This is a genomic window from Microbacterium sp. SS28, from assembly GCF_022761035.1.
Classification (GTDB): Bacteria; Actinomycetota; Actinomycetes; order Actinomycetales; family Microbacteriaceae; genus Microbacterium.
In genome coordinates this window covers 258,794-488,343 of sequence record NZ_JAKWJP010000005.1, presented here as the reverse complement: position 1 = coordinate 488,343, position 229,550 = coordinate 258,794, and the positions used below count along the sequence as shown (strand labels likewise).

General features: G+C 69.9%; 200 protein-coding genes and 1 tRNA gene (1 of these 201 cut by a window edge). 110 read left to right on the top strand and 91 right to left on the bottom strand.

Annotation, left to right across the window (positions count from 1 at the left end; genetic code table 11):
• Window positions 1–69, top strand: the 3' end of a protein-coding gene (locus tag MJ607_RS16280) for a phosphatase PAP2 family protein (RefSeq protein ID WP_243076653.1). It extends 615 nt beyond the left edge of the window; the window shows 69 of its 684 coding nt (coding positions 616–684); its start codon lies off the left edge, out of view; it ends in the stop codon at window positions 67–69.
• Window positions 70–321: 252 nt separating this feature from the next.
• On the opposite strand, the gene MJ607_RS16275 is transcribed toward MJ607_RS16280, so the two are convergent.
• The gene (locus tag MJ607_RS16275) at window positions 322–738 is read right to left on the bottom strand and encodes a TIGR03668 family PPOX class F420-dependent oxidoreductase (RefSeq protein WP_308193848.1); all 417 of its coding nucleotides are present in this window, start codon (window positions 736–738) and stop codon (window positions 322–324) included.
• Between the two features lie 166 nt (window positions 739–904).
• Window positions 905–1,885 (bottom strand): aldo/keto reductase, encoded by a 981-nt coding sequence (locus MJ607_RS16270; protein ID WP_243076651.1) that lies wholly within the window; start codon window positions 1,883–1,885, stop codon window positions 905–907.
• 149 nt (window positions 1,886–2,034) lie between these two features.
• On the opposite strand from MJ607_RS16270, the gene MJ607_RS16265 reads away from it, so the two are divergent.
• Complete coding sequence (locus tag MJ607_RS16265) at window positions 2,035–2,907, top strand: helix-turn-helix transcriptional regulator (RefSeq protein WP_243076650.1); 873 nt, start codon at window positions 2,035–2,037, stop codon at window positions 2,905–2,907.
• 145 nt (window positions 2,908–3,052) lie between these two features.
• On the opposite strand, the gene MJ607_RS16260 is transcribed toward MJ607_RS16265, so the two are convergent.
• Window positions 3,053–3,751: a nucleoside/nucleotide kinase family protein gene (locus tag MJ607_RS16260; RefSeq protein WP_243076649.1), complete on the bottom strand. Its 699-nt coding sequence runs from the start codon at window positions 3,749–3,751 to the stop codon at window positions 3,053–3,055.
• A 67-nt stretch (window positions 3,752–3,818) separates the two neighbouring features.
• On the opposite strand from MJ607_RS16260, the gene MJ607_RS16255 reads away from it, so the two are divergent.
• A complete protein-coding gene (locus MJ607_RS16255) occupies window positions 3,819–4,196 on the top strand; it encodes a hypothetical protein (RefSeq protein WP_243076648.1) in 378 nt (125 codons plus the stop codon).
• A 192-nt stretch (window positions 4,197–4,388) separates the two neighbouring features.
• On the opposite strand, the gene MJ607_RS20070 is transcribed toward MJ607_RS16255, so the two are convergent.
• A complete protein-coding gene (locus MJ607_RS20070; RefSeq protein ID WP_279234746.1) occupies window positions 4,389–4,511 on the bottom strand; it encodes a hypothetical protein in 123 nt (40 codons plus the stop codon).
• A 244-nt stretch (window positions 4,512–4,755) separates the two neighbouring features.
• On the opposite strand from MJ607_RS20070, the gene MJ607_RS16250 reads away from it, so the two are divergent.
• Entirely contained in the window at window positions 4,756–5,784 is a 1,029-nt protein-coding gene (locus MJ607_RS16250) for a beta-propeller fold lactonase family protein (RefSeq protein ID WP_243076647.1), read from the top strand.
• A 47-nt stretch (window positions 5,785–5,831) separates the two neighbouring features.
• On the opposite strand, the gene MJ607_RS16245 is transcribed toward MJ607_RS16250, so the two are convergent.
• Window positions 5,832–6,515 (bottom strand): DUF2461 domain-containing protein, encoded by a 684-nt coding sequence (locus tag MJ607_RS16245; RefSeq protein WP_243076646.1) that lies wholly within the window; start codon window positions 6,513–6,515, stop codon window positions 5,832–5,834.
• Window positions 6,516–6,630: 115 nt separating this feature from the next.
• Between MJ607_RS16245 and MJ607_RS16240 the strand changes: the two genes are divergently transcribed.
• The 4 genes from MJ607_RS16240 to MJ607_RS16225 all read left to right on the top strand — a co-directional run bounded on the left by MJ607_RS16240 (window position 6,631) and on the right by MJ607_RS16225 (window position 10,496).
• Entirely contained in the window at window positions 6,631–7,767 is a 1,137-nt protein-coding gene (locus tag MJ607_RS16240; protein WP_243076645.1) for a hypothetical protein, read from the top strand.
• Between the two features lie 7 nt (window positions 7,768–7,774).
• Window positions 7,775–8,716, top strand: coding sequence for an ABC transporter ATP-binding protein (locus MJ607_RS16235; protein WP_243076644.1), 942 nt, complete (start codon window positions 7,775–7,777; stop codon window positions 8,714–8,716).
• Window positions 8,703–9,602 carry an ABC transporter permease gene (locus tag MJ607_RS16230; protein WP_279234743.1) on the top strand — a complete coding sequence of 300 codons (900 nt, stop codon included), beginning with the start codon at window positions 8,703–8,705 and terminating at the stop codon, window positions 9,600–9,602. The genes MJ607_RS16235 and MJ607_RS16230 overlap by 14 nt, the downstream gene beginning before the upstream one ends.
• A gap of 78 nt (window positions 9,603–9,680) precedes the next feature.
• Window positions 9,681–10,496 carry an MBL fold metallo-hydrolase gene (locus tag MJ607_RS16225; RefSeq protein ID WP_243076642.1) on the top strand — a complete coding sequence of 272 codons (816 nt, stop codon included), beginning with the start codon at window positions 9,681–9,683 and terminating at the stop codon, window positions 10,494–10,496.
• A 31-nt stretch (window positions 10,497–10,527) separates the two neighbouring features.
• Here MJ607_RS16225 and MJ607_RS16220 read toward each other — a convergent pair whose 3' ends face one another.
• The 7 genes from MJ607_RS16220 to MJ607_RS16190 all read right to left on the bottom strand — a co-directional run bounded on the left by MJ607_RS16220 (window position 10,528) and on the right by MJ607_RS16190 (window position 18,992).
• Window positions 10,528–11,040, bottom strand: coding sequence for a GNAT family N-acetyltransferase (locus tag MJ607_RS16220; RefSeq protein WP_243076641.1), 513 nt, complete (start codon window positions 11,038–11,040; stop codon window positions 10,528–10,530).
• A gap of 85 nt (window positions 11,041–11,125) precedes the next feature.
• Complete coding sequence (locus MJ607_RS16215) at window positions 11,126–12,124, bottom strand: glycoside hydrolase family 43 protein (RefSeq protein WP_243076640.1); 999 nt, start codon at window positions 12,122–12,124, stop codon at window positions 11,126–11,128.
• 46 nt (window positions 12,125–12,170) lie between these two features.
• Window positions 12,171–12,728, bottom strand: a complete 558-nt coding sequence (locus MJ607_RS16210; RefSeq protein ID WP_243076639.1) for a pyridoxal 5'-phosphate synthase — start codon at window positions 12,726–12,728, stop codon at window positions 12,171–12,173.
• A gap of 66 nt (window positions 12,729–12,794) precedes the next feature.
• Window positions 12,795–13,097: a putative quinol monooxygenase gene (locus tag MJ607_RS16205; RefSeq protein WP_243076638.1), complete on the bottom strand. Its 303-nt coding sequence runs from the start codon at window positions 13,095–13,097 to the stop codon at window positions 12,795–12,797.
• Window positions 13,098–13,177: 80 nt separating this feature from the next.
• The gene (locus tag MJ607_RS16200) at window positions 13,178–14,029 is read right to left on the bottom strand and encodes a hypothetical protein (protein ID WP_243076637.1); all 852 of its coding nucleotides are present in this window, start codon (window positions 14,027–14,029) and stop codon (window positions 13,178–13,180) included.
• A gap of 77 nt (window positions 14,030–14,106) precedes the next feature.
• Entirely contained in the window at window positions 14,107–15,966 is a 1,860-nt protein-coding gene (locus tag MJ607_RS16195) for a hypothetical protein (RefSeq protein ID WP_243076636.1), read from the bottom strand.
• Window positions 15,963–18,992 (bottom strand): glycoside hydrolase family 38 C-terminal domain-containing protein, encoded by a 3,030-nt coding sequence (locus MJ607_RS16190; RefSeq protein WP_243076635.1) that lies wholly within the window; start codon window positions 18,990–18,992, stop codon window positions 15,963–15,965. Before MJ607_RS16190 ends, MJ607_RS16195 begins: the two co-directional genes overlap by 4 nt.
• Before the next feature lie 111 nt (window positions 18,993–19,103).
• On the opposite strand from MJ607_RS16190, the gene MJ607_RS16185 reads away from it, so the two are divergent.
• The 3 genes from MJ607_RS16185 to MJ607_RS16175 are packed head-to-tail and all read left to right on the top strand — an operon-like array spanning window position 19,104 to window position 22,775.
• The gene (locus tag MJ607_RS16185; protein ID WP_243076634.1) at window positions 19,104–21,170 is read left to right on the top strand and encodes a DUF5054 domain-containing protein; all 2,067 of its coding nucleotides are present in this window, start codon (window positions 19,104–19,106) and stop codon (window positions 21,168–21,170) included.
• Window positions 21,167–22,330 (top strand): metallophosphoesterase, encoded by a 1,164-nt coding sequence (locus tag MJ607_RS16180; protein WP_243076633.1) that lies wholly within the window; start codon window positions 21,167–21,169, stop codon window positions 22,328–22,330. Before MJ607_RS16185 ends, MJ607_RS16180 begins: the two co-directional genes overlap by 4 nt.
• A gap of 40 nt (window positions 22,331–22,370) precedes the next feature.
• Entirely contained in the window at window positions 22,371–22,775 is a 405-nt protein-coding gene (locus MJ607_RS16175) for a hypothetical protein (RefSeq protein WP_243076632.1), read from the top strand.
• Between the two features lie 52 nt (window positions 22,776–22,827).
• On the opposite strand, the gene MJ607_RS16170 is transcribed toward MJ607_RS16175, so the two are convergent.
• A complete protein-coding gene (locus MJ607_RS16170; RefSeq protein WP_243076631.1) occupies window positions 22,828–24,162 on the bottom strand; it encodes a glycoside hydrolase family 27 protein in 1,335 nt (444 codons plus the stop codon).
• Between the two features lie 326 nt (window positions 24,163–24,488).
• Between MJ607_RS16170 and MJ607_RS16165 the strand changes: the two genes are divergently transcribed.
• The 5 genes from MJ607_RS16165 to MJ607_RS16145 all read left to right on the top strand — a co-directional run bounded on the left by MJ607_RS16165 (window position 24,489) and on the right by MJ607_RS16145 (window position 27,916).
• Window positions 24,489–24,905: a hypothetical protein gene (locus MJ607_RS16165; protein ID WP_243076630.1), complete on the top strand. Its 417-nt coding sequence runs from the start codon at window positions 24,489–24,491 to the stop codon at window positions 24,903–24,905.
• Between the two features lie 70 nt (window positions 24,906–24,975).
• Complete coding sequence (locus MJ607_RS16160; protein ID WP_243076629.1) at window positions 24,976–25,437, top strand: isoprenylcysteine carboxylmethyltransferase family protein; 462 nt, start codon at window positions 24,976–24,978, stop codon at window positions 25,435–25,437.
• An 83-nt stretch (window positions 25,438–25,520) separates the two neighbouring features.
• Complete coding sequence (locus tag MJ607_RS16155; RefSeq protein ID WP_243076628.1) at window positions 25,521–26,246, top strand: histidine phosphatase family protein; 726 nt, start codon at window positions 25,521–25,523, stop codon at window positions 26,244–26,246.
• Window positions 26,230–27,081 (top strand): ADP/ATP-dependent (S)-NAD(P)H-hydrate dehydratase, encoded by an 852-nt coding sequence (locus tag MJ607_RS16150; RefSeq protein ID WP_243076627.1) that lies wholly within the window; start codon window positions 26,230–26,232, stop codon window positions 27,079–27,081. Before MJ607_RS16155 ends, MJ607_RS16150 begins: the two co-directional genes overlap by 17 nt.
• Before the next feature lie 22 nt (window positions 27,082–27,103).
• Window positions 27,104–27,916, top strand: a complete 813-nt coding sequence (locus MJ607_RS16145) for an alpha/beta fold hydrolase (protein ID WP_243076626.1) — start codon at window positions 27,104–27,106, stop codon at window positions 27,914–27,916.
• Here the strand turns inward: MJ607_RS16145 and MJ607_RS16140 are convergent.
• Complete coding sequence (locus MJ607_RS16140) at window positions 27,874–28,083, bottom strand: hypothetical protein (protein WP_243076625.1); 210 nt, start codon at window positions 28,081–28,083, stop codon at window positions 27,874–27,876. The genes MJ607_RS16145 and MJ607_RS16140 overlap by 43 nt on opposite strands.
• Window positions 28,084–28,147: 64 nt before the next feature.
• Here MJ607_RS16140 and MJ607_RS16135 point away from each other — a divergent pair, with 64 nt between their 5' ends.
• The 3 genes from MJ607_RS16135 to MJ607_RS16125 all read left to right on the top strand — a co-directional run bounded on the left by MJ607_RS16135 (window position 28,148) and on the right by MJ607_RS16125 (window position 29,853).
• Entirely contained in the window at window positions 28,148–29,005 is an 858-nt protein-coding gene (locus MJ607_RS16135) for an aldo/keto reductase (protein ID WP_243076624.1), read from the top strand.
• 145 nt (window positions 29,006–29,150) lie between these two features.
• Window positions 29,151–29,459 (top strand): hypothetical protein, encoded by a 309-nt coding sequence (locus MJ607_RS16130; protein WP_243076623.1) that lies wholly within the window; start codon window positions 29,151–29,153, stop codon window positions 29,457–29,459.
• A gap of 1 nt (window position 29,460) precedes the next feature.
• Complete coding sequence (locus MJ607_RS16125) at window positions 29,461–29,853, top strand: ester cyclase (RefSeq protein ID WP_243076622.1); 393 nt, start codon at window positions 29,461–29,463, stop codon at window positions 29,851–29,853.
• Between the two features lie 12 nt (window positions 29,854–29,865).
• Here MJ607_RS16125 and MJ607_RS16120 read toward each other — a convergent pair whose 3' ends face one another.
• Window positions 29,866–30,345, bottom strand: a complete 480-nt coding sequence (locus MJ607_RS16120) for an SRPBCC domain-containing protein (protein ID WP_243076621.1) — start codon at window positions 30,343–30,345, stop codon at window positions 29,866–29,868.
• Window positions 30,346–30,615: 270 nt separating this feature from the next.
• Between MJ607_RS16120 and MJ607_RS16115 the strand changes: the two genes are divergently transcribed.
• Complete coding sequence (locus MJ607_RS16115; RefSeq protein WP_243076620.1) at window positions 30,616–31,761, top strand: calcium:proton antiporter; 1,146 nt, start codon at window positions 30,616–30,618, stop codon at window positions 31,759–31,761.
• Window positions 31,762–31,853: 92 nt separating this feature from the next.
• Here the strand turns inward: MJ607_RS16115 and MJ607_RS16110 are convergent, their stop codons facing one another.
• From MJ607_RS16110 to urtA, 8 genes are all read right to left on the bottom strand, one after another.
• On the bottom strand, window positions 31,854–32,447 hold the full coding sequence (locus MJ607_RS16110; RefSeq protein WP_243076619.1) for a TetR/AcrR family transcriptional regulator: 594 nt from the start codon (window positions 32,445–32,447) through the stop codon (window positions 31,854–31,856).
• Entirely contained in the window at window positions 32,444–33,037 is a 594-nt protein-coding gene (locus MJ607_RS16105) for a TetR family transcriptional regulator (RefSeq protein ID WP_243076618.1), read from the bottom strand. Before MJ607_RS16105 ends, MJ607_RS16110 begins: the two co-directional genes overlap by 4 nt.
• Window positions 33,038–33,068: 31 nt before the next feature.
• Complete coding sequence (locus MJ607_RS16100; protein ID WP_243076617.1) at window positions 33,069–34,742, bottom strand: cytosine permease; 1,674 nt, start codon at window positions 34,740–34,742, stop codon at window positions 33,069–33,071.
• Between the two features lie 73 nt (window positions 34,743–34,815).
• On the bottom strand, window positions 34,816–35,493 hold the full coding sequence (locus MJ607_RS16095; protein WP_243076712.1) for an ATP-binding cassette domain-containing protein: 678 nt from the start codon (window positions 35,491–35,493) through the stop codon (window positions 34,816–34,818).
• A gap of 10 nt (window positions 35,494–35,503) precedes the next feature.
• Complete coding sequence (gene urtD, locus MJ607_RS16090) at window positions 35,504–36,334, bottom strand: urea ABC transporter ATP-binding protein UrtD (RefSeq protein ID WP_243076616.1); 831 nt, start codon at window positions 36,332–36,334, stop codon at window positions 35,504–35,506.
• On the bottom strand, window positions 36,331–37,452 hold the full coding sequence (gene urtC, locus MJ607_RS16085) for an urea ABC transporter permease subunit UrtC (RefSeq protein ID WP_243076615.1): 1,122 nt from the start codon (window positions 37,450–37,452) through the stop codon (window positions 36,331–36,333). The genes urtD and urtC overlap by 4 nt, the downstream gene beginning before the upstream one ends.
• Window positions 37,449–38,333, bottom strand: a complete 885-nt coding sequence (gene urtB / locus MJ607_RS16080) for an urea ABC transporter permease subunit UrtB (RefSeq protein WP_243076614.1) — start codon at window positions 38,331–38,333, stop codon at window positions 37,449–37,451. Before urtB ends, urtC begins: the two co-directional genes overlap by 4 nt.
• Before the next feature lie 94 nt (window positions 38,334–38,427).
• Window positions 38,428–39,738 carry an urea ABC transporter substrate-binding protein gene (gene urtA, locus MJ607_RS16075; RefSeq protein WP_243076613.1) on the bottom strand — a complete coding sequence of 437 codons (1,311 nt, stop codon included), beginning with the start codon at window positions 39,736–39,738 and terminating at the stop codon, window positions 38,428–38,430.
• A 425-nt stretch (window positions 39,739–40,163) separates the two neighbouring features.
• Here urtA and MJ607_RS16070 point away from each other — a divergent pair, with 425 nt between their 5' ends.
• From MJ607_RS16070 to MJ607_RS16035, 8 genes are all read left to right on the top strand, one after another.
• On the top strand, window positions 40,164–40,466 hold the full coding sequence (locus MJ607_RS16070) for an urease subunit gamma (RefSeq protein ID WP_243076612.1): 303 nt from the start codon (window positions 40,164–40,166) through the stop codon (window positions 40,464–40,466).
• A 26-nt stretch (window positions 40,467–40,492) separates the two neighbouring features.
• A complete protein-coding gene (gene ureB, locus MJ607_RS16065) occupies window positions 40,493–40,843 on the top strand; it encodes an urease subunit beta (protein WP_243076611.1) in 351 nt (116 codons plus the stop codon).
• Window positions 40,830–42,527 (top strand): urease subunit alpha, encoded by a 1,698-nt coding sequence (locus MJ607_RS16060; RefSeq protein WP_243076610.1) that lies wholly within the window; start codon window positions 40,830–40,832, stop codon window positions 42,525–42,527. Before ureB ends, MJ607_RS16060 begins: the two co-directional genes overlap by 14 nt.
• A 9-nt stretch (window positions 42,528–42,536) precedes the next feature.
• Window positions 42,537–43,208 carry an urease accessory protein UreF gene (locus tag MJ607_RS16055; RefSeq protein ID WP_243076609.1) on the top strand — a complete coding sequence of 224 codons (672 nt, stop codon included), beginning with the start codon at window positions 42,537–42,539 and terminating at the stop codon, window positions 43,206–43,208.
• Entirely contained in the window at window positions 43,201–44,025 is an 825-nt protein-coding gene (gene ureG, locus MJ607_RS16050) for an urease accessory protein UreG (protein WP_243076608.1), read from the top strand. Before MJ607_RS16055 ends, ureG begins: the two co-directional genes overlap by 8 nt.
• Window positions 44,022–44,789 carry an urease accessory protein UreD gene (locus MJ607_RS16045; RefSeq protein ID WP_243076607.1) on the top strand — a complete coding sequence of 256 codons (768 nt, stop codon included), beginning with the start codon at window positions 44,022–44,024 and terminating at the stop codon, window positions 44,787–44,789. Before ureG ends, MJ607_RS16045 begins: the two co-directional genes overlap by 4 nt.
• On the top strand, window positions 44,773–45,780 hold the full coding sequence (locus tag MJ607_RS16040) for a HoxN/HupN/NixA family nickel/cobalt transporter (RefSeq protein WP_243076606.1): 1,008 nt from the start codon (window positions 44,773–44,775) through the stop codon (window positions 45,778–45,780). The genes MJ607_RS16045 and MJ607_RS16040 overlap by 17 nt, the downstream gene beginning before the upstream one ends.
• Window positions 45,781–45,934: 154 nt before the next feature.
• Entirely contained in the window at window positions 45,935–46,279 is a 345-nt protein-coding gene (locus tag MJ607_RS16035; protein WP_243076605.1) for a hypothetical protein, read from the top strand.
• A gap of 14 nt (window positions 46,280–46,293) precedes the next feature.
• Here MJ607_RS16035 and MJ607_RS16030 read toward each other — a convergent pair whose 3' ends face one another.
• Window positions 46,294–46,737, bottom strand: coding sequence for a MarR family winged helix-turn-helix transcriptional regulator (locus tag MJ607_RS16030; protein WP_243076604.1), 444 nt, complete (start codon window positions 46,735–46,737; stop codon window positions 46,294–46,296).
• 174 nt (window positions 46,738–46,911) lie between these two features.
• Between MJ607_RS16030 and MJ607_RS16025 the strand changes: the two genes are divergently transcribed.
• Together MJ607_RS16025 and MJ607_RS16020 are read left to right on the top strand one after the other, a co-directional pair.
• A complete protein-coding gene (locus MJ607_RS16025; protein ID WP_243076603.1) occupies window positions 46,912–47,229 on the top strand; it encodes a hypothetical protein in 318 nt (105 codons plus the stop codon).
• A gap of 2 nt (window positions 47,230–47,231) precedes the next feature.
• The gene (locus MJ607_RS16020) at window positions 47,232–47,588 is read left to right on the top strand and encodes an ATP-dependent DNA ligase (RefSeq protein WP_243076602.1); all 357 of its coding nucleotides are present in this window, start codon (window positions 47,232–47,234) and stop codon (window positions 47,586–47,588) included.
• A 171-nt stretch (window positions 47,589–47,759) separates the two neighbouring features.
• On the opposite strand, the gene MJ607_RS16015 is transcribed toward MJ607_RS16020, so the two are convergent.
• Window positions 47,760–48,641: an aldo/keto reductase gene (locus MJ607_RS16015; protein WP_243076601.1), complete on the bottom strand. Its 882-nt coding sequence runs from the start codon at window positions 48,639–48,641 to the stop codon at window positions 47,760–47,762.
• A gap of 292 nt (window positions 48,642–48,933) precedes the next feature.
• Between MJ607_RS16015 and MJ607_RS16010 the strand changes: the two genes are divergently transcribed.
• The 10 genes from MJ607_RS16010 (at window position 48,934) to MJ607_RS15965 (ending at window position 61,795) form a co-directional block, all read left to right on the top strand.
• The gene (locus tag MJ607_RS16010; RefSeq protein ID WP_243076600.1) at window positions 48,934–49,782 is read left to right on the top strand and encodes a sugar phosphate isomerase/epimerase; all 849 of its coding nucleotides are present in this window, start codon (window positions 48,934–48,936) and stop codon (window positions 49,780–49,782) included.
• Between the two features lie 53 nt (window positions 49,783–49,835).
• Window positions 49,836–51,056 (top strand): Gfo/Idh/MocA family protein, encoded by a 1,221-nt coding sequence (locus MJ607_RS16005; RefSeq protein ID WP_243076599.1) that lies wholly within the window; start codon window positions 49,836–49,838, stop codon window positions 51,054–51,056.
• Entirely contained in the window at window positions 51,053–52,231 is a 1,179-nt protein-coding gene (locus tag MJ607_RS16000) for a Gfo/Idh/MocA family protein (protein ID WP_243076598.1), read from the top strand. The genes MJ607_RS16005 and MJ607_RS16000 overlap by 4 nt, the downstream gene beginning before the upstream one ends.
• A complete protein-coding gene (locus tag MJ607_RS15995; protein WP_243076597.1) occupies window positions 52,231–53,088 on the top strand; it encodes a sugar phosphate isomerase/epimerase in 858 nt (285 codons plus the stop codon). The genes MJ607_RS16000 and MJ607_RS15995 overlap by 1 nt, the downstream gene beginning before the upstream one ends.
• 256 nt (window positions 53,089–53,344) lie before the next feature.
• Window positions 53,345–54,748 carry a glucuronate isomerase gene (gene uxaC / locus MJ607_RS15990; RefSeq protein WP_243076596.1) on the top strand — a complete coding sequence of 468 codons (1,404 nt, stop codon included), beginning with the start codon at window positions 53,345–53,347 and terminating at the stop codon, window positions 54,746–54,748.
• Window positions 54,745–56,178, top strand: coding sequence for a mannitol dehydrogenase family protein (locus MJ607_RS20265; RefSeq protein ID WP_243076595.1), 1,434 nt, complete (start codon window positions 54,745–54,747; stop codon window positions 56,176–56,178). Before uxaC ends, MJ607_RS20265 begins: the two co-directional genes overlap by 4 nt.
• Window positions 56,179–56,226: 48 nt before the next feature.
• Window positions 56,227–57,621 carry an MFS transporter gene (locus tag MJ607_RS15980; RefSeq protein ID WP_243076594.1) on the top strand — a complete coding sequence of 465 codons (1,395 nt, stop codon included), beginning with the start codon at window positions 56,227–56,229 and terminating at the stop codon, window positions 57,619–57,621.
• A gap of 42 nt (window positions 57,622–57,663) precedes the next feature.
• Entirely contained in the window at window positions 57,664–59,436 is a 1,773-nt protein-coding gene (gene uidA, locus MJ607_RS15975) for a beta-glucuronidase (protein ID WP_243076593.1), read from the top strand.
• 25 nt (window positions 59,437–59,461) lie between these two features.
• The gene (gene manD, locus MJ607_RS15970) at window positions 59,462–60,700 is read left to right on the top strand and encodes a D-mannonate dehydratase ManD (protein ID WP_243076592.1); all 1,239 of its coding nucleotides are present in this window, start codon (window positions 59,462–59,464) and stop codon (window positions 60,698–60,700) included.
• 78 nt (window positions 60,701–60,778) lie between these two features.
• On the top strand, window positions 60,779–61,795 hold the full coding sequence (locus MJ607_RS15965; RefSeq protein ID WP_243076591.1) for a LacI family DNA-binding transcriptional regulator: 1,017 nt from the start codon (window positions 60,779–60,781) through the stop codon (window positions 61,793–61,795).
• A gap of 38 nt (window positions 61,796–61,833) precedes the next feature.
• On the opposite strand, the gene MJ607_RS15960 is transcribed toward MJ607_RS15965, so the two are convergent.
• Window positions 61,834–62,043 (bottom strand): hypothetical protein, encoded by a 210-nt coding sequence (locus tag MJ607_RS15960; RefSeq protein ID WP_243076590.1) that lies wholly within the window; start codon window positions 62,041–62,043, stop codon window positions 61,834–61,836.
• Between the two features lie 29 nt (window positions 62,044–62,072).
• Here MJ607_RS15960 and fdhD point away from each other — a divergent pair, with 29 nt between their 5' ends.
• The gene (fdhD, locus tag MJ607_RS15955; protein WP_243076589.1) at window positions 62,073–62,948 is read left to right on the top strand and encodes a formate dehydrogenase accessory sulfurtransferase FdhD; all 876 of its coding nucleotides are present in this window, start codon (window positions 62,073–62,075) and stop codon (window positions 62,946–62,948) included.
• Between the two features lie 128 nt (window positions 62,949–63,076).
• On the opposite strand, the gene katG is transcribed toward fdhD, so the two are convergent.
• The 4 genes from katG to MJ607_RS15935 all read right to left on the bottom strand — a co-directional run bounded on the left by katG (window position 63,077) and on the right by MJ607_RS15935 (window position 69,329).
• The gene (gene katG, locus MJ607_RS15950; protein ID WP_243076588.1) at window positions 63,077–65,344 is read right to left on the bottom strand and encodes a catalase/peroxidase HPI; all 2,268 of its coding nucleotides are present in this window, start codon (window positions 65,342–65,344) and stop codon (window positions 63,077–63,079) included.
• Between the two features lie 73 nt (window positions 65,345–65,417).
• Complete coding sequence (locus tag MJ607_RS15945) at window positions 65,418–65,861, bottom strand: Fur family transcriptional regulator (protein ID WP_243076587.1); 444 nt, start codon at window positions 65,859–65,861, stop codon at window positions 65,418–65,420.
• Window positions 65,862–66,042: 181 nt separating this feature from the next.
• Complete coding sequence (gene ppsA / locus MJ607_RS15940) at window positions 66,043–68,439, bottom strand: phosphoenolpyruvate synthase (protein WP_243076586.1); 2,397 nt, start codon at window positions 68,437–68,439, stop codon at window positions 66,043–66,045.
• A gap of 47 nt (window positions 68,440–68,486) precedes the next feature.
• Window positions 68,487–69,329, bottom strand: a complete 843-nt coding sequence (locus tag MJ607_RS15935; protein ID WP_243076585.1) for a pyruvate, water dikinase regulatory protein — start codon at window positions 69,327–69,329, stop codon at window positions 68,487–68,489.
• 330 nt (window positions 69,330–69,659) lie between these two features.
• Between MJ607_RS15935 and MJ607_RS15930 the strand changes: the two genes are divergently transcribed.
• Entirely contained in the window at window positions 69,660–70,958 is a 1,299-nt protein-coding gene (locus MJ607_RS15930) for a hypothetical protein (RefSeq protein WP_243076584.1), read from the top strand.
• A gap of 18 nt (window positions 70,959–70,976) precedes the next feature.
• On the opposite strand, the gene MJ607_RS20055 is transcribed toward MJ607_RS15930, so the two are convergent.
• From MJ607_RS20055 to MJ607_RS15920, 3 genes are all read right to left on the bottom strand, one after another.
• Entirely contained in the window at window positions 70,977–71,105 is a 129-nt protein-coding gene (locus tag MJ607_RS20055) for a hypothetical protein (protein WP_279234740.1), read from the bottom strand.
• A gap of 119 nt (window positions 71,106–71,224) precedes the next feature.
• Window positions 71,225–74,155, bottom strand: a complete 2,931-nt coding sequence (locus tag MJ607_RS15925; protein WP_243076583.1) for an AAA family ATPase — start codon at window positions 74,153–74,155, stop codon at window positions 71,225–71,227.
• 83 nt (window positions 74,156–74,238) lie between these two features.
• Window positions 74,239–74,436, bottom strand: a complete 198-nt coding sequence (locus tag MJ607_RS15920) for a hypothetical protein (protein ID WP_243076582.1) — start codon at window positions 74,434–74,436, stop codon at window positions 74,239–74,241.
• Between the two features lie 229 nt (window positions 74,437–74,665).
• On the opposite strand from MJ607_RS15920, the gene MJ607_RS15915 reads away from it, so the two are divergent.
• A complete protein-coding gene (locus MJ607_RS15915) occupies window positions 74,666–76,153 on the top strand; it encodes a SulP family inorganic anion transporter (RefSeq protein ID WP_243076711.1) in 1,488 nt (495 codons plus the stop codon).
• A gap of 93 nt (window positions 76,154–76,246) precedes the next feature.
• Window positions 76,247–78,655, top strand: coding sequence for a beta-galactosidase (locus MJ607_RS15910; protein WP_243076581.1), 2,409 nt, complete (start codon window positions 76,247–76,249; stop codon window positions 78,653–78,655).
• Window positions 78,656–78,683: 28 nt separating this feature from the next.
• Here the strand turns inward: MJ607_RS15910 and MJ607_RS15905 are convergent, their stop codons facing one another.
• Entirely contained in the window at window positions 78,684–79,574 is an 891-nt protein-coding gene (locus tag MJ607_RS15905) for an AraC family transcriptional regulator (RefSeq protein ID WP_243076580.1), read from the bottom strand.
• A 131-nt stretch (window positions 79,575–79,705) separates the two neighbouring features.
• Between MJ607_RS15905 and MJ607_RS15900 the strand changes: the two genes are divergently transcribed.
• Window positions 79,706–82,672, top strand: coding sequence for a DUF5107 domain-containing protein (locus MJ607_RS15900; RefSeq protein WP_243076579.1), 2,967 nt, complete (start codon window positions 79,706–79,708; stop codon window positions 82,670–82,672).
• Window positions 82,673–82,764: 92 nt separating this feature from the next.
• Here the strand turns inward: MJ607_RS15900 and MJ607_RS15895 are convergent, their stop codons facing one another.
• Entirely contained in the window at window positions 82,765–83,313 is a 549-nt protein-coding gene (locus MJ607_RS15895; protein WP_243076578.1) for a DUF1349 domain-containing protein, read from the bottom strand.
• A 177-nt stretch (window positions 83,314–83,490) separates the two neighbouring features.
• Between MJ607_RS15895 and MJ607_RS15890 the strand changes: the two genes are divergently transcribed.
• Window positions 83,491–84,261: a dienelactone hydrolase family protein gene (locus MJ607_RS15890; RefSeq protein WP_243076577.1), complete on the top strand. Its 771-nt coding sequence runs from the start codon at window positions 83,491–83,493 to the stop codon at window positions 84,259–84,261.
• Between the two features lie 19 nt (window positions 84,262–84,280).
• Here MJ607_RS15890 and MJ607_RS15885 read toward each other — a convergent pair whose 3' ends face one another.
• Window positions 84,281–85,591: a BNR-4 repeat-containing protein gene (locus MJ607_RS15885; RefSeq protein WP_243076576.1), complete on the bottom strand. Its 1,311-nt coding sequence runs from the start codon at window positions 85,589–85,591 to the stop codon at window positions 84,281–84,283.
• Between the two features lie 136 nt (window positions 85,592–85,727).
• Here MJ607_RS15885 and bcp point away from each other — a divergent pair, with 136 nt between their 5' ends.
• Entirely contained in the window at window positions 85,728–86,195 is a 468-nt protein-coding gene (gene bcp, locus MJ607_RS15880; protein WP_243076575.1) for a thioredoxin-dependent thiol peroxidase, read from the top strand.
• A gap of 94 nt (window positions 86,196–86,289) precedes the next feature.
• Here the strand turns inward: bcp and MJ607_RS15875 are convergent, their stop codons facing one another.
• The 6 genes from MJ607_RS15875 to MJ607_RS15850 all read right to left on the bottom strand — a co-directional run bounded on the left by MJ607_RS15875 (window position 86,290) and on the right by MJ607_RS15850 (window position 93,142).
• The gene (locus MJ607_RS15875; protein WP_243076574.1) at window positions 86,290–90,375 is read right to left on the bottom strand and encodes an AAA domain-containing protein; all 4,086 of its coding nucleotides are present in this window, start codon (window positions 90,373–90,375) and stop codon (window positions 86,290–86,292) included.
• A 184-nt stretch (window positions 90,376–90,559) separates the two neighbouring features.
• Window positions 90,560–90,940 (bottom strand): bleomycin resistance protein, encoded by a 381-nt coding sequence (locus MJ607_RS15870; protein ID WP_243076573.1) that lies wholly within the window; start codon window positions 90,938–90,940, stop codon window positions 90,560–90,562.
• Between the two features lie 47 nt (window positions 90,941–90,987).
• Window positions 90,988–91,872, bottom strand: a complete 885-nt coding sequence (locus tag MJ607_RS15865) for a metal-dependent hydrolase (RefSeq protein WP_243076572.1) — start codon at window positions 91,870–91,872, stop codon at window positions 90,988–90,990.
• A gap of 405 nt (window positions 91,873–92,277) precedes the next feature.
• Window positions 92,278–92,430: a hypothetical protein gene (locus MJ607_RS15860; protein WP_243076571.1), complete on the bottom strand. Its 153-nt coding sequence runs from the start codon at window positions 92,428–92,430 to the stop codon at window positions 92,278–92,280.
• Window positions 92,431–92,492: 62 nt separating this feature from the next.
• Entirely contained in the window at window positions 92,493–92,846 is a 354-nt protein-coding gene (locus MJ607_RS15855) for a hypothetical protein (RefSeq protein ID WP_243076570.1), read from the bottom strand.
• Between the two features lie 131 nt (window positions 92,847–92,977).
• A complete protein-coding gene (locus MJ607_RS15850; protein WP_243076569.1) occupies window positions 92,978–93,142 on the bottom strand; it encodes a hypothetical protein in 165 nt (54 codons plus the stop codon).
• Window positions 93,143–93,312: 170 nt separating this feature from the next.
• Here MJ607_RS15850 and MJ607_RS20050 point away from each other — a divergent pair, with 170 nt between their 5' ends.
• Together MJ607_RS20050 and MJ607_RS15845 are read left to right on the top strand one after the other, a co-directional pair.
• Window positions 93,313–93,447: a hypothetical protein gene (locus MJ607_RS20050; RefSeq protein ID WP_279234737.1), complete on the top strand. Its 135-nt coding sequence runs from the start codon at window positions 93,313–93,315 to the stop codon at window positions 93,445–93,447.
• 259 nt (window positions 93,448–93,706) lie between these two features.
• The gene (locus MJ607_RS15845; RefSeq protein ID WP_243076568.1) at window positions 93,707–94,027 is read left to right on the top strand and encodes a TraR/DksA C4-type zinc finger protein; all 321 of its coding nucleotides are present in this window, start codon (window positions 93,707–93,709) and stop codon (window positions 94,025–94,027) included.
• A gap of 117 nt (window positions 94,028–94,144) precedes the next feature.
• Here the strand turns inward: MJ607_RS15845 and MJ607_RS15840 are convergent, their stop codons facing one another.
• Both MJ607_RS15840 and MJ607_RS15835 read right to left on the bottom strand, forming a co-directional pair.
• On the bottom strand, window positions 94,145–94,285 hold the full coding sequence (locus tag MJ607_RS15840) for a hypothetical protein (protein WP_374238067.1): 141 nt from the start codon (window positions 94,283–94,285) through the stop codon (window positions 94,145–94,147).
• A gap of 38 nt (window positions 94,286–94,323) precedes the next feature.
• The gene (locus MJ607_RS15835) at window positions 94,324–95,394 is read right to left on the bottom strand and encodes a LacI family DNA-binding transcriptional regulator (RefSeq protein WP_279234736.1); all 1,071 of its coding nucleotides are present in this window, start codon (window positions 95,392–95,394) and stop codon (window positions 94,324–94,326) included.
• A gap of 176 nt (window positions 95,395–95,570) precedes the next feature.
• Here MJ607_RS15835 and MJ607_RS15830 point away from each other — a divergent pair, with 176 nt between their 5' ends.
• From MJ607_RS15830 to MJ607_RS15790, 9 genes are all read left to right on the top strand, one after another.
• Window positions 95,571–96,551, top strand: coding sequence for a glycosyl hydrolase family 32 (locus MJ607_RS15830; protein ID WP_243076567.1), 981 nt, complete (start codon window positions 95,571–95,573; stop codon window positions 96,549–96,551).
• A 109-nt stretch (window positions 96,552–96,660) separates the two neighbouring features.
• Window positions 96,661–97,980: an extracellular solute-binding protein gene (locus MJ607_RS15825; protein ID WP_243076566.1), complete on the top strand. Its 1,320-nt coding sequence runs from the start codon at window positions 96,661–96,663 to the stop codon at window positions 97,978–97,980.
• A gap of 67 nt (window positions 97,981–98,047) precedes the next feature.
• Window positions 98,048–99,019, top strand: coding sequence for a carbohydrate ABC transporter permease (locus MJ607_RS15820; RefSeq protein WP_243076565.1), 972 nt, complete (start codon window positions 98,048–98,050; stop codon window positions 99,017–99,019).
• Window positions 99,016–99,864, top strand: a complete 849-nt coding sequence (locus MJ607_RS15815) for a carbohydrate ABC transporter permease (protein WP_243076564.1) — start codon at window positions 99,016–99,018, stop codon at window positions 99,862–99,864. Before MJ607_RS15820 ends, MJ607_RS15815 begins: the two co-directional genes overlap by 4 nt.
• A 95-nt stretch (window positions 99,865–99,959) precedes the next feature.
• A complete protein-coding gene (locus MJ607_RS15810) occupies window positions 99,960–101,006 on the top strand; it encodes an NADP-dependent oxidoreductase (protein ID WP_243076563.1) in 1,047 nt (348 codons plus the stop codon).
• Complete coding sequence (locus MJ607_RS15805) at window positions 101,003–101,893, top strand: alpha/beta fold hydrolase (protein ID WP_243076562.1); 891 nt, start codon at window positions 101,003–101,005, stop codon at window positions 101,891–101,893. The genes MJ607_RS15810 and MJ607_RS15805 overlap by 4 nt, the downstream gene beginning before the upstream one ends.
• Before the next feature lie 276 nt (window positions 101,894–102,169).
• Window positions 102,170–103,144, top strand: a complete 975-nt coding sequence (locus tag MJ607_RS15800) for a ThuA domain-containing protein (RefSeq protein WP_243076561.1) — start codon at window positions 102,170–102,172, stop codon at window positions 103,142–103,144.
• Between the two features lie 176 nt (window positions 103,145–103,320).
• Window positions 103,321–104,061, top strand: coding sequence for an IclR family transcriptional regulator (locus tag MJ607_RS15795; RefSeq protein ID WP_243076560.1), 741 nt, complete (start codon window positions 103,321–103,323; stop codon window positions 104,059–104,061).
• 3 nt (window positions 104,062–104,064) lie between these two features.
• On the top strand, window positions 104,065–104,811 hold the full coding sequence (locus MJ607_RS15790; protein ID WP_243076559.1) for an IclR family transcriptional regulator: 747 nt from the start codon (window positions 104,065–104,067) through the stop codon (window positions 104,809–104,811).
• 25 nt (window positions 104,812–104,836) lie between these two features.
• Here MJ607_RS15790 and MJ607_RS15785 read toward each other — a convergent pair whose 3' ends face one another.
• Genes MJ607_RS15785 through MJ607_RS15770 form a run of 4 tightly spaced genes read right to left on the bottom strand, consistent with a single transcriptional unit; the run spans window position 104,837 to window position 108,555 of the window.
• The gene (locus MJ607_RS15785) at window positions 104,837–105,505 is read right to left on the bottom strand and encodes a TetR/AcrR family transcriptional regulator (RefSeq protein WP_243076558.1); all 669 of its coding nucleotides are present in this window, start codon (window positions 105,503–105,505) and stop codon (window positions 104,837–104,839) included.
• Window positions 105,477–106,412: a shikimate dehydrogenase gene (locus tag MJ607_RS15780; protein WP_243076557.1), complete on the bottom strand. Its 936-nt coding sequence runs from the start codon at window positions 106,410–106,412 to the stop codon at window positions 105,477–105,479. The genes MJ607_RS15785 and MJ607_RS15780 overlap by 29 nt, the downstream gene beginning before the upstream one ends.
• Window positions 106,409–106,711 carry a Dabb family protein gene (locus MJ607_RS15775; protein WP_243076556.1) on the bottom strand — a complete coding sequence of 101 codons (303 nt, stop codon included), beginning with the start codon at window positions 106,709–106,711 and terminating at the stop codon, window positions 106,409–106,411. Before MJ607_RS15775 ends, MJ607_RS15780 begins: the two co-directional genes overlap by 4 nt.
• A complete protein-coding gene (locus tag MJ607_RS15770; protein ID WP_243076555.1) occupies window positions 106,708–108,555 on the bottom strand; it encodes a bifunctional sugar phosphate isomerase/epimerase/4-hydroxyphenylpyruvate dioxygenase family protein in 1,848 nt (615 codons plus the stop codon). The genes MJ607_RS15775 and MJ607_RS15770 overlap by 4 nt, the downstream gene beginning before the upstream one ends.
• Before the next feature lie 137 nt (window positions 108,556–108,692).
• Here MJ607_RS15770 and MJ607_RS15765 point away from each other — a divergent pair, with 137 nt between their 5' ends.
• Entirely contained in the window at window positions 108,693–109,439 is a 747-nt protein-coding gene (locus MJ607_RS15765; protein ID WP_243076554.1) for an IclR family transcriptional regulator, read from the top strand.
• Between the two features lie 3 nt (window positions 109,440–109,442).
• Window positions 109,443–110,207, top strand: a complete 765-nt coding sequence (locus tag MJ607_RS15760; RefSeq protein WP_243076553.1) for an IclR family transcriptional regulator — start codon at window positions 109,443–109,445, stop codon at window positions 110,205–110,207.
• Window positions 110,208–110,324: 117 nt separating this feature from the next.
• On the opposite strand, the gene dctP is transcribed toward MJ607_RS15760, so the two are convergent.
• The gene (gene dctP / locus MJ607_RS15755) at window positions 110,325–111,380 is read right to left on the bottom strand and encodes a TRAP transporter substrate-binding protein DctP (RefSeq protein WP_243076552.1); all 1,056 of its coding nucleotides are present in this window, start codon (window positions 111,378–111,380) and stop codon (window positions 110,325–110,327) included.
• Between the two features lie 323 nt (window positions 111,381–111,703).
• Between dctP and MJ607_RS15750 the strand changes: the two genes are divergently transcribed.
• Both MJ607_RS15750 and MJ607_RS15745 read left to right on the top strand, forming a co-directional pair.
• A complete protein-coding gene (locus MJ607_RS15750; RefSeq protein WP_243076551.1) occupies window positions 111,704–112,822 on the top strand; it encodes a Gfo/Idh/MocA family protein in 1,119 nt (372 codons plus the stop codon).
• Window positions 112,819–114,180, top strand: a complete 1,362-nt coding sequence (locus MJ607_RS15745; protein ID WP_243076550.1) for an FAD-dependent oxidoreductase — start codon at window positions 112,819–112,821, stop codon at window positions 114,178–114,180. Before MJ607_RS15750 ends, MJ607_RS15745 begins: the two co-directional genes overlap by 4 nt.
• Before the next feature lie 27 nt (window positions 114,181–114,207).
• On the opposite strand, the gene MJ607_RS15740 is transcribed toward MJ607_RS15745, so the two are convergent.
• The 4 genes from MJ607_RS15740 to MJ607_RS15725 all read right to left on the bottom strand — a co-directional run bounded on the left by MJ607_RS15740 (window position 114,208) and on the right by MJ607_RS15725 (window position 119,560).
• On the bottom strand, window positions 114,208–114,657 hold the full coding sequence (locus MJ607_RS15740; protein ID WP_243076549.1) for a type II 3-dehydroquinate dehydratase: 450 nt from the start codon (window positions 114,655–114,657) through the stop codon (window positions 114,208–114,210).
• 66 nt (window positions 114,658–114,723) lie between these two features.
• Window positions 114,724–116,004, bottom strand: a complete 1,281-nt coding sequence (locus tag MJ607_RS15735) for a TRAP transporter large permease (protein ID WP_243076548.1) — start codon at window positions 116,002–116,004, stop codon at window positions 114,724–114,726.
• Window positions 116,005–116,011: 7 nt separating this feature from the next.
• Window positions 116,012–116,665: a TRAP transporter small permease gene (locus MJ607_RS15730; RefSeq protein ID WP_243076547.1), complete on the bottom strand. Its 654-nt coding sequence runs from the start codon at window positions 116,663–116,665 to the stop codon at window positions 116,012–116,014.
• 207 nt (window positions 116,666–116,872) lie between these two features.
• On the bottom strand, window positions 116,873–119,560 hold the full coding sequence (locus MJ607_RS15725) for a PQQ-binding-like beta-propeller repeat protein (RefSeq protein WP_243076546.1): 2,688 nt from the start codon (window positions 119,558–119,560) through the stop codon (window positions 116,873–116,875).
• Window positions 119,561–119,855: 295 nt separating this feature from the next.
• On the opposite strand from MJ607_RS15725, the gene MJ607_RS15720 reads away from it, so the two are divergent.
• The 4 genes from MJ607_RS15720 to MJ607_RS15705 are packed head-to-tail and all read left to right on the top strand — an operon-like array spanning window position 119,856 to window position 126,704.
• A complete protein-coding gene (locus MJ607_RS15720) occupies window positions 119,856–121,304 on the top strand; it encodes an aldehyde dehydrogenase family protein (protein ID WP_243076545.1) in 1,449 nt (482 codons plus the stop codon).
• Entirely contained in the window at window positions 121,301–122,167 is an 867-nt protein-coding gene (locus tag MJ607_RS15715; protein ID WP_243076544.1) for a citryl-CoA lyase, read from the top strand. The genes MJ607_RS15720 and MJ607_RS15715 overlap by 4 nt, the downstream gene beginning before the upstream one ends.
• Before the next feature lie 14 nt (window positions 122,168–122,181).
• Window positions 122,182–123,945 carry a thiamine pyrophosphate-binding protein gene (locus MJ607_RS15710; protein WP_243076543.1) on the top strand — a complete coding sequence of 588 codons (1,764 nt, stop codon included), beginning with the start codon at window positions 122,182–122,184 and terminating at the stop codon, window positions 123,943–123,945.
• Between the two features lie 38 nt (window positions 123,946–123,983).
• The gene (locus tag MJ607_RS15705; RefSeq protein WP_243076542.1) at window positions 123,984–126,704 is read left to right on the top strand and encodes a TIM barrel protein; all 2,721 of its coding nucleotides are present in this window, start codon (window positions 123,984–123,986) and stop codon (window positions 126,702–126,704) included.
• A gap of 74 nt (window positions 126,705–126,778) precedes the next feature.
• On the opposite strand, the gene MJ607_RS15700 is transcribed toward MJ607_RS15705, so the two are convergent.
• A tRNA-Ser gene (locus MJ607_RS15700) sits at window positions 126,779–126,869 on the bottom strand.
• A gap of 157 nt (window positions 126,870–127,026) precedes the next feature.
• Between MJ607_RS15700 and MJ607_RS15695 the strand changes: the two genes are divergently transcribed.
• Window positions 127,027–127,494, top strand: coding sequence for an SRPBCC domain-containing protein (locus MJ607_RS15695; protein WP_243076541.1), 468 nt, complete (start codon window positions 127,027–127,029; stop codon window positions 127,492–127,494).
• A gap of 24 nt (window positions 127,495–127,518) precedes the next feature.
• On the opposite strand, the gene MJ607_RS15690 is transcribed toward MJ607_RS15695, so the two are convergent.
• Window positions 127,519–128,526 carry a LacI family DNA-binding transcriptional regulator gene (locus tag MJ607_RS15690; RefSeq protein WP_243076540.1) on the bottom strand — a complete coding sequence of 336 codons (1,008 nt, stop codon included), beginning with the start codon at window positions 128,524–128,526 and terminating at the stop codon, window positions 127,519–127,521.
• Window positions 128,527–128,669: 143 nt separating this feature from the next.
• Here MJ607_RS15690 and MJ607_RS15685 point away from each other — a divergent pair, with 143 nt between their 5' ends.
• From MJ607_RS15685 to rhaS, 4 genes are read left to right on the top strand one after another with little or no spacing between them, the layout of a single operon-like run.
• On the top strand, window positions 128,670–130,196 hold the full coding sequence (locus MJ607_RS15685) for a sugar ABC transporter ATP-binding protein (RefSeq protein WP_243076539.1): 1,527 nt from the start codon (window positions 128,670–128,672) through the stop codon (window positions 130,194–130,196).
• Complete coding sequence (locus MJ607_RS15680; protein WP_243076538.1) at window positions 130,193–131,230, top strand: ABC transporter permease; 1,038 nt, start codon at window positions 130,193–130,195, stop codon at window positions 131,228–131,230. The genes MJ607_RS15685 and MJ607_RS15680 overlap by 4 nt, the downstream gene beginning before the upstream one ends.
• Window positions 131,227–132,300: an ABC transporter permease gene (locus MJ607_RS15675; protein WP_243076537.1), complete on the top strand. Its 1,074-nt coding sequence runs from the start codon at window positions 131,227–131,229 to the stop codon at window positions 132,298–132,300. The genes MJ607_RS15680 and MJ607_RS15675 overlap by 4 nt, the downstream gene beginning before the upstream one ends.
• A gap of 50 nt (window positions 132,301–132,350) precedes the next feature.
• A complete protein-coding gene (rhaS, locus tag MJ607_RS15670; protein ID WP_243076536.1) occupies window positions 132,351–133,394 on the top strand; it encodes a rhamnose ABC transporter substrate-binding protein in 1,044 nt (347 codons plus the stop codon).
• A gap of 99 nt (window positions 133,395–133,493) precedes the next feature.
• Here rhaS and cofD read toward each other — a convergent pair whose 3' ends face one another.
• The 4 genes from cofD to MJ607_RS15650 form a co-directional block, all read right to left on the bottom strand.
• A complete protein-coding gene (gene cofD, locus MJ607_RS15665; protein ID WP_243076535.1) occupies window positions 133,494–134,462 on the bottom strand; it encodes a 2-phospho-L-lactate transferase in 969 nt (322 codons plus the stop codon).
• A gap of 157 nt (window positions 134,463–134,619) precedes the next feature.
• Complete coding sequence (locus tag MJ607_RS15660; RefSeq protein WP_243076534.1) at window positions 134,620–135,531, bottom strand: SCO family protein; 912 nt, start codon at window positions 135,529–135,531, stop codon at window positions 134,620–134,622.
• 4 nt (window positions 135,532–135,535) lie between these two features.
• Window positions 135,536–136,444, bottom strand: a complete 909-nt coding sequence (locus MJ607_RS15655) for a hypothetical protein (RefSeq protein ID WP_243076533.1) — start codon at window positions 136,442–136,444, stop codon at window positions 135,536–135,538.
• On the bottom strand, window positions 136,444–137,697 hold the full coding sequence (locus MJ607_RS15650) for a tyrosinase family protein (RefSeq protein WP_243076532.1): 1,254 nt from the start codon (window positions 137,695–137,697) through the stop codon (window positions 136,444–136,446). The genes MJ607_RS15655 and MJ607_RS15650 overlap by 1 nt, the downstream gene beginning before the upstream one ends.
• A gap of 225 nt (window positions 137,698–137,922) precedes the next feature.
• Between MJ607_RS15650 and MJ607_RS15645 the strand changes: the two genes are divergently transcribed.
• Together MJ607_RS15645 and MJ607_RS15640 are read left to right on the top strand one after the other, a co-directional pair.
• Window positions 137,923–140,109: a PEP/pyruvate-binding domain-containing protein gene (locus tag MJ607_RS15645; protein WP_243076531.1), complete on the top strand. Its 2,187-nt coding sequence runs from the start codon at window positions 137,923–137,925 to the stop codon at window positions 140,107–140,109.
• A 35-nt stretch (window positions 140,110–140,144) separates the two neighbouring features.
• Window positions 140,145–141,197, top strand: coding sequence for a LacI family DNA-binding transcriptional regulator (locus MJ607_RS15640; protein WP_243076530.1), 1,053 nt, complete (start codon window positions 140,145–140,147; stop codon window positions 141,195–141,197).
• Between the two features lie 31 nt (window positions 141,198–141,228).
• On the opposite strand, the gene MJ607_RS15635 is transcribed toward MJ607_RS15640, so the two are convergent.
• Window positions 141,229–142,884, bottom strand: a complete 1,656-nt coding sequence (locus tag MJ607_RS15635; RefSeq protein ID WP_243076529.1) for a glycoside hydrolase family 32 protein — start codon at window positions 142,882–142,884, stop codon at window positions 141,229–141,231.
• Between the two features lie 88 nt (window positions 142,885–142,972).
• Entirely contained in the window at window positions 142,973–144,706 is a 1,734-nt protein-coding gene (locus MJ607_RS15630) for a glycoside hydrolase family 68 protein (RefSeq protein ID WP_243076528.1), read from the bottom strand.
• A 329-nt stretch (window positions 144,707–145,035) separates the two neighbouring features.
• On the opposite strand from MJ607_RS15630, the gene MJ607_RS15625 reads away from it, so the two are divergent.
• From MJ607_RS15625 to MJ607_RS15615, 3 genes are read left to right on the top strand one after another with little or no spacing between them, the layout of a single operon-like run.
• Window positions 145,036–146,325 (top strand): sensor histidine kinase, encoded by a 1,290-nt coding sequence (locus MJ607_RS15625; RefSeq protein WP_243076527.1) that lies wholly within the window; start codon window positions 145,036–145,038, stop codon window positions 146,323–146,325.
• Window positions 146,313–147,014, top strand: a complete 702-nt coding sequence (locus MJ607_RS15620) for a response regulator transcription factor (RefSeq protein ID WP_243076526.1) — start codon at window positions 146,313–146,315, stop codon at window positions 147,012–147,014. Before MJ607_RS15625 ends, MJ607_RS15620 begins: the two co-directional genes overlap by 13 nt.
• The gene (locus MJ607_RS15615) at window positions 147,011–147,883 is read left to right on the top strand and encodes a hypothetical protein (RefSeq protein ID WP_243076525.1); all 873 of its coding nucleotides are present in this window, start codon (window positions 147,011–147,013) and stop codon (window positions 147,881–147,883) included. The genes MJ607_RS15620 and MJ607_RS15615 overlap by 4 nt, the downstream gene beginning before the upstream one ends.
• Before the next feature lie 69 nt (window positions 147,884–147,952).
• On the opposite strand, the gene MJ607_RS15610 is transcribed toward MJ607_RS15615, so the two are convergent.
• Both MJ607_RS15610 and arr read right to left on the bottom strand, forming a co-directional pair.
• Window positions 147,953–148,459 carry a GNAT family N-acetyltransferase gene (locus tag MJ607_RS15610; RefSeq protein ID WP_243076524.1) on the bottom strand — a complete coding sequence of 169 codons (507 nt, stop codon included), beginning with the start codon at window positions 148,457–148,459 and terminating at the stop codon, window positions 147,953–147,955.
• Between the two features lie 304 nt (window positions 148,460–148,763).
• Window positions 148,764–149,171, bottom strand: a complete 408-nt coding sequence (gene arr / locus MJ607_RS15605; RefSeq protein WP_243076523.1) for an NAD(+)--rifampin ADP-ribosyltransferase — start codon at window positions 149,169–149,171, stop codon at window positions 148,764–148,766.
• A gap of 212 nt (window positions 149,172–149,383) precedes the next feature.
• Here arr and MJ607_RS15600 point away from each other — a divergent pair, with 212 nt between their 5' ends.
• The 17 genes from MJ607_RS15600 to rocD all read left to right on the top strand — a co-directional run bounded on the left by MJ607_RS15600 (window position 149,384) and on the right by rocD (window position 169,203).
• Window positions 149,384–150,790, top strand: a complete 1,407-nt coding sequence (locus tag MJ607_RS15600; protein WP_243076522.1) for an HNH endonuclease signature motif containing protein — start codon at window positions 149,384–149,386, stop codon at window positions 150,788–150,790.
• A 70-nt stretch (window positions 150,791–150,860) separates the two neighbouring features.
• Window positions 150,861–151,421 carry an acyl-CoA thioesterase gene (locus MJ607_RS15595; protein WP_243076521.1) on the top strand — a complete coding sequence of 187 codons (561 nt, stop codon included), beginning with the start codon at window positions 150,861–150,863 and terminating at the stop codon, window positions 151,419–151,421.
• Window positions 151,422–151,537: 116 nt separating this feature from the next.
• On the top strand, window positions 151,538–152,143 hold the full coding sequence (locus MJ607_RS15590; protein ID WP_243076520.1) for a hypothetical protein: 606 nt from the start codon (window positions 151,538–151,540) through the stop codon (window positions 152,141–152,143).
• A gap of 217 nt (window positions 152,144–152,360) precedes the next feature.
• On the top strand, window positions 152,361–156,110 hold the full coding sequence (locus MJ607_RS15585) for a bifunctional proline dehydrogenase/L-glutamate gamma-semialdehyde dehydrogenase (RefSeq protein ID WP_243076519.1): 3,750 nt from the start codon (window positions 152,361–152,363) through the stop codon (window positions 156,108–156,110).
• Between the two features lie 112 nt (window positions 156,111–156,222).
• Entirely contained in the window at window positions 156,223–156,795 is a 573-nt protein-coding gene (locus tag MJ607_RS15580; protein ID WP_243076518.1) for a TasA family protein, read from the top strand.
• Between the two features lie 10 nt (window positions 156,796–156,805).
• Entirely contained in the window at window positions 156,806–157,933 is a 1,128-nt protein-coding gene (locus tag MJ607_RS15575; RefSeq protein WP_243076517.1) for a signal peptidase I, read from the top strand.
• Between the two features lie 60 nt (window positions 157,934–157,993).
• A complete protein-coding gene (locus tag MJ607_RS15570) occupies window positions 157,994–159,013 on the top strand; it encodes a LacI family DNA-binding transcriptional regulator (protein ID WP_243076516.1) in 1,020 nt (339 codons plus the stop codon).
• 187 nt (window positions 159,014–159,200) lie between these two features.
• On the top strand, window positions 159,201–160,532 hold the full coding sequence (locus tag MJ607_RS15565) for an ABC transporter substrate-binding protein (protein WP_243076515.1): 1,332 nt from the start codon (window positions 159,201–159,203) through the stop codon (window positions 160,530–160,532).
• 71 nt (window positions 160,533–160,603) lie between these two features.
• Window positions 160,604–161,536: a carbohydrate ABC transporter permease gene (locus MJ607_RS15560; RefSeq protein WP_243076514.1), complete on the top strand. Its 933-nt coding sequence runs from the start codon at window positions 160,604–160,606 to the stop codon at window positions 161,534–161,536.
• Window positions 161,536–162,489 carry a carbohydrate ABC transporter permease gene (locus MJ607_RS15555; RefSeq protein ID WP_243076513.1) on the top strand — a complete coding sequence of 318 codons (954 nt, stop codon included), beginning with the start codon at window positions 161,536–161,538 and terminating at the stop codon, window positions 162,487–162,489. Before MJ607_RS15560 ends, MJ607_RS15555 begins: the two co-directional genes overlap by 1 nt.
• Before the next feature lie 48 nt (window positions 162,490–162,537).
• Entirely contained in the window at window positions 162,538–164,049 is a 1,512-nt protein-coding gene (locus tag MJ607_RS15550; RefSeq protein ID WP_243076512.1) for an alpha-N-arabinofuranosidase, read from the top strand.
• Between the two features lie 17 nt (window positions 164,050–164,066).
• Window positions 164,067–165,092 carry an arabinan endo-1,5-alpha-L-arabinosidase gene (locus MJ607_RS15545; protein WP_243076511.1) on the top strand — a complete coding sequence of 342 codons (1,026 nt, stop codon included), beginning with the start codon at window positions 164,067–164,069 and terminating at the stop codon, window positions 165,090–165,092.
• A gap of 111 nt (window positions 165,093–165,203) precedes the next feature.
• On the top strand, window positions 165,204–165,638 hold the full coding sequence (locus MJ607_RS15540) for a hypothetical protein (protein WP_243076510.1): 435 nt from the start codon (window positions 165,204–165,206) through the stop codon (window positions 165,636–165,638).
• Window positions 165,638–165,856: a helix-turn-helix transcriptional regulator gene (locus MJ607_RS15535; RefSeq protein WP_243076509.1), complete on the top strand. Its 219-nt coding sequence runs from the start codon at window positions 165,638–165,640 to the stop codon at window positions 165,854–165,856. Before MJ607_RS15540 ends, MJ607_RS15535 begins: the two co-directional genes overlap by 1 nt.
• Before the next feature lies 1 nt (window position 165,857).
• Window positions 165,858–166,871, top strand: coding sequence for an NAD(P)-dependent alcohol dehydrogenase (locus MJ607_RS15530; protein WP_243076508.1), 1,014 nt, complete (start codon window positions 165,858–165,860; stop codon window positions 166,869–166,871).
• A gap of 209 nt (window positions 166,872–167,080) precedes the next feature.
• Window positions 167,081–167,965 carry a dimethylargininase gene (gene ddaH, locus MJ607_RS15525; RefSeq protein WP_374238065.1) on the top strand — a complete coding sequence of 295 codons (885 nt, stop codon included), beginning with the start codon at window positions 167,081–167,083 and terminating at the stop codon, window positions 167,963–167,965.
• Window positions 167,966–167,976: 11 nt separating this feature from the next.
• On the top strand, window positions 167,977–169,203 hold the full coding sequence (gene rocD / locus MJ607_RS15520; protein ID WP_243076507.1) for an ornithine--oxo-acid transaminase: 1,227 nt from the start codon (window positions 167,977–167,979) through the stop codon (window positions 169,201–169,203).
• Between the two features lie 157 nt (window positions 169,204–169,360).
• Here the strand turns inward: rocD and MJ607_RS15515 are convergent, their stop codons facing one another.
• Complete coding sequence (locus MJ607_RS15515) at window positions 169,361–171,052, bottom strand: molybdopterin-dependent oxidoreductase (protein ID WP_243076506.1); 1,692 nt, start codon at window positions 171,050–171,052, stop codon at window positions 169,361–169,363.
• Between the two features lie 126 nt (window positions 171,053–171,178).
• On the opposite strand from MJ607_RS15515, the gene MJ607_RS15510 reads away from it, so the two are divergent.
• The 3 genes from MJ607_RS15510 (at window position 171,179) to MJ607_RS15500 (ending at window position 174,760) form a co-directional block, all read left to right on the top strand.
• Window positions 171,179–172,909 (top strand): circularly permuted type 2 ATP-grasp protein, encoded by a 1,731-nt coding sequence (locus MJ607_RS15510; protein ID WP_243076505.1) that lies wholly within the window; start codon window positions 171,179–171,181, stop codon window positions 172,907–172,909.
• A 76-nt stretch (window positions 172,910–172,985) separates the two neighbouring features.
• A complete protein-coding gene (locus tag MJ607_RS15505) occupies window positions 172,986–173,918 on the top strand; it encodes an alpha-E domain-containing protein (RefSeq protein WP_243076504.1) in 933 nt (310 codons plus the stop codon).
• Window positions 173,915–174,760 carry a transglutaminase family protein gene (locus tag MJ607_RS15500; RefSeq protein WP_243076503.1) on the top strand — a complete coding sequence of 282 codons (846 nt, stop codon included), beginning with the start codon at window positions 173,915–173,917 and terminating at the stop codon, window positions 174,758–174,760. Before MJ607_RS15505 ends, MJ607_RS15500 begins: the two co-directional genes overlap by 4 nt.
• Window positions 174,761–174,898: 138 nt before the next feature.
• Here the strand turns inward: MJ607_RS15500 and MJ607_RS15495 are convergent, their stop codons facing one another.
• The 9 genes from MJ607_RS15495 to MJ607_RS15455 form a co-directional block, all read right to left on the bottom strand.
• Window positions 174,899–176,518: a DHA2 family efflux MFS transporter permease subunit gene (locus MJ607_RS15495; RefSeq protein WP_243076502.1), complete on the bottom strand. Its 1,620-nt coding sequence runs from the start codon at window positions 176,516–176,518 to the stop codon at window positions 174,899–174,901.
• A gap of 69 nt (window positions 176,519–176,587) precedes the next feature.
• Complete coding sequence (locus tag MJ607_RS15490; protein WP_243076501.1) at window positions 176,588–176,767, bottom strand: hypothetical protein; 180 nt, start codon at window positions 176,765–176,767, stop codon at window positions 176,588–176,590.
• 124 nt (window positions 176,768–176,891) lie between these two features.
• Entirely contained in the window at window positions 176,892–177,869 is a 978-nt protein-coding gene (locus MJ607_RS15485) for a serine hydrolase (protein WP_243076500.1), read from the bottom strand.
• The gene (locus MJ607_RS15480) at window positions 177,866–179,284 is read right to left on the bottom strand and encodes a rhamnulokinase family protein (RefSeq protein ID WP_243076499.1); all 1,419 of its coding nucleotides are present in this window, start codon (window positions 179,282–179,284) and stop codon (window positions 177,866–177,868) included. The genes MJ607_RS15485 and MJ607_RS15480 overlap by 4 nt, the downstream gene beginning before the upstream one ends.
• The gene (locus tag MJ607_RS15475; RefSeq protein WP_243076498.1) at window positions 179,281–181,317 is read right to left on the bottom strand and encodes a bifunctional aldolase/short-chain dehydrogenase; all 2,037 of its coding nucleotides are present in this window, start codon (window positions 181,315–181,317) and stop codon (window positions 179,281–179,283) included. Before MJ607_RS15475 ends, MJ607_RS15480 begins: the two co-directional genes overlap by 4 nt.
• A gap of 12 nt (window positions 181,318–181,329) precedes the next feature.
• Window positions 181,330–182,310, bottom strand: coding sequence for an alpha/beta hydrolase fold domain-containing protein (locus tag MJ607_RS15470; protein ID WP_243076497.1), 981 nt, complete (start codon window positions 182,308–182,310; stop codon window positions 181,330–181,332).
• Window positions 182,311–182,316: 6 nt separating this feature from the next.
• Complete coding sequence (rhaI, locus tag MJ607_RS15465; RefSeq protein WP_243076496.1) at window positions 182,317–183,483, bottom strand: L-rhamnose isomerase; 1,167 nt, start codon at window positions 183,481–183,483, stop codon at window positions 182,317–182,319.
• Window positions 183,480–183,869 carry an L-rhamnose mutarotase gene (locus MJ607_RS15460; RefSeq protein ID WP_243076495.1) on the bottom strand — a complete coding sequence of 130 codons (390 nt, stop codon included), beginning with the start codon at window positions 183,867–183,869 and terminating at the stop codon, window positions 183,480–183,482. Before MJ607_RS15460 ends, rhaI begins: the two co-directional genes overlap by 4 nt.
• Window positions 183,870–183,960: 91 nt before the next feature.
• Entirely contained in the window at window positions 183,961–184,440 is a 480-nt protein-coding gene (locus MJ607_RS15455) for a MarR family winged helix-turn-helix transcriptional regulator (protein ID WP_243076494.1), read from the bottom strand.
• 122 nt (window positions 184,441–184,562) lie between these two features.
• Here MJ607_RS15455 and MJ607_RS15450 point away from each other — a divergent pair, with 122 nt between their 5' ends.
• On the top strand, window positions 184,563–184,904 hold the full coding sequence (locus MJ607_RS15450; protein WP_243076493.1) for an RNA polymerase subunit sigma: 342 nt from the start codon (window positions 184,563–184,565) through the stop codon (window positions 184,902–184,904).
• Window positions 184,901–185,239 (top strand): peptide ABC transporter permease, encoded by a 339-nt coding sequence (locus tag MJ607_RS15445; RefSeq protein WP_243076492.1) that lies wholly within the window; start codon window positions 184,901–184,903, stop codon window positions 185,237–185,239. The genes MJ607_RS15450 and MJ607_RS15445 overlap by 4 nt, the downstream gene beginning before the upstream one ends.
• Window positions 185,240–185,263: 24 nt before the next feature.
• Here the strand turns inward: MJ607_RS15445 and MJ607_RS15440 are convergent, their stop codons facing one another.
• Window positions 185,264–185,593 (bottom strand): protein-L-isoaspartate carboxylmethyltransferase, encoded by a 330-nt coding sequence (locus MJ607_RS15440; RefSeq protein WP_243076491.1) that lies wholly within the window; start codon window positions 185,591–185,593, stop codon window positions 185,264–185,266.
• Between the two features lie 156 nt (window positions 185,594–185,749).
• On the opposite strand from MJ607_RS15440, the gene MJ607_RS15435 reads away from it, so the two are divergent.
• The gene (locus MJ607_RS15435) at window positions 185,750–186,754 is read left to right on the top strand and encodes a LacI family DNA-binding transcriptional regulator (protein ID WP_243076490.1); all 1,005 of its coding nucleotides are present in this window, start codon (window positions 185,750–185,752) and stop codon (window positions 186,752–186,754) included.
• 139 nt (window positions 186,755–186,893) lie between these two features.
• Here the strand turns inward: MJ607_RS15435 and MJ607_RS15430 are convergent, their stop codons facing one another.
• The 9 genes from MJ607_RS15430 to MJ607_RS15390 all read right to left on the bottom strand — a co-directional run bounded on the left by MJ607_RS15430 (window position 186,894) and on the right by MJ607_RS15390 (window position 201,941).
• Complete coding sequence (locus MJ607_RS15430) at window positions 186,894–188,648, bottom strand: DUF5605 domain-containing protein (RefSeq protein ID WP_243076489.1); 1,755 nt, start codon at window positions 188,646–188,648, stop codon at window positions 186,894–186,896.
• A gap of 50 nt (window positions 188,649–188,698) precedes the next feature.
• Window positions 188,699–191,515 carry an alpha-L-rhamnosidase gene (locus MJ607_RS15425; protein WP_243076488.1) on the bottom strand — a complete coding sequence of 939 codons (2,817 nt, stop codon included), beginning with the start codon at window positions 191,513–191,515 and terminating at the stop codon, window positions 188,699–188,701.
• Window positions 191,512–193,014 (bottom strand): glycoside hydrolase family 43 protein, encoded by a 1,503-nt coding sequence (locus tag MJ607_RS15420; protein ID WP_243076487.1) that lies wholly within the window; start codon window positions 193,012–193,014, stop codon window positions 191,512–191,514. The genes MJ607_RS15425 and MJ607_RS15420 overlap by 4 nt, the downstream gene beginning before the upstream one ends.
• An 88-nt stretch (window positions 193,015–193,102) precedes the next feature.
• Window positions 193,103–194,230, bottom strand: coding sequence for a serine hydrolase domain-containing protein (locus MJ607_RS15415; RefSeq protein ID WP_243076486.1), 1,128 nt, complete (start codon window positions 194,228–194,230; stop codon window positions 193,103–193,105).
• Window positions 194,227–196,659 (bottom strand): glycoside hydrolase family 3 protein, encoded by a 2,433-nt coding sequence (locus MJ607_RS15410; RefSeq protein WP_243076485.1) that lies wholly within the window; start codon window positions 196,657–196,659, stop codon window positions 194,227–194,229. The genes MJ607_RS15415 and MJ607_RS15410 overlap by 4 nt, the downstream gene beginning before the upstream one ends.
• Complete coding sequence (locus tag MJ607_RS15405; RefSeq protein WP_243076484.1) at window positions 196,656–197,513, bottom strand: ABC transporter ATP-binding protein; 858 nt, start codon at window positions 197,511–197,513, stop codon at window positions 196,656–196,658. The genes MJ607_RS15410 and MJ607_RS15405 overlap by 4 nt, the downstream gene beginning before the upstream one ends.
• A complete protein-coding gene (locus MJ607_RS15400; RefSeq protein ID WP_243076483.1) occupies window positions 197,510–199,396 on the bottom strand; it encodes a dipeptide/oligopeptide/nickel ABC transporter permease/ATP-binding protein in 1,887 nt (628 codons plus the stop codon). The genes MJ607_RS15405 and MJ607_RS15400 overlap by 4 nt, the downstream gene beginning before the upstream one ends.
• Window positions 199,393–200,334, bottom strand: a complete 942-nt coding sequence (locus tag MJ607_RS15395; protein WP_243076482.1) for an ABC transporter permease — start codon at window positions 200,332–200,334, stop codon at window positions 199,393–199,395. The genes MJ607_RS15400 and MJ607_RS15395 overlap by 4 nt, the downstream gene beginning before the upstream one ends.
• A 77-nt stretch (window positions 200,335–200,411) precedes the next feature.
• Window positions 200,412–201,941, bottom strand: a complete 1,530-nt coding sequence (locus MJ607_RS15390) for an ABC transporter substrate-binding protein (RefSeq protein ID WP_243076481.1) — start codon at window positions 201,939–201,941, stop codon at window positions 200,412–200,414.
• 192 nt (window positions 201,942–202,133) lie between these two features.
• Between MJ607_RS15390 and MJ607_RS15385 the strand changes: the two genes are divergently transcribed.
• The 3 genes from MJ607_RS15385 to MJ607_RS15375 all read left to right on the top strand — a co-directional run bounded on the left by MJ607_RS15385 (window position 202,134) and on the right by MJ607_RS15375 (window position 206,544).
• On the top strand, window positions 202,134–202,826 hold the full coding sequence (locus MJ607_RS15385) for a TetR/AcrR family transcriptional regulator (protein WP_243076480.1): 693 nt from the start codon (window positions 202,134–202,136) through the stop codon (window positions 202,824–202,826).
• Window positions 202,823–205,276, top strand: a complete 2,454-nt coding sequence (locus MJ607_RS15380; RefSeq protein WP_243076479.1) for a glycoside hydrolase family 2 TIM barrel-domain containing protein — start codon at window positions 202,823–202,825, stop codon at window positions 205,274–205,276. The genes MJ607_RS15385 and MJ607_RS15380 overlap by 4 nt, the downstream gene beginning before the upstream one ends.
• A gap of 236 nt (window positions 205,277–205,512) precedes the next feature.
• Window positions 205,513–206,544 (top strand): PHB depolymerase family esterase, encoded by a 1,032-nt coding sequence (locus MJ607_RS15375; protein ID WP_243076478.1) that lies wholly within the window; start codon window positions 205,513–205,515, stop codon window positions 206,542–206,544.
• A gap of 67 nt (window positions 206,545–206,611) precedes the next feature.
• Here MJ607_RS15375 and MJ607_RS15370 read toward each other — a convergent pair whose 3' ends face one another.
• Together MJ607_RS15370 and MJ607_RS15365 are read right to left on the bottom strand one after the other, a co-directional pair.
• On the bottom strand, window positions 206,612–207,943 hold the full coding sequence (locus MJ607_RS15370; protein WP_243076708.1) for an MFS transporter: 1,332 nt from the start codon (window positions 207,941–207,943) through the stop codon (window positions 206,612–206,614).
• A 5-nt stretch (window positions 207,944–207,948) separates the two neighbouring features.
• Complete coding sequence (locus MJ607_RS15365) at window positions 207,949–208,407, bottom strand: MarR family winged helix-turn-helix transcriptional regulator (RefSeq protein WP_243076477.1); 459 nt, start codon at window positions 208,405–208,407, stop codon at window positions 207,949–207,951.
• 101 nt (window positions 208,408–208,508) lie between these two features.
• On the opposite strand from MJ607_RS15365, the gene MJ607_RS15360 reads away from it, so the two are divergent.
• Both MJ607_RS15360 and MJ607_RS15355 read left to right on the top strand, forming a co-directional pair.
• A complete protein-coding gene (locus MJ607_RS15360) occupies window positions 208,509–209,357 on the top strand; it encodes an alpha/beta hydrolase (protein WP_243076476.1) in 849 nt (282 codons plus the stop codon).
• A gap of 132 nt (window positions 209,358–209,489) precedes the next feature.
• Complete coding sequence (locus tag MJ607_RS15355) at window positions 209,490–211,049, top strand: glycoside hydrolase family 6 protein (RefSeq protein ID WP_243076475.1); 1,560 nt, start codon at window positions 209,490–209,492, stop codon at window positions 211,047–211,049.
• 188 nt (window positions 211,050–211,237) lie between these two features.
• On the opposite strand, the gene MJ607_RS15350 is transcribed toward MJ607_RS15355, so the two are convergent.
• Window positions 211,238–212,845 (bottom strand): DEAD/DEAH box helicase, encoded by a 1,608-nt coding sequence (locus MJ607_RS15350; RefSeq protein ID WP_243076474.1) that lies wholly within the window; start codon window positions 212,843–212,845, stop codon window positions 211,238–211,240.
• 276 nt (window positions 212,846–213,121) lie between these two features.
• Here MJ607_RS15350 and MJ607_RS15345 point away from each other — a divergent pair, with 276 nt between their 5' ends.
• From MJ607_RS15345 to MJ607_RS15335, 3 genes are all read left to right on the top strand, one after another.
• Window positions 213,122–214,171: a biotin/lipoate A/B protein ligase family protein gene (locus MJ607_RS15345; protein ID WP_243076473.1), complete on the top strand. Its 1,050-nt coding sequence runs from the start codon at window positions 213,122–213,124 to the stop codon at window positions 214,169–214,171.
• Window positions 214,150–215,124 carry a site-specific DNA-methyltransferase gene (locus MJ607_RS15340; protein ID WP_243076472.1) on the top strand — a complete coding sequence of 325 codons (975 nt, stop codon included), beginning with the start codon at window positions 214,150–214,152 and terminating at the stop codon, window positions 215,122–215,124. The genes MJ607_RS15345 and MJ607_RS15340 overlap by 22 nt, the downstream gene beginning before the upstream one ends.
• A gap of 168 nt (window positions 215,125–215,292) precedes the next feature.
• Window positions 215,293–218,835: a S8 family serine peptidase gene (locus tag MJ607_RS15335; protein ID WP_243076471.1), complete on the top strand. Its 3,543-nt coding sequence runs from the start codon at window positions 215,293–215,295 to the stop codon at window positions 218,833–218,835.
• Window positions 218,836–218,941: 106 nt separating this feature from the next.
• Here MJ607_RS15335 and MJ607_RS15330 read toward each other — a convergent pair whose 3' ends face one another.
• A complete protein-coding gene (locus tag MJ607_RS15330) occupies window positions 218,942–220,426 on the bottom strand; it encodes a carboxylesterase/lipase family protein (protein ID WP_243076470.1) in 1,485 nt (494 codons plus the stop codon).
• A complete protein-coding gene (locus MJ607_RS15325; RefSeq protein WP_243076469.1) occupies window positions 220,423–221,046 on the bottom strand; it encodes a TetR/AcrR family transcriptional regulator in 624 nt (207 codons plus the stop codon). The genes MJ607_RS15330 and MJ607_RS15325 overlap by 4 nt, the downstream gene beginning before the upstream one ends.
• A gap of 95 nt (window positions 221,047–221,141) precedes the next feature.
• On the opposite strand from MJ607_RS15325, the gene MJ607_RS15320 reads away from it, so the two are divergent.
• Complete coding sequence (locus tag MJ607_RS15320) at window positions 221,142–222,449, top strand: MFS transporter (RefSeq protein WP_243076468.1); 1,308 nt, start codon at window positions 221,142–221,144, stop codon at window positions 222,447–222,449.
• Between the two features lie 23 nt (window positions 222,450–222,472).
• Window positions 222,473–224,743 carry a glycoside hydrolase family 3 C-terminal domain-containing protein gene (locus MJ607_RS15315; protein ID WP_243076467.1) on the top strand — a complete coding sequence of 757 codons (2,271 nt, stop codon included), beginning with the start codon at window positions 222,473–222,475 and terminating at the stop codon, window positions 224,741–224,743.
• Between the two features lie 98 nt (window positions 224,744–224,841).
• Here MJ607_RS15315 and MJ607_RS15310 read toward each other — a convergent pair whose 3' ends face one another.
• The 3 genes from MJ607_RS15310 to galT form a co-directional block, all read right to left on the bottom strand.
• A complete protein-coding gene (locus tag MJ607_RS15310) occupies window positions 224,842–225,678 on the bottom strand; it encodes an alpha/beta fold hydrolase (protein ID WP_243076466.1) in 837 nt (278 codons plus the stop codon).
• 249 nt (window positions 225,679–225,927) lie between these two features.
• Window positions 225,928–227,100, bottom strand: a complete 1,173-nt coding sequence (gene galK, locus MJ607_RS15305) for a galactokinase (protein ID WP_243076465.1) — start codon at window positions 227,098–227,100, stop codon at window positions 225,928–225,930.
• Window positions 227,097–228,266: a galactose-1-phosphate uridylyltransferase gene (gene galT, locus MJ607_RS15300; RefSeq protein WP_243076707.1), complete on the bottom strand. Its 1,170-nt coding sequence runs from the start codon at window positions 228,264–228,266 to the stop codon at window positions 227,097–227,099. The genes galK and galT overlap by 4 nt, the downstream gene beginning before the upstream one ends.
• Before the next feature lie 189 nt (window positions 228,267–228,455).
• On the opposite strand from galT, the gene MJ607_RS15295 reads away from it, so the two are divergent.
• Window positions 228,456–229,424: a LacI family DNA-binding transcriptional regulator gene (locus MJ607_RS15295; protein WP_243076706.1), complete on the top strand. Its 969-nt coding sequence runs from the start codon at window positions 228,456–228,458 to the stop codon at window positions 229,422–229,424.
• The last annotated feature ends 126 nt before the right edge of the window (window positions 229,425–229,550 follow it).

The window sequence follows — 229,550 nt, the reverse complement described above, 5'->3', positions numbered from 1 at the left end:
ACCGTCGCGGGCGCCGTGCTGGGACGGTGGAGCGCCGCTGCGGTGCGGCGGGAGCTGATCTCGTCGTAGGCAGGCGACACGCCCCCGCCCGACGATCGCGCGGGTCTGGCACGTTGCCCGTTCACAGATCGGGCTACGCGGGTGGTGTGATTTCCGCTCGTGTGGCGAATGCGTGGAGACCGTTGAGGCGGAGCCGGGTTCCGCCAGCCAGATGGCGTTCGTCGTCGGCTCCGAGGTCGAGGACAGACACTCAGCCGACCTGAAGCCCAGCTTCGACCACGAGTGCCCGCGCAGGCATGGGAGGCGGGCGGTGTCCCGCGGTCAGCCGTGCGCCCAGCCGCTCCACTTCGTCACCTCGACCATGATGACGGGCCCGCGATGCTCGGCGTGGCGGTACTGCTCATACTTGTCCGTGAGAGCCTCCCAGGCTCGTTCCCATGACCGACCACGCTCGGCGATCGATGCCATTCCATCGGCCCGGACCCACCACAGTCGGCTCCAGTCCTCGTCGTACCGGTCCCAGCAGATGGCGACGCACGGATTGCTTCGGATGTTCCTCAGACGCTTCAGGTCGAGGGTTGACTTTGGCTTCTCGTCGATGCCGATGACAACGAACCTCTCCGAGACGGCGAACGTGACGGGCACGAGGTGGGGAGCGCCATCCGCCGACACGGTCGCCAGCCGGCCGACCCGCTCCGCCAGCGCCAAGCGTCTCGACTCCTCAGCGGTATGCCTCACGCAGCCATCATGCCTCCCCTCCGGTGTCGGCTGACTCGAGCCTTCGCCGGAAAGGCGCGGGGATCACAACGGTGGCGCCTGAGGACCGAAGGGATAGCACTCAGCCCCTCCTCTTGCGCGCGGTGCCCGGATACGGATCCGTCCCGAGCGGCGGCTGCCTGCCCGATCACCGGTCGATGGAGGCCATGTTGGCTTGGTCGTGTCGTTCACCGGCGGCGGGTTCGAGCGCGCTGAGGCGATCGGCCTGCTCCTGAGTGAGCTCGAGGGCGTCGGCTGCCGTGTTCTCCTCCATACGCGTGACTCGCCGTGTGCCGGGGATTGGGGCGATGTCGTCTCCTCGGGTGAGGATCCACGCCAGTGCGGTCTGCGCGGGGGTGGCTCCGATCTCGGCGCCGATCGCACGGACCTCGTCGACAAGGCGGAGGTTGCGGGTGAAGTTCTCACCCACGAACCGGGGGTTCGTCTTCCGCCAGTCGTCGTCCGGGATGTCGGCGGCGGAGCGGATCTGCCCGGTCAGCAGCCCGTGACCAAGGGGTGAATAAGGAACAAACCCGATGCCGAGGTCGCGCAGCAGAGGAAGGATCTCGGCTTCCACGTCGCGGGTCCACAGCGAATATTCCGTCTGCAGGGCGGAAACGGGCTGCACGGCGTGCGCCCGGCGAATTGTCTGCGCCGATGCCTCGGAGAGCCCGAAGTGGAGCACTTTGCCTTCGGCGATCAGATCGGCGACCGCGCCCGCGGTGTCTTCGATGGGCGTGTTCGGATCGACGCGGTGCTGGTAGTAGAGGTCGATGTGGTCAGTGCCGAGCCGGCGCAGGGACCCTTCGACCGCGGTCTTCACATTCTGTGGGGTGCTGTCGGTGACACCGGGTCCGCCGCCGGAGTGCGCGACGAGCCCGAACTTGGTGGCGATCTTCACCTGATCGCGTCGTCCGCGAAGTGCTTGGCCGACGATCTGCTCGCTGAGGTATGGACCATAGATCTCCGCGGTATCGATGTGAGTGACACCGAGGTCCAGAGCACGGTGGATCGTCCGGATGGACTCGTCGTTGTCGAGCGCTCCACCCGTCGTGTACGTGCCGGCCATCGTCATTGCTCCGAGGCCGATGCGAGAGACCTCAAGGGATCCCAGGTGTGCGTTCTTCACGGGAGGTGCGTGCCTTTCTCGATATTCCACCGCTCGTTCTGCGGCTGATGGTTCGAGTCAACGCTTCTTCCGTCGGGTTAGCGTGGCCCTGTCTATGGGTGCCCCGACAGGAACCCTCTGCGCGCCTCGAGTCGGCGTAGCTTCGAAGGATGGATGCCTCGGACGCGATCAGCGATTTCCTCACCACGCGGCGCGCCAAGCTCACGCCGTCGCAGGTGGGGCTGCCGGACTTCGGCGGTCGCCGTCGGGTTCCCGGACTCCGCCGGGAAGAGGTCGCACTGGTGGCCGGGATGAGCGCGGAGTACTACAAGCGTCTGGAGCGTGGCAACGCTGCGGGGGTCTCCGAAGCCGTCATCGACGGCGTCAGCCGTGCCCTGCAGCTCGACGAAGCCGAGCACGCCCACTTGTATGACCTGATCCGCGCCGCGAATGCCGGCACCCACCCACAGCGGCGAGCGGGGACCACCCGCACGTCGCAACTCACGCCCGGCGCGAGGCAGACGATCGACGCGATGTCGACGGTGCCCGTTTACGTGCAGAACGGCCGTCTGGATGCCGTTGCCACCAACCGGCTCGGGCGAGCGCTCTACTCCGAGATGCTCGATGACGGCCCGCAGCCGGCCAACGCCGCGCGGTTCATTTTCCTCGAACCGAGGGCGCAGACCTTCTACCGGCAATGGGAAGCGCAGACACGTCAGATCGTGGCTGTCCTTCGCACCGAGGCCGGCCGTTCCCCCTACGACCGTCGCCTGACGGAACTTGTAGGCGAGCTCTCCACCCGAAGCGATCTGTTCCGAAAGCTCTGGGGAGCCCACGACGTCCGCGAACACCGCACCGGCCTCAAACTGATCCACCACCCGGTCGTCGGCGATCTCGACCTCACCTTCCAAGCCATGGATCTCGCGTCCGACCGCGGACTCCAGATGATCGTCTTCTCCGCCGAACCCGGAACCCCTAGCCACGAACGCCTACAACTGCTCGCCAATCTGGCCGAAACAGCCGTTCCCAGGCAATCCGCCTAGAGATCCGGCTGCCCAGCCTGAAAGGCCGCTCGCCGCGGGCCGGCTTATGGGCAGTGCGCGGATAGGGACCCGCGCCGAGCGGACCGCGATCCGATCGAGTAGCCGCTTGAATGAGCCGCATAGGCCCGGCTGGATTCGCCCCCGTTCACCGGGTCAGATCCGGCAGCTGACCGATGCTGCGGTCGGCGCGCGCACGATCTCGGGCCACCAGGGCCGCGTTGGCTTCGTCCGACGCGCCAACGAACCTGCGGGCGTCGGCTGGTTCGCGACCGAACAGCACATGACGCTCGATAAGACGCCGGCGACGCTCGTTACCAGCGCAGTCGATCCACCATGCCTCATCGAGGATCGGCCGGACGAGCCGCCACCCCTCGGACTGGTGCAGCAGGTAGTTGCCCTCCGTCACGACGAACCGGTCATCTGGCCCGATCGGGATGGCACCCGCCACCGCCTCGTCGACGGACCGATCGAACGTCGGCGCGTAGACCACGGTGCCGTCGTCGGCGCGGATACGACCCAACAGGGCCGCGTACCCCACAGCGTCGAAGGTCTCCGGCGCACCCTTGCGCGAGCGCGTCCCGAGCCGCTCGAGCTCCGCGTTCGCAAGGTGGAATCCGTCCATCGGGACGATCCGGATCGACACCGACGACTGTTCGGCCAGCCACTGCGCCATCGTCGACTTTCCCGCGCCCGGCGGGCCGGCAAGCCCGAGAATGACGCGGCGACCGGTCCCTGCGAGCCTGGCGATCCGCTCCACAGCATCACTCGGAGTCAAGTCGACGCCAATCGAGGTAGCTGCCCGGCGCTGCCCGCTGGTGACCCGCTCCTCGAACGATCCTGACATCGCGCTGCCCCCATCCGCCCTCTCCTCGGCTCGTCGGCACGGGCCTTCACGCCACTCGACGCGACCGATGACGCCAGTCAACACCGCCTCGCCCGGCCACAGTATGGGTCTTCGACACGACGCTGCGGGACATCCAGTCGAAGCTGTCCACGCAGTTCGGCCGAGCTCGAGCGATATCGGAGATGGCGGCAGCTTTCTCGCCGAGGGGATGAACGATGCCGGCCACGTCGTCGGGTCGCTGCGCGGAGGGGGCGACCTTCCGAGCGCGTGCGTGAGTAAACCCGGCCAGCTCCCGGTGGACCTGAACTCGGCCGTCGCAGGCATCCCGGGATGGCTCGTCAACGCAACCGACATCATCAACGACGGCCGGATCCTCGTAACGGCAACCGTCGTCGACGAAGCTGGAACACAGCACGGCCGCCCCTACATATTGACGCCCACCTGAACGGCCAGCGGCCCGATCCGGCGGAATGTTGCCGGATATCCACCTGTCACGGGACGCTAGGCAGACCTCAGCCAGCCCGCATCCACGCCCGACGGAGGATCCCAGCGAGTCATCGGTCGCACGCGCCCACCCCGCTTTCGTGCACGGCGCGCACAGGGATCCCCCGCGCGCCTGCTGGAGGGCGTACCGGGCTCAGTGTCGGCGTCGATGGCCGAGATTCGTCAGCCACGCGAGGACCGTCAGCAGCCGGCGTTCCATCGGCGTGGTTTGACTCGCGACGGTCCAGGTGGCGGCGTTGTTCGGATCGATGTGCATTGTCAGACTCCCTGCTGCGATCGGGGGCGGATCCTCGAGCACTTCGGCTGCGAATCTCATCACGTAAGAGGGCGTGGACATGCTGATTAGTACGCCTGCGCGCGAAGTCGCGGAGCCGATCGCGCGCCCCCCCAGGGCCGCAGGCGACCCCCGCTTGCGCGCACCGCCCGGTCGCAATGGCCCTGCTCACAATGCGATTGGGCCGCAACCGCCGCCGGTCGGGCGCCGCACCTACGATCGAGGGGTGACCGAACCCATCCTTGTCCTCGTGGCCAATGCCGGTGACGGCAGCATCAGCACCTTCCGTCTGTCGGGCGGCGTACTCGAGCAGCTCGCGGTGACGGAGGGGCTGAACGGATGCTCCACCTTCGCGGTCGATTCCGCGCGCGACCTCGTCTTCGCCGGCGTCAAGGGCCAGCCCGCCGGGATCGTGACGCTGAAGCTCGATCGCGGCACCGGCCGGCTGGAACAGGTCTCACGACTGGACCTGCCGGGCGGCGGGATGAACTACCTCGCTCTCACCCGCGAGGGCAAGGGTCTGCTCGGCGCCTCGTACGGCGGCGGATACGGGATCACTGCACGGGTGACGGAGGGGGTCGTGGGGCAACCGGTCTCGCAGATCACATTCCCCAACCTCCATTCCGTGCTGCCCAGCGCGGACGGCCGGTTCGCGTACTTCGTCTCGCTGGGCGCCGACCTCTTGGCGCAGTACGCCATCGACGACGACTTCGGTCTTGCACCGCTCGAACCGGAGACCGTCGGCGCACCGGAGGGCAGTGGCCCGCGGCACCTCGTCCTCAACGAGGCGCAGGACGCGGTGTACGTGCTCACCGAGTTCTCGGGCGAACTGCTGCGCTACGTGCGCGACGTGCGGACGGGCCTGCTCGAGCTGAAGGATGCCGCTCCCGTGTTCGACCCGTCCAAGGGCCTCACCCACAGCCGGTTCGGCGCGGATCCGCGGGCCGAGCACCTCATCTGGGGCGCCGACCTGCACTTCGGCGGGCAGGGACGCTGGCTGTGGGCCACGGAGCGCACCGAGAGCACGCTGGGTGCGGCATCCGTCTCGGACAACGGCTCGCTCGCCGCCCCCACGGGTTTCACCATCACCGAGACGCAGCCCCGAGGCTTCGCGATCAGCCCCGACGGGGCCTATCTCGTCGCGGCGGGTGAGCGGTCGACCGACGTCGCACTGTACGCGGTGGACGAGGATCGACTCGATCTGCTTCAGCGCGCCGAGACCGGGCACGGCGCGAACTGGGTGCGCTTCGTCTGAACCGCGGCGCGGGCACTCCGCGAGGAGGGTGTGAGCGAGAAGGGGCGCTACGCCCGGTCGCTGCGGCCCCGCCTGGACGATTGAGCGGCGTCGAGCAGCTCAGCGCCGAGGTTCTCGGTCAGCCAGGCGCACCAGGTCGAGACAGTGCGCCAGTCGTCAGCGATGACGTCGTACGCGTCGGGCGTCCACATCCATTCGGCGGGAGGCTCTCGCCGGCCCACGGCGAGTCGTTTGAGCTGCAGCAGGTGCAAGCGAGGGTGGTCCGCGCGGTAGCCGCGAGGCGCAGTCTTGAGGGCGTCGTCGCGCATGAGCTCGAAGCCGGCGCCGCGCAGCTCTGCAAGCAGCGCTTCCAGATCCTCGGCGCTGCGCGGATCATCGACGGCGTCGCGGAAGCGGACCAGTGCCGCGGGCGGGACGTCGTACATCCCGCCTCCCACCATGAGAACCTCATCGCTCAGCTGAAGATAGTGCGCCACAGTGGCCTGCGAGACCATGCCGATGTGCAGCTTGTAGGGCGTCTTGTCGGCGCTGAAGCGCACGTCGCGATACGGGCGGAAGATCTTCACCGCGCCGAACTCGGGTTCGAGTTCCGCCCCGAGCGCCTCGAACGGTCCGCGGACGATCGTGTCGTAGCGAGCTTTGTTGGCCGTCCACCAGGTCTTCGTGTTGTCGGCGCGGAGCTCGGCGTAGAACGAGACGGCATCGCGATCGAGTCCTTCGAATCCCACCACGACATCCATGCTGGCACGGCGGCTGTCGACGCGCGCCGAAGGATGGCAGATCGCTGCCGCGTTCTCCTATCCATCTCCCAGCCCGCGGGTCGGCGGCCAGGCGTAGCATTTGCGCATGGATAGGCGGCACCCGCGCCGGTCACCAGCTCGTCGGCTCTCGATCTCCGGTGCGCTCATCCTGGTCGCGGCCGTCACCGCTGCCGTGGTCATCCCGACAGCTGCCGGCGCCCAGGTGGATCTTCCCGACAAGACCCCCGCGGCGCTGCTCGAATTCGCTGCCGCGAGCGATGTCACCGCGATGATGGGGACGATCGAGCAGACGTCGGATCTCGGCCTGCCTGACCTCTCGAGCCTCATGGACTCGTCGGGCGGCGCGTATTCGAGCGCTCGCGCCTCCGACGCGATCGACGTCCTGACAGGTTCGCACACCGCCAAGGTCTACCTCGATGGCGACAAGTCGCGACTGCAGGTACTCGATCGCCTTGCCGAGCGCGACGTATACGTCGACCGGGCCGCCGGCGAAGGCTGGTTCGTGGACTCTGAGACCAAGACCGCGACGCACTACATGGCGGCGGCGGGCGGCGAGGTGGGTTCTCCGGAGCCGCGCCCGGACGCGACCGTCGAGACTCCGCAGCAGATGCTTGATCACGCTCTCGCGAAGCTCGGCGACTCGACCGAGATCTCGGTGGGGACCGACGGGCGCGTGGCAGGACGTGCCGTGTACGAGCTCGTGCTGGAGCCGAAGGACGCCGCCAGCCTCGTCGGCGAGGTGCGCTTCGCGATCGACGGGGAGACGGGCGCTGCGCTCGCGGCATCCGTCACCGCTCGCGGCGCCGATCAGCCCGCGTTCGACGTCGCGTTCACGGACGTCTCGTTCGCTGCGCCCGACCCTGCGACTCTCGCCTACGCTCCCGCGTCGGGATACACCGTCGAGAACAAGACCCTTTCCGGATCGGATCGGGATCACGTCGCGGCACCTGACGACGGCCAGAGCGACACGGGTGCGGATGCCGCCCATCCGATCGTTCATGGCGAAGGCTGGACCGCCGTGGTCGAGCTGCCGCAGGCGGACACGAACACCTCTGGCGCGAGCGGCCGGGATGCGGCGACGCTCGAGAGCCTGACGCGGCCGGCAGCGGGTGGACGCGTGCTTGAGACGGCGCTGGTGACGGTGTATTTCGCGGACGACGGACGCGTGTTCGCGGGCGCCGTCAGCGCCGATCACCTCGCACACGTCGCGGCCGGCGACTGAGCGCGCAGTGACCGACCTCGCCATTCAGACCTCCGGTCTGACCAAGCGGTTCGGCGCGCAGACTGCCGTGGATGCCGTCGCGCTCGACGTGCCTCACGGTTCGGTCTTCGGATTCCTCGGGCCGAACGGGTCGGGTAAGACCACGACCATCCGGATGCTTCTCGGTCTCGTCCGCCCGACCGCAGGCGAGGTCCACGTCCTGGGACTGCCCGTCCCCGGCGCACTCCAGACCGTGCTTCCGCGGGTGGGTGCGCTCGTCGAAGGCCCGGCGTTCGCCCCGTTCCTCACCGGGAGGCAGAATCTGCACCGGTTCGACGCGGCGGGCCGGCGCACGGGATCCGCCACCCGTCGCCGACGCGTCGACGAGGCGCTCGAGCGCGTCGGGCTGATCACGGCGGCCGACAAGAAGGTGCACGCGTATTCGCTTGGCATGAAGCAGCGCCTCGGCATCGCCAACGCGTTGCTCACTCCACGCGAGCTGCTCGTGCTGGACGAACCGACGAACGGGCTGGACCCGCAGGGGACGCGCGAAGTGCGCGGACTCATCCGCTCCCTGGCCGGCGAGGGGTCGACCGTGTTCGTCTCGAGCCACCTGCTCACCGAGGTCGAGCAGGTGTGCACGCACGCCGGAATCATGAGCGCGGGACGGCTCGTCGCGTCGGGCACGCTGGATGAGCTGCGCAGCGGTGACGGCACGGGCCGTCTGGAGCTCCAGACCCCCGATGTCGCGCGGGCGAGAGAAGTCCTCGAGAGCGCGGGGATCCAGACCGCGGATGCCGCACCCTTCACGCTCGTGGGAACGCTCGATTCGCACGGGCCCGAGCCGGAAGACATCGTTGCGGCCCTCGTGCGTGCCGGCGTGCGCGTGCGTGGCATCACGGTCGAGCGGACGAGCCTCGAGGACCGATTCGTGGAGCTGACGGGGCAGGGCTTCGATGTCCTCGCATGATGCCGCCCCTCGCCCGACCGACGCACCGCCGCCGCCCCCGACGCCAGCTTCGGGCACTGCGGAGCGCGGGAGCGGCGTTCCCGGTCTTCTCGGAAGTGAACTGGCGACGCTCTTCCGCCGCCTCCGCACATGGATGATGCTCGGAGCCCTGGGCCTCATCCCCGTTCTCCTCGGAGTCGCGGTGCGGATCGCGGGCGGCACCCGAGCGGGCCGCGGGCCGGCGTTCCTCGATCAGATCACCGACAACGGCGTCTTCGTCGGCCTCGCCGCGCTGACCGTCGCGATCCCGCTCTTCCTGCCCCTCACCATCAGCGTCGTCGCAGGCGATGCGATCGCCGGCGAGGCGAGCCTCGGCACCCTTCGTTACCTGCTGGTCGCACCATCGGGGCGCGTGGCGCTCCTCGCAGTCAAGTACGTCGTCGCAGCCGTGTTCTGCATGATCGCGACCTTCGCAGTGGTCGCGGTGGGTGTCATCGTCGGCGCGATCCTCTTCGGCGCCGGCCCCCTGACCCTGTTGAGCGGGGCACAAGTGAGTCTCGCCGAGGGACTGGTCCGGTGTCTTGCGGTCGTCGCGTATGTGTCGGTCTCGATGCTGGGGCTTGCTGCGATCGGGGTGCTGCTCTCGACTCTCACGACGGCGCCGGTCGGCGCCATGGCGGCCACCGCGATTCTCGCTGTGGCGGCCCAGATCGTCGGTCAGATCCCGCAGCTGTCGGCGGTTCACCCCTACCTGTTCACCGATCGCTGGCTCGACTTCGGCGACCTGCTGCGCTCGCCGATCTCGTGGGATTCGTTCCTCGACAACGCCCTCCTGCAAGCAGTCTGGATCGCCGTGGCGGGAGCACTCGCCGTCTGGCGCTTCACGACCCGCGATGTGCTGTCGTAGCCGCTCGGCCGCAAGACTCTGCGGGCGGTGGTTGACTGGCGGTGCCGTGTCCGACCACCTTCCATGAGGAGAACGCCGATGGGCTTCGTCATCTGTGCGACCTGCGCGGTCGAGCACACCGAGCCCGTCGAGGTGTGCGCGATCTGCGCAGATGATCGCCAGTGGGTTCCGGCCGGCGGACAGGTGTGGACGAGCCTTCTCGAGATGACGGATGCCGGCTACCGGACTGAACTCGTCGAGCGGGAGCTCGATCTCTGGGCGTTGAAGAGCTCGCCCGGCGCGGGGATCGGGCAGCAGTCGAAGCTCGTGCGCACCGACGCGGGCTCCGTGCTCTTCGACCCGATCGGGTTCCTCGACGAGGCGGCCGTGCGCGGCATCCTGGAACTCGGACCCGTCGTCGCGATCGTCGCGAGCCATCCGCATATGTACGGCGTGCAGGTCGAGTGGAGCCGAGCGCTCGGGAATGTGCCGGTCCTCGTCGCCGAGCGGGATCAGCAATGGGTTGCGCGGCCCGATCCCGCCATCGAGCTGTGGTCAGGCGAGGTGGAGATCCTGCCCGGGGTCACGCTCACCCAACCTGGCGGTCACTTCCCGGGCAGCGCCGTGATCCACTGGGCGTCCGGCGCGGAGGGGAAGGGCGTCTTGCTCTCCAGCGACACGATCTTCGCCAACCCCGACCGCACCTCCGTCAGCTTCATGCGCAGCTACCCCAATCGGCTCCCGCTCTCGGCAGCCGTCGTGGACCGAATCGCCTCGCACGTCGAGCGCTTCGAGTTCGACCGGCTCTACGGCAACTTCGACAACGTCATCCCGACCAACGCCCGCGAGATCGTACGTCAGTCGGCCGACCGCCACGCCGCCTGGGCACGCGGCGACTACGACCACCTGACCTGACCCGCGAGCCTGCGAGAGGCGCGTCGGAGCCTCAGAACGGCTTCGCCGGATCGGCCTCCCGGATCATGCGGATCGACCGAACGCCTTCTTCAATCCTCACGGCCCCGTCCTGCACGAAGCCGTGCTTGCGGTAGAAGGCTTGCGCGCGCGGGTTGGGGTCGGCGACCCAGAGCTGGGCAGCGGCGGTCGGATCGATGACGGCATCCAGAAGCAGTGATCCCGCCCCGGAACCGTGGAATGCGGCATAGACATAGAGAAGGTAGAGCTGCCGCCGTTCGTCCGCGCCGTCGAGGGGCGGCCCGGACATGGCCACTCCGATGAGGGAACCCCGGTGCGAGGCCACACACGCAGTATTCGCGCTGTATCGCGGATCTGTGAGGGCAGCGTTCCAGAATTGCTCGCGGCGGGTGAGAAGGTCTGGGTGATCGAGCGTCGCGTCGCTCATCAGTCCGCGATACGTCTCCCGCCAGCAGTCGACGACAACCCTGGCCATGCCGCGTGCGTCCGCCGGCTCGGCGCCGCGGACGACCAGCTCGACACCCATGCCCAGACGCTACCCTGCCGAATCCCGGGATACGGGTGGCTCACGGGGCGCGAGCTGACGAAGAGGAGACGACGCCGCCCCGGGCCTAGGCGTAGAGGTCGGAGCGATCGGCGACCACGCGCAGACCGGCTGACTCGTCCTCGACGACCTCGAACAGTTCGGCCCGCACGCGCGGTGTGCCCATGCCGCGGTGCAGCACGAGCATGAGCGTTCCCTCGAACGTCGTGAAGAGCATGCCGTGCCCGGCGTTTCCGTCGACGAGCACGTCGAGCTGCTCCCACGGCCCCGCGAGCCCACCACTGCGCGAGATGGCCATCGTCTCGACGTACTCCGATGCTCCGCCGTCGCGCCGGTACGTCGCCCACAGCATGAGCAGCGCGCCATTGGCGAGCCGTCGCACCTGGGGACCGTCCGTGATGTAGGGCACGGGTGAGAGCGCACTCGGCGTGCGCTCACGAAGGAACGCCGCCTCCGACCCACGGAACAGGTGGATCGGGCTCCCGACGGCGCGGGCGAGCGCGGCATCCAATCGAATCGCCTCGATCGTGCCGTCCAGCAGCTGCACCCACTCGTGTGCGTAGACCATCCACGGGCTGCCCGACTCGTCGATGTACAGCGTGCCGTCGAGGGTCATGAACTCGGCCGGAGCGACCGGACCTGTCGGATCCAGCAGCTCGAACGGACCGAGCGGCGAGGTCGCGACGCCGACGACGGTGCCCCGCGCGACAGGCGAGTACACCCGGCCCTCGGGGTTCCGCGCGGACAGCTCTGTTCCGCCATCGGATACTGCAGGCAAGGCATGCGTGGAGTCGTGCAGCGTCGTGAAGAGGTAGAAGCGTCCCTCGTACTCGTGCACCTCGGGGGCCCACGGCGACTCGGACGGGTTCGCCCACGACCCCTCCGGAATCGCGAACACCGTCGTGGGACCGGCCCAGTGTCTCAGGTCCCCGCTGCGGTAGACCGTGACGACGGGAGCATCCGGCGACGACGTATAGAGGTAGTAGGTCTGATCCGCCTCGTTGGCGAGGATGAACGGATCATGCACCCAGAAATCCGCGAGGACGGATGTCTCATCAACGGTCACGCGCTGCTCCTGGTTCGGCGAATGGGGCGAATCGGTCCGGGCCCGACTATTGCTGCGAGCGTGTCCACGAGGCATCCGTCAGCTCGTAGATCACGCGGGTGTGGCGACGGTCGGGTGCGCCCTGCCAGAACTCGACGCGCTCCGGCACGATGCGCCACAGCACCCAGTCGCCTGCCGCGACTGTCTGCCGCGCCGACGACGAGCGCGCCGCGAGATCCGCCGCGCTGTCCTCGGGCGATGCCTCGCGCACGACTCCGCGCACGCGCACCGCCCGCACGACCGGCTGCCACCAGAAGTTGAGCGCGGCCACCGGGTGTGCGGCGAGCTGCGCGCCCTTCGCCGACGAGCGCGGCCCTGCCACTGCCCAACCGTCCGGGGAGATGTCCTTCAGGATGAGCGTGCGGGCATCGGGCATGCCGTCGACGTCCACGGTCGCGAGCGTCGCGGCGTGCGGCTCGGCGACACCCGCGGCGGCGGCCTGCCGGATCCACGTCACGAACAGCTCGTCGGGGTGGTCCGGCAGCGCCGACAGATCGAACGGCGGCGCCGACCCGGCCAGGGTGGGCTGAGCCCGCAGCCACTCCGTGATCATGCTCGTCGTCATAGCCACATCCTTCCGCACCGGGCTTCGCGGGGAGCGGCCGTTGCCCTGGCCCCGGCCCCGCCGAAATCAATCCCTCAGGGGCGAACCGGCGACGTCGAACCGGAAGCCGCCGAAGTCGCCGGACAGCAGGGGGCGGGCTTCTGCGATGGCGGCCTGCACCTCGGGCAGAGCGAGCGAAGCCCGGTGCGCGTCGGCGTCGCGCCACAGCTCGATCACGAACACCGTGTCGGGCTCGTCGTCGTTCGTGCCGACCTCGTACGCGAGGCAGCCGATTTCGGACAGCACGCTGCTTCGGCGAGTGAGGTGCGCGACGAGCGCATCGCGGGCTCCGGGGACGGTTCCGAGGGTGCCGATATTCGCGAAGACCATGTGAGGAAGGCTAACGAGCCGCGACGACATCGGTTCGGCTGCGGCATCCGTCCCCACCCTCTCGAGCGTCAGCCCGCGAGTCAGCCGGGAACCGCTCCGAAGGTGCCGCCGATGTAGGTCGTGCCGGTCTCGCCGAGGGATCCGAGGACGTACTCGAGGGGGAAGCCGTCGACGTCGGCCGTCGCGAGGCGGGGTGCGCGCAGTCGCAGGTCGAGCGCTTGCGCCTCTTCCGGGGAGAGCCTCGAGACGAACAGTCGCGGGTACTGCGGCCCCGAGGTGGGAGCTTCGAGCAGCACTTCCGCGGCGGGATGGTCGCGCGCGATGTCGATGATCTCGAGGATCCCGTCATCCGTCGTGCGAGCGGGCACGTGGACGATCCGCAGATGCTCGTCGAGGGACTGGAGCGTGTAGGTGCCGCCGTTCTCGAACAGCGGTGTCGCCGAGATCTCGGCGAACACGGTCTCGAACTGGTCGAGGGTCTCGACCGTGACGTAGGGCCAGCCGTCCGCCACCACGATGCCGGCCGCTCCGGGAACGGCGGCAGCGGCGAGTATGCCGGAGAGGGCCGCGTCGAACTGCGCGGACTCGCTCGGCTGGACGGTGGCCTCCCACGCGGACGGGGCGGCGACCTCCGGGTCGAGGGCGACAGCATCACGGGCGCTGCCCCGCAGCACGACGGTGCCGGGCTGCGTCGCCGTGGCGCTGTGAAGCTCGCGTGCGAACGCGGTGATCCGCTCGGACGGTGCGTCGCCGTCGATCACGACGACCGTCGAGCCGTCGCCGAGCCGGCACTCGACGACCAGGGCGTCCGCGCACAGCTCGTCCACCGACACTCCGGTCGCGTCTCCCGCGTCGGCTGCGCACGCGGACAGCAGCGCCGCCGCGACCGCGATGCTCGCCGCGAACGCGATCCGCCGTAACCGAATGCTCATCGGATCATCCAACCAGCCCGTCGGCGAACGAGCCGCCGTCGAGTCGCACGCGCGAGAGCGGGAAGAACTCCACGGGGTCAGTCCGCGACGGAGGGGACGAGGGTCACGGATGCCCCGGGGCCGAGGTGCAGCGGCGAGCCGTCGTACGCCTCGCCGTCGAGCAGCGCTGCGGAGGGGAAGAGCGCGCTCGCGTCGATGCGGAACGTCCGCGCGGCATCCGCGAGGTTCTCGATCGTGAGTCCCTCGGGGGCGAAGCGGTAGCGCACGCGATACGCGGACTGCCCGAGTACGACCTCGCCGTGCGCCTCGAGCCGCGGGGCGATGAGCAGATCCGCGTCGAGCGCAGGCCGCACGCCGAGGTAGTCCTGGAACAGCACCCACGAGTAGACGCAGGGGTACTCGTAGTAGTGCTCGGCGCCGTGCCAGTTCTTCCCGTCGAGGTAGTAGACGTGGCTCATGTCGTAGCGCTCGCCCATGATCCACGCGTCGCCGGCGCCCTCGCGCGCGACCCGCTCGAGCTGCTGCCGCAGCATCGCGCCGTCGCCGCGCGACGACCAGAACGCGGCATCCCAGCACCAATAGCGGCCTGCGGCGCACAGGTCGTATGGTCCCCCGTCGCCGATCTCGGCATCCGTGTAGTCCGCGATGCGCGCCGAAAGGAACGTCGGGAACCGCTGGAACTCGGGCAGCTCGCGCTCGACGAGGTCGAGCACAGCGCGCTCCTGCGCGGGGGTTGCGGCGCCGACGAGTACCGGCAGGATGTTCGCGAGCAGGTGGATGTGGTCGTGCACGCGCCCCGACCGGTCGACCCAGTCCACGAACCGGGAAGCCTCGGGGTCCCACCAGCCGGCGGGCAGCGACTGCGCGAGCGATGCTGCGAGACCGTCGCGCACGCCTCGGTACCGCGACGCTTCCTCGGAGCGGTCGAGCAGGTCTTCGAGCTGCCCGAGCAGGTCGAACGAGCGCACCGCGAGGGCCTGCGCCATCGTCTCGCGACCGTCCTTGATGACCTGGTCCTCGTAGTAGACGTCGCCCCACAGCCGCCCGAGGGCGTCGATGTGCTGCTCGATGCCGTACGCGGCGCCCTCGATGTCGGCGATGCTCCGCGTCAGCCATGCGACATCCTTCGTGCGCGCGACGTAGAGCCAGATCGACTCGAGCACCTCGACGTTGCCCGTCACGAGGAACATGACGGCGTTCTCGGTGCCGTCCATGCTGCCCCGCCGCACGTGGTACTCGCGGTCGCCGTTCGGCTGCACGGCGCACGGGTCGCGCCACAGTCCCGTCGGGTCCTCGCGCATGAGCCGCAGCTGCAGCTCGATCATGCGCCGCACGACGTCGAGGTCGAGGTCGCTGCCCCACGCGATGCGCCCCTTGATCTGGAACTCGTGGTCGACGTCGGGGTAGGTCCCGGCGTACATGCCCTTCATCGTGCTGCGGACGTAGCCGATCGCGTCGGGGTAGTCGGCGCCCGTCGTCCGCTCGATGATCGAGGGCAGCATCGTGCCCCAGTAGAAGCCCGCGGCGGCGTCGGCGAGCAGCTCCCCGCCCGGCAGATCGAGCGCGAACCGGCCGCCCGTGACGTCGGCGTGCGGCCTGGCGCGATGCCGGGTCAGTCGAGCGGATGCCGCTCCCACCGTGACGCGCCACCCCGCGTCGTCGGGCTCGGCGATGATCGCGCCGTCGGCCTCGATGAGCCACGAGGGCTCGCCCCCGAGTGCGTCGACGGGGAGCGCCCAGCACACGCGGGAACCGACGAGGGTGCGGCCCGTCGCATCGCTCGGCAGGACGAAGAGCTCGTCCGTCCCGTCGAGCACAAAGGCGGATCCCGGGGGGAGGCGCAGCTCGATCCGCAGGCCGCCGATGGGGGCTGAGAGCTCCCACGTGTCGTCGCCCAGCGGCATCGCGATGCCGTTCGACGGGGGCAGGGTGGTCACGACTGCGCGCGCCGGACGCGGAGCGTCACGAGCTGGAAGGGCCGCAGTGCGAGCGAGACCGAGCGCCCGTTGCGCACGAATCCGGCGGGAACATCGATCTCGCGCTCGAGGAGGTCGGTCGGGGCGATGCTCTCGACGTCGAAGTCGAACGTCGCGGTCGCGGAGGCGCGGCCTCCTTCGGACTCGTAGAGGCGCACGACGACATCGCCGCTGCGGTCCTCCGCGAGCTTGACCGCCGCGACGAGCACCGCCGGGTGGTCGACCCGCACGAGCGGCTCGATGGGGCCGGGCGCCGCGCGCTCCGCGAGGTTGCGTCGGTAGCCGTCGCGGATCGCGGCGCGCACGTCGGCGCCGACGCGCACCGCGAGACCGATCGTGTGGCGGCCCTCGTCGGCGACCGGGTCGGGGAAGGTCGGCCCGCGCAGCAGCGACACTCGTGCCGTCGTCGTGGTGCCGCCGTCGGCGCGCGTCGTGCGCTGCGCGTCGTAGCCGTAGCTGGACTCGTTCGCGATCGCGACGCCGAACCCGGGCTCGGCGACGTGCACCCAGCGGTGCGCGCACAGCTCGAAGCGCGCCGCGTCCCACGACGTGTTGCTGTGCGTCGGGCGCTGCACGTGGCCGAACTGGGTCTCGGCCGCGACGCGATCGGCGTGGACGTCGAGCGGGAAGGCGAGCTTGAGCATCTTGCGGCGCTCGTGCCAGTCGATGTCGTTGTCGATCCAGAGCGTCGCGTCGCCCGCGCGCAGCGTGAGCACCTGGCTCACGTGCGACGTGCCGAACGATCGCGTGATCGTGAGGGACGCGGCATCCGGACCCTCGATCGCCGTGATCTCGTCGACCCCCGTCTCGTCGCTCACGACACGGAAGTAGTGGTCGTCGACGTCCCACGCGTCCCACTGGTTGGGCAGGTCGCGGTGCAGCTGCAGCAGGTTGCCCGCGGCGCCCGGCGCAATCGCCTCGCGTCCCGTCGCGAGGTCGACGAGCGACACGATGAGGCCGCGGTCGTCGACCATGACCCGCACGAGACCGTTGTCGAGCACGTGGCCCTCGGCTGTCTGCGCGACAGTCGCGCTGCCGCCGTGCGGCGCGCGCGGTGCGGCGGCGAGCGCGGGCACACCGTCGCGCGCGAAGGGCGCCGCGTTCGCGACGTACTCGCCGCCGTCGCCCGCGTCGAAGTGCGCGAGCGCGTCTGCGATGAGCGCGTCGAGCTCGGCAGCGAGCTCGCGGTTGTTCTGCTCCACCTCGCGGTGCACCCACGCGATCGACGTGCCGGGGAGGATGTCGTGGAACTGCTGCAGCAGCACGAGCTGCCAGATGCGCTCGAGGTCGTCGTACGGATAGTCCGCGCCCGTGCGAACGGCAGCTGTCGCGGCCCACAGCTCGGCCTCGCGCAGCCAGTGCTCGTTGCGCCGGTTGCCCTGCTTCGTGAGGTGCTGCGTCGTGTAGCTCGCGCGGTGCAGCTCGAGGTACAGCTCGCCGCTCCACACGGGCGGCTCGGCCATCTCGGCCCCGGCGCGCTCGAAGAAGTGCGCAGGCGTGTCGATCTCGACCGTCGGGGAGCCTTCGAGCGAACGGGTGCGCCGGACGGCCGCCATCATCTCGCGCGTGGGTCCGCCGCCCCCGTCGCCGAAGCCGAACGGCAGCAGCGAGACGGAGCCGTCGCGGTGATCGTGGAAGGTGCGCTCGGCGCGGGCGAGGTCGGCGCCCGACACTTCGCCGACGTACGTGTCGGCGGGCGGGAAGTGCGTCAGCACGCGCGTGCCGTCGATGCCCTCCCACAGGAACGTGTGGTGCGGGAAGGTGTTGGTCTGATTCCACGAGATCTTCTGGGTCAGGAACCACTCGGTGCCCGACGCCTTGATGATCTGCGGCGTCGCCCCGGAATAGCCGAACGTGTCGGGGATCCACGCCTCGCGCGTGTCGACGCCGAACTCCTCGAGGAAGAAGCGCTTGCCTGCGACGAACTGCCGCGCCATCGCCTCGGCGCCCGGCAGGTTCATGTCGGGCTCGACCCACATGCCGCCGACGGGCACGAACTGGCCGTTCGCGACCTTCTCCTTGATGCGGGCGAAGATCTCGGGGTAGCCGTCCTTCATCCACTTGAGCTGCTGCGCCGACGAGCACGCGAAGCGGAACTCGGGGTCGGCGTCCATGAGTGCGATGACGCTCGAGAAGGTGCGCGCGCACTTGCGGATCGTCTCGCGGATGGGCCACAGCCATGCCGAGTCGATGTGCGCGTGGCCGATCGCGACGACGCTGTGGCTGCTCGCGTTCGCGGGTGACGCGAGGACCGGCGCGAGCACGTCGCGTCCGTCCTGCGCCGTGCCCGCGACATCCACCGGGTCGACCGTGTCGACGAGGCGCTCGAGCCCGCCGAGGATGCGGTGGCGGCGCGGGGAGCCGACGGGCAGTTCCTTCATGAGGCCCTGCAGGGTCCAGACATCCTGGATCAGCTCCCAGACAGTGAGGTCCATGAGCGCCGCATCGCACTGCTGCAGGACGTAGAGCAGGTCGTCGCCCGCGGTGTGCTTCTCGCCGAGCGGCGTCGCCTTCCACGTCCAGTCGCCCGCGATGTTCGGGTTGGCGGCGCCCTCGATGAAGAGGTCGACGAGACCGTCACCGCTCTGCGGCACGGGCACGTAGCTGCTGCGCGGGTTGATCGACTTGACCGTCGAGCCGTCCGGGCGAAAGGCGAGGCCCTCGACCTGGAAGCCAGGGCGGTCGTGTGTGAAGCCCAGGTCGATGACGAGCTCGACGCGCGTCGCGGCGCCGTCGCCGCGCAGCCACTCCTGCGGCACCTGCCCGGTCACGTGGAACCACGAGGTCGACCACGCCTTGCCCCACGTGTGCGGCACCTGGATCGGACGGTAGTCCTGGCCCGTCGCGTGGGCGAAGGGGAGCGGCTCATCGAGGTCGTCCCAGACGCCGATCGAGAGCGGGATCGTCTCGATGTACAGCGCTGGAAGGAGGATGTCGCGGACGAATCGATCGATCCGTCCCTCGGTGATCTCGCGGTTATCGTGCATCGTTGCTCCGAATTAGGGTGAGGGTCGATAAAAGTATGCGGGCAGGCGCTGGAAATCCCTAGAATCGGTTCCGCCGCGGGGGCGCCCGCATCGTCGACGAGGGAGTCGCGCATGGTTTCAACGGTCCACGTCGTCTTCAAGACCCACCTCGACATCGGGTTCACCGACACGGCCGCGAACGTCACGGCGCGCTACGTGCACGAGTTCCTGCCCGCGGCGATCGCGCTCGCGGAAGAGCTCGAGCGGCGTGGTGGCGCGGCGCGCTTCGTCTGGACGACGGGCTCGTGGCTCATCCACGAGGCGCTCCGCCTCGGCGGCCCCGACGAGCGCGCGCCGCTCGAGCGGGCGATCGCGGCGGGGCACGTGCGCTGGCACGCGCTGCCCATGACGACGCACAGCGAGCTCATGGACGCGGGTCTCTTCCGGCACGGCATCGCGATCGGCCGGGCGCTCGACGAGCGGTTCGGGCTGCGGACGGCCGCGGCGAAGATGACGGATGTCCCGGGCCACACGATCGGGATCGTGCCGCTGCTCGCGGAGGCGGGCATCGAGTACCTGCACCTCGGCGTCAACGCGGGTTCGGCCGTGCCCGACGTGCCGGAGTTCTTCGTCTGGCGTGCGCCGGACGGGAGCGAGGTCGTCGTCAACTACGCCGGCAGCTACGGAGCGACCGAGCTCGGCCTCGCGATCGTGCCCGGCGGGGACTCGGCGCTGCACCTGGCGCACACGGGCGACAACCACGGACCGCCCGCCGCCGACGAGATCGAAGCCCTCTTCTCGCGGCTGCAGGCGGCGTATCCGGGGGCGCGGATCATCGCGTCGACGCTCGATGCCTTCGGTGCGGACGTGCTCGCGGCGCGCGAGCGCCTGCCGATCGTCGAGGACGAGATCGGGGACACGTGGATCCACGGCGTCGCGAGCGACCCCGTGCTGACGGCGCGGCTGCGCGCGCTCCTGCGCCTGCGCACGACGTGGCTCGAGGATGGCCGGCTCGTCGCCGGGACGCCGGAGTGCGACGGGTTCAGCGACGCGCTCCTGCTCGTCGCCGAGCACACGTGGGGCATGGACCTGAAGACGTACCTGCCCGACTACGTCAACTACGAGAAGGCCGGCTTCCAGGGGGCTCGCGCGGCCGACCGCATCGACCTCGCCGCGAACCCCGACGCGTTCGACGAGTACCTGTGGGCGCCGCTCGAGCGGCCCAACCCGCAGGACCTCTCGTACTCGGCGTTCGAGGCGTCGTGGGCCGAGCAGCGCGCGTACCTCGACCGCGCGCTCGCGGCGCTGTCGCCCGAGCGCCGCGCCGAAGCGGTCGCCGCGATCGACGAGACCCGGCCGGCCCGGCCGGATGAGACGACGGATGCCGCATTCGAGCTCGATCTCGGCGAGACCCACGCGCTCGGAGCGTTCACCGTGCGCTTCGGCGCCGACGGGGCGCTCGTCGGGCTCGTCGACGCCGACGGTGTCGAGTGGGCGGGGGAGCGGCATCCACTCGCCGCATATCGGTACCAGACGTTCGACGAGCGCGACGAGGCGCGGTGGATGCGCGAGTACTGCCGCGACCTCGACGAGAACGCGTTCTGGGCGGTGCCGGATCAGTCCAAGCCCGGGCTGGCCGTCGCCGACCGGCTGCCGGCGACGATCTTCGCACCGCGCGTCGTGTCGGCCCACCGGATCGACGGCGCCTCCGTCGTCCTGCGGCTCGCCCTGCCCGACGAGGCGTCCGAGGCGTGGGGCGCGCCGCGCGACATCGTGCTGACCTACCGGTTTCCGACCGGGGCGGGAGACATCGCGGTGACCCTCGACCTCGTGGGCAAGGACGCGTCGCGGCTGCCCGAGGCGGCGTGGCTCGGCTTCCGGCCGCGCACCGCGGCGGGGGAGTGGCGCCTCGGGAAGCTCGGCACCGCCGTCGACCCTCGGGCTGTCGTGCGCAACGGCGCGCGCAGCCTGCACGCCGTGAGCGAGGTCGTGCACGAGGGCTCGCGGCGGCTCGCGCTGCGCCCGCTCGACGCGGCGCTCGTCGCGGTCGGCGAGCCCGCGCTGCTGCGCTTCGGCAATGCCGTGGCCGATCCCGACGAAGGCTTCCACTTCACCCTGCACAACAACGTGTGGGGCACGAACTTCCGGATGTGGCTCGAGGACGACACCCGCTTCCGCTTCCTGATCGAGTTCGTGTGAGCGCCCCGCTCGTCACGAGCCCGCCGGTCGTCATGGCGCCGCGCGCCGACGGCTTCGAGGTCGTGTGGGGAGTGAGCCGGCTCAGCCGCGGATGGCTCGAGTGGCGGGCCGCAGACGGGGCGTCGGGGCGGTTCACCGCCGACCCCTTCGGGCTCGTGCCGCAGGGTGACAGCGTCCTTCGGGTCCGCGCGGCGGGGCTCGCACCCGGCACGACGCTGCGGGTGCGTGCCGTGACCGAGGCCGTCTATGCGCCGCGCGAGCGCAATGCGAGCGCGTGGAAGGCGGTGCGCACGCTGGATGCGGCATCCGAGACGGCGCACTTCGCCGTCTGGAACGACACCCACGAGCGCGACGACACCGTGCGCGCCCTGCACGCGGCGACCCCCGCCGTCGACGTGCTCATCTGGAACGGCGACCTCTGCAACGACTGGCACGATCCGTCGGCCTTCCTCTCGACGGTGCTCAACCCGGCCGGGCTCGACATCAGCGCGGGCCGGCCGCTCGCGCTCGTGATGGGCAACCACGACGTGCGCGGCCCGTGGGCGCACCGGCTCACGGACTATGTCGCGACACCCGAGGGGCGGCCGTTCACGGCATTCCGCATCGGGCCCGTCGCGTGCGTCGTCCTGCACACCGGCGAAGACAAGCCCGACGACCACCCGACCTTCGCGGGGCGGGTCGCCTTCGAGCCACTCCGCGCCGAGCAGGCCGCGTGGCTGCGCAACGTCACGGCGCAGCCCGCCTTCCGCGACGCGCCGTACCGCATCGTGTTCTGCCACATCCCGCTGCGGTGGATCGACGAGCCCCCGGTCGACTACGACGCGGGCGGCTACGACCAGGTCAGCCTCGTGAGCCGCGCCGCGTGGCACGAGGCGCTCGCCGTGTGGGGCGCGCAGGTGATCGTGTCGGGGCACACGCACGAGCCGGTGTGGCTCGCCCCGACAGCGGACCTTCCGTACGGCCAGCTCGTGTCGGGAGGACCCGAGACAGATGCCGCCGCCGACGAAGCCGCGGCCTGGATCGAGGGCGCGGCCTCACCGGACGAGCTCGTGCTCACGATGCGCGACCTCGCAGGTGCCGTCCTGCACGAGGTGCGGATAACGCCCGCGGACAGCGAGGGGGTGAACCTTTCGGCTCGTCCCCTCGTGTCCCAGGAGTAGAGCTTCGCGGGTGAGGCTCACCGATCGGGAGGAGACGTCCATGGCCGAACGAACCCGAGGCGCCGCGCGGATCTGGAGCATCCTCAGCGCCGTCTTCCTGCTCATCACGGGCGGGATACACCTCTACCTCGTCTTCACGGGCACCGGCGGCATCCTGGGCATCATGTTCGTCCTCAACGGCATCGCGGGGATCGTCCTCGCCGTCGCGATGGTCGTGCTGCGAGGACGGATGCTGCAGCTCGCGACAGTCCTGAGCCTGCTGTTCCTCGTCGCGACGCTGTTCGCGCTCATCCTCGCCCTGACGGTGAGCCTGTTCGGCATCACCGAGACGTGGGATCGTCCGCTCGTGCCGCAGACCGTCGTCATCGAGTCGATCGGCATCATCGTGCTCGCGATCACGACAGCCGTCGTGCTGCGCGCGCCGGTCGAGTCCCGCGCGACGTAGACGCCAGGCGGCGGGGTCCCGCTCGGCGGAGCGAGCAGGCGACGGATGCCGCCTACGAGACCGGCTCGAAGCGCAGCAGTGCCGCGCCGTGCCCCGCGAGCTCGAGGTCGAGCGCGACGCTTCCGGGCGCGACGCCGCGCGCCTCGTCGCTCTGCACCGCGACGGCGCGGGTCGCGACATCCCGGCCCGTCCACAGGTCGGTGACGCGGCCGGCGAGCACGCCGCCGGGCGTCACGGGCAGTCCGATGTTCTGTGCGTCGAGGGCGATCTCGCGCGTCGCGTCGTCGAGGTTGAACGCCGCGACCCAGCGCGTGCCGTCGGGGGCCGTCGCCTCCCACAGCACGAGTCCGCCCTCGCGGAAGAGCTCGCGCGACGACGTCGCCGCCCTGTGCACTTCGAGCACGGCGGGGTTCGTGAACAGGGCGATGACGGCGGGGTCGGTCTCGGGCAGATGCCCGCCGATCATGAGCGGCGACCGCGCGATGATCCAGAGGGTCAGGAGGGTCACGCGCTCGGCAGGGGTGAGCGCGTCGTCGCGCGGCTCGCCGCGCTCGGCCCGCAGCCCGAGTCGGCCGAGCGGCAGCATGTCGCCGTCGGGCCAGCCGTGCGGGCCCGCGAAGGGCGCCCAGCGCGCGAACCGCGCGAAGTTCGCCTCGACGTCGTCCCAGTTGTCCCAGAGGTCGTCGCAGATGCGCCACATCGTCGCGTGGTCGCGCAGATGCTCGAGGCGCGCGAGCGAGAGGTCGCGCCCGGGCGAGAGGCTCAGCGCGATGTCACGACCCGTCGCGGCGATCGCCCGGTCGTACGCCTCGATGTCGCGAGCCTGGTACGGCCAGAGCATGTCGTCGGCCTTGATGAAATCGACGCCCCACTCGGCGTAGAGGGCGAGGGTCGAGTCGTAGTACGCCTGCGCGGCGGGGTGATCGTGGTCGAGCCCGAACATGTCGGGGTTCCACTCGCACACGTTGGCGCGGTCGGCGACGTCGGCGGCCGTCGTCGTGGTGCCGAGCACGGGCAGTGCGAGGTCGACGGCACGGCGCGGGATGCCGCGCATGACGTGGATGCCGAACTTCAGGCCGAGCCCGTGGATTCGCTCCGCGAGCGGCGCGAAGCCGAGTCCGTCGCGCGAGCTCGGGAAGCGGATCGGGTCGGGCACGAGCCGGCCGTGCGCGTCGATCTCGAGGGGTGCATCCTCGTTGTATCCGTGGGATCGGGCCGAGGGATCCGACCAGTCGATGTCGATGACGACGGTGTCCCAGCCGAAGTCGCGCAGGTGCGCCGCCATGAATTCCGCATTGGCCAGCACCTCGGCCTCGGTGACCGTCGTGCCGAAGCAGTCCCAGCTGTTCCAGCCCATCGGCGGCCGGTCGGCGGATCTCGTGGACATGCATCGTCTCCCAACGGTGGATGAGCGGTCCTCCAGTATCGGGGCTCGTCCCTCTTCCCTCGCGCCGACATGAACCTTTTCCCGGTTCGCGGACATCAATAGGTGTGAGCGATGCAGCGGAGAGGTCTCGAGTGACGCGGAGAGCGGCTCTGCGACAGGTCGTGACGGTACTGCTGTCCGTCGTCCTCCTCGCGGGGTGCAGCGCCCCACCGCCGCAGCCCGGCGCAGCGCCGACCGCATCGGTCCCGTCGGCGGACACGGACCCGTCCCCCTCGGTGCCCGCGGCCCCGGTCCCTCTGCCCACTCCGCCCGCGGGCACCGTCCCCATGCCCGCTCCGCCCGAGGACTGGTCCGAGTTCATCACGTTCGACCTCGACCGATACGACCTCGCGCCGAAGTCGCAGGCACTCGAGCTGGTCGTGGAGTGGGCCCAGCGGTACTGCGAGAAGGTCGGGCTGTCGCACTGCGCCGGCATTCCCGATCGCGCGGTGCCCCTCTGTATCGAGAAGTGGGACTGCCACCCGGCCGTGCTCGTGCCGTTCGAGGAGGGCACCGCCGCCTTCCTGTCCGGCGGGGTCATCCCGCAGCCACAGGTCGTCGCGGTCTGGCGCGCCGAGACGGACCCCGACCTCATTCCCTACGGCGGCGCGCGCCGGCTCCTCGAGGCGTACCTCCTGACCGCGCTGGTGTGTCCCGACAACGGCGGTTCGGATCCGAGAGGCGTGACCTGCCCGTCCATGTGACCATCGCATCCCGCACCGAGGGCCCGGCCGCGGACCGCTCGCCGCCCCGGTGCGGGGCTACACTGCCCGCATGGCCGACGCCCCGGCGTACCGCATCTGGCCGCCCGTCGCACTGGGCGTGCCGCTCATCGCGGGGCTCGCCATCACGGCGAGCGCGGGCGACCCGATCGCGCTGCCCGAGACGATCTCTCGGACGGTCGGGGTCTTCCTCCTCGTCGCGTTCGCGCTCTGGAACGGCTGGGCGCTGTGGCTCATGGCGCGGCATGACACGGCGCTGCTGCCCGGCGGCTCGACGAGCAAGATCCTCGACCGCGGGCCGTTTCGCGTGAGCCGCAACCCCCTGTACCTCGGCCTCATCGCGCTCGATGTCGGCATCGCGCTGCTGTGGCCGTCATTCTGGGCGCTCGCTCTCGTGCCTATCGGCGTCGTCGCCCTGTGGTGGGGCGCGATCGCCCCCGAGGAGCGCTACCTGAGCGCGAAGTTCGGACCCGAGTACGACGACTATCGCGCCCGCGTGCGGCGGTGGCTGTAGCCGCACGGCCGGATGCAGATCGGACGGGCCGAGCGCTTGTCAAGCCGTTCCCGCGGACGGACTCTCGCTCGTAGCGTGAACGGATGGCGGTGACGGAACTGTGGCTCGTGAGACACGGCGAGAGCGTCGCGAATGTGGCGGCGAGTCGAGCCGAGCTCGAGGGAGTGGACAGCATCCCGATCGACATCCGCGACGCCGACGTGCCGCTCTCCGACACGGGATGCGAGCAGGCTGAAGCGCTCGGCAGCTGGTGGGCCTCGAGCAGCGCGTCGATCGACGTCTGCTGGGTCTCGCCCTACCGGCGCGCGCGAGAGACGCTCTCGATCGCGCAGGGCGAGGCCGCCGGCGATGCCCCGGTCGTGATCGACGAGCGGCTGCGCGACCGCGAACTCGGCATCCTCGACCTGCTCACCCGCACCGGCGTCGCGCGCCTGCACCCGGAAGAGGCCGAGCGCCGGCGCCATCTCGGCAAGTTCTACCATCGCCCGCCGGGCGGGGAGTCGTGGGCGGATGTCGCGCTGCGACTGCGCTCGTTCCTGCGCGATGAGCTGCCGAACGGGCACCGCGGCGCGCTGATCGTCGCGCACGACGCCGTCGTGATGCTCCTTCTCTATCTGCTGCTGCCGCTCGACGAGGCGCAGCTGCTCGACTTCGCCGCGGATCACACCGTCCTCAACGCGTCGGTCACGCATCTCGTGCGCGGGGAGTCGGGGTGGGACCTCGTCGCCTTCTCGGACGTCGCCCACCTGCAGGTCGAGGGCGCGCCCGTCACGGTGCACCCGGGGAGCCCCGATGTCGAACCCGAGTGAGGTCACGGTCACGCCGGCTCTTCTGCGCGAGTGGGGGCTGCCCGACCCGGGGGAGTCGAAGAAGTCGCGCGGCGAGATCGTCGTCGTCGGCGGATCGCGGCGCTCGCCGGGTGCTGTGTTCCTCGCGGGCGAAGCGGCGCTGCGCGTCGGCGCAGGCCGGCTCGCCGTCATCGTGCCGGCCTCGATCGAGGGCCAGCTGGGCGTCGTCATGCCGGAAGCCGCCGTCTACTCCCTCCCGGAGGATGCAGACGCCCCGCTGGAGGATGGGCCACGCGGGGCTATCGAGTCCGCGGACGCCGTGCTCGTCGGTCCCGGCTTCGACGACTCGGATGAGACCCTCGCGACGCTGCTCACGATCGCGCGCACGGGCGTGCGCCGGCTGATCCTCGACGCCTTCGCCCTCGGCATCCTTCCCCGCGTCGACCGGAGCCTGCTCCCCGCCGAGCTCGTGCTCAATCCGAATCGGGAAGAAGCGGCGATCCTGCTCGACCGTGATCCTGCGGATGCCGAACCCGACCTCTCCGAGATCGCGCGCCGCTACGACGCCGTCGTCAACTGCTACGGCCGCATCGTGACGCCGGCGGGTGAGCGATGGCGCATCCAGGCCGGTGGCGCCGGCCTCGGAACCTCGGGGAGCGGCGATGTGCTCGCGGGCGCCATCACGGGGTTCTCCGCTCGCGGGGTCGCGCCGGCGCGGGCCGCCGTGTGGGGCAGTTGGGCGCACGCCCGCGCCGGCGACCGGCTCACGGAGCAAGTCGGGATGGGGTTCCTTGCGCGCGACATCCCGTCCGAGATGACGCGCGCGATCGCCGAGATCACGAGCGCTCGGGGGTGACGTCGCGGTGCGAGGGGAATCGATGAACAGCGTGCGCCGGCAGACCGCGCGGTGGCTCGTCACCGTCGGGTCTCTCACCTACCGGGTGCTGACCGACCCGGGCACCGAGGCATCCGGGGCGCCTCCCATCGTCCTCGTGCACGGCATCGGGATGTCGCATCGGTACCTGTCGCGGCTGCACGACGAGCTCGCCGCCGACGGCTCGGTGTTCTCGATCGACCTCCCGGGCTACGCAGGCCTTCCCAAGCCCGGTGAGGACGGCGACGTCGAGACGATGGCGCGGGGGCTGGGCGAGGTGATCGCCTCGCTCGGGGTCGGGCCCGTCGTGCTGGTCGGCCATTCGATGGGATCGCAGTGGGTCGTCGAGGTCGGCGTCCAGCGTCCCGAGCTTGTCGCGCACGTCGTCGCCATGGGACCCGTCGTCGACGACGACCATCGCTCGCTGTTCGCCCAGTTGCGCGCTCTCGTGGTCGACTCGCTCGGCGAGCCTCCGAACGTCAACGCCATCGTCTTCACTGACTACGTGCGCTGCGGCGCGCCCTGGTACCTCGCGCAGGTGCGGCACATGCTCGAGTATCCGATCGAGGACCGCGCGGCCGCCCTCACGATGCCACTGCTGGTCATCCGGGGCGGGCGGGATCCCATCGCGGGGCCGGCGTGGTGTCGGCGGCTGCGCGATCGCGCCGCGCGGGCGAACCTCGTCGTCATCCCGGGGCACCACCACGTCGCTCAGCACTCCGCGCCGCGGGCCGTCGCATCCGCCATCACGGCGTACACGTCACCCGCCGGGGCTCACGGCCTGCGGGTGCCCGAGCGCTCGTTGCCGCGCTTGTAGTCGCCGGTCACGCGCGCCATGACATGCTGCGGGTCGTGCTGCTCGACGTCCGCGAGGAACCGCCGCGCGGCCGCGTTGCGCAGCGTGGCCGCCGGACGGCCGTGGTGACGGACCTCGACCGTGTCTCCCCTCACGGAGAACTCGAACCCGCTCGGTGCGTGTGCCATCGCTCCTCAGCATGCCGCAGAATCCGCCCGTCGCACGGCACGCGCCGGGCCTAGACTTCGGGCCATGACCACGAGCATCCCGCTCTCGAACGGACTCCGGATGCCGCAGATCGGCCTCGGCGTCTACCTCGTGTCCGACGTCGAGGTGTGCGAGTCGAGCGTGCGGTCGGCCCTGCAGGCCGGGTACCGGCCCATCGACACGGCGTTCGCGTACCGCAACGAGCGGGCGGTGGGACGCGGCATCCGCTCCTCGGGGGTGCCGCGCGACGAGGTCTTCCTGACGACCAAGCTTTGGCCCTCGGAATACGGGTTCGAGAAGTCGCGCGCCGCACTCGGCGGCTCGCTCGAGCGTCTGGACACCGGTCCCATCGATCTCGTGCTGCTGCACCAGCCCGTCGGCGACGTGCTGGGCGCGTGGCGGGCGATGGAGGAAGCCGTCGACCAGGGGGTCGTCCGGTCCATCGGCGTGAGCAACTTCACGGTCGCCGACCTCGAGCGGCTGCTGCCGGAGGCGCGCATCGCGCCCGTCGTCGACCAGGTCGAGCTGCACCCGCACTGGCAGCAGCCCGACCTGCTGCCGTACCTCGAGGAGCACGGGATCGTGGCGGAGGCCTGGTACCCGCTCGGCCACGGATCGACGTCGCTCCTGTCCGCCCCCGCGATCGTCGCGGCGGCGTCCGCGCACGGCAAGTCGCCCGTGCAGGTCGTCCTGCGCTGGCACGTGCAGCGCGGGTTCGTCGCGATCCCCAAGTCCACGAACCCCGCGCACATCGCGGCGAATCTCGCCGTGTTCGACTTCGCGCTGACCCCCGCCGAGATGGCGGGGATCGACGCACTCGGCAAGGACCGTCCGATGTTCCGGATGCCGCGCTGGCTCATGTCGGCCGTCATGCCGCTCGCGCGGCCACGCCCACTGCCGTAGGAGCGGCGCGCTCACGGCGAGGTACCTCGTTCGCCGTGACAGGCTTGACCGTGCGTCCGCCGCTGATGCCCCGTAGCGCATCGCGCCGCCGTCCCCGATCCACAGGAGCCCGCATGCATCACCGATCCGCCCCCAGGACGTCGTCGTGACGGAAGGCGACGCCACCACCAGGCGCATCGAGCTGACCCTGCACCGCCCGTGGTTCGCGCTGTACGCGGGGGTCCGGCCGACGATCGTGATCGCCGGCCGCGGACAGCCCGTGCAGTGGGGTCACGGCACGTGGCAGGTGCCGTCGGGCGAGGCCGTCGTGATCGGCGTCTTCCTGTTCAACCGCATGTGGCGCTTCGGCGAGGCGGAGGCGACCCTCGAGCACGACCAGCCCGCGCTCTTCTACCGCGCGCCCGCGCTGCCCTTCGGTCGCGGCCGGCTGCGGGCCGCCACGGCGGTGCACTGAGGTGGAGCCGTGGCAGCTGCGCGAGTGGCACGCCGACTACCTCGACGCCTGCAACCGGCACGACCTCGACGCCATCCGCACGTTCGTCGATCCCGCGGTCCGGCGCGCGCATCTGCCGGGCGGGGTCGACGCGTGGATCGCGGACCTCGCCGACCTCTTCCACGGGTTTCCGGACTGGCGCTGGCGCCGCATCCAACTCGTCATCGAAGACGACCGCATCGCGGCGCACCTGCGCGGAAGCGGCACGCACCTCGGCCCCTTCCGCGGGATCGCGCCGACCCGGCGGCACGCCAACGTCGCGGAGTTCGGCATCTACCGCGTGACGAAGGGGCGCATCGCCGAGTTCACCGGAGCGGTCGGCGACTTCGAGCTGATGAGCCGGCTGACGGGATGACGCGTCCTGCGCCTACGCGTCCTGCTCGACGAGTGCCGCCAGCTGATCGGTGACGGCTCCCCAGCCTTCGAAGAATCCGAGGCTCTCGTGCCGGTCCCTGTCCTCCCGCGTGCCGTGGCGGACGACGACGCGATAGTCGGTCCCGTCGGGGTGGTCGAGGAGGTGGATGTCGGTCGTGAGGGCGACCGGCTGCGGCTGCTGCGGGCGCCACGCGCTGTCGATCGCGTTCGTCCAGACGAGGTGGGACTCGTCTTCCACGACGAGGAACACGGCGTCGATGTGCCGCTGCAGCGCGTCGCCCGAGGCGCCGGCATCGCCGAAGGATGTCACGAGACCCCCGCCGGGTCGCAGGTCGATCGAGTCGACTCGCGAGACCATCGGCGCAGGGATGAACCACCGGCTCAGCTGGTCGGGATCGGTCCAGGCGCGCCACACCGCGCTGCGGGGTGCGCGGATGACGCGGGTGATCTCGAGATCGAGTTCGGGGTTCATCTGGACTCCTCTTCCCACGGCGGGACGGCCGGATCGGCGCGTGCACGCAACTGTGCCGCGCCGACCCGGCCGGACGCAAGCCGCTTCATGTCCGGCGCGGGGACGGCGGGTGGCCGGCGGGACACCCCTCGCGCGCGACGCCAGGTCTCGCCCGTGAGGCCGAGCGCCCTTCCGATACGATCGCAACCGTGCGCGCTGCTCTTCGCAGCCTGGGCGGGACGACCCGCAGCTGAACTCACGGGGACGACCCCCCTTCGGAAGAGGTTGCCGGTGTCGCAGATTCGAACTGCAGAGCTCGTCCATACATCCGATGCCGTGCGCATCATCGTCGGCTGGGCCGCTTTCGGTGCTCTGCTGATCCTTCACCCGTTCCTGACACCGCCGGTGCCGACGCCGACCCTGATCGTCGCGCTCGCCGCGATCCTCGCGGTCATCGTGTTCTGCGCCTTCGGAGTGGTCAAGCAGGCCGAGCTGCTCGCGCACCGCCTCGGCGACCCGTACGGCTCGCTCGTCCTGACGCTCTCGATCGTGATCATCGAGGTCGTGCTCATCGCGGCCGTCATGCTAGGACCGGGCGAGCACACGACGATCGCGCGGGACTCGGTGATGGCCGTGTCGATGATCATCCTGAATCTCGTGATCGGCCTCGCGCTGCTGCTGGGTGGACTGCGCCGCCGCGGAATGCGGGTCAACAGCACCGGCGCCTCGGCCTACCTCGCGATGCTCATCGTGCTCTCGACCCTGGCCTTCGGACTCCCCGCCGTGATCGGGGAGGACGGTGCGTACAGACCCGCGCAGTCGATCCCCGTCATCGTCCTGACGCTCGGCATCTACGCCTTCTTCCTGTCCCGCCAGATGGGGGCGCAGGCCGAGCACTTCATGGAGGCGGACGACCGGCCGGCGGCCACGGCGAGCCATACGCAGATCGCACGGTCCCCGATCACCGAGGTCGTCTCCGCCCACCGGCGCGAGCTGCTCACGCGGCTCGTCGTGCTCGTCCTGACGATGGTGCCGATCGTGCTGCTGTCGCACGACATGGCGACGCTCCTCGACGACGGGCTCTCTCGCGCGGGCGCGCCCGTCGCGCTCGCGGGCGTGCTGATCGCGATGATCGTGTTCCTGCCCGAGTCCATCACGGCGATCCGAGCCGCGCTGGGCGGTGAGGCGCAGCGCGTCAGCAACCTGTGCCACGGCGCGCTCGTATCGACGGTCGGTCTGACGATCCCCGCCGTGCTGCTCATCGGCATGGCGACGGGTCAGACGGTCGTCCTCGCCGAGACGCCGGCGGACCTCATGATGCTCGGCGTCACGCTCGTGCTCTCGGTCACGACCTTCACGGCGAAGAAGGTCACGGCGATGCACGGCGCCACACACCTCGTCGCCTTCGCGGCGTACGCCATCATCCTGTTCAGCTGAGGGACGGATGCCGCGTCCCGGCCGTGGCGCCGACGTCGCATCCTCGAGAGGGCGCGACCCGGCCGACGCCGGCCCGCCCGCGCGAGTCGGCCTCAGCCGACGCGCGAGCGGACGGGGTCGAGCACGGCTTCGGCCGCCCAGGCCGCGGCATCCGCGATATCGCCTCGGCTCATTCCGAACTCGCGGCGGAACGTGACCCAGGTCGCCGCGGAGTCGAGGTGGGTGAGCGCCGCGACGATCGCCGTGCGTTCGTCTTCCGCGAGACGGGGTATCTCGGCGCCGATCAGCTGCTCGAGCTGCGCGCGCCCGGGACTGGGTGCGACACCGCTGATGCCGCGCATCGTCGTCTCGGCGACGACGTGCGCCAGCTCGGGGCGCTTGTCGTACGACTCCATCGCCGCGCGGATCGTGAGCGGCATGTCGAAGACGCTCGCCGGCTGCTGCCGCGGAAAGATCCGGCTCTCGATCCACACGGCGGTCGCAAGCAGCAGATCGACCCGCGTCGTGTAATTGCGGAACACGGTGCGCTCGCCGACGCCGGCACGTCTCGCGATGAGCCGGAACGACACGTCGTCGGTGCCGAGTTCTTCGATGAGCTCGGCGTAGGCGGCGAGGATCGCCTCCTGCGTACGGGTCACATCCCCTGCGCCCGGCTCCTCCGGCTCGGTGGCAGCGGTCGGCGTCACGCGGACAGCCGTCGTGCGGTGTCGGGCCTCTCGGCTCCGGCGTCGGGGAACAGGTCGCCGAGCAGGTGGGCGACGGTGCGGTCGAAGACCTGCGTGATCTCGGGCGCACTCATGTCGAATCCCGTCCGCATGCGGGCCCAGAACTGCGCCGACGAGAAGTAGCGCAGAGAAGCGGCGACGCGGCGCAGATCGCGCTCGTTCACGGAGGGGTGGTTCGTCGCGAGCATCGCCACGAGCGCACGGGTGATGAAGGTGGGCTCGCCCTCACCCGTCGGCGAGATGGATGCGGCCCGCGCGCAGACGAAGGCGTAGGCCGGCGACGCATCGAAGGCCGCGAACCGGGCGCGCGACGCGTGCAGGTACTGCGTGATCGTGACGAACGGCGGCAGGGGGAACTCGACGGCCTCGATCCACGCCGCGACGCCCTCGAGCAGGTGCGACCTCGTCGGGAACTGACGGTAGACGGTCCGCTCCGACACCCCTACGGCATCGCCCAGCGCACGATACGAGATCTCGTCGAACGGAATCTCCCGAAGCGCGGCGGCGGCCTGGGCCACGATCGCCGTCGGGGTGTCCGGTGCCTCCGCCATGATCCCCCGACCCTTTCTGCGGTCTGGTCCCTCAGCCGTCCATGATCAGTGCGCGGCGCTGCGGCGACTCCTGGTCGGCGGGAAGCACATACCGATCCGAGTCGTCCAACGTGAGTGCGAGTGAGGACACATACTGCGTCTCCCCGTGTGCACCGCGCTCCGCCGATGCCAGCATATCCGGACGCTCGAACGTGTAGCCGGTCACGTGGCAGCGCAGCCGCTCGCCCGAGGGATTGCCGTCGGCATCGAGCATCGGCGAGGCGATGCCGTCCGTTTCGCGCCGCAGGTAATAGCGGCCGCGCGTGATCAGCGCCATGAGCGGCGTCGTGATGACGGCGACGCCGATCGCGATCAGCACCGAGAACGGCCGGACGCTCTCGCCGAACAGACCCCCGAACGCCGCCAGCGAGAGCAGCGACGCGAGGCCGACCGACACGAGGCCCACGGGATTCCAGTCGTGCAGCATCCCTCGACGGAACTCGGGGAATCTCGGAGAGATGCGCAGTACGTGCTTGTTGATCGCGATGTCGGCGGCGATCGTGACGAGCCACGCCATCACGACGTTCGCGTAGAGGCTCAGCACGAAGCCGATGAGGCTGAAGACGTCCATCCACATGAGTGCCAGCGCGATGGTCAGGTTGAAGAAGACGAAGACCGTTCGGCCGGGGTAGGTCTTGGTGAGCCGCGTGTACACGTTCGACCACGCGAGGGAGCCGGAGTACGCGTTCGTCACGTTGATCTTGACCTGGGCGACGACCACGAGGACGAGCGCGAGTCCCATCGCGAGCCACTGCGGCATGAGGGATTCGTACAGGGCGATGAACTGGCGCACCGGCTCGGCGGCCTGGGCGCCGAGGCTCGGATCGACGCGCGTCAGCAGGTAGACGGCGAGGAAGACGCCGATGACCTGCTTGATGCCGCTGAAGACGACCCATCCCGGCCCCGCGAACAGGAGCGACGCCCACCACGATCGCCGGTTCGCCCGAGTGCGCGGCGGCATCGCCCGGATCACGTCGATCTGCTCGGCCAGCTGCGGGGTCAGCGCGAAGCAGACCGCCGCGCTCGCGACGATCGCCTCGAAGCTGACTGCGCCGTCGGAGGCGCCGGTGAAGACGGCGAAGGCGCTCACGGCACCGGGATCCGAGACGATGACCCACAGCAGCGGGAGGAGCGCCAGCACGAGCCACATCGGCGTGGTCCAGAACTGCAGGCGTTCGAGCGCGCGCATGCCGAAGATCACGATCGGGATCACGACGACTGTCGAGATCAGATAGCCGAGGGGCAGCGGGATAGCGAGTGCGATGTGCAGTCCCTGCGCCATGATCGCGCCCTCGAGCGCGAAGAAGATGCACGTGAACACGGCGAAGATCACGGTCGTGATGGATGAGCCGTAGTAGCCGAAGCCCGACCCGCGGGCGATGAGGTCGAGATCGAGGTTGTAGCGGGCCGCGTAGTACGCGATGGGCAGGCCGACGAGGAAGATCGTGACGGAGGCGAACAGGATGCCGAGCACCGCGTTGCTCGTGCCGTGCTCCATCCCGATGCTCGCGCCGATCGAGAAGTCGGCGAGGAAGGCGATCGAGCCGAGCGCGGTCACGCCGACGGCTCCGGCACTCCACCGCCGGAACGTCCGCGGGACATAGCGGAAGGCGTAGTCCTCGAGACTGTCCTCGGCGGCTGCCCGCGCGTTGTCTGCCCTCGCCACGTCGCACCTCCGCCTCGCACGTCGGGCTGATTGTCTCGCCCGCGTGTTTCAGACGTATTGCGCGCAGAGAGCGCTAGATGGCCATCGCGGCGCGGACCCCCTCGGCGGCGGACGCACCCCCCTCTCCCGTGCTCGACGCGAAGCCGCTCGCGAGGACGAGGTACTTGTCGGCCGCCTGGAGCGCGAAGCCGATGTGCTGCTCGACGAGGAGCACCGACAGGCCGTCGCGCGCGAGCTGCATGACGGTGTGCTCGATCTCGGCCACGATCGTCGGCTGGATGCCCTCGGTCGGCTCATCGAGGATCAGCAGCTTGGGCTCGGTGATGAGCGCACGCGCGATGGCGAGCTGCTGACGCTGGCCGCCCGAGAGGAGACCGGCCTTGCGGGTCGCGAACTTCTCCAGGGCAGAGAAGCGCGCGAGCTGCTGCTCGATGAGCGCCTTGCCGCGCCTGCGACCGTCGGCCACGAGCTGCAGGTTCTCCATCGTCGTCAGCTGCGCGAACGACTGCTGGCCCTGCGGCACGTAGGCCATGCCGCGCGCGACGCGCTTGTTCGGCGCGAGGGACGAGACATCCGCCCCGTCGAAGATCACCTGGCCGCTGCGCGGCTTGATGAGGCCGATGGCCACCCGCAGCAGCGTCGACTTGCCGGCGCCGTTGTGGCCGAGGACGGCGACGACCCCGTCGGAACTGGGCAGCGTCACGCCGTGCAGCACGAGCGTGCGCCCGTAGCCCGCCCGGATATCGATCATCTCGAGCACGTCAGGCCCCCTTCTCTTGCAGCTCGGCATCGGCCGGGGTCTGCGCCCCGAGCGTGGGATCGGCGACGACGAGCATCGCTCCCGTCGAGGCGGCCCCGGCCGTGCCGAGGTAGACCTCCTGCACCTTGGGGTCGGCCTGCACCTCGGCCACCGTCCCCTCCGAGAGCACCTTGCCCTGGTGCAACACCGTGACGCGCGAGGCGTATCGCCGCATGAAGTCCATGTCGTGCTCGACGACGAGGACGATGCGCCGCTGGGCGATGCGCTGGAGCAGCTCGCCGGTCGCGGTGCGCTCGTCCTGGCTCATGCCGGCGACGGGCTCGTCGAGCAGCAGGGCGCGGGGCTCCTGCACGAGCATCATGCCGATCTCGAGCCACTGCTTCTGACCGTGGGACAGGATGCCGGCGGGCGTGTCCCGCACGTCGGTGAGCCCCGTCTCCTCCAGCGCGAGCTCGATCGCGGGGTCGACCCCGCGTCGTGCCCGCAGCAGCGAGAGCGGGCGGCGATGGAGCCCCGCCGCGATGTCGAGGTTCTGCAGGACCGAGAGCTGCTCGAACACGCTCGCGGTCTGGAAGGTGCGGCCGACCCCGAGGCGGACGATCTTGTTGACCGGCTTGCCGAGGAGCTCCTGTTCGCCGAGCCTGACCGACCCGCTGCCTCTGGACAGCCCCGTGATGGCGTCGATGCAGGTCGTCTTCCCCGCCCCGTTGGGGCCGATGAGGAAGCGGACCTCGCCAGGGTGGGCGTCGAATGAGACGCCGCCGACGGCGACGAACCCGTCGAACTCGACGCGCAGATCGGCGACGACGAGGGATTCCATGGACGCGGTCATTTCTTCACCTCATCGAGCACGGGCGCCGAGTCGGGCGCAGCTGGGGACCCCGTCTCGAGTGCGACGGGCAGGTCACGGGACGGTCGGATCATGCTCTTGGCCCTGCTGAAGAGAGAGGAGAGGCCCATCGGGAGGAAGAGCGTGACCAGGATGAAGATGAGGCCGAGGATGTAGATCCAGCCGCTCGGCCAGCTCGACCCGAGGCTCGACTGCCCCCAGCCGATCGCCATCGCGCCGAGCGCCGGTCCGAACAGCGACGCCCGCCCGCCGAGCGCCACTCCGGCGATCATGAGGATCGATGCCGAAGCGCCGATCTCGGCGGGAGTGATGATGCCGACGATCGGCACGAACATGGCCCCGGCGATGCTCGCCATCACGGCGGCGACCACGAACGCGACGAGCTTGATGTTGGCCGGGTCGTAGCCGAGGAACCGGACCCGCTCCTCGGCATCCCGCGTCGCGATCAGCAGCTCGCCGAACCGGCTGCGGCCCAGCTGCCAGTGGATCAGGAGGCACACGATCAGCAGCGCGGCCGCGATCATGAAGACCATCATCTTGTTCGCGTCGTCGTCGAGGACGAAGCCGAAGAAGTACTTGAAGTCGCTGAGCCCCGTGTCGCCGCCGGTCTCGCGGATCGTCGAGCTGATCAGCACCGCGAGCGCCACGGCGAGCGCCTGCGTCAGGATCGCGAAGTAGGCGCCTTTGACGCGGCGCTTGAAGAGCGCGTAGCCGAGGATCCCCGCAACGATCACGGGCAGCAGCAGGATCGCCAGCAGTGTGAACAGGTCGCTGCGGAACGGCTCCCAGAAGGCCGGAAGAGGCGCCGACGGGTCGTACAGGATCATGAAGATCGGCAGGCTGTCGGGGCCCGCGGTCTCGAGCGTCAGGTGCATCGCCATGGCGTAGGCGCCGAGCCCGAAGAAGACGCCCTGTCCCAGGACGAGCATTCCGCCCCGGCCCCAGGCCAGGCCGATGCCCACTGCGGCGATCGCCCAGCAGCAGTACTTGCCCAGGTTGTTGAGCCAGTGCATCGAGAGCACGGCGGGGGCGACCACGAGCAGCAGGACGGCGAAGACCGCGATGCCGACGAGGGGGAGCCACGGTTTGATGCGGGTCATGTCAGTCCCCTCGTACGTACGGTGAACAGGCCCTGCGGGCGGAACTGCAGGAAGACCACGACGAGCACGAAGGCGAGGACCTGCGCCATGCTGCCGGTCGTCCAGTCGGCGAAGAACGACAGCGCGATGCCGAGCGCCCAGGCGGCGATCACGGTGCCCTTGATCTGGCCGACCCCGCCGGCGACGACCACCAGGAAGGCCGGGATGATGTACTGGGTGCCCATCTGGGAGTTCGTGCCGCCGATGAGCGAGGCCGCGACTCCCGCGACGCCGGCGAGGCCCGAGCCGACGAAGAACGTGATGCGGTCGACGTTGCGGGTGCGGATGCCGCTGGTCTCGGCGAGGTCGCGGTTCTGGACGGTCGCTCTGATGCGGCGTCCGAAGGACGAGTACTTGAGCCACGCCGCGAGGGCCGCGAGGCAGGCTGCCGCGAGGACGATCGTGAACACCTGGCGAAGCGGCCACGCATAGCCGAGCACGTTGATCTGCCCGTCGAGCCAGTCGGGGCTCTCGACCGGGACGCCCTGTGCCGGGAAGACCTGCAGAGCGATCTGCTGCAGGATCAGGGCCACGCCGACCGTGACGAGCAGCGTGTCCAGGGGTCTTCTGTACATCCATTGGATGATCCCGACCTCGAGCAGCAGGCCGAGGAGGCCCGCGCCGAGGAAGGCGAGAGGGAGCGCCAACAGGATCGAGATGTTGCTAGAGACGACGACCGTCTGGGTCAGGTAGGCGATGAAGGCGCCGGCCATGATGAACTCGCCGTGCGCCATGTTGATCACCCCCATCTGCCCGAAGGTCAGGGTGAGACCGAGCGCCGCGAGCAGCAGGAGCGCACCGAGCGCTGTGCCGTTCAGCAGCGGCGGTAGGAGTGCGTCCACGTGCTGTCGCTCTCTGTGAGGGGGAGGGAATGCGGAGGAGGTGGGCCGGAAGTGGGGGGCCCCGTGGGAAGGGGCCCCGCACTCCCGTGGGGGATCAGCCCGCGGCGGCTACGAGAGCGTCGCGGACGTCGCTCGGGAACCAGTCGTACTGCTCGAGGTACGGGTCGGGCTCGATGAATCCTTCCGACGACCAGACGATGTCGAACTGGTTGTCGGCGTTGATCCGGCCGATGTTGCCCGGCTTGGAGATGTGGTGGTTCTCGCCGTCGAGCGTGACGACACCCTCCGGCGCGTCGACCGTGATCCCGCCTTCCGCGGCGGCGGCGTTGATCTCGTCGACATCGAACGATCCGGCGGCCTCAGCGAGCGCCTTGTAGAGGTAGAGCGAGATGTACGCGGCCTCCATCGGGTCGGAGGTCACTCCGCTGTTGCCCGGGTAGGCCTGCCAGCGCTCGATGAAGGCGGGGTTGTTGGGGGTGTCGAGCGACTGGAAGTAGTTCCAGGACGCGTAGTTGCCGGTGACCTCGTGTCCCATCGCGGGAGCCTCCTCCTCGGCGATCGACACCGAGATGATCGGGGTCGTCTCCGGGGTGAGGCCGGCGTCGTAGTAGGCCTTGACGAAGCCGACGTTCGACGATCCGTTGATCGTGTTGAAGATGAAGTCCGGGTCGGCGGCGACGATCTTCGAGACCTGCGTGGTCCAGTCGTCCTTGTCGAGCGGCACGTACTCCTCGCCGACGATCTCGATCCCGAGCTCGGCCGCGTAGAGCTTGATGATGGCGTTCGCCGTGCGCGGGAAGACGTAGTCGGAGCCCGCCAGGAAGAGCGTCTTCACACCCTGCGACGCGAGGTAGTCCATCGCGGGGATGATCTGCTGATTGGTCGTGGCACCCGTGTAGTAGATGTTCGGCGAGGACTCGAGGCCCTCGTACTGCACGGGGTAGAAGAAGAGTCCGTTGTGCTCCTCGACGACCGGCTTGACGGCCTTGCGAGACGAAGACGTCCATCCGCCGAAGATGGCGGCGACGCAGTCCTGCGTGAGCAGCTTCTCGGTCTTCTCGGCGAAGGTGGGCCAGTCGGTCGCGCCATCCTCCTGGATGTACTCGATCTGCTTGCCCAGGATGCCGCCGTCGGCGTTGATCTCGTCTGCGGCCATGTGCAGGACGTTGGAGACGGTCTGCTCCGAGATCGCCATGCCGCCCGTGAGCGAGTTGAGGAAGCCGAGCTTGATCGTGTCGCCGGAGGTGTCGACGCAGCTCTCGGCCGCGACGTCGGAGTCGAGTCCGGCGGGCTGTGCGGTGTCGCCCGCGCGGGCGCCGCAGCCGGCCAGGACGAGGGCCGCGCCGGCGAGCATCGCCGGGACGATCAGGGCGGTCCTCAGCCGCCGTGTGCGAATGGTGCTCATGTGTGGATCTCCGTTTCTCGGTGCTGCGGGATGGTGCATTCGGGTACGGGATGGAGCATTCGGGCGCTCGCCGAAGGACGGCGCGGCCCGGGGACCGATCCGGGGCACGCCGATCACCGGCGAGGACGACCCGGAAGGTCTGTGTGGGCCGACCTGGTGGAGGTCGGAGCCTGGGGAGCAGGGACGTGCGATGGTGCGGGATGGATCGCGAGACTGCTGCGGTTGTGCCCAGCATGGGACCGTGTCATTACTCTGCCATTTCTCGATTGTTCCGATCGTGTAAACCGTGCGCCGGTCGGTCGCCGGAATGTCCCGTAATCTCGCGGAAGTAGCCGGATTTCAGGCTCGATGCCCCGCTTCAGCCCCTTGCCGGGCTCGCCCGCTGTGGCACACTTCTGACATCGATCCGCTGTCAGAGGAGAGCGATGCACTTCACGCCCGCCGAGACCGAGAAGCTTCTGCTCTCGGTCGCCGCCATGGTCGCGCGCGACCGGCTCGACCGGGGCGTCCGGCTGAATCATCCGGAGGCGATCGCCCTGCTGTCGTGCTGGGTCATCGAGGGGGCGCGCGATGGGCGTGGTGTCGCCGAGCTGATGGAAGCCGGCAGGCGGGTGCTCACCCGCGACCAGGTCATGGCGGGGGTTCCCGAGATGATCGCGGACGTGCAGATCGAGGCGACGTTCCCCGACGGGCGGAAGCTCGTCACCATCCACCATCCGATCGACTGACCCGACCCAGAGCGAAAGGGGATGCCGTGGCATCCGGATCCAGTGAAGGCCCGGGCGCGATCCGAGTCCGTCCGGGGCGGATCGAGCTGAACGCCGACCGGCGCAGCGACGAGCGGATAAGCCTCGTGTTCGTGAACACGGGCGACCGGCCCATCCAGATCGGGTCGCACCTGCACCTTCCCGACGCGAACCAGGCCCTCGTGTTCGACCGCGCGGCGGCGCACGCGTTCCGTCTCGACATTCCGTCCGGAACGTCCCAGCGCTTCGAGCCGGGCGCGTCGCGTCAGCTCGACGCCGTCGCGCTGCGCGGGCTGCGGCGGGTTCCCGGCATCCAGGTCAAGGCATCCGGCGAGGAGCTGCTCGATGGTCTGGCTTGACCGGCAGCGCTACGCCGCGATCTACGGCCCCACGGTGGGCGACGAAGTGCGGCTCGGCGACACGGATCTGTGGATCCAGATCGAGCGCGACCTCACGGTCGGCGGCGAGGAGGCCGTGTTCGGCGGAGGCAAGTCCATCCGGGAATCCATGGCGCAGGCCACCACGACCCGTGCCGAGGGCGCCCTCGACACCGTCATCACGAACGCGATCATCCTGGACTGGTGGGGTGTCGTGCGCGCCGACATCGGCATCCGGGACGGTCGGATCGTCGGGATCGGGCACGCCGGCAACCCCGACATCAGCGACGGCATCGACATGATCATCGGACCGTCGACGGACGTCGTCTCGGGTGAAGGCCGCATCGTCACGGCGGGGGCCATCGATTCGCACGTGCACCTGCTCTCGCCCTCCCAGATCCACGAGGCGCTCGCCGCGGGGATCACGACGATCGTGGGCGGCGGCACGGGTCCATCCGAGGGATCGAAGGCGACGACGGTCACGCCCGGGGCGTGGCACCTCGCGGCGATGCACCGCGCGCTCGACCCGCTCCCCGTCAACGTCCTCCTGCTCGGCAAGGGCAACACGGTCTCGGCGGAAGCGCTGAAGGAGCAGGCGCTCGCGGGCGCCGCCGGCTACAAGGTGCACGAGGACTGGGGCTCGACCCCCGCCGCGATCGACGCATCGCTCAAGGCGGCTGAGGACTGGGGTCTGCAGGTCGCGCTGCACTCGGATTCGCTCAACGAGGCGGGCTTCGTCGAGTCGACGATCGCCGCGATGGGCGGCCGATCGATCCACGCCTTCCACGTCGAGGGCGCCGGCGGAGGGCACGCCCCCGACATCCTCTCGATCGCGGGACTCCCCAACGTGATCCCCGGCTCGACCAACCCGACGCTGCCGCACACCGTCAACACCGTCGCCGAGCACCTCGACATGCTGATGGTCTGCCACCACCTCAACCCCGCCGTGCCCGAGGACCTCGCCTTCGCGGAGTCCCGCATCCGTGCCACGACGATCGCTGCGGAGGACATCCTGCACGACATCGGCGCACTGTCGGTGACGTCGTCCGACGCGCAGGCGATGGGGCGGATCGGCGAGGTCGTCACGCGCACGTGGCAGGTCGCGCACGTCATGAAGCATCGCCGCGGTCCCTTGGGCGGCGGGATGCCGGCAGACAACGAGCGCGCGAGACGGTACGTCGCCAAGTACACGGTCAACCCCGCGATCGCCCACGGCATCGCCTACGACGTGGGCTCGATCGAGGTCGGCAGGCTCGCGGATCTCGCCGTCTGGGAGCCGAAGTTCTTCGGGGTGCGACCCGCCGTCGTCATCAAGGGCGGGGCCATCGCGTGGGCAGCGCTCGGCGACCCGAACGCCTCGATCCCGACACCCCAGCCCGTCATGATGCGGCCCTCGTTCGGCGACACGATCGGTGCGCTGCTGTCGGCGACGTACGTGTCGCCCGCGGCCCTCGATGCCGGCCTCGCCGAGACGCTCGGCCTGCGCCGTCGGCTCGCGCCCGTCGAACCCACTCGCCGGATCGGCAAGGCCGACATGAAGAACAACGACGTCCTGCCCACGATCCGCATCAGACCCGACACCTTCGAGATCGCGATCGACGGCGAAGACGTCGTGCCGGCGCCGGCGGACTCCCTTCCGCTCGCCCAGCTGTACAACCTCTTCTGAGCCCCGCCCATGGACACCGCCCACACCGTCGCGATGCTGCTCGCCGATGCGCGCCTGCCCTCGGGCGGGCACGCGTTCTCGGCAGGAGTCGAGCCGGCCATCCAGGGCGGGCTCGCGCGAGAGGATGTCGGCGCCTTCCTGAAGGCGCGGGCGCGGACGACGACCCTCGTCGACGCTGCCACTGCCGTCGCCGCGCGGCAGGCCGGCCTCGCCGGAGCGCCGTACACCCCCATCGAACGGGCGTGGGCCGCCCGCACGCCGAGTCGCGCGGCGCGGGTCGCGTCGACCGATCTCGGCCGCGGACTGCTGCGACTCGCGCAGCGGCTCTGGCCGCACTCCGCCGCGATCGCCGCCGCGACCCCGGGGGGCGCCGGCTCCCCTCCGCGCCCGATCGTGCTGGGCGCGATCGCCGCACACGCGGGCCTCGACGCCGAGACCCTCGTGCGAGTGAGCGTCTACGACGACATGGCCGGCGGCGTCGCGGCGCTTCTCAAGCTCGAACCGGGCGACCCCGTCGACGGGGTACGACTCGTCCTCGACGCGTGCGCCGCCGTCGACCCGCTCATCCCGCACATCGCGGCTATCGACTCACCCGAGGCGATCCCGGCCGCGAGTGCTCCCCAAGCCGAGGCGTGGACCGAACACCACGCCGCAACCAACAGGAGGCTCTTCCGTGCCTGACTCTCTGCCCCCCACCCGCGCCCTGCGTCTCGGCGTCGCCGGTCCCGTCGGCACGGGGAAGTCCTCGCTCATCGCGACGGTATGCCGGGCTCTCGCCGCGGAGCTGCGCCTCGGCGTGATCACGAACGACATCTACACGGATGAGGACGCCCGCTTCCTCCGGTCGGCGGGTGTGCTCGATCCGGAGCGCATCCGCGCCGTCGAGACGGGCGCGTGCCCGCACACCGCGATCCGCGATGACATCACCGCGAACCTGCTCGCCGCGGAAGATCTCGAGCGCGACTTCGCGCCGCTCGATGTCGTGCTCATCGAGTCCGGCGGCGACAACCTCACGGCCACCTTCTCGCCCGCCCTGGTCGATGCGCAGATCTTCGTCCTGGATGTCGCGGGCGGCGGTGACGTCGCGCGGAAGGGCGGCCCGGGGATCGGCCGCGCAGATCTCCTCGTCATCAACAAGACGGACCTCGCGCCGTACGTCGGCGTCGACGTCGCCCAGATGGTGGCGGATGCCGAATCCGCCCGGGACGGTCGCCGCGTGCTGGCGCTGTCGCGGCACGACGCCGCGTCCGTGGCGACGCTGCGCTCGTGGGTCCTCGGCATCCTCGGGGGCCACCGGGCCGGCACGCACATCGCTCAGGACCCGGGCCCCATGGCCCCGCATTTCCACGCGGACGAGGAGCACCCCGAGGGCGGATTCATGCACTCGCACGGCGCGGATGCCGACCACGAGGCAGAGGGCGACCGCGCGGCGGAGGCCGACCACGGGCACGACCACGCCCGCACGCCTGCTGCGGCCGCGGCGAACGGGATCGGGTGACGTCCACCCGGATCGCGGTGACCGCGGGCGAGCCGCGGGCGCGCGTGGAGCTCGCGGTCGGTGCTCTCGCGCCGCGGCTGATCTCGCGCGACGCCCGGCGAGCGCACGTGGCACTCTCGGCGGCGGGCATGGTGCTGCTCGGCGGTGACACGGTGCACGTCAGGATCGACGTGGGTCCCGGATGCACGCTTCGGATCGAGGATGTCGGGGGCACGGTCGCGTACCCGGGACCACGCTCGTCGTGGCTCGTCGATGCGCGGGTGTGCGCCGGCGGGACTCTGCTCTGGCAGGGGCTGCCCTTCGTCGTGACCGATGGCGCCGACGTCGAGCGCCGCAGCTCGCTCACCCTCGAGACGGAGGCACGCGCGGTGCTCCGCGAGACCCTCGTCCTCGGCAGGCACGGCGAGCGCGGCGGCCGACTCGTCTCAGCGATCGCGGTGACCGACGGCGACGGACCCGTTCTGGTGGAGCAGCTGGATGCGGACGGCTGCTCGCCGGAACCGGGAGTCCTGGGCGGCAACAGGGTGATCGACGCCGTGCTGGCGCTGGGCTTCCGCCCGCCGACAAGGCCGCTCGACCTCGAGTTCGATGCGCCGGGAGCCATGGCGCGTGATCTCTCCGACCACACCCACGCATCGCCGCTCGACCGCGTGTGGGACGCGTGGAGCGCGGCGAGCGAGCTCCGCACGCCGGCCGAGGTCGGCGATGCGGACCTCGGCGTGACATCTTCCAGGGAGAGGAACCGCGGTGACATCACTGTCTGAGGTGGAGACGTGGCCGCGTGTCCGACCGAGCACGATCGGGGTCGTCTCGCTGATCGTGATGCTGCACGTGGTCGGCTGGGGCGTCCTCGTCCTCCTCGTGATCCCGGCGGGGATCCCGCTCGGCGGTGGGGGAGATGCGCTCGTGACGCTCGGCGTCGGCTTCACCGCCTATGCCCTCGGCGTCCGCCACGCGTTCGACGCCGACCACATCGCCGCGATCGACAACACCACGCGCCGCCTCGCCGAGCGCGGCAGGCCCGCCAATACGGTCGGCTTCTGGTTCTCGCTCGGTCACTCGACGGTCGTCGTGGTGCTCTGCATCCTCCTGACGTTCGGGTTCGCGGCGATCGGCTCCTCGCTCTCCGACGATTCCTCCGCGCTCCGCACCTGGACGGGAGTGATCGGCCCCACCGTCTCCGGCGTCTTCCTGCTCGTCATCGCCGCGATCAACATCGCGTCGCTGCGGCGCCGCGACGGCGCGGCCGGAGGCCCGGTGCTCCGGATGCTGGGGCCTTTCGAGAAGGCCGTGGATCGGCCATCCCGCATGTACGTCGTCGGACTCCTTTTCGGTCTCGGATTCGACACCGCCACCGAGATCGGGCTGCTGGCTCTCGCAGGTGCTGCGACGCTGGCGGCGGTGCCGTGGTGGGCTGCGCTGACGCTGCCCATCCTGTTCACGGCAGGGATGAGCGCGTTCGACACGACGCAGGGTGCCGTGATGCGTCGTGCGTACACCTGGCAGTCCGATCGCCGCCGCCTCGGCGCCACCTACGCACTGGTCATCACGGGGGTGTCGGTGGTCGCGGCCGTCCTCATCGCGATCGTCCAGCTCGCGGATGTGCTCGTCGCGAGCCTGAGTCTCGGCGGTCCCTTCCCGTGGCTGGCATCGGTCGGCATCGAAGACCTCGGCATCGTCCTGACGGGGGTGCTCCTGGTCGCCTGGGCCGCCGTCCTATTCGTCACGCGCCGACCCGGTCCGAGTACGGATTGATACAGGGAGGGTCCGTCCTGGCGCCGCGCATTCCGAGCCGTGCTTCTTCGAACCCGGCCCCAACGCGTAGCGTTGTCGGCGAGACACTCGCCGGTCGTGCACCTGAGGTGGTGGACCGGACCAGGTCGGCACCCCGGTGCGGGAGGAGGAGGCGATGTCGTTTCACAGTCTCGCGACGCTCGAGGGATGGCTCGCCGAATTCCTGCAGCGCGGATACGAGTTCGGCGGCGAAGCCCGCGTGCTGCAGCAGGACGGTGCGGCCGGGGCGAACACCGGCCTCATCGCGGTGTCGCTCGCAGACGCGGGAACGATCATCACGATCCAGCCGGAGACGCGGATTTCAGCGCGCTGGGTGGTCACGATCGAGGCGCTCGATTCCGTCGTGTCGCTCGATGCGCCGGCGGTGCTGAACCTCGCTGCGGAGCTGTCGGTCGTGTCGGCGCTGTGCGCCTTCCTGGAGGCCAAGTCGCTCGCCTTCGAGGGCATCGACCGGGCCTGAGGGGCCGCGGTTCGTCAGGGTGATGCCGCGGCCGCGGCATCCGTGAATCTGTTCAGCGCACTCGCGAGACTCCGGATGTCGGAGCCCTCGCCTGCGACGACGGCGTGGTCGAAGGCGTCGTCGAACCGGGTCAGCGCCGACCAGGGCGCCGCGCTGAAGTCGACGGTGACGGTGATGCGGTTCACCCGCCGATCGCCCGGGTCGACCTCGCGACGGACGGCGCCGCGCTGGATGAGGCGATCGATCAGCGTCGTCACCCCTGCTGAGGTGATGCCCAGAAAGCTCGAGAGGGTGCCGGGGCGGGTGCCGGGGTTGTCGGCGATGAAGAGCAGGGCGCGCGCGTCGAGCTCGTTGATGCGAAGCTCTCGCCGCGCCTCGATCAGCGCCGCGGTGCGCGCGTGCACATAGCGCAGCATCGCCGCAGTGAGGGCCGAATTGTCCGTGGGCCCCGACTTCATGATCCCCTCCAGGCTGCCCTTGCCGATTTTGTGAGCCTAACAGTATCTAACCAGATTGACTTCTAGCAAACTTATCTAAATAACTTAGATATCTGGTAGTGTGACATTGACCCCGTCCACGAGTCGACGCATCCCGTCGTCACTCGTCCGGGCCACTCGATCGGAGGTATCGCGATGGGCGTCTTGTTCTACGGAAGCAACGAGCCGATCGAGATCCCGGACCGGCTGCTCGCGCACGTCAAGGTCGTCGTAACGGCGAAGCTGCGGCGCGATGAGAAGTTCACGCTCTCCTGGGCCTACCCGCTCGGGTCCGGCGGTGGTCGTTCCACGATCTGGCTGAATTCGGCCATACCGCTGCAGTTCGTCTTCGACTCGGAAGAGCCCGAGATCCTCGACCCCGCCCTCCTGCGCGAACTCGCCGACGCGGCGAATTCGGCGCGGGGCCTCACCATTCAGCTCGACCCTGTGATGGCGCCTGTGCCGGTGGGCTGATCATGGGCAAATTCACCTACGAGAACAGCATCCGCGTCGACTTCGAGGATCGGCTGCTGTTCCACCTGCAGACCGTCATCGGCATCAAGCTGCGAAGGAGCGAATCCTTCTTCTTCAGCTGGCGCGACGATCCCAGCCTGGGCGACGGACGCACGACCGTATGGCTGCACGCGGGCACCGGCATGGCCTTCAAGTACTACGGCAGCAGGCCTCCCCGCCTGAACAGGCAATGGCTCGAAGCGCTCGTCTACACCGCCAACGGTCCCGGGGGACTGCACGTCGTCCCTGAGCCTGCCGAGCTGACGTCGGCGTCGTCGGCGACCGGCAACGGCGAGCACTCGGCTTCCGAGCTCGGCTGAGCGCGCAACAGCCCGGGATCGCCTCGACAGGGCGATCCCGGGCTGTTGCCACGCAACGGGCATGAGTCAGCCCGCTGTGCCGTGATCCGAGGCGGCGCTCTTCCTCGCGTCGTGCGTGCGCGAGGCGAACCGCGTGCGGTACGTCGCCTACCGCGTCACCTGACGCCGCGCTCACGCCTCCGGGATGAGCCGGCCGAAGGTCTCGAGGGTGATCGCCTCAGGTGCGGGCCCGCCGCGCTCGCCCGTGTCGAGGGCGTCGATCTGCGCCAGCTCGTCGGCGCTGAGCTCGAAGTCGAACACGTCGAAGTTCTCGGCGATCCGCTTGGGTTTGGTCGACTTCGGGATGACCTGGATGCCCTTCTGGATGTGCCAGCGCAGCATGACCTGCGCGGCGGACTTGCCGTGCGCCTCGGCGATCGTCAGGATCACGGGCTCGTCGAAGCTGCGGCGAGCGGACTCGCGGTAGGACGTGATGCCGCCGATCGGCGACCATGCCTGGGTGAGGATGCCGTGCTGCGCCCCGAAGGCCTGGAGCTCGGTCTGCTGGAAGTAGGGGTGCACCTCGATCTGATTGACCGCGGGCACCACCTCGGTCTGCTCGAGCAGCTGAGTGAGGTGCTCGGTCATGAAGTTGCTCACGCCGACCGCGCGCACCCTGCCGTCCGAGAGGAGCTTCTCGAGGGCGCGGTAGGCGCCGATCGTCCGGTCGAACGCGGACGGAAGCGCCTGGTGCAGGATGAACAGATCGAGCTGCTCGACCTCCAGCTTCGCGGTGCTCTTCTCGAACGCGTGCAGCGTCTCGTCGTAGCCGTAGTCGCTGATCCACACCTTCGTCTCGATGAAGATGTCGTCGCGGGCGACTCCCGACTCGCGGATGCCGCGGCCGACCTCGCGCTCGTTGCCGTACGCCGCGGCGGTGTCGATGTGCCGGTACCCGGCGCGCAGCGCGGATGAGACCGCGGCCACGGTCTCGTCCGGCGGGGTCTGGAAGACGCCCAGGCCGATCGCCGGGATCTCGACGCCGTTGTTCAGGGTGAGGTTCGGAGTGGTCATTCCTCCACGCTAAGCACGGACCCGGTCCGCAGGGAGGCCCTGGTGGGCACCCCCTGCGCGCCGATCGGGGAGGCTGTAGGGAAGGCCGGCCGGTTGCCACCCGTCCGGCGGATCAGCTCGGACGGGTAGTCCGTCAATCGATTCCTTCGAAATCATCCCGAAAGGCTCAGTCTCAATCAGCGAAACCTCCTGATTCATGGCAATCGGTTGCCTTTCCGGTTCGAACCGGGTACCGTTGCCGATGCATCCCTCGGCATCGCCGTCGGGGGATCGACGTCAGGAGGACCGCCGCATGTCCGATGCCGAGCCGATCGCGTGGAGCCTGTCCGGCTTCGGGGACGAGATCGATCCGAACCCCGAGGTGCAGGTGGCCGTGCTGCACGCCCTCGGCGCGCGGTTCATCGAGGTGCGCAGCGCCTGGGGGGTGAACGTCGTCGACCTCGACGACGCGCAGCTCGCGGCGCAAAAGGCGGTCTTCGCGCAGTCCGGCATGGGCGTCTCGGCCATCGCGTCGCCGATCGGCAAGGTCGGCCTCGACGGCGACCCCCGCGCCGAGGTCGACCGCCTGCGCCGCGTCATCCGCGTCGCAGAGGCGCTCGGCACCTCGAGCATCCGCATCTTCTCGTTCTTCCTCGAGGGCACCGCGCCGGAGCAGGCGCGAAGCGCCGTCATGGAGCGGATGTCGCTGCTCGCCGACGCCGCCGAGCAGGCCGGCGTCACGCTGCTGCACGAGAACGAGAAGGGCATCTACGGTGATACCCCTGAGCGCGTGCTCGACCTCGTCGAGACCGTCGGCTCGCCCGCCGTGCGCGTCGCGTGGGACAGCGCGAACTTCGTGCAGGTGGGCGTCGCCCACCCGCATGACGAGGGCTACGCCAAGCTCCGGCCCTACCTCGACTACCTCCAGGTGAAAGACGCGCTCTCGGCGACCGGCGAGGTCGTGCCGGCCGGAGAGGGTGACGGCCAGGTCGCCGCGACCGTCCAGGCTCTCGCGGCCGACGGCTACCGCGGCTTCGCCTCGCTCGAGCCGCATCTCGCGAGCGCGCACGACCTCGGCGGATTCTCGGGAGCCTTCGCGTTCGGCGTCGCCGCGCGCGCCTTCCGCCGGCTCGCGGACGACGCGGGCATCGCGCTGCGCTGACCCGCGGCCCACTCATCACCACGACTCATCGACGGATTCAGGAGACACAACGCATGAGCGACACGGTTCGCCTCGGCATCATCGGACTCGGCGCGCAGGGCTCTGCCTACGCGTCCTTCATCGCAGAGGGCCGCGTACCAGGCATGACGATCGGCGCGATCGCCGACACCGACCCCGGCAAGCTCGACCTCGCCCGCACCCGCTACCCCGACGTGCCCACCTACGCGGACCATGTCTCACTCATGGAGTCCGGCGACGTCGACGCCGTCATCACGTGCGTGCCGCACTTCCTGCACCCCGAGATGGCGATCGACGCGCTCGAGCGCGAGCTCCACGTCCTCGTCGAGAAGCCCGCGGGCGTCTACGGCAGCCAGGTCGCCCACATGAACCAGGTCGCGGCGAGCAAGCCTCACCTGCGGTTCGCGGTGATGTTCAACCAGCGCAACAACCCGCTCTACCAGCGCATCAAGCAGATCGTGGATGCCGGTGAGATCGGCCGCATCATCCGGTCCAACTGGATCATCACGACGTGGTGGCGTCCGCAGGGCTACTACGAGCAGAGCGCGTGGCGCGCGACCTGGGGCGGCGAGGGCGGCGGCGTGCTCGTCAATCAGGCGCCGCACCAGCTCGATCTGTGGCAGTGGATCTGCGGAGTGCCGGCATCCGTCTTCGCGAAGGTCTCGTACGGCCTGCAGCGCGACATCGCCGTCGAGGACGAGGTCACGGTGCTCGCCGACTTCGGCGAGGGCGCGACGGGCGTCTTCGTGACGGCGACGCACGACCTCGTCGGCACCGACCGCCTCGAGATCCAGGGCGACGCGGGCAAGATCGTCGTCGACGGCAGCCGCGTCGCCGTGGTGACCCGTCTCAACAGCCCCGAGCGCGAGCTGAGCGACGGGATGGGCATCGACGACGTCCGCCGCCTGTTCATGGGCGAGCTGGATGCCTCGACCCTCTACACGCAGGAGACCATCGAGTTCCCGTCGGGATGGGGCGACCAGCACGTCGGCGTGCTCGCGAACTTCGCGGCGAGCATCCGGGGCGACGCCGAGCTCATCGCACCCGGCGCCGACGGCATGCTGGGGGTGCGCCTGGCCAACGCCATCCACCTCTCGAGCTGGACGGGCCGTGAAGTGCCGATCGACTTCGACGACGACGAGTTCCTGCGCCTGCTCAATGACCGTATCGCCGACGAGGGCCTCTACCCCGTGCGCGAGGACCCGGCACGTCGGGCGGCGGCGGGTCAGGCATCCGCACGTCAGGCATCCGCGTGAGCACGGCGACCGCGACGGCGGCGACGGCAGCGACCGCGACGCCCGTGACCGCACTGCGCGTCGCCCTCGTCGGGGCCGGCGTCATCGCCCGCACCCACGCCCGCATCGCCGAGGCGCACGACCACCTCGTGCTCGCGGCGATCATCGACCCGATGCTCCCCGCCGCCCAGGCTCTCGCCGAGACCTCGGCGCACCCGGAGCAGCCGGCCGTGTACGCGTCGCTCGCCGAGGCGCTCGCCGCGGATGCCTTCGATCTCGTCGTCATCACGACCCCGAGCGGGAGCCACGCGCAGCTCGCCGAGGAGGCGCTCGACGCGGGCTGCCACGTCGTCATCGAGAAGCCCGTCGACATCGACCTCGCCCGTGCGAGGGGCCTCGCGGCGCGTGCCGAGCAGTCCGACCGGGTCGTGAGCGTCATGACGCAGCGGCGCTTCGCGCCGGCCGTGCAAGCCGTATCGCGGGCCGTCCGCGACGGGCGCTTCGGCGCGGTGACCTCGGGCACCGCGACCCTCGCCTGGTGGCGCGACGACGCCTATTACGACTCGGCCGCGTGGCGCGGCACGTGGGCGAGCGACGGCGGCGGAGCGCTCATGAACCAGGGCATCCACACCGTCGACGTGCTGCTCTCGCTGATGGGGCGCCCCGTCACGGTCTCCGGCACCGCCGTGACGGTCGCCCACGACCGCCTCGAGGTCGAAGACGTCGCGGGCGCCTTCATCGCCTTCGAGAACGGCGCCGTCGCGACGCTTCTCGCGAGCACCGCGGCGTTCCCCGAGAACTCGACCCGCGTCCAGGTGCACGGCACGCGCGGCTCGGCCTACGTGCAGGACGGGCTGCTCGAGTACTTCCACGCCGATGACGCCCACGACGGCTCGCCGCGCGGATGGGCGCGTGGCGGCAATCAGGCCGCGAGCGAGGTCGATGCCGCAGACCTCCCCGGCGGCGAGGCCCCGATCCCCGATCTGTTCGATGACCATCTGCGCCAGTACGAGGACGTCATCGCGGCGATCCGCGAAGGGCGCGAGCCGGCCGGCTCGATCGGCGACGCCGTGCAGGCGCTCGCCGTGATCATCGCCGTCTACGTCTCGAGCGCCCTCGGGCACCCGGTGCGCGTCGATGACGTGCTCGACGGCATGTACGACTGCTTCGACTACAAGGAAACGAGGAAGATCTGATGGCACGCATCGGCGTCCAGGCGATGATGCTCAAGGACAGCGTCGCAGAGATCGGTGCCTTCGAGACGCTCCGCCGCGTGAGCGAGATCGGCTACCGCGCGATCGAGGTCTCGCAGATCCCGATGGTCGAGGCCAACGTCGCCCAGCTGGAGCGGGCGCGGGACGAACTCGGCATCGAGGTCGCGGCGCTCTCGGCCGGACTGACCGCGTCGCCGGGCGGCAACGACTCGCTCGAGGACGATCTCGACAAGATCGTCGCCGACAGCCGGCGCCTGGGCACCGAGATGGTGCGCATCGGGATGCTGCCCTTCGACGCGATGGGATCCCTCGAGCGCGTGCTCGACTTCTGCGACCGCACCGACGCCTACGCGCGGCGGCTCGCGGAATCCGGCATCCGTCTCTACTACCACAACCACCACGTCGAGTTCGCGAGGTTCGACGGTCGCCTGATGCTCGACATCATCGCCGACCGCGCGCCGAACGTCGGCCTCGAGCTCGACGTGCACTGGCTGCAGCGCGGCGGAGTGAATCCCGTCTCGGTCATCGAGCAGTACGCGGGCCGCGTGCGCATGGTGCACCTCAAGGACTACCGGATCGGCAGGATGCCCGACAGCGCCTTCGAGTCGCTCGCGAAGGGCGACATCGCGGGGTTCATGACGGCCTTCGGCGGCGTCGTGCAGTTCGGCGAGGTGGGGGAGGGCAACCTCGACTTCGCCGCGATCATCCCCGCGTCGATCGCGAGCGGTGCCGAGTACCTGCTCGTCGAGCAGGACGACCTCTACGGCCGCACGGTCTGGGACGCGCTGCAGACCTCGCACGACAACCTCGTGGCCCTGGGGTTCGCGGACCTGTTCTGACCCGTCTGCGCGCCTCCTCAGAGCGCTCGGGTGGCAGGTTCTGCGGGGTCTCGCGCAGGGAGCCCGCAGGATCTGCCACTCGAGCGCACCGAGCGCCGGGGACGGATGTCGGTGCGCGACATCCATCCCCATCAGCAACCGCTTGCACGATACCGCCTCCTCCGATTCTCGGAGGGGGCGGTTTCGCTTTGCGCCGGACGAAAGAGATTGATGGCAATCGGTTGACAAATCGCGCGAGCATCCGCATACTGGTCTCATGTCACGGACGACCGAGATCACCACCGCAGCGCTCATGCCGGCCGACGAGCGCACGCGCGAGATCGCCGAAGACCTCTACCAGGAGGTCGCGGCGGCGCCGATCATCTCCCCCCACGGTCATGTCGACCCCGCGCTGCTGCTCGACGACGCGGCGTTCGCCGACCCGACGAGCCTCCTCATCCGCCACGACCACTACGTCACGCGCCTGCTCTTCGCCTCGGGGGTGTCGTTCGCCGAACTCGGACTGGATGCCGCGCAGCCGGCCGCGCCCCGCGCGGTGTGGCGCCGACTGGCCGAGAACTGGCACCGCTTCACCGGCACCGCGAGCGGGTACTGGCTTCAGCACGAGCTCGCGACCCTCTTCGGCGTCGACGAGGAGCTGACCGAGGACAACGCCGACGAGGTCTACGACCGCATCGCCGGTGTGCTCGATGAGCCGGACTTCCGCCCTCGCGCCCTCTTCGACCGCTTCGGCATCGAGGTGCTCGCGACGACCGACGACCCGCTCGACGACCTCGCGACCCACCGCGCGCTCGCCGCGACGGGCGCGATCGCGGGCCGCGTCATCCCGACCTTCCGTCCCGATGCGTACCTCGATCCCTCCGGTGCGGTCTTCGCCGACCGCGTGCAGGCTCTCCTCGAGGCGACCGGCCGCCCCGGCTCGTTCGACGGCTACCTGCGTGCGCTCGAAGACCGTCGCGCCCACTTCATCGCGAACGGCGCGGTCTCGACCGACCACGGCGTGCTCGAGCCGTTCACCGCCGACCTGTCGGCCGACGATGCCGAGCGGCTCTTCCGCGGTGCCCGCGAGGGAAGCCTCGACGCGGCCGAGCAGCGTCTGTTCCGCGGGCACATGCTCTTCCAGATGGCGCGGATGAGCGTCGACGACGGCCTCGTCATGACGATCCACCCGGGCGTGAGCCGCAACCACCACGCGCCGACGTTCGCGGCCTACGGAGCCGACACGGGCCACGACATCCCGGTGCGCACCGAGTACACGCAGAACCTGCGGCCGCTGCTCAACGCCTTCGGCACCGCGCCCGGCTTCCACGTCGTGCTGTTCGCGGTCGACGAGACCGTCTATTCGCGCGAAGTCGCGCCCCTCGCGGGCTTCTACCCGAGCGTCTTCATCGGCGCCCCGTGGTGGTTTCTCGATGCGCCCGACGCGATCCTGCGATTCCGCAGCGCCGTGACCGAGACCGCAGGCCTCTACCGCGGCAGCGGGTTCATCGACGACACGCGTGCCTTCCTCTCGATCCCGGCCCGCCACGACATGGCTCGCCGCCTCGACTCGGTCTTCCTCGCGCGGCTCGTGCGCGAGGGCCGCGCGAGCCTCCCGACCGCACGGCGCATCGCCCGCGACCTGGTCGACGCCGTTCCCCGCAAGGCGTTCAAGCTGTGAGCGCCGTGCCTCTCGACGGCCGCTCGCTCGCGGAGCGCGGCGGACCCGCGCGGCCCGACCGCGTGCGCATCGTGCACCTCGGTCTCGGCAACTTCCACCGCGCCCACCAGGCCTGGTACACGGCGCACGCGACGGATGCCGCCGACTGGGGCATCGCCGCCTTCACGGGTCGCTCGCCGCAGCAGGCCGAACTGCTGCAGCAGCAGGACGGGCTCTACTGCCTCGTCGTGCGCGGCGAGGGAGCCGATCGCGTCGAGGTCGTGCCGAGCATCCTCGAGGCGCACGACGCCTCGCGCCTCGACCGGCTCGTCGAGCTGCTCGCCGATCCCGCCGATCCCGCCGTCGCGATCGTCACGCTCACGGTGACCGAGGCGGGCTACCGCCTCGCGGGCGACGGTCTGCTCGACCGGGCGGACGCCGTCACCCGCGACGACATCGCCGAGCTCACGCGCGTCTTCGAGTCAGGACGACTGACGGATGCCGCTCCCCAGGCCGCCCTGTCGCGCCTGCTCGTCGGGCTCGAGGCCCGCCGCCGCGCGGGCGGCGCGCCGATCGCGATCGTGCCGTGCGACAACATCCCCGACAACGGCTCCTATGTCGGGCGCGGGCTGCAGGCCCTCGCCGCCGAGGTCTCGCCCGAGCTCGCCGCCTGGATCGCATCCGACGTCTCGTTCGTCGGCACGTCGGTCGACCGCATCACGCCCCGCATCGAGGGCGAGGTCGACGCCGTGGCGGAGGCGGGCTGGATCGACCGGTCGCCCGTCGTGACCGAGCCCTTCGCGGACTGGGTGCTCTCGGGCGCCTTCCCTGCGGGTCGGCCCGCATGGGAGACGTCCGGCGCGCGCTTCGTCGACGACCTCGAGCCGTGGGAGAACCGCAAGCTCTGGCTGCTCAACGGCGCGCACAGCATCCTCGCGTTCGCGGGCCTCGCGCGCGGACACGAGACAGTCTCGGTCGCGATCGCCGACCCTGCGTGCCGCGCGCTCGTCGAGGACTTCTGGGACGAGGCGGCGCAGCTGCTGCCCGCAGAGATCGAGACCGTCCAGTACCGCCGCGACCTGCTCGACCGCTTCGCCAACCCCCGCATCGTGCACCGTCTGTCGCAGATCGCGGGGGATGCCACGACGAAGGTCCGCTATCGCTTCGCCGCGGTCGCCGAGCGCACGCTCGCGCGCGGCGGCGAGCCGACCGGATCGGCCGGCGCGATCGCCGCGTGGCTGCGGGCGCTGCGCCTCGGCGTCGTCCCCGGCGACGCCTTCGCCGCCGACATCCGGCAGGTCCTCGACGGCCCCGCGGTCGTCACGGCTCTCATCGACCTGACTTCCCCCCGGCTCGCGGCGCACGACGGGTTCGCCGAACTCGTCGCCGCCGCGGACGACCCCACCACCGACCCCCACCCCGCACACAGCGCCGTCCCGGCGTCCGCATGACCAAAGGAGATCACATGCGTGCAACACTCGACCGCTCGGCGGTCCGCAATGACTGAGGTCAGCAAGCCGCTCGACGCCACGCAGGCGCAGCGCACCTACGGCACCGACACCGGCTCGACGCGCGTCGACAAGGTCAAGGGCCGCGGCGGCGGTCTCGTCGCCCTCGCCTTCGCGAGCATCGTCGACGGCTTCGAAGGTGGCCTCGTCAACACGCTGTTCCCCGTCATCCGCGACTCCCTCGGGCTGCAGACGAGCGCCCTCGGAATCATGACGGCGATGAGCCGCTTCGCGCGGATGCTGTTCGGCCCGATCTGGGCCGCCCTCGCCGACCGCTACGGGCGCAAGCGGATCCTCTTCATCGCCACCGGGCTGTGGGGTCTGTGGACCGTCGCCGCCGGCTTCGCGCAGAACCCGACGCAGCTGTTCATCCTGTACGGCATCGGCGTCATCGGCACCGTCGCGAGTGAGCCGATCACGAACGGCCTGATCGTCGACATGTACCGCTCCAAGGAGCGCGGCCGGGCCTTCGGCACGCTGCGGACGATCGCCTTGACCGCATCCGTCTTCGCGACGCCACTCATCGGCCAGTTCGCCAACGTCGAGGACGGCTGGCGCTACGGCATGTTCGCCATGGGCGGCATCAGCGTCGTGTCGGGCATCCTGATCCTCCTGCTCGTGCACGAGCCGAAGAAGCACACCCCCGTCGGCGCGATCGACCCCGACGCCATGAAGTTCAACTTCCGCGACGCCGTCGGCCTGCTGCGCAACCGCACGATCCTCTTCATGGCCGTCCAGGTCATGCTCACGACGAGCCTCGTCCTGTTCGCCTTCTTCGTCGTGTACTGGGTCGACGAACGAGGCTGGACGACGGCTGATGCCGCCTTGCTCATGTCGGCCTACATGCTCGGTGCGGTCATCAGCAGCTTCGCCGGCGGCCTGCTCGGCGACTGGTTCGAGCGGCGCTTCGGCTACAAGGGCCGCGTCATGATGATGCAGGGCTACCTCGTGGCCTACGCGGTGTCGACCGCGCTGCTGTTCCAGATCGACTGGGGCACCGGCGTCGCGGTCTACGTCGCGGTCTTCGTGACAGGTCTGCTGAGCTCGCTCGGACACCCCGGAGCCGTGCTGCCCATCGTGGGATCGGTCGTGCACAAGAGCGTCGTGGCCACCGCCTACGCCCTGATCTTCTCCTTCATCCAGGGCCTGTTCGCGGCGATCTTCAGCCTCGCCTTCGGCTTCCTCGCCGATGCGCTCGGTCTCCAGGCGCTCATGTTCTGGCTCATCTCGGTCCCGTATGCGATCAACGCCGTCCTGTGGACGCTCATGTACCGCATCTACCCGAGGGACGCCGCGGCGCAGCGCGCGCTCGACGACCAGGAAGAGGCGGCGCTCGCCGCGGCTCCGGCATCCGTCGACTCCGGCGAAGCCGACCCGCGCGCCTGACCGGCCGCCCCCGACACCCCGACAGGATTCCAGGAGAACCCGATGCTCAAGCCCCGTTCCACCCCCACTCGCGAGCTCGTCCGCCTCGACGGACTGTGGCGCTTCGCGCTCGACACGAAGGTGGCCGACACCCCGTGGACCGCGGCGCTCGACACCCCACTCGAGGCGCCCGTCCCGGCCAGCTACAACGACCTGTTCGTCGACGCCGAGATCCGCGACCACGTCGGCTGGGTCTGGTATCAGCGCCAGGTGCGCGTGCCGCGGGGGTGGGCGGGCGAGCGCGTCTTCGTGCGGCTGGATGCCGCGACCCACGAGGGCCGCGTCTACGTCGACGGGGAGCTCGTGGCCGAGCACGTCGGGGGCTACACGCCGTTCGAGGCCGACATCACCGACCTCGTGCAGCCGGGGCAGGAGTTCCGCCTCACGGTCGGCGTGAACAACGTGCTGACCAACACGACGATCCCGCCGGGGTTCGTGACGGTCGACGACCTCGGCCGCAAGAAGCAGAAGTACCTGCACGACTTCTACAACTACGCGGGTCTCGCACGCTCGGTGTGGCTCTACAGCGCGCCGGCCGTCCGCGTCGACGACATCACGGTCGTCACGGACGTCGACGGTGCGGACGGGGTCGTGTCGTACGACATCGCCACGACGTCCGAGGCCGACGTCCGGGTGCGGATCCGGGATGCCGCGGGCAACCCCGTCGGCGAGGCCGAGGGCGCGCGGGGCGAGGTGCGCATCCCCGATGCGACGCTGTGGCAGCCGGGCGCCGGCTACCTCTACGAGCTCACAGCCGAGGTCGTCTCGGGCGGTGAGGTCGTGGACGCGTACCCGCTCGCGGTCGGCGTGCGCACCGTCGAGGTCAAGGGCAACAAGTTCCTCATCAACGGCGAGCCGTTCTACTTCACCGGGTTCGGCAAACACGAGGACACCGCCGTGCGCGGAAAGGGGCACGACGACGCCTACCTCGTGCACGACTTCGAGCTCATGAAGTGGATGGGCGCGAACTCGTTCCGCACCTCCCACTACCCGTACGCGGAAGAGGTGCTCGAGTACGCCGACCGGCAGGGCATCGTCGTCATCGACGAGACCGCGGCCGTCGGCCTGAACTACTCGATCGTCGGCGGGTTCTTCGGCGGCCCCGTGCTGCCGACGTTCGGCCCCGACTCGGTCAACGACCAGACCAAGGAAGCCCACGCGCAGGCGATCCGCGAGCTCATCGCCCGCGACAAGAACCACCCGAGCGTCGTCCTGTGGTCGATCGCCAACGAGCCCGAGTCGGGTGTCGACGAGGCGCGCGACTACTTCGAGCCGCTCGCGACCCTCACACGCGAACTCGATCTGAGCCGGCCCATCACGTTCGTGAACATGATGCTGGCGCCCGTCGGCGTGGACAAGATCTCGGACCTCTTCGACGTCCTGTGCCTCAACCGCTACTACGGCTGGTACGTCGACACGGGTGACCTCGAGTCCGCCGAGATCCACCTCGAGGCGGAGCTGCGGGGCTGGGAGGCCATGTACGACAAGCCCATGCTCATGACCGAGTACGGCGCAGATACGGTCGCGGGCCAGCACTCGGCCCTCGCCCAGCCGTGGACCGAGGAGTACCAGGTCGCCTACCTCGACATGAACCACCGCGTCTTCGACCGCATCGAGTCGTTCGTCGGCGAGCAGGTGTGGAACTTCGCCGACTTCCAGACCGCCGTCGGGATCATCCGCGTCGACGGCAACAAGAAGGGCGTGTTCACACGCGACCGCAAGCCCAAGGCAGCCGCTCATGCGCTGCGGAGCCGTTGGACGCGGCTCGAGAAGTAGCATCCGCCTCACTGGAGAGAACATCATGATCATCGAAAAAGCCGAAGTCATCGTCACGAGTCCCGACCGCAACTTCGTGACCCTGAAGCTGACGACCGACGACGGCCTGACGGGCCTCGGCGATGCGACCCTCAACGGCCGCGAGCTCGCTGTGGTCACCTACCTGCGCGAGCACGTCGTGCCGCTGCTCATCGGGGCGGATGCCTCGAAGATCGAGGACACCTGGCAGTTCCTGTACCGCTCCGCGTACTGGCGCCGCGGCCCTGTCACGATGGCGGCGATCGCGTCGGTCGACATGGCGCTGTGGGACATCAAGGGCAAGGCGGCCGGGATGCCGGTCTACCAGCTGCTCGGCGGTGCGAGCCGCAACGGGCTGATGGCGTACGGTCACGCGTCGGGCAAGGAGCTGCCCGAGCTGTTCGACTCGATCCGCGCGCACCAGGAGCAGGGCTACAAGGCCATCCGGGTGCAGACGGGGGTGCCGACGCTCAGGGCGATCTACGGCATCGCGTCCCAGGCGGCCGACACGGGCGGGGGAGAGGCGCGCTACGACCACGAGCCGGCGCGGCGAGGCGCCAAGCCGGTGGAGGAGGACTGGGACACCCGCGCCTACCTCAACCACCTGCCGGGCGTGTTCGAAGCGGTCCGCAACGAGTTCGGTCCCGACATCCCGCTCCTGCACGACGGCCATCACCGGATGACCCCGATCCAGGCGGCGCGGCTCGGCAAGGACCTCGAGCCGTACGACCTGTTCTGGCTCGAGGACTGCACGCCCGCCGAGAACCAGGAGGCGCTGCGCCTCGTGCGCCAGCACACCACGACGCCCCTCGCGATCGGTGAGATCTTCAACACGATCTGGGACTTCAAGGACATCATCCGCGACCAGCTCATCGACTACGTCCGGGGAGCAGTGACGCACATGGGCGGCATCAGCCCCCTGAAGAAGACGCTCGACTACGCCGCGATGTACCAGATCAAGTCCGGCATGCACGGGCCGACCGACATCTCACCCGTCGGCATGGCTGCCGCCATGCACCTCGGCCTGTCGATCCACAACTTCGGCATCCAGGAGTACATGAAGCACGGCGCCAAGACCGACCAGGTCTTCGAGCAGTCCTTCACGTGGCAGGGCGGCTACCTGCACCCGGGCGACAAGCCGGGACTGGGCGTCGAGCTGAACGTCGACGAGGCCGGCAAGTACCCCTACGAGCAGGCCTACCTGCCGTACAACCGGCTCCTCGACGGCACCGTCCACGACTGGTGAGCGAAGGCGGGCGGCCCGTGGGGGCCGCCCGCGTTCTCGGCGATAGTGTCGAGGGGGCAACAGGCTGGTGGGAGTCGAATGACGCATGACGCGGGGCCGGAGCGGTCGCGGCGCAAGAGCGGCGCCGCGACGATCTACGACGTCGCGGAGCTGGCCGGGGTCAGCCCGTCGACGGTGTCGCGGGCGCTCAGCAAGCCCGGACGCATCAGCGCCGCCACGGAGGCGAGGATCCGGGCGGCGGCCGAGCAGCTGAGCTTCCGGATCAACCCGATGGCTCGCGCTCTGCACACGGGCCGCACGAGCACGCTCGCCCTCGTGGTCGCCGACATCACCAACCCGGTCGTCTTCGACATCGTCCGCGGCGCGGAGCAGGTGGCGACCGCGGAGGGCTACACGCTCGTCATCGCTGAGTCGCAGGAGTCGGGCGCGACCGAGGCGGCCGCCGTCCAGCGCCTGCTGCCCAGCGTCGACGGCATCATCCTCGCCACGAGCCGCCTCGAAGACGACGCGATCCGCGCCCTCGCCCAGCAGAAGCCGCTCGTCCTCATCAACCGCGCCGTCGACGGCGTCGCCGCGATCCTGCCGGACGTCGAGACAGGTGTCGCAGGACTGCTCGAGCTGCTCCACGATCTCGGGCACCGCTCGATCGCGTACCTCTCGGGCCCCACGACGTCGTGGGTCAGCGCCCGGCGCTGGGAGCATCTGCTCGAGCAGACGGAACGGCGCGGGATGGGGCTGGTCGAGATCGGGCCCAATGCCCCCACGATCGCGGGCGGCACGGAGGCGTGGCGCCGCGTGCGCGCCGCGAAGGTCACCGCCGTCGTGGCGTTCAACGACCTCATCGCGATCGGCCTCATGCAGGCGATGGCCCAGGCCGGCGTGACCGTGCCCGACGACATGAGCGTCGCGGGATTCGACGACATCTTCGGCAGCGAGCTCATCGTCCCCGCGCTCACGACGGTCCGCAGCCAGCTCGAGCTCGCGGGGCGCCGCGCGTCGTCGCACCTGCTCTCGCGACTGAGCGGCGAGGACCCCACCGAGGCGGAACTGCTGTCGACCGAGCTCGTCACGCGCGGCTCCACCGGCCCGGCGTAAAGCCTTCCGGCCCTCGCGGGGCCGCGGCGCCCGGAACGTCAGATGACGGAGCGGATCAGCTGTTCGAAGCCCGTGACGTGCTCGCCGATGTGCCCACGTCTGGAAGGCGATCCAGCACGAAGCACCGGATGCGGGCGGCGAGTCTCCTCGCGCGCGTGCTGAGCCGCGAACCACGGGGCCGGCGACAGGTGCGCCGGGCGCGGATACGCTCGAATGATGGCGATGTCGGCAGCGCGATCGGCGGCCACGCGCGTGAGCAACGCGATCGGAGGCTGAAATGGGACGCCTGACCACGCGCACCCCCGTGACGCGCATCGCCTTCGACGAGCGCGGCGCGGCGGTCCGCCGACGGCCCGACACGCTCGCCGTCGAAGAGCCGCTCGAGATCCGCGTGAGCGGTGAGCCGCTCAGCGTCACGATGCGCACCCCGGGCCACGACGTCGAGCTGGCCGTGGGATTCCTCGCGGGCGAAGGGGTCATCGCGTCGGGCGAGGACTTCCGCTCCGCCATCCACTGCGGCGGCCCGGGCACGGGGGCCGTGGTGCCCGGCGGTGCGGGGGACGCGGCATCCGTTCAGAACAGCTACAACGTGCTCGACGTGACCCTCGCGCCCGGCGTCGCGCCCGTCGCCTTCGACATCGCGCGCAACTTCTACACGACGAGCTCGTGCGGAGTGTGCGGGACGGCGTCGATCGAGCAGGTCGCGAAGGCGTCCCGCTTCGACGTCGGGACGGATGCCGTGACCTTCGATGCGGCATGGCTCGCGGGCCTCCCCGACGCGCTGCGCGCCGGCCAGGACGTCTTCGACAAGACCGGCGGACTGCACGCCGCGGCGCTGTTCGACGCCGCGACGGGCGAGCTGCTCGTGCTGCGCGAGGACGTCGGCCGCCACAACGCTGTCGACAAGGTGGTCGGCTGGGCCGTGCTGCACAGCCGGCTGCCCGCAGGAGGCACGGTGCTGCAGGTCTCGGGCCGGGCGAGCTTCGAGCTGGTGCAGAAGGCCGTCATGGCCGGCATCCCGGCTCTGTGCGCCGTCTCGGCGCCGTCGTCGCTCGCGGTCGAGCTGGCTGTCTCGTCGGGGCTGACCCTCGTGGGCTTCTCGCGCGGGCGCTCGCTGAACGTCTACTCGCGGCCCGACCGCATCATCGTCTGACGCGGCCCAGCGGGGCGGGCGTTGCCGCCACATGCGCCGCCGGCCCGGCGATGCCGCCACGACCTCCGCTCAACGCGGAACGCCCGGCCGGGTGACCCCGGCCGGGCGTTCGCGTGATCCGACGCGCGTCAGACGAGGTCGAACCGGTCGAGCTCGGTGACCTTGCCCCACGCGCGAGCGAAGTCGCGCACGAACTTCTCCTGCGCGTCGTCCGAGGCGTAAACCTCAGCGATGGCGCGCAGCTCGGAGTTGGAGCCGAAGACGAGGTCGGCGCGCGTGCCGATGCCGACCTTCTCGCCCGAGCCGTCCTTCGTGCCGAGGAACGCGTGCGACCCGGGGTCGAGCGGCGTCCACGTCGTGCCGAGGTCGAGCAGGTTCACGAAGAAGTCGTTCGTGAGCACGCCCGGGCGCTCCGTGAACACGCCGTACTGCGAGCCGTCCCAGTTCGCGCCGAGGACGCGCAGTCCGCCGACGAGCACCGTGAGCTCCGGCGCGCTGAGCGTCAGAAGGTTGGCGCGGTCGAGCAGGTGGTACTCGGCCGGGCGCTCCGCGAGGGGGCCGTAGTGATTGCGGAAGCCGTCGGCGGCGGGCTCGAGGTAGTGGAACGACTCGACATCCGTCTGCTCCTGCGTCGCGTCGGTGCGTCCCGGGCGGAAGGTCACGTCGACGATCACGCCGGCATCCTTCGCGGCCTTCTCGACCGCCGCGTTGCCCGCGAGCACGATGAGGTCGGCGAGCGAGACCTGCTTGCCGTCGGTGCGGTCGGCGTTGAACGCCGCCTGCACGCCCTCGAGCACCTCGAGCACCTTCGCGAGCTGCGCGGGGTTGTTGACCGCGAAGTCCTTCTGCGGGGCCAGGCGGATGCGGGCGCCGTTGACGCCGCCGCGCTTGTCGCTGCCGCGGAACGAGGAGGCCGCGGCCCACGTCGTCGAGACGAGCTCGGCGATCGTCAGACCGGACGCGAGGATGCGCTCCTTGAGCTCGGCGGCGTCGGCCGCGTCGATGAGCTCGTGGTCGACGGCGGGGAGCGGGTCCTGCCAGATGAGCTCCTCGGTGGGCACCTCGGGTCCGAGGTAGCGCGCGAGCGGGCCCATGTCGCGGTGGGTCAGCTTGAACCAGGCCCGGGCGAACGCGTCGGCGAAGGCGTCCGGGTCTTCGGAGAACTTCTTCGAGATCGGGCCGTATGCGGGGTCGAAGCGCAGAGCGAGGTCGGTTGTGAGCATGCGCGGCTCGCGGCGGCCCTCGGAGTGCGCGAGCGGCACCATGTCGGCGCCGGCGCCGTTCTTCGGACGCCACTGGTTCGCGCCCGCGGGGCTCTGGAAGAGCTCCCACTCGTACGCGAAGAGGATGTGGAAGAACTCGTTGTCCCAGCGCGTCGGGTGGTAGGTCCACGTGACCTCGAGGCCCGACGTGATGGTGTCGTCGCCCTTGCCGGTGGCGTGCGAGTTCGCCCAGCCGAGGCCCTGCTGCTCGATGCCGGCCGCCTCGGGGTTGTCGCCGACGTGCGAATCGGATGCCGCGCCGTGCGTCTTGCCGAACGTGTGGCCGCCCGCGATCAGCGCGACGGTCTCCTCATCGTTCATCGCCATGCGCGAGAACGTCTCGCGGATGTCGTGGGCCGCGAGGAGCGGGTCGGGCTGGCCGTTGGGGCCCTCGGGGTTGACGTAGATGAGGCCCATCTGCACCGCGGCGAGGGGCTTCTCGAGGTCGCGGTCGCCCGAGTAGCGCTCGTCGGCGAGCCACGTCGTCTCGGGGCCCCAGTACACGTCGTCGTCCGGCTCCCACACGTCGGGGCGTCCGCCCGCGAAGCCGAAGGTCTTGAAGCCCATCGACTCGAGCGCGACGTTGCCGGCGAGGATCATGAGGTCGGCCCACGAGATCGACTGGCCGTACTTCTTCTTGACGGGCCACAGCAGGCGGCGCGCCTTGTCGAGGTTGCCGTTGTCGGGCCAGCTGTTGAGCGGGGCGAAGCGCTGCTGTCCCGCGCCGCCGCCGCCGCGGCCGTCGGTCACGCGGTAGGTGCCGGCGGAGTGCCACGCCATGCGGATCGCGAGGGGGCCGTAGTGGCCGAAGTCCGCGGGCCACCAGTCCTGCGACGTCGTAAGGACCTCTTCGATGTCCTGCTTGAGCGCGGCCAGATCGAGCGCCTCGAACGCCGCCCTGTAATCGAATTCCTCGCCGAGCGGGTTGGCGACGGCCGGGTTCTTGGCCAGGATCTTCAGGTTGAGCTGATTGGGCCACCACACGCGGTTCGCCGAGCCCGTCGTGGGGTGCGGCTGCGCCCCGTGGATGACGGGGCATGCGCCCTGATCCTGGGGCTCGTCCGTCACGGTGACGGACTGGTCGATGGGCGTCGGACCGCCGATCCCGGTTTCGAGGTCGTCGTCATAGGTCATGGAGCTTCCTTCCGATTGGCGAGCAGGGCAGAGGACGTGCAGGAACAGTGGACGTGCAGGAACGGGGGAGGAATCAGGCGCGAGCGGATGCCGCGCACGCGGGGCACACGCCCCAGAACGTGATCTCGGCCACCTGGAGCGCGAATCCGTGCGTGTCGGACGGCGTGAGGCACGGAGACGCGCCCACGACGCAGTCGACGTCCTCCACGGCGCCGCACACCGAGCACACGAGGTGGTGGTGGTTGTCGTCGACGCGCAGCTCGAAGCGTCCCGGCTGGCCGGCAGGCTCGATGCGGCGCACGAGGCCCGCGACGGCGAAGTCGTTGAGCGCGTTGTAGACCGACTGAAGGCTCGTGTTCGGAACCGACCGCGACACGGCCGCGAAGACCTCGTCGGCGCTCGCGTGCGGATACTCGTCGAGGGCCTCGACGACGGCCCGTCGCGAGTCGGTGATGCGAAGGCCCGCGGCGCGGATCCGCTCGCCCGCATCTCGGGCGGAGGGGGCGACGGAGCTCATGCCGGAAGTCTAGCGATGTTTTGAACCACTCAAAACAGACTCATCGGATGCAGGTGCTCGGCGCTGCCGGACGCGGCCTCGGCGCCGCCGGATGCTCGTCTGGACGCGCCGCGAAGACGGCGCCGGGACCGGCCGGTCAGGCCGATCCCGGCGCGTCGAGGGACGCCGAGCCGAGCTCGCTTCAGTCGGCGGCGGCAACCTCGACGGGCGTGCCGCCCGCGAGCCGGAGCCAGGTGTCGACGACGGTGTCGGGGTTGAGCGAGACCGACTCGATGCCCTGGGCGACGAGCCACTCCGCGAGGTCGGGGTGGTCGCTGGGCCCCTGGCCGCAGATGCCGATGTACTTGCCTTGTCGCTTGCACGCCTCGATCGCCATCGAGAGCAGCTTGAGGACGGCCGGATCGCGCTCGTCGAACGTGCTCGCGACGAGGGCGCTGTCGCGGTCCAGGCCGAGCGTGAGCTGCGTCATGTCGTTCGAGCCGATCGAGAAGCCGTCGAAGAACTCGAGGTAGTCGTCGGCGAGCAGGGCGTTGGTGGGCACTTCGCACATCATGACGACCTTGAGGTCGTTGACGCCGCGGCGCAGGCCGTTCTCGGCGAGCAGTTCGACGACGGCGTGGCCTTCGCCGACCGTGCGGACGAACGGCACCATGACCTGCACGTTCGTGAAGCCCATCTCGTCGCGGACGAACGTGAGGGCCTCGCACTCCATGTCGAAGCACGCGCGGAAGTCGGGTGAGATGTACCGCGAGGCGCCGCGGTACCCGAGCATCGGGTTCTCCTCCTCGGGTTCGTAGAGCTCGCCGCCGATGAGGTTTGCGTACTCGTTCGACTTGAAGTCGCTCATCCGCACGATCACGGGCTCGGGGGCGAACGCTGCGGCGATCGTCGCGACGCCCTCCACGACGCGCTGGACGAAGAACTCGCGGGGCGACGGGTACGCCGCGATCCGTTCGTCGATCTCGGCGCGCAGTTCGGCCGGCAGGGTGTCGTGCTCGAGGAGTGCGCGGGGGTGGATGCCGATCTGCCGGTTGATGATGAACTCGAGTCGCGCGAGGCCCACGCCGCGGTGGGGGAGCCGCGCGAACGAGAACGCCTGGTCGGGGGTGCCGACGTTCATCATGATCTTGACGGGCGACTCGGGCATCTTGTCGAGGTGGGTCTCGTCCTCCGTGAAGTCGAGGATCCCCTCGTACACGAAGCCCGTGTCGCCCTCGGCGCAGGAGACCGTGACCGCCTGGCCCTCGCGGAGCGTGCGGGTCGCGTCGCCCGTGCCGACGACGGCGGGGATGCCGAGCTCGCGCGCGATGATCGCGGCGTGACACGTGCGGCCCCCGCGGTTCGTGACGATCGCGGCGGCGCGCTTCATGATCGGCTCCCAGTCGGGGTCGGTCATGTCGGCGACGAGCACGTCTCCGGTCTGGAACTGCGCCATCTGCGCGATGTCGGAGAGCACCCGCACGGGGCCGGCGCCGATGCGCTGCCCGATCGCGCCGCCCGCGACCGCGACCGTGCCCTTCTCGTGCAGCCGGAACCGACGGATGACATTCGCGGAGGCGCGCGAGACGACCGTCTCGGGGCGCGCCTGCAGGATGTACAGCTGCCCGTCGACGCCGTCCTTGCCCCACTCGATGTCCATGGGGCGGCCGTAGTGGTCCTCGATCACGAGGGCGTGCCGGGCGAGCTCCTCTAGCTCGGCGTCCGTGATCGAGAACTGCGCGCGGTCGGCGTGGGGCACGTCGACGAACGCCGTGCTCGCGCCCGCCTCGCGGCTGTCGGTGTAGCGCATCGCGATGGCCTTCTCGCCGACCGAGCGCTTGAGGATCGCCGGGCGCCCCGCGCGCAGGGCGGGCTTCGAGACGTAGAACTCGTCGGGGTTGACGGCGCCCTGCACGACGGCCTCGCCGAGCCCGTACGAGCTCGTGACGAAGACGGCGCCGCCGAAGCCGGACTCCGTGTCGACGGTGAACATGACCCCGGATGCGCCGACGTCGGACCGCACCATGCGCTGCACGCCGGCGGACAGCGCGACGTCGTGGTGGTCGAAGCCGTGGTGCGCGCGGTACGCGATCGCGCGGTCGTTGTAGAGCGACGCGTAGACGCTGCGGATCGCGGCGAGGATGTTCTCGATCCCGCCGACGTTGAGGAAGGTCTCCTGCTGGCCCGCGAACGAGGCATCCGGAAGGTCTTCGGCCGTCGCCGAGGAGCGCACCGCCCACGTGACGGTCTCGGGCTCGGCATCCGTCGCCACGAGCTTTTCGAATGCCGAGCGGATGTCGCGCTCGAGGTCGTCAGGCAGCGGGTGCTCCTCGATCCAGAAGCGGATCTCGGTGCCCACGTGAGTGAGCCGCGTGACGTCGTCGACGTCGAGATCCGCGATCGCGTCACGGATCCGGCCGCCCAGGTCGCCGTGCGCGAGGAACCGGGTGTACGCGTCGGCGGTCGTCGCGAACCCCCCGGGCACGCGCACGCCGAGATCGGCGAGGTTCGAGACCATCTCGCCGAGCGACGCGTTCTTGCCGCCCACCTGGGGCAGGTCGGCCATGCCGATCTCGTCGAACCAGAGGATGTTGCTCATGAGGGACTCTCTTTCGTGGGCGCGGGGTCCGCGAGGTGGTGGGTCGATCAGGGACGGAGCTTGAGGGTCTGCAGGATGACCGCCGACATCTCTTCGACGCTCTTCGTCGACGAGTTCAGGAACGGCACGCGGTTGCGGCGGTAGAGATCCTCGGCGCGGCGCAGCTCGAGGGTGCACTGCGCGAGACTCGAGTACCGCGAGTCGGGGCGCCGCTCGTGCCGCACCTGACTCAGGCGCAGCGGCGTCGTCGTGATGCCGAAGCAGCGCGACGCATACTTTCCGACGAGCAGCGGGAGTCCCTCGGTCGGGAAGTCGTCGTCGGTCAGGGGGTAGTTCGCGACGAGGAGGCCGTACTGCAGAGCGAGGTACATCGTCGTCGGCGTCTTGCCGCAGCGGCTCGGCGCGATGATGATGACGTCCGCGATGTCGAGGGCGCGGTCGCTCTGCCCGTCGTCATGCTCGATCGCGTACTCGACGGCGCGCATCCGCGCGAAGTACTGCGTCGCATCGCCGAGCCGATGGAACTGGCCCAGCTGCTCGGACGCGCTCGTCCCGAGTGCCAGCTCGAGCTCGGTCAGGTGTCCGCCGAGCAGGTCGATGATCGTCGCCGGGGCGGATGCCAGCACCGCGCTCACTGCGGCATCCTTCGTCGTCGTGAACACGACGGGTGCGAAGCCGGCGGCTGCATCGTGCGTGATGTCGCGGACGACGTTCGCCGCGCCCTGGGGCGTGTCGACGAACGGGATCGTGTGCTTCTGGAACGCGAATCCGGGGAAGTTCGCGAGCAGCGCGTTTCCGAGGGTCTCTGCGGTGATGCCCGTGCTGTCCGAGACGAAATACGCTGCGCGCACGGCGCGCTGCGTGGCCTCCGAGGCGATCGCCGAATGCATAGTCCGAAGGTAATCGCGAGAACAACCCTTGTTGCCTACGAGTCTCAGGTAAAGAATCCCGATGTTTGACGCCCAAGAAAGAGTGGGCTCGGGAAGTCGAATTCCCGGCGGATTGAACATCCGGTGGACTCGACCGACCACGCGTAACGCGCAATTGGTAGCATCCGACCTATCGGGGCTGGACTGCGCGGGGCGGTCCGTCGGAGGGGTGCGTCAGTGGACGATGTCGAGCTTTCTTCGCAGCCGGATGACGGGAGCCCGGCGGTCTCGCGCCGGGCACTGATGCGCGCAGGAGCGTGGGCGGTGCCCGCGCTGGCTGTCGGAGCGGCGATGGCGCCCGCAAAGGCGAGTGCGGTCCCCGCGAGCGACTCGGTCGCTTCCGTCAAGGACGCCGAGGCAGGCCCGGATGCCGCGCTCAGCGCCGTCCGCTCGTTCTCCCTCGTATCGGGCGAGACCTACAAGGGCGTGGTGCCGATCCGGATCGAGTTCGACGAGCGACTGGCCGCTCCTTCGATCGTGACCGTGAGGCTCGGGCGAACCACTCGGATCGCGCGCCGGGGCGACGGCGACCGCGTGTGGGTGACGGACGACTGGGACACGACGGTCAAGCTCGCCGATCCGACGCAGGTCTCGCCGTCGAATCACCTGGTGTGGGCGCAGGTGTCCGCCGTCATCCGTGGGCTCGAGTACGTCACGGCCCCTGTCCACGTGTTCACCGGCAACTACGACTACGGCGATCTGCCCGACGGCGGCTGGGATCCCGCCATGGAGTGGGCGGCGGACTACTCGTCGATGCAGGCCTTCGACGACTCGCACGAGGCCTCGATCGTGGGGCAGCGGTACTCGCGGATCGCCGCCGACCCGATCAATCCGCGCCGGCGGAACATCCTCCAGGCCTTCCCGCCCGATACGGCGGACTACGGCGCCACCGGCCAACCGCGGTTCCAGGCGCAGTCGCCCAGCGACTGGTACGAAGGGAGCGAAGGGTACGTCGGCTTCTCGATCCTCGTGCCCAACACCGACTCCGCCCGGTACCTCTCGGGCGGCTTCCCGCACGTGGAGCTCTCGCGCCCCGGCGAGACGAACATGCACATCGCGATCTTCCAGATGTACGGCCCGCAGGCGACCGAGCCGAGCGACTACCCGGACGGCCGTGGTGCGATCACGATCATCGACGCGAACCGCAATTCCGAGGAGGAGCCGATCGACCGGTTCCACATCGCGGCGAACCAGCTCAACGGCGGCGACCCCGGCTTCCTCGTCGACTTCGACTACAACCGAGGCAAGTGGACCGACATCGTCCTCGGCTTCCACATGTCGGCCGACGTCAAGCGCGGCTGGATCGAGGTGTACCTCAACCTCGGCGATCACGACAGGGTCCAGCCCGTCCCGCTGTTCGGCGGGATGCTGCGGCTGCCGCGGGTTACCGCCTGGCCGCAGACATCCACGCCGGCGGTTCCCCCGGCGTACTCGGACGGCACGCTCATCACGGGCGGCTCGCGCCGCAACCGGATGGACATGCAGGTGTACCGTTCGCGCTCCGCATACGACCAGGTCGTGCTGAACCACACGGCGCACCGTATCGGTCCGACTGTCGAGTCTGTCGACCCGCGCTCCTACCGACGCTGAGCTCAGCGGGGCCGACCCCTAGGGGTGCGGCAGGAGGTCGCTGCGGGTCGGCACCGGGTGGTAGCCGTCGCGTGCGACCTGTACGAGCGTCGCGATGACGGTGACGAGCTCGAGAACGCCGATGGCGATGAGCAGGATGATTGCCATGATGGGCCTCCGATGTCGGTTCTTCACTGACCCCGACGTTCGTCTCTGAGATGCCCGGCGCGCATGCGGCATCCGCCTTATCTTCCAGGCGGGCGCCGTCGACGCGCGTGAGGTCCCGGTCAGCGCGACGAGTGCGCGGACAGGTAGGCCGCTTCCGTGCGGGTCGTCGCACCCGTCTTGCGGAGGATGTTCGACACGTGCACGCTCGCCGTCTTGGTGCTGATGAACAGCTGCTCGGCGATCTGGCCGTTGCTCAGCCCGCGCGCGACGAGATCGAGCACCTGACGCTCCCGCTCTGTGAGAAGGGCGTCGAGGGATGCGGCATCGCTCGATGCATCGCGGTGATCGCCGCCGACCGCACCGACGCGACGCTCGAGTTCGGTGACGCTGTCGACGATGAGCCCCATGCCGATCGCCTCGCCCCACGCGCGGGCCGTCTGCGCCGCGGTCCGCGCGCCCGCGCGGTCGCCCGCGTTGGCGAGCGCCTCCGCATGCCGGAAGGCGGCGTACGGCGCGAGCTGCGCCGGCGCGATGTCGTCGCGCGTCGCCTCGACGGCGCGCTGCCAGAGCGCCGGATCGGTGCCCGTGGAGCGCGGGCCGCCCAGCTCGGCGTCCACGATCGCGGAATAGGCGGATGCCGTCGGCCAGCCGCTCGCGGCGGCGAGCGCGGACCGCACCTCGCCTTCGAGGTCGTCGGTCGAGCGAGGGGTGTCATCCCGGTCAGAGAGCGTCATCCCCGTGACCCGCGCGGCGGCCACCACCCGCGCCGCGAAGGCGATCAGCGGCAGGTCGTAGGCGGGGAAGGAGCGATGCTCCGGGTCGATCAGCACACCGACCTCGCGCCACGCTTCGCGGGTCTCGCCGCGGGCGAGCGCGAGCTGGCCGCTCACGAGCGCGAGCCCGAGCGCGGCCTGCACATCCAGGGTGGCCTGCTGCCGGAGCGACCCGCGCCAGCCGCGCAGCAGCCGCTCCGCGAGCGCGTGATCGCCCGACCACAGCGTCGCCTGCACTTTGAGGCGCCGCAGCGGCGCGCTGAAGCCGATCGGCGCGTCGAGTTCGAGCGCGCGATCGAGCATCTCCCCTGCGCGATCCGTCTGGCCCAGGGCGTAGAGCGGGCTGATGACGTTCGACTGCAGGATCGCCCCCGATGTGCGCTCGACACCCCGCTGCCGCGCCCGCTCGGCGCCCTCCTCGGCGGTGCGCACGGCCTCGTCGTAGCGGCCGAGCAGATTCAGGGCGTCCGACTGGTTCACCCAGTACCTCAGACGGGCCGAATCGTTGCCGACGGCGAGCTCTCCGGCGAACGCCAGATCGGCGAGTCCCGCGTCGATGTCGCCGCCGGCCAGTCGAGAGAACCCCCGGATGTTGGAGGCGACCGACATGCGCGGCCGGTTGTCGACCGCGGTGGCCTCGGCGAACGCTCCGTCCGCCATCTCGATGGCTTCGTCGAATCGCGCGAAGATCATGAGGCGCGCGGCCAGCTCGCCGAGCACGTTCGCACGCAGCACGCTGCGCGGCTGCCCGTCGAGCACGGCGAGCGCCTGCCGAAGCAGGTCGATCGACCCGGGGAGGCCGATGTTCGCCAGGTACGACGCCTTGTTGCGCAGCAGGAGAGCGTAGGCGGCCGCGTCGCCAGGGTCGCACAGCCTGATCGCCTCGTCGATGAGCGCGATCGCCCGCTCGCTCTCGCCCGCGTTCCGCAGCACGTACGAGGTCTCGCCCAACAGCTCCACCTTCGTGCGCACCGAGAGCTCGCTCGCGTCGGGCACCTGGTCCCACAGCTCGATCGCCCGCTCGCCCATCGACGCGGCGGTCGCGAACGCGAACGAGGACCGCGCCTGCTGGTAGGCGGCGATCGACGCGATGAAGGCCTCGCGCGTATTGTGCGCCGCCATCCAGTGGTACGAGACGGCGGTCGCCTCCGCGCCGGCGGCCGCGGACTGCTCCATGAGCGAGCGGGCATAACGCGTGTGGAATCGCACGCGCTCGCCGGGGAGCAGCTGCTCGTGGATCGCCTCGCGCACGAGGGCGTGCCGGAAGGCATAGGCGGTGCCGTCCACGACCAGCACGCTCGCCGCGATCGCCTCGCTGGCCGCCGCGTCGATGTCTTCGAGAGACTCGTCGCACACGGCGACGAGCAGCTCGTGCTCGACGCGCACGCCACCGGCGGCGATGAGCCTGAGCATCCGCTGCGTGGGCTCGCTGAGCTGCTCGTAGCGGGCGAGCAGGATGTCGCGCAGCGTGTCGGGGAACCCCTCGAGGCCCCGCGTCCCGCTGCAGCACACGAGCTCTTCGACGAAGAAGGGAACGCCCTCGGTGCGCTCGTAGACCTGTGCGAGCTCGTCCTCGTCGGGCGGATGATCGAGGATCGCGGTCGCCATCTCGCGCACCTGACGCCGGTCGAGGCGGACGAGCTCGAGACGCACGACGCGCCGATTGCGGTCGAGCTCGGGCAGCAGCGCGCGCAGAGGGCTCCCGCGCCGCAGCTCGTCGCTGCGGAACGTGAGCACGATGAGCAGCCGGGCGTCTTCGATGACCCTCATCAGGAAGCGCAGCAGTCCCAGGCTCTGCGGATCGACCCAGTGCAGGTCCTCGATCACGAGCACGACCGGCTGCGCACGCGACACGTTCTCCAGGACCTCGGCGACGGCGTCGTAGAGGCGGTCGGCGCTCCCGCGGACGGGTGCGTCGCCGACCGAGGTGGTCATGCTCAGCTCGGGGAGAAGCAGCGCGAGCGCGTCGGCCGCGGGCCCCGAAGCGTTGAAGAGCGCTTCCTCGCCCACCTCCTGCGCGAGCGATCGGAGCGCCGAGATGATCGGGGCGTAGGGCGGCGCGTCGCGATCGAAGTCGACCGACTGTCCGCGCAGGACGATCGCGTCATCCGGTAGGCCGCGCACGAACTCGCCCACGAGACGGGTCTTGCCGATGCCCGCCTCGCCGCCGATCAGCACGGTGCGCGTCGACCCCGCGATGCTCTCGGCATAGGCGTCGCACAGCGCGTCGAGGTCGGCCTCACGGCCGACCAGCGACGGGCTGACCGAAGCTCGCATGAATCCATCGTCCCACCGTCCTCCGACAATGGGCACGGCCGAGCGAAGCCCGGCGGCGGGGGCCGCGCCCGCGAGCGAGCCCGTCACAGGTGCGAGATCGCCCTCGGCGCCGGCTGTGCGGAGTGGCGGAATCTCTGGACGAGCTTGTGCAGACCGCTCTCGCGGCTGCGGGTGGTGCCGGCCGCGCGCTCGTGCGCGAGCCGGCGGTTCTCGAGCTCTCGGAGCTGCCTCTGGTCGGCGGCTTCGCGAAGGTGGGTGAAACTGGTCTCGCTGACGTACATGGTGACTCCTCAGGTGGTTCGTCCTGAGTGAGATTCCTCCTTAAGGCACCCCGCCTCCATCGGGAGGATGCCGTATTTGCAGGCGAGATCTAGGTCCGGCCCTGAGGCGGCTCCTCACGCGCACAGGCGGCTGATACTGTCGGCTCTCTCCCGCCCTCGACGAGTCCACGAGATCTGGACAGCGCAGTGACGCGCTCCGAATCACCACAATTCACAAGGAGCCGACATCATCGCTTCCGACACCGCGTCCCGATACCGCATCGAGCCGACCGTCGTCCAGGCGCTGCGCAGCCCGCGCCTCCTCACGAGAGAGGTGCTCGCGGGCCTCGTCACGGCGCTCGCCCTCATCCCCGAGGCGATCGCCTTCACTGTCGTGACCGGCGTCGACCCGCGGGTGGGCCTGTTCTCCTCGTTCGTCCTCGCCGTCGTCATCGCGTTCACGGGCGGGCGTCCCGCGATGATCACGGCCGCCGCCGGATCGGTCGCGCTCGTGGTCGCGCCGATCTCGCGCGAATACGGTGCCGACTACCTCATCGTGACGATCGCGCTCGCGGGCATCATCCAGGTGCTGCTGGCGGTGTTCGGCGTCGCGCGGCTCATGCGCTTCATCCCACGCAGCGTCATGGTGGGCTTCGTCAACGCGCTCGCGATCCTCATCTTCATCTCGCAGATCCCGCAGCTGATCGACGTGCCGTGGGCCGTATACGTCCTGACGGCGGCGGGTCTCGGCATCCTGATCCTCTGGCCTCGCATCACGCGCGCGGTCCCCGCGCCGCTCGTCGCGATCGTGGTGCTGACTGCCGTCGTCGTGATCTTCGGCATCGCCGTGCCGAACGTGGCCGACCAGGGTGAGCTGCCGGAGAGCTTCCCTGCGCTGCTCATCCCGAACGTGCCCATCACGTGGGAGACGCTGCAGATCGTCGCGCCGGCGGCGTTCGCGGCGGCGCTCGTCGGCCTGCTCGAGTCGCTCATGACCGCCAAGCTCGTCGACGACATCACCGACACGCACTCGCGCAAGACCCGCGAATCGTGGGGCCTCGGCGTCGCCAACATCGCCTCCGCCTTCTTCGGCGGCACGGGCGGCTGCGCGATGATCGGCCAGACGATGATCAACGTCAAGTCCGCGGGCGGGCGCACGCGTATCTCGACGTTCCTGTCCGGCGTGTGGGTGCTCGTGCTCGTGGTGATCCTCGGCGACATCGTGGGCCAGATCCCGATGGCGGCGCTCGTGGCCGTCATGATCCTCGTGTCGGTCATGACCTTCGACTGGCACAGTGTCACGCCTTCGACGCTGCGACGGATGCCGCTGAGCGAGACCGTCGTCATGCTCGTCACCGTCGGCATCACGGTGTGGACCCACAACCTCGCGACGGGTGTCATCGCCGGCGTGATCACGGCGATGGTGCTGTTCGCCCGCCGGGTCGCGCACTTCACGACAGTGACCCGCACAGCCGACGACGAGGTCGCCCGCTATCGCGTCGACGGCGAGCTCTTCTTCGCGTCGAGCAACGACCTCACAACCCAGTTCGACTACGCCTCCGATCCGAAGCGCGTCGTGATCGACTTCAGCCGTTCGCACGTGTGGGATGCCTCGACCGTCGCGACTCTCGACGCGATCGTGACGAAGTACGCGCGCCACGGCGTCACCGTCGAGTTCGAGGGGATGAACGCCGCGACGACGGCGTTCCACCGCCGCATCAGCGACGCCACCGGCTGAGGAGGCGGTGAGGGTCCTGGACGTCGGCGGTTCGTCCAGGCATGCCGTCCGATCGTCATTGAGCACCGTCTCGGCGGCACGTAGGTTCGAGCCGTGATCACACCGTTCGAAGGCGAGCCGTCTCAGCGCTCCACCGCAGGCTCGACGTCCGTCGGCGAGACCCCCGCCCCTCGGTACAGCGTCCGCGTGTCGACTCCTGCCCCCGTGGGCGTCGCGCCGCTCGAGATGGGAGACGCCGATTCGACTGACGAGCGCGTGCAGCTCACGACGCGCTACGTGACCCGCGGCGGCGAGCCGTGGATCCCTGTCATGGGCGAGTACCACTTCAGCCGCGACCTGCCCGAGCGGTGGGAGCGCGAGCTCCGCAAGATGAAGGCCGGCGGCATCAACGTCCTCGCGACCTACATGATGTGGATCATCCATGAGGAGGTCGAAGGTCGTGTCCGCTTCGACGGACACCGCGACATCCGGCGGTTCATCGAAACCGCCGACCGCGTCGGTCTCAAGGTCATGCTGCGCATCGGCCCCTGGGCCCACGGCGAGGCGCGCAACGGCGGCTACCCGGACTGGCTGCAGGCCCTGCCGATCCAGCACCGCTCGAACGACCCGGCCTATCTCGAGCTCGCGCGCCGCTGGTATGCGGGCATCGAGGAGCAGGCGCGCGGCCTCTTCCACACGGCCGAGAACCCCGCCGGCCCGATCATCGGCATCCAGGTCGACAACGAGCTGTACGAGAACGGACCCCATCTCGCGACTCTGCGCGAGATCGCCGAGGACGTCGGGATGCAGGCGAGCCTGTGGACGGCGACGGGCTGGGGTGGCGCGGAGCTGCCGCGCGGCAAGGTCCTTCCCGTGTACGCCGGCTATTCGGACGGCTTCTGGGAGGAGTCCGACACGGGATGGCCGGCCTTCGGCAGGATGCACTTCACGTACAGCACGGTCCGCGACGACCTCACCGTCGGCGCCGACCTGCGGGACGCGCCCGTCGAGATCGACGCGGAGGCGACGCTCGGAGCGGACGACCCGTGGCCGTTCGTGACGTGCGAGCTCGGCGGCGGCATGGCGCTCGCCTACCACCGTCGACCGCTCGTCGACCCGGACGACGTCGCGGCGCTCGCGCTGACGAAGGTCGGCAGCGGCTCGGCGTGGCAGGGCTACTACATGTACCACGGCGGTCTCCAGGTCACCGGCGAGCTCTCCTCGACGCAGGAGTCGCACGCGACGGGCTACCCCAACGACGTCCCCGCGCGCGACTACGACTTCTCCGCACCGCTGGGCGCGGTCGGAGCCCAGCGCCCGCACTTCCACAAGCTGCGTCAGCAGCACCTCCTGCTCGACGCCTTCGGCTCCTCGCTCGCGCCGGCTCCCGCGACCATCCCGGAGCAGCTCGACGGCGGGCCGCGCTGGGCTGTCCGCAGCGACGGGCGCAGCGGCTTCCTCTTCGCGAACAACCACCAGCCGGCCATCGCGGTGCTGCCGCCCGTCCCGGACGTCCGGTTCACCGTCGCGTTCGAGGACCGCAGCGTCACGATCCCGACAGCCCCGATGACGCTCGCGTCGGGGGCGTATCTCGCCTGGCCCCTCCGGCAGAGTTACGGAGCGATCCCCGCGCTGACCGCCACGGCGCAGCCGATCACCGAGCTCGCGACCGGGACGGGGACCGTCGTCCTTTTCGCGGCGATCGACGGAGTCGACGTCGAACTGCAGTTCGAGGGCGTCGACGCGTCCGCGATCAGCGGCGCCACGGTGGAGGTCGACGGCGACTTCGTCATCGCGAAGCCGCAGGCGTCGCCCGGCATCGGCTGCGAAGTGACCGTCGGCAGCACGACTCTCGTCTTCCTCGACCCCGAGACCGCCGCCGCGGTCTGGCGGGGCCGCATCGACGGGCGCGACTCGCTCGTCGTCTGGCGGGGGAGCGGCTGGTTCGACGACGCCTTCCGCGTCGTTCTGGATCAGCCGGACGCCGTCATCGACGTCGTCCCGCCGCTGGAGGGCGACTCGCTGACGGAGGTTCCGGGTGAGGGCACGATCTTCGCCCGCTACGCAGCGCCCGAGGCTGTCGCATCCGTCGCACTCGTCACGGGGGCCTTCGACGCTGCGCCGGTGGCGCCGGTGCGCCGAGGTGGATCGTCGAACCGTCTCTCTGCGCCGACCGACGAGGACTTCGATGATGCCGCCACGGTCGAGTTCGCGGTGGCCGCCGAGGCGCTCGCGGACGCCGACCAGGCGATCGCGACGGTCGAGTGGCTGGGAGATGTCATCCGCGCGTACGTGGGGGACGAGCTGATCGCCGACCAGTACTGGTACGGCCGCCCCTTCGAGATCGACCTCGCACCGTACCGCGATCAACTGGCCGAGCTGCCGCTCACGCTCAAGGCCTTCGCGTGGTCGCCCGCCACGGGCGTCTACGTCGACCCCCGCGTGCGCCCCGAGGTTCAGCAGCCGACGCTCGAGCTGCGGTCGGTCTCCGTTCAGCCGATCTGCACGGCGGCGGTCCGGTAGAGCCTGCCCCGCAGGGCTCGGCGCGAGGTCACCCCTTGTGCTGAGCCCGGTAGGTCGTGGGACTCACGCCATGCACGCGGCGGAAATGCCGCGAGAAGTAAAGCGGATCCGAGTAGCCCACGGCGATCGCGATCTCGGTGACCGTCATCTGGGTCGTGTCGAGCAGTCCCCGCGCGCGGGCCATCTTGAGCGACGTGTGGAACGCGCCGGGCCCCCCGCCGGTGGCTTGACGGAAGAGCGCGCTGAGGTGCGACGGCGACATCCCGACGATGGAGGCGAGCTCGGCGATCTGGATGTTGCCGTCCACCCGAGCCTCGAGGTACCGCATGGCGCGCTCGAGAGGCGACCCGTCGGCGGGCAGAATGCTGTCGGCGGCGATGCGCGTCAGCAGCATCCACGCGATTCCGGATGCCGTCAGCAGATGTGCGGGCGAGATCCTGCGCTCGAGCAGACCGACGAGTTCGTCGAAGAGCGCGACGACGCGATCGATTGACCGGAGGCACGTCAGGGGCTGCGCTTTGCCGAGCAGGGGACCCGTGAGCTCGGCGACATCCGTCCCGCGCACATGCATCCACCAGATCGTCCATGGATCGTCGAACGAGGCCTGATACTCGTGAGGCTGGCTCGCCGGGATCGTGATGCAGGCGGACGGGGTCAGCGTGTACGTCTCGCCCTTGAGCGTGACTGTTCCCGAGCCGGACACGCAGAGGATCACGACGGCCTCCGCAGCTCCCTTCGCGCGGATGCGACGGTGTCCGGCCGCCGCAGGGAAGTAGCCGGCGTCGGTCACCGTGAGGCGTCGCGTGCCCGCGCGATCGAGCGCGGCGTCGACCTGCGGTCGCGGGATCACGCACAGCCGCTGGTCGTCGAAGCCCTCGCGCCGATAGTGCGGCTCGACCCGCATCGCTGTTTCGTCCATGATGTTCCTCCTTCTCACCATACCCTCGCGGCTCCGCGGCGCTTAGCGTCGCCAGTGACCTGCAGCCCGCGCTGCAACCCCGCCACGCCTACCGGCCCCACCGGGGCGCCGCACTCCAGAGGAGGTAAGCGATGACCGCTGAACGGACCGATCTCGACGTCACCGTGAGCAGTGTCGAGAGCGACCCCCACGAGAAGCTCGTCCTGCCGGAGGTCCCCGCCGACCTCCGGCACGCTGTCCAGCGCGGCGAGGCCGTCGCGTGGCGTGAGCCGCTCACGATCCGCACCTACGAGGCGGGTGAGCCGAGCCCGTTCCCGATGTACCTCGACCACCGCGTGTATCAGGGCTCGAGCGGCAAGGTCTATCCGATCCCGTTCACCGAGAACGTGTCGGACGAGCCGACGCTGCGCGACTGGGACGCCGTGCACCTCGAGAACGAGTACGTGCGGCTCGTCGTGCTGCCCGAGCTCGGCGGCCGCATCCACATCGGCTACGACAAGACGACCGACTACGACTTCTTCTACCGCAACAACGTCATCAAGCCCGCGCTCGTGGGTCTCGCGGGTCCATGGATCAGTGGCGGCGTCGAGTTCAACTGGCCGCAGCACCACCGCCCCGCGACCTACCTGCCGGTCGAGACCTCGATCGAGTACGGCGACGACTCGGTCACGGTGTGGTGCCACGACCACGACCCGTTCGCCCGCATGTCGGCGCAGCACGGGGTGCGGCTCCGTGCGAACAGCTCGATCGTCGAGCTCGCGGTGCGCCTGCACAACCGCACGGACGAGCGTCAGACTTTCCTATGGTGGGCCAACGTCGCCGCGCGGGTGCACGCCGACTACCAGTCGTTCTTCCCCGAGGACGTCCGGTACGTCGCCGACCACGCCCGCCGCGCGCTGACCGCGTTCCCGCAGGCGGACCGGCCCTACTACGGCGTCGACTACCCCGCCCTCGCCGCTGAGCAGGCGGGCGCCGACCGCATCGACTGGTACCGCAACATCCCCGTGCCGACGTCGTACATGATCGTCGACTCGCAGCAGGACTTCTTCGGCGGCTACGACCATGCCGCCGGCGCGGGCTTCGTGCACTGGGCCGAGCGTCGCGTGTCGCCGGGCAAGAAGCAGTGGACGTGGGGCGACGCGCCGTTCGGCCACGCGTGGGACGCGCAGCTGACCGACGGCGACGGCCCCTACGTCGAGCTGATGGCGGGCGTCTACACCGACAACCAGCCGGACTTCACGTGGATCCTCCCCGGCGAGACCAAGGTCTTCACGCAGTACTGGTACCCGATCCCCGAGATCGGCGTTGCGCATCAGGCGACTCCGGATGCCGCGGTGCACGTCGAGCACGGCGTCGAGCTCGCGGCGACCTTCGCTGTCACGCGGCCGCAGCCGGGTGCCGTGCTGCGCATCCTGGCGGGATCCGAGGTCGTGGCCTCGCAGACGGCGGACCTCGTGCCCGGCGTGCCAGCCGGGGTCGCGGCATCCGTCGCCGACGCCGACGACGCCGCGGCCGAGCTCCTGAGCGCGGACGGCCGGATCCTCGTCCGGTGGACGCAGACCGTCGCCGGCGACGAGGAGCCGTGGGTCGCCGACGAGCCCTTGGCCCCCGAGGCCGTCGAGTCCGTCGAGGAGCTCTATCTGACGGGCCTGCACCTCAGCCAGTACCGCCACCCCACCCGCTCGCCGCTCGCCTATTGGGATGCCGCTCTGCAGCGTGATCCGGGCGACGTCCGCACCAATCTCGCGCTCGCCGACCGCGACTACCGCGCGGGACGCTACGCGGCGGCGCTGGCGCGGATCGAGCTCGCCCTGCGGCGGCTCACGCGCCGCAACGCCAACCCGGTCGACGCCGAAGCCTTCTACCTGCTCGGGCTCGTGCAGCGTCGGCTCGGAAGGACGCGGGAGGCCGAGGCGGCGTTCGGCAAGGCGGGCTGGGACGGGACGTGGGCGGCGGGCGCGGGCTTCGCGCTCGCACAGTCGCTCGCCTGCCGCGGTCAGAATCGCGCCGCACTGCGCGTGCTGGACACCCTCGACGGTGTCGTCAGCCACGACACGCGACGCATCGCGCTCCGGGCGATCGTCCTGCGCCGGGTCGACGCGCATGCCGAGGCCGAGACGCTCGTGAGGCGGGCGCTCGCCGCAGACCCGCTCGACGCGACGCTGCGCGCCCTCGCCGGCCAGCCCATCGCCGAGGACGCGGGCCTGCTCGTCGACGTCGCCCTCGACTTCCGGAACGCCGGCGCACAGGATGAGGCGCTGAGCGTCCTGCGGGCCGCCACGGTCGTCCCGGTCTCGGCGGGCGGCAACGTGCGCCCGATCGCGCACTACCTCGCGGCGGCCATCCTCGACGGCCTCGGCCGCGAGGAAAAGGCGCAGGAGCAGCGGGCGAAGGCTCGTTCCGCCGAGCTCACGTGGGCCTTCCCCTACGGCCTCGATGCGCTCGACGCCCTCGAGACCGCGATCGAGAAGGACCCGACGGATGCCGTCGCGCATTCGCTCCTCGGAATGCTGCTGTACGCGCACGGGCGTCGGCGCGAGGCCGCGAACCACTGGCGCCGCGCGATCGACCTCGGCCGCGCGGACGTCGTGCTCTACCGGAACGCCGCGCTCGCGGCCTACAACATCGCGCACGACGATGACGAGGCGTGGGAGCTGTACGCGCGTGCCGTCGAGGTGGCGCCTGCCGATCCGCGGGTGCGCTACGAGCAGGACCAGCTTGCGATCCGTCTCGGGCATGCGAGCGCGGAGCGACTGGCCCGCGTCCAACCGGTCGAGGACATCGTGCTCACGCGAGACGACTTCACGATCGAGTATGTGAAGCTCCTGATCTCGGCGGGCCAGGCCGCGCGAGCCCACGAGATCCTCGTCACGCGCTCCTTCCATCCGTGGGAGGGTGGTGAGGGCCAGGCGATCGCCGCGTGGGATGCCGCTCTCGAGGCCGACGGGCTGCCGCTCACCGATCCGCCCGCGACACTCGGTGAGACGCGCGCGCAGTACGTGCCGCCCATCGCGCGGCACGACGAGGGTGCGACGGACTACTTCGCCACGAGCCTGCCCGAGCTGCTCCTGTTCTCGCGTGAGGACAGCGAAGACTGACCATGATCGGCTGCTCCCCATCGGGACGGCGGCTGTGCTGCGGGCGAGCGCCCGACCGAGGCGTCAGGCGATGTCGCCCACGCGCGCTGACGTCATCGGCCGTCGCGGACGTCGGCAAGCTGCTCCGTGACCAGGCGGAGGTCGGTGAATCGCGCGACAGCGACATCCCCCATCGGCGCCTGCGACATGATCCCGAGGCGCAGCGGAGCCGGGGAGTCGAGACGGAAGAGGCGGACGAAGTGCCACTCGCTGCCGTCGACGGAGTAGTGGTACGCATACGCGTCGCCGACGCTCGACACCCGCAGCCAGACTTCGCCGCCCGTGATGACGGGCCCGTTGGAATCGTCGGAGTAGCGATCCGTGACGACGCTCACGACCATCTCCTCGCCGTGCGGCGAGTACTCGAAGCACAGCTTCGCCCAATGATCCTCGTCGGCCCACAGCGTCAGGGCGGCGGCGTCGAACGTCGTGCGCTGCCCGCCGACCGAGACCCGCGCTGACAGCTGGAAGGGCCGAGGAGGAGCGAACGAGAGACTCGTCGCGGTGTGGAACGGCGCCGCCCCGGTCGCATCGTTCGTCCAGTCGACGCCGGGTGCCGCGGTCAGCAGGATCGCGCCGTCCTCGACGGCGATTTCGCCCACCCCATGCGTCCACTCCGACCCCGGAAGCCCGGGAATGACAACCGACATCGCGATCTCCGTTCGTTCGGGGCGGGTCACCTGTAACCGGTCTCAGCCTATCGACGCCTGCTCCCTGCGCGCCTATTGACGAGCGGAGTGGTCGCCGGAAGGATGTGCCGCAGCGCGGAAGGAGAACGCATGGCCGACTCGACGCGCGATGCGACCTGGCCGCCGCCGACATGGCAGACCGACGTGTACCCGCATGAGGACCACGCCCACAACTTCTACGTTGCACAGTCGACGACTCGCCCGCTCGCCTCGATCCTCCTGCTCCACGAGTTCCCCGGCATCGACGGCAGGATCACGGCGTTCGCCGATCAGCTCGCGCGGAGCTTCCGGGTGGTGATGCCGTCGATCTTCGGCGAGGACGGAGATCCCCACTGGAAAGGCAGTCTGCGGCAGATCTGCGTGCGACGAGAGGTGCACGCCCTCGCTCGTGAGGGAGTGAGCAAGGACGTCGGGTGGCTGAAGGACTTCGTGGATGCGCACGTCTCGACGGACCGATCCGCCTACGGCGTCGTGGGGATGTGCTTCTCGGGCTCGTTCGCGCTGGCCCTTGCCGTCGACCATCGGGTGAAGGCGGCCGTCGTCGCGCAGCCCGCGGTGCCGTTCTGGCCGCCGTCCGCGCTCGGGCTGTCTTCAGCCGATCGCAACGCCCTGGCCGGTCGCGGTGACCTGTGCGCGCGGGGCTACCGGTTCACGCAGGACTGGAAGTCTCCGGACGCGAAGCTCGAGGCGGTCAAGGGCCTGCTGGGTGAGCGCGCTGAAGTCGTGCGGCTGGCGTCATCCGATCGCGCGAAGCACTCCACCCTCACCGGTGTGACGGCGGATGAGAAAGCTCGCGCCGATGTGCAGAGCTTCCTCGAATCGGCGCTCGCGCCGAGTGCGCCACCCGCCGGCGACGGATGAGCGATCCGGGTCTCGCCGGTCAGGGAGCAGTGCGGGGCTCGAGGTGGAGGACGACCTCGCAGCGGAAGCGCTGGGAGGCGGTCATCTCGCCTCGGAACCACAGCAGCGCGACCGTCGCGGGGTCGCCCGGAGCGACGATCGGTCGCAGGTTGTCGGCTTCGGACGAGGAGGTGATCGCCGTCCAGGACCAGGTGGCCCCGGCATCCGTCGTCCGTCCGCGGTAGATCTCGTGGTGCGCCGTTTCGATATCGGTGCGGGGATCGAACCGCGTCGAGAGGTAGACGGTGTCGAGATCGTAGGGATCGATCGCCGCGAGGCCCGTGTAATCCTGCTCGTGGGGGAGCAGGCCCGCCCCGGCGCGGCCCAATGGGTGGAGAGTCCAGGTGCCGTTCGGGGCGAGGCGCGCATAAACGAAGCGGTGGTCGAGGACGGGGCGCCAGCGGTCGTACGCGTCGTCGGGAGTGGCGAGCGGGTCGTCGCCCCGCGCCGTGAGGGTCGCGGCAATCGTGCCATCGGCGCCGGTGCGGATATCGCTCGTCCACGCGTGCGTCAAGGCGACTCCGCCGACCTCGGTGCCGGCCGCGAGCACCGTCGTGAGCCCGACCTGAGACGGGGCTTCGTCGCGGAGAGCCTCGGAGTCGAGCACGGAGCCGTCGCTGCGGTGCAGCATCCCGTGCTCGAGGTAGCCGTGGTAGATCGAGTTGTCGTAGTCGCGCGGGTGGTGGTCGGTCGTGACGAGGTCGATTCGGCCGCCGCGGGAGGCGTAGCGGGTGTAGCCGTTGACGTAGCCGACCTTCGGCCTCGTGAAGAGCTTGCCGGAATAGGTCCAGGTCGTGCCGTCATCGTCGGAGACGAGCGCGCACTGGTCGTCGTTGACGGCCCGGGCGAAGCACCACAGCCGACCGGCGGACTCGTGGATGTTCGTGTAGGTGACCCCGCGCCCTCCCGTGAGCGCGGACCAGTCGAACGTGTGCACCGGACCCCACCGGGTCGGGTCGTCGACCTCGCTGATACGCCAGCGGAGCAGATCGTCCGTCTTGTGCTTCGCGTACATCGCGAGCCACCGGCCGTCATGGCGCCTCCACAGCGCGGGCACGTCGTGATCGTCCGGTTCGAAGGCCTCGTGGAGCACGACGATCTCGCTCGTGCCGTCGCGCAGGTCGACCACCGTCAGTTCCAGGTTTCCGGATCGCCGGTCGCCACCCACCCCGTCGGGAGAGGCGACCGACCCGACGAGCAGGCGCCGGGCGTCAGGGTCGACGAGGGCGCGCTCATCCTGGAACCAGCACCAGGCGCCGTTGTCGTTGATGACGATCGGGCCCTCGGGCATGGCTCTCCCTCGGCGCGATTCGCTCATGATGGTTCAGGAGTGTGGCACGGAAATCGCTTTCCGGCAACCGTGGGGCGTGGGGGATCGAATCGTGAATGCGCGGCCGACGGGTGATCGACAGTTCTAGGCTGGCCAGATGAACCGTCTTGCCCCCGGCGCGACCGCGCCTGATTTCGCACTCGTCGACCAGGACGACCAGGCAGTCGCGCTGAGCGACCTCCGCGGCAAGCCCGCCATCCTCTTCTTCTATCCCGAAGCCATGACCCCCGGCTGCACGACGGAAGCGTGCGACTTCCGCGACAGCCTGGCGCCGCTGCAGGCCGCGGGCTACGAGGTGCTCGGGATCTCCCGTGATCTTCCCGAGAAGCTGCGCGAGTTCCGGGAGCGCGACCACCTGAACTTCGACCTCCTGAGCGACCCGGAGCGTCAAGCCCACGAGGCTTACGGTGTCTGGGGCGAGAAGCAGAGGAACGGCGAGACCGTCATCGGCGTCATCCGCTCCACCTTCGTCGTCGACGAGGACGGCCGCATCGTCCAGGCGCTCTACGACGTGACGCCCGAAGGCCATGTCGCCGGACTGAAGCAGCTTCTCGGGGTGGGCTGAGGCGCCAGGATCGCAGCGCAGGCGCGGATGAGGTCCTCAAGCAGGCGTCCTGCGAGCGGGGCGTCGCCAGAGACGAGCGTCGACACGGTGCGGCTCAGGCGTGAGCCTGAGCGCGACCGATCGCCTGCTCGATCCGTGTCCCGAGGCGGGAGAAGCCGAGTTCGTCCATGACGAGGCGCAGCTCGTCGTCGGCGGACCGCAGGACGTCATCCGACCGGATGTACCGGACGATGGCGACCAGGGTCTCGGGGGAGTAGTCGGTGATGCTGGGCTGCCGGGTGAACGCGGGGCGCGCAAGTCTCCGGTTCGTGGTGCCTTCGCGCCACTCGGGGGCCGCATCGGAGTCCGCCGCGGGCGCGATCGGGGCCGGGCCCAGTGCCTCGTTGAAGGCGTCGACAGCTCTCCGCACCTCTCGGTCCGCGTCGTCGAACCAGTCGGTGCTCCAGATGCGATGGAAGCGCCATCCACGCCGTTCGAGGAGCTCCTGCCTGAGGCGGTCGCGCTCCCGGGCGATGTGGCCCGAGTGGTAGGCGGCTCCGTCGGCTTCGATCGCGAGGACGTGCTTGCCCGGGTGATCGGGGTGACGGGCCGCGAAGTCGATCCGGTATCCGCCCACGCCCACTTGAGGATCGAGCTCGAGGCCTGCGTGTTCGAGTCTGGTCCGGATATCGATCTCGAAGGGGTTCAGCGGTACCGCACGGCCGGGTCCGCCTGTGAGGTCGCGCCCTCCGGTCCCCATGAATCGCACGAAGTTGTACATCAGGCGGTATCCGGCTGATGAGTGTCCGTCAGCGGGGACGTCGTCTTTCGAGAAGCTGGAGACGAGTGTCATCCGCTTCTTGGCGCGTGAGATCGCCACGTTGAGGCGGCGCTCGCCGCCTTCCTGCAGGAGCGGTCCCCAGAAGTAGCGAAGGCGGCCATCGGCGCTCTTGCCGTAGCCGACCGAGAGGAAGATGGCGTCGCGTTCGTCGCCCTGGACGCGTTCGATCGCCTTGACGAACCAGGGTTCGTGGGGGTGCGACGTCAGCGCTCGCTCGAACTCGGGGTCCTGCTGCATCGCGAGCTCGAGCGCGCGCTCGATGCGTGCCTCGTGCTTGATGCCGAACGCGATGATGCCCACGCTCTCGCCGGGTCGCGCCGTGACCTGGGCTTTGACGAGTTCGACGATTCGCTGGACTTCCCGCTCGGGGCTGTTCGTTCCGCCTCCGATGCCCGCGCTGTACGGCACGACTTCGTGGTGGATGGATTCGAGCGCATCGGGGGCGGGGAAGGTCGTCAGACTTCCGCTGTAGACGTGCTCGTTCGAGACGGCGATGAGGCGTTCGTCATGCGAGCGGTAGTGCCAGAGCAGGCTTCGGCCCTGGCCCGCGAGGAGGCGGTCCATCGCGAAGAGGATGCTCTCGGCGTCTCGGGTGTACGAGCTTCGCGGGGTCGCCTTGGGGACTTCCTGGTCTGCTGCCGGCGCGTCGATCGAGACATCGTCGTCCGGGTCGGCCTCCTCGTCCTCCAGCACCTTGGTGAAGAACTCGGTGGGTGGCAGCTGACGCGAGTCGCCGGCCACGATGGCCTGCCGGCCGCGCATGAGCGCCGGGATGGCGTCGGCAGGCTTGACCTGGCTGGCCTCATCGAAGATGACGACGTCGAAGCACTGCGTGGCGGGAAGGACCCGCGAGACCTGCAGCGGGCTCATCGCCCATACCGGCTTCGCGGCGAGAAGCACATCGGGCGCGTCCTGGAACAGTCGGCGGGCAGGTCGGAAGTTCCTCTTGCGGGTGACCTCCATCTTCAGGGCCGAGTGCTGATCGGGGTACGCGTCGAACGCCTCCTTCAGGTGGATCGCCGCCCGGCGGCGGACACGGGCTGCGTTGGCCTCCAGGTGGCTGGCATCCGCGCGCTGGAAGATCTCGGTCGCCTGGCTCAGTTCGACTCCTCGGATCCCGGCGACGTCGGGGGTCGAGAGTTCCGCGGACTCCAGGAGCGACCGGATGCTCACCCAGCGGAGCGCCTCGCTGGGTGCCGGGACCGGCGCTCGACCCTCGCCGGCCACCTGTCGGAGGAGGTCGAGCACCTGCCCGACGCCCGCGTCTCGCAGGTCTCGCTCGAGCTGGTTGGCGCGGACGATCGCAGCCTGACGTGGATCTCCGAGCAGCGCATCGAGGGCGCCTTCGAGCCCGGCGAACGATCCGCCGCTGAGCGCGGGGGCAAGGCCCTGACTTGCTTGCTGCAGCCGCGCAACGGCAAGTCGGGTCTGTTCGAGGAGCTGCACGGCCTGATCGGCGTGTGCGTAGGGGAGTGTCGCATGCCCGGGAGTCCAGGCGTCGCGGACGGCGCGGGCCGTGAGCAGGATGTTCAGGTGGTCCCCGGCGGGGACGTGCCCGAGGAGCTCTCTGTTCGCCCGTCTGCCTGCGCGGCGGCGACCCCAGGTCATGTCCCGCATTCCCCGACGGTGCTGCCTCGAGACGGCGGCGATCATTCCCTCCAGGTCGGCGCTCTCGAGAAGCGGGGCGGAGACCTGGGAGGTCGTGAGCGCATCGCGGTGCAGCAGCGTGAGCGGGTCGGCGTCGACGAGACCCGCCGGACCGGAGTGGCCGCTCAGCAGAGCTTCCTCGCGGAGATGCTGCTGAAGCGATGGGAGCGACTTCCATCGCAGGTCGAGTGCGAGCTCCCGGAGTTCGGCCGCGACATCCGTCGACGAGAGCGCGGCGGGGCGCCATCCAGGGGTCGTCTCCCAGCTCGGGGCGACGGCCCCGATTCGTCCGAGCTCATCGGCCTGCTCTTCGAGGCGAGGCAGCGTGGTCTGATCCCAGCCGGCGAAGATGCTGGGGCTGAAGCGAAGGCCGACCTGCGCATCGGGGGCGAAGCCTAGCGATTCGACGCGCAGGTCATGGATGCTCGCGCCCCAGCCGTGGTCGCGGCGGAACAGGGCGTCGTTGTGCCTGACGAGTCGGTCGCGCGCGGAACTGAGCTGAGCGTGGAGACGCATCGTGTCGGGCGTCCCGATCTGCTGCTGGCGGTCCAGCGCGATGCGCAGCTGCTCGGCGATGAATCGTCGGGACCCGTCCGCCGCGAACAGGTCGAGGAGGAGGTGCGACAGGTCGGCGCCGTCGAGGCGGTCGAGGACGGCGGTGATGGCGGCGCGTTTCTGCGCGACGAACAGCACGTGCTTTCCGTCGGCGACCAGCGCGGCGATCACGTTGGCGATCGTCTGGCTCTTCCCCGTGCCCGGTGGGCCCTGAACGACGAGGTTGCGACCTGCAAGCGCGGCGTTCACGACGAACGACTGGCTGGCGTCCGCGTCCAGCACGAGGTACTCGGAATCCACCGGCGCATAGTCGGGATCGGACTCATGGACATCGATGTCGCCGGCGGCCGAGCGAATCCGGGATGCCGCAGCCGGGTCGCCCGCCAGGGCGGCGGCGAGGTCTGATGCCTGGATCGCCGAGATGTCCGAGACATCGTTGACCATGGGCTGCTTCTGGTACGAGAAGGTGCCGATGACCAGCTCCGGCCGGGTCAGGAAGCCATCGACGTCTGCACAGTCGCGATTCAGTTCTTCCAGCGCAGAGTCGAAAGATACCCGGATGGATGCGAGATCACGGGCGGTCTCGATCGGCTCGGTGAGGTCGAGCAGCGCGTCTTCGTCGACGCGCTCCTTGCCGTAGTTGAGCACGTGCGTCAGCACGCCGTTGACCTGGAAGTCGTCGACGAGCTTGATCTGCCAGTCCTCGGTGATCCCGCGCCGCCGCGTCAGCTCGAGCGGCCGGAGCAGCACCGGCGCATTCGGAACGGGCCCGCGGGCCACGGGAGCCGCCGGCTCCACGCTGACCTCGACTGCCTCGGCCTCCGTCAGTCTGCGGTTCGTCTCGGGATTCCACGTGGCGAAGCCGAGGGCGAGGTAGGTGACGGACACGCCGTACTCTTCGGTCGCTTCCCGCTGCTTCCGGTGGAGGGCGACGCACGCGCGCGCCGCGCGCTCGACCTCGGCGCGAGATCCGAACAGGTCCCGGATCGACACCGACTGTCCGCGCAGGAGCTTGAACAGCGCGTTCTCCGCGGCATCCCGAAGATCGAGTGTCGTGCTCGTCGGCGTGAAGTGAAGCAGCCGATTGGTGCCGCTGACATCGATCAGCGAGCTCTTCCACTCCCGTGACGCGCGCACGGCGTTCTCTGAGACAGGCACATCATCGATCATCCTGCGAACCCGCCCACGGGTCGCATCGGCTCGGCCGAGTCGGCCATCCCGGCTTCGAACAGCCCCATCGGCCAACCTCACTCCTCGCGTGTGCGTCCGCGCTCCCTCCGATCCTGCCTGGCCCCGACGACACGCGTGCTCGCGAGGTCGACCTGCACCGACGGCGGGAAATTCAGCCGGGCTGCTCGATCAGGGTGAGCTGTGTGCCGTCCGGGTCGATCAGATAGCCGGCTCTGAGCCCCCACTCCTGCATGCGCACGGGGTGAAGCCGCGGCATCCCCTCTTGCCTGATCGGAACGCCGGATGCGCGAACTGCCTCATACAGATCGTCGACGTCGGCGACCCGCACGCAGCACATGAAGCTGCTCGAACGAGGATCCAAGTCGGGTGCGGGGAAGAATTCGAGCTGAACCGTGCCTCGGGTCAGGATCATCCACCCTGGGTCGCGGAACTGTCGCTCGAACCCGAACCCTGCGTAGAACCGCTCCGTGGCGTCGAACTCCCTCGAAGGCAGATTGGGCACGGCGCGGTCGTGTCCAGAAGCTGAGGCCATCCACTCATCGTGTCAGGCACTCCGCGCAGGGGCGAGGGCACTCCTTGCTACCTGGTGCGAGCGCTTGTGTTCATCGTCAGCTCTCGTCCGCCTTCGACGTCGACGACGGTGAGAGCGACGGTTATCGAGGCGAACTGGTCGAGGTTGGTGAGATGGGTGCCGCCGCACGGAATGCGCGCGCTCTCCAGGCCCAGCTCACATGTCCAGTTGCGGCGTGCGGAGAGGGCCGGGGCGTCGCGTTCGATGCCGACCTTGCCGCCCGCTGCCACCCAAGCGGCGAGATGTTGGTTCGCCGTCGCAGCGATGGCGTCCGGATCGTCCAGGACGGCGGGGTTGAATCCCTTGCGGCGCAGCGACTTTCCGATCCGGTAGATGTCGGTGGACCGGTGCTCGCCGATGACCGATCGCTGGATCGCAAGGGAGTCGAAGGCGGGATTGCCGAGGCTGTCTGTCGGCGCCGGTTTGGTCCACGCGTCCGCGAGGGCGATGTCGAGCGCGAGCGCGGCGAGGTGGCACGCGGTGTGCCCCGCGGAGAGCGCGGCGCGATACCCCTCGTCCACCCGGACGTCCGCTGTGGCGCCGACCTCGGGAGGGGATCCCTCGATGATGTGCGCGACGACGAAGGTCCATCCTTCGGTTCCGGTGCGCACGGGAAGATCCGCGCCGAGGTGGAGGCGTCCGTCGTGGATGCCGCCGGTGACGGCATCCAGGATCGGACGGGTGCCGGCGCCGGTCGTGAGGGTTCCGCGGTCGGCGGGCTGGTCGGGCCATGCCGTGTCGACGGGGTGGAAGGCGGTCGTGTCGAGGATGACGGCGGTGCGGCCGCCGTCGATCGACTCGTTGTGCAGCACCGTGCCCGTGGAAGTCGTGGCGCCGTCGGGATAGGCGATGAGGGTGTCAGTTTCCGGCAGCGGCACCGTTGCTCCATTCATTCCAGCTGATGGTAGACGGCCGCACGGTGCTCACGCGCTGTAGGTGGGTTCGCGTTCGGGTTCGGGTTCGGGTTCGCGTGAGCGGACGCCGAGCATCGCGGACGCGACGGCCGCTCCCATGACGACCCGGGACGGGCGTGACGAGCCGTTCAGTGACAGCGGCCGCTAGGTCTGCACCGATCTGGGCCTCGACGTCCGCTGCGGCGTCATCCGAGCGCGTTCCATCGCGCGGAGGTTCCGCTGAGCCCCCGGGTCGAGCCGGGCGTCATCGTCGCGTCACGGCGTGGTCGCTCGCTGCTCCCCGGCAGGCTGTTGCGGATGGACACCCACAGACGCCGGATGCCGCTGTGCTCACCTCGTTCCGTGGGGTGCTGGGGTGCGGCGCTCGACGTGGCGGATGCTGGTTCAGGGGCTTTCGACATGGCTCTGACAATCGATGCAGGTTTCGGCGTACGGGAGGTCTTCGGGGTGGGCGGCGACGATGGCGCCACCCGCAGCGGATGCATCGGCCGGTGATCCGGTGGGCGAGGCGGTCGAGCGAGTGAGAATCTGATCCATGGCGCGGCGCCTGGCCTTGGAGATCGTGCACGCGTCGTGCCGTGGCGCTGGGTGAGATGAGGTCATCGTTCCCTTGCGCGTCCGCCGGGGAGGAGTCGCCACCCCTGTACGTCGCGGCGCGCGTCGTCGATGCCTCTGTACTGCAGGAGCCGGAGCGTCAGTTCGCGCAACTGATCGGCGGCTGCGCGCAGACTGAGTTGCCGGTGCTCGACGCGGGAAGTGATGCGGCCGATCCTCGCGCGAGCTTCGACGGGGAATCCTTGGGTCTGGTGCGACAGAGCGTGGAGGGCAACCTGCGCATCCAGTCGGGCCTTCAGAGCTGTGGGCGACCACGTGACGGGGATTCTCATTCCGGGTGGATCGTCCGCGATGGCGCCTCCGTCATCCAGCCAACGGTGGATCTGCTTGTCCGGCACACGGCGGCCCTCGTCGGGGCGGACAGTTGGACGAGATCTAGTGGTGGGCATGACTTCCTTCTCCTGAAAAGCAGAACGCGCCGCAGATGCGACGCGCTGGGTAGCCGGAAGGTCCGTTGTCGGACACGGATTCACGGCGGCGCGTGGCGGTAGGAGCGGTAGAGCACATCAGCTCGCAGAGCCTCTGCCCGCGGCGGAAGCACCTCGTGCCGCGATCCGGCGATGTCCGTCGCACGCGTCACCACGGACGCGTCGACAAGACGCTCCGAGGTGCGGACGAGAAGGGGCAGGGGCATGCCCTCACCATAGCCCGGAACCAGAAAAAGGCAAGTCAGCGTACTTTTCTGCCGCGGTGGCAGGACACTCGCCGCCCAGGGACAGTGCCACGTAACCGGCGACTTGACTTCCTGGGGAAGGGGGCTATGGTCGGTGGTTCACGCCAGCCGACAAGGGGAAGCGAGTTCCGATGTCTGGAAAGTCACCGCACGCACGCGGAGTCAAGAAGACGGCGCTGCTGTCGATCAAGGAGAAGCGAGCCGCCAAGCGCGCCAAGCGAGAGCCGGAAGCATCCGTCAAGCCGCGCAAGGCCGCGCCCATGTGACCTGCGGTTCGCCGAATGCCTCTCGGCGACGCATCCTGGCGGGCCGGCATCCGACGCGATGCTGTCGTCAACCGGCTGACATCGCCGCGCCCGACATGAGGTCCTTCCGCCGCGGCGGTCCTTCCGCCGCGGCGGCGGGGGGCCGACGCATCCCTGCCACCTCGTGCGCTGAACCCGCGTAGGCGCCCTCCTCCCGGAGGAGTTCTCCGGTGACCCCGCGCGTCGCATCTGCGGCGCGCCTCTCTTTCAAGGAGTCGACATGACCCACACTTCCCGCACCGGCCAAGACACGACAGCAGATGCCATCCGGCAACAGCTCGAGCAGCTTCTTCAGGAACGTCTCGACATACTCGCCGAACTCGCCCCTCGGGCGCTGCCCACCGTCGACCCGGTCGCCTACCAGACCGCCGCGTCGAACCGTAAGGTCGTCGAACAGATCACCGCTGCACTGAATCGGCTGGACGCCGGCACTTATGGCGGATGCACCCGTTGCGGACGCCAGATCACCCCGGCCCGCCTCGAGGCCCTGCCCCACGCCGCCGCCTGCATCGACTGTCAGAGCCATGCCGATGCAGCGTGACACCGACGATCTCCATCCCGCGGACCATGAGTCCGGCGCGATGCCGCGGCAGCGATCTCTTCGACCTTTGATCACGAGGCGTCACTCGGGTTGGGGAGCCAGGGCTCACCGGGCGCGCTAGCTTCGCGACGAGCGTCGTCTCGAAGCTGTACATGTCGGGGCGATGGCAATGGTGGCCGTACTCGATGGCCGGCCGTCATTGTCGAAGGCGACCCGCTCCATTGTCAGCGCCGGTCCGCCCTTGTCGAGATCGAGCAGATCGGCCTCATCGCCTCGTGCGCGTCTCGCTCCGATCTTCAGCGAGTCCAGTTCGGTTCGACCGCGGGGTCTTCGATCTCGATATCGCGCGGCAAAGGCACCGACCCGCGAACTCGCAGGGGCATGTGGACGAGGTGCTCACCCGGCAGCCGGGAATCGTCGAGCAGGAGGCGGACGGCGAGCGCGCCCATCTCTTCGGACGGGGCTGCGACGGTGGTGAGCATGGGGTCGAGGTAGACCGCGATCTCGTCGTCGTCGAACGAGACGATCGCGATGTCGCGCCCGGGCCTGAGGTGGGCTTCCTGCAGGGCGCGGTACGCGCCGAAAGCGAGCCGGTCGTTGAGGCAGATCAGCGCTTTGGGGACGATTCCGGCGCGGAGGAGATCATGCACGGCTTGGTATCCGTTTCTCACGGACCACGGCTCGCACGGGACCTGCGCGATCGGGTGCACGCCGTGTGAGTCCAGCGCTGACCAGATGCCGTCGAGCCGGCGCTGGACGGTGACGGTGAGCCATTCGTCCGCGGGCTGGTCCAGCGATCGGCCGATGATGACGACGTTCTCGGTGTGCCCGGCGTTGAGCAGGAGGTCGACGATGCTGCGCGCGCCCTCCGATTCGTCGGGAAGCACCGCGGTCGGGACGTCATCGGAGACGGCATTGAGCATCACGACCGGTGTGGCGCCGACGCGTGCCGGCACGGGGAGGTTGTGGGGGCGGGTTGCGGCGTAGATGATGCCGTCGACCTGCCGATCGGTGAGCGCGTCGACGGCCTCGTCGACGGCGCCCGGGCCCGACTCGGTCTCGGCGATGAACAGCACGTGCCCGTGGCGCTTCGCTTCTTGCAGTGCGCCGCGGATGAGGCCGCTGGCGAGTCGGTCGGTGGTGACCTGGTCGGAGATGAATCCGAGCACGTGGGATTTCTGGGTGCTCAGGGTGCGTGCCGTGAGGTTGGGGCGGTATCCGAGCTGCTCGGCCGCGGCGCGCACGCGCGCGGCCGCGTCTTCTGACAGGCGCGTTCCCTGTCGGTTGTTGAGCACCAGAGAGACGGCCGTGGTGGAGACCTCTGCGAGCTTGGCGACATCGGCCATGGTCACGCGACCGTGCGCCATAGGGCCTCCATTGCTCAACCTGACTCGAGCGTAGCGCATTCTGCTAAAACGCTTGACATCACTTGCTAAAGCGAATAACTTCATAAGTCAAGCGGTTTAGCACTTTCGGTTCGAATGGCCGTGCCGCTGCACAGCAACGACGCGCGGACAGGGATCCGGCAGAACGGGGACCAGGCATGTTGACCATCGCCGGTGGGTGGGTGTGGGACTTCTGGCTCGCCGATGACGGCGAGCAGTTCCACGCCTTCTTCCTGAACGCCCCGACGTCGCTGGGTGATGAAGAGCGTCGGCACCGCGCGGCGAGGATCGGTCACGCCGTCTCCTCTGACCTTCAGAGCTGGCAGCTGCGGTCCTCGCCCTTTGAAGTGGGGCTTCCGGGTTCGTTCGACGAGACGGCCACGTGGACGGGGAGCGTCGTGCGCGGGGATGACGGCCTGTGGCGCATGTTCTACACCGGTTCGCAATTCCTGGGCGATGAGCCGTCGGTCGCGAACATCGAGACGGTGGGAGTGGCAGTCTCCGACGACCTCGAGACGTGGACGAAGCAGCCCGGTCCGGTCGTCGCCGCCGGTTCCCGCTGGTACGAGACCTGGGGGAGTTCGGACTGGAAGGAAGAAGCCTGGCGCGACCCCTGGGTGTTCCGTGATCCCGCGGGCAAGGGCTGGCACATGCTCGTCACGGCGCGAGCCAACAGGGGACCGCTCGACGACCGCGGCGTCATCGGCCACGCGTTCTCGACAGATCTCGTCACCTGGGAGGTGCGTCCCCCGCTCACAAAGCCGGGGTCGGGGTTCGCGCACCTTGAGGTTCCCCAGGTGGAGCAGGTCGATGGGATATGGGTGCTGCTGTTCTCCTGCACCCGCTCAGCACTGTCCGCCGAGTTCGCCCAGCGGTTCCCCGATGCGGGCACCTGGGCGGTCGTCATCGACGACCCCACGAAGCAGTTCGACCTCTCCCGCGCGCGGCCCCTCACCACCGAGGACCTCTACTCCGGACGCCTGACGCGAGGTCGCGATGGGCAATGGGTGTTCCTGGCATTCGAGAATCACCGGCCCCACGGACGCTTCACCGGAGGTATCTCGGATCCGATCTCCTTCCGCCTCGACGAATCCGACCAGCCCTTGATCGTGGACGCCATCCCGGGGATTCAGCGATGAGCGCGACCACCGACATCGCCGCGCTACGCAGGTGTGCGCGGACGAGCTGCCCACCAGCACAAGACCTGCACCAGGTATCCAACGCCGGATGCATCACAGGAGGAAAGTCATGAAAATCCCACGCAACATGCGGCGCGGCGCGCTCGCTCTGGCCGCCGCCGTCACGCTCGTCTCGGTCGCGGGCTGTTCCGCAGGCGGCGGCGGTTCCAGCGCCGGCGACGGGACCGGAGACATCGAGATCTGGGCGCACCAGGGACAGGACAGCGAGAACGCCGCCCTGCAAGCCGCCGTCGACGGGTTCAACGCGTCGCAGGACAAGGTGAAGGCCAAGCTTCGCCTCATCTCAGGAGACACCTACACGACGACGATCAGCAGCACCCCGAAGGACCAGCTGCCCGACGTCCTGGAGATCGACGGCCCCACCCTGGCCAGCTTCGTCTACAACGACAAGATCACCCCGATCAGCGACTACGTCGACGCTGCCACGATCGACAACGCCACTGCGGGGTCCGTCGCGGAGGGCACCTCCGACGGGGACCTCTATGCGCTGGCCATGTTCGACTCCGCGATGGGTCTCTACGGCAACAAGGCGCTGCTCGATGCCGCGGGAGTGACCTATCCGACCTCGTTCGACACCGCGTGGACTCCCGATCAGTTCGACGCGGCGCTCGCGACGCTGTCCGCCGCAAACCCGTCCGGCAAGGCGCTCGACCTCAACGAGTCGGGGCTTTCGGGCGAATGGGGCACCTACGGGTTCGCGCCCCTGATCCAGTCCGCCGGCGGCAACCTCATCGAGGACGGAAAGGCCGCCGGCGTGCTGGACTCGGCCGAGAGCGTGGACGCACTCACCTCGTTCGCCTCGTGGAAGGAGTACACCGACCCGAACGCGGACGGCAACGCCTTCACCGAGGGTCGCGTCGCGGTCGCCTGGGGAGGCCACTGGAACTTCCCGGTGTTCTCGGAGGCACTCGGTGACGACCTGGTCGTCATGCCGCTGCCGGACATGGGTGAGGGCGCGAAGTCGGGGGCAGGATCGTGGACGTGGGGGATTGGCTCCGGCACCGACAACGGTGCGGCGGCCGGGTCCTTCCTCGACTTTCTGCTGAACGACGAGAACGTCAGCGCGATGACCCAGGCCAACGGCGCTCCGCCGGCGACCAAGACGGCATTCGACGCGGACGCTCTCTATCAGTCCGGTGGCGGTCTGGCGCTCTGGGGCGAGCAGCTCGCGCACGCCTGCGCAGCTGACGCGATCACCGCTGATTGCATCGCCGTCTATCGACCGGTCACCGCCGGCTACCCGACGATCACCTCGAAGTTCTCCAGCGCCCTTGCCGCGATCTGGGGCGGAGCCGACCCGAAGTCCTCGCTGACGGACGCGGCAGCCGCGATCGACCAGAACTTCGCGGACAACGACGGCTACAAGTGATCGGCCGCGTGGGCGCCGACCCGTCGGCGCCCACGCATCACCCCACGCATCCTGAAAGGAAACCACCGTGGCATCTCCCGTATCAACGCCGATGCGCCCGCTCGACGTCGAAGCCGTCGTCGCCCGCAAGCCTCGTCGCCGCTGGAAGGACACTCGCGACGGAGTGCTCATGTCCCTGCCGGCTTTGCTCGGACTGATCCTGTTCGTCGCCGCCCCGTTCGTCGCGGCCATCGTGCTCTCGCTCTACAACGTGCAGGTCGATCAGCCCCGCCCCCCGAAGTTCTGGGGACTCACCAACTACATCCGCCTGTTCACCGACCCGGTCATCTCCGCATCGTTCCTGCGCTCACTGGTGAACAACTTCGTTTTCGCGCTCGTGGTCATCCCGGTACAGACCGGGCTCGCGCTGCTTCTGGCCGTGCTGCTGAACCGCAAGTTGCGCGGGGTGAAGTTCTTCCGGACGTTCTTCTTCATGCCCGTCGTGTTCCCGATGGCGCTCGTCGCGGTGATCTGGCGGCTCATCCTGGATCGGAGCTCCAACGGACTGCTCAATGCGTCGGTGAGCTTCGTCACCGGGGGACTCGTTCCGCCGCAGGACTGGCTCGGCTCGTCCGCCACGGCTCTCGGAGCAGTGATCCTGCTGTCGATCTGGCAAGGCGTCGGATTCCAGATGATCATCATCCTGGCCGCGCTGCAGGAGATCCCCGAAGAGCGCTACGAAGCGGCCAACCTGGACAGGGCGAATGCGTGGCAGCAGTTCATCCACGTCACCGTTCCCGGCATCCGGAACACACTGATCTTCGTCGTCCTGCTGACCACGATCCTCGCGTTCCGCGTGTACGACCAGGTCTTCATCCTGATCCGCACCGCCGGGGCGAATGAGGAAGCCACCCAGACACTCCTGTACGACGCAACACAGTCGATCTACAGCGAGAACAACCTGGGACGAGCATCCGCCATCTCGGTCGTGCTGTTCGCGATCATCGTCATCATCACGCTCATCCAGCGTGCCGTGCTGCGTCAGAGGAGTGAAGGATGAGCACCGCAAGATCGCGCCGCACCGGCGCCACCATCCGCGACTACACCATCATGGCGATCGCCGCCGTGATCATGTTCGCGCCGATCTACTACTTGCTGATCGGCAGTCTGAAGCCGTCGGCGAAGGTGCTGGACGGGTTCGCGGGTTTCCTGCCCACCGACCTGTCCTTCGACAACTACGCGGGAGTGTTCGCCGCCCTCAGTTCGGACGCAACCGGATACTTCTGGCAGTTCATGTTCAACTCGTTCGCGATCTCGGCGGTGATCGTCTTGGCGGGTCTGGTCGTGAACTCGATGGCGGGGTACGCGTTCGCGCGGCTCGAGTGGGTCGGCCGCGACAAGGTGTTCATCCCCATCGTGCTGCTGGTGATCGTTCCGTTCGAATCCGTCGCGATCCCGCTGATGGCGCTCATGCAGTCGCAGCGCGACACGCTGTTCGTGCAGATGGTCCCTTTCATCGCCAACGCGTTCTCCGTGTTCCTCTTCTACACGTTCTTCCTCAACCTGCCCAAGAGCATCGAAGAAGCGGCACGCCTTGACGGGCTGGGATCGTGGGGGACCTACATCCGGATCGTCGTGCCGAACGCGAAGCCCGTTTTCGCGACGGTCGCGATCCTCACGTTCCTGAGCTCCTGGGGACAGTTCCTCTGGCCATCGCTGGTCACCTCCGACCCGGCAGCACGGCCCCTGCCGCTGGAGATGGGAGTGTTCTCGGCCCAGACCCCACCCGACTGGGGCCAGGTGTTCGCATTCGGCACCCTGCTCGTGCTGCCGGTGCTCATCGTGTTCCTGGTCTTCCAGCGCTACTTCGTCCAGTCCGTGGCGGGCTCCGCGGTGAAGGGCTGACGCAGCCCGACGGCGCACATTGACAACTAAACTGAGTGTACTCATAATAGAGCATAGTCGAACATGATCGTCGCTCGAGAAAGTTGCCAGCCGCCATGAAAGCCATCGCCGTCACGCAGTACAAGAAGCCGCTCGCCGTGATCGAGGTTCCCACCCCGCGCCCCGGCGCGGGCGAGGTTCTCGTCCGGGTCGCAGCTGCCGGGCTGAACCAGCTCGATGAGAAGGTGCGGCTCGGGGAGTTCCGGCAGATCCTGCCCTACCGTGCGCCGTTCGTGCTGGGTCATGATCTCGCCGGCACGGTGGCGGAAGTCGGTGCAGGGGTCAGCACGTTCGCCGTCGGCGATGAGGTCTATGCCCGTCCTCGGGACGGCAGGATCGGAACCTTCGCGGAGCACGTGGTGGTGGATGCCTCGGACCTCGCCTTCGCGCCACAGTCCGTCTCCCTCGAGGAGGCCGCGGGGCTCCCGCTCGTGGCGCTGACCGCCTGGCAGGCCCTGGTGGAGATCGGCAATGTGCGGCCGGGTCAGCGCGTCCTGGTCCACGCCGGCGCGGGTGGCGTGGGGTCGATCGCGATCCAGCTCGCGAAGCATCTGGGCGCGACGGTCGCGACCACAGTGAGCGCGGCCAACGTCGACTTCGTGCGCGGTCTCGGCGCGGACGTCGTGATCGACTACCGGTCACAGGACTTCGAAGACGTCGTCTCGGGTTACGACCTCGTCCTCGACTCCGTGGGTGCCGAAAGCGTCGCGAAGTCGCTGCGTGTCGTGCGTCGCGGCGGGATCGTCATCGGGATCGCCGGCCCACCGACCCCGCAGTTCGCGAAGGCCGCCGGTCTGAGCAAACCCGTGCAGCTGGCGGTCGGTGCGCTCAGCCGGGGGGTGCGCGGGCGGGCGAGCAAGCTGGGCGTCAGGTACGAGTTCCTCTTCATGCACGCGGACGGAGATCAGCTCCAGTCGATAGCCGCACTCGTCGACGCCGGCGTCATCCGCCCGATCGTGAGCGCGACCATCGACTTCGACGACGTCCCGGCCGCCCTGTCGGAGTTGGTCGCGAAGAGCGGGCGCGGCAAGATCGTCGCGCGCATCGGGGCGCAGGATGACGCGCCCATCCGGCAGGCAGCATCCGAGAAGAGCTCATCGTGAGCGGCACGGAGAACTCCCGGCCCGTGATCACGTCGTACGCGAAAGCGCCCAACAAGAGGATCACCGCGGATGGGATCACATTCGCATACCGGGAGCTCGGTCGACAGGAAGAAGTCCCCGTCGTCTTCTTCGTGCACCTCGCAGGGACCCTGGACAACTGGGACCCTCGGATCATCGACGCGATCGCGCAGCATCGCCACGTCATCACCTTCGACCAGCAAGGCGTGGGCGGATCCTCCGGAAAGGTCCCCGACACGATCGAGCAGGCCGCGGACGACGCCTACGCATTCATCACCGCCCTCGGCTACGACCAGATCGACGTGTTCTCGTTCTCGATGGGCGGCATGATCGCGCAGGACCTCGTGGTGAAGCATCCCGAACTCGTCCGCAGACTTGTGCTCACCGGAACCGGCCCGCGTGGGGGCAAGGACATGGACAAGGTGGTCGGCACCACGTACCGCGACATGCTGCGCGCACTCGTGACGCGCTCGGACCCGAAGGAGTTCCTCTTCTTCAATCGGGACCCAGCCGGCAAGCAAGCGGGCAAGGCCTTCGTGGGCCGCCTGAAGGAACGCGCCACCGACCGCGACGAGGCGATCAAGATCTCCGGCTTCCGGACGCAGCTGAACGCCATCGCGAAGTACGGCCGGTCGAAGCCCTCGGACCTCTCGGTCATCACCCAGCCGACCCTGATCGCCAACGGGGACAACGACCGCATGGTCCCATCGATCCTGTCGCACGACCTCCACCGAAGGATCGTCGGCAGCAAGCTGATCATCTACCCGGACTCCGGGCACGGCGGCATCTTCCAGTACTGGGAGGCTTTCGTGCCCGTCGCCGTCGATTTCCTCGCCCCTGAACCGAGCAGCCCCGGGGGCCGATCATGAGCGCGGCGCCGTTCTAGAAAGGGGAAGCCCTTCGCCAGCACGATCCTGCTGTGGGTCCTCGACAGCGTGCCCCGGCAGCAGAGCATGGAGCGGTGGAAGGGCCCCACTCCACGATCATCACCGCCAGCCCCGGCCAGCTCCTGGGCCGAAGCGCAGGTCGGCTTACTGGGTGGAACGGCCTTTGCCCGGCGGTTCGGGGGACGCCTACATTCGCAGAAACCCCGGCCCTTCGCTAGCGAATCTGAAGGACCTGCAGGATCGATCAAAGGAGATCACATGAAGTCGCTCATAAAATCCGGACTCGCCCTCGTCGCCGCGGCGGCGCTGGGGGCCGGCATGGTGGTGGGTGGGGCTGCACTCGGCAACGACAAGGCGAACCCGAACGGCAACGGCCTCGGCGGTCAGCCGGCGACGGCGAGCCAGATCTATCTGGACGAGATCAAGGACTACGGCGTATGCCGCGGCACCGACCCGTCGTGCTACCACGAGTGGGGCAACGGCTGGCAGGAGGGGGAGGCGAAACGCATCCTCATCTGGAGCCGCACAGCCGGTCCGCGCCACGCGCACCTCGGCTCGCCGCTCCCGCTGGGTCTCAACCCGCCGCTCGCGGCCAACAACGTCGCGCAGGCCACCCTCGTCGCGTGGGCAGCCGAGCGCGGGATCCAGGCGGACTACACCGAGGACCCTTCCCAGTTCCGGCTCAACAACTACCAAGCGGTCATCTTCCTGAGCTCCAACCGTGACACGCTGAGCGACACCGAGCAGACGGCGCTCATGCAGTACATGCGTGGCGGCGGCGGCTTCATCGGCATCCACAACGCCTTCGGTGCCGAGTACAGCTGGCCCTACTATGAGGGGCTTCTCGGCGGTGCGAACTTCTTCAACCACGGCCCGAACCGGGATGGCACCGTCGAGACGATCAACAACCGCGACGTGTCGACGAGCGGCATGCCGGCCACGTGGCCCTTCAAGGACGAGTGGTACAACCTCACCCCGTACCCGAGCTTCGTCAACGTCCTGCTCGAGGTCGACAAGGCGACGAGCGAGGCCACCCCGGCCGGGCACGGCGAATCACACCCGGTGAGCTGGTGTCAGTACTACGACGGCGGACGATCCTTCCTGACGACGCTCGGTCACGACAACGCTGCCTGGCTCGGCACGCTTCCCGGCGACGGTGACGCGTTCTTCAAGCAGCACGTGATGGAGGGCATCGAGAGCGCGATGGGCATCAAGCCCTTCTGCACGGTCTGAGAACCAAGAGGCCGACCCGAAACGAAGGGGCCCGAGCACGCCGAGTCGGCGGGTTCGGGCCCCTTCCCCGTCGCGACGCATCCGGCGAAATGTCCGTCGTCCCATTCACCGGAACCCTTGCCGCGTCAGCGGTGGACTTGCTTGCCGCAGGGTGAGCCCACGCGGATACTGCCACTATGCGATCCGCTCTCAGAGACGAGCCGGTATCCGTGCTCGACAGGATCCTCGCCATCCTGGAGACCGTGCGCGAGTCGCACGGATCGGCCACCATCACTCAGCTCAGCCAGGCAACCGGCATCCCGAAGTCCAGCGTCTCCCGGCTCGTCGGCAGCCTGGTCCGACAGCGCTACCTGACGCGAGCGGAGGGTGGCGTCTCGATCGGTCTGCGGCTGTTCGAACTCGGCGCGCGAGCGACGACTCCTCGGCGTCTGACCGTTGCCGCGCTTCCTGTCCTCGCCGAGCTGTTCAATGCCACGGGCGAGCATCTCAACCTCGCGGTCCAGGAGGGTGGTGAGATGCTCTCGGTCCTCTCCGTGCGCGGACGCCTGCGGCCAGTCCCCTCGCGCGCGGGGATGCGGGTGCCTTCGGCGACCACTGCACTTGGCAAGGCCGTGCTGGCATTCACGAGAGATGAGACGGTGCTCGACCCCGTCCTGATGCGGCTCGACGTCACGGCCCGTCACCGGCTCGAGCGCGAGCTCGCGAGCGTCCGGCACGACGCGATCGCGGTCGACCACTGCGTCACGTTTCCCGGCGTGGTGGGTGTCGCAAGCCCGATCCTCTCGGCCGAGCGGCTGCCGGTCGCGGCAATCTCGGTGGCGGGTCCGGTCTCGGACATGGACCCGGATCGAATCGCGCCGCTCGTCCGCCATGCCGCGCTCGCCGTCACGAATCGGCTGGCTCTGCAGGTTGCGTGATCGATGACGGATCCGCGAACGGATGACGCGCTCGGCGTCCTCGACCGGATGACGTTGATCCTCGAGGCGTTCGACGAGGACGATCGGGGCCTCGGTATCTCCGAGCTGGCGGCGCGCTCGGGACTGCCCAAGTCCACGGTCTCGCGCCTGGTCTCGACTCTCGTGCGGCAGCGGTACCTCGAGCGCGACGGCAGGCGGGTGCAGCTCGGCCTACGGCTCTTCGAGATGGGACAGCTCGCGCGGGCGCCCCACGAGCTGAGGCTCGCAGCTTTGCCCGTGCTGACGAATCTCCGAAGCCGGACTCACGAGTCGGTGCACCTCGCCATCCGTGATGGCCAGGAGCTGGTCTGCATCGCAGCCATGCGGGGGCGCCCGGGGGCGCCCCTGGCCGCTCGCACCGGTGGGCGTCTCCCCATGCACGCCACAGCCCTCGGCAAGGCCGTTCTTGCGCACGCGCCCGCCACCGACCTCGATGCGCTGGCGGCAGACGGGCTCCGGTCGTGGACCCCCTCGACGATCACCGACCGGGAATTGCTGGCCGGTCAGCTAGCGGGCATCCGCAGAGGCCTGCTCGCCGTCGCGATGCGAGAGCTGCTCCCGGGTGTGTCCTGCGTGGCGAGCCCGATCCTGACGACCACGGGCAGGCTCGTGGGGGCGATCTCGGCATCCGGGTGCGCGGACGGCTTCGACGTCGATGCCGTGGCACCCGAGGTGCGCGCGGCGGCCGTCGCGGTCACCCGGCGGCTCTGACGAGCGGACCGTCAGGCCGTGATCGTCACGTCGGGCCCCCGCGACCGTCGGTCATCGTCGCGACGATCATGTCTCCGATGAGCCGACGATGCCGCTCCTGCAGCGCCGCATCGAGCATGTCGCGGTCGAAGATCGCCGCGAAGGTGTGCCGGTTGGCGACATGGAAGCACGCGTAGGCGCTGATCATCATGTGGACGTCGATCGCGTCGACGTCGTCGCGGAAGATGTTCTCGCGCACACCGCGGGCGATGACCTCTTCGAGCAGCGTGATCGCCGTGACGTTCTCGTTCAGGATCGTCTTCGACTGACGCAGATGCTCGGCGCGGTGGATGTTCTCGATGCTGACGAGCTGGATGAAGGCCTGGTGCGTCGTGTGGTGGTCGTAGGTCGCCTCGGCGATCTTGCGGAGGGCCTCATCGGGCGAGAGCTCCTCTACGTCGACCCCGCGTTCGACGCGGCGGATCTGGGCGTAGGCGAGCTCGAGCACGGCGAGGTAGAGGCCCTGCTTCGATCCGAAGTAGTAGTAGATCATCCGCTTGGTCGTGCGCGTGCGGGCGGCGATCTCGTCGACTCGGGCGCCGGTGTAGCCGTTCGCCGCGAACTCCTCGATGGCGACTTCGAGGATCTCGTCTCGCGTGCGTGCCGCGCGATCGGTCAGCTGGCCGTCATGCACCTCGGTCGTGCGATCGCTCACGGCTGGCTCCCTCCGCTTCCGCGCGCTCCTCGGCGGCGATGAGCGCGCGGAAGTGTCGCTGCATCCGCTCGCCATCGGGCGAGATGCCTGTGATGATGCGGAGACTAGCGCATGCCTGGCCGACAGCCATGCGGCCTCCGTCCAGAGCAGGGTGGCCCAGCGCTGCTGCGCGGCGGAGGAGCTCGGTCTCGAGCGGGCGGTAGACGACGTCGGATACCCACGCGTCCTCGGCGAGCAGGGCCGGATCGAACGCGACGCCCGGATGGTTGAGCATCCCCATCGGCGTCGCATGGACGACGCCGTTCGCCAGCGAGATCGCGCCTGCGAGGTCCGTCTGCTCGAGTATGTGGATGCGCCGACTCGGGAAGAGTGAGCGCATCCGTGCGGCGAGGTCCGCCGCGCGCGTCTCATCGGAGTCGGATAGCTCGAGCTGCTCTGTCCCGTGCGTGAGCAGGGCGTACGCGGTGGCGGCGCCGGCTCCTCCGCAGCCGATCTGGACGACGCGTCTGAACGAGGCCTCGGGCAGCCCCGCAATCAGACCATCGCGGAAGCCCATCCAGTCGGTGTTGTAGCCCACCATTCTCTCGCCTTCGAACACGACGAGGTTGACGGCTCGGAGATGTGCGGCGTCCGTGTGGAGATCGTCGACGACATCCAGGACCAGCTGCTTGCAGGGGTGGGTGATGTTCAGGGCGGAGAACCCGGCCGATCGGGCCTCGGCGAGGATCCCGCCCACCTCGGCCGCCGGCCTGCCGAGTTCGATCAGATCGAGGATGCGGTACTCGTATTCGAGGCCGAGCTCCCGTGCCTCCGCCTCGTGCATCGGAGGGGTGAGCGACGCCGCGATGCCTTCGCCGATGAGTCCGACGAGGAAGGCGGCTCCGGGGGCGGTCGCACCGTCGGTCATGAGGCATCCGGAATCTCGAAGTCGACCGTCGCGAGCGAGGCCTTGACTGATGCCGAGATCCGCAGGACCTCATCGTGCGCGGGATGCCGCGTGTACGCGGCGAGCCCTTCGAGATCGTCGAAGTCGGCGACGATCGCGAGTTCGTGCGACGCCGGCCCCCCGAGGACATCGCGCCCGGCGCTCATGCTGCGCAGCTCCGGGATCTGCTCCGGGAGCGCGCGAAGGAGCGAGATCCAGTGCTCCCGCTGCTCGGTCGTGAACTCGGGGACGAATCGGAAGACGGCGACGTGCCGGATCACGCGGGGACTCTCTGATCTGATGTGCGGGGACGCTGATACTGAGCGGCGAGCCGCACGGGGGCGTTGAGAGCGCCGTAGCCCGTGTAGCCGTCGCGTCGCTCGACGACCTCGAGGAACACCGTCCCGACGGGATGGGTGTAGAAGTGCAGGAACTCGCCGGACTCGTCCCGATCGAACATGACGTTCAGCTCGCGGAGTTCGCCGAGCAGCAGAGGGTCGAGCTGGTATCGGGCCGAAAGGTCGTCGTAGTAGTTCTCGGGGATCTGGAGGGGCACGAATCCGCGTTCGCGCGCGGTTCGAGCGACGGCGAGCGCATCGGATGTCGCGAATGCGATGTGCTGCGGCAGGATCGCGTCCTTCTCGCTTGAGCCGGAGGGCACGAGGTTGAGCGCGACCCTCACGATTCCGTCAGTGCTCCGGAGAACCTGGCTGCGCACGAGTCCGACAGGTGCCGCGACGTCGATCGACGGCTCCGGGTGCAGGTCGAGGACGGAGCGGAAGAAGAGGACGGCGGCATCGAAGTGCTGCCAGGGCTGCGCGAGATTGATATGGTCGACGCGTTCGAGCAGACGCGGATCGTCTCCGTCGGGGATGCCGAACTCGTCCACCCACGCCGGAGCGTCCTCGCCGTCTGCGCCGAAGAAGACCTCCGACCCGTCGGGTGCGCGGACGCCGACGAGGGGCTCGTCCGCGGCATCCTGCTGTCGGGGAACCTCGGGAGCGAAGAGCGCCGTCGCGCGCTGCACCGCTGTCGAAGGATCGTTCACCGAGAGCCCGATTCCCGCGACGGTGGGCTGAAGCTCGGAGTCCGGCGCGCCGAGGACGATCCGGACGTCGCCGTGCGACCACAGCTCGACCGCTTTGCTGCGGTGCGACCCGTGCGATCGGAAGCCCAGCTGGCGGAGCAGGACGCGGAGTTCGGCGGGCTCTGCGGTTCGCAGTTCGACGTAGTTGACGTCGATGGCAGGCTCCGCCGAGGGCAATGCGGTTGCCGACATTCGTGCGGCCCGCCCGCCCGCTCCGACCCCGAGCGCCTCGGCGGTCACATGCTCGAGCCATCGCAGCGACCGTCGCGCATCGACGGCGGTTGCGCGCGGGTCGGTCTGGCGGAAGGTGTCATTGAAGACCTCGAGTGAGACGGGGCCGTCGTAGCCCGTGCGGACGAGGTGGGCCATGAACCTTCCGAGGTCGAAACCGCCCTCGCCCGGGAACAGTCGGTGGTGTCGGCTCCAGGAGAGCACGTCCAGGGTCAGGAGTGGAGCGTCGGCCATCTGGACGAAGAAGATCCCGTCGGCGGGGATGGTCTCGATCGCCTCTGGATTGTGACCCTTCGAGAGGATGTGGAAGCTGTCGAGACACAGCCCGATCCGCTCGTGATCGGCGAGCCGGACGACCCGCGCCGCCGTCTCGTATCCGTCGACGAAGCGGCCCCATGCCAGCGCTTCGTAAGCGACTCGCACACCGAAGCGTCCGGCGGCGTCGCCGAGCAGACGCAGTTGCGAGGCGGCGAGCTGCTCGTCGCCGCTCCGCGCTGTCGCGACATTGCTGCACAGGAGCATCGTCTCGATGCCCAGGCGATTCATGAGGGCGAATTTCGCCTCGGCCCGGCGGAGGTTCAGTTCGAGAAGCTCGGGTCCGACGCCTTCGAAGTCCCGGAACGGCTGATAGAGATCCAGTGACAGTCCCAGTTCGTCCGCTCGCGCGCGGATCGCTTCGGGGGCGAGCGGCGACGAGACGAGGTCCGGCTCGAAGATCTCCACGCCGTCGAACCCCGCCGCGCGCGCGGCGAGGAGCTTCTGATCGAGCGTGCCGCTCAGGCAGACAGTGGCGATCGATGTGCGCATGGCGCCCTTCTCCGGGTCACCCACACTGGTGCCCACCTGGCTCTCGAGACAGCATTGCAGAACTATGTACTAACTAGTACGTTCGATCCCATGGGGGATCGAAGTCGATTCAACCCGTTGGGAGAGGAAGCTCGATGATGAGTCTCGCCGAATGGAACACGGCGGCTGGTCGACCGGTCTCGGTTCTCGATCGGATCATCGCGATCCTCGATGCGGTGAAGGAGTCCGAAGCCCCGATCTCGATCACCGAGCTCGCGGCGTCGACCGATATGCCCAAGTCGACGGTCTCGCGGCTCGTAGCCGAGCTGACCGGCCAGCGCTACCTCGAGAGGACCGACGACGGCGTGCGCCTCGGATTGCGCCTCTTCGAGTGGGGCGCACGAGCCAGTCTCCCGCGGCGCCTCATCGCAGCGGCGGCGCCTGTCATCCGCAATCTCTGCGATGTCACGGGGGAGCGCGTGGGGCTGTGGGTCCAGCAGGGGACCGACATGGTTTCGCTGGCCGCAGTCGCGGGCAGATTGCCGATGCTGCCCACCCGTGCCGGCATGCGCTCCCCGGCACTGACGACCGCCAGCGGAAAGGCCTACCTCGCCTTCTGCGAGGATCGGGGAATCGTCGATCGCGTGAGCGCGCGGCTTGTCGACGCCGAGGCGGACCACTTCCGCGACGAGCTGGCGCATGTGCGTGCTTTGGTCGTCGCGACCGATGACGAGGTGTCGTATCCGGGCATCTTCGCCGTTGCGAGCCCCGTGCTCTCGAGCGATCGCGTCGTCCTCGGCGCCATTTCCATCGCTGGTCCGAGCGGTGGGATGGATCCCGATCGTGTCGCATCGCTCGTGCGCACGGCGGGGACGACCGTCACGCGCCGCCTCGTGGCCGCCTGACGCATGCGCACCGCGAGCTGGACGGAGTCGGTCAGCGTCCTCGATCGCGTCACGGCCGTCTTCGACGCGTTCGGCGACTCCGACGACGGGCTGGGAGTGTCAGAGCTCGCGCGCCGGGCGAACCTCCCCAAATCGACCGTCTCGCGGATTGCTGCGGATCTCGTGGTCCAGCGATTCCTCGACCGCGATGGCGACAAGCTCTACCTCGGTGTGCGGCTCTTCGAACTGGGCCAGACGGTCGAGCAGCCCCGTGTACTGCGCCAGGCGGCGATTCCCGTCATGACGGAGCTGCGCGACATGACGGGCCAGACCGTCCACCTTGCGGTGCTCGACGGCTCCGACGTCGTCGTCGTGGCCATCATGCGAGGCGCGCCCACCGCCACTCCTATGGTGCGGATCGGCGGTCGCTTTCTCGCACATGCCACGGCCCTCGGGAAGGCGATCCTGGCGCACTCGCCGAGGGACGTCGTCGAGCGGGTCGTCGGCCGCGGGCTCGAGAGCCGGACGCCTCACACCATCACGGATCCGTCCGTGCTCCTGCAGAATCTGGCCGACATCCGAAGGCTCGGCGTCGCCACCGAGGTGGAGGAGCTCGCGCTCGGCCGCACCTGCACGGCGGCCGCCATCCTCGGTCATGGCGGCGCCCCGGTCGCGGCCCTCTCGGTTGCGGGCGCTGTCGAGGACGTCCTGCCCGAGCGTGTCGGCCCTTCCGTGCGTGCAGCCGCCGCGACGCTGAGCCGCAGGATCTCTTCGGACCGCGCTCACTGACACGCCGGAAGAGGGGGAGGGTGCGGATCCGCACCCTCCCCCTCTTCGCGGACATCCCCGAACGCCGAGCGGGGTGGGCGCGAGTCCGCACCCACCCCGCTCGCCTGCTGTGAGGTGTCAGCCCGCCGACGCGCGGATGGCCTTGTACGCCTCGAGGTTGTCGCCGGTGTAGTAGTCCTCGAAGTACGCCTCGGCCTTCTCGATGAAGGCGTCGACGTCGATGTCGTCCGTCTCGATGACGTTGTAGGTGTCATCGGCGCGGTAGTCGTCGAGGATCTCGTCGGTGGCCTCTTCGACGCACGCACGGTTGTCCGGACGGATCTCGTGGATGGTCTTCTCGAGCAGTGCCGCCTGCTCGTCGCTCATCTTCTCGTAGGTCTTGTCGCTGACGAGGATCCAGTGGATGCCGACATTGTGGTTGTTGAGTACGACCGTGTTGAGCACCTCGTCGAAGCTCGACGAGTGCGTCGCGACGATGGGGTTCTCCTGACCGACGGCAATGCCCTGCTGCAGCGCGGAGTAGACCTCCTCGACCGCCACGGACACCGGGTTGGTGACGCCGAGCGCCGCGGCGTTCGCGAGGAACTGCGGGGAGTTCGGGAACCGGATCGGCACACCTTCGAGGTCATCGGGGCTCGTGACCTCGACATCCTTCGTCGTGAACGTGCGGTTGCCGAAGAACCAGCCGTCGACGATGTTGACGCCGGTGCCTTCGTGGAACGCCGTGAACAGCTCCTCGGACTCCTCGTCGATCCACTGGAACGCGTGGTCGACGTCGTTGAAGGCATAGGCCGCGTCGACAACGCCGATCGGCTCGAACGTCGCGCTGAGCGCCGAGGCGCCCTGCAGGTCGATGTCGATGTCGCCGGCCTGGACGAGCGGGAACCGGTCGGCGTCGGGGCCGAGCTGGCTGGCCGGGAACAGCTCGACCGTGAAGCCGATGTCGGCGGCCTCGAGCGTGTCCTTGAGGACCTCGACACCGCAGTAGTAGTTCGGGGTCTGCTCATTCTGGCTGGTGGCGACGGACAGCGTGACGGGCTCGTTCGCCGCCGCGGTCTCCGTGCTCTCGCCCTCCGGCGTGCCGCCGCCGGCGCAGCCGGTGACGACGAGAGCGGTTGCTGCGAGCACGACCGCGGCGTAGCGGCCGCGGTGCGTCGAGCGGGCTGTGCTCATGGGACTCTCCTCTTGTGTGCGCACGTCTTCGTGCATGGTCCGACGTGTGATTCGGGTGGCCGGAGCGCGACTGCCGCGTCGAGACGATCTCCGCGCAGCGGGATCGCCATCGACCACGCTGTCAGGCTGCGGCCCGGTGTGGCAGAGCCGACTCTGGTCGACTTCGGGCGGCTGGCAAAGCGATGTCCCGACGAGTGGAACAGGCGCGTCATCGCGGTGCACAGCAGCCCGTCGCCGCTGAATGGAACGAGTGGCGCACCTCCATCCAACCTGAAATACGCTCGGCTCGATCCAACGCCATGGCGACGAAGCTGGGAGGTTCCGTGACCGCATCCGACCTGGGGCCCGTCCGAATCGGCGTGATCGGGGCCGGCTTCATGGGACGTCAGCACATCGACTTCGTTCACGCGGCGCAGAGGGCCGTGCTGGCAGGGGTCGCAGACCCCGTGGCGCCGGCCGGATCGTTCGAGGTCCCCGTCTACGCGGAGGCGCAACGGATGCTGGATTCCGAGCCTCTCGACGCCGTCATCATCGCGAACCCGAACGCGCTCCACGTCGAGACGGCGATCCAGTGCCTCGAAGCGGGCGTCGCGGTCCTGCTCGAGAAGCCCGTCGCCGTCGACTACGTCCAGTCGCGCCGACTCGTGGAGGCCGTCGAGCGCCTGCACGGGCGTCTGCTGGTCGGCCATCATCGCCGGCACCATCCTGCGATCGCCCCCGCCCGCGCGGCCGTCCGCGCCGGCGAACTCGGTCAGATCGTCGCCGTGAGCGGTCTCTGGTCGGCGCGAAAAGAAGACGCCTACTACACGGACCTGCCGTGGCATGCCCAGCGCGGCGCCGGCGTCACGCTGATCAACGCCGTGCACGATCTGGATCTGCTGCGGCACCTGTTCGGCGAGGTCGCAGTGGTCCAGGCCATGCAGACGTCGAACGCACGCGGCCTCGAGGTAGAAGACACGGTCTCGGTGAATCTGCTCTTCGAGAGCGGGGTCGTCGGCAGCTTCCTCGCTTCCGACGCCGGAGTGTCGCCGTGGGGCTGGGACCAAGCCACAGAAGAGACGCAGGCGTTCCCTTATGTTCCCGACGGCGTCGCCTACCACGTGGTCGGCACGCGGGGAGCTCTGTCGGTGCCGAATCTCGCCGCCTACACGTACGGTCCCGGAGTGCCGGCTGACTGGCACTCGCCCCTCTCGCGCACGTATCTGCCGTTCACGCCGCGAGGCTCCTTCCACGCGCAGCTGGATCACTTCATCGAGGTCGCCCGGGGAGCTGTGGAGCCGCTCGTCTCAGCCGATGATGCATCGCGCACGCTCGGTCTCGTCGAGGCGGTCGCGCTCGCGGCTCGAACCGGCGCGTCGCTCGATGTCGCGCGATTCTGCGCCGACGCCGAAACGGCGGGTGGCGCGTCCGAACCCCCGAGGCAGGAGGAGGCGGCACGATGAGCCCGTCGGGCGAACACGAGTTCGATGCCGTCGTGGTCGGAGGAGGGCTCGCGGGCATCGCCGCGACGCAGCGGCTCGCCGAACGCGGGCTGCGCGTCGCACTGGTCGAGAAGCGCGATCGGCTGGGCGGAAGCTCGGCGATGAGCGGCGGGTGGTTCGCGCTCGCAGATACCGCCGTGCAACATCGCGCCGGGGTCGCGGATTCCGGCGAGGTCTTCTTCGCCGACATGGTCGACACGGGCGGCGGGTTCGCCGACGAGGCGCTCTTGCGGGCCCTCGTCGCCCATCAGTCGAGCGCGATCGCCGCGATCGAACGCGCCGCTGCGTGGACCGACGAGCTCAAAGTGAGCGCCGGCATGACGGTCGCGCGGGCGCATCTCGTCCGCATCGGCGCTCTGCTCGCCCACCTTCAGGCGGGCGCGGTCGACGGCGGCGCGGCGATCATCTGCGGGTGTGCCGCCGAGGAGCTCGTGTGGGACGGCTCGAGGGTCGTCGGTGTCCGCACAGCCGCGGGGGTGCTTGGCGCGCCATCGGGCGTCGCCCTGACGAGCGGCGGGTTCTCGCGTTCGCGCGAGCTGCTCGACCTCTTCGTCCCGGATCAGGCCTCTGCCATGCCCTACGGCGGCGTCGGCAACACGGGCGACGGAATCCGGATGGCCTGGATGCTGGGCGCCGGCCTCGCCGACATCGGGCACGTCACCGGCACCTACGGGCAGCACGCCGAGGCGACGGACGACGAGCATGAGCTGCTGACCGCCAACTACCTCGGCGCGATCCTCGTCAACGCGCACGGCGACCGCTTCGCGGACGAGTCGGAGTCGTACAAGGTGCTCGGGGCCGCCGTGCTCGCGCAGCCAGGGGGCGCGGGCTTCCAGGTCTTCGACTCCGTCGTGCGGGCACGGTCGCGACCCGGGGTCCCGCTGTCGGACATGGACCGCATCGAAGAGCTCGGGCACCTCGTGAGCGCCCCGACGATCGAGGCGCTCGGGCGCGAACTCGGCTTTTCGCGAGGAGCGCTCGAGCGCACCGTCGCGCAGTACAACGACGTCGTCGCCGGCCGCTGCGACGATCCCTTCGGACGCACGGGACTCGTCAACGGCGTCGGGGCGCTCGTGCCGGTCGAGACCGGACCGTTCTATGCGTACGCCGCGGTGACGGCGATGACGTCGACATACGGTGGACTGGGAGTCGCTCCCGACACCGTCGTCAGGCGCGTGGACGGCAGCCCGATTGCGGGTCTCCACGCGGCCGGAGAGGTCGTCGGAGGATTCCACGGGGCGTCCTACATGACAGGGACGGCACTGACGAAGGCGCTCGTCTTCGGGTACCGGGCGGCCGACGCGATCGCGGACAGCTGAGCCGCACGACGGGCGCGATGCCCGCGCTCATGCGCTCTCGGCTGCGGCGAGCCTGTCGGCGGCTCGAATCCCCAACTCGTATCCGTAGATCCCGGCGCCTGCGATCACGACGCGCGAGACCGTCGAGATGAGCGAGTTCTGGTGCACGGCATCCCTCGCGTGGATGTTGGTGATGTGGACCTCGATCACAGGGGTGTGGAGCATCTTGAGCGCGTCGAGGAGCGGCACGGAGCGGAAGCTGAAACCCGCGGGGTTGATCACGACGATCGCCTGCTCGCGGAATGCGTCCTGCACCCAGCCGACGAGCTCGTGCTCGGCGTTGGACTGCGCGAAGAAGAGGTCGAAGCCGAGTTCGTCTGCGACGCGCTCGCAATCGGCGCGCACATCGTCGAGTGTGGCGGCGCCGTACAGCTCGGGTTCTCGCAAGCCGAGCATGTTCAGGTTCGGGCCGTTGAGGACGAAGAGCCTTCTGGACAAGTGGAACTCCTCTCGGGATGCCGATGGCCCCGGTGCCTGCATCGTGCGGGCACCGGGGCTCATGGCCTACAGCAGGCCGAGCAGGCTCGGCAGGAACGTCACGATCACGGGGAACAGCGTCAGCGCGAGCAGGACGGTTCCGAGCGGGATCAGGAACGGCAGGATGCCGCGGAACAGCTCGCCCATCGGTCGGCGGGTGATCGAGCCCACGACGAAGAGCACCGCGCCCACTGGTGGTGTGAGCGACCCGATCATGAGGTTGAGGATCATGATCACGCCGAGCTGCACCGGGTCGATCCCGAACTGGCCGATGATCGGCATCAGGATCGGCACGAGCACGAGGATCACGGGGGGAGCCTCGAGCGGGATGCCGAGCAGGATGAGCAGGATGTTGAGCATGAGCAGGAAGACCACCGGGTTGTCGGTGAATCCCGTGAGCCACTCGCCGAGTGCGCGCGACACCTGCTCCCGTGCGAGCACCTGACCCATGAGGTTCGATGCGCCGAGGATCAGCAGGATCCCGCCCGCGATCACGACCGTCTCCTTGGCCGACTTCCAGAACACCCTCCACGTGAGGGTGCGGTAGATCGCGCCGAGGATCAGGATGTAGACCGCGGCGATGCCGGCGCTCTCGGTGGCCGTGAAGAGCCCGCTGAAGATGCCGCCGAGGATGATCACGGGAAGCAGCGCCGGCCCGAGGACACGCACGCTCGCCTGGGCGAGCATCGATCCGTTGAACGGTCGGCTGACCGCTACCGCCGGGTGGCGTCGCACCCAGAAGAAGATGTAGAGGGCCAGCCCGACCGCCATGAGCATTGCCGGGATGATCGAGCCGGCGAACAGGGCGCCTGTCGAGATCGATGCCGTCGCGGCGAACAGAACCGCAGGGATGCTCGGGGGCATGACCGTGCTCATGAGCGAACCCGATGCGGTCAGGCCCGCCGAGAAGCCGTAGGGATACCCCGCCTTGAGCATCTGCGGTATCTGCACCTTGCTCGTGGATGCCGCATCCGCGAGGGCCGAGCCGCTGATCCACGAGAAGCCGATCGCGGTGCCGAGGTTGACATAGGCGAGGTTGCCGGGCAGGCGGGGCAGGAGCGCCCGCGCCAGGTCGTAGAGCCGCGTCGCGATTCCGAGATTGTTCGCGATCGTCCCCACGAAGATGAACAGGGGGACGGCGAGCAGCGGGAAGCTGTTGATGCCGTTGACGATCGAAGAGAGCGCGTACCCGGCGGACAGACCGTGGCTGTAGAAGTACAGCATGCTCGAGGCGATCATCGCGAAGGCGACGGGCACCCGCAGGAACAGGAAGACGGTGAACAGCAGAATGTAGAGCCAGAGGTCCATTTTACGCTCAGCCCTCCATTTCGCCGATGTCGAGCTTGTGCTCGGGGCGGTGCGCATACGGGATCTTCATGATGGAGTGCACCGAGGCCGACAGGAATCCGAGGAGCGCGAAGATGTACAGCACGCCCATGGGCATGTGCATCGCGGCGCTCAGCCGCCCCCACTCGGTCTCGATCTTCACGAAGGCCTCGTAGGCGAGCGCGATGCTCGTGACGGCCATGATGACGGCCGACGTGACGCGCAGGGCCACGAAGAGCCAGGAACCCGCCAGCAGTTCGTCGAAGATCTCGAGCACGATGTGACCGTTGCGGCCGACGAGGTAGCCGGCGGTCGTGAAGGTCAGGGCGATCATCGACAGGAGCGCGAGTTCGCCCGCGCCGACCCAGCTGAGCGACGGGAAGTAGCGGCCGAGAACCTGGTACATGACGCCGAACACGATGAGGCTGAAGAGGGTGACGCTGATCACGATCTCGATCGATGACAGCACCCGGATGACGGCCGGGTCGGCCGGCACGCCCTGGTTGAGCTTCGGCGTCGTGAAGAAGGTGCGGGTGTCGGGGTAGATGGAGCCCTCGAGGCCTGAGCTGGCCGTTCCGTCCTGCTTCGGTGGCTCGGCGCCGGGGACCTGCTCCGGTTCCGCTCCGGGGTCCTTGTCGGTCATGGCGTCACCGCCTCGATGTCTCGGTGCATTGTCAACCTCTCTGTTGATCCGGGGGGAGTGTGCGCGCACGCATCATCGCCCCTGCGACTCTGGTCTGCGCGGCGCGGTGTGAAAAGCCGCGTCTCGCCGAATGGGACACCGTCCTGTACGCACCGATCCGCCCCCGTCGAGGAAGACGGGGGCGGATCGGCGGTTCGCTGGAACAGGCTACTTCACGACGGTCACCGTGGCGGTGGAGGTGAGCTGCTCCTGCACGCCTGCGGCATTGAGGACCTTCACGCGCACCGTCAGGCTCACCTCCCCCGTGGGCACGTTGTTGTCGACGTCAGCGGCGTCGAACCGCACGATGATCTTGTTCTTGTTCGCCGTGGCATCGGTCGCCTTCACGGGGGTGGAGGAGAGCGGCGTCACCAGCAGCGCGTCGCTGTCGTAGGTGTACCCGGTGGGCAGCGCGAACTGCGCCGTGACCTTGCCGTTCACCCCGGTGAACAGGCCCGTGCCCGAGCCCAGGCCGATCTTCCCGGGGGTGAACGTCAGTGCACCCGGCTGGTCCTTCGCGGTCAGGTAGACCTCGATCTTGCCGGTGGGCCGGGGGTCGGTGCAGTCGTTGAAGAAGTACTCGCCGGCACGCGTGAACGTGTGCTGGTACGTCTGCCCCGGCTGCAGCTTGACGTTGAACTCGCCTTCGAAGAACTGCGTCGCGCAGTGCTCCTTCAGGTTCGGGAAGTTCGCGAACGTCTCCGCCCCCGGGTTGCGGAACGTCACGGTCGTGCCGACGGGGACCCGCAGGTGTGTCGGCTGCATGCCGTTCTGCGACACGCTGTCACGCGACGCGGCGTTGTCGGCCGTGCGGCTGGCGCGAGCGAGAAGCACGGTGTTGTCGACCGTCGAGCCCTCGACTGCCGCGCCGCCCACCGGCCGGCGGATCGTCAGCGGCGCCGTTTCCGGCCCCTCCTGGCTCCCCGACTCCGTCGTGTAGGTGCCCCCGAGCTTGAACGACCACAGCGAGTCGCCCTGCGTCACCGAAGCGCCGTACGGGTTCGTCGAGCCTGCCGCGAGGACGGCGACGTACTGCTCCCCATCGACCTCATAGGTGACCGGCGCCGACGCGATGCCGTTGCCGGTCTGGAATTCCCAGAGCACATCGCCGTCGACAGCATCCATTCCCAGCAGTCGTCCATCGATCTGTCCCGCGAAGAGCAGGTCGGTCGCTGTCGTGAGCGGGCCCTGGCCGTGCGACATGTCCGTGCCGAGGTGGTTGCGCCATGCGACCTTGCCGGTCGATGCGTCGTAGGCCAGGATGCCGCCGGTCTGGTACTGCCCGATGGCACGCAGGCCGTTGGAAGCGGCACCGTCGTAGTGCGCGACGGGGTTCGTGCCGTACGGGAAGTACACCAGGTTGGTGCTCTGGCTGTACGAGTTGTTCGACCAGTCGCCGCCGCCGTTCTGGCTCGTCGTCGACAGGATCGGCAGGTCGTACTGCGGGTCGTACAGGCAGCCCTCACGGTGACCCGACGAGCTGGCCGGGTAGGTGAGGAACGGCTCGTCGGCCGAGACGTAGCTGTTCGGGTTGAACACAAGGTCGCCGTCGGCATCGGCTTGGTAGCCGTTGTAGTTCGGCACGCCGCGCCACGGGTCTCCCGGGATGTTGTCGGCGTCGAGCTTCTGCCACACGACGCAGTCCGGCAGGAGCCGGGTCTCGGGCCAAGGCTGGGTCGCCGTATTGTGCTGACGTGAGTCCGTGATCATGGCCTTCTCGGTCACGGGAAGCACAGGCTTGCCGTTGGTGCGGTCGACCACGAACTGGTGACCCGACTTGCTGCCGTAGAAGACGACCTTGCGGTCCTCACCGGCGACCTGGATGTCGGCCAGCGTCGGCGGGTGGACGTTGTCCATGTCCCAGACGTCGTGATGGATCGACTGGAAGTGCCACTTGTACGCGCCGGTGCGGGCGTCGACGGCGACCAGCGTGTCGGAGAACAGATTGTCCCCCGGGCGCCCCGACGCGTTCTGCGACGACGTGCAGCTGCGCGCGTTGCCGAAGGTCATGAGGTAGTAGCCGAGCTCGGGGTCGACGGCGCCGTGCATCCACGACGTCGCCCCGCCCTCCTCGGCGCAGTCGGTGCCGTCGGCCTGGACAGGCCCCCACGTCGCAGATGCGTCGAAGGTGGTGCCGTCGAGGCCTGTCAAGAGCTCGCCCCGCTTCGGTCCGCCGAAGAAGTGCCACAGGTAGTGGCCGTCGCTCGCGTCGAGCGCGACGACTGCACCGCGGTCGCCGTCCGCCGCGTGCGCGTAGACGATCCCGTCCCAGTACACCGTCGCGACCTTGCCCACACGCCCGAGGTCCTCGCCGTTCGCCCCCTGGGGCTGCACTGCCCACAGCTCAGCGCCCGTCGCCTGGTCGAGCGCGACGACGCGGTTGCCGCCCGCGAGCGTGTAGATCCGGCCCTCGCCGGCAGAGACGCCGCGACGCGTCGACGACATCCCGTAGACGCGGTTCTCCCACTTCCAGACGGGAGCTCCCGTCACACCGTCGACCGCGATCACGCCGCCGCTCGGGGTGTCGACGTAGATGACGCCGTCGACCACGATGGGGGTCGTCTGCTGTCCGACGTTGCTGCTGGCAGGAGCGACCGCCGAGACGTGCGTCCGCCATACCGGGGCGAGATCCTTCAGGTTCTGCTTCGTGATCTGCGTCAGCCCCGAGTAGTGCTGGTTGCCGAGGTTGCCGCCGACTGTTGGCGAGTCCGCTCCGGTCGGCTCGACACCGGTCGGTTCCGAGGCTGTGGCGGACTCGGCGGGTGCCGAGAGCCCGTGGGCGGGTGGGGTAACCAGGGCCAGCGCTATGAGCGCTCCGATCCCCGCGACTCCGAGCCTTGTAAATCGTTTACGCATCCGAACTCCTTTGATCTTCTTCGATCCGACGTGGAGGACCCGTGCCCGTCCGACGCCTGGGGTGTGCCGCCCGGGCCCGCCTGGGGTCGGGCCGTTCCGTCCGGCGCTCGGACGCTAGCCCGGGCCACGGAAGGGGGCAACGCCGCGACCCATCGAGTGGCACAACTCGCGCCGGCGACCCGGTCGTGGGGTGCTGGACGCTCGGGTTTCTGCCCAATGGAACACGCTTTGTCGGCGGGGAAGAGCAGTACCTAACATGCCGACGTCGGCATCGATGCCCACGGACGGAGTTGTCATGGCTGCTTCAGCGCCCAAATCCCTGTCTCCCGAGCAGGAGGAGGAACTCGACGAGGTGTTCGCCCGCGCACGGGCGGCCCTCGCGGTCATCGAGACCTACGACCAGGAGCGGGTCGACCGCCTCATCCGTGCCATCGCCTGGGCGGTCGCGAACCGCTCATCCTTCCACCGGCTGGTGGAGATGGGCATCGACGAGTCCGGGCTCGGCGATTTCGACAGCCGCATGAACAAGCGCATGAAGATCCGGGGCGTGCTCCGCGACGCGCTGCGCAGTCCCTCGGTGGGCGTCATCGAAGAGGATGTCGAGAAGGGCCTCGTCAAGTACGGCAAGCCCGTCGGGGTGATCGGCTGCGTGGTACCGACGACCAACCCCGACCTCACTCCCGCGGGCAACGCGATCTACGCCGTCAAGGCGCGCAACGTCGTGGTCTTCTCGCCGCACCCGCGCTCCAAGCTCACGACGCTCGAGACGGTCCGGCTCATGCGCGAGGCGCTCGAGGCCGAGGGCGCTCCCGCCGACATCCTGCAGTGCATCACGCTGCCGAGCCTCGCAGCGTCGCAGGAGATCATGAGCCGCTCAGACCTCGTCATCGCGACCGGCGGACAGGGGCTCGTGCGCGCCGCCTACAGCTCCGGCACGCCCGCATACGGCGTCGGCGCAGGCAACGCGACCGAGTTCGTCGACGAGACGGCCGACCTCCAGGAGACGGCGCGCAACTGCATGCTCTCGAAGACGTCCGACTTCGGCTCGGGGTGCTCGGCCGACGGCAACGTCCTGGTCCCGGCATCCCGCTACCGAGACATGCTCGACGCACTGCAGGCGGAAGGCGGTCACCTCGTGACCTCCGCGCAGCGCGCCGCACTGCAGGCGGTGATGTGGGATGCCGAGGGTCACCGGCTCGCCGACACCGTCGCCGTGTCGCCCCAGGCGCTCGCCGCAGCTGCAGGATTCGACATCCCGTCCGATCGGCGATTCATCCTCGTCGAAGGCGACGGGATCGCCGAGGACAAGCAGTTCTGCAAGGAGAAGCTGACGACGCTCATGGCAGTCCACGCCTACGAGGGCTCGTTCGAGGACGGCGTCGAGCTCGCCAAGCAGCTCTACGACATCGGCGGCAAGGGGCACTCGTGTGGCATCGCCTCGACCGATGACGCCCACATCGACTACTTCGCCCGGCAGATGCCCGTCTCGCGCATCATGGTCCGCCAGCCCAACTCGAAGGCCAACGCCGGCGCGTTCACCAACGGCATGCCGATGACCTCGTCGATGGGCTGCGGCACGTGGGGCGGCAACATCACGTCCGAGAACGTGTCGCTCAAGCACTACCTCAACACGACGTGGGTCTCGAGGACGATCGCCGAGGACCGGCCGTCCGACGAAGAGCTCTTCGGAGACTTCTACGACGCGTCGCTCGAATCGGATGCCGCTCTGACGGCAGCGCCATGAGCGCGGACGGCGAAGGCATCGCCACAGCGGAAGATGCCGCGGCTGTCCTCGAAGACGCGCGCCAGTGGTGGCACACCGACATCATCGACGTGCGTCCCGGAGAGATCGCACTGCACGGCTACCCCATCGAGGGGCTCATCGGGACGGTCGGATTCGTCGACACGATCTGGCTCATGCTCCGCGGCGAGCTGCCCTCGCGCGGGGAGTCCGCCCTCCTCGAAGCAGCGCTCGTAGCGTCCGTGGATCACGGGCCCCAGGCGCCATCGATCGCGATCGCACGCATGGCCACGACGTGCGGTGTGCCCGTGAACGGCGCCATGGCGTCTGCCATCAACGTCCTCGACGACGTGCACGGCGGCGCGGGCCAGCAGTGCATGGAGATCTTCCTCGAGATCGACGAGGAGCGGGAGCGCGTCGGCGACATCGGCGAGGCGGCCCGCCGCGTCGTGCAGCGCCGTCGCGACTCGGGACTGAAGTACTTCCCGGGCTACGGCCACCGCTTCCATCCGCTCGACCCGCGCAGCCCCCGGCTGCTGTCGCTCGTGGATGCGGCGGCGGCGGACGGCCTCGTCGGCGGCCGTTTCGCGACGATCGGCCGGGCGCTCGAGGACGCGATCAGCGAGGGAAAGAGCGCGCGAGTGCCGATGAACATCGACGCTGCGACCGCCGTCATCTTCTGCGAGCTGGGACTGACGCCCGAGCTCGGACGCGGGGTCTTCATCCTGTCCCGTTCGGTCGGCATCCTCGCGCACGCGAACGAGCAGTCGATCCAGGGGGGCCGCATCAAAGGCCCCGTGCCGAAGTCCATCGGCTACACGTACACCGGTCCGGCGCGCCGACCCGTTCCGAACGAGCGCGACTAATGAAGGAGAACGTCATGAAGGACCTGGTGTCGAACCAGATCGTCCGATACCTCGAGGCTCGCCAGGTCGAGCACATCTTCGGGCTGTGCGGGCACACGAACATCGCGCTGCTGGCGGCCCTCGAGAAGAGCGAGAGCATCTCGTTCGTGAACGTGCGCCACGAGCAGATCGCGGCGCACGCGGCCGACGGCTATGCGCGCGTCACCAAGCGGACCGGGGTCGTCCTGACCCACCTCGGCCCGGGGCTGACGAACGCCACAACCGGGGTCGCGAACGCCGCGCTCGACTCCATCCCCATGGTCGTCATCGCGGGCGACGTCCCGACGCACTACTACGGCAAGCACCCGCATCAGGAGATCAACCTCCACGCGGATGCCGCGCAGTGGGAGATCTACCGTCCCTTCGTCAAGCGCGCGTGGCGTGTCGATCAGCCCCACCTCATCGCCGAGGTGCTCGACAAGGCGTTCGCGCTCGCCGAGAGCGGCCGGCCGGGGCCCGTCCTCGTGGACGTGCCGATGGACGTGTTCTCGGCCGAGATCGAAGTCGCGCTCTTCGACAAGGTCATCGGCAACACGCGCTCGCTCGCGCGACCGAGCCTCGATGAGGAGGTGGCCGAGCAGATCGTGCAGAACCTGCTCAGTGCCGAGCGGCCGGTCCTGTACGTGGGCGGCGGGATCATCGGAGCGGATGCCGCGCCCGAACTCGCCGAGTTCGCCGGACTCCTCTCGCTCCCCGTCGCGCACAGTCTCATGGGCAAGGGCGCACTGGCGGACGACAGCCCGCTCGTCCTCGGCATGACGGGCTTCTGGGGTACGCAGTTCACCAACGACATGACGCGCACAGCCGACTGGATTCTCGCGCTCGGGACTCGCTTCGCCGAAGCCGACTCGAGCTCGTGGTACCCCGAGTACACCTTCGACATCCCCCAGACGAAGCTCATGCAGATCGACATCGATCCCGCCGAGCTCGGACGCAACTACCCGCTCGAGATCGGCGCCCTCGCGGACCTCAAGTCCGCGCTGAGGGTGCTCCTGCGCGTCGCGCGCCGGCTCGCTCCGGCCGGAGTCCGCCGCGACGAACTCCTCGCGCAGATCGCCGCGAACCGTGCGACCCTCAAGCTGCAGAACGCCGATGCGCAGGTCTCCGACGCCTGGCCGATGCGCCCCGAGCGGATCCTCGCCGAGACCCGCGCTGTGCTGCCCGCCGACGCGATCATCACGACAGACGTGGGGTGGAACAAGAACGGCGTGGGTCAGCAGTTCGACATCCTCACCCCCGGATCCTTCCTGACGCCCGGCGGATTCGCGACGATGGGCTTCGGTGCTCCCGCTGCTGTGGGTGCGAAGATCGCGCACCCCCACCGTGTCGTCGTCTCGCTCGTGGGCGACGGGGGCTTCGGCCAGAACCCCGCGGTTCTCGCGACAGCGCGCGAGCAGAACGTCTCCGTCGTGTGGGTCGTGATGAACAACAACGCCTTCGGCACCATCGCCGGGCTGGAGAAGTCCGCCTTCGACACCACTTTTGGCACGGTCTTCGGCAACGCCGAGGACTCCATGTACACCGACTTCGCGGCGATCGCACGCGGATACGGGGTCACGGGCATCAGGGTCGAATCGGCCGTCGGGTTCAAGCCCGCCCTCGAGCAGGCGATCGCGATCGGAGGGCCGGTCGTCATCGACGTCTCGATGATCAACGTGCCGACGCCGACGACGGGTCACTGGAACATCCTCGACATCTACTCGCCGGGCGAGCGAGTCGGGCACGTCGCAACCCACTGATCCAGCACGACGACGAAGAACCACGAGGGGGTCCGCTCATGAGCCTCGATACGTCGAGAAGACGCGCCGTCATCTCGACCGCGTGCCTCTCCGGCACGCTCGAAGACAAACTGCATGCGGCTGCCGCGGCCGGTTTCACCGGTGTCGAGGTGCTCGAGCACGACCTGGTGATGTCGCCATGGTCGCCCCGCCGCGTCGCCGAGGAGGCGGCGCGGCGAGGGCTGTCCATCGAGGCGTATCAGCCCCTGCACGTCGAGACGGTGCCGGTCGAGCGGTTCGGGGCGATTCTGCGTCGAGCCGAACGGACGCTCGACCTCGTCGAGCAGCTCGGCGCGAGCATCCTGGTGTGCTGCTCGTCGAGATCCGCCGAAGGGCTCGACGACGAGGAGCTGGCAGTCGAGCAGCTGCGCGCGCTCGCGGAACGCGCTCAGCGCCGCGGCATCCGGCTCGCGTTTGAAGCGGTGCCGTGGGGCCGCGTCCGCACACACGAGGACGCCTGGCACATCGTCCGGCGCGCCGACCACCCGGCGCTGGGTCTGTGTCTCGACAGCTTCCACGTCCTCTCTCTCGACAACCATCCGACCGCGATCCCCGCCGTCGCGACCGAGAAGGTGTTCTACGTCCAGCTCGCTGACGCGCCTCGCCTCAACCCGGACGTTCGCGAGTGGAGTCTGCACTCCCGACTGTTCCCCGGTCAGGGGACGCTCGACGTGTCGGGGTTCGTGAGCCGGATCCTTGCGGCGGGGTACGCGGGCCCCCTTGCGCTCGAGGTGTTCAACGACGTCTACCAGCAGGAGGATCCGCGGCACGCGGCGATCGACGCCATGAGATCCCTCCGCGTTCTCGCCGAGGCGGTGGCCGTGAGCGGAGGAGGGGCGGCATCCGCGTGGCTCTCGCAGGACGACCTGCCCCCCGCCCCACGTCTCGATGGCTTCGCGTTCGCCGAGCTCGGCGCTGACGAGGTGTCGGCCCCGCTCGTCTCGCGAGCCCTCGCGGCGCTCGGATTCGCCCATGTCGGTCAGCACCGGTCCAAGCCGGTTCAGCTGTGGCAGCAGGGCGGTGCGCGAGTCCTCCTGAACCTCGCTCCGGATCGCTCGATCGCGCCCGCGACCGCCTCCATCTGCGCGCTCGCCGTCGAGAGTGCAGATCCGCCCGCGTCGATGCGCCGCGCGGAGGGACTCATCGCTCCGAAGCTCGTGCGTCCGCGTCGGCCCGACGAGACCGATCTGAACTCCATCGCCGCACCTGACGGCACAGCCATCTTCTTCTGCGATCGGGGCGCCCAGGAGACGTGGCTTGCGGACTTCGACGCCACAGGGACGCCCGCCCTCGCGCAGCCGCTGGTTCGTGACATCGATCACGTCGCGATCACCGACTCGATCGACGACTTCGATCAGTCGTCGCTGTTCTACCGTGCCGTACTCGGCCTCGCCCCCGGCGAGTCGACCGAGATCACGGCTCCCTTCGGCCTGATCCGGACGTGGACGGCGACGGGTCCCGGCGGCGGGGTTCGCATCACACTGAGCACGAGCGCGCTGCGGCGCGGCGATTGGGCGCCGGGGGTGTCGAGCCCGCAACTCATCGCCTTCGCGACGGACGACGTCTTCGCCGCCGTCGCGGCCGTGCGAGAGCGTGGGGCTCCGATCCTCCAGATCCCTGACAACTACTACGACAATCTCGATGCACGCCTCGATCTGCCGGCCGATCTTCTCGAGAGCCTGCGTGAGAACTCGGTCCTCTACGACCGCGATGACAGCGGCGAGTTCCTGCACTTCTTCACCGAGATGCTGGGCTCCCGCGTGTTCTTCGAGATCGTGCAGCGCGTGAATGGCTATGCCGGATTCGGGGATCCGCAGACTGTGCCCCTGCGCATGGCCGCTCATCGCCGTCAGCGGCTGCGCATGCTCGCGAGCGCGCCGGTCGGCCCCGCGTCGGAGTCGCGGCACGAGTACTCGCTCGCGCATCTGACCGCGTTGAGCCTGTCGCCGCCCGAGCTGGTGGATGCCGCCGCGGCGGCCGGCTACCGCTACGTGGGCCTGCGCATGACGAAGGTGACTCCGCAGGAGCCGCACTATCCGCTCGCGTACGACCCCGCCCTCATGCGCGCGACGAAGACGCACCTCGCGGCGACGGGGGTCGAAGTCCTCGACATCGAGCTCGCGCGGATCACATCGGGCGACAATCCGCGGGATTATCTGCGCTTCCTGGAGGCGGGTGCGGAGCTGGGCGCCCGCCACGTCATCACGCAGCTCCCCGACGCGGACTTCGCGCGCAAGACCGATCGGTTCGCCGAGCTGTGCGGGCTCGCGCGGCCGCTCGGACTCACGATCGACCTCGAGTTCCCGTCCTGGACCGAGACGGGCGACCTCGCGGAGGCTGCGCGCGTTCTGCGGGCCGCGGACCAGCCGAACGCGGGGATGCTCGTCGACCTGCTCCACTTCGCGCGATCGCGCTCGAGTCTCGACGACCTGCGCGAGCTTCCGCGGGAGTGGTTCCACTACGCCCATGTATGCGATGCGCCGGGGGAGATCCCCTCGACGACGTCGGAGCTGATCCACACCGCGCGGTTCGAGCGACTGTTCCCGGGCGACGGTGGGCTCGATATGCACGGCATTCTCGCGGCGCTGCCGCCCGGCATCCCCTTGGCCCTCGAGATCCCGCGCGCGATGCTCGTGGCGCAGGTGGGTGCCAAGGAGCACGCACGCCTGGCGATCGCGGCGGCCCGCCGGCACCTGGAAGCGGCGCACGCGGTTCGCTGAGCTCCTGCATCAGCTCGGGGATGACGAAACCCCCGCGATCCCAGTGTTCACAAGGGATCTGCGGGGGTTTCACATGGCGGTGACGGTGGGATTTGAACCCACGGTAGGGGGTTACCCTACACAACTTTTCGAGAGTTGCACCTTCGGCCGCTCGGACACGTCACCGCCGAACAGCTTACGTCACACGGCGCCTGCCCGCGAATCGAGTCCGAGGCGCGGCACGGACGCGCGCGGCACGAGGACGCGCGGGCCCTTGTCAAGCCCTGGCGGCGCACGCCATGCTCCAGTTGGCTGAGGCCACCAGCATGAAGGAGGGCACCGGATGCCGGGATTCATCGCGCGCGCAGACATCGAGGTCGACGCATCCCTCGAGAAGGTGTGGGAGACCATCACGAGGCACGCCTCGGACGTCAATTTCGGGGCGACGGTGGAGTCGGACTGGAAACCCGGCTCGACCGTCGTATGGCGTGGAGTGTGGGAGGGGAAGCCTTTCGTCGACAGCGGCGAGGTGATCGAGGCCGTCGCGCCGCATCGGCTCGTCCTGACGCATACGAGCGGCGCGGACCCAGCGGCCGGCGGGACGAGCGAGAAGGACGACGCCGGCGAGGCCGAAGAGAGCGCTTCGGCATCCGGATCCGTCCATCGGCTCACGTACGAGCTGTCCGGCAGCGGCGCCGGAACGCGCATCGAGTTCTGGCAGGACGGCAACGCCACGCCTCCGGCTGCGGTGCAGGCGGAGCACAACTGGGTGCAGCACCTCAAAGCCGTCAAGGAGCGCGCCGAGCGCTGAGCAGGGGCGCGGAAGCGCTGCGGTTCAGTTGCCGGTCGACCGCCGCACGACGAGCTCCGGCTGGAACACCGTCTGACGCGGGATGCTGCTGGGATCGGCGGCCTCCTCGAGGACGATCCGCAGCGCCGTGCGCCCGATCATGCGACTCGGCTGGCGGATCGACGAGAGCGGCACGGCGGCGGCGCCCGCGAAGGCGATGTCGTCGAAGCCGATGATCGCGATGTCGTGGGGGACCAGCATCCGTCCATCGACGACGAGTGACTGCAGAAGTCCGAGCGCGAGCAGATCGTTCGCGGCGAAGAGGGCATCGGGCCACTCTCGGCGGGGACGGCTCACGATGCGTGCGCCCGCCGCGACGCCCTCCTCGACGGTCATGGCACCGGTCGCGAGCACCTCGATCTCGATCGGTGCGGCGGCGTTCTCGGCCGCGACACGCGCCCCCGCGAGCCGGTCGGTGACCTGCCGGATGTCGAACGGTCCTCCGACGAAGGCGATGCGCCGCCGCCCCGCCGCGATGAGGTGCTCGACCGCCATGGTGCCGCCCACGACGCTGTCGACCGAGACCGACGAGAACTTGCCGTCGCCGCTGAACCGATCGACGAGAACCGCGGCGATTCCCCGGCTCCGGAGGCGCTGCAGTCGCGCGGTGACGTCGCCGTACGGGGCGATCAGCAGGCCCCGCACCTGCTGTTCCTCGAATAGGTCGAGGTACATCTTCTCCCTCGCGACGTCCTCGTCGGTGTTGCCGTAGAGGATCGCGATGCCGTGACGGGATGCTTCGTCCTCGGCGCCGCGCACGACGTCGTTGTAGAACGGGTTCTGGCCGTCCAGCACGACGAAGCCGACGGTCGTGCTGACGCCGGCGCGCAGCTTGCGGGCGGCGTCGTTGCGGACGTAGCCGAGCTCCTCGATCGCCCTCGTGACGCGATCGACCGACTCGGTCGAGACCTCCTCGGGGCGATTGAGGACGTTCGAGACGGTCCCCACCGACACGCCCGCACGCACGGCGACGTCACGGATGCTGGCGGGCACAGCGCCTCCACTTCTTCGGGGGTCACGATTCGGTCACCGCCACAGGAGTGACTTGACCACGATCACGAGCGTACCTAGAGTAGCCTGAAACTTCCTGAATCGATTCAGGCATACTTCATCTTCACCTCGACGAGGAGGAATCCGTGTCAGCGGACCAGAACCCGACAGCGCCGCAGGCGGCGCTCGTGCTCCACAAGGTGGTGAAGTCGTTCGGTCCCGTGGTCGCACTGCGATCCGGGAGCCTCACGCTCGAGCGCGGCTCGATCCATGCCCTGATCGGCGAGAACGGCGCAGGCAAGTCGACGCTCGTCAAGATCGTCGCGGGGCTGTACCGGCGGGATGCCGGCGAGTTCCTGCTCGACGGCGAGTCGGTGGACTTCACCAGCACGGCGCAGTCGAAGGCCGCGGGCATCGCGGTCATCTACCAGGAGCCGACGCTCTTCCCCGACCTCTCGGTGACCGAGAACATCTTCATGGGCCGGCAGCCCACGAACCGCTTCGGCCGGATCGACCGCAAGGCGATGCGCGCGGAGGCGGTGGAGATCTTCCAGCGACTCGGGGTGGCGCTCGACCCCGACCGCGTGACGGAGGGTCTCTCGATCGCCGACCAGCAGATCATCGAGATCGCCAAGGCCATCTCGCTCGACGCGCGCGTGCTGATCATGGACGAGCCGACGGCGGCGCTGTCGGGCGTCGAGGTCGAGCGCCTGTTCGCGGTGGCGCGGAGCCTCCGCGACGAGGGCCGCGCGCTGCTGTTCATCTCGCACCGCTTCGACGAGGTCTTCGACCTGTGCGACACCGTCACCGTCATGCGCGACGGGTCGTACGTCGACACGCAGTCCATCGCCGAGACGACGGTCGACGACCTCGTGCGGCAGATGGTCGGCCGCGACGTCACAGAGCTCTTCCCGAAGCTCCCGGCCGAGGTCGGCGACGTCATCCTCGACGTGCGGGGGCTGACCCGCGCGGGAGTGTTCCGCGACATCTCGTTCACCGTCCGGGCGGGCGAGATCGTCGGACTCGCGGGCCTCGTCGGCGCGGGGCGCAGCGAAGTCGCGCGCGCCGTCTTCGGCGTCGACACCTACGAGTCCGGCAGCGTGACGCTGGCCGGCGTGGCCCTCCCGAAGGGCAACCCGCAGAAGGCGACGGCGCGCGGCATCGCGCTCGTCCCCGAGGATCGCCGCAAGCAGGGCCTCGTGCTCGATGACGGAGTGTCGCGCAACATCACGCTCGCGATCCGCTCGAAGCTCGCGAAGTGGGGCCTCATCTGGGGCGCACTCGAGAACGAGTCCGCGAAGGTGTGGGCGAGCCGCCTCGAGGTCAAGACCGCGGCGCTCGACGCCGAGACCGGCACCCTCTCGGGCGGCAACCAGCAGAAGGTCGTGCTCGGCAAGTGGCTCGCGACCGAGCCTGCGGTGCTCATCGTCGACGAGCCGACGCGCGGCATCGACGTCGGCACGAAGGCCGAGGTGCACCGCCTCATGAGCCAGCTCGCCCAGCAGGGGATGGCGATCCTGATGATCTCGTCGGAGCTTCCGGAGGTGCTCGGCATGGCAGACCGTGTTCTGGTCATGCGCGAGGGGCGCCTGACCGGGGAGTTCCCTCGCGCAGAGGCCACCCCGGAGGCCGTCATGCACGCCGCGACGGCCGATGCGGAGGTGGCCCGATGACCACGACCGCCCCCACCGTCCAGCCCGCCGCGAACCCCGCGGGCAAGATCGTCCGCAACGTCGTGACGGCGCGAGAGACCGGCATCCTCATCGCCCTCGTCGCGATCATCCTGGTCGCCACGATCCGCAACCCCACGTTCCTCTTCTCGAGCGACGGGTTCCGCGACCTGCTGCTGACCCCGTCGCTGCTGCTTCTCGTCGCGGTCGGCTCCGCGATCGTCATCATCACGCGTAACGTCGACCTCTCGGTCGGCTCGGTCGTGGGCCTCACCGCCTACCTCACGGGGCGGATGTTCATCGACATCCCGGGCATCCCCGTCATCGGGGTGTTCGTCGGCGGTGTCCTGCTCGGGGCGCTCCTCGGCGCGATCAACGGCGCGCTCGTCGCGTTCGCCCGCGTCCCCGCGCTCGTCATCACGCTCGGCACCATGTACATCTATCGCGGCATCAATGTGGCGTGGACCGGCAGCGACCGGATCAACGCGTCCGACCTGCCCAAGGACTTCCGCGGACTCGGCACCGACCAGATCCTCGGCATCCCGATCCTCACGATCATCGCGGTCGTCGTCCTCATCGTCGCCGCCTGGTGGCTGCGCAACCTGCGCAGCGGACGGGAGATGTACGCCATCGGGTCGGACCCCGCCGCCGCGCACCTGTACGGACTGAGGACGACGCAGCGCGTCATCACGGCGTTCGTCATGAGCGGTGCGCTCGCGGGCCTCGCAGGCGTTCTCTACGCAGCGCGCTACGGCACCGTGAGCTCGGCGGCCGGCTTCGGCTGGGAGCTGCAGGCGATCGGCGCGGCCGTCATCGGCGGCGTCGCGATCTCGGGCGGCGTGGGCACCGTGTGGGGTGCCGCGATCGGCGCGTTCCTGCTGCTCACGATCAACCGGGCCCTGCCGATCCTCGGCATCGACGACTTCTGGCAGCGCGCCGTGGTCGGCGTCCTGATCCTCGGCGCGATCGTGCTGGACCGCGTGCTCGCGGTGCGCCAGCATCGCCGACTCATCGCACAGAGGGAGGAGACGCGATGACCGCCGTCACCGACACCGTGTCCACCCGCGTCTACCAGGCGCACGCGAAGCCGCTGTGGCGCCGCATCCTGCTCACGCGCGAAGCGACGATCATCGCGATCCTGGTGCTCGTGATCGTCGTGGCGCTCGCGACGGTGCGCAACTTCGACAGCCCGCTCACCGTGACGTACCTGCTTCGGGATGTCGCGCCGATCCTGCTCATCGCGCTGCCGATGACGCTCATCATCATCACGGAGGAGATCGACCTCTCCGTCGCGAGCATCGTCGGGCTCTCGAGCGTCGTGACGGGGCTGCTGACGCATGCCGGCATCCCGTTCCCGCTCGCCGCCGCGGCCGCGATCCTCGTCGGGCTCGTCGCGGGCGTCGTCAACGGCTTCCTCGTCACGGTCGTGGGGCTGCCCTCGCTCGCCGTCACGATCGGCACACTCGCGCTCTTCCGCGGCATCGCGGTGGGCCTGCTCGGCACGACCGCGATCACGGAGTTCCCCGAGGAGTGGACCGACCTCGCGAAGGCGAACATCCCGGGCACGCCCGTGCCGGTCATCATGATCCCGTTCGTGATCCTCGCGCTCGTGTTCGCCGTGCTGCTGCACTTCACTCCGTTCGGACGCTCGCTCTACGCCATCGGCCTCAACAAAGAGGCGGCCTCGTTCTCGGGCATCGACGTGGGCCGCACCAAGTTCCTGCTGTTCGTGCTCTCGGGCACGGTCGCCGGGTTCGCCGGCGTCTACTTCACGCTGCTGTACTCCAACGCCCGCGGCGACAACGCGATGGGCATGGAGCTGCAGGTCATCGCCGCCGTGCTCCTGGGCGGAGTGTCGATCTTCGGCGGACGCGGCGCGCTGCACGGCGTCATCGCGGGCGTCCTGCTGATCGGCGTGCTCGGCTCGGCGCTGCGCCTGGCCGGCATCACGAGCGACGTCATCAACATCATCACGGGACTGCTGCTGGTCGTCTCCGTGGTGTCCTCGAGCCTCCTCGCCTGGCTTCAGAAGCGACGCTTCGCGGCCATCGGGAAGAGGAAGGGCCGTGCCGCGGCATCCGACGCGGCGCAGCGCCCCACCCCGTAGAACCACCCCGCAGTCACGCACACGCAACTGCACCAAGGAAGGAAACAATGATGTTCGAATTCAAGCGCACACGGCGCGCGGGGGTCATCGCGGCCCTGGCCGTCGGCGTGACCCTGTTCGCGGCGGGCTGCTCGGGCGGCTCGGGCGACTCGGGCTCGTCGGGCGACGCCGGCGGCGATGAGGCCCTGTCGATCACGATGCTGCCGAAGAACCTCGGCAACGCGTACTTCGACACCTCGACGAAGGGCGCCACCGCGGCGGCCGACGAGATCGGCGCGACGCTCGAAGAGGTCGGCCCGTCCGAGGCCTCCCCGACCTCGCAGGTGCAGTACATCCAGACCGCGGCGCAGCAGGGCGCGGGCGCCCTGATCGTCTCGGCGAACGACCCCGAGGCCCTGTGCGACGCGCTCGGCGAGGCGTCCGACGCGGGCGTGAAGGTCGTCACGTTCGACTCCGACACGAACCCGGACTGCCGTGACCTGTTCATCAACCAGGCCACTGCGGAGGGCATCGCCAAGATCCAGGTCGACCTGATCGCGGAGCAGATCGGCGACGCCGGTCAGATCGCGGTTCTCTCCGCGTCGGCGAACGCGACCAACCAGAACGCGTGGATCGAGACGATGAAGGAGCTGCTCGCGGCGGACCACCCGAACATCGAGCTCGTCGAGGTCGTCTACGGCGACGACGACGACCAGACCTCGTTCGACAAGACCGCGGCGCTGCTGCAGACCTACCCCGAGCTCAAGGGCATCGTCTCGCCGACGACGGTCGGCATCTCGGCTGCGGCCCGCTACCTGTCGACCTCGGAGTACAAGGGCAAGGTCGCGCTGACCGGCCTCGGCACCCCCAACCAGATGCGCGAGTACGTCGAGGACGGCACCGTCACGGCGTTCGCGCTGTGGAACCCGGCCGACCTCGGCTACCTCGCCACCTTCGCCGCCGCCGCGCTGTACAACGGCGACATCACCGGCGCTGAGGGCGACACGTTCGACGCCGGCACGCTCGGCTCGTACGAGGTCGGCGCCGACGGCGTCGTCCTGCTCGGCGACCCCTACGTCTTCGACGCAGACAACATCGGCGACTTCGACTTCTGAGTCGCAATCCCTCGGAACGCCCGGCCCCCAGGGGGCCGGGCGTTTCTGCGTCCGGGATGCCGCATCCTGCGCGGCAGCCGTGGGTCGGGATGCCGCGCGTCAGGCGAGCTCGGAGGCGAGCGAGAGGGCGTCGACGGCGAGGGCGGCCGAGGTGTCGGCGTCCCGCATCCACAGCGGGACCGCGCGGCACGCGATGCCCGCCGCGGCGACTTTCGCGACGGCGCCGGGGTCCTCCTCGCCGACGAGCCAGCCGTCGAGCAGCCCGCCCGCGGTGCGCGCGCCGTAGTGCAGGGCGACGGCCGCGGCATCCGTCTCGACCCCGATCGCCGCGAGGCACGCGTCTGCCATGCCGCGCACGACGGATCCGCCGATGATGGGCGAGACCCCGATGACCGGGGCGCCCGAGGCGAGCACGGCCTCACGCATCCCGGGCACGGCGAGGACGGGGCCGATCGAGACGACGGGGTTGGACGGCGCGAGCAGTACGACGTCGGCCCGCGCGAGAGCCTCGAGGGCACCGGCGGACGGGCGTGCGGCGCCGATGCCGTCCTGCTCGAACCGCACGGCCGGGATGCCGGCCCGCTCGCGCACCCACCACTCCTGAAAGTGCATGCGCCGTCCGTCCTCCGTCGCGACGTGCGTGTCGATCTCGGCGTCGGTCGCGGGGTGCAGCGTCGCACCGAGATCCCACCGGCTGCCGAGGCGCGCGAAGACGTCCGAGACCGATGCGCCCTCGCGCAGCCACGAGGTGCGCGCGATGTGCGTCGCGAGGTCGAGGTCGCCGAGCGTGAACCACGCCGGCGTGGCATCCCATTCACGAAGCTCGCCCGAGACGCGGTCGGACTCGCCGCGGCGGCCCCAGCCGCGCTCGTCGTCGTTCTGCCCCGCGAGCGTGTAGAGGATGCTGTCGTGGTCGGGCGAGATGCGCAGCCCCGACACCCACCAGTCGTCCGCCGTGTTGACGACGACGTCGATCGCGGCGTCCGTCACCGACCGGCGGAGGTGCTCCCGCAGGCCCCGCACGTACCGGGCGCAGCCCACGCCCCCACCGATCACCACGCAGCGCATGCCTCCCACGCTAGTCGGAGGGTGGGAGGCGGGCGCCGTTCACAACTCAGGAGATCCGGCGGGCAGGGAGGGGCAGATCCGCGAGACTGCGCGGGACGCCTCACAGGCTCGGCACGTTCTTCCTGAGTTGTGAACGGAGGGCAGGGGTGAGGGCGGGTCAGGCGATGGCGTCGGGATCGAGCCCGCGCGCGACGAGGTCGGGTCCGACGAGGAAGAGCTCCCGCGCGTGCTCGTTGACGGTCGCAGGGCCGTATCCGACGCGCAGCCCGAACATCGCCCGCACGTCGAGCCACGCGTCGGGCGTGCGCACGAGACGCGCGCGCTCGCCGAAGGGGAACGCGCGCTGCTCGCCGTACCTCCGCAGGCGCGCGGGGGAGTCGTACGCCGGGTCGTAGGTCATCGCGAGATGCGCGCGCCCGGTGTCGCCGCGGGCCGCTGCCGCGAGGCGCGTGATGGTGAGCGAGCAACGGGCGGGGTTCATGCACCGCGTGTAGAAGAACGCGAGCACCGTCTCGCGGCCCGCGAGCAGCGCGCCCAGATCCGCCGTGCCCCCGTCCTGGTCTTCCGTCGCGATCCGCGCGAGCAGGTCGGGATCGAGGCGGATGACGGATGCCGCTCCTGCGGCCTGCGCGAGATCCGCGGGCGCGGCTGGCGCCGCCGCGACCTCCTCGAGCGTCGCGAGCAGCTCGCCGCGCGCCGTCCGCATCCAGCTCGGCGCGACCGCTCCCGGGACCCACCGCACGTAGACGTCGGCCGTCGCGACGCGGTCCGCGGCGTCGCGCAGCAGCTCGGCCCACGAGCCGTCGGCACCCGGGCCCAGTCCTCGGACGGCGCGCGCGGCGCCCGCGAGCACGACGGGACTCGCGCTCGAACGCAGCTCTTCGGCCACGACCGGCAGGGCGTCCAGCGGGATGCCGCGCGTCTCGAACGACGCGAGCAGGTGCGCGCGCACGCGCTCGGCATCGGCTGTCGAGAGACCCGCCGTGTGCGGGGCGTCCTGACGCAGCTGCGCGAGGGTCACGGGTTCGGCGAGCAGCTCAGAGATGACGGCATCGACGGGATGCGGCATCCCGTCACTCCGTCGTCTTCGGCGCGCGGGACTGGGCGTAGCGGTCGATCGAGGTCTTGAGGGCGCGGGATGCCGTGGCCTCCCTGATGCCCTCGAGCTCGGGCTCGAACGCCTCGCCGTCGAGCGCGTCGGCCGCTTCAGGAGCGAACGCGAGCGCCGACAGGGCTGTGGCGCGCAGTCGATCGTCCTCCTGCTCGTCGAGGACGAGCTCGCGTGCGACCTGCGCGAAGCGTTCGGGCGAGGCGGCCTTGAGGCTCATCGCGGCGACCTCGCGCATCCTGGCGGACTCGGACTTGTCGGACGAGACCTCGGCGAGCAGGTCGACCGACTCGGCGTCGGCTGCGAGCGCCCGCAGCGACTCCTCGCGGACGCGCACGGGCCCCGACCGCGCGAGCTCGCGGAAGAGCGGCGCGGCGTCGCCGTGCTCGTCGCGCGCGAGGAGGCGCACGGCGGTCGCGGCCGGGACGAGGGGCTTGCGGGTTCCTTCGAGGCTCTCGCGCAGCATCCGCTTACCCTCGTCGTCGTCCTCGAGGGTCAGGCGGTCGAGGGCGAGGAGGCGCAGCCGCTTGTCGTCCGAGAGGGCCAGGGCGCGCAGCCGCTCGACGAACTCGGCGTGGAAGGGTGCGAACCGCTGGGGCTGGAACGCCGCGGCGCCGAGGCGCTCGAGCGCGATGATCTTCTGCTCGGGCACGGCCGCGTCGTCGGCGAGGACGTCGAGGAGGACGCGCATCGCCGACTCGAAGGTCTCGGGCTCTTCCGCCTCGTCGGCCTCGCCGCCCAGCAGGCCGTCGCCGCCCCGCGAGATGCCGCGCGTGAACGACACCCCGGCGCTCGCCGCGGATCCTGCCCGCTTCGCGCCGGTCACGTCGTCGACGAAGGACTTGCGGAGCGCCTCGATGTCATAGTCGGCCATCACGCGCCTCCCATCTGGAACGGGACGTCGTCGTATGCGAAGCCGAGATGCGCGGGCGTCGTGAGCCCGAAGTAGTCGATCGCGTCGCGAACGCGGGGACTCAGCCCCGGAGCGTTCGTCATGGCGGATGCCGCAAGCCCGCCGCCGGGCGCCGTCGTGGGCCGCGGCGCAGCGAGCGGTCCGCTCCACGGCCAGAGCGGATCGGCGAGGCGGTGACCGGGACGCGTCGACCCCGGGGTGAACGCGCGCGCCGCAGCAGGATCGTGCATCCGGAACCCCCACTGCCACTTCGCCCACAGGCGGTCGACGTTGCAGTGCAGAAGGAAGAAGAGGGGGTCCTGCGGAGCCGTCCCGGGGTTCGTGATGACCCCGCCGCCGTGCGACATGTGCGCGGCCCCGTGCGGGTCGAACTGCATGTCCTGCGCGAACGGCGCGAAAGCCGCGGAGGCGAGTGCACGGCCGCCGAGCGCGAGGGTCTCGGCCTCGGTGAGGACGTCCGGCACCGTCGTGGGCCCGACGCCGCGCCCGCGCTGGACGCCCGGCTGCGTCGCGCCGATCCACGCGCGGAGGGGATTCGACGGCGCGAAGTCGACGACGTTCTGGAACGTCGGGACGCCCATGAACTGGCGCGTGAAGACATTGGGCGCGGCCTGGTCGAACCGCCAGTACGGCAGGCTCACCTCGGCATCGATGAGCTGCAGCTCGCGCTCGAGGTCGAGCAGATAGATGCGGTGCCACGGGAGGAAGCCGGGACCGCCGTGGGCCTCGCGGTCGGGCGCACCCGAGGTGTGCATGTCGCGGAAGTCGCGGAAGCGCCCCGCGCCCGAGCCGTTGAGGGTCGCCATCGCGCGCAGGAACCTGCCGCGCTCGGCGGGCGTCAGCCGGTTCGCATTCTTGCGGACGCGGACCATCGTCGGGCGACTGCCGAGCAGCGCACCGCCCGGACGCGTGCGAACCTCTACCGTGACATCCCCGAAGCGCGTGCTCGCGTCGGGGTAGGCGCCGCCGATCCAGACCGACCGTGCTGCGCCGCTCGCGGGCAGGGTCACATCGAGGGTCGCCGTGCCCGCGTGCGTGAGATGGTCGGCGAACAGCAGCGCGCCGCCTCCGGAGAGGCGTCGCGCCGAGACGGTGACCGCGACGGCCGGTCCCGCCTGCGGCGGCGTGACCGCGAGCTTGACCTCGACGGGGCGCCACGTGACGTAGGCGCGTCCGCGCTCGTCGATGCGCGGAAAGGTGATGCTGACGCTCATGGACCCCCCATGCCGAAGGCCTGCCCCCGCGCCTCAGGCTAGTCACGTGCGCTCGCCGCGTCGAGAGCACCCCGTCCCCACATCTGCGTCCCCCTGAGCCGGACCTTCGAGCCTGCGGTCCGGCCGAACGGGGACATGGGATGACCACGAGGAACAGGGTTCCGTTGACGCCACCCCCGCCGAGGCGGTTGCATCGGAGACGGGGCTGACCGAAGGGGCTCGACGATGACCGGATTCCTCCCGCGCGCACTGCCCGCGGCACCCACGCGGATCGCGGGGCTCCTGCCGCCGCAGCGGATCTCGTTCGCCGACCTCGCCGAAGCGCTCGCGACCCTGCCGCTCGCGGTCGACGAGATCGACACGCTCGACACGTTCCAGACGATCTCGACCCTCGCGGGCGATCTCGTCGCGAACGGCCGGGTCGCGAAGTTCCTCATCGACCGGAGAGATCCGACGAGCCCCGCTGTGCGGTTCGTGAACGGCAACTTCCTCGAGAACGGACAGGTTCCGGATGCCGCGAGGTACCACTACTTCTTCGGGCGGGCGACGTTCGGCATCGCTGAGACGCTCGACGCCTTCAACGCCCTGACCTACTTCACGGCCGACAAGCGCTACATCGCGGGCAGCATCCGCACGTACTTCCTGGAGGGGGCGGCGGACCCCGTCTTCGGGCTGCAGTTCTACCCGCAGGACGTCATCCGCGAGCGCCTGGTCGTCGAAGCCGTGAGCATCGTGCGGGCGCGGATCGGCATCCCGAGCAGTCGTTTCGCCTTCGTGCCGACCGGTGCGCAGCAGACGACCGATACCGTCGGCCCCGATCTCGCGGGCCTCGAGGTCGAGGTGCTGCCCCTCGACCGGATCCTCGGCGCGATCGACTACGTGCCCCTCAACGTCGGCGAGGCATGGGGGCATCTGCGGATCTTCCCCGAGGACCGCGACGCGCTGACGGCGACCGACATCCCCGTCTTCGACGAGCTGCCGCTCGACCTCTCGGTCGTCGCGGGCGTCATCACGAAGGCCGTGCAGGACACCAATTCGCATGTCAACCTCAAATCCAAGGAGCGCGACACCCCCAACGCCGTGCTGCGCAGCGCTGCGCTCGACCACCCGCGGCTCGCACCGTTCGCCGACAAGCCCGTCCACTTCGTCGTCCGCAAGGACGGGTTCGACCTCGAGGAGTCGACCGACGAGATCGTCGCGGCGAAGCTCGCGGAGCGCCTCGATCGCCCCCTCGTGCAGCTGGTATGGGATGCCGAGACCGAGGTGCGCTCGTACGACGAGCTCGCGACCGGCACGACGACGCAGACGCGGGCGTTCGCGGCGCGGTACGGGTCGAAGGCCGCGAACCTCGGCTTCCTCGCGCATCGCGACGTGCTCGGGCGGGTCGGCGAGACGGGCTCGCCGAGCGCCGAGCGGGGCTACGACCTCGTGCCGAAGGGCCTCGCGGTGCCGCTGCAGGCGTATCGCGACTTCATCGAGCATCCGCCGAACAGCGACGTGCGCGCTCTCATCGACCTGTTCGTCGCGGACGAGCAGGCGGGCGCCCTCTCGCCGAAGCAGAGGGCCGCGCGCGTCGACGAGATCCAGTCCGGCATCATGGCCGCCTCCTTCCCGCCCGGCGCGCTCGAGCGCGTGCGGGCGAAGCTGAACGAGGTGCTCCCGGGCGTCGAGAAGGTCAAGGTGCGCTCGAGCGCGAACGCCGAGGACGTGCCGGACTTCGACGGCGCGGGGCTGCACGACAGCTTCGCCGCCGACACGACCAAGCGCGACCGGCCGATCGGGCCGTGCCTCGTCGAGGAGGACGGCGAGGACGGCGAGGTCAAGCGCAAGGTGAAGCCGAAATCGCTCGGGTGCGCGATGAAGGGCGTCTACGCGAGCCTGTGGAACAAGCGCGCCGTCGAGGAGCGCTCGTTCGCCCGCATCGACCAGACGACGATCGCGATGGGACTCGCGATCGTGCCCGCCTACGACGCGGAATCGGATGTCACCGCCAACGCCGTCGTCGTGACGCGCGTGCTCAACACCGAGCACGTCTTCGGGTACTCGCTGTCTGTCCAGGCGGGCAACAACCTCGTGACCAACCCCGACCCCGGCACGTGGTCGGAGCTCACCGTCGCGGCCTTCATCGCCGACGACGAGCCCGCGAGCCTCACGACGACGCGCTACGCGAAGCCCACGCGGGACGCGGACGTGCGCGCGGCGCCCGTGCTCGCGGGCGACCGGATGCTCGAGCTCGTCGACCTCGCGCGCCGCGTCGAGCGCGCGTACTGCCGCGCGACGCGGGGCTACTACCGCGACTGCCGGTTCGTGACCTCGGCGGCCGACAAGGAGTCTTCGCTCGACCTCGAGCTGAAGATCTTCGCGGACGGCCGGCTCGTCTACAAGCAGGTGCGCGAGTTCGGCGGGCGCTGAGGGAGCGCGCGAGGGACGCCGGATAGCCTGGTGCGGTGCAGCCCGACCCCGCCGAAGTCGCCCCGCGCCCCACTCGGGCGCGGATCAGCGATGTCGCGGCAGCGGCGGGCGTCTCGGTCACGACGGTCTCGCACGCGCTGAGCGGCGCGCGGACCGTCAACGCGCAGACGCGCGAGCGCATCCTCGAGGCGGCGACGGCCCTCGGATACGCCCCCGATCGAGTGGCGAGCGGGCTGCGGCGCAAGCGGACCGGCGTCATCGGCTTCGTCGGCGACTACGTCGCGACGACCCCCTTCGCGGGCCAGATGATCGCGGGCGCTCGCGTGGCGGGTCTCGAACGCGACGTGCTGCTGCTCGTGGCCGAGTCGGAGGGGGATGCCGCGCAGGAGCAGGCGCTCATCGACCGGCTCGTCGCGCAGCGCGTCGACGGCGTGCTCGTCGCGCGCATGTACCACCAGCGAGTCCCGCGTCCGCAGCTCCCGCCGGACGTGCCGATCGTGCTCCTCGATGCCGCGCCCGAGCACGGCTGGGTCGTGGACGCCGTCGTCCCGGACGAGGCGCAGATCACGCGGCTCGCGTGCGACCGCGTCGTGCGCGCGGGTCACCGGGCGATCGCCTACGCCGACACGATCGACGAGTCGCGCGCCGCACGCGGGCGACTCCTCGGCGTGCGGGCGGCGCTCGGCGACGCCGGCGTCGACCTGCCGGCCGCCCGCGTCGCCTCCGGCGCCTCGAACGCGGAGGGCGGCCGACTCGCGGGCTTGGAGCTCCTCGACCGTGCGGATCGGCCGACCGCCGTCATCTGCTTCAACGACCAGATCGCGATGGGCGTCATGCAGGCCGCCGCGCGGCTCGGGCTCGCCGTGCCGCGAGACGTCTCGATCGTCGGCATCGACGATCTGCGACCCGTCGCCGATGCGCTCGATCCGGGCCTCACGACAGTCGCGCTCCCGCACGCCGAGATGGGCGCGTGGGCCATGAGCCGCCTCATCGCGCGCATCGAGAAGACCGCGGCGCCGGCGCCCCGCCTTCACCTCATGCGGGGCTGGCTCGTCGAGCGCGGGTCGGTCGGGCCGCCCCCGGCCTGAGCGGTCTCGATATGGCCGAGCGCGGCGCGGCTCAGTCCTCGCGCCGCCCGACGGGCGCGACCCGCAGCGGCGAGATGGATGCCCCCTCGAGGCGCACCTCGCCGCCGCTCGCCTCGACGCGCAGGCCCTTCGTGCCCGCCGCCCCGCCCGAGACCATGCTGAGCGCGGAGCCGTCGCCCGTGAACACCTCGATCGAGGCGACGTCCACGACGATGTCGAGGCGGATGCGGCCGTCCTGCGCCACGACGGGTGCGGTCCGCACCGCACGATAGGCGTCCGGCATCCGGTCTGCGATGGCATCGGCATCCCGGGTCACGAAGACCTGCCCGGTCGCCGGGTCGTACCCGACCGTCGCGAACGCGCCGTCGGCGCCGCGGGGGATGTGCACGCGCAGCTCGCCGGCGTTCGGATCATCGGCCGCCAGCTCGATCCGCATCCGGTAGGCGTCCGACGCGGGCTCCGGCAGTGAGACCGTGCTGCCCGTCTCGAGTGTCTGGGCGTCGAGTCCCTCGGTGGGGCCCTCCAGGCTCTGCAGGGCGTCGAGGGGCGTCGACGAGAGCGTCGCGCGGCCGTCCCGCTCCATGAGCCGGATCTCGCGGACGATCGTGTCGGAGCCTCCGCTCCACTCCTCGCCCGGCACGTCGCCCGCGTAGGCCCAGTTGTTGAGCCAGCCGATCCCGTACCGCGTCGTCAGCCGCTCCTCGGCGCTGAGACGAGGGTCGTCCCAGGTGACGGCGGCGTAGTAGTCGGCTCCGCGATCGAGCCACTGGTGGCGCGTGTCGTCTGGGGTGAACGTCTCGCCGTCCCACGAGCCCGTCCAATAGACGGTGCCCGTCGTCATGTCCTCGGCCGCGCCGTTCGCGCCGGCGGCCAGCACCCATCGCACCTGGGAGGGGTCGCCGTCGACCGCCATCGGGAAGAGATCGGGGCATTCGAGCACGCCGAGCGCCGGCGCCGTGAAGCCCGACCGGTACGTCCAGTCCTTGAGATCGGGTGACGTGTAGAAGCCGATCTTGTCGCCCTCGGCGAGGGTCATGACCCAGCGGTCGTGTGCGTCGTCCCAGAGCAGGCGCGGGTCGCGGAAGTCGCGTACTCCCGGATTGTCGATGACGGGGTTGCCCTCGTACGGCTCGAAGCGGTAGCCGCCGTCGCGCGACACGAAGAGGGACTGGCGCTGCACGCCGTCGTCCTGCTGCGTCGCCATCGCGACCACCGCGTCCGGCCCGAAGCCGGCGGTGTTCTCGTGATCGACGACCGCCGTGCCCGTCCAGATGTCGCCGAGCCCGTTGGTGTACTTGTCGATCGCGACGCCCTGGTCGGTCCAGTGCACGAGGTCGGTCGAGGTCGCGTGGTACCACGCGGTGCCGTTCCCGTCCGGGTGGTCGGCGTTGTAGAGGTAGTAGTAGTGCCATACGCCGTCGAGCAGGAACGGGCGCTGCGGGTCGTTCATCCAGTCCTGACTGGGCGTGAGGTGAACGGCCGGGCGCGCGTCGTCAGAGCCGGCCGGCCGCTCGTAGGGAGACGCGGGTGCGGGGGTCGCCTCGGGGGAGGGGGTCGTCTCGGGGGCGTCGGCCTGTCGGGACAGAGAGATCCCGAGCGCGACGAGAAGCGCCACGACCGCGGTCACGGCGACGGCCGCGAACACGAGCCGGCGACGGCCAGAGGTCGTTCGGTCCTGCGTGGGCATGTGTCTCCTCGGTGATGCGGCGTCGGGTGGGGGGAACGGCGAAGCGGATGCTCCGGGGCGGGCGCGCCCCGGAGCATCCGCCTGGTCATCAGCCGCCGTACTGTGCGAGCAGCTTCTCGATGAGCTTCTTCACGCCGGCCGGAACCGGCTTGCCCGCGAGGTAGTCGTCGAGCTTGGGTCCGACGGCCGCGCGGATCTGCTGCGCAGCCTCGTCCGAGACGCTCGCGCCCTGCTTGCCGGTCGTGAACAGGTGCCGGTTGGCCGGGATGTCCGCCCAGCCGCCCAGGCCGCCCGCACCGTAGGAGTAGTCGACCGCGGTGCTGGTGGGGTCGCCGCCCACACCGATGTCCATCTTCACCGTCGGGGCGAGGGTGCCGCCGCGCACGAAGTCGTCATGCGTGCCGATCGTGTCGATGAACGACTGCACGAGCCCGCCCGGCATGACGTAGTGCGAGTACGCCTGGAAGTGCCCGGGGTGCTGGTTGTAGTCCGGCGCGAACGGCTGGCCACCCAGGAAGTTCAGGTTCGTGGGGTTGCCCAGCGCGAGACCCGAGCCGCCGTTCAGCGGCTGGAAGTCGCTGCGGATGCCGTTGCCGACGAAGCCGTAGACGCCCTCGGGTCCGTCGATCCCCGACGCGAAGGTGCCGCGGTGGCTGATCGTGAAGAGGTAGTACTTGCCGTCCTTGAAGACGAACTGCGGGCGCTCGGTCTGGTCGGTGACGCAGTTGGCCGAGAGGATCGGCGGCAGGAACTCCCACTCGGTGAGGTCCTTGTTCTTCGCCTTCGCGAGACCGATGTTGCCGATCTGGTACGTGGCGCCGGAGGCGTTCACCTCGTCGACGGACTCGGCGTGGGGGTCGCCGGCCTGGTAGCCGAGGTCCTCCTCGTCGCAGGTCGCGGACTCGCGCGGCATGGCCGAGTTGCCCTCGAACACCATGTAGGTCTCGCCCGGGTGGGCCGGGTCCTCGAAGGTGAACGGGTCACGGAAGTTGAAGAACTCGTTCTGCGCACCGGTCTGGTAATACGTGCCGTCCGCCTCGAGCAGCGAAGTGACCTTGTTGAACCCCGTGAACGAGACGCCCTTGGGGCCGGCGTGCACCTTGCCGACGCTCAGCGCGATGCGCGGGTCGTACGGCTTGATGTTGTTGCCGGCCGCGTCGCGGTAGAAGGCGACGTCCGTGAAGAACAGCTTGATCTCGCCGTTCTTCGAGACGCGGGCCGAGCCCGACCACTGGGTCTGGTGGCTGTAGGACTGGTCCTCGAAGATCTGACCCGTCACGCCCTCCTTGAAGACGAGACCGCCGTAGGTCCAGCCGCCGTTCTCGGGGCGGTCGGCCGCGGCCACGCCCGCCGGGCGGTAGAAGTACCCGATCTTGGCGAAGACGTGACGGTCGTCGAAGCCGAGGTTGCGGTCGGCGACGAGCGAGAAGATGATCTCCTGGCCGTTCACCGAGTACTGGTTGCCGTCCTCGTCGGTCAGCGGCCAGGTGTCCCACACCCAGACCTTGCCGTCGGACATGTCGGGGAAGTCCTGCGGGACGGTCGGCATCGTGAGCGCCGCCGGCATCGAGTTCTCGCGTGAGGGTGCGGTCGGATCGGACAGCCGCTTGAGCTGCTTGGCATCCGCTCGCGTCCACTTCGAGGTGAAGTCGGCGTCGGGGGCGAAGGCCTCCTGGGTGTGGGTCGTGGGCTCCGGTCCGTCCTGCAGGCCGGGGTCGGCGAGCGCGGCGCCGGTGTTTCCGACCAGTGCGACCGCCACGAGTGCGCTCGTCGCAAGACCGCCCGCGAGCAGGCGCGGAACGCGCCGTTTCGAAGTTTGCATTGCTGGGCTCCTTCTTATGAACTGACCATGCAAATCGATTTGCATGGTCTGGCTATCGTGACACATGAACGCGGCCGAACGCACATCCGTGAGTTGCCGGGGGGCCGGAAGCGCATCGCACTTGACGCCGCACCGACCCTCAGTGCACACCCGTCGCGTGGGTCGACGGGCGCCTCGTCGCGGAGGCTCCGGCCGTCGCGGTGCACGACAGCCGAGCCTGATCGGGGCGCGGGGCGGCGGGCGCGGCATCCCGAACCGGGGGATAACCCGAAGAGAAGACTCCGGATGCCTCGGGGGCGCGGGAAGACGCGCAGTCCTACCGTGGAGGCATGACCTCAGGAACCCCCACGCCGGCCCCACCCGTGGCGCCCTCGCCGCGCACCTCCGTCGCCTCGCCGCTGCGCGTCGCGGGCGCTGTCGCCCAGCTCGCGGCGCTCGGCATCCTCGGCCCCGCCGCCGTCACGCTCGTCTTCTCGTTCCTGGGCCTCGGCCTCGGGCTTCTGCCGATCCTCGGCGTCGGCCTGCTGTTCCTCGTCGCCCTCGTCTACATCCTCTTCGCGCTCGCGTGGATCGAGACGGCGCGCGTCGACGGGCTCTACGGCTTCGGCCTCGCGCCGCGACGCCTGCGCACCGAGCGCCGGCCCGGCTTCGGCGGATGGCTCGGGATGCTGTGGCGGCAGGCGATCGACCCGTCCGTGTGGCGGGGCATCGCGAGCCTCGCCGTCGCGACGATCCTCGGCTGGGTCGTCGTCGCGCTCCTCAGCGTCGTCGCGTCGGGCGTCGCCGTCGCCTTCTCCCCGCTCTATGCGAGTGGCGACGCCGTGCGCTTCGCCCGCACCGGCATCCAGGTGCCCGTCGAATGGGCGGTCGTCGCGGGCGTCCTCGCCGCGATCCTCGCGGTCGCCGCGATCGTCGGACTCGCGATCCTCGAGGGCGTGCTCGCCAGGGCCATCCTCGTCCCCTCGCGTGAGGCGCAGCTCGCGGAGGCCGCCCGCACCTCGAGCGTGCAGCGCGCCGGCGCCGTCCGCGCCGCCGACGTCGAGCGCACCCGCATCGAGCGCGACCTGCACGACGGAGTCCAGCCCCGGCTCGTCTCGGTCGGCATGACCCTCGGCCTCGCGCAGCAGAAGATCGATTCGGATCCGGATGCCGCGAAGGCCCTCATCGCCGAGGCCCACACCTCGACCAAGGCGGCCATCACCGAGCTCCGACAGCTCGCGCGCGGCATCCACACCTCCGTCCTCGACGACCGCGGCCTCGACGCGGCCCTGTCAGCCCTCGCGGCCCGGTCGGTCGTGCCCGTCCACCTCGACGTGCGCCTCGACGGACGCTGCAGTCGCGACACCGAGGCGGCCGCGTACTTCACGATCGCCGAGGCGCTCACGAACGCCGCGAAGCACTCGCGCGGCACCGACGTCCGCGTCACGGTGCGGCTGCGGGACGGCAACACGCTGTGGGCCCGCGTCGAAGACAACGGCATCGGCGGCGCCCAGATCGTCGCGGGCGGCGGACTCGACGGCATCGTCAACCGCGTCGTCGCGGCAGGCGGTCACGCCCGCATCGACAGCCCTCTCGGCGGACCCACGAGCGTGGAAGTGAGCATCCCGTGCGCATCCTGATCTGCGAAGACTCGGCACTGCTGCGCGAGGGCCTCGTGCGACTGCTCGAGGACGCCGGGCACACCGTCGTCGCCGCCCTGCCCGACGCGGGCCGCCTCGAAGACACCGTCGCGACGGCATCCCCCGATCTCTGCATCCTCGATGTGCGACTGCCGCCGTCGTGGACCGACGAAGGCATCCGCGCGGCGCTCGCACTGCGTGCCACGCGGCCCGACCTGCCCCTGCTCGTGCTCTCGCAGTATGTCGAGGAGCGGTACGCGTCCGACCTCATCGCGGCGAAGGGCGGTGCCCTCGGCTACCTCCTGAAGGACCGCGTCGCGGACGTCGCCGACTTCCTCGAGGCGATCGGCCGCATCGGCGCCGGCGCGACGGTGCTCGACCCCGAGGTCGTCGCGCAGCTGCTCAGCAGAAGGACGAGGGACGACCGGATGCAGCGGCTCACCGACCGCGAATCCGCCGTCCTCGCGCTCATCGCGGAGGGTCGCTCGAACCAGGCGATCGCGAAGGCGCTGCACGTCTCCGAGGGGAGCGTCGAGAAGCACGTGACGTCCCTCTTCCAGAAGCTCGACCTCGAACAGGACGAGTCCGGCAACCGGCGGGTGCTCGCAGCGCTCGCCCACCTCGAACACGGCGGCCCGAAGCCGCAGGACCACGGCGGCGCCGCGCCGCAGACAGGAATGAACCGATGACCACGATCCTCACTCCGCCGCCCGCGGGCACGGACGCTCCTCCGCCCCGGCCTCCCGCCTCGAACGGCTCCGGTCGCGTCGTGGCGGTCATCCTCATCGTCTTCGGCGGCCTCGTCGTGCTCGGCACGATGGTCTCGGCCCTGGTGTCGACGATCGCCTCGGGATCCGTCCAGACGACGACCCGCACGGTCGACGCGACGGGCGTCACCGACCTGGACGTCGATCTCGCGGCCGGTTCGCTGCGGATCGAGTTCGGCGACGTGACCGACGCCGAGCTCGAGGTCACGGGAGCCGGCGGCGCCGAGCGCTGGACGCTCCGCAACGACGACGGCGACCTCGTCGTCTCGTCGCCGGACGGATGGTTCAACGGCGGTGGCTGGCCGTTCGGCGGCTGGCTCTTCGGCGACAACCGGGCGGGCGACGGCGTGCTGACGCTGCCGCAGTCCCTCGAGGGGACGGATGCCGACATCACCCTCGCCGCCGGCGAGCTGGTCGTCGACGAGGGCGACTTCGGCGACGTCGAGCTCGACATGGGCGCGGGCCGCACGCGGTTCGAGGCATCCGTCGACTCGTTCTCGGCCGACGTCAGCGCAGGCGCGGCCGAGCTCGCGCTCGACGGAGCCCGCGAAGCGAGCTTCTCGGTCAGCGCGGGCGCGCTGGACGCCGTTCTCACGGGTGCGCAGCCGCGGACGCTCGACCTTCAGGTGAGCGCGGGATCGCTCGACATCACGGTGCCGGAGGGCGAGTACGACGTGACGTCGGATGTCTCGGCCGGCAACTTCGACAACCGGGTGGGCTCCACCCCCGGCGCCTCGTCGACCGTGACGGTGGACGTCTCGGCGGGCAAGGCGATCCTGCGCGCCGGCTGAGCCGCTTCCACGCGAGAGGGCCCCACCTGGACGGTGGGGCCCTCTTCGCGTGCGCGTTGCGTTCGCGGGTCAGCGGACGAATCGCACCTCGGTGAGCGTCTCGCCGAGGAACGGCTCGGTGTGCGACGCGCCGTCGAGGGCGAAGCCGTTGCGCGCATAGAAGCCGTGCGCGCGCGGGTTGTCTTCGGCGACCCAGAGGTACACCTGCTCCTCGTGGTTCACGACCGAGTCGAACAGCTTCTGCCCGATGCCGGTGCCGTGCCACGCGTCGAGCAGGTAGATGAAGTACAGCTCGCGGAACCGCGGCGCATCCTTGTCGCGGGCCGGGCCCGACCCCGCGAAGCCGACGATCTCGCCGTCGACGAGCGCGGCGAACATCCTGAACTCGGGACCCTGGACGGCCCAGTGGGTCCAGAGCTCGGCCATGCGGCGCGGCGAGATCTTCTCGAGCGCGGCCTTGCTGATGAGGTGGTCGTAGGTCTCGTGCCAGGTGGTGGCGTGGACGCGCCCGAGGGCTTCTGCGTCGACGTCCCTGACCGGACGGACGACGATGTCGGTCTGGATTTCGGCTCCCATGGGGGCACTCTACGCTCGCGTCGGCGAGGCGAGAAATCCGCGGGATGCCGCGCCCCGCACCGTGCGTGTCCGGTTGCCGTCGCGGCGCGCGGGCGCTCGTTCGCGGAACCGGTCCCATCCCTGTGAGGGCGCGGATCACGGTTCCTCGTGGCGGTGATCCGGTTGGTGGGTCTCGGTTTCAGGCCCGCTGGGACGGGATCTCATGCTGGTGGAGCTGTTGTTCGGCTGGTGAGCCCGCCGGGGCGTGGGCCGCGTTCGATCGCGGAGTCTGCTGAAGTGTCGAGCGCGCTCAGTCGAGTCGGACTCAGTTGATGATCTCGGCGCGCTCCGCGTGGAGCACGGCGAGTCGTTCCCGCCACGCCTGCAGCGCTTCGGGGGTGAGTCGCGTCCAGTCGGTCACTTCGCCGAGGACCCGAAGCGGCTCACTGCTGCGGTACGACCGCGTCGGATTGCCCGGGAACTTCTTGTCGGTCACGTTCGGGTCGTTCTCGAAGTCGCCCGTGGGCTCGACGGCGTAGACGTGCGGTTCGCCGTCGCCGGACACGAGTTCCGCTGCGAGTCCCGCGCCGTCACGCAGCGCCGTGAAGTAGATGTGATTCATCACGATCTCGGGGCGATAGTTCGAGGGGAAACCCGCGGTCAGCAGCTCTCCTTCGCGGAGGACGGCTTTCGTGCCGTGGAAGAACGGGCCCTCGTCCAGTGGCTGGTTCACCCCGACAGCCTACGGCGGGCTCTGTCTGCCGGTCGATGCCCCCGCCCGACAGCACCGGCCCCGGTCGCTGAGCGTGCCGAGACGTCGGACCTCGGCATCCTCTTCTCCACAGATGCCGCTCGAAATCGAGTTTGCACAGCATCCTGATTCGTCGCGTGATCTGGACATTTTCGACCTCTTCGATGTCGGAGGCCCCCGCGAGAATGATGCGTATGGAACATCTCGCCGCCGCACTCGACGACCTCGGCGATGCCGTCGTCGGGCTTGCGGGCGCGACCCTCGGCGACGGAAGGCTCGCTCGAGCTGCCGATCAGGAGCTGCTCGAGGTGATGGCCGCTGCGGCGCGGCTCGCACGCGGCGCCGAGGCCCTGCTCATCGAAGCGACGGCCCAGGTGGTCGAGCGTTCGAACGCGGCCGCCGTCTCGGATCGCCTGACGACCCGGCTGGGGTGCAGGTCGGTCGGCGAGCTCGTGCAGCGGGTGACTCGGGTGTCGAAGCGCGCCGGGGCCGACCTCGTCACTGCGAGCGGGGCGGTCCTGCAGCCGATCGCGCCTGCGACGGGCGAGGTGCTGCCGGCCGGGCTTCCCGGCATGCGCGCTGCGCTCGCAGCGGGCGAGGTCGGCGTCCACGGGGTCTTGGCGGTCGCGGAGTCGTTGCGGGGGTGCTCGGCCGGGCGAGCGCAGATTCTCGCGGCCGACGAAGAGCTCGCGGCCGCAGCGCGAGGAGAAGGGGTGGATGCTGCGCCTCCCGTCTGCGCCGAAGAACTCCGCGCGCTCGCATCGGTGTGGGCGATGTACCTCGACCAGGACGGTGCCGAGCCGCGAGAGTCGCGGGCACTCCGCACGCGCAGCCTGACCCTGGGCACGTGCCGCGACGGGATCGTGCCCGTACGAGGCGCATTGCTCGCCGAGGTCGCGGGCCAGCTGCAGCGGCTTTTCGACAGTGTGCTCAACCCGAAGCTCGACGCGCCGGTCTTCGTCGAAGACTTCGAGGGCGACGAACCGTCGCCCGTGATGGCCGACGTGCGATCGCGCGCGCAGAAGCAGCACGACGCGCTCGCGACGATCCTCAATGCGGCCGCAGCATCGGGAAGCCTGCCGCAGCTCGGTGGATCAGCGCCCACGCTCGTCGTATCCGTCCGCGCGGAAGACCTCCAGAGCGGCCGAGGCTTCGGCCATGTCGGCGGTGTCGACGAGCCGGTCTCGCTCGCGGCGGTCCGGCACATCGCGTGCTCGGGAGCTGTGCAGCGCGTGGTGTTCGACGAGCGCGGCCGCATCGTCGAGCTCGGATCGCTCGAGCGGATCTTCACGCATCACCAGCGCCGCGCGATGGCGCTGAGAGACGGAGGATGCGTCATCCCGGGCTGCCACGTGCCCGCGGCGTGGTGCGAGACGCATCACGTCGTCGAGCACTCGCACGGCGGACCGACGCATCCCGACAACGGCGTGCTGCTGTGCTGGTTCCATCACCGCACCCTCGAGTCGAGCGGGTGGCAGATCAGGATGCGGCTCGGGATTCCCGAGGTCCGCGGGCCCTCCTGGTGGGATGCGCACATGCGATGGCGACCGGCGACGAAGTCCCCGATCCGCATGCGGGAGCGGATGTCGCAGCGAACATGAGCGGCGGTCGTGTGTCGGCAACCGACAAGCGATCCGGCGAATCGTGGACGACTGGCTACGATCGCTCCTCGTGAACGTGATCTGGCGCACCCTCCTCGTCACCATCGGCGCGCGACTGCGCATGCGGCTCGGCCGCCGGCTCGGGCCCACCGAGGTCGGGCGCATCCGGCTCACGACCCTCCCGACCGACATCGACGTCCTGCGCCACATGAACAACGGCCGCTACCTTTCGCTCTTCGATCTCGGCCGCTGGGACCTCCTGACCCGCACGGGCATGGCCGACGCGATGCGGCGCCACGGCTGGTACGCCGTCGTCTCGAGCGAGACCATCACGTTCCGCAAGTCGCTCGAGCTGTGGCAGCAGTTCGTCGTCGAATCGCGCCTCATCGGCCATGACGACAAGGCGATCTACCTCGAGCACCGCGCCGTCGTCGACGGCGAGGTCTACGCCCGCGCGATCATCCGTGCGCGCATGCTCAAGCGCTCCGGCGGCACGCTCTCGCACGACGAGCTCTTCGCGGCCGTGGGCCGTCCAGAAGGGCTGCCGGACGTCGAGCCGTGGGTTCACGAGTGGGCAGCGGCATCCGCTCTGCCCTCGACGCGCGCCGCGGCCCCGAGCAGCTGGTCATAGACCTGATTAGCGCACGACCGCCGGGCTGGCAAGGGGTTTGCACGGCCCTGAAGCGTGGGGTTTCGTAGGCAGGCACGGCCGAGAACCCTTCGGTCGCAGCCGCTGAGGAGGGTCCCGTGGACAGCACAGCACTCATCTGGATCATCGTCGCCATCGCGATCGCGTTGGTGGTGGTGATCGTCATCGCGTTGGTCGTCTCGCGACGCAATCGCGGACGCCGCGACACGCGCCGGCACGAGAAGGCGGAGGATCTGCGCGCGCAGGCACGCCGCTCGGCCGTCGCGGCCGAAGAGGTCGAAGCCCGCCGTGCGCGAGTTCAGGCCGACGCCGCCACCGCATCGGCCGAAGCCGAGCGCGCGAAGGCGAAAGCCGCTCAGGCCGAAGTCGACGCCCGCCGCTACGCCGACGAGCACGCGCGCGAAGCCGAGGAGCACCGGCAGAAGGAAGCCGAGATCCTGCGCAAGGCCGACGAGATCGACCCCTACGCAGGAGATGCCGACCGCAGCGCGGGAGGCGCCGGGACCGCCCGCACCGGCGCCGCCGACACGACTGCGACGGCTCCCGACCGCGACCCGCGCGTGCGTCACTACGACGACGACGACCGCACGACGACGAGCGACCCGGCCGTCGCTCCGGACCGGATGACGGCACGCGCCGACGACCCTGTCCGGGTGGACGACGCCGAAGTCCCCGGCCCGCGCCGGTCGGGCAGCACGATCTGACCGCCGCCCATGCGTCTCGGGGCACAGGCGCCCCGGGGCGCATGGGCACGCCCGCCGACCCGCGGAGCCGCTCACGATCCGTGATCGGTCGCGTCGAGCGGGCCGCGGGCCCTGAGCCAGACACTCCGAGCCCGGACGGCACGACGAGGACGCTCGGTCGTGGCCGCGCACGGGACGGCTCCTCCCGATGCGGGCTCGGATGACGGATGCTGGAATCATGCCGACATCGCAGCCTGACGCCGCGCCGTCCGAGCCGACCGACGGCGACCTCGTCGTGCGCGCAGTCGCCCTCGCGCAGCGCTGGGTGGACGAGAGCGTCTCGGCGCAGGTCGATCCCGCCGCGGAGCGCCTCGCGGGCGTCCTCAAGGATCCCGACGGCCTGCCATTCACTATCGGCTTCGTCGACGGAGTCATGCGGCCCGAGAGTCTTTCGGCAGCGGCATCCACTCTGCATCGCATCGCGCCGCTCGTGCCGGAATTCCTCCCGTGGTGGCTGCGCGGCGCCGTGCAGGCGGGGGGCGCCCTCGCGCCCGTCCTGCCCACCCCGGTCGTGCCGATCGCGCGCCGCGTGCTGCGCGAGATGGTCGGCCACCTCGTCGTCGACGCGCGTCCCGAGAAGCTCGGCCCCGCGATCGCCGCGCTGCGCGAGGGCGGAGCGCGCCTCAACCTCAACCTTCTGGGCGAGGCCGTGCTCGGCGAGCGCGAGGCGCTGCGCCGGCTCGAAGGCATCCACGACCTCATCCGGCGTCCGGACGTCGACTACGTCTCGGTCAAGGTGTCGGCAGTCACGAGCCGCATCTCGATGTGGGCGTTCGACGAGGTCGTCGAGCAGGTCGTCGAGCGCCTGCTGCCGCTCCATCTCACGGCCGCGGGCATGGCGACCTTCATCAATCTCGACATGGAGGAGTACCGCGACCTCGACCTCACCGTCGGGGTTTTCACGCGCCTCCTCGACGACCCCCGGCTGCGGGACCTCGAGGCGGGCATCGTCCTTCAGGCGTACCTCCCCGACTCGGTCGATGCCCTCGCTCGCCTGACGGCGTGGGCGCAGGAGCGGGTCGCCGCCGGGGGAGCGGGCATCAAGATCCGCCTCGTGAAGGGCGCGAACCTCGCGATGGAGCGCGTCGACGCCGCGATGCACGGATGGACGCTCGCGACCTACGACGCGAAGGTCGACACCGACGCGAACTACCTCCGCTGCCTCGACGCGGCCCTGCGTCCCGAGAGCACGCCGGCCGTCCGCATCGGCGTCGCGGGGCACAACCTCTTCGATATCGCGTACGCGTGGCTGCTCGCGGGGGAGCGCGGCGTGAGCGACGCGGTCGACGTCGAGATGCTTCTCGGCATGGCGCAGGGCCAGGTCGCCGCCGTCTCGCGCGAGGTGGGACCCGTCCTGCTCTACGTGCCCGTCGTGCGTCCCGACGAGTTCGACGTCGCGATCAGCTACCTCGTCCGCCGGCTCGAGGAGAACGCCTCGAGCGACAACTTCCTCTCCTCCGCCTTCGACCTCGCCGACGACCCGGCGGCCTTCGATCGCGAGCGCGACCGCTTCGTCGCGTCGCTCGAGCGCTCGACCGATCCGGAACTGCCGGCGGCCCCGCGGCGCACGCAGGATCGGGCCGAGGGTGCCGCCGCGCTCGGGCCGCGCGCGTCGACGCGCATCCTCCGTGACGGACCGGCCGACGAGGACGCGGGACTCACGGAGGTCGTGCTCGGCATCGCCCGGACCGCCGCGGCCGACGACGCCGGCGATGAGCCCACGGCCGAGCCGAGCGCCGAGGCGCAGCTGTTCGGCGGCGAGGCCTTCGTCGAGACCGCCGTGTTCTCACGGCGCGAGTCCGGCACGCGCGCGACGGGTGCGCCGGGGTTCCGCAACGCACCCGACACCGATCCGGCGCTCCCCGCGAACCGGGCGTGGGCCCGCGGCATCCTGTCCCGCATCGAAGTCTCGACGGCGGGAGACGCGACGATCGACGCGGCGGGCGTCGCCGACGAGGCCGCTCTCGATGCGATCGTGCAGAGGGTTCGGGATGCCGCTGCCGCGTGGGGCGCGAAGCCCGCGGCCGACCGGTCCGCCGTGCTCATCGCGGCTGGGCGCGCGCTCGAGGCCCGGCGCGGAGAGCTGATCGAGGTCGCGGCGTCCGAGACGGGCAAGGTGTTCGCCGAGGCCGACGTCGAGGTGAGCGAAGCCGTCGACTTCGCGAACTACTACGCCGCGACGGCGCGCGAGCTCGACCGCGTGAGCGGCGCGGTCTTCGTCCCCTCGCGCGTCACGGTCGTGACCCCGCCGTGGAACTTCCCCCTCGAGATCCCCGCCGGCGGCGTGCTGGCGGCGCTCGCCGCAGGATCGGGCGTCGTCTTCAAGCCCGCGCATCAGGCGCGCCGTTGTGCCGCCGTCCTCGCCGAAGCGCTGTGGGAGGCGGGCGTCCCGCGGGACCTCCTCGCCCTCGTAGCGCTGCACGAGGGCGCGCTCGGACAGCGGCTCGTCTCGCATCCCGACGTCGACCGCGTCATCCTGACCGGCTCATGGGAGACCGCTCAGCTCTTCCGATCGTGGCGCCCCGACCTGCCGCTCCTGGCCGAGACGAGCGGCAAGAACGCCATGATCGTCATGCCCTCCGCCGACCTCGACCTCGCGGCATCCGATCTCGTGCGCAGCGCCTTCGGTCACGCGGGTCAGAAGTGCTCGGCCGCCTCGCTCGTGATCCTCGTCGGAGCGGCGGGCCGCTCGCAGCGATTCGCGCGCCAGATCGTGGATGCGACGACGTCGCTGCGGATCGGCCTTCCGAACGACCCGCGCTCGGAGATCGGCCCCGTCATCGAGACGCCGCACGGCAAGCTCGCGTGGGCGCTCACGACCCTCGACGAGGGAGAGCAGTGGCTCGTCGAGCCGACCCTGCGAGAGGCGCAAGGACCGGATGGTGTCGGGCCCGAATACGCGGGACGCGTCTGGACCCCCGGCATCCGCACACACGTGCAGCCGGGATCCCGCTTCCACCTCGAGGAATTCTTCGGCCCCGTTCTCGGGGTGATGCATGCGTCCTCGCTCTCGCACGCGATCGAGCTGCAGAACGCCGTCGATTACGGCCTGACCGCGGGACTGCACACGCAGGATCCGCACGACCTCGAGGTGTGGCTCGAGCGCGTCGAGGCGGGCAATCTCTACGTCAATCGCGGCATCACGGGCGCGATCGTGCAGCGGCAGCCGTTCGGAGGCTGGAAGCGCTCCTCGGTCGGCGCGGGCGCCAAAGCGGGCGGTCCGAACTACCTCGTCGGCCTCGGATCCTGGCGCGCCTCGGCCGGCGGCAAGGCGTCGAAGACCCTGCACCTGCGGGGCCTCGACTCGCGTATCACCGACGTCATCGAGGCGGCGCAGCCGTCGCTCGACTACGAGGAGTTCGAGTGGCTGCGGCGGGCCGCCTTGTCTGACGCGATCGCGTGGGATCGCGAGTTCGGGCAGGTGAAGGATGCTTCGCACCTCGGCATCGAGCGCAACCTCTTCCGCTACCGCGCCGTGCCGCAGGTCGCCGTCCGCGCGACCGCCGACGCCCCGTGGCACGCCGTGCTGCGCGTCGCCCTCGCGGGAGTGCGCTCGGGGGCGGGCCTTGCGATCAGCGCGCCCGCCGGGCTCCCCGCGGCGGTCCGCCGCGCCCTCACGGACGAGCGCGTGCACGTCTTCGTCGAGAGCGACGAAGAGTGGATCGAGCGGATGTCGCGTCCTGCGGCGACGGAGGCCGCGGCATCCCGTCCCTCGCGTGTGCGTCTCGTCGGCTCGACGGCCGCCGTCGACGCCCTGCACGAAGCCCTGGCGGCGGCCGTCGGCGGCGACCCCGACCTCGCGGTGTACACGAACGAGGTGACGACTGCGGGGCGGCTCGAGCTGCTGCCGTTCCTGCGCGAGCAGTCCATCACGATCACGGCGCACCGCTTCGGGAATCCCGACCGCTGGAGCGACGAGGTCATCTGATCGGAGCCGACTCGGCCGCGTCTCCCTATCGCGGACATATCGGCGTCGCTAGTCTGTGAGACGCGCTCGAGCGGGGGTTCGAGGGCGGGATCTCGAGTGAAGGGGCAACATCATGGCGGATGCAGCAGCACCCCAACCCGGAGGCGACGCCAAGGGACGCAGTGCCCGGTTCTGGGTGCTCGCGGCCATCATCGGCGTCGCGATCATCGTCGCCGGTGTGCTCATCTACAACGCGTCGATGGCGGCGTTCACCGCCACGACTGACACGGGCGGGGACACCTTCTCGACGGGCACGATCGACCTCTCGAACGACAGCGAAGCCTCGTCCGTCTTCGAGCTGACGGATCTGGCGCCCGGCGACACGGGCACCGACTCGGTCGTCGTCACCTACACGGGGGGCGACATCGACTCCGAGGTGCGTCTCTATGCGAGTACGGAGGGCGCCGACCAGACCCTCGCCGCCGACATCGGACTGACGATCACCGCCGAGGGTGCGGAGCCCTCGGAGTGGACCGGCACGCTGCTGCAGTTCCAGGGCCTCACGACGTATGCGGACGGGATCCTGCCCGTCGTCCTCGCGGACGGCGAGACCGAGACCTACACCGTGACGTACGAGGTGCTCGAGTCGGCTGGCCAGGGGGAGAGCGCGGATGTCACGTTCGTCTGGGAGGCGCAGAGTCAGTGACGCCATCCCGTTGACGGCCCAGCCGTCGCGGGGAGAGCCACCCGGCTGGCACGGACGCCCGCTCGAGGATCTGCCGTGGGCAGTCGTCATCCGGGTGGCGGTGTGCTGGGCCGTCGTGTGCATGATCCTGACGCTTCTGGCCGCCGCATTCCTGCCGCGTCCGTTCGGCTTCATCGGGACGACAGTCGTCACGGGCTCGATGATGCCCAACATCCAGCCTGGAGACGTCGCGCTCGTGCAGAATCTCCCGGAGTATGGCCTCGGCCAGGTGATCCTCTTCCCGAACCCCGCCCGTCCCGAGCAGCGGATCATGCACCGGATCGTGGAGATCCGCGATGACGGCATGCTCGTGACGAAGGGCGACGCCAACGAGATGCGGGACTCGACTCCCGTCGATCCCGAGACCGTCATCGGCGTCGGCCGCATCCTCGTGCCCGTGATCGGACTGCCGATCGTGTGGGCGGCGAACGGGTACTTCCTGCTCGTCCTCCTGACTGTCGCGCTCACGGCGCTCGTCGTGCGGGGAACGCTGCGGATCGAGCTGTTCCCCTGGGTGAGCAAGCGCGCGTTCGTGCGCGCCATCATCGAGAGCACCGTCGTCATAGCGATGCTCGCGGTCGCGGTGTTCGTCATCTTCGTCGGAGTCGCGCGCTCGGCGCACGCCGCTTTCATCGAGCGATCGGTCACCGAGGCCTCATGGGCGATGGCGGGTTCGACGCCGACGCCGACGCCGACTTCGGAGCCCTCGGGGACATGTTCGATCACGGACTGGATCCCTGAGCATTGGCCGAACAACCAGGTCGTGCACTTCAAGGTTGTCAACAACACCGGTTCTCCGATCGTTCCCGATCCGGACGGCTGGGTCCTTGTGTGGACATGGACGAGTGACGAGCAGATCACCGTCTCGGGAGGCGCAGAGTTCCTCAATCAAGTCGATCGAGTCGTCACGTATCAGGCGTACACGTGGTCGCGTATCGAGCCGGGGGAGGGCGAAGCCGCCTGGCTGCAGATCACGAGCGCCTCCGATACATTCCTCCCACCGAAGGACTTCCTCCTCAACGGTGCTCCATGCGATTTCATCCCGGCTGCGGGTGATCCTGTGCGCGAGGTTCCAGCGCCTCCGTCGAGTCAGCCGTGAGCAGATCCCTACAACGTTGTAGAACCCACTAGAGTTGTCCCAGACTCTCGGGGAGGACGCATGGCGGCGACATTGCACGATGTGGCGCGCATCGCGGGGGTGTCGATCAAGACGGTCTCGAACGTCATCAACGACTACCCGCACATCCGGCCCGCGACGCGCGCCAAGGTCGAGCAGGCGATCGCCGAGCTGGGCTACACGCCCAACCTCACGGCCCGCAATCTGCGCTCCGGGCGGACGGGTGCCATCGCGCTCGCGGTCCCCGATCTCGCGCTGAGCTACTTCGCCGAGCTCGCCGCTGAAGTCATCGCCGAAGCCGAGCGGGCGGGCGTCGTCGTGCTCATCGAGCAGACCGGCGGCGATCGCACGCGCGAGCTCGAGCTGCTGAACAGTCCGCGCCTCAAGCTCACCGACGGGCTCATCTTCAGCGCCCTGGGAATGGGGCAGGAGGATGTCGCGGCCCTCGAAGTGTCGTATCCGATGGTCCTGCTCGGCGAGCGCATCTTCGACGGGCCCGTCGATCACGTCACGATGCAGAACGTCGAGGCGGCCCGCGCCGCGACGGAGTACCTGCTCGCGTCCGGACGGAAGCGGATCGCGGTCGTCGGGGCGCACACGGACGAGGTCATCGGCTCGGCCGGTCTGCGCCTGCGCGGGTATCGCGAGGCACTCGAGGCCGCCGGCATCCCGTACGACGATGACATCGTCGCCTACACGACGCTGTGGCATCGATCCAACGGCGCTCGGGCGATGCGCGAGCTGCTCGAGCGCGGCGCCGAGTTCGACGCCGTCTTCGGCCTGAACGACACGCTCGCGCTCGGCGCGATGCGCGCGCTCCAGGAGGCGGGCATCCACGTGCCCGACGACGTCTCGGTCGTCGGCTGGGACGATCTCGACGAGGCGCAGTTCTCGATCCCGTCGCTCACGACCGTGGATCCGGGTCGCCCGTGGATCGCACAGACCGCCGTGCGGACGCTTCTCGCGCGCATTGCGGCGCCCCTTTCGGGGCAGCAGGCGGCGCTGCAGCTCGCGCAGTTCGAGGTCGTCGAGCGGGAATCCGCACCCGCTCGCGTCGCCTGACGCCTTCGCGCGCACGGTTTCGCAATGAGGCTTGACAGGATGCAGTCGCTTCGCCAACATGTCCTTTACAACGTTTACTTTCTAACGTTGTAAATCTGCGAGGCACAGCGCGGCGCCCCCACGCGAACCCCCGCATCCACTCCGCAAGACATCGGTGTCCGCACCGCGAAGAGGAAGCACACAGCCAATGAAGTCGAAGGTTCTGGCCGGTTTCGGCGTCGCCGCCGTTGCCGCAGCGACACTCACGGGATGCGCATCAGGCGAAGCCGCGGCATCCTGCACGAACGAGATCAAGCAGCCCGACGCGACCCAGGTCTCGGTCTGGGCCTGGTACCCCGCGTTCGAGCAGGTCGTCGACCTGTTCAACGAGACGCACGACGACGTCCAGGTCTGCTGGACGAACGCCGGTCAGGGCAACGACGAGTACACGAAGTTCTCGACGTCGATCGAATCCGGCAGCGGCGCTCCCGACGTCATCATGCTCGAGGCCGAGGTGCTCTCGAGCTTCTCGATCCGTGACGCGCTCGTCGACCTGTCCGAATACGGCGCCGCCGACGTCCAGGGCGACTACACCGAGGGCGCCTGGAAGGACGTCTCGTCGGGATCGGCCGTCTACGCCATCCCGGTCGACGGCGGTCCCATGGGCATGCTCTACCGCAAGGACATCCTCGACCAGTACGGCATCACGCCGCCCACGACGTGGGACGAGTTCGCCGACGCGGCGCAGACGCTGAAGGATGCCGGTGCCCCCGGAGTCCTCGCGGACTTCCCGCCGAACGGCCGCGCCTACACGCAGGCGCTCTTCGCGCAGTCGGGCTCGGTGCCGTTCACGTACGACAGCGCGAACCCGCAGGAGATCGGCATCGAGGTCAACGATCAGGGCGCGAAGGACGTTCTCGCGTACTGGGAGGACCTCTCCGCCGAGGGCCTCGTCGCGGTCGACGAGGCGTTCACCGCCGACTACAACACGATGCTCGTGGACGGCACCTACGCGATCTACGTCGCGGCCGCATGGGGCCCCGGCTACCTGCAGGGCCTCGAGGGCACCGACGACAGCGCCGAATGGCGCGCCGCACCGGTTCCCCAGTGGGACTCCGCGAACCCCGTCCAGATCAACTGGGGCGGTTCGACATTCGCCGTAACGAGCCAGGCGAAGGACAAGGAAGCAGCCGCGACCGTCGCGAAGGAGATCTTCGGCACGGAGGAGGCCTGGAAGATCGGCATCGAAGAGGCCGCGCTGTTCCCGCTGTGGAAGCCGATCCTCGAGTCGGACTACTTCGCGAACCTCGAGTACCCGTTCTTCGGTGGGCAGCAGATCAACAAGGAGGTGTTCCTCCCGGCAGCCGCGGGCTACTCGGGCTTCACCTTCAGCCCCTTCCAGAATTACGCGTACGACCAGCTCCAGGAAGAGGTGACGGCGGTCGCCGTCGAGGGTTCGAAGAGCTCCGACCAGGCGCTCGACGACCTGCAGGCGACGCTCGAGAAGTACGCGACCGACCAGGGCTTCACGCTCGAGTGAGCTGACCGGGGCCGGCCCGACGACGGCCGGCCCCGCCATCCGTCTTCCGCATCATCTGAAAGGCAACCGTCATGGCGACCGACGTCATCGCACCCACCGCGCCGCCGCGGCGCGGCAGCCGGCGCAGCGCGATCCACCGCACGCAGAACGTGGGATGGCTGTTCATCGCGCCGTTCCTCGCGATCTTCGCGGCCTTCTTGATCTTCCCCCTGATCTACGCGTTCGGCATGAGCATGTTCAGCTCGACGCTCGCGACCGGGACTAAGTTCGTCGGCCTCGAGAACTACCTCAAGGCCTTCACCGATCCGCTGTTCATCGGCGGCCTCGGCCGTGTCGCGCTGTACGCGATCGTCATGATCCCCGCGCAGCTGCTCGTCGCCCTGACGGCGGCGCTCGTGCTCGACACCCTGGCGACGTACCTCTCCAAGACGTCGCGCCTGCTGATCTTCGCGCCGTACGCGATCCCGGTCGTGATCGGCGCCCTCATGTGGAGCTTCCTCTACAGCCCGCGCTTCGGTCCCGCCGGAACGCTCTTCGACCTGTTCGGGCTCCCCGCGCCCGACTTCCTGTCGGCCGGCACGATCTTCTTCAGCCTCGTCAACATCGTGACGTGGCAGTGGTCGGGCTACTACATGATCGTCATCTACGCGGCCCTCCGCGCGATCGATCCCTCGGTCTACGAAGCGGCCCGCATCGACGGCGCCAACGGCTGGCAGATCGCGACGCGCATCAAGGTGCCGATGATCTCGTCGTCGATGGTCATGGTCATCACGTTCGCCCTCATCGGAACGCTGCAGTTCTTCACCGAGCCGACCGTCCTGCGCAGCGTCGCCTCCGGCGCGCTCCCTGCCGATTACACGCCGAACATGTACGCGTTCGCCCTCGCGTTCAGCTACAGCCAGTTCAACTACGCCTCGACGATCGCGTTCTCGCTCGCCATCGTCGTCTTCATCGGATCGTTCGGGTTCCTCTTCCTGACCCGTCGACAGAGCGGACTCAAGTGATGGCCGTCCTTCCCGCAAACGCCCTCGACACGCAGAGCATCACGGCGACCGAGCGCACCCGTCTGAGCCGCGACGACAAGCGCCGCGCACGCGACGAGCGCCGCCGCGCGGCCGGCGGCCGCCGCATCGGCTCGCACATCCTGCTGATCATCATGGCGATCTACTTCGTCATCCCGATCTGGTGGCTCTTCGTCGCGTCGACCAAGAGCACGGGCAGCCTCTTCTCGAGTCCGGCGTTCTGGTTCGACGACCCGTCGGCGTTCTTCACGAACATCGTGGGCCTCTTCCAGCACCAGGGCGGCATCTACTGGCGCTGGCTCGGCAACTCGTTCGTCTACGCGTTCGTGTCGGGCATCGGAGCGACGATCGTCGCCGTCCTCGCGGGCTACGGATTCGCGAAGTACCGGTTCCGCGGCCGCGGGTTCATGTTCGGCATGATCCTCGGCTCGGTCATGGTGCCACTCACGGCCCTCGTCATCCCGACGTTCATGCTGCTGAGCCAGTACGGGCTCATCAACACCCCGTGGGCCGTCATCCTGCCGTCGCTTCTCAATCCGTTCGGCGTCTACCTCATGCGGGTCTACACGCAGGACGCCGTCTCGGACGAGCTGCTCGAAGCCGCGCGCATCGACGGCGCGGGAGAGTGGCGCACGTTCGCGACGATCGTGGTGCCGCTGCTCAAGCCCGCCATCGTCACGGTGCTGCTGCTGTCGATCGTCGGCACGTGGAACAACTTCTTCCTGCCGCTCGCCGTGCTCACCAACCCCGACCTGCTGCCCGTGACGGTCGGCCTCAACCGCTGGCTGGCACTCTCGAACTCCGGTGCCGGCGGCGAGCAGGTCTGGAACCTCATCACCTCGGGCGCCTTCATCTCGGTGCTCCCGCTCCTCCTGTCGTTCCTGTTCCTGCAGCGCTACTGGCAGGGCGGCCTGACCGTCGGCAGCGTCCGCTAGCCGTTCCGCTTCACACGACTTCGCTCACTCGACCAGAAAGCACGAACAATGCCTTCCGCACGACTCACCGTCGATCCTCATTTCTCGATCGGACCGATCCGACGACGCCTCTTCGGCGGATTCGTCGAACACCTCGGGCGCCACGTCTACGACGGCATCCACGAGCCCGCCCACGAGACCGCCGACGCGGACGGCTTCCGCCAGGACGTCGTCGACCTCGTCAAGGAGCTCGGCGTCTCGACGATCCGCTACCCCGGCGGCAACTTCGTGTCGGGCTTCCGCTGGGAGGACTCGGTCGGTCCCGTGGAGGAGCGCCCGCGCCGCCTCGACCTCGCCTGGCACTCGACCGAGACCAACGAGGTGGGTCTGCACGAGTTCTCGTCGTGGCTCGAGAAGGTCGGCAGCGACCTCATGATGGCCGTCAACCTCGGCACGCGCGGCACGCTCGAGGCGCTCGATCTGCTCGAGTACTCGAACATCCGCGGGGGCACGACACTGTCGGAGCAGCGCCGGGCGAACGGCCGCGACGAGCCCTTCGCCGTCGAGCTGTGGTGCCTCGGCAACGAGATGGACGGCCCCTGGCAGCTCGGCCACCGCTCGGCCGACGACTACGGCAAGATCGCGTCGCAGGCCGCGAAGGGGATGCGGCAGCTCGACCCGTCGATCCAGCTCGTCGTCTGCGGATCGTCGTCGGCGCACATGCCGACCTTCGGCGAGTGGGAGCGCGTCGTGCTGACGCACACCTATGACGACGTCGACCTCATCTCGTGCCACGCCTATTACGAGGAGCGAGGCGGCGACCTCGGCAGCTTCCTCGCGTCGGCCGTCGACATGGACGGCTTCATCGAGACCGTCGTGGCAACGGCCGACCATGTCGGCGCCGTGCGCGGCTCGAAGAAGAAGATCGACATCTCCTTCGACGAGTGGAACGTCTGGTACATCGATCGCTTCCACGGCGTCGACAAGATCGAGGGCATCGACAACTGGCCGGTCGCACCGCGCCTGCTCGAGGACGTCTACTCCGTCGCGGACGCCGTCGTGTTCGGCAACCTCATGATCTCGCTGCTCAAGCACGCCGACCGCGTCGCGAGCGCCTCGCTCGCGCAGCTCGTCAACGTCATCGCGCCGATCATGACCGAGCCGGGCGGGCCCGCGTGGCGCCAGACGACGTTCTTCCCGTTCTCGATCACTTCGCGTCTCGCGCAGGGCGAAGCGCTGCAGCTCAAGCTCGAGTCGCCCACGTACACGACCGAGGCGTACGGCGAAGTGCCGCTCGTCGACGCCGTCGCGACGTTCGACCGCGAGTCCGGCAAGAGCGCCGTCTTCCTCGTGAACCGCAGCCAGGACGAGGCCGTGACGCTCACGATCGACGTCGCGGCGCTCGGCGAGGTCGGCATCCTCGAGACGCACACGATCTCGGACGACGACGTGTACGCGAAGAACACCCTCGAAGACCGCGAGCGCGTCGCGCCCCGTGCGAACGACTCGGCCGTCATCGAGGCCGGCGCGCTCACCGTGACGCTGCCGCCGGTGTCGTGGACGGCCATCGCGCTCGGCTGATGATGACGGATCGACGGATGCCTCGCCGCATGCCCATGCGGCGGGGCATCCGCCCGTCGCGGCACAGGAGCGGCATCCCGCTCCTCGCGGTCGGTCTGGTCGCGCTCGTCGCGCTGCTGACCGGATGCGCGCCGAGCGGCGCGTGGGAGCTGAAGGGCGACCTCGCGACGCACGACCCCGCTCTCGCGAAGGACGGCGACACGTGGTTCGTCTACTCGACGGGCGGCGGGACGGTCGCGAACGGCAACATCCAGGTGCGCTCCTCGGCGGACGGGCGCACGTGGCGCTACGCGGGCGAGGTCTGGCAGACCAAGCCCGAGTGGCTGCGTGAGCAGGTGAAGGGCGTCGACAACCTGTGGGCGCCCGAGCTCGTCGAGCATGACGGCACGTGGTACCTCTACTACTCGGCGTCGACGTTCGGCAAGAACACGTCGGTCATCGCGCTCGCGACGAACACGACGCTCGATCCCGAGGATCCCGCCTACGAGTGGGTCGACCAGGGGCCGGTGATCGATTCGACGGGCGCCGACGACTTCAACGCGATCGACCCCGGCATCGCGACCGATGAAGACGGCACGCCCTGGATGGCGTTCGGCTCGTTCTGGAGCGGAATCCGCATGGTCGAGCTGGCGTGGCCCGACGGGCTGCGTGCCGACGACGCCGAGCCGCTGCGCCTCGTCGACCGGCAGAGTCCGCCGAACGCGGTCGAGGCCCCCTATCTCGTCGAGCACGACGGCGACTGGTTCCTCTTCGTCTCGTTCGACTCGTGCTGCCGCGGGTCCGACAGCACGTACCGCATCGCGGTCGGACGAGCGGATGCTCCGACGGGGCCCTTCCTCGACCGCGACGGCGTTGCGCTGACCGAGGGCGGCGGGACGATTCTGCTCGAGACGGACGGCGCGCGCGTCGGGCCGGGCGGGCAGTCGATCGCCGAGGGGATGCTCGCGTTCCACTGGTACGACGCCGACATGAACGGGCAGTTCCGGCTGGGGCTCGCGCCGCTCCAGTGGGATGCCGACGGGTGGCCCGCCGTCTCATGGTGATGCGTCGGGTGCGGGCGTGCGGCATCCGGAATGTAAAGAATTATTGACACATCCGCCGCCTCGGGCGTATCTTCTGAATGTCAAACATTTTAGACATGAAGGAGGTGCGCCATGGGCTACTCGGAGCGCATCACGTGGTCGCAGCTGATCGCGAGCTCCGTCGGCACTGTCGTGTACCTCGCGATCGTGCTGCCGCAGCTCGGCGGCACCCCGGTCACCGAGATCGAGTGGGTGTGGCCCATGATCTGGACGATCCTCGGCGCGATCGTGCTCTCGATCGTCGTCAGCATCGCGTGGGGCATCGCCGCGGGCATGCGCGACCCCGAGACCGAGCACAGGGCGGACCAGCGCGACCGCGAGATCGAGTGGTTCGGCGACCGCACCGGTCAGGCGTTCCTCGTCCTCGGATCGCTCAGCGCGCTCATCCTCGCGATGGTCAGCGCTGACTGGTTCTGGATCGGCAACGCGCTCTTCCTGGGCTTCTTCCTCTCGGCGCTGCTCGGCGGGATCGCGCGGCTCGTCGGCTACCGCCGGGGATTCCAGTGATGGTCAAGCCCACGCGCGTCACCAACTCCATCCGCCTTCTCCGCGAGACCGAGGGCCTCACGCAGGCCGAACTCGCCCGTCGCGTCGGCGTCACCCGCCAAACGCTCATCGCGATCGAGCAGGGCCGGTACTCGCCGAGCCTCGAGCTCGCCTTCCAGCTCTCGCGCGTCTTCGGCCGAGGCCTCGACGACGTCTTCCAGTACCCCGAGGAGTCTTGACATGAACCGGCAGACGGATGCCGCGGCTCTGCCCGCGACGATGACCGCGTGGACGCAGCACCGGTACGGAGGCCCCGAGACCATTGCGGACGAGACCCTCCCGGTGCCCCGCCCCACGACGGGCGAGGTGCTCCTGCGGGTCCGCGCGACGGGCCTCAACGCGGCCGACACGCACCTGATGCGCGGCGAGCCCCTGCTGCTGCGACTCATCTTCGGCCTGCGTCGACCGAAGCATGCCGTGCGCGGCATGGACGTCGCGGGAACCGTCGTGGGTGTCGGCGAGGGCGTCGCGGACCTCGCGCTCGGCGATGAGGTCGTCGGTGAGCTGCCCGGCGGCGGACTCGGCTCCTACTGCATGGCACCGGTCGGCCGGCTCGTCGCACGCCCCCTCTCGGTGCAGCCGTCCGACGCGGCATCCCTCCCCATCGCGGCCGGGACCGCGTGGCAGGCGCTCGCGCTCGCGGATGTCGGCGAAGGCGGCCGCGTGCTCGTGATCGGCGCGTCGGGCGGCGTCGGGACCTTCGCGGTGCAGCTCTCGGTCGACCGCGGCGTCGACGTGTGGGCACTGACGGGGGAGCGGTCGATGGAGCTCGTGGCGGGGCTGGGTGCGTCGCGCGTCTTCGACTACCGCGCCGTCCAGCCGGGCTCGGCGGAGATCCCCGACGACTCGTTCGACGCGGTCCTCGACATCGCGGGCACGGCACCGCTGAGGGCGCTTCGGCGGCTCGTCCGTCCGGGCGGCCGCGTCGTGCTCGTCTCGGGCGAGGGAGGCCGGATACTCGGGCCGATCGGGCGCATCCTCAAGGCGTCGGTGCTGTCGATCGCGTCGCGGCGCGGCCTCCGTCCTCTCGCGGCGACCGCGAAGCCGGAGGTGCTGCGGCAGCTGCTCGACCTCGTCGCGGCTGGTCGCGTGCGCCCCGTGATCGAGCGCAGCTACCCGCTCGACGCGGCGGGGGCGGCGCTCGCCCATCTCGACGCGGGCCACACCGTGGGCAAGGTCGTGGTCGTCGCCTGACCCTCTCTCCCGGGCGGGCAGCCGGCGACACGGAAGACGCTCTCGTGCGGCATCCGGTCACAGGAGATCCGCAACCTGCGTGAGACAATGGGAGCGGCGTGCCCGTGTCGCTTCCCCTGGCAGCTGGAGTTCCTGGGCGAACACAGCGGGTCGGGGGCCGGCGGGCCAGTGGACAGAGTCCGCCGCACGTTCGAAGGAGCATGATTCCCATGCAGAACACCGCGCCCGCGCCGGAGGCCACCGTGACCCAGACCCGGACCCAGACCCGGATCCAGCAGCACCGCCGCTACCTGATGTGCCGTCCCGAGCACTTCACGGTCAGCTACACGATCAACCCGTGGATGGAGCCGGCCAACCCGACCGACACGGCGCTCGCCGTGCGGCAGTGGCAGTCGCTCTACGACACCTACCTCGCCCTGGGCCACGAGGTCGAGCTCATCGACCCGATCGAGGGCCTGCCCGACATGGTCTACACGGCCAACGGCGGCTTCGTCATCGGCGGGACGGCCTACGGCGCCAAGTTCCGCTTCCAGGAGCGCGTGCCCGAGGGCCCCGCGTTCATGGACTGGTTCCGCGACAACGGGTTCGACGTCGCCGAGCCCGTCGAGGTCAACGAGGGCGAGGGCGACTTCCTGCTCGTCGGCGACGCGATCCTCGCCGGCATGGGATTCCGCTCGACGGGCGACAGCCACGGCGAGCTCGCGCGCGTGTTCGGCAAGGATGTCGTGAGCCTCACCCTCGTCGACCCGCGGTTCTACCACCTCGACACGGCGATCGCCGTGCTCGATCCTGTCGAAGGCCCGGGCGGCGTCGAGCGCGCGAACATCGCCTACCTGGAGCACGCGTTCGACGAGCGCAGCCAGGCGATCCTCGCCGAGCGCTACCCCGACGCCATCCGCGTGAGCGACGCCGACGGCTCGGTCTTCGGCCTCAACTCGGCCAGCGACGGCCTCAACGTCATCATCTCGCCGCGCGCGAAGGGCTTCGAGGCGCAGCTGCGCGAGCGCGGCTACAACCCCGTGCTCGTCGACCTGTCCGAGCTGCTGCTCGGCGGCGGCGGAATCAAGTGCTGCACGCTCGAGCTGCGCAGCTGAAGGAGCCCGACATGACCTCGCACGCCCCGACGCTCGACACGTCGACGATCCGCATCATCGGCGCCGAGCACGAGCACGTCGCCCGCAATTACCGCCCGCTCCCCGTCGTCATCGCGCGCGGCGAGGGCTCGTGGGTCACCGACGCTGAAGGCAAGCGCTACCTCGACCTGCTCTCGGCGTACTCCGCGCTCAACTTCGGCCACCTGCATCCGGCTCTCGTGGCCGCCGCGACCGAGCAGCTCGGCCGTCTCACCCTCACGAGCCGCGCCTTCCACAACGACCGCCTCGCCCCCTTCGCGGCGGCGCTCGCCCGCCTGTGCGGCAAGGACCTCGTGCTGCCGATGAATACGGGCGCCGAAGCCGTCGAGACGGGCATCAAGGTCGCGCGGGCGTGGGCCTACCGCGTCAAGGGAGTGGCTCCGGATGCCGCGACCGTCGTCGTCGCGAACGGCAACTTCCACGGACGCACGACGACGATCGTCGGCTTCAGCGACGACCCCGTTGCGCGCGACGACTTCGGCCCGTTCGCACCGGGCTTCGTCCATGTGCCGTTCGGCGACGCCGCGGCGATCGAGGCGGCCATCACGCCGGAGACCGCGGCAGTGCTCATCGAGCCCATCCAGGGCGAGGCGGGCGTCATCGTCCCGCCGGCCGGCTACCTGCAGGCCGTGCGCGAGATCTGCACGCGCCACAATGTCCTGTTCCTCGCCGACGAGATCCAGTCCGGCCTCGGCCGCGTCGGCGAGACGTTCGCGTGCGATCGCGAAGGCGTCGTGCCGGACGTGTATCTGCTCGGCAAGGCGCTCGGCGGCGGCATCCTTCCCCTCTCGGCCGTCGTCGCGAACGAAGACGTCCTCGGGGTCATCCGCCCCGGCGAGCACGGCTCGACGTTCGGCGGCAACCCGCTCGCGGCGGCCGTCGGGCTGCGCGTCGTCGAGATGCTCGAGACCGGCGAGTTCCAGACGCGGGCCAAGGCCCTCGGCGAGCACCTCGAGGCGGGGCTCGGCGAGCTCGTCGGGCACGGCGTGACGGGCGTGCGCGTCGTCGGGCTGTGGGCCGGCATCGACATCGACCCCTCCGTCGGCACGGGTCGCGACGTCGCCGAGCGGCTGCTGCGCCGCGGCGTGCTCGTCAAGGACACGCACGGCCAGACGATCCGGATCGCCCCGCCGCTCGTCGTGCGCGCGACCGAGCTGGACTGGGCCGTCGAGCAGCTGAAGGTCGTCCTCGCCGGCTGACCCGCGGGCGGGCTTCGCCCGCTGCCGTGTCGCGAGATCAGGTGATCTCACGAGGACAGGACACTCTGCCGCGGATTCTCCTACCTCGGTGAAATCACCTGATCTCTTCGTGCGCGGCGCAGGAGACGAGGACGGAGCAGGAGACGGATGCCGCCGCTCAGGCGACGTCGACGTTGAGCTGCTGCCAGCCCGTCGCGCCGTCGGGCTCGGGCCAGGCGTCGACCTCGGTCTGCGTCTCGCCCAGGACGTTCGTCGCGCGACAGCGGATCTCGTGCGAGCCGGCCTCCGCCGTCCAGGGGATCGACCACTGCACCCACGTGTCGTCCGTGATGGCGCCCACGATCTCGGCCTTCCGCCAGGCACCGCCGTCGACCTGCACCTCGACGCCCGCGACGCCGACGTGCTGCTGCCACGCGACGCCCGCGATGACTGTCTCGCCCGGGCTCAGGCCCTGATTGCGCACGGGCACGTCGATGCGGGACTGCAGCTTGACGGGGCCGCGCTCCGACCACCCGCGGTCGGTCCAGTAGGCCGTCGCGGCATCGAACCGCGTCACCTCGAGCTCGGTCACCCACTTGGTCGCCGAGACGTAGCCGTACAGCCCCGGCACGACCATGCGCACGGGAAAGCCGTGTTCGACCGGCAGCGGCTCGTCGTTCATGCCGACGGCGAGGATCGCGTTTCGATCGTCGGTCAGCACCTCGAGCGGCGTGCTCGCGCTGAAGCCGTCGATCGAGCGCGACAGCACCATGTCGGCGTCGGACGTCGGGCGGGCCCGCGCGAGCAGCTCGCGCAGGGGATAGCCGAGCCACTTCGCATTGCCGATGAGGTCGCCGCCCACGGGGTTCGAGACGCACACGAGGGTCGTCCAGCTCTCTTCGAGAGGCAGCGCGAGCAGCTCATCCCACGTGATCACGACCTCCTCCTCGACGAGGCCGTGGATGCGCAGGCTCCACGTCGCGGGGTCGATCTGCGGGACGACGAGCGCCGTGTCGATCCGGTAGAAGACATCGTTGGGGGTCACGAGGGGAGCGAGGGCCGGGATGCCGCTCTCGGCGCCGGCCCCGACAGCGGGCGCCGAGACTGCCGCAGCCGGCAGACGCAGGGCTGCTCGGATCGTCGAGACGGTGCGCGCGCCCGCCTGCAGCGCCGTACCCGCGAGCGCGGCGAGCACTCCGACGGCGGCGGCCGTGCCCGTCCACACGAGGAAGCGGCGGCGGCTCACGTCGGTGCGCGCCGCTTCGTCGCGGACAGCAGGATCGTCGGAGGCGTGCACGGCGCGTCGGTCCGGCGTGGCGGTCGTCTGTGACGTTGTGGCGACGCCGGCCGCGCCGCCCGCGGCGCCGGCGCCGGCCGCGACGGTCGCCACTTCGCGGGCGGCGGCGGGAGCGGCATCCGTCCTCGCGCGTGCGAGCCCACCGAGATACCGCAAGGCGCCCGCGGCGACGAGCCCCGCGAGCAGCGACGGCAGCCACGACATCGCGACGGCATCGGCGCGCGTCATCGCGAGCACCGCGACGCCCGCGCCCAGCACGGCGCAGACCGCGGCGCCCCACCACGCCCGACGGACCTCGAGCACCCCGACGCCGACCGCCGCGACGAGCAGCACGAGCGCGATGCCGACGAGCAGTGCGATCTTGTCGTTCGTGCCGAACAGGGCGATCGCGGTGTTCTTCGCCCACGGCGGCGCGAGGTCGATCAGGACGCCGCCGACGACCGAGAAGGGGCTGGATGCCGGTGCCACAGCGGCGGCGGTCAGCTCGCCGACCCCCGCACCGAGCACGACAGCGGCCACCCCCGCCAGTCCGCCGGAGAGGAGGAGGGAGCCGCGAACCCCACGCTGCGCCACGGTGCAAGCGTACGTCCGCCGCGGCACCCGTCGGGCGGAATCGGATCGTCGCGTGCGGTCGTGCTCGTGCGAGGCCGCCGCAGCATGGAAACACCCACGCAACAAGGCCCCGACTAGGCTCATCGCATGGGTGATCTGTTCGACGGCTACGGCTCCACATTGGCCCCGCGCAAGACCCCGACGGGGACTCCCGCGTTCGACGAGATGTTCGGTTCGCCGTCGCATCCGGGCGCTGCGGTCGAGTCGCGCACGGCCTACCGAGAGCTCTACCAGGCGCTCGCGCAGATGACGCAGGAAGAGCTGCGCGGCCGCACCGATTCGCTCGCCAGTTCGTACCTCGCTCAGGGTGTCACGTTCGACTTCGCGGGCGAGGAGCGGCCGTTCCCGCTCGACGCCGTGCCGCGCATCATCGAGTACGACGAGTGGTCGCGCATCGAGTCGGGCGTCAAGCAGCGCGTGCGCGCACTCGAGGCGTTCCTCGACGACGTGTACGGGCACCAGCACTGCGTGCGCGACGGCGTGCTGCCGGCGGGACTCATCGCCTCGTCGCAGTACTTCTACCGCCAGGCGGCCGGCATCCACGCCGCCAACGGCGTGCGCATCCAGGTCTCGGGCATCGACCTGATCCGCGACGAGCACGGTGAGATGCGCGTCCTCGAGGACAACGTGCGCGTGCCGTCCGGCGTCAGCTACGTCATCTCGAACCGCCGCGTCATGGCGCAGACGCTGCCCGAGCTGTTCGTCTCGATGCGCGTGCGTCCCGTCGGCGACTACCCCAACAAGCTCCTGCGGGCCCTCCGCGCCTCGGCTCCGCCCGGCGTCGAGGACCCGAACGTCGTCGTGCTGACGCCCGGCGTCTACAACTCGGCGTACTTCGAGCACACGCTGCTGGCTCGGCTCATGGGCGTCGAGCTCGTCGAGGGCCGCGACCTGCTGTGCGTCGGCGGCAAGGTCTTCATGCGCACGACGCGCGGGCCCAAGCGCGTCGACGTCATCTATCGCCGCGTCGACGACGACTTCCTCGATCCACTGCAGTTCCGCGCGGACTCGATGCTGGGCGCTCCGGGGCTCATGCTCGCGGCGCGCCTGGGCAACGTCACGATCGCGAACGCCGTCGGCAACGGCGTCGCCGACGACAAGCTGCTCTACACGTACGTGCCGGACCTCATCCGGTACTACCTCGCCGAGGAGCCGATCCTCAAGAACGTCGACACGTGGCGGCTCGAAGATCCGGGCGCGCTCGAAGAGGTTCTCGATCGGCTCGACGAGCTCGTCGTGAAGCCCGTCGACGGGTCGGGCGGCAAGGGACTGGTCGTGGGACCGGATGCCTCGCCCGCCGAGCTCGCAAAGCTCAAGCAGCGGCTCCTCGCCGATCCGCGCGGCTGGATCGCGCAGCCGGTCGTCATGCTCTCGACGATCCCGACGCTCGTCGAGGACGGCATGCGGCCGCGGCACGCCGACCTTCGCCCCTTCGCCGTCAACGACGGAGAGGACATCTGGGTGCTGCCCGGCGGCCTCACGCGCGTCGCGCTCCCCGAGGGCCAGCTCGTCGTCAACTCGAGCCAGGGCGGCGGGTCGAAGGACACGTGGGTCGTCGGCGGATCGGCCCCCGGACACGTCGAATACGGCCAGGGGCAGGGACTCTCGGGTCTCGTCGCCGATCAGGCCGCGACGGTGACGGCCGCGATCCCGATCATCTACGACGGCCAGCCCGCCGTGACGCACTCGCCGCAGGACCGTCCCCGATCGCGGGTCGAGCAGCAGGAGCAGCAGCAGCAGATGCGTGCCGAGGGCGCGGGGCTCGCCCCCGGAACGGTCGCCGAGCCTGCCGAAGCGGCGGAGGAGACGTCATGCTGAGCCGAATCGCAGTGTTTCGATACGGTCGCAGAGCGACCTACTCAACAACCGGTCTCGGATCGAGGTGTGATCGAACGTGCTGAGCCGAATCGCAGAAAGCCTCTTCTGGATCGGGCGCTACATCGAGCGCTCCGACGGCACGGCGCGCATCCTCGACGTGCACCTGCAGCTCCTGCTCGAGGACCCGTGGATCGACGAGGACACCGCGTGCCGCTCGCTCCTCGCCGTGATGGGCTCGTTCCCCGCGGCCGACGTCGCGAAGGTCACCCGCGAAGACGTCCTCGCGCGCCTCGCGGTCGACCGCGGCAACCCGTCGAGCATCGCGTACTCGCTCACGGCGGCACGCGAGAACGCGCGGCGCGCCCGCGAGATCGTCAGCACCGAGCTGTGGGAGACCCTCAACACCACGAACTCCCGGATGCCGCGGCGGCTGCAGACCGAGAAGGTGCACGAGTTCTTCCAGTGGGTGCGCGAGCGGTCGGCGCTCGCCGTCGGCATCGTCGACTCCTCGACGAGCCGTGACGAGGCGTGGCAGTTCTTCACGCTGGGGCGCAGCATCGAGCGCGCCGACATGACGGCACGTCTGCTCGCGACGCGGTCGCTGACCGAGGCATCCGGGCCCTCGTGGACGACCATCCTGCGATCGTGCGGCGCCTACGAGGCGTACCTGCGCACGTACCGCGGCATGCCGAGCGCGCGCAACGCCGCCGAGTTCCTGCTGCTCGACCGTCTGTTCCCCCGCTCGATCATCTACTCGATCCAGCGCGCCGAGGACTGCATGAGCGCGATCGACCCGCGGGCCGACCGCGTCGGGCACTCGAACCAGGTGCTGCGGGCGCTCGGGCGCATCCGCAACGACCTCGAGTACCGGCCCACGAGCGAGATCCTGAGCGAGCTGCCGCAGCACATGGACCGTGTGCAGAAGGTCACGCGCGAAGCATCCGAAGCCATCAAATCCCGCTTCTTCCCGACGCAGGCGGAACCGAGCTGGATCGGAGAGATCTCATGAAGCGCCTGCGCATCGAGCACGCGACCGGATTCGCCTACCAGGGGGATGTCTCGGCGTCCTACAACGAGGCGCGGATGCTCCCGAGCTCGACCGACAGCCAGTTCGTCCTGAGCTCGGCACTCGACATCGAGCCGTCGACCTCGGTCAATCACTACGTCGACTACTTCGGCACGCGCGTCGCGGCCTTCGATGTGCTCTCGCCGCACGCCGATCTCAAGATCACGGCCCGCTCGCTCGTCGAGGTGCGCCCGCGCCCGCTCGAGCACATCGACCTCACGTGGGACCGTCTCGGGACCGAGATCGGCCGCTCGATCGAGACCGTCGAGCAGCTCAGCCAGAGCCACCGCACCAAGCCTCACCCCGAGGTCGCCGAGATCGCACGATCGATCGCGGGGCAGCACGATCACCCGGGCCGCGCTGCGCACGCGATCGCGGCGACGATCGGCGATGCCGTCGAGTACATGCACGGCATCACGGGCGTGCACTCGACCGCGAGCGAGGCGTGGGAAGCGCGCAAGGGCGTGTGCCAGGACATGGCGCACATCACCCTCGGCGCGCTGCGCGAGGTCGGCATCCCGGCCCGCTACGTCTCGGGCTACCTGCATCCCAAGGCGAACGCCGACGTGGGCCAGGCCGTGGCGGGCGAGTCGCACGCGTGGATCGAGTGGTTCGCGGGCGACTGGCAGGGCTTCGACCCCACGAACAACATCGAGATCGGCGACCGGCACGTGCTGGTCGGCCGCGGTCGGGACTACAACGACGTTCCGCCGCTGCGCGGCGTCTACGCGGGCCCGTTCAAGGGCCACCTGCACGTGAAGGTCACGATCACACGCGAGGCGTAGCCTGGCCGTGATCGGCGTCTCGGGTGCACGAGATTCGGACCATTCCACCTCATTCGGATGGCGGACCGAGATCCGTCCGAACGGCGTGAAATGGTCCTGGTTCGATGTGGGCCGGCTGACGGGCGGGGGATGCCGCGGCTACGCCCGGGTCGCGGGAGATGAGGCCTCGGAGTCGGCCTCGATCTCGTCGGGGCGGCGGCCGCTGCCGAGCGACAGCGTCGCGGCGAGGCCCAGCACGAGGAAGCCGGCGGCGGCGAAGGTCGCGTAGCGCGTTCCCTCGGTGAAGGCGGCCTTCGCGTCATCCGCCAGCGCCTCGGTCTGGGGCGACGACTCGAGTCCCGCGATCGCGCCGCCCGCGCTGTCGACCACGGCCGAGACGACCTGATCCCGCTGCTCCACAGGAACGCCGCGCTCGTCGAGCTTCGCCGTGAGCACCGACGCCGTGGTCGAGAACAGGATCGTGCCGAGGATCGCGATGCCCAGCGCCGCTCCGAGCTGACGAGAGGTCGACTGCGTGCCCGAGGCCTGGCCGCCCTCCGTCACGGGCACGTCGGCGAGCACGACGCCCGTCAACTGGGCCGTCGCGAGGCCGACGCCGAATCCGTAGACGAACAGCGCGGGCACGAGTGGCACCCACGAGGCATCCGGAGCGAGAGCGAACCCGACCCCCACGATGCCGATGATCTCGGCGGCGATGCCCGCGCGCACGATCCACACGGGCGAGACGCGTCCGACGAAGGCGCCGGCGAACCCGCTCGCGACGAACGAGCCGAGCGCGAGCGCGAGCAGGATGAAGCCCGTCTGCAGGGCGTCGAAGCCGAGCACGAACTGCAGCCACAGCGGCAGCGCGAGGATGAGGCCGAATTCGCCGAGCGAGACGATGAGCGCCGCGATGTTGCCGTTGCGGAACGAGGGGATGCGGAACAGCTCGAACGCGAGGAGGGTCGAGCGGCCGGCGCGGCGACGGCGCAGTCCCCACGCGATGAACGCGACGACGCCGAGGGCGGCTATCGCGAACGCGATCGGCACGGGGGAGAGCGTGAACGGCCACTCCCATGCGCCTATCGTGAGCGGCTTCTCGGTGAGCCACCAGCCGTATGTGCGGCCTTCGATCAGGCCGAACACGAGAGTGCTCATCGTGATGACCGACAGCACGCCGCCGACGACGTCGACGCGAGCTGCCGAGCCGCGCGATTCGTCGATCGTGAGGAGCACGCCGACGATGATCAGGATGCCGAGCGGCACGTTGATCAAGAAGGCCCAGTGCCACGAGAACGCCGTCGTGAGCCATCCGCCCAGCAGCGGGCCGACGGCCGCCATGCCTCCGATCGTCGAGCCCCACACGGCGAATGCGATGCCGCGCTCGCGGCCGCGGAACGTCGCGTTCAGCAGCGAGAGCGTCGTCGGCAGGATCATGGCGCCGCCGACGCCCTGCACGAAGCGCGCGAGGATCAGGGCCGTGCCCGTCGGCGAGAACGCCGCCGCGATCGAAGCGAGCGTGAAGATCACGACGCCGATGATGAGCATGCGCCTGCGGCCGACGCGGTCGGCGATGCTGCCGAAGACGAGCAGGAGCGACGCGAAGACGAGGGTGTACGCCTCCTGCACCCACTGCACCTCGGTCGAGGTGATGCCGAGGTCTTCGACGATCGAGGGGATCGCGACGTTGACGATCGTCGAATCGACGATGATCAGCGCGACGGCGACGCTGATGAAGACGAGGCCCGCCCAGCGGCGACGGCTCGAGGAATCGAACATATCGCTAGATTATCTAGCAACCTTCCGAAATGCGAAGCTTTCCGCCGAATCGGGCGGAATCCGGCCGGATCAGGCCGGGGCAGCGTCGGGATCGAGGGTCTTGAGCGTCTCCTCCTCGGCGGGATTGTCGGCCTGCAGCTGCTCCTCGGTCGTCTCATCGCCGCCGGTGGGGCTGCCGTCGGCCGCCAGCTGATCCGTGCCGGTGGGCGGGTCCTCGAGGGGCTCGTTGTTCGCGCGTGCGTCATCCATGGTGCGACGCTATGCGCGCGGCAGTGGGATGCGACAGGGATTGACAGGGGACGGATGCCGCAGCATCCGCCCCCGTCGTCAGCTTGCCGCGACGATCCGCCCGGCGACCGGGCCGGCGCCGAGGTCAGACGCCCGCGACCACCGCGTTGTCGAGCTCGTCGGGGTCGACGCCGGGGCGCTGCGCCTGGTTCGTCAGCAGCACCCACGCGACCCCTGCCGTCGGGTGCACCCAGAACTCCGTGCCCGACCAGCCGCCGTGGCCGTAGACGTCGCGATCGATGAGGCCGGGCGCGCGCGTGCGCAGGTTCCACGTGAAGCCCCAGTCCTGGCCGCGCTCGGCGGGGTAGGGCTCGAGACGCGGGATGTCGCCCGTGAGCGGGCGGCGCATCATGGCGAGCGTCGCGGGCTGCACGACCTCGCCGGCATCGCGCAGGAGCGCGGAGCCGAGGGCGAGCAGGTCGGATGCGCGCCCGATGAGTCCCGCGCCCGGATGGCGCAGGCTCGCGAACTGGGCGATGTCGACGCCGGAGGCAGCGGCATCCGGAATCTCCTGCGGAGCGGATGCCTCGTCGAGCGTCAGCCCGTCCGCACCGATCGCGGCCGCCCACTCGGCGACGGCGGAGTCCCAGTCCCGCCGCGTCGCGTGCGCGACGAGCTCGGCGATGCCCTCGAAGGCGAGCGTCGAGTAGCGCGAGGCGCTGCCGGCGGCGAAGTCGCGGCCCGCACTGCGCAGGAGCGCTCCGAGCCCCGGCGCGTCGAGCGGCGGCTCGGACATGCCGGACGTGTGGCTCACGAGGTGGCTCAGGCGCACGACGTCGTCGCGGCCCGCGCCGAACCCGGGAACAGCCTCGGTGAGGGGCGTCTCGATGCCGAGCAGGCCGCGCTCGACGGCACGCGCCGCCGCGAGGCCGAGAAGCGGCTTCGTGATCGAGAAGAGGCGGTAGTGGTCGTCCGTCCGGGCGGCGCGGCCGCTGGTCGAGCCGAAGGCGTCGAGCGCGACGGTGCCGTCGGCGGTCGCGATGCCCAGAACGGCCGTCGGCAGACGGCCCGCGTCGACGTGCCGTCGGGCCCAGTCGAAGGCTGCAGCGTAGGAGGCGGTCATGCCCGAGGAGGGTAACGGCGCGGCGCGTGCGTGCGGGCGACGAGGTCTCGCAGCGACTCGAGCGATCCGGTCACGAGCCCTGCCGCTCTGGCCTGGATGAGGATGTTCCCGAGCGCGGTCGCCTCGACGGGACCCGCGAGGACGGGCAGGCCCGAGCGGTCGGCCGTCCGCTGGCAGAGCAGCTCGTTGAGCGAGCCGCCGCCGACGATGTGGATCGTGCGGACGTCGACGCCGCCGATGCGGCCCGCCTGCAGCGCCGTGTCGGCGAAGGCCTGCGCGAGCGACTCGACGATGCTGCGGGCGTACTCGGCGCGCGTGCGGGGAGCTGCGACGCCGTGCTCGGCGCACCATTCGTCGATGCGCGCGGGCATGTCGCCGGGGGCGAGGAAGCGCGGGTCGTTGACGTCGAAGACGGGGACCTGCGCCGTGACCTCCTCGGCGGAGTCGAGCAGCGTCGGCAGGTCGATGGGGTGCCCCTGCCGCTCCCACGTGCGGACGGCCTCGCTCAGGACCCACAGGCCCATGACGTTGTGCAGCAGCCGCACGCGGCCGTCGACGCCGCCCTCGTTCGTGAAGTTCGCCGCGAGCGCCTCGGGAGTGAGCACGAGGTGGTCGACCTCGACGCCCACGAGGCCCCACGTGCCGCACGAGATGTAGGCCGCGGCATCCGCCTGCATCGGCACGGCGACGACGGCTGACGCCGTGTCGTGCGAGCCGACGGCGGTGACGGGCGTGCCTTCGCGCGCGCCGATGGACGCCGCGACGGCGGGCAGCAGCTCGCCGATGCGGTCGCCGGGGGCGATGAGCGGGGGCAGGATGCCGCGGGGGATGCCGAGCGCCGTGATGAGCTCGTCGTCCCACGTGCCGTTCAGCACCCGCAGCAGCCCCGTCGTCGAGGCGTTGGTCTGCTCCGCGCGCGCCTGGCCTGTGAGCCAGTAGGCGACGAGGTCGGGGATCAGCAGCGCGGTGTCGGCGAAGCCGAGCAGGTCGGCGGGCTCGGCGGCGAGCTGGTAGAGCGTGTTGAACGGCAGGAACTGCAGGCCGTTGCGTTCGAACAGCTCGGGATGCGGCATCCGCTCATGCACTCGCTCGACCCCGAGCGCCGTGCGCGCGTCGCGGTAGTGCACGGGGTTGCCGAGCAGGCGTCCGCCGCGCAGCAGGCCGTAGTCGACCGCCCACGAGTCGATGCCGATGCTCGCGATGCCCGGCGCCGCGCGGAACGCCTCGCGCAGTCCCTTCACGGCGGCGCCGTAGAGCGAGAGGACGTCCCAGTGCAGGCCGTCCGCGAGCTGCACGGGGTCGTTCGGGAAGCGGGCGACCGAGGTCGCGTCGAGCGTGTCGGGGCCGACGTGTCCGAGGATGACCCGGCCGCTGGTCGCGCCGAGGTCGATCGCCGCGACCGCGCCGGTGCTCATCGCAGGAAGGCGGCGGCGACGCCGGAGTCGACCGGGATGTGCAGACCCGTCGTGCGGCTGAGCTCGGGGCCGGTCAGCACGTAGACGGCGTCGGCGACGTTCTCGGGGACGACCTCGCGCTTGAGGATCGTGCGGTTGGCGTAGTACTGGCCGAGGTCCTCTTCCTTGACGCCGTACGTCGCGGCGCGGTTGGCGCCCCAGCCGGCGGCGAAGATGCCCGAGCCGCGCACGACGCCGTCGGGGTTGATGCCGTTGACGCGGATGCCGTGCTCGCCGAGCTCGACCGCGAGCAGGCGCACCTGGTGGGCCTGGTCGGCCTTCGTCGCGGAGTAGGCGATGTTGTTCGGGCCGGCGAACACGCTGTTCTTCGACGAGATGTAGATGACGTCGCCGCCGAGCTTCTGCTCGATGAGCGCCTTCGCGGCGGCCTTCGAGACGAGGAACGAGCCCTTCGCCATGACGTCGTGCTGCAGGTCCCAGTCCTTCTCGGTCGTCTCCAGCAGCGGCTTGCTCAGCGAGAGGCCGGCGTTGTTGACGACGAGGTCGATGCCGCCGAACGCGAGCACCGTGGCGTCGATCGCGGCCTGGACGCCGGCGGCGTCGGCGACGTTCGCGGCGACGCCGATCGCGACATCCGTCCCGCCCAATTCGGCCGCCGCGGCCTGCGCCTTCTCGAGGTCGAGGTCGGCGACGACGACGCACGCGCCCTCGGCGGCGAGTCGGACGGCGATGGCCTTGCCGATTCCGGATGCCGCGCCAGTGACGAACGCGATGCGGCCCTGGTGCGTCTTGGGCTTGGGCATCCGCTGCAGCTTGGCCTCTTCGAGGGCCCAATACTCGATGCGGAACTTCTCCTCATCCGAGATCGGGGCGTAGGTCGAAAGGCCCTCGGCGCCGCGCATGACGTTGATCGCGTTGACGTAGAACTCGCCCGCGACGCGCGCGGTCTGCTTGTTCGCGCCGTACGAGAACATGCCCACGCCCGGGATCAGGACGATGAGCGGGTCGGCGCCGCGGATCGCGGGGCTGTCGGCGGTCGCGTAGGCGTCGTAGTAGGCCTGGTAGTCGGCGCGGTACGCCTCGTGCAGTTCGTGCAGTCGCGTGATCTGCTCCTCGAGGCTCGCCGTCGCGGGCAGGTCGAGGATGAGCGGCTTGACCTTCGTGCGCAGGAAGTGGTCGGGGCAGCTGGTGCCGAGGGCGGCGAGCTCGGGCGCGCGCTCGGACGCGAGGAAGTCGAGCACGACGTCCGAGTCGGTGTAGTGCCCGACCTGCGGCTTGTCGTGCGACGCGATTCCGCGGATCGTCGGCGCGAGGGCGGCGGCCCGCTCGCGGCGCTCGTCGGTGGAGAGGGCCTCGAAGCCCGCGCGCACGCCGCCGAACGGATCGGCCTTGCTGTGCTCGGCGATGTACGCGGCGGCGGTGTCGATGATCCAGAGCGAGTTGCGCTCGGACTCCTCGGACGTGTCGCCCCACGCCGTGATGCCGTGGCCGCCGAGGATGCAGCCGATCGCGGCCGGGTTCGCGGCCTTGATCTCGGCGATGTCGAGACCCAGCTGGAAGCCGGGGCGGCGCCAGGGCACCCACACGACCTTGTCGCCGAAGATGGTCGCGGTGAGCGCTTCGCCGTCGGCGGCGGTCGCGATCGCGATGCCGGCGTCGGGGTGCAGGTGGTCGACGTGCGCGGCATCCACGAGTCCGTGCATCGCGGTGTCGATCGACGGGGCTGCGCCGCCCTTGCCGTGCAGGCAGTAGTCGAACGCCGCGACCATCTCGTCCTCGCGGTCCAGGCCGGGGTAGACGTTCACGAGCGCGCGCATGCGATCCAGGCGCAGCACCGCGAGGCCCTCGGGCTTGAGCGTGCCGAGGTCGCCGCCCGAGCCCTTGACCCACAGCAGCTCGACGGGCTCGCCCGTCACAGGGTCGGTCTCGGTGCCCTTCGCGGACGTGTTGCCGCCGGCGTAGTTCGTGTTCTTCGGGTCGGCGCCGAGGCGATTGCTGCGCGCGATCAGCTCGGCGGCTGCGGGATTCGTCATGTTCGTGAGTCCTTAAGTGAGGGAGGTTGTCGGTTCGCCCGCGGCAACGAGCGAGTGGGCAGCGGCCGCACCCGCCATGTGACGCCGGGGAGCGGAAGAGGAGGAGAGGGCGGCGAGACGCGTGCGGATGCGGTCGATCGAGACGGATGCCGCAGGCTCATGCGAGCGATTGAGGTGGCCGTGGCTCTCGCCGGGCTCGATGACGACCTCGATCTCGCGTCCCGCGGCGGCGAGGGTCGCGGCGAACGCCTCGCCCGAGACGCGCAGCTCGTCGACGTCGTCGTTGATCATGAGCGTCGGCGGGAAGCCCGCGACGTCGTCGACCGACGCCGTGCCGGGGACGGCGAAGAGCGGAGCGTCCTCGACGGGACCGCCGAGGTAGGTCTCGTACATGCCGCGCACGGCGTCGGGGCCGAAGCCGTCGGCCTCAGGACGCGCGTCCAGCAGAGCCCGCAGCTCGGGCGAGGGCGCGGGCTGCACTGCGAGCAGGGTCGGATACGCGAGCACGACGAGGGCGGGAAGCGGCTTGTCGTCGGCGAGCAGCCGCAGCACGGCTCCCGCCACGATGTTGCCTCCCGCGCTCGCGCCGCCGACGGCGAGCCGGGCGGTGTCGATGCGCAGGCGCGCGGCGGCCGCGAGCGTCCACTCCCAGGCCGACACCAGGTCGTCGGAGGCGGCGGGGTAATGCGAGCCGGCGCGGGACGCGGCATCCGGAGTCGCCCTCCCCACGCTCCCTCCGCCCGGCGCCGGCGCGCGGCGCGGAGCCTCCGGGCGCGTGGGACCGTCCTGCGGAACCGGCGCGAGCCGGTAGTCCACCGACACGACGGTCGTGCCGCGCGTCGCGAGGGCGCGCGCGACCCAGTCGGCCTCGGGCATGTCGAGGTCGCCGAAGGCGAAGCCGCCGCCGTGCGCCCAGACGAGGCCCGAGCCGTCGGGCTCGCGTGCAGGGTAGACGCGAACGAGCCCTTCGGCGGCGGAGTACGGATCGGCCATCTGCGCTTACGCTCCCCAGCCGGCCTGGACGCCGCCGACGCGGTCGGCTTCGATCTTCTGCTGGTAGCCGGATGCCGCGAACGCGGCCATCGGGTCGGCGGGGAGGCCGCGCGACTCGCGCCACTCGGCGAGCGCGGGGCGGACGTCGGTGTAGAACGCGTCCATGAAGACGGCCTGCGCGCCGAGGACGTCGTTCGCGGACTGCGCCGCGGCGAGCGCCGACTGGTCGATGAGCAGCGCGCGCGCCGTCATCTCCTGCACGTTGAGCACCGACCGGATCTGGCCGGGGATCTTCGCCTCGATGTTGTGGCACTGGTCGAGCATGAAGGCCACGTCGGGGTTGTTGAGGCCCCCGCCGCGGATGACCTCGACGATGATGCGGAACAGCTGGAACGGGTCGGCGGCGCCCACGATGAGATCGTCATCTGCGTAGAAGCGCGAGTTGAAGTCGAACGAGCCGAGCTTTCCGAGGCGCAGGAGCTGCATGACGATGAACTCGATGTTCGTGCCGGGCGCGTGGTGGCCCGTGTCGAGGCAGACCATCGCGCGGTCGCCGAGCGTCGCGACCTGGGCGTAGGAGGTGCCCCAGTCCGGAACGTCGGTGTGGTAGAACGACGGCTCGAAGAACTTGTACTCCAGCACGAGGCGCTGCTCGCCCGTGAGACGCGCGTAGATCTCGCGGAGCGAGTCGTTGAGGCGGTCCTGACGCGCGCGCATATCGGTCTGGCCCGGGTAGTTCGAGCCCTCGGCGAGCCAGATCTTGAGGTCGCGCGACCCCGTGGCATCCATGACGTCGACGCACTCGATGTGGTGGTCGATCGCCTTGCGGCGGATTCGGTCGTCCTCATGCGTGAGGGCGCCGAACTTGTAGTCCTCGTCCTGGAACGTGTTCGAGTTGATCGTGCCGAGCTGCACGCCGAGGTCCTCGGCGTGCTTGCGCAGGTCGTCGTAGGAGTCGACCTTGTCCCACGGGATGTGCAGCGCGACGCTCGGGGCGAGGCCCGTCACGCGGTTGACCTCTGCCGCGTCCGCGATCTTCTCGAACGGATCGCGCGGGGTGCCGCCCGTCGTCCACACGCGGAACCGCGTGCCGGAGTTGCCGAACGCCCACGAGGGCAGCTCGATGCCCTGCTGCTCGAGCTGGGACTGGATGTCTGCGGAGAGGATGCTCACGATGCTTCGCTTTCTTGAGGGGAGACGGGGGACTCGCCGGCACTGGCGAGCTGGGCTTCGAGGTTGAAGACTTCGGTGAGGGATGTCGCGGCCTGGTCCGGGCGGCCTTCGAGGCCGACGAAGAAGCGAGCCATCTCGGCTTCCCATCGAGCCGCAACGGGGGATGCCGCGAGGTAGGCCTGCGCGGCGTCGTCGTCGTCGGTCTCGTAGTAGCCGATGAGGCGGCCGCCGTCCGCGAGGAAGAGCGAGTAGTTCCGACGGCCCGCGGCGGCGATCTCGGCGAGCATCTCGGGCCACACCGGCGTGTGGCGAGCGATGTACTCGTCGAGCAGTGCGGGCGCGACCTGCAGCTGGAAGCAGACCCTGGTGGGGGTGGTGCTCGTCATCGAGGGGGTGCTCCTAGTGGATCGTGGGTGCGATGTGAATCGTTTCAATGATACGACGAAAAGCACCCCGTGCGCAAGGCCGCTCAGGAGATCAGCGTGCGGGCGCGACGGCCGCGACCGCGTCGGCGGCCTCGGCGAGCGCATCGAGGAAGTCGACGACGGTGTTGCGGGCGTCTTCCGAGAGTCCGGCGCTGAGCTCGTGGAGGCGGGACTCAAAGGCGCCGATGGTGGCCTTGACCTTGTCGCGGGCGCTCGGCGTCGCGCTGATCAGGATCGAGCGACGGTCGGTGGGGTGGGCGAACCGCTCGAGGCTGCCCGCGCGTTCGAGGCGGTCCATGAGGGCTGTCGTCGATGCCGATGAGATGCCCAGATGACGCGTGAGCTCGCCGGGTTTGACGTCCTTGCCGGCGTCTCCCGCGCTCACGAGGAACTGGATCATGCGCAGCTCGTTCTCGCTCGTCGCCGTGTGGCCCCGAACGCGCTCACGCATCGACGTCTCCGCCGAGCGGAACCGGTCGTACGCCTCGGCCACGCGTTCCTCGGGGGACGCGCTCTCAAGGTCGCGGTCCATGTCACGTCCCTTCTACCTCTCGACCTCCATGATACACAGAATCCAAATCTCTAGTTTGACAAACTACTTATACCGTGAGTAACGTCACGAACAACATCATTCACCCCCCGAAGGAGTTTGAAATGGGTCGTCTCTACTACGGCATGGGAACCGATGGCGTCGAGATTCCCGACCGCGTCCTCTCGCACCTCAAGGTCGTGACCTCCAGCAAGCTGCGCCGCTCGGAGAGCTTCACGGTGACCTTCAAGAACCCGTACTTCTCCGGTTCCGGCCGCACCACGATCTGGGTGCATTGCTCCATCCCGCTGCGATTCGAGTTCGAGTCGGCCGAGAGCGAGCAGCTCGACCGCGACTACCTCAACCAGCTCGCGCAGGCGGCGACATCCACCAACGGCATCGTCATCGATCTCACCGAGGTCGAGGAAGAGGTCAGCCTCAAGCCCACGCTGGTGCGTGCCGCGTGAGCGCCCCCGCATTCCCGGCTGCGCTTCCGTCTCTCACGCGTGTCACGTGGGCGCAGCCCGACACCGGGTTCCACGTCGCCTCGCGTGCGGGGGAGTTCGTCGGGTACGTCGACACGACGGCCGACGGCCACTTCGTCGCCTTCGACGGCAGGTCGACCGCCGTCGGGCGGTACGACTCGCTCGCGCACGCGAAGCGCGCCGTGCTGTCCGCAGGCAGCACGCCCTGCCTGCCCCTCTACGGCATCGACCGACAGCTGCACACGGCGGCCGCGGCGTGCGGCATCCTCGCCGTCATGCTCTTCGTCGCAGCGGGCACCGTGGTACCGGCCCTCTGACCGGGGTCGCCGGCAGCGGCGTCGCTAGACCGGGGCCGCAGCCGCCTTCGCCGCCAGGGCGGCGTCGGTGCGCTCCTGGAGGTAGTCGCACATCTGCGCGAGCGTCGACAGGTCGTGCGCGAGGCGCGCGACGCCTGCGGCGTCGAGGTCGAAGCTCTCGTTGCGGGCCTCGAACGTCACGAGCCACCGGGGCATTCCATCGCGGACGATGGCCTGGACGTAGGTCATGGTCGAGGCGTTGCGCAGTGAGACGACCACCATCCCGGAGTCGGGTCCGGCGGTGAAATCCTTCTCCAGGACGGAGACGTCGGTCGCGACGTCATCCCTCGCGGTCAGGAAATCGTGGACCCACATGTTGACCGTTGCTTGATCGCGATACGGCATGTCACCTCACAACGGCATTCGCGGTGCCAGGGGGCGAAGGCACACAACTGCCATTATCACCCGGCGACCGGGGGAAACGGTACGCAGCCCTACACTCTGAGAGGATCGGGCACGAGTGGAGGCGACGTGGCAGTGAGTGTCAAGGATGTCGCCTCCGCGGCATCCGTCTCGGTGGGAACCGTCTCGAACGTGCTCAATCAGCCGTCCAAGGTCGCCCCCGCGACCGTCGAGCGGGTCATGCAGGCGATCGCCGAGCTCGGCTACGTGCGCAACGACGCCGCCCGTCAGCTGCGCGCGGGGCGCAGCCGCTGCATCGGGCTCGTCGTGCTCGACGTCGGAAACCCGTTCTTCGCCGAGGTCGCCCGCGGCGCCGAGGCGCGCGCCGCTGAAGACGGCATGACCGTGCTCCTCGGCAGCAGCGACGAGCGCGCCGACCGCGAGGGCGCGTACCTCGACCTCTTCCAGGAGCAGCGCGTCAACGGCGTGCTCGTGACCCCCGCGAGCGACGACCTCGCTCCGCTCGCGCGGCTGCGGGAGTCCGGCGTGCCGATCGTCCTGGTCGACCGCGAGACCCCCGACGGGGAGTACCTGTCGGTCTCGGTCGACGACATCGAGGGCGGGCAGCTCGCCGTCTCGCACCTGCTGTCGCTGGGCCGTCGACGCATCGCCTTCGTCGGCGGACCGCTCGCGACCCGCCAGGTCGCGGACCGTCTCGAGGGCGCGCGCCGCGCGGTCGACGCCGCCGAGGGTGCCACGCTCGAGATCGTCGAGACGCCCGCGCTCACAGTGCTGCAGGGCAGGGCGGCGGGTGAGGCGCTCGTTGCGCGTCTCGCCGCCGAGCGCCCCGACGCCGTCTTCGCGGCGAACGATCTGCTCGCCGTCGGGCTCCTCCAGGGGTTGAGCCTCATGGCCGACGTGCGCGTGCCCGACGACATCGCGCTCATCGGCTACGACGACATCGACTTCGCGGCGGCGACCGTCGTCCCCCTGAGCTCGATCCGCCAGCCGGCATCCCTCATCGGCTACACGGCCGTCGACGTGCTGCTCGCCGAGCTCGCGGGGGCAGGCGGCTACGAGCGCAACGTGCGGTTCCAGCCCGAGCTCGTCGTCCGCGCCTCGACCGCCGGCTGACGCCCTCGCTCGCGCGCTGCTCGCCTCGCGGTTCGCGAGCCCCGAGCGAGCCGCATTCCTGGTTTCGACGGCGGCTGGCGGAGGGCAGACGACGAGAGGAGGGCGGGGCAGCATCCGGCCCCCCTCTCGTCCGATCGGGCTAGGACACGCGGATGGCGCGCACGGCCATGTACTGACGGCCCGGCAGCTCGACCCGCGCGGTGCCGCGGTGGGTGTGGGGCATCCGGTGGACCGTCATGTTCCACGTGTCGATGACGTCGATGGTCCACTCGCCCTCGGGGAGCACGACATGGCGGAAGCGCGGGCGATTGAAGCCGAAGTAGGCGACGCGGTGCGAATCCGCGACGCCGCCCCACGGGACGTCCCAGTCGGACGGGAGCGGGTCCCATACGCCCTCAGGCGCCTCGGACTGCAGATCGAGCAGGAACCGGATGCGGGCCGGCGACGTGCCGTGCAGTTCGCCGCCCTTCGACCACCACAGCACCTCGTCGCTGTCGGAGTGGGGCAGGTAGGTCTCGCCGTGGCCGCAGTATCCGCCGCGGACGGCTGCCTCCCAGAAGCGGCGCGTCATCTCTTCGCCGGTGATGTTCCCCCAGCCCTGGTCGATGTCGCCCTCGTAGGCGCACTCGTCGATCACGATCGGCTTGCCCCACCGCTCGCGCCACTCGTCGGTGTTCTCGGCCGTGCGGTAGACGTCGACGCGCTGGATGCTGACGTGGGTGATCCACGGCTGCGAGTAGTCGTAGAAGGGGCGGCAGTTGTGGATCGAGTTGAGGTGCCCGAAGGGGTCCTCCTCGGCGACGATGGCCGCGAGGCGCTCCCAGTCGTCGATCTCGTTCGACCACATGAGGTCGTACTCGTTGGCCATCGACCACCACACGTTGGCGAATGCCGCGAGGCGTCGCACGACGTAGCGCAGGTATCGCTCGTCGACGGCGGGTCCGAGATCGGCGAAGCCCCAGCGGTCGTAGGCGTGGAAGAGGATGAGGTCGGCCTGGATGCCGAGGGCGGCCAGCTGCGCGATGCGCTGCTCGAGCCTCCGGAAGTGGGCAGGATCGAACCGTTCGAGGTCGAAGCCGTCCTCCAGTGAGCCGGGGAAGACGAAGTCGCGAGGCTCGTTCGCGTTGAAGAGGTAGGACTTCGGGAACAGGCACATGCGGATCTTCGTGAACGGCGCCTCGGCGAGCGAGAGGAGGGTCTGCTCCTGCAGGTCGTCGTCCTGGTGCGTCCAGGCGTACGCCGTCGTTCCGAGCGGCAGGTGCCGCGTGCCGTCCGCGTGACGGAAGTGGAAGCCGTCGACGCCCACGGGGCCGTGCGATCCTTCACGGGGTGCGCCCACCGTCGCGGAGCCGACGATGCCGTCGAGCGAGCGCGCGGTCGAGCGCGTGAGGAAGCTCCACTCGCCCTCCGCGTCGGCGAGAGCGCGGATCAGGTAGGCGCCGTCGCCGTCGTAGAAGCCGCCGACGCGCACCTCCGAGCCGTCGGGGCGCGTGAAGACGGCATCGAGCTCGACGTCGACGAACGGGTTGCCGTGCGACGGGCCGTCCAGGCGTACCTCGAGCACGTCCCACTTCGCGACGGTCACGGGGGCGCTGACGGTCGCGGAGCCGCGCTCGACGTCGCCCTGCTCGTAGTCGGGATCGGGCTCGATCGCCTGTCCGTACTGGCGGGGTGCGTGCGTGCCGTCGCCGATCTCGGCGAGGGCGTCCCAGAGCCGCTGGCGCGCGGCCGGGTCTTCGAGCTCCTGCGCGAGCGCGACGAGCTGTCCGAGCCGCGCGTCCCGGAACTGGGCGGCCATGGGCGAGGCCGCGATGCCGGGCAGGTGCTTCTCGAGCACGGCGCGACCGGCGGGGTGGTCGAGCGTCTCTCCGAACGTCGAAGCGCGATCGAACATCGGTGTGTCCCTTCGGTCAGGTGTGTGGGTGGGATCCGGCCATGGAGGCGTCAGTCGGTGTGTGCCGTAGCCCGGCGGACGGCGCGGTCGATGTCGTCCAGGACCGGCGGCGGCGTGAACATGAGCGCCGAGCGCAGCGTGCGGCCCGCGCCCCACAGCGTCTCGGCGCGCACGGCCTCTGCGCGCTCCGCGTCGAAGTCCGCGAGCGCGTCGAGCACGGCGCGGTACGCGCGCGGGTCGTCGATGATGTCGGCAAGCGACGCGTCGAGCCCGGGCAGCGGCGGGGTCTGGGCGCCGGGCGTCGCGGTCACGCGCCACTCGTGTGCTCCTGCGCCGACCTCGAGTGCGGCATCCGTCGCCGACGAGCCGGGCAGGGAGACGATCGCCGTCGTGTTGGCGGGGACGACGGCGGTCACGACGATCTCGTCGCCCTCGCGCCGCCACGAGACGGATGCCTCGCCGTAGGGCGTGATGTGCCGCGCGGAGGCGTGGTCGAGCGTGGCGAGCGGGCGCGGGGCGATGCGCAGGCGGCGGTAGCCGGGCGCGTCGGGCGCGAGGCCGGCGACCGTGCGGTGCAGCCAGTCGGCGACCGCGCCGAGCGCGTAGTGGTTGAACGACGTCATCTCGCCGGGGTTGACCGAGCCGTCGGGGAGGAGGCTGTCCCAGCGCTCCCAGACGGTCGTCGCGCCCATGGTGACGGGGTACAGCCACGAGGGGCACTCGGTCTGCAGCAGCAGGCGCTCCGCCTCGGCGAGGTGTCCGCCGCCGCTCAGCGCGTCGGTCACGAGCGGCGTGCCGACGAAGCCCGTCGCGATGCGGTAGCCGCCCTCGCGGACGACGGCGGCGAGTCGGTCGGCGAGCGCCTGGCGCAGCGTCGGGTCGGTCACGAGGTCGAACTCGAGCGCGAGGGCGTAGGCGGTCGGGGCGTCGCTCATCATTCGGCCCGCGGGGGTCACGTAGTGCGAGACGAAGGCGGCGCGGGTGCGCTCGGCGAGAGCGCCGTAGGCCTCGGCGTCCTCATCGAACCCGAGCAGCGCCGCGGCGTCGGCGACCTGCCGCAGCGACTGCGCGAGGTACGCGGTCGCGACGATGTCGCCGTCGACCTTGGCCTGCCCCGGCTTGTCGGGCGGGGCGGCCGGGTCGAGCCAGTCGCCCAGCTGCATGCGGCCCGCCCAGGGGCCGTGGTGCCCGGCGTCGCGCAGGACGGCGTCGGTCCAGGACTTCATGCTCTCGTACTGCGCCTCGAGCACGCCGAGGTCGCCGAAGCGCTCCTGCAGCACGGTGGGCACGGCGGTCGCCGCATCGCCCCACGCCGCCGTCGGGCCGACCCCGCCGAACGACGGCAGCGCCGCGGGGATCACGAGCGGCACCTCGCCGTTGTTGCGGGCCTGCTCGTGCGCGAGGTCGCGCAGCCACGACGTGAGGAACCCGGCGCAGTCGTAGAGGAAGCTCGCGGTGGGCGCGAAGACCTGGATGTCGCCCGTCCAGCCGAGGCGCTCGTCGCGCTGCGGGCAGTCGGTCGGGATCGACACGAAGTTGCCGCGCATGCCCCACACGACGTTCTCGTGCAGGCGGTCGAGCAGCTCGTGCGAGCTGTCGAACCAGCCCGTGCGGGTCATGTCGGTGTGGAGGACGACCGCCTCGATGCCGGCGGGATCGATGTCGAGCCCCGTGACCTGCGCGTACCGGAACCCGTAGAAGCTGAAGCGCGACTCGAGGACGTCTTCGCCGCCGCTCAGGTCGAAGGTGGCCGTCGCCTTCGCATTGCGGAGGGGACGGATGCCGAGCTCGCCGTCCTCGAGGACCTCGGCGTGGCGGACGACGACCCGCGTGCCCGCGGTGCCGCTCGCCCGCAGGCGCACGCGCCCCACGAGGTTCTGGCCGAAGTCGAGGATCGTGCCGCCGGAGGGCGCCTGGATGACGTCCACGACGGGGAGGGTCTGGATGCGACGGACGGGCGGCGCGATGCGCGCCTCGGGCACGGGGACGTTCTCGTAGCCGGCGTTCGCGGCGGCGCCCACGCGGGCGGGGGCCCAGCCGGCCCCGGTCGTGGTCGCGATAGCGCGTCGGAGGTCCTGGTGCTCGCCGGGGTAGATGCCGCTGTCGACGACGGGACCGTCGCCGCGCGCCTGCCACGAGGCATCCGTCGCGGCGATCACCTGGACCGACCCGTCCTCGTACTCGACGCGCACCTGCGCGAGGAACGACGGCTGCGTGCCGTAGAGGCGGTTCGTGAAGTTGTGGAAGCCGTACTGCTCGGTGTACCAAGCGCCCGCGATCGTCGCGCCGAGCACGTTCTCCCCCTCGCGCAGGAGCGCCGTGACGTCGACGGTCTCGTGCACGAGCCGGTCGCGGTAGGCGGTCCAGCCGGGCGAGAGCACGTCGTCCGAGACGGCGGTGCCGTTGACCTCGGGCTCGGCGACGCCGAGCGCCGTCCAGAAGAGCAGCGCGCGCCGCACGGGGCGGTCGAGCACGAAGGTCGTGCGCACGAGGGCGGGCTGCGCCTCGCGCTCGGGGTCGGCGAGGCCCACGGGCAGGGCCGTCCACTCGCCCTCGGCGAGGACCCCGGACTCGACGCGGAGCGCGTCGCTCCACGGCGTCTCGGCCCCCGCCGTGGAGCGGGCGCGGACCGCGACATCCCGGATCTCGCCGACCGCGAGCGGAGCGAACGGCCATGCGACGAGCACGCTGTCGCCGCCGTCGATCGTCACGGTCTCGAGACCGTCGGTGAGGTCGGCGGATGCCTGCAGCCAGCCGGGTTCGTCGGACTCGACCGTCCAGCTCAGCCGCGGCGTCGCCGTGGCGACGAACGCCGTGTCGTCGCGCAGTTCGGCTCTGAGCGTCGCGATGCGGGAAGGCGTGGTCATTCGTCGTCTCCTTCGGCGATCCAACGCTGGAACGATACAACTCCCTCGACCGCGTAGACCCCGATCACGCGGCCCGTGAAGGACTCCGTCACCTCGGACGAGAGGAAGCGGCCGTCGACGGTCGCGAGGAGCGTGCGCTCACCGTCGATCGTCACGGAGAGGTCGAACTCGTCGCCCGTGCGGGGGAATCCGCCCGTCGGCGCCGGCTTGCGGGAGTCGATGTGCAGGTCGAGGATCCCGCCGCCGAAGGGGATCGTCCACTCCTGCACGAGTCCGCTGATGACGGCGCGGGCGGTCACGGAGCCCTGCCCCGCCTCGACCTCGACGTGGAAGTGCTCGTCGTAGCGCACAGCGAGGCCGCCGACGCCGGCCGAGGCATCCGTCGTCACCGTCACGGAGTTCGTGAGGTGCTCCTGACGGCGTCCGACGAAGACGGGACGCGGGTCATCGAGCGTCGAGCCGTTGCCGTGCAGCACGAGCGCGCCGGACGCGAGGTCGGCGTGATCGCCCGGGAGGGAGCGGATCGAGATCCACTCTCCGTCGAGCGGCTGATCGAACGCGACCTCGACGCGCGTGCCGGGGCGCGCGTTGAGCTGCACGGGCTCGATCGAGGGCCAGCCGTCGTCCTCCCAGTGCACGGGGGTCACGAACGTCTCGCGCCCGAGGGCCGAGAACGCGCGGGTCATCGAGCGGGGACGGACGCCGAGCAGGACGCACAGCCAGTCGCCGTCGGGGCCGATCACGAGGTCGCCGTGGCCCGTGTTCTGCACGGGGCGCGTCGTGGAGCGGGCCGAGACGAGCGGATTCTGCGGCGCCGTCTCGAACGGGCCCTCGGGGGAGTCGCCGCGCGCGATCGAGATGCCGTGGCCGCGCTCGGTGCCGCCCTCGGCGATCATGAGATACCAGCGACCGTCGACCTCGTAGAGGTGCGGGGCCTCGGGGAAGCCGCCGCCCGTCCCCGACCACAGCGAGCGGGGCTCTTCGAGCGCGATGTGACGCTCGAGGTCGACCTTCACCTGCTGGATGCCGAGGTGCTGCCCGATCTCGGCACCCTCCAGAATGAGGCCCGAGTAGGTGATGTAGACGGTGCCGTCGGCGTCCCACGCGATGTCGGGGTCGATGCCGTCGACGCTGCCCGACCCGTCGGCCTTGAGGATGAGGTCGCCGTCGCTCCACGGGCCCGCGGCGTCGGTCGCGGTGAAGTGCAGCATCCCGCGCCCCATCGCGTCAGTGATGACGAGGTGGAAGACGCCGTCCCGGTGCCGGATCGTCGGGGCCCACGCGCCGCCGGCCGTCGGCACCTCTTCGACCGCGAGCTGCCCGGGGCGCGTCGCGACATGGCCGATGAGCTCCCACGTCTCGAAATCCGTCGAGCGGTGGATCGGGATGCCGGGCAGGTACTCGAACGTGCTCGTCGCGAGATACCAGGCGTCGCCCGCCTTGACGACCGACGGGTCGGGGTGGAAGCCGTTCAGGAGCGGGTTGTACAGCGTCGTCATGTCGTGTCCGTTCGGGATGCCGCGCGCGGCGTGGATGCGGGTTCGAGGTGGTGGCAGGCTGTGCCGTTGCGGATCGTCGGATTGGGTGTCAGCGCGAGAGGATCGTGCCCAGATCGCTCGCCAGGGTCAGCGCCCGCGGGTCGGCGCCGCCCGGCCACGGGCCGCGGGCGATCGTCCAGGCGAAGGCGATGCCCGTGTCGGGGTCGACGCACGCGAGCGCGCCCATCGCGCCGTCGTGGCCGAAGGCGCGCGGCCCGCCGAAGGCGAGCGTCGGCGTCGGCTTCTGGAACACGATCGAGTGCGAGCGATGCGGCTGGCCGAGCACCTCGTCGTAACCGCGCACCTGCTGCTGGCCGATCGTCAGGACGGTCTCGGCCGAGAGGAAGGGCGCGGCGCCGTCGACGCCGGTGACCGCCGCCGCGAACAGGCGGGCGAGGCCGCGAGCCGTGCCCGTGCCCGACACGGCGGGGTGGCCGAAGCGCCAGCTCACCTCGTCGTTGGCGAGGTCGACCTGGGGCCCCGGCATCCCGAACGCGAGCGGTGCGAGGAGCGACGCGTACATCGTCGATGTGTCGGCGACCGGCTTGATCATCGGGAGGGTGCGCGCCTTGCGCGCGTCCTGGTCGGCGGGCAGCCCGAGGTAGAAGTCGATGCCGTGCGGTGCGCGGATCTCCTGCTCGTAGAACTCGTGGAGGGTGCGTCCCGTCACGCGGAACACGAGCTCCGACGCGAGGTTGCCGATCGTGATGCCGTGGTAGCCGAATGCCGTGCCGGGGTACCAGAACGGGGTCGTGGCGGCGAGCCGCTCGGCGGCGGCGTGGTCATCGAGCAGCTCGGCGACCGTGAGCGCGGGCGTCGCCTGCGGCAGTCCGGCCTGGTGCGACAGCAGCTGCCGCACGGTCACGCGGTCCTTGCCATGCGCCCCGAACTCGGGCCAGCAGTCGACCACGAGCGCGTCGAGGTCGAGCTCGCCGCGCTCGACGAGCAGCCCGACCGACAGCCCGATCGTGTTCTTGGTGACGGAGAACGGCACCATGACCGAGTCCTCGGCCAGGTGCGGTCCGCCCCACACGTCGAGCACGGGCGCGCCGTCGTGGAAGGCGGCCGCCTGGAACGAGAGGTCGGGATCCGCCGCGAGGAATCCCTCGAGGCGGTCTGCGATCTCGCCCAGCCGGTCGTCCGCGGTCCCGTGCAGGAGGCGGGCCTCCGTCGTCACGCGACGTCCCAGTCGAGCGAGAGCGGCAGGGTCGCGACCGAGGATCCGGCCCGCAGAGTGAAGGCGCCGGGCTCGACGACCCACTCGCCCGCCCAGTGCGCGAGGCGGCGGGCGGGGATCTCGACCCGCGCCGTGACCGTCTCGCCGGGAGCGGCGCTCACTGTCGCGAATCCGACGAGCCAGCGCTCGGGGCGCTCCACCGCGGAGTCGGCCCGCTCGGCGTAGACCTGCACGACCTGCTTGCCGGTCCGGTCGCCCGTGTTGGCGAGAGTCACCTCGAGCGCGTCGCCGACGCGCTGCGCGACGCCCCACGACCACGTCGTGTAGCCCAGGCCGTGGCCGAAGGGGAATGCCGGCTCAGCGGCATCTTTGAGCCACGCGCGGTAGCCGATGTGCAGGCCCTCGGGGTAGGTCAGGACGCCGTCCTGCGGCGTGACGTCGGTGACCGGGACGTCCGCGAGCGCGGCGGGCCAGGTCGTCGGGAGGCGTCCGCCCGGCTCGGCTGCGCCGCTCAGGACGGCTGCGAGCGCCGATCCGAACTCCTGGCCGCCGAAGTAGCCCTGCACGACCGCCGACACGTCGTCCGCCCACGGCAGGACGACGGGCGAGCCCGCGTTGACGACGACGATCGTGCGCGTACCGGTCGCGGCGACGGCGCGGACGAGGTCGTCCTGGCGGCCGGGCAGGTCGAGGTTCTCGCGGTCGTAGCCCTCGGACTCGACCTTCGAGTTGGTGCCGACGACGACGATCGCGACATCGGATGCCGCGGCCGACGCGACGGCGCGCGCGATGAGCGCGTCGGGGTCGGAGTCGTCGGGCGCGATGCCGACCGTCAGCGAGAGCGCACCCGCGAGGGCGCCTCCCGGGGCGAGCGCGATCTCGGCGCGGAAGCGGCGGGGCTCGCCCTCGACGACCGTGACGGGAGCCGTGAGCGACGGCGGGTTGAGGAAGGCCGCGCCGAGGTCGGTGCCCTCGATCACGGGGGAGTCGTCGAGCACGAGGGCGTCATCGACGAAGAGGCGGCCGGGGTTGGCACCCGCGAAGCCGAGGAGGATCTCGCCCGACTCCGCAGGAGTGTAGACGCCCTCGACCGTGACCTGACGGCTCGCTCCGATGGGCGCATCGCCGCCGAACCACACGAGCGCGGTCGCGCGGCGGTCCTCGGTGAAGATCTGGGACCCGTCGGCGTCGAAGAATGTGACACGCACACCGGGCTCACCGGTGACGGGGTTGGTGAGCTGCTCGAGCGGGATCTCGGCGACGCCGTCCTGCACGACCGCGCCGAGCTCGTAGTCGACCTCCGCACCCGCGAAGGTGCGACGGATGCCCTCGAGCGGCGACGTGATGTGCTCGGGGAGTACTGTCGCGCTGCCGCCGCCCTGCGTGCGGGCTTCACGGGCGTTGTGGCCGATGACGGCGATCCTGCCGAGCGACGAGGCGTCGAGCGGCAGCACGCCGTCGTTCGCGAGCAGCACGGTGCCGGCGATGCCGGCCTCACGCGTGAACGCGACGCCGTCGAGCGGCGCGGGCGTCGTGGGCTCGGTGCCCTCGAGAGCGCCGACGCGCTCGGCGAGCAGCAGGAGGCGCAGGACCTTGCGGTCGATGTCGGCCTCGTTCACGCGGCCGTCGCGGACGGCCTCGATGAGATCGGCGAACGCGGGCGCGGGGCCGGGCATCGCGAGGTCCTGAGCGGCGGGGATCGCGTCGAGCGAGCGCACGGCGGTCCAGTCGCTGATGACGACGCCGTCGAAGCCCCACTCGCTGTTGAGGGGTGTCTCGAGCAGGTCGTTCTCGGTCATCGTGACGCCGTCGACGGAGTTGTAGGCGCTCATGATGGTCCACGCGCCGCCGTCCTCGACGGCGCGCTCGAAGGGTGCGAGGTACAGCTCGCGCAGCGAGCGCTCGTCGACGCGGACGTCGACGGTGAAGCGGTCGGTCTCGGAGTCGTTCGCGACGTAGTGCTTGGGGCACGCGCCGACGCCGTTGTCCTGCAGTCCGCGGACGTACGCGTCGGCGAGGCCCGCGGTCAGCTCGGGGTCTTCGCTGAAGCACTCGAAGTGACGGCCACCGAGGGGGGAGCGGTGCAGGTTGATCGTCGGTCCGAGGACGACGTCGACGCCCTTGCGGCGGGCTTCGGATGCCGCGGCCGCGCCGTAGCGATAGGCGAGGTCGACATCCCACGAGGCGGCGAGCGCCGATCCCGAGGGGAGGTTGAGCGAGGGCTCGCGCTCGTCCCAGCGGGGGCCGCGGACGCCGGCGGGGCCGTCCGAGAGGGTGATGGCGCGCAGGCCGATCTCGGGGAGCGGCACGGTCGTCCAGAAGTCGGCGCCCTGGACGAGCGCCGCCTTCTGCTCGAGCGTGAGCTGCTCGAGCAGCGGCACGAGGTGCTGCACGGATGCGGGCTGGGCGGAGGTCGTCGGGGTCGTCATGCGGCTTGTCCTTCGGTCTGTGCGGCGGCCTGCTCGTCGATGAGGCGACGGCGCGCGATGCGGCGCTCGGCCTGTTCGTCGGGGTTGGGCACGGGCGCGGCGAGGAACAGCCGCTGCGTGTAGGGGTGCGCGGGACGCGCGGTGACCTGGTCGCCCTCGCCGGTCTCTACGAGCTCGCCGTGGTACATCACCGCGACGCGGTGGCTGATGTGGCGGACGACGGCGAGGTCGTGCGAGATGAAGAGGTACGCGACGCCGGTGCGCTCCTGGATCTCGATGAAGAGATCGAGGACGCGCGCCTGGGTCGACAGGTCGAGCGCCGAGACCGGCTCGTCGCACACGATGAGCTTCGGGTCCAGGGCGAGCGCGCGTGCGATCGCGACGCGCTGCCGCTGACCGCCTGAGAACTCGCGCGGCAGGCGGCCCGCGGCGTTCGCGGGCATGCCGACCTTGTCGAGCAGTTCGCGCACGCGGGCCTTCGCGTCCTTGCCCGGGACGCCGCGCGCCGTGAGCGGCTCGGCGAGGATCTGCTCGACCGTGAGCGACGGGTTGAGCGACGAGTACGGGTCCTGGAACACGACCTGGATCTCGCTGGACAGCGCTCGGCGCTCGCGGCGCTTGAGGTGGCCGATCTCGCGCCCGGCGTACGCGATCGATCCGCCTGTGACCGGCGCGAGGCCCAGTACGGCGCGACCGAGGGTCGTCTTTCCCGAACCCGACTCGCCGACGAGACCGACGGTCTCGCCGGGCTTGATGTCGAGCGAGACGCCTTTGAGGGCCTGGAACGGCTTGGCGCGGAACCCCTTGCCGGGATAGGCGACCTCGAGGTCCTTCACATCGAGCAGGATGCTCATGACCGTGCTCCTTCCGAGCCGATGCCTGCGGTGGTCAGCGGCGGCCGAGCGGGACCCTCGTCGAGGATCGCGTCCAGCAGCGACTGCGTGTACGGGTGCGACGGGTTGGTGAGGATCGTGCGGACGGGGCCCTGTTCGACGAACAGGCCCTGCTGCATGACCGACACGCGGTCGCACAGGTCGGCGACGACGCCGAAGTTGTGCGTCACGAGCAGCATCGCCATGCCGCGCTCGCGCTGCAGGTCGCGCAGCAGGTCGAGCACCTCGGCCTGCACCGTCACGTCGAGGGCCGTCGTGGGCTCGTCGGCGACGATGAGGTCGGGGTCCGTCGAGACGGCGCCCGCGATGAGGACGCGCTGCGCCATGCCGCCCGAGACCTCGAACGGGTAGGCGTCGAACGTGCGCTTCGGGTTCGGGATGCCGACGCGGTCCAGCAGCGCGAGCGAGCGGGCCGTCGCCTCCTTGGTCGAGAGCCCGAGGTTCCTGCGCAGCGGCTCGACCAGCTGGTAGCCGATCTTGAACGACGGGTCGAGGTTCGACATGGGCTCCTGCGGGATGTAGCCGATGCGCTTGCCGCGGATGCCCGCGTAGACGCGCTCCGAGGCATCCGCAAGCTGCGTTCCCTCGTAGTCGATCGAGCCGGCCGAGACGTGACCGCCGCGGGGCAGCAGGCCCAGGACGGCGAACGCCGTCTGCGTCTTGCCCGAGCCGGACTCGCCGATCAGGCCGTGGATCTCGCCCTTGCGCACATCGAGCGAGACGCCGTGGACGACCTCGATGTCGGCGCCCTCGGGCTGCTGATACGCGACGCGCAGGTCGCGGATCGACAGCACCGCCTCCTGCGGACGCTGTGCCGTGCTGACGTCGTCCGGGTGGACGATCGTCTCGCCGATGACCGGCAGCTCCGTCGAGTCCTCGATGGGTGCGGCATCCCCTCCGCTCGTCGCGATCGACGTCGTGACTGCCGCGATCGACGAGGTCGCGGACGACACGGCGCGACGGCGACGGCGACGGACGGTCGCGGTGCGCTCGAGCACGTCGCGCATCGCGTTGGCGAGGAGCGTCAGGGCGATGCACGTCGTCGCGATCGCGAGGGACGGCCACAGCATGAGCAGCGGCTGCCGATAGATGTTCGCGAAGCCGTCGCTGAGCATCGAGCCCCACGTGGGGATCGTCATGTCACCGAGACCCAGGAACTCGAGGCCGGACTGGATGCCGATCGCGATGCCCGCGATGATCGCGGTCTGGATGATGATCGGCGCCCGGACGACCGACAGGATGTGGCGGCCGATGATCCGCATGTCGGACAGGCCCGACACCCGCGCGGCGTCGACGTAGAGCTCGCCCCGGACGCCGACGACGGCCGCGTACGTGAGGCGGTAGTAGGCGGTGGAGAGCAGGATGCCGAAGATGAGCATCGCCCACCACACCGACGGGCCGAGCACGGCGCGGGCCGCGATCAGGACGACGATGCCGGGCAGAGCCATGATGAGCGACGTCACCCACGACGCCATCCCATCGAACCAGCCCTTGAAGTAGCCGGCGATGAGGCCCGCGATGACGCCGATGACGAGCGCCGTGACGACGGCGAGGGATGCCGCGGCGAGTGTCACGGAGGTCGCCCACAGCAGTCGCGAGAGGACGTCGCGACCCGCACTGTCGTTGCCGAGCAGGTGCTCGGCGCTCGGCGGTGCGAGGACGAGCTGCAGCGAGGCCTGGTTGGGGTCGTACGGAGCGATGAACGGTCCGATGATCGCCATCAGGACGACGAACGCGAGGTAGAGGAGTGCGATGAGGCCGACGGGCTTGCGCACGAGCCGACGCATGATCGACGTCTTGACGTGCGGGACGGGAATCGCCGGCGGGACTTCGATGGCGGTCATGACAGTCGCACCTTCGGGTTGAGCGCAGCCTGCGCGAGGTCGATGGTCAGATTGATGATGAGGACGATGACGGCGTAGGCCACGACGAGGCCCATCATCACGGGGATGTCGTTCTGGACGCCCGCCTGGACGGTGAGCTGGCCCATGCCCGGGAGGGCGAAGACCTGCTCGACGATGACGGCGCCGCCGAGGAGGCCGATGAACTGCACCGCGAGGATCGCGAGGGCAGGTCCTCCGGCGTTGCGCAGCGCGTGCTTGTAGACGACGCTGTTGCTGCTCAGGCCGCGGGCGCGGAGCGTGCGGACGTAGTCGCGCGACATGGCGTCGATCATCGATCCGCGCACCTGCTGCGTGACGGCGGCGATCGCGCCGAGCGAGAGAGCGGCGATCGGCAGCGTCACGGATGACAGCCAGCCCGTGAAGGACTCGGTTATGGGTATGTAGCCGGTGGCCTTGAACCACTGCAGGTTGATCGCGAAGATCAGGACGAGGTAGAGGGCGATGAGGAAGCCCGGGATCGCGAAGCCCAGCACCGAGACGACCTGGACGGTGCCGTCGACTGCGCCGCCACGGCGGGCGGCGAGGACGCCGAGGATGACGGCGATGATCGCCGACACGAGCGTCGTCCCGATGACGATCGACAGGGTCACGGCGATGCGACCCGAGAGGCTCACCGAGACGAGCTGGCCGTTGAACCACGAGCGGCCGAGGTCGCCGGTCAGGGCGTTCGTGAGCCAGTCCCAGTACTGCACGACCAGGGGCCGGTTGAGACCGAGCTTCTCGGTCAGCTGCACGACAGCCTCGGGGGTGGCGTTCTGACCGAGGATCCGCCGCGCGACGTTGGCGCTGTCGAGATACAGCAGACCGAACGAGAGGGCGGAGATGACGAAGAGGAGGACGACGCCGGCGAGGATGCGTCTGATGATGAACGTGAGCATGCTGCGCTCCAGATCTCAGGGAAGTGAGAGAGGGGTCCGGCCCGCCCGATCGGGTGTCGGGCGGGCCGGAGTGGCTGCTAGGACTTCGGGACGAAGTCGTAGATGGCCGGGAAGGCGTTCGTCGGAAGCATCTCGACTGACGTGTTGGCGTCGGTCGCAACGCTGCCCTGCACGCGGAAGAACGGGGCGAACCAGCCCTGCTCGACGATGTAGGCGTTGAGCTCCTTGGCTGCCGTCTCCTGCGCAGCCTCGTCGCCGAACTGCATCTGCTGGATGTACTCGTTCACCTGCGGGTCCTCGTAGTGGAACGGGTTGAACACCGCGGTCGGGGAGATCATGAACTGGACCAGCTGCCAGTCCGGGTTCTGCTCGAGAGCCATGAACGACGCCGGGTACTTCGGGGCCAGCAGGTCGGCGATGAAGTTGCTCAGGGGAACCTCGGTGTATTCGACGGTGATTCCGACGTCGGCCAGCTGCTGCTGGACGAGCGTGGGGGCCGCTGTGCCGAATGCCGTCACCGAAGGCATGCTCAGCGTGAAGCCATCGGGGTAGCCGGCCTCCGTGAGGAGTTCCTTCGCCTTCTCGGGGTCATACGTGTAGTACTCGTCGAGCGAGGGGTCGTACGCGGCGCTCGCGGCGTTGAAGACCTGCGTCGTCACAGTGCCCTTGTCGGCGCCGATCGCCTTGAGGAGGCCTGCGCGGTCGAACGCGTAGTTGATCGCCTGACGAACCTTGACGTCGGCGAGCTCGGGTGCCTGGGTGCCCGCGCGATCCAGCAGGAGCAGGCCCTGGAAGTCGAGCTCGTTGGCGTTGATCGTCCAGCCGGCGCCCTCGACCTCGGCGAGGTTGTCGTTGTTGGCGAGCTTCACGCCGTTCGCCTCGCCCGCCTTGATGGCGTTCAGCGCGGCGGTCACGTCACCCAGGACGTTGATGACGAGCTTGTCGTAGTGCTGCGCGTCCGGGTTCCAGTAGTCCTTGTTCTTCGTGTACGCGTAGCTCGTGCCGCTGACGGTCGCGCTCGTGTCGAGCACGTAGGGGCCTGAGCCCACCGGCGTGGTGTCGATGTCGGCGCTCTCCAGCGACTCCGAGCTCGCGACGAGCCCTGCGGTGCGGGTGAGGTAGCTCAGGAGTGCCGGGTCGGGCGCGCTGAGCGTCAGGACGACCGTCGTGGCGTCGGGCGCCTCGATCGTGGACACGTTGTTGAAGTAGCCCTTGTCGGGGCCGGCGCCGTCCTTGGAGCGCTGCATCGTCGCCACGACGTCGGCGGAGTCGAGGGTGGATCCGTCGCTGAACGTGACGTCGTCGCGGAGCGTGATCGTCAGGACCGTGCTGTCGTCGTTGTACGACCACTCGGTCGCGAGCCAGGGCTCGATCGTCCCTTCGGGCGTCGCGAGGAGAAGCGTGTCGTAGACCGACTGGTAGAAGGGGGCGCGGTTGCCCCACTCCGAGCCCGCCGGGTCGAACGTCGTCGGGGCGAGGAGCGCACCGAGCGTGAGGGTGCCGCCCCCTTCGCCGTCACCCGATCCCGAGTCGCCGCTCGCGGCGCATCCGGTGAGGGCGATGGCGGCGACCGCCAGAGCGGCTGCTGTGGCCTTCCATCGGAACATCCTTGGTCCTTCCGTTGGCGGCGAAACCCCTGCGGATCGCCTTCTGCTGGGAAACGTAACAGCAATTCCGAGTGTGCGCTAGGTTTTTACCCTAAAAAACTAGCGCTTGCTTGGAATTCGTTATAGAACGGTCATATGAAGGGTCTTTCGCTCGACGCCGATCCGGCTCGGTCGAACGGATACGGTGTAGCGATGACGGATGCCACAGCGCCCAAGGCGGCGCGCAAGCCTCGCGGCGAGTACGCGAAGAGCGAGGCCAAGCGACAGGCCATCCTGGATGCCGCGCTCGAGGTGTTCGCCGAGTCGGGGTATCGCGCGGGGTCGCTGCGCGATGTCGCGCAGCGCGTCGGCATGAGCGAGGCGGGTCTGCTCCACCACTTCCGCAGCAAGAGCCTGCTGCTGCAGGCCGTCCTAGACCACCGCGACGATCTCTCGCGTTCGATCGTCGACTTCGACGTCGAAGACGGCGTCGAGGCACTTCGGGGTCTCGTATCGCTCGCCCGGCGAAACGCCGCGAGCCCCGGCGTCATCGAGCTCTACTGCACGCTCTCGGCCGAGGCGACCTCGGCCGATCATCCGGCGCATGCGTACTTCATCCGGCGCTACGTGTTCGTGCGCGAGTCGATCACGCGGTCCTTCGTGCGGATCGCCGAGAGCGGCCGGCTCCTCCCGGGAGTCGATCCAGGGCGAGCCGCCGTCGCGACGATCGCGCTCATGGACGGCCTCCAGGTGCAGTGGCTGCTGGATCCGACATCCACCGACATGGCAGATGCGCTCGCCGAGTTCTTCCGCGGATTCGTCACGGGCTTCGACCTGACGGCGATCGAGCAGGCGCTCGACGCCGCGGCCGCCGCCGACGACGTGGAAGAGGAGGCCATCGCATGATCCGCATCCCGTTCCTCGACGGCTGGACGGTCGGCCCGAAGCTCGGCGCCTTCGAGGCGCGGGGCCCCGAGACCTGGCGTCCCGTGACGCTTCCGCACGATGCGATCCGCGATCTGCCGCGGTCTGCCGAGAGCGACCAGGGCGTGCACACGGGGTACCACCCCGGGGGCGTGTTCGAGTACGAGAAGACCTTCGACGTGCCGGTCGAATGGCGCGACAAGACGGTCATCGTCGAGTTCGAGGGCGTCTACCGTGACGCGGCCGTCTTCCTCAACGGCGATCTCATCGCGCACGAGCCCAACGGCTACTCGTCGTTCTCCGCGGTCCTCGATCCGTACCTCCGCTTCGGTGACGCCAACCGCCTGACCGTCGAAGCCAAAGCGCACAAGGACAGCCGCTGGTACTCCGGTGCGGGCATCTATCGACCTGTGCACCTCGTCGTCGCGGATCCACTGCATTTCGCGCTCGACGGCCTGCGGGTCACGACACCAGACATCGATGCCGGGCGCGCCGTCGTGGCGGTCGCCGCGACGGTCGAGAACGACACGCGTCACGCGCGGACGACGCGCGTGACCTGGTCGATCGCGGGCCCCGACGGGAGCGAGATCGCGACCACGTCGGCGCCGGTCACGGTGCTGCCGGGCGAGGCCGCGACGGCTCGGGCGCGCCTCGTTCTCCCGTCGCCGCGACTGTGGAGCGTCGAGGACCCGGCGCTGCACGTCGTCGACGCGACGCTGAACGACGAGCAGGGCACGCCCATCGATCGCGACACGGCCCGGTTCGGCATCCGCCGCCTGCAGCTGGATCCGCAGCACGGTCTGCGCATCAACGGGGAGGTCGTGAAGCTGCGGGGTGCGTGCGTCCACCACGACAACGGCGCCCTCGGCTCGGCGACGATCGACGCGGCCGAGGATCGCCGGGTCCGCCTGCTCAAAGCCGCGGGCTTCAACGCCCTCCGCAGCGCGCACAATCCCATGAGCCGCGCGATGCTCGACGCGTGCGACCGGCACGGCGTGCTGGTGATGGACGAGCTGACCGACGTGTGGACGCGCTCCAAGACGGCGTTCGACGGCGCGGGGTCCTTCCCCGATCGATGGGAGCGGGATGTCGCGGCCCTCGTCGCGAAGGACTTCAACCACCCGAGCGTCGTTCTCTACTCGATCGGCAACGAGATCCTCGAGCTCGGGACACCGGCGGGAGCCGCGTGGGGCCGTCGCCTCGCAGAGGGCGTCCGCGCTCTCGACGACACGCGCTTCGTCACCAACGGCATCAACGGGATCATCGCGAACCTCGACCGCATGTCGGAGGCCATGGCCGAGGCCGAGGCGCAGTCTTCCTCAGACGGGATTGCGCCCGATGCGCGAGAATCCGACCCCAACACGATGATGGCCGGCATGGGCGAGCAGATGGCGCGCATGAACGCGTCGCAGCTCGTCACGGAGTCGACCGAGGAGGCGGCATCCGTCCTCGACGTCGTCGGCTTCAACTATGCGGACTCGCGCTACGAGCTGGACGCCGAGCTCTTCCCGCACCGGGTCATCGTGGGCTCCGAGACCTTCCCCGAGAAGATCGACGTCATGTGGGGGCTCGTGGAGCGACTCCCGCACGTCATCGGCGACTTCACCTGGACGGGCTGGGACTACCTCGGCGAAGCGGGCATCGGCCGCGTCGACTACACCGACGCCGAGGGCTATGTCCCGACCGGAACGGCGGGGCCGTACCCGTACCTCCTGGCCGAGAGCGGCGACCTCGACATCACGGGCCACCGGCGGACCATCTCGTACTATCGCGAGATCGTCTTCGGGCTGCGCACCGATCCGTACATCGCGGTGCACCGCCCCCAGCACCACGGACGCCCCATCGCGATGACGCCCTGGTCGTGGCACGACGCGGTGTCGTCGTGGACATGGGATGCCGCTCCCGGCGAGCCGGTCCTGGTGGACGTGTACGCCGAGGGCGGCGAGGTCGAGCTGCTGCTCGACGGCGTCTCGCTCGGCGTCGCGCCCGTGGGAGAGCACAAGGCTTTCCTCGCGCGCTTCGTGACGGAGTACCGCCCCGGCGAGCTCGTGGCGGTCGCGCGCACGGGCGGGGTCGAGACAGGGCGCCACGTCCTGCGCACGGCGGGCGAGGCGACGCTCGTCGCGCGCGCCGAGGAGCCCGAGATCGCCGTCGACGGGCTCGCGTTCGTCGGCATCGTGCTCGAGGACGCCGCGGGCTCGGTGCCGTGCGACGCCGATGTGCTCGTGACGGTCCAGGTCGAGGGTCCCGCGGTGCTCGCGGGCGTCGGCACGGGTCGCGCCCGCACCGAGGAGTCGCTCGCAGGGCCCTCGATCACGACGTACGACGGCCGCGCGCTCGCGATCGTTCGGCCGACCGGGCCGGGGGAGATCACCGTGACCGTCTCGGCTGCGGGCCGGCCCGCGGCATCCGTCTCCGTCGTCGCGGCCTGAGGGCCGGTTCGCGGCTTCCTGACGACCCCACCCACCCGCGCCCCCGCCCGCCCCGGTCCCCGGCCGCCGGGGAAGGGCAGCGGCGGGGATGCGCTTCGGCGCGCGCGGGCGGGGAGCGGAGGTCGGTCGAGATGCGCCGGGCCGCCGAAGTCAACTCTTGTGCGCAGAACCCGAATGGCACTAGCCTTTTGAAAATCTAGTGATCGCTAGGTATTGAGATGGACAAGGGAGTTCTGATGTCTCACTTCTCGACCCGGTGGCGGAGGTCGGCGATCGCCGCTTCCGTCGCTGTCGCGCTGGCTGTCGCCGGCGCCCTGCTCGCACCCGCCGCCGCAACGGCTGCAGCCCCGGCTTCGGTCGGCTCGTGCGTCCGCACGCTCGCCACGGGCGACTCGCGCGTGAACGTGTCGTTCGACGGAGCGGACTACGCCGTGCTCGTGCACGTGCCGGCGGCTCCGCCCCGCCAGAAGCTCCCTCTCGTGGTCGATCTGCACGGATCCAACGCCAACGGATCGGTCCAGGCCTCGATCTCGGATCTGCGCACCCTCGCCGACCGCGAGCGGTTCATCGTCGTCGAGCCGACCGGCGACATCGCCTTCCCGCAGACGCTGCCCGACGGCAACTGGGCCTGGAACGTGCCGGGCGTGCCGCTCACCTCGGGCACGTATCCGCCGCCCGGATCGCGCGACGACGTCGCGTTCCTGCGCGCCGTGGTCGCGCAGATCGATGCGTCCGGATGCGTCGATGACCGCCGCGTCTTCGCGACCGGCTTCTCGGGCGGTGGGCGCATGGCGTCGGCCCTCGCGTGCGAGGCGTCCGACGTCTTCGCCGCGATCGCCCCTGTGGCGGGCCTGCGCGCGGGGCGTGCGGATGCCTCCGACTTCACGACGGCGGTGCCGGCGACGTGCACGCCCGCCCAGCCCGTCGCGGTCGCGACCTTCCACGGCACGGCCGACTTCGTCAATCCGTACCCGGGCAACGAGGACCTTCGCTGGGGCTACAGCGTCAACTCCGCAGCCGCACGCTGGGCGCAGATCAACGAGTGCCGGGTCGGACCCCAGGTCGCCCAGTACTCGGCTTCCATCCGCACTCTCACGTGGAGCAAGTGCAGCCGTCAGGCCGACGTCGTGCTCTACGAGGTCGCGGAGGGCGGCCACACGTGGCCGGGGACGTCCGTCGACCTCTCGCCGCTCGGCGCGACCACTCAGGAGATCAGCGCCTCCGAAGCCATGTGGAGCTTCTTCTCGGCGCACCAGCGCAGAGGCTGATCCTCGAGGAGGGCGGGTGGTCGCAGGACCCCCGCCCTTCTTCGTGCCCGCGGGGCCGACCCGTGCGTCAGGACCGCGCGGCGGATGCCGGACCGGGGATGCGCAACGGCGTCGTTCCGGCGACCTCGTCGCTGAACTCCGCGGGGGTCACGACGCGCAAGGGGCGGGTCTCGTCGATCGAGAGGCGGAATCGTCGCGACTCGTGGCGGTGGACGCGGCCGGATGCCAGCATCCAGGTCGTCCCGATCGCGAAGGCCACGAGCGCGCCCGCGGCTCCGAGGAGGATCGCGACGCGCGGGCCGTACTGCGCCGCGACCCACCCGACGATGGGGGCGCCGATGGGCGTGCCGCCCATGAGGATCGCCATGTACAGCGCCATGACGCGGCCGCGCAGAGCCGGATCGGTCGTCGTCTGGACGTAGCCGTTCGCCGTCGTGAGCATCGTCACGACCGCGAATCCCGTGAACATGAGCGTCACGGCATACAGCCAGTACGTCGGCATGAACGCCGAGACCGTCGCGGCGATCGAGAAGAGCAGCGTCGCCCCGACGACGACTCGGATGCGCGCGCGGTCGCGGCGCGCGGCGGCCAGAGCGGCCACGAGCGAGCCGATCGCGAGGATCGAGCTCAGCAGGCCGTACCCGTCGGCCTGCTGCCCGAACTCGAGCGCCATCGTCGAGGCGAAGATCGGGAAGTTCATGCCGAAGGCTCCGATGATGAACACCATGGCGAACGTCACGATGAGGTCGGGGCGCTTGCCGACGTAGCGGAAGCCGTCCGCGAGGCGCCCGGAGCCCTGGCCCTTCGCTCGGGGGATGAGCTCGGCGGGACGGATGAGCGCGAGCGCGCCGATCATGGCCAGGAACGCGATGCCGTTGACGAGGAAGACCCACCCCGTGCCGACCGCGACGATCACGATGCCCGCGACGGCGGGTCCGATCATGCGGGCGCCGTTGAACGACGCGGCGTTGAGGGCGACGGCGTTCGACGCGTTCTCGCGCGCCACGAGGTCGGACACGAACGCCTGCCGGCTCGGATTGTCGAACGCCGCGACGACGCCGAGAGCGAGGGCGAACGCGTACATGATCCCGAGGGTCATGACGCCCGTGAGCAGCAGGATGCCGATGGCCGTGCCGAGCAGCAGCAGAAGGCTCTGTGTCAGGACGAGCAGCTTGCGCCGGTCGAAGCGGTCGGCGACCCACCCCGTCACGCCGACGAGGAGGAGGGGAGGCGCGAACTGCAGCGCCATCGTGATGCCCATGGCCCCGGCGTCGTTGTTCGTGAGCTCGGTGAGCACGACCCAGCTCATCGCCGTGTTCTGCATCCACGCGCCGATGTTCGAGACGAGCGCCCCGATGAACCAGACGCGGTAGTTGAAGACCGAGAACGAGCGGAACATCGCGCTCACAGTGCCACCACCGACTGCATGATCGCGGCGGCCCGTGTCAGCAGCGCACGGTCCTCGGCCGGCAGCTCGGCGAGGACGGTCACGAGCCACGCATCGCGGCGCCGGACGGTCTCTTCGACGACGGCGAGACCGGCATCCGCCAGCGCGATGTTCACCTTGCGCCGGTCGGTCTCGTCGGGGGTGCGGGTCAGGTAGCCCGACTCCTCGAGACAGTTGACGGTGCGATTCATGGACGGCGCCGAGACGCGCTCGCGCTCGGCGAGCTCTCCGAGCGTGTGCGGTCCGTGCACCTTGAGGGTCGCGAGAACCGCGAACTGGGCGTCGCTCATCGAGTCGATGGCCCGCTCCGCGCGGAGGCGGCGGGCGAGGCGGAACGTGGCGATCCGCAGTTCGGATGCTTCGGCGGCGAGCTCTTCGGTGTGGGCGTCGGTCTCGGGGGTCGCAGAAGTCGTCATCAGGATCGTTAGCCTAGCTCATTAGTTTGGCTAAGTAAAGCGAGTGGCGACCCTGTGCACAGGCGGGGGGCGCGGCATCCCGCGGCTCTAGACTCGTGCGCATGCCCGAGTTCACCGATGCGCACGGCATCGCGATCGTCTACGACGTCCACCCTGCCAAGCGCGAGCCGCGCGGCGTCGTCCAGATCATGCACGGGGTCGGCGAGCATTCGGGGCGCTACGGCGCGCTCATCGACCAGCTCACCGAGAACGGGTACATCGTCTACGCGGGTGACCTGCGTGGGCACGGGCGAACCGGCATGAAGCAGCACGGCGATGTCGAGAAGCTCGGACGCCTCGGCCCCGGCGGTGTCGGTGCGACGCTCGCGGCCGTCTGGCGCATCGCGCAGATCGCCCGCGAGGAGAACCCCGACCTCCCTGTCGTCGTGCTCGGGCACTCCGGTGGCTCGTTCCTGACGCAGAAGCTCATCAACGACCATTCCGAAGGGTTCGACGGCTTCATCCTGTCCGGCTCGGCCTACCGGATGCCCGGCTGGCTCCGCACGGGAGGTCACAACAAGCCGTGGGATTCGAACGAGTCGACGGGCGTCGAATGGCTGTCCTCCGACCCCGCCGTGGGCGCCGCATTCCTTGCCGATCCGCTCACGACCGACAAGTCGCCCATGGAGCTGTTCGGCCCCGTCGAGGTCGCGAAGATCTTCGGGCGGCCCCGCAGGAATCTCGCCCACGACCTTCCCCTCCTTCTGCTCGTCGGTCGTGAAGACACCGTCGGCGGACCCCGCAGCGTGCACAAGCTCGCCGACGCCTACCGGGCGCGCTCGGGGCTCACCGACATCACGACGCTCGTCTACCCCGGCGCGCGTCACGAGATCTTCAACGAGGTCATGCAGGCGGACGTCCGCGCCGACGTCATCGCGTGGCTCGACAAGCGCTTCCCGTCGCGGGACTGACACTTCGCCATTGACTCCCTGCGCAGGCATGCGCCATCCTGAGTCTTAGCGGTGTCGTGGGAGCGCTCCCACAGCCGTGCAGGACCGCCGGCGACGACGCGGGCGGAGTCGACGAAGACCCCCTGGAGCGACATGACCTCACCCCGATTCCGGCGTGCCCTCGCGGCCGCCGGAGCGGCCTCGGCGCTGGCCGCGGCATCCCTCATCGCCATCTCACCCGCACACGCCGACGACTCGGGGCTGCCCGGCTCAGAGCTGTACGCGAACCCGTTCAGCACGACCCTCGAAGCCGCACAGTCACTCAGTGGGCAGGCGCGCGCCGACGCGCAGCTGCTCGGCAGCATCCCTTCGGCCGAATGGTTCACGAAGGGCACGCCCGCCGAGGTCGAAGCCGCCGCGCGGCTCTACGTCGACCACGCCACCGCGGCGGGGGAGCAGCCCGTGCTCGTCGCCTACAACCTGCCCTTCCGCGACTGCGCGCAGTACTCGGCGGGCGGCGCGAAGGACACGGCGGCCTACGAGGCCTGGATCGACGGTCTCGCGGCCGGCATCGGCGGGCGGCCTGCGACGGTGATCCTCGAGCCGGACGGGCTCGGGATCATCCCCTGGAACACCGACATCAACGGCGGCGCCGAGTGGTGCAAGCCGGCGGAGCTCGACCCCGCGACCGCGGCATCCGACCGGTATGCGCAGCTCAACCACGCCGTCGACGCGCTCGGAGCGCTCGGCGCGACCTCCGTCTACCTCGACGGGACCCACAGCGGCTGGCTCGGCGTCGGCGACATCTCCGATCGCCTGATCAAGGCTGGCGTCGAACGGACGGCGGGCTTCTTCCTCAACGCGTCGAACTACGTCGAGACCGAGCGGCTCGTGAAGTACGGCACATGGATCTCGGACTGCATCAATCTGTCCGAGAAGTCGTGGTGGGAGCCTGGCTGGTGCGCAAGCCAGTACTACCCCGCCAACCCGGGCGACTTCTCGACGTGGGGCCTCTCCGACGCCGCCTACGACAAGGCGTACGCCGACACCGGCGTGGTGCGGGATGCCGCGGCCCAGGCGCACTTCGTGCTCGACACGAGCCGCAATGGGACGGGTCCGTGGGCGGGTCCCGCGGCGCCGTACACGCCCGGCGGCGACCCGGAGGTCTGGTGCAACCCGCCCGGACGCGGGGTCGGAGCGCAGCCGACGACCGAGACGGGCATCGCGCTCGTCGACGCGTACCTGTGGATCAAGGTGCCGGGCGAGTCCGACGGCAAGTGCTACCGCGGCACGAGCGGTCCGCTCGACCCCGAGCGCGGCGTCGAGGACCCCGCCGCGGGGCAGTGGTTCCCGGCGCAGGCGCGTGAGCTGATCTCGCTCTCCCAGCCGGCGCTCGCACCGCTCGCGTGCGAAGTGCACGTCGTGGGCACGAAGGTCGCGAAGGGCTTCATCGCTGCGATCACGGTGCGCAACAACGGCGCGACGACGCTCAGCCCCTGGACCGTCTCGTGGTCGTTCGGCGGAGCTCAGCAAATCACGAAGGTCGTCGGCGGCTCGTACGCGCAGAGCGGGGCGGATGTCACGGTGACTGCTCCGCGCGTCGCCTCGACCCTGCGGTCGGGCAAGACGACGGCGTTCGTCGTGACGGGCAAGGGTGCGGCGGACGAGCCGTGGCTGTTCCGTCTCAACGGAGCCGCCTGCACCTCGCGCTGATCAGGCCCGGAGGGCGCTCGCCGACGCGGCGGGCGCCCTCCGCACCACTCGCGGAGGGATCGGGGCATCCCCCCACCCGCTCCCTCCGCGACACCGATGTGTTGACAGAGGGGGACGGTCCCCACGCCCACTCCACGCACCGCTGGCGCGTTGCGCGGAGCCTCCGGGCGCGTGGGCCCGGCCGCGGCTCAGCCGCGTGCGCGCCGCCCCGCTGTGCGCGAGCCGCGGATCTCGGCGACCGTGCTGCCGGTCGTGAACCGCGGGCGCGCCGACTGGTCCTGACGCTTGGCGCCCTGCGACGAGCCGCCCTGCGTGCGCGCCTGACCCGAACGGGCCTGGCCGCCGGACTGCTTCTCGCCCGAGCGGGGCGTCGAGCCGTGGCCGCCCTGACCGCCCTGGCCGCCGCCCGAGCCGCCGCGGCGACGGCGCGCGCCGCCCGTGCTCTCGGCGGTCGAGCCGCCGGCCGCCTGGCCGTTGCCGCGTCCGCTGCCCGCGCCACGGCCGCTGCCGTGGCCGTTGCCGCGGCCCGAGCCCGCGCCGCCCGAGCCGGCGGGACGTCCGCCTCGCCCGCCGGAGTTGCGCTGGGCCTGGACCGGCTCCGCCGAGGGGGTGACGTGGGCCGCGGGCTCGCCGACGAGCTCGGACACCGTCGTGTGCGATGCCGTGACCGGCTCGAGCGCCGCCGAGACCTGAGCCTTGCGCAGGAGGTCCTTGACCTCGCCGCGCTGACCGTCGAGCGCCACCGTCACGACGACGCCCTCGGCGCCGGCGCGGGCCGTGCGGCCCGAGCGGTGCAGGTACGCCTTGTGCTCGACGGGCGGGTCGACGTGGACCACGAGCTCGACCTCGTCGACGTGGACGCCACGGGCCGCGACATCCGTCGCCACCAGCACGCGCACGCCGCCCTTCTCGGGCTGGGCGCCGAAGGCCGCGAGGTTGCGCTCGCGGGCGGGCTGAGACAGGTTGCCGTGCAGGTCGACGGCGGGGATGCCCGAGGCGGTCAGCTGCTTCGCGAGCTTCTTGGCCTGGTGCTTGGTGCGCGTGAACAGGATGCGACGGCCGCGGCCCGAAGCGAGGTGGCGCACGAGCGCCGTCTTCTCTTCGGTGCCGGCGACGACGAAGACGCGGTGCGTCATGACGCCCTGCGGGACGCTCGACTCGTCGACTTCGTGGCGCACCTCGTCGCGGAGGAACTTCTTCACGAGCACGTCGACACCGCGGTCGAGCGTCGCGCTGAAGAGCATGCGCTGCCCGCCCTGCGGCGTGGCGGCGAGGATGCGCGTGACACCCGGGAGGAACCCGAGGTCGGCCATGTGGTCGGCCTCGTCGAGGATCGAGATCTCGACGGCGCTCAGGTCGATGAGCTTCTGCTTCATGAGGTCTTCGAGGCGACCGGGGCAGGCCACGACGATGTCGACGCCGGCGCGCAGCGCCTGCTCCTGCGGGCGCTGGCTCACGCCTCCGAAGATCGTCGTGACGTTGAGGCCGGCTGCCTCGGCGAGGGGCGCGATCGTCGCCGCGATCTGCGTCGCGAGCTCGCGCGTGGGGGCGAGGACGAGTCCGCGAGGACGGCCCGACGTGCGGCGGGCCGCGTTGGCGTTCGAGAGGCGGGCGACCAGGGGCAGCGCGAAGGCGATCGTCTTGCCGGAGCCCGTGCGGCCGCGTCCGAGGACGTCGCGACCCGCGAGGGCGTCGGGGAGGGTGTCGCGCTGGATCGCGAACGCCTCGGTCTTGCCGTCGGCCGCGAGGACCGCGGCGAGGTTCTCGGGCACGCCGAGGGAGAGGAAGGAGGACATAGGGGTGCTTTCGTGAAGGCGCGCACACGGGAAGGTGCGCGATAGGTGGGCGACACGCGGCCACGGACGATGGGGCAGCGCATGTGTTCGCCGATCGAAAGGACGCCGCGGCTCAGAAGGCCGGAATCATGACGTCGACGCAGCGGCACAGGGGCCGCCCGCCCACTGTACCAGCCGTGGCATGTGGCTTCCTGAGTGCCGGGTCGCGGCATCCCGAAGCGTTCGGACAGGGGGGCGAGCGCGACGCGGGCGATGGCGCCTGAATAGGCTGAGGACATGCACGGCGAATACAAGGTGCCCGGCGGAAAGCTCGTCGTCGTCGACCTCGAGGTGCGGGACGGCCGCATCGCGGACTTCCACCTCGCGGGCGACTTCTTCCTCGAGCCCGATGACGCCCTGCTGGACATCGACGCCGCGGTCAACGGACTGCCTGTCGAATCGGATGTCTCGGCGATCGCCGCAGCCGTGCGCGCGGCGCTCCCCGAGGGTGCGCAGCTGCTCGGCTTCACGCCCGAGTCGGTCGGCACGGCGGTGCGCCGCGCGCTCGTGACGGCGCCGGGGTGGCGCGACTTCTCGTGGGAGATCGTGCACGAGAAACCCGTCTCGCCGCGGATGAACCTCGCCCTCGACGAAGTGCTCACGACGCGCGTCGGCGACGGCCGCCGCGCTCCGACGCTGCGGCTGTGGGAGTGGAATGAGTCGGCCGTCGTGATCGGCTCGTTCCAGTCGTTCCGCAACGAGGTCGACCCCGAGGGCGCGGAGCGCCACGGCTTCGACGTCGTCCGGCGCATCTCGGGCGGGGGAGCCATGCTCATGGCGGCGAACTCGATCGTCACGTACTCGCTGTACGTGCCGGCATCCCTCGTCTCGGGGATGACCTTCGCCGACTCGTACGCGTTCCTCGACGACTGGGTGCTGCAGGCGCTGCGCTCGCTGGGCGTCGAAGCGACCTATCAGCCGCTCAACGACATCGCATCGCCGCAGGGGAAGATCGGCGGCGCGGCGCAGAAGCGGCTCGCGAACGGCGGAGTGCTGCACCACGCGACGATGAGCTACGACATGGACGGTCAGGTCATGACCGAGGTGCTGCGGATCGGGCGGGAGAAGCTCAGCGACAAGGGCACCGCGTCGGCCGCGAAGCGCGTCGACCCGCTGCGCCGGCAGACGGGCCTGCCGCGCGCCGCCGTCATCGAGCGGCTCAAGGACACCTTCGCGACGCTCTACGCCGCCGTCCCCGGGCACATCTCGGACGAGGAGTACGCCGAGGCCGAGGCCCTGGTCGAATCCAAGTTCGCCACCGACGCGTGGCTGCACCGCGTCCCGTGAACGTCTCGGCCGACCCCGTCGAACCGGGCCGCGTCGAGATCCACGAGGGCGACAACCTCGAGGTCATCCGAGGCTTCGAGGCCGAGTCGTTCACCCTCATCTACCTCGATCCTCCGTTCAACACGGGGCGCGCGCAGTCCCGCGCGGTCGAGACGGCCCGCACCGCCGAGCCCGCCCCGGCCGCGGCATCCGTCGATCCTCTTGCTCGGAAAGGGACGGATGATCTCGACACACGCGCTTCGCGCGCACTCGATCCGGCGGCTGTCATCCGCCGCGGATTCCACGGGCGCGAGTACGAGCGGCTGCGCGGCGACCTGCGGGCGTACGACGACCGCTTCGACGATTACTGGGGCTTCCTCGAGCCGCGACTCCTCGAGGCGTGGCGGCTGCTCGCTCCCGACGGGACGCTGTACGTGCACCTCGACTACCGAGAGGCGCACTACGCGAAGGTGCTGATGGACGCCCTGTTCGGCAGGGAACGGTTCCTCAACGAGCTCATCTGGGCGTACGACTACGGCGCCAAGACGCGCAAGAGGTGGCCCACCAAGCACGACACGATCCTCGTGTACGTGAAGGATCCGGGCGGGTACTGGTTCGACTCGGAGGCCGTCGACCGCGAGCCCTACATGGCGCCGGGGCTCGTGACGCCCGAGAAGGCGGAGCGGGGCAAGCTGCCCACCGACGTGTGGTGGCACACGATCGTGCCCACGACGGGTCGCGAGAAGACGGGCTACCCGACGCAGAAGCCCGAGGGCATCCTGCGCAGGATCGTCCAAGCATCCTCGCGCCCGGGGGACCGCGTGCTCGACTTCTTCGCGGGCAGCGGGACGACCGGCGCCGTCGCCTCGGCGCTCGGGCGCGACGCCGTGCTCGTCGACGCGAATCCTGAGGCGATCGCGGTCATGCGCGCCCGGATTCCGCACGGCATCGAGGTCCGGCACGCCCGGGACTGAGTCCCATCGGCCGCGACACCTTAACTCGGCGCCGCGTTCGTTTCAAGATCTTCCGCAGGATGCACAGGCATCGCTAATCTCACGATCAGCCGCCGCCCCAAGCCGCGGCTCCACCGCCGTGCGGTGGAATCCGTGCTCGTTCCGCATGTCCATCCCACGAGGAGTGTCATGAGCCCTGTCCGTCGCCGTTCCCCCCGGACCTCTCGCATCTGGCTGACGGGCATCGCCGTCTCAGCCGTGCTCGTCGCGGGGGTCGCCGCTCCCGCGAGCGCACGCGATGTGGGAGACCTGACCCCGAGCGCCACGGCGACGGTGACGCGCGCCGGCGCGACCGAGACCGGCGCGAAGTCCGCGTCGGGCCGGCTCGCGAACAGCGATGCCGAGCTGCTCGCACGCTCGGACGCGGCGGTGACGCCTGTCATGGTGAAGGTCGACGTCGACCCGGTGGCCTCGTATGCGGGCGGGATCGACGGTTACGCCGCGACGAGCCCCGAGCTGACGGGCGTCTCGATCGCCGACGGGAGCGCCGCCGTCGCGAAGTACACCGCCTATGTGGAGCAGAAGATCGCCGACTCGCAGGCCGAGGTCGCGGCGCTCATCCCGGGCGTCAAGACGATCGACTCCTACGTCACGATCTACGGCGGCTACGCGATCGCGATCCCCGCCAACCGCGCCAAGGACGTGCTCAAGCTCGGCAGCGTCGCCGCCGTGCAGAGCAACGAGCTGCGTCAGATCGCGGAGGACACCGCGACGCCGACGCCCACCCCGGGCGAGACCACCGCGCCCGCGACACCGGCGCCCACCCCGAGCGCCACCGAGGCGCCGAAGGCGACACCGACGCCCAGCGCAACGCCGGACGCCGCCGTGCCCGAGACGAAGACGACGGCGCCCGCCGCCGACGTCGTGCTCCCGCCGACCACCCCCGCGCCGGATGCCGACGCGACGACCTTCATCGGCGCGGACGCCGTGTGGCCGAAGCTCGGCGGCCGCGACAAGGCCGGTCAGGGCGTCATCGTGGGTGTCATCGACACCGGGATCTGGCCGGAGCATCCCATGCTCCAGGACAACGGGATCCCCAAGCCCGCGGGCGGCCCCTGGGCATGCGAGTTCGGCGACGGCGACGTCGGCGCGGCCTTCGCGTGCAACGACAAGCTGATCGGCGCCTACGCGTTCCTCGACACCTACCAGGCCGTCGCACAGCAGCCCGCCGGTGCGGCGGACTTCTGCGCCGGCGCGGTGTGCTCGGCGCGCGACTCCGAGGGACACGGCACGCACACCGCGACGACCGCCGCGGGCAGCTATGTCGCATCGGCCGAGGTCTTCGGAGTCGATCGCGGCGCCATCAGCGGCGTCGCCCCAGGCGCGTCGGTCATCGCCTATCGTGCGCTCGGTCCGGCCGGCGGCTACGAGGGAGACCTCGTCGCAGCCATCGAGCAGGCCGTCGTCGACGGCGTCGACGTCATCAACTACTCCATCAGCGGCAGCGGCGACCCCTACGACGCGACGGAGCTCGCCTTCCTCGACGCCTACGCGGCGGGCGTCTCGATCAACGCCTCGGCGGGCAACTCGGGCCCCGGCCCCTCGACGCTCGACCACACCGGCCCGTGGACGACGACGGTCGGCGCTTCGACGTCCGACCGTGCCTTCACCTCGGCGCTCGTGCTCACGGCGGCCGACGGCACCACCTACGTCAAGCAGGGCTTCACGATCACGCAGGGCGTCACGGGGCTTCCCGTCGTGACGGCGGGGTCGCTCGGTGACCAGCTCTGCCAGACGGCCCTGCCCGCAGGGTCCGTCGCGGGCAAGGTCGTGGTCTGTGTGCGAGGCGGCAACGGCCGTGTCGCGAAGGGCTTCAACGTCCTGCAGGGCGGCGCGGCCGGCATGATCCTCATCAATCCGACGGCGATGGATGTCGAGACCGACAACCACTACCTCCCGGCGATCCACCTCGAGGGTCCGAACACCGACCTGCTCGCGTTCCTCTCGGCTCACCCCGAGGCCACGGCGACGTGGGCGCAGGGCGAGGCCACCGTCGCGCAGGGCGACGTCATGGCCGGATTCTCGTCGCGGGGTCCCGTGAGCGAGTTCCTCAAGCCCGACATCACGGCGCCGGGCGTGCAGGTCCTCGCGGGCCACACGCCGGCCTCGACCGACATCTCGACCGGCCCGAAGGGACAGCTCTACCAGGCGATCGCGGGAACCTCGATGTCGTCGCCGCACGCGGCCGGCGTCTCGGCCCTCGTGAAGGCGGCGCACCCGACCTGGACGCCCGGGCAGATCAAGTCGGCGCTCATGACGTCGTCGCTGCAGTCCGTCGTGAACGTCGACGGCGCGACATCCGGTGTCTTCGACCGCGGCGCAGGCTCGATCCGCGCGGATCGCGCCGTCGCGCCGGTGCTCACGATCAGCGAGTCGGCGGAGGACTTCTACGCCAGCGCGGACGATCCGTTCACGCGCGTCGATCTCAACATCCCGAGCGTCCTCGTCGATCCGCTTCCGGGCGCCGTCGCCGTGAAGCGCACGGTGACCAACGTCAGCGGCGTGTCGCAGACCTTCACGGTGAAGGCGAAGAGCGAGGCGGGACTCAAGATCACGGTGGTCCCCTCGACCTTCACGCTCGCGGCCGGCAAGTCGAAGGACCTCACGATCGTCCTCGACGGCATCAACGCCCCGGACGGCTGGCTCGAGGGTCAGGTAACGATCACTCCGAAGAAGTCGGGGCTGAGCGCGGTCGTGCTCCCGGTCGCCGTCGACGTCGGCGAGGCCCAGGTGTCGCTGACGCAGTCGTGCGATCCGACGACGATCGCGCGCGGCAAGACCACGACGTGCACCGTCGCGGCGACGAACTTCATGCCCGTCCCCGTGCCGGCGCGGATCGACGTGATCAACAACCCGCTGCTGCAGACGACGAGTGTCACGGCGCCCGCCACGAAGAAGGCGCTCGGAGCTTCGTGGAGCGGAACGCTCACACCCGCCCTGCCCGCTGCGATCGACAGCGTCGCGATCACGCCCGGAGGCTCGCCCGCCGGGTACATCCCGCTCTCGCTCTTCGGGGGAACGCTCGTGATCGACGACCTGGGCGACGAGGGCTTCGCGAACCTCAACGTGAGCGACTTCACGTACGGGTCCGAGGTCTTCACGAGCGTCGGAGTCACCTCGAACGGCTACCTCGTCGTGGGTGGGGCGACGTCGGCCGACGTCAGCTACGACCCCAGCACCGCGACGGGCACGGCCCCGCCGAACAACATCGTCGCGCCGCTGTGGACCGACCTCATCGTGGGCGGCGGAGCGGGTGGCCGTGTGCTCGCGAACACCCTCACGGACGGCGTGAGCGACTGGCTGGTCGTCGAGTGGGAGGACGTCCCGAGCTGGGGCGGCCCCGCCCTCAACACCTTCCAGGTGTGGATCGGCCTCAACGGCGTCGATGACGTGAGCATGACGTATCGCGACGACGCCGACCCCGGAACGGGCCTGGCCTGGTTCGTCGGAGCCGAGAACCGCGACGGCACGAGCGTCGGCTCGCTCGGCGCGCTGCCGGAAGCCGAGGACGAGGTGGCCGTGAAGCTCACTCCGCCGCTCGCGGGCGGCGCGGTCTCGTTCGACTACACGCTCAAGGGCCTCGTGAAGGGCACGTGGTCGTCGACCGTCACACTGCGGTCCGACGTGCTGCGCACGACGCCGATCGAGCAGGCGAAGATCACCGTCAAGTAGGGACACAGCAGAGAGGGAGCGGATGCCTCGGCCGAGCATCCGCTCCCTCTTCGCTCGTCGGTCTCCGGCTCAGTCGCCGTGGGCAGAGCGTCGCGGCGTCGGCGCCTCAGAGCAGCGGGCGCACGCTCGCGTAGCCGTCCGGGTCGATCTCGGGGGCGGTGCGCGGGCCCCCGAAGATGCGCGTCGCGCCGCCCGACCACGGCCTCCAGCCGGGGTCGCCCTCGCGGACGAACGCCGCGGCGGCACCGTGCAGCGCGTCGGCGAGGGGGCGCGGGGGAGCGTCGCCCGCGATCGCGGCCACGGCCGGGTCGTCGAGGCAGTCGAACCAGAACGGCACGTCGAGGCAGTGCAGCGCCCACGTGCGGACCGGCGAAGGCCACGAGAAGCGATACGCCCAGGTCGGGGCCTCGCCGCGTGCGTCAGCCACGCGCACGACGCCCGACCGGAAGACGTGGTCGGTGACGTACCGCCCCAGGACGGCTGCCGTGCCCTTGCGCCGCTGCGCGCGGTTGGCCGCGAGATACGCCTCGCGCCTATCGCGCGACAGTCCGGCGCGGGCGAGTGCGATCGAGGCGGGGACCACACGCAGGGCCCGCGGTGCCGCGTCGGTGACCATCGTGAACTCGTCGTCGGTCGTGCCGATCACGAGGGGCTTGTCGGCGCCGACGCCCGCCGTGATCGACGCGAGCGTCGGCTGGGTCACGATGTCGCCGTCGAGCGTGGGGCCCCACGCGAGGCCGTCGTCGAGCAGTCCCCGCATCGCAGCGGCGGGGTTCTGCGCGTCGGGGCGGGCCGCGGCATCCTGAAGCTCCTTCAGACGCTCCTCGCGGACCGATGCGAAGCCCTCACGGGTCGGCGCGACGCCCGCGAGGTTCGCGAGCTTGGCCGAGATCGTGCGGGCGCGCTCGGCCGGCACGTCGACGACGGCGGGCGAGAGCGCCCACACGGCGTGGAAGAGGTGCTGCGCGGCGGGCAGGCCGAGGAGCGTCAGCACGGCCCCGCCGCCCGCGGACTGTCCCGCGATCGTGACGCGGCCGGGATCGCCGCCGAACGCGACGATGTTCGCCTGCACCCACTCGAGCGCCGCGAGCCAGTCCCGCACGCCGCGGTTGCTCGGCGCTCCCGCGATGCGGCCGAACCCGTCGAAGCCGAGCCGATACGAGATCGAGACCGTCACGATGCCGTCGCGGTTGAAGGCGCGGCCGTCGTACCAGGGGCTCGCGGGCGACCCCGAGACGTAGCCGCCGCCGTGGATGTAGACGAGCACGGGGAGCAGGGCGTCGCGCTCGCCGGGGCGGGGCGTGAAGACGTTGACGTTGAGCGTCGACTCGCCGGGAACCGACGGCTCGGGGATGAGGGTGATCCCGGTGTCGCCGCGCTGCGCCGTCGCGCCGTGCTCGAGCGCGTCGCGCACCCCTTCCCACGGTTCGACCGGCACGGGCGCGGCGAACCGCAGGTCGCCGGTCGGCGCCTGCGCGAACGGGATGCCGAGGAACGCGGCCGATGCCCCGAAGGCGCCGGGCTCGCCGCGCCAGAAGCCGCGCACGCGGCCGGGTGCGATCTCGACGACGGGCTGGGTCGGGTCGCTCACGATTGCGGGTCCTTCGGGGTCGCGTCCGGGTCGAGGGCGTCGAAGAGAGCCGACACGTGCGCGGCCATGTCGATCTCGGGGTCCTGCATCCACTGCAGCTGCAGCCCGTCGGCGACCGCCTGGAAGATGCGGGCGAGCATCTCGGGGTCGACGCGATCGCTCAGGTGTCCTTCGGCCTGCCGCTGACTCAGCGCCGCGATGAACGTCGATCGCAGGTTGGCGCCCCGCTCGAGGAAGTACCGGTGGGCCGGATGCTGCGGATCGGCCGCGTCCACGGCCATACGCGAGAAGAGCTGCACGAGCCCGGGCACTTCGGCGTTGTGGCGGACGATGCCGACGAACCCCTCCTGCAGGGTCTCGGAGTCCACGACGGTGTCGGGGCTCGCGGGATCGCCGAACTGGCGCGCATCGACTTCGTCGCGCTTGCGGAGGATCTCGGTGAAGAGCTCCTCCTTGCTGTCGAAGTAGTGGAGCAGTCCCGCCTGACTCAGTCCGACGGCATCCGCCAGCTCTTTCACGGATGCTCCGCGGTACCCCTCGCGTGCGATCACCTCGAGGGCGCGCTCGAGGATCTCTTCGCGTTTTGCCACGCCCTTGGCGTAGGCGCCTCTTCGTGCCATGAGACGAGTAAACCGAATCCTGCTTGCGATTCCAAAACCAAATGTCATAAGGTTTTTCTGCGCATCCACGGAGGATGCCGGAAGGAACACCGACAATGACGTCAGAACAGCCCGTCGCCCCCGCCGACCAGGTCGCCCCGATGACCAAGAACACCTTCGTCGCGACGGCCTCGGGCAACGACGATCCGCCGCCGCCCGTCAAGGGTCTGCGACGGCTGATGTGGTGGATCATCCCCGCGAACCTCGGAGTCTTCCTGATCTGGGGCGCCGTGCCGGGCATCCTCCTTCCGCAGCAGATCGCGCTGCAGTTCGGCGACGAGAACAAGGTCGCGACCTTCACGATCGTCGCGACGATCGGAGCCTTCGCCGCGATGCTCGCCCAGCCGATCGCGGGTCAGATCTCGGACCGCACGCGCTCGCGGTTCGGCCGCCGCGCACCCTGGATCCTGCTCGGCGCGCTCGCGGGCGGGCTCGCGCTCGTCGGCCTCGCCTTCGCCGCCTCGGTCGTCGGGATCGTCATCGCGTGGACGCTCGTGCAGGTCTTCTTCAACGTCGCGCAGGGACCGCTGTCGGCCGTCATGCCCGACCGGGTGCCGCGGGGGCGCCGCGGGACGTTCGCCGCGCTCTCGGGCGTCGGCCTCATGGTGGGCGCGCTCGGCGGCTCGATCATCGCGTCGTTCTTCTTCCACAGCATCACGCTCGGCTACGTCGTGTTCGCCGTCATCGCGCTCGTCCTGCTGAGCATGTTCGTCGCGTTCAACCCCGACCACTCGAGCGCCGAGATGGCCAAGGAGCCCTTCAGCTTCGGCGACTTCCTGCGCACGTTCTGGGTCAACCCGGTCACGCACCCCGACTTCTTCTGGGCCTTCACGGGCCGCCTGCTGCTCTACACGGGCTACTTCGCCGTGACGGGCTTCCAGCTGTACCTGCTGACCGACTACTTCCACGTCGAGGCGCCCGAGACCGTCATCCCGATTCTCGGACTGCTGAGCCTCGTCGGCATCATCATCTCGACTGTCGTGTCGGGTCCGCTCTCCGACCGGGTCGGCCGCCGCAAGCCCTTCGTCTTCGCCTCGGCGGCCGTCGTCGCGCTCGGCTTCCTGCTGCCGTGGATGTGGCAGGACCTCACGGCGTGGGTCATCATGACCTTCATCGCGGGCTTCGGGTTCGGCATGTTCCAGGCCGTCGACACGGCGCTCATGAGCGAGGTGCTGCCGTCGGCCAAGTCGTTCGCGAAGGACCTCGGCATCGTCAACATCGCGGCGACCCTTCCGCAGACCCTGGCCCCCGGCGTCGCAGGAGCCATCGTGCTCGCCTTCGGCTATCAGGCCCTCTTCCCCATCGCGATCGTGCTCGGAATCCTCGGCGCCTTCGCCGTGTGGCCCATCAAAGCGACCCGCTGAACCTCCCCTCGAAAGGAAACGAAATGACCGACACGACACTCACCGGCTCCGCGGCCTCCGTCGCCGACCTCACCGCCTTCGAGAAGGCCGCACTCACGAGCGGTGAGAGCTTCTGGCGCACCAAGGCCGTCGCCGGCATCCCCTCCGTCATGCTGACCGACGGTCCGCACGGACTGCGCAAGCAGCGCGAGGGCGGCGACCACCTCGGCATCGGCGACAGCGTCCCCGCGACGTGCTTCCCGCCCGCGGTCGGCCTGGGCGCATCGTGGGACGTCGACCTCGCGCAGCGCGTCGGCGAGGCGCTCGGCGTCGAGTCCTCGATCGAGGATGTCGCGGTGCTCCTGGGCCCGGGCATCAACATCAAGCGCTCGCCGCTCTGCGGCCGCAACTTCGAGTACCTGAGCGAGGACCCCATCGTCTCGGGCGTGCTCGGCGCGGGCATCGTGCGCGGCATCCAGTCGCAGGGCGTCGGCGCGTCGCTCAAGCACTTCGCGGCGAACAACCAGGAGGAGGACCGCATGCGGTCGAGCTCCGACGTCGACCCGCGGCCGCTGCGCGAGATCTACCTGCGCGGCTTCCAGCGCGTCGTCGAGGACGCCCAGCCGTACACCGTCATGTGCTCCTACAACCGCATCAACGGCGTCTTCGCGTCGGAGGACCCGTGGCTGCTGACCCGCGTGCTGCGCGACGAGTGGGGCTTCGAGGGCCTCGTCGTCTCGGACTGGGGCGCCGTCAACGATCGCGTCGAGGGCCTGAAGGCCGGCCTCGACCTCGAGATGCCGGGCAACGGCGGGCAGACCGACGCGAAGATCGTCGCGGCGATCGCGTCGGGAGATCTGGACGAGGCGGTGCTGGATGCCTCGGCCGAGCGCATCGCGACGCTCGCGACCCGCTGGGCCGCCGCCCCGCGCGTCGAGGGCCCGCTCGACGTCGACGCGCACCACGCGCTCGCCCGTGAGGCGGCCGGTCGCGCGATCGTCCTGCTGAAGAACGACGGCGCCGTGCTGCCGCTCGCGCGCGACGCGAGGATCGCCGTCATCGGCGCGTTCGCCGAGAAGCCGCGGTACCAGGGCGCGGGCTCGTCGATGATCCACCCGACGCGCCTCGACGACGCACTCACCGCGATCCGCGAGATCGCTCCGGATGCCTCGTTCAGCGCGGGCTTCGGACTGTCGGCCGACGTCGACCCTGCCGAGACCGCGCGCCTGCAGGAGGAGGCCGTGGCCGCGGCATCCGTCGCCGACGTCGCCGTCGTCTTCGCGGGTCTGCCCGCGCGCCTCGAGTCCGAGGGCTACGACCGGGAAGACATCGACCTTCCCGCCGACCAGCTCACGCTCATCGAGGCCGTCGTCGCGGCCAACCCGCGCACCGTCGTCGTGCTCTCCAACGGCTCGGTCGTCGCGCTTCCGTTCGCGGAGCGCGTCCCCGCGATCGTCGAGGCATGGCTGCTCGGCCAGGCCGGCGGCTCGGCGACGGCCGACGTGCTCTTCGGCGACGTCAACCCGTCCGGCAAGCTCACCGAGACGATCCCGCACCGCCTCGAGGACACCCCCGCGTTCCTGAACTTCCCCGGCGAGGACGGCCACGTCCGCTACGGCGAGGGCCTGTTCGTCGGCTACCGCTGGTACGACGCGCGCCGCATGGACGTCGCGTTCCCGTTCGGTCACGGACTGTCGTACACGACGTTCGCGTACGGGGATGCCGCTGCCGTGGTCGACGCGGACGGCGACGTCGAGGTCTCGGTGACGGTGAGGAACACGGGCGACCGCGCGGGCCGCGAGGTCGTGCAGGTCTACACGTCGCTGCCCGGCTCGGCCGTGCAGCGCGCGCCGCGTGAGCTCAAGACGTTCGCGTCTGTCGCGCTCGAGGCGGGGGAGTCGCGCGAGGTCGTCCTGACCGTCCGCCGCGCCGACCTCGCGTACTGGCACGTCCGCGCCGACCGCTGGGTCGTCGAGGGCGGCGACTACACCGTCGAGGTGGCGGCGTCGAGCCGCGACATCCGCTCGTCCGTGTCGGTCACCGTCGAAGGCGACTCCGTGTCGCTGCCCCTGACCCGGGAGTCGTCGCTCGGCGAGGTGTTCGCGCACCCCGTCGCGGGGCCCATGGTCAAGGCCGCGATGACCGGCATGGCGCAGATGATGGAGGGCGCGACGTCGATCATGCCCGAGGGCGTCTCGATGGAGAAGATGATGAACTCGTTCCCCATCGGCCGCATCGGCATGATGTCGGGCGGCGAGGTCTCCGCCGAGATGCTCGACGGACTGCTCGCGATGGCGAACGCCCCGCAGGCCTGATCTGATCCGGGTGCGGGCGTTTCGTCTCGTCGCTTCGCTCCTCGCTCAACGACCGGAGATCAACCGGTCGTTGAGCGAGCGAAGCGAGACGAAACGCGTCAGCTCTTGACGAAGGCGAGCAGCGCCTCGGTGACCTCGTCGGCGTGCGTGACGAGCAGGCCGTGCGGCGCACCCTCGATCTCCACGTACGTCGCGTCGGGCAGGAGGTCCTTGAAGCGGCGTGCTGTCGCGTCGATCGGGAGGATGTTGTCCGCCGTGCCGTGCAGGATGAGCGCAGGAACGTCGACCGTGGGGATGTCGGCGCGGAAGTCGGTCGGCCACGTGAACGGCGCGGCGCCGAGCGCGTAGTTGCCCGCGTGGTTCGCGACCTGCACGCTCGCGTCGACCGCCGCCTGCGAGATGCGCGAGCCGAGCGTGTCGTCGAGGTTGTAGAAGTCCTTGAAGAAGCCTTCGACGAACGCCCAGCGGTCTTCCGCGACGGATGCCGCGATCCCGTCGAAGAATTCCTGGGGCGCCGCTCCCTCGGGGTTCTCGTCCGTCTTGAGCAGGTAGGGCTCGAGCGACGCGAGGAAGGCGGCCTTCGCGACGCGCGCGCTGCCGTAGTTCGAGATGTAGCGTGCGACCTCGCCGGTACCCATCGAGAAGCCGACGAGGATGACGTCGTTCAGGTCGAGCTGGGTCAGGAGCTTGTCGAGGTCGGCGGCGAACGTGTCGTAGTCGAAGCCCGAGCCGACCTTCGTCGAGGCGCCGAAGCCGCGGCGGTCATACGCGATGACGCGGTAGCCGGCCTTCAGGAGCGCGGCGGCCTGCTTGTTCCACGACTCGCCGTTCAGCGGGAAGCCGTGGATCAGGACGACCGGCTGACCCGAGCCCTGGTCGGTGTAGAAGAGGTTGATGTCGACCGAGTTCTCGGTTCCGACGGTGATGTGCGACACGTTCCACCTGTTTCTGCCGAGCCTGGGGGATGGCCTCGACGTGTCGACACTAGGAGCGCTCTCACGCGACGCGCCAGGGGTTGCGCCGAGTGTTGCGAAGTGGGTCATCAGGCGTTGGCCTGGCGCACGCGAGGTCGCGCGATCACGATCCGCGAGCCGGCCGAGGGGTCGTGGGACCACGTTCTCCGAGCCTGCCGAGGGGGCGTCCCGAGGAACGACGCTTCGGCAGGCTCAGCGACCGCGGAACCGTCAGGCGTCGCGGCGGGCGCCCTCGGAGGGCGTGACCGTGAAGATGTTCGGAGCGCCGAAGCCCGCCTCGGCGAAGGCTGCCGTGACGGCATCCCGAACCGCGTCGACCTTCTCGTGCGCGACGAGTGCGATCGCGGCGCCGCCGAAGCCGCCGCCCGTCATGCGCGCGCCGACGGCCCCCGCGGCGAGCGAGGCCTCGACTGCCGTGTCGAGCTCGGCGACCGAGATCTCGAAGTCGTCGCGCATCGACGCGTGCGAGGCGACGAGGAGGTCGCCGATCGCGGTCGGTCCCTCGGCGCGCAGCGTCGCGACGGTGTCGAGCACCCGCTGGTTCTCGGTCACGATGTGGCGCACGCGGCGGAAGGTGACGTCGTCGAGGAGCTCCTGGGCGCGCGGGAGGTCGTCGACGCCGAGGTCGCGCAGTGCCGGCACGCCCATCGTCGCGGCGCCGAGCTCGCACGAGTCGCGGCGCTCGCGGTAGCCGCCCGTCGAGTGCGAGTGACTGACCTGCGTGTCGATGACGAGCAGCTCGAGACCCGCGGCCGAGAAGCCCAGGTCGACGACCTCGGCCTCGAAGGAGCGGCAGTCGAGGAAGATCGCGGCGTCGGCACGGCCGAGCATCGAGGTCATCTGGTCCATGATCCCGGTCGGGGCTCCGACCGCCTCGTTCTCTGCCTTGCGGCCGATCTTGGCGAGCGCCACGCGGTCGAGGCCGAGACCCCACGTGTCGTTGAGGGCCGAAGCGACGGCGCCCTCGATCGCGGCGGACGAGGACAGCCCGGCGCCGACGGGCACATCGGACGCGATGGCGAGGTCGACGCCCGCGGGAGCGGCATCCGTCCCCTGAAGGATCGCCCAGGCGACTCCGAGGGGATACGTCGCCCACTCGGGCACCGTCTCGCGAAGCGCGGGGAAGTCGAGGTCGGCGATCGCGACCTCGACGACCTGCGTGTCGAACGTCGAGGCGACACGGATGACGGCGTCATCGCGCGTGCCGAGTGCGACGAAGGTGCGGTGCTCGATCGCGAACGGGAAGACGAAGCCGTCGTTGTAGTCCGTGTGCTCGCCGATGAGGTTCACGCGGCCGGGCGACGACCAGACGCCGTCGGGCTCGCTGCCCGTCAGGTCGGTGAAGAGGGCGCGGGCGGCCGCCTGGGGGGATGCGGTGGTCACAGGGATACTCCTTCGACGGCTTCGCGCAGGCGCGCGGCCGAGGTCTCGGGCGGGACGTCGCCGATCCAGGCGCCCATGGCGGCCTCGGATCCCGCGAGGAACTTGAGCTTGTCGGCCGCGCGGCGCGGGCTCGTGAGCTCGAGGTGCAGGCGCGCACTGTCGCGGCCGGCGCGTACGGGCGCCTGGTGCCACGCCGCGATGTAGGGCGTGGGGGAGTCGTACAGCGCATCGACGCCGCGCAGGAGGCGCAGGTAGAGGGGTGCGAGCTCGTCGCGCTCGGCATCCGTCGTCTCGGTGAAGTCCGCGACGTGCCGGTGCGGCAGCAGGTGCACCTCGAGCGGCCAGCGCGCCGCGAACGGCACGAAGGCGGTCCAGTGCTCGCCCTGCAGGATGACGCGCTCCGAGCCGCGCTCGAAGTCGAGGATGCGCTGGAACAGGTCGGGCGCCGTGCGGTCGATCGCGTCGAGCAGACGCGTCGTGCGGGGCGTGACGTAGGGGTACGCGTAGATCTGGCCATGCGGGTGCGGCAGCGTCACGCCGATCGCCTCGCCACGGTTCTCGAACGGGAACACCTGCTCGACGCCCGGCAGCGCCGAGAGCGCGGCCGTGCGATCGGCCCACGCCTCGATGACGGTGCGGGCGCGCGTCTCGCTCAGCGTGCCGAAGGATCCGGCGTGCTCGGGGCTGAAGCACACGACCTCGCAGCGGCCGACGCTCGTGCGCGTGCGTCCGAGGCCGAGTGCGTCGAGGTCGTCGAGCCCGCGGGGCGGGTTGACGGCGGCGGGAGCGTCGCCGTGCGCCTCGGCGAGGGCGGGTCCGAACGAGGGCGACTTGTTCTCGAACACCGCGACGTCGTAGAGCGAGGGGATCTCGCTCGGGTTCGTCGGCGTCTGCGGCGCGAGGGGGTCGAGCTCGGCGGGCGGCAGGAACGCACGATTCTGGCGCGCGGCCGCGACCGAGATCCAGTCGCCCGTCAGGACGTCGAGCCGCATCGTCGCGGTGTCGGGGCGCGGGTCGAGCGTGCGCGCGTCGACGCTGCGCTCGGCGCCGAGGGTCGTGCCCGGGTCGTCGAAGTAGATGAGTTCGCGACCGTCGGCGAGGCGGGTCGGACGCTTGACGACGCCGGCACCGAGGGTCTGGGCGGACGAGGTCTCGCCGATCTGCATGTTCACGTCAACATGGTACGTCGGGGACCGTGTTATCGTCAACATGCAGTTATCCGGAACGCGTGGAGGCGGCGACACATGGCACACGACCCCATCGAGGACCCTGAGCGACTCGAGCGGCGCGCCGAACGGGTCCGCGAGGCGGCGACGAGTCGCGCTCGGGCGGGGAACCGCTCAGGACGCGTGTCGATGGCGGATGTCGCAGCCCTCGCGGGCGTCTCGGGGCAGACGGTGTCGCGCGTCGTGAACGACAGCCCCCGCGTCGACCCCGTGACGCGCGCCAAGGTCGAGTCGGCCATGGCCCGCCTCGGCTACCGTCCCCACCGCGCCGCCCGCGCGCTGCGAACGGGTCGCACGCAGACGATCGGCCTCGTCGCCTCGACGCTCGCGACGGTCGGCAACTCCCGCATGCTCCAGGCCGTCGCCGACGCCGCCGCCGCCCGCGGCTACGCCCTCGTCGTCGTGACCCTCGGCGACGGCTCGCACGTGCGCGCCGCGTTCGAGCGCCTGCGCGACCAGGGCGTCGACGGGGCGATCGTGCTCAACGAGGCGACGGACCTCGTGCGGGATGCCGCTCCCGCCGCCGACCTCGCGCTCGTCGTCGTCGACTCCCCGCGCGACGAGCGCTTCGGCGTCGTCGTGACCGATCACGCGGGCGGGGCGCGGGCGGCGACCGAGCACCTGCTGGGCCTCGGGCATGCGACCGTCCACCACGTCGCGGGGCCCGTCGGGTCGTTCGCGGCCGCGGAGCGCGAGCGCGGCTGGCGTGACGCGCTCGCCGCGGCGGGGGCCGAGGTGCCCGCGCCCGCGCGCGGCGACTGGACCGCGGCATCCGGAACCTTCGCGGGCGCCGCCCTCGCAGCCGTCGACGAGGTGACCGCGGTGTTCGCGGCCAACGACCAGATGGCGCTCGGCGTGCTGCGGGCGTTCGCCGAGAGCGGGCGGCCGGCGCCCGACGCCGTGAGCGTCGTCGGATTCGACGACGTCGCGGATGCTGCCGACTACCGTCCGCCCCTCACGACGGTGCGGCAGGACTTCGACGCCCTCGGCGAGCAGGCCCTCGCGCGGCTCGTCTCGGCGATCGAGGACGGCGGTCAGCCCGCGTACGACGTCATCCCGACGCGCCTCGTCGTGCGCGCGAGCACCGCGCCGCCCTGACCTGGGGCGGGGTCGCGGACTCTGGCGAGTCGCCAGGATCGGTCGAGCGGGACGGGACGCAAGTTCTGGCGAGTCGCCAGGATCGGTCGAGCGGGACGGGACGCAAGTTCTGGCGAGTCGCCAGGA

What these genes read in the sequence shown, in the direction of transcription:
- MJ607_RS16210 (WP_243076639.1), bottom strand. Translation starts at nt 12,728, where the DNA reads ATGACGACGAGCATGATCACGGAGTGGCTGCGGGCTCAGCCCACCCTG.
- MJ607_RS15890 (WP_243076577.1), top strand. Translation starts at nt 83,491, where the DNA reads ATGGCCGACTCGACGCGCGATGCGACCTGGCCGCCGCCGACATGGCAG.
- MJ607_RS15660 (WP_243076534.1), bottom strand. Translation starts at nt 135,531, where the DNA reads ATGCCGCATCCCGTCGATGCCGTCATCTCTGAGCTGCTCGCCGAACCC.
- MJ607_RS15905 (WP_243076580.1), bottom strand. Translation starts at nt 79,574, where the DNA reads ATGGACGAAACAGCGATGCGGGTCGAGCCGCACTATCGGCGCGAGGGC.
- MJ607_RS16095 (WP_243076712.1), bottom strand. Translation starts at nt 35,493, where the DNA reads ATGATCGATATCCGGGCGGGCTACGGGCGCACGCTCGTGCTGCACGGC.
- MJ607_RS16240 (WP_243076645.1), top strand. Translation starts at nt 6,631, where the DNA reads ATGGATAGGCGGCACCCGCGCCGGTCACCAGCTCGTCGGCTCTCGATC.
- rocD (WP_243076507.1), top strand. Translation starts at nt 167,977, where the DNA reads ATGACCTCGCACGCCCCGACGCTCGACACGTCGACGATCCGCATCATC.
- MJ607_RS15930 (WP_243076584.1), top strand. Translation starts at nt 69,660, where the DNA reads ATGGCGCCCGCAAAGGCGAGTGCGGTCCCCGCGAGCGACTCGGTCGCT.
- MJ607_RS15770 (WP_243076555.1), bottom strand. Translation starts at nt 108,555, where the DNA reads ATGCGCACATCGATCGCCACTGTCTGCCTGAGCGGCACGCTCGATCAG.
- MJ607_RS16055 (WP_243076609.1), top strand. Translation starts at nt 42,537, where the DNA reads ATGGACACCGCCCACACCGTCGCGATGCTGCTCGCCGATGCGCGCCTG.
- MJ607_RS15370 (WP_243076708.1), bottom strand. Translation starts at nt 207,943, where the DNA reads ATGTTCCGCTCGTTCTCGGTCTTCAACTACCGCGTCTGGTTCATCGGG.
- MJ607_RS15745 (WP_243076550.1), top strand. Translation starts at nt 112,819, where the DNA reads ATGAGCCCGTCGGGCGAACACGAGTTCGATGCCGTCGTGGTCGGAGGA.
- cofD (WP_243076535.1), bottom strand. Translation starts at nt 134,462, where the DNA reads ATGCGCTGCGTGGTGATCGGTGGGGGCGTGGGCTGCGCCCGGTACGTG.
- MJ607_RS16150 (WP_243076627.1), top strand. Translation starts at nt 26,230, where the DNA reads ATGTCGAACCCGAGTGAGGTCACGGTCACGCCGGCTCTTCTGCGCGAG.
- MJ607_RS15355 (WP_243076475.1), top strand. Translation starts at nt 209,490, where the DNA reads ATGACCTCACCCCGATTCCGGCGTGCCCTCGCGGCCGCCGGAGCGGCC.
- MJ607_RS15860 (WP_243076571.1), bottom strand. Translation starts at nt 92,430, where the DNA reads ATGGATCAGATTCTCACTCGCTCGACCGCCTCGCCCACCGGATCACCG.
- MJ607_RS15920 (WP_243076582.1), bottom strand. Translation starts at nt 74,436, where the DNA reads ATGTACGTCAGCGAGACCAGTTTCACCCACCTTCGCGAAGCCGCCGAC.
- manD (WP_243076592.1), top strand. Translation starts at nt 59,462, where the DNA reads ATGATCATCGAAAAAGCCGAAGTCATCGTCACGAGTCCCGACCGCAAC.
- MJ607_RS15760 (WP_243076553.1), top strand. Translation starts at nt 109,443, where the DNA reads ATGCGCACCGCGAGCTGGACGGAGTCGGTCAGCGTCCTCGATCGCGTC.
- MJ607_RS16175 (WP_243076632.1), top strand. Translation starts at nt 22,371, where the DNA reads ATGGCCGAACGAACCCGAGGCGCCGCGCGGATCTGGAGCATCCTCAGC.
- MJ607_RS15555 (WP_243076513.1), top strand. Translation starts at nt 161,536, where the DNA reads ATGGCCGTCCTTCCCGCAAACGCCCTCGACACGCAGAGCATCACGGCG.
- MJ607_RS15645 (WP_243076531.1), top strand. Translation starts at nt 137,923, where the DNA reads ATGACCGGATTCCTCCCGCGCGCACTGCCCGCGGCACCCACGCGGATC.
- MJ607_RS15405 (WP_243076484.1), bottom strand. Translation starts at nt 197,513, where the DNA reads ATGAGCATCCTGCTCGATGTGAAGGACCTCGAGGTCGCCTATCCCGGC.
- MJ607_RS15450 (WP_243076493.1), top strand. Translation starts at nt 184,563, where the DNA reads ATGGGTCGTCTCTACTACGGCATGGGAACCGATGGCGTCGAGATTCCC.
- uxaC (WP_243076596.1), top strand. Translation starts at nt 53,345, where the DNA reads ATGTCACGGACGACCGAGATCACCACCGCAGCGCTCATGCCGGCCGAC.
- MJ607_RS16145 (WP_243076626.1), top strand. Translation starts at nt 27,104, where the DNA reads ATGAACAGCGTGCGCCGGCAGACCGCGCGGTGGCTCGTCACCGTCGGG.
- MJ607_RS15425 (WP_243076488.1), bottom strand. Translation starts at nt 191,515, where the DNA reads ATGACCACGCCTTCCCGCATCGCGACGCTCAGAGCCGAACTGCGCGAC.
- MJ607_RS15715 (WP_243076544.1), top strand. Translation starts at nt 121,301, where the DNA reads ATGAGCGCGGACGGCGAAGGCATCGCCACAGCGGAAGATGCCGCGGCT.
- MJ607_RS20055 (WP_279234740.1), bottom strand. Translation starts at nt 71,105, where the DNA reads ATGGCAATCATCCTGCTCATCGCCATCGGCGTTCTCGAGCTCGTCACC.
- MJ607_RS15675 (WP_243076537.1), top strand. Translation starts at nt 131,227, where the DNA reads ATGACCGCCGTCACCGACACCGTGTCCACCCGCGTCTACCAGGCGCAC.
- MJ607_RS15790 (WP_243076559.1), top strand. Translation starts at nt 104,065, where the DNA reads ATGACGGATCCGCGAACGGATGACGCGCTCGGCGTCCTCGACCGGATG.
- MJ607_RS15460 (WP_243076495.1), bottom strand. Translation starts at nt 183,869, where the DNA reads ATGACGAGCACCACCCCCACCAGGGTCTGCTTCCAGCTGCAGGTCGCG.
- MJ607_RS15885 (WP_243076576.1), bottom strand. Translation starts at nt 85,591, where the DNA reads ATGCCCGAGGGCCCGATCGTCATCAACGACAACGGCGCCTGGTGCTGG.
- MJ607_RS15335 (WP_243076471.1), top strand. Translation starts at nt 215,293, where the DNA reads ATGAGCCCTGTCCGTCGCCGTTCCCCCCGGACCTCTCGCATCTGGCTG.
- MJ607_RS15480 (WP_243076499.1), bottom strand. Translation starts at nt 179,284, where the DNA reads ATGAGCACCGGCGCGGTCGCGGCGATCGACCTCGGCGCGACCAGCGGC.
- MJ607_RS15980 (WP_243076594.1), top strand. Translation starts at nt 56,227, where the DNA reads ATGACTGAGGTCAGCAAGCCGCTCGACGCCACGCAGGCGCAGCGCACC.
- MJ607_RS16035 (WP_243076605.1), top strand. Translation starts at nt 45,935, where the DNA reads ATGTCGTTTCACAGTCTCGCGACGCTCGAGGGATGGCTCGCCGAATTC.
- MJ607_RS16255 (WP_243076648.1), top strand. Translation starts at nt 3,819, where the DNA reads ATGACGCCAGTCAACACCGCCTCGCCCGGCCACAGTATGGGTCTTCGA.
- uidA (WP_243076593.1), top strand. Translation starts at nt 57,664, where the DNA reads ATGCTCAAGCCCCGTTCCACCCCCACTCGCGAGCTCGTCCGCCTCGAC.
- MJ607_RS15365 (WP_243076477.1), bottom strand. Translation starts at nt 208,407, where the DNA reads ATGACGACTTCTGCGACCCCCGAGACCGACGCCCACACCGAAGAGCTC.
- MJ607_RS15995 (WP_243076597.1), top strand. Translation starts at nt 52,231, where the DNA reads ATGGCACGCATCGGCGTCCAGGCGATGATGCTCAAGGACAGCGTCGCA.
- MJ607_RS16190 (WP_243076635.1), bottom strand. Translation starts at nt 18,992, where the DNA reads ATGCACGATAACCGCGAGATCACCGAGGGACGGATCGATCGATTCGTC.
- MJ607_RS15655 (WP_243076533.1), bottom strand. Translation starts at nt 136,444, where the DNA reads ATGGCCGACTATGACATCGAGGCGCTCCGCAAGTCCTTCGTCGACGAC.
- MJ607_RS15315 (WP_243076467.1), top strand. Translation starts at nt 222,473, where the DNA reads ATGACCGACACGACACTCACCGGCTCCGCGGCCTCCGTCGCCGACCTC.
- MJ607_RS15495 (WP_243076502.1), bottom strand. Translation starts at nt 176,518, where the DNA reads ATGTTCGATTCCTCGAGCCGTCGCCGCTGGGCGGGCCTCGTCTTCATC.
- MJ607_RS15320 (WP_243076468.1), top strand. Translation starts at nt 221,142, where the DNA reads ATGACGTCAGAACAGCCCGTCGCCCCCGCCGACCAGGTCGCCCCGATG.
- MJ607_RS15870 (WP_243076573.1), bottom strand. Translation starts at nt 90,940, where the DNA reads ATGGCCTCAGCTTCTGGACACGACCGCGCCGTGCCCAATCTGCCTTCG.
- MJ607_RS15650 (WP_243076532.1), bottom strand. Translation starts at nt 137,697, where the DNA reads ATGAGCGTCAGCATCACCTTTCCGCGCATCGACGAGCGCGGACGCGCC.
- urtD (WP_243076616.1), bottom strand. Translation starts at nt 36,334, where the DNA reads ATGACCGCGTCCATGGAATCCCTCGTCGTCGCCGATCTGCGCGTCGAG.
- MJ607_RS15695 (WP_243076541.1), top strand. Translation starts at nt 127,027, where the DNA reads ATGCCGGGATTCATCGCGCGCGCAGACATCGAGGTCGACGCATCCCTC.
- MJ607_RS15550 (WP_243076512.1), top strand. Translation starts at nt 162,538, where the DNA reads ATGCCTTCCGCACGACTCACCGTCGATCCTCATTTCTCGATCGGACCG.
- MJ607_RS15410 (WP_243076485.1), bottom strand. Translation starts at nt 196,659, where the DNA reads ATGACGACCCCGACGACCTCCGCCCAGCCCGCATCCGTGCAGCACCTC.
- MJ607_RS16020 (WP_243076602.1), top strand. Translation starts at nt 47,232, where the DNA reads ATGGGCAAATTCACCTACGAGAACAGCATCCGCGTCGACTTCGAGGAT.
- MJ607_RS15440 (WP_243076491.1), bottom strand. Translation starts at nt 185,593, where the DNA reads ATGTGGGTCCACGATTTCCTGACCGCGAGGGATGACGTCGCGACCGAC.
- MJ607_RS15535 (WP_243076509.1), top strand. Translation starts at nt 165,638, where the DNA reads ATGGTCAAGCCCACGCGCGTCACCAACTCCATCCGCCTTCTCCGCGAG.
- MJ607_RS15610 (WP_243076524.1), bottom strand. Translation starts at nt 148,459, where the DNA reads ATGGGAGCCGAAATCCAGACCGACATCGTCGTCCGTCCGGTCAGGGAC.
- MJ607_RS15780 (WP_243076557.1), bottom strand. Translation starts at nt 106,412, where the DNA reads ATGACCGACGGTGCGACCGCCCCCGGAGCCGCCTTCCTCGTCGGACTC.
- MJ607_RS15560 (WP_243076514.1), top strand. Translation starts at nt 160,604, where the DNA reads ATGGCGACCGACGTCATCGCACCCACCGCGCCGCCGCGGCGCGGCAGC.
- MJ607_RS15945 (WP_243076587.1), bottom strand. Translation starts at nt 65,861, where the DNA reads ATGAGCTCCGTCGCCCCCTCCGCCCGAGATGCGGGCGAGCGGATCCGC.
- MJ607_RS15545 (WP_243076511.1), top strand. Translation starts at nt 164,067, where the DNA reads ATGCCTCGCCGCATGCCCATGCGGCGGGGCATCCGCCCGTCGCGGCAC.
- MJ607_RS16030 (WP_243076604.1), bottom strand. Translation starts at nt 46,737, where the DNA reads ATGAAGTCGGGGCCCACGGACAATTCGGCCCTCACTGCGGCGATGCTG.
- dctP (WP_243076552.1), bottom strand. Translation starts at nt 111,380, where the DNA reads ATGAGCACAGCCCGCTCGACGCACCGCGGCCGCTACGCCGCGGTCGTG.
- MJ607_RS15865 (WP_243076572.1), bottom strand. Translation starts at nt 91,872, where the DNA reads ATGAATGGAGCAACGGTGCCGCTGCCGGAAACTGACACCCTCATCGCC.
- MJ607_RS16160 (WP_243076629.1), top strand. Translation starts at nt 24,976, where the DNA reads ATGGCCGACGCCCCGGCGTACCGCATCTGGCCGCCCGTCGCACTGGGC.
- MJ607_RS16005 (WP_243076599.1), top strand. Translation starts at nt 49,836, where the DNA reads ATGAGCGACACGGTTCGCCTCGGCATCATCGGACTCGGCGCGCAGGGC.
- MJ607_RS15565 (WP_243076515.1), top strand. Translation starts at nt 159,201, where the DNA reads ATGAAGTCGAAGGTTCTGGCCGGTTTCGGCGTCGCCGCCGTTGCCGCA.
- MJ607_RS16120 (WP_243076621.1), bottom strand. Translation starts at nt 30,345, where the DNA reads ATGAACCCCGAACTCGATCTCGAGATCACCCGCGTCATCCGCGCACCC.
- ppsA (WP_243076586.1), bottom strand. Translation starts at nt 68,439, where the DNA reads ATGAGCAACATCCTCTGGTTCGACGAGATCGGCATGGCCGACCTGCCC.
- MJ607_RS15635 (WP_243076529.1), bottom strand. Translation starts at nt 142,884, where the DNA reads ATGCCCACGCAGGACCGAACGACCTCTGGCCGTCGCCGGCTCGTGTTC.
- MJ607_RS15630 (WP_243076528.1), bottom strand. Translation starts at nt 144,706, where the DNA reads ATGCAAACTTCGAAACGGCGCGTTCCGCGCCTGCTCGCGGGCGGTCTT.
- MJ607_RS15500 (WP_243076503.1), top strand. Translation starts at nt 173,915, where the DNA reads ATGAAGCGCCTGCGCATCGAGCACGCGACCGGATTCGCCTACCAGGGG.
- MJ607_RS15925 (WP_243076583.1), bottom strand. Translation starts at nt 74,155, where the DNA reads ATGCGAGCTTCGGTCAGCCCGTCGCTGGTCGGCCGTGAGGCCGACCTC.
- MJ607_RS15680 (WP_243076538.1), top strand. Translation starts at nt 130,193, where the DNA reads ATGACCACGACCGCCCCCACCGTCCAGCCCGCCGCGAACCCCGCGGGC.
- MJ607_RS15765 (WP_243076554.1), top strand. Translation starts at nt 108,693, where the DNA reads ATGAGTCTCGCCGAATGGAACACGGCGGCTGGTCGACCGGTCTCGGTT.
- MJ607_RS15720 (WP_243076545.1), top strand. Translation starts at nt 119,856, where the DNA reads ATGGCTGCTTCAGCGCCCAAATCCCTGTCTCCCGAGCAGGAGGAGGAA.
- MJ607_RS16140 (WP_243076625.1), bottom strand. Translation starts at nt 28,083, where the DNA reads ATGGCACACGCACCGAGCGGGTTCGAGTTCTCCGTGAGGGGAGACACG.
- galT (WP_243076707.1), bottom strand. Translation starts at nt 228,266, where the DNA reads ATGCAGATCGGCGAGACCTCGTCCGCCCAGACCCTCGGTGCCGGCGTC.
- rhaS (WP_243076536.1), top strand. Translation starts at nt 132,351, where the DNA reads ATGTTCGAATTCAAGCGCACACGGCGCGCGGGGGTCATCGCGGCCCTG.
- MJ607_RS16010 (WP_243076600.1), top strand. Translation starts at nt 48,934, where the DNA reads ATGTCCGATGCCGAGCCGATCGCGTGGAGCCTGTCCGGCTTCGGGGAC.
- ddaH (WP_374238065.1), top strand. Translation starts at nt 167,081, where the DNA reads ATGCAGAACACCGCGCCCGCGCCGGAGGCCACCGTGACCCAGACCCGG.
- MJ607_RS15710 (WP_243076543.1), top strand. Translation starts at nt 122,182, where the DNA reads ATGAAGGACCTGGTGTCGAACCAGATCGTCCGATACCTCGAGGCTCGC.
- MJ607_RS16060 (WP_243076610.1), top strand. Translation starts at nt 40,830, where the DNA reads ATGGTCTGGCTTGACCGGCAGCGCTACGCCGCGATCTACGGCCCCACG.
- MJ607_RS15385 (WP_243076480.1), top strand. Translation starts at nt 202,134, where the DNA reads ATGACGGATGCCACAGCGCCCAAGGCGGCGCGCAAGCCTCGCGGCGAG.
- MJ607_RS15825 (WP_243076566.1), top strand. Translation starts at nt 96,661, where the DNA reads ATGAAAATCCCACGCAACATGCGGCGCGGCGCGCTCGCTCTGGCCGCC.
- fdhD (WP_243076589.1), top strand. Translation starts at nt 62,073, where the DNA reads ATGGGACGCCTGACCACGCGCACCCCCGTGACGCGCATCGCCTTCGAC.
- MJ607_RS15935 (WP_243076585.1), bottom strand. Translation starts at nt 69,329, where the DNA reads ATGCATTCGGCGATCGCCTCGGAGGCCACGCAGCGCGCCGTGCGCGCA.
- katG (WP_243076588.1), bottom strand. Translation starts at nt 65,344, where the DNA reads ATGACCTATGACGACGACCTCGAAACCGGGATCGGCGGTCCGACGCCC.
- MJ607_RS15810 (WP_243076563.1), top strand. Translation starts at nt 99,960, where the DNA reads ATGAAAGCCATCGCCGTCACGCAGTACAAGAAGCCGCTCGCCGTGATC.
- MJ607_RS15470 (WP_243076497.1), bottom strand. Translation starts at nt 182,310, where the DNA reads ATGGCCGATCCGTACTCCGCCGCCGAAGGGCTCGTTCGCGTCTACCCT.
- MJ607_RS15835 (WP_279234736.1), bottom strand. Translation starts at nt 95,394, where the DNA reads ATGGCGCACGGTCGCGTGACCATGGCCGATGTCGCCAAGCTCGCAGAG.
- MJ607_RS15615 (WP_243076525.1), top strand. Translation starts at nt 147,011, where the DNA reads ATGACCACGATCCTCACTCCGCCGCCCGCGGGCACGGACGCTCCTCCG.
- MJ607_RS15345 (WP_243076473.1), top strand. Translation starts at nt 213,122, where the DNA reads ATGCACGGCGAATACAAGGTGCCCGGCGGAAAGCTCGTCGTCGTCGAC.
- MJ607_RS15845 (WP_243076568.1), top strand. Translation starts at nt 93,707, where the DNA reads ATGACCCACACTTCCCGCACCGGCCAAGACACGACAGCAGATGCCATC.
- MJ607_RS15725 (WP_243076546.1), bottom strand. Translation starts at nt 119,560, where the DNA reads ATGCGTAAACGATTTACAAGGCTCGGAGTCGCGGGGATCGGAGCGCTC.
- MJ607_RS16105 (WP_243076618.1), bottom strand. Translation starts at nt 33,037, where the DNA reads ATGGCGGAGGCACCGGACACCCCGACGGCGATCGTGGCCCAGGCCGCC.
- MJ607_RS15600 (WP_243076522.1), top strand. Translation starts at nt 149,384, where the DNA reads ATGGAACATCTCGCCGCCGCACTCGACGACCTCGGCGATGCCGTCGTC.
- MJ607_RS15430 (WP_243076489.1), bottom strand. Translation starts at nt 188,648, where the DNA reads ATGTTCGATCGCGCTTCGACGTTCGGAGAGACGCTCGACCACCCCGCC.
- MJ607_RS15295 (WP_243076706.1), top strand. Translation starts at nt 228,456, where the DNA reads ATGGCGGATGTCGCAGCCCTCGCGGGCGTCTCGGGGCAGACGGTGTCG.
- MJ607_RS15360 (WP_243076476.1), top strand. Translation starts at nt 208,509, where the DNA reads ATGCCCGAGTTCACCGATGCGCACGGCATCGCGATCGTCTACGACGTC.
- MJ607_RS15965 (WP_243076591.1), top strand. Translation starts at nt 60,779, where the DNA reads ATGACGCATGACGCGGGGCCGGAGCGGTCGCGGCGCAAGAGCGGCGCC.
- MJ607_RS15900 (WP_243076579.1), top strand. Translation starts at nt 79,706, where the DNA reads ATGACCGCTGAACGGACCGATCTCGACGTCACCGTGAGCAGTGTCGAG.
- MJ607_RS16070 (WP_243076612.1), top strand. Translation starts at nt 40,164, where the DNA reads ATGCACTTCACGCCCGCCGAGACCGAGAAGCTTCTGCTCTCGGTCGCC.
- MJ607_RS15490 (WP_243076501.1), bottom strand. Translation starts at nt 176,767, where the DNA reads ATGGATGACGCACGCGCGAACAACGAGCCCCTCGAGGACCCGCCCACC.
- MJ607_RS20070 (WP_279234746.1), bottom strand. Translation starts at nt 4,511, where the DNA reads ATGCACATCGATCCGAACAACGCCGCCACCTGGACCGTCGCGAGTCAA.
- MJ607_RS15420 (WP_243076487.1), bottom strand. Translation starts at nt 193,014, where the DNA reads ATGACGACGCTGTACAACCCGCTCCTGAACGGCTTCCACCCCGACCCG.
- urtC (WP_243076615.1), bottom strand. Translation starts at nt 37,452, where the DNA reads ATGACCCGCATCAAACCGTGGCTCCCCCTCGTCGGCATCGCGGTCTTC.
- MJ607_RS16185 (WP_243076634.1), top strand. Translation starts at nt 19,104, where the DNA reads ATGGTTTCAACGGTCCACGTCGTCTTCAAGACCCACCTCGACATCGGG.
- MJ607_RS16165 (WP_243076630.1), top strand. Translation starts at nt 24,489, where the DNA reads ATGCCCGCTCCGCCCGAGGACTGGTCCGAGTTCATCACGTTCGACCTC.
- MJ607_RS20050 (WP_279234737.1), top strand. Translation starts at nt 93,313, where the DNA reads ATGTCTGGAAAGTCACCGCACGCACGCGGAGTCAAGAAGACGGCGCTG.
- MJ607_RS16205 (WP_243076638.1), bottom strand. Translation starts at nt 13,097, where the DNA reads ATGGTCTTCGCGAATATCGGCACCCTCGGAACCGTCCCCGGAGCCCGC.
- MJ607_RS15390 (WP_243076481.1), bottom strand. Translation starts at nt 201,941, where the DNA reads ATGTTCCGATGGAAGGCCACAGCAGCCGCTCTGGCGGTCGCCGCCATC.
- MJ607_RS15815 (WP_243076564.1), top strand. Translation starts at nt 99,016, where the DNA reads ATGAGCACCGCAAGATCGCGCCGCACCGGCGCCACCATCCGCGACTAC.
- MJ607_RS15375 (WP_243076478.1), top strand. Translation starts at nt 205,513, where the DNA reads ATGTCTCACTTCTCGACCCGGTGGCGGAGGTCGGCGATCGCCGCTTCC.
- MJ607_RS15830 (WP_243076567.1), top strand. Translation starts at nt 95,571, where the DNA reads ATGTTGACCATCGCCGGTGGGTGGGTGTGGGACTTCTGGCTCGCCGAT.
- MJ607_RS15585 (WP_243076519.1), top strand. Translation starts at nt 152,361, where the DNA reads ATGCCGACATCGCAGCCTGACGCCGCGCCGTCCGAGCCGACCGACGGC.
- MJ607_RS16025 (WP_243076603.1), top strand. Translation starts at nt 46,912, where the DNA reads ATGGGCGTCTTGTTCTACGGAAGCAACGAGCCGATCGAGATCCCGGAC.
- MJ607_RS15350 (WP_243076474.1), bottom strand. Translation starts at nt 212,845, where the DNA reads ATGTCCTCCTTCCTCTCCCTCGGCGTGCCCGAGAACCTCGCCGCGGTC.
- MJ607_RS15380 (WP_243076479.1), top strand. Translation starts at nt 202,823, where the DNA reads ATGATCCGCATCCCGTTCCTCGACGGCTGGACGGTCGGCCCGAAGCTC.
- MJ607_RS16220 (WP_243076641.1), bottom strand. Translation starts at nt 11,040, where the DNA reads ATGGGTGTCGAGCTGGTCGTCCGCGGCGCCGAGCCGGCGGACGCACGC.
- MJ607_RS15735 (WP_243076548.1), bottom strand. Translation starts at nt 116,004, where the DNA reads ATGGACCTCTGGCTCTACATTCTGCTGTTCACCGTCTTCCTGTTCCTG.
- MJ607_RS15580 (WP_243076518.1), top strand. Translation starts at nt 156,223, where the DNA reads ATGGCGGATGCAGCAGCACCCCAACCCGGAGGCGACGCCAAGGGACGC.
- MJ607_RS15800 (WP_243076561.1), top strand. Translation starts at nt 102,170, where the DNA reads ATGAAGTCGCTCATAAAATCCGGACTCGCCCTCGTCGCCGCGGCGGCG.
- MJ607_RS15705 (WP_243076542.1), top strand. Translation starts at nt 123,984, where the DNA reads ATGAGCCTCGATACGTCGAGAAGACGCGCCGTCATCTCGACCGCGTGC.
- MJ607_RS15400 (WP_243076483.1), bottom strand. Translation starts at nt 199,396, where the DNA reads ATGACCGCCATCGAAGTCCCGCCGGCGATTCCCGTCCCGCACGTCAAG.
- MJ607_RS15475 (WP_243076498.1), bottom strand. Translation starts at nt 181,317, where the DNA reads ATGACGAATCCCGCAGCCGCCGAGCTGATCGCGCGCAGCAATCGCCTC.
- MJ607_RS16265 (WP_243076650.1), top strand. Translation starts at nt 2,035, where the DNA reads ATGGATGCCTCGGACGCGATCAGCGATTTCCTCACCACGCGGCGCGCC.
- MJ607_RS15730 (WP_243076547.1), bottom strand. Translation starts at nt 116,665, where the DNA reads ATGACCGACAAGGACCCCGGAGCGGAACCGGAGCAGGTCCCCGGCGCC.
- MJ607_RS15510 (WP_243076505.1), top strand. Translation starts at nt 171,179, where the DNA reads ATGGGTGATCTGTTCGACGGCTACGGCTCCACATTGGCCCCGCGCAAG.
- urtA (WP_243076613.1), bottom strand. Translation starts at nt 39,738, where the DNA reads ATGAGCACCATTCGCACACGGCGGCTGAGGACCGCCCTGATCGTCCCG.
- MJ607_RS16015 (WP_243076601.1), bottom strand. Translation starts at nt 48,641, where the DNA reads ATGACCACTCCGAACCTCACCCTGAACAACGGCGTCGAGATCCCGGCG.
- MJ607_RS16230 (WP_279234743.1), top strand. Translation starts at nt 8,703, where the DNA reads ATGTCCTCGCATGATGCCGCCCCTCGCCCGACCGACGCACCGCCGCCG.
- MJ607_RS16260 (WP_243076649.1), bottom strand. Translation starts at nt 3,751, where the DNA reads ATGTCAGGATCGTTCGAGGAGCGGGTCACCAGCGGGCAGCGCCGGGCA.
- MJ607_RS16200 (WP_243076637.1), bottom strand. Translation starts at nt 14,029, where the DNA reads ATGAGCATTCGGTTACGGCGGATCGCGTTCGCGGCGAGCATCGCGGTC.
- MJ607_RS15530 (WP_243076508.1), top strand. Translation starts at nt 165,858, where the DNA reads ATGAACCGGCAGACGGATGCCGCGGCTCTGCCCGCGACGATGACCGCG.
- MJ607_RS15485 (WP_243076500.1), bottom strand. Translation starts at nt 177,869, where the DNA reads ATGACCGCCTCCTACGCTGCAGCCTTCGACTGGGCCCGACGGCACGTC.
- MJ607_RS16225 (WP_243076642.1), top strand. Translation starts at nt 9,681, where the DNA reads ATGGGCTTCGTCATCTGTGCGACCTGCGCGGTCGAGCACACCGAGCCC.
- MJ607_RS16155 (WP_243076628.1), top strand. Translation starts at nt 25,521, where the DNA reads ATGGCGGTGACGGAACTGTGGCTCGTGAGACACGGCGAGAGCGTCGCG.
- bcp (WP_243076575.1), top strand. Translation starts at nt 85,728, where the DNA reads ATGAACCGTCTTGCCCCCGGCGCGACCGCGCCTGATTTCGCACTCGTC.
- MJ607_RS16170 (WP_243076631.1), bottom strand. Translation starts at nt 24,162, where the DNA reads ATGTCCACGAGATCCGCCGACCGGCCGCCGATGGGCTGGAACAGCTGG.
- MJ607_RS15455 (WP_243076494.1), bottom strand. Translation starts at nt 184,440, where the DNA reads ATGGACCGCGACCTTGAGAGCGCGTCCCCCGAGGAACGCGTGGCCGAG.
- MJ607_RS15540 (WP_243076510.1), top strand. Translation starts at nt 165,204, where the DNA reads ATGGGCTACTCGGAGCGCATCACGTGGTCGCAGCTGATCGCGAGCTCC.
- MJ607_RS15395 (WP_243076482.1), bottom strand. Translation starts at nt 200,334, where the DNA reads ATGCTCACGTTCATCATCAGACGCATCCTCGCCGGCGTCGTCCTCCTC.
- MJ607_RS16135 (WP_243076624.1), top strand. Translation starts at nt 28,148, where the DNA reads ATGACCACGAGCATCCCGCTCTCGAACGGACTCCGGATGCCGCAGATC.
- MJ607_RS15570 (WP_243076516.1), top strand. Translation starts at nt 157,994, where the DNA reads ATGGCGGCGACATTGCACGATGTGGCGCGCATCGCGGGGGTGTCGATC.
- MJ607_RS15850 (WP_243076569.1), bottom strand. Translation starts at nt 93,142, where the DNA reads ATGCCCCTGCCCCTTCTCGTCCGCACCTCGGAGCGTCTTGTCGACGCG.
- MJ607_RS15795 (WP_243076560.1), top strand. Translation starts at nt 103,321, where the DNA reads ATGCGATCCGCTCTCAGAGACGAGCCGGTATCCGTGCTCGACAGGATC.
- MJ607_RS15325 (WP_243076469.1), bottom strand. Translation starts at nt 221,046, where the DNA reads ATGGCACGAAGAGGCGCCTACGCCAAGGGCGTGGCAAAACGCGAAGAG.
- MJ607_RS15625 (WP_243076527.1), top strand. Translation starts at nt 145,036, where the DNA reads ATGACCTCAGGAACCCCCACGCCGGCCCCACCCGTGGCGCCCTCGCCG.